This window comes from Streptomyces sp. NPDC026062 (assembly GCF_055568375.1).
Map to the genome: position 1 here is coordinate 1 of NZ_JBVHOQ010000007.1, position 230,686 is coordinate 230,686.

General features: G+C 70.6%; 179 protein-coding genes and 4 pseudogenes (1 of these 183 cut by a window edge). 92 read left to right on the forward strand and 91 right to left on the reverse strand.

Annotated features, from left to right (window positions below; all coding sequences use genetic code 11):
• The first annotated feature begins 194 nt into the window (after window positions 1-194).
• Window positions 195-1,493 (forward strand): DUF6986 family protein, encoded by a 1,299-nt coding sequence (locus tag ACZ4LX_RS08180; RefSeq protein WP_467642225.1) that lies wholly within the window; start codon window positions 195-197, stop codon window positions 1,491-1,493.
• A gap of 28 nt (window positions 1,494-1,521) precedes the next feature.
• Here ACZ4LX_RS08180 and ACZ4LX_RS08185 read toward each other — a convergent pair whose 3' ends face one another.
• Window positions 1,522-2,550 carry a LacI family DNA-binding transcriptional regulator gene (locus ACZ4LX_RS08185; protein ID WP_467642227.1) on the reverse strand — a complete coding sequence of 343 codons (1,029 nt, stop codon included), beginning with the start codon at window positions 2,548-2,550 and terminating at the stop codon, window positions 1,522-1,524.
• Window positions 2,551-2,732: 182 nt separating this feature from the next.
• Between ACZ4LX_RS08185 and ACZ4LX_RS08190 the strand changes: the two genes are divergently transcribed.
• Window positions 2,733-3,689: an ROK family protein gene (locus ACZ4LX_RS08190; protein ID WP_467642229.1), complete on the forward strand. Its 957-nt coding sequence runs from the start codon at window positions 2,733-2,735 to the stop codon at window positions 3,687-3,689.
• 238 nt (window positions 3,690-3,927) lie between these two features.
• Here ACZ4LX_RS08190 and ACZ4LX_RS08195 read toward each other — a convergent pair whose 3' ends face one another.
• A complete protein-coding gene (locus tag ACZ4LX_RS08195; protein ID WP_467642231.1) occupies window positions 3,928-5,973 on the reverse strand; it encodes an NPCBM/NEW2 domain-containing protein in 2,046 nt (681 codons plus the stop codon).
• A 260-nt stretch (window positions 5,974-6,233) separates the two neighbouring features.
• On the opposite strand from ACZ4LX_RS08195, the gene ACZ4LX_RS08200 reads away from it, so the two are divergent.
• The 3 genes from ACZ4LX_RS08200 to ACZ4LX_RS08210 are packed head-to-tail and all read left to right on the forward strand — an operon-like array spanning window position 6,234 to window position 9,365.
• Complete coding sequence (locus tag ACZ4LX_RS08200; RefSeq protein ID WP_467642233.1) at window positions 6,234-7,523, forward strand: ABC transporter substrate-binding protein; 1,290 nt, start codon at window positions 6,234-6,236, stop codon at window positions 7,521-7,523.
• 16 nt (window positions 7,524-7,539) lie between these two features.
• Window positions 7,540-8,454 carry a carbohydrate ABC transporter permease gene (locus ACZ4LX_RS08205; RefSeq protein WP_467642235.1) on the forward strand — a complete coding sequence of 305 codons (915 nt, stop codon included), beginning with the start codon at window positions 7,540-7,542 and terminating at the stop codon, window positions 8,452-8,454.
• The gene (locus ACZ4LX_RS08210; protein ID WP_467642237.1) at window positions 8,451-9,365 is read left to right on the forward strand and encodes a carbohydrate ABC transporter permease; all 915 of its coding nucleotides are present in this window, start codon (window positions 8,451-8,453) and stop codon (window positions 9,363-9,365) included. The genes ACZ4LX_RS08205 and ACZ4LX_RS08210 overlap by 4 nt, the downstream gene beginning before the upstream one ends.
• Window positions 9,366-9,432: 67 nt before the next feature.
• On the opposite strand, the gene ACZ4LX_RS08215 is transcribed toward ACZ4LX_RS08210, so the two are convergent.
• Entirely contained in the window at window positions 9,433-9,975 is a 543-nt protein-coding gene (locus ACZ4LX_RS08215) for an excalibur calcium-binding domain-containing protein (RefSeq protein WP_467642239.1), read from the reverse strand.
• A gap of 245 nt (window positions 9,976-10,220) precedes the next feature.
• Between ACZ4LX_RS08215 and ACZ4LX_RS08220 the strand changes: the two genes are divergently transcribed.
• Together ACZ4LX_RS08220 and ACZ4LX_RS08225 are read left to right on the forward strand one after the other, a co-directional pair.
• A complete protein-coding gene (locus ACZ4LX_RS08220; protein WP_467721126.1) occupies window positions 10,221-10,346 on the forward strand; it encodes a hypothetical protein in 126 nt (41 codons plus the stop codon).
• A 129-nt stretch (window positions 10,347-10,475) separates the two neighbouring features.
• Window positions 10,476-11,132, forward strand: a complete 657-nt coding sequence (locus ACZ4LX_RS08225) for a hypothetical protein (RefSeq protein ID WP_467642243.1) — start codon at window positions 10,476-10,478, stop codon at window positions 11,130-11,132.
• Between the two features lie 117 nt (window positions 11,133-11,249).
• Here ACZ4LX_RS08225 and ACZ4LX_RS08230 read toward each other — a convergent pair whose 3' ends face one another.
• Window positions 11,250-11,966, reverse strand: coding sequence for a VOC family protein (locus tag ACZ4LX_RS08230; protein WP_467642245.1), 717 nt, complete (start codon window positions 11,964-11,966; stop codon window positions 11,250-11,252).
• Window positions 11,967-12,137: 171 nt separating this feature from the next.
• On the opposite strand from ACZ4LX_RS08230, the gene ACZ4LX_RS08235 reads away from it, so the two are divergent.
• Entirely contained in the window at window positions 12,138-12,404 is a 267-nt protein-coding gene (locus tag ACZ4LX_RS08235) for a hypothetical protein (protein ID WP_467642247.1), read from the forward strand.
• A 480-nt stretch (window positions 12,405-12,884) separates the two neighbouring features.
• On the opposite strand, the gene ACZ4LX_RS08240 is transcribed toward ACZ4LX_RS08235, so the two are convergent.
• Window positions 12,885-14,273 carry a CoA transferase gene (locus ACZ4LX_RS08240; RefSeq protein WP_467642249.1) on the reverse strand — a complete coding sequence of 463 codons (1,389 nt, stop codon included), beginning with the start codon at window positions 14,271-14,273 and terminating at the stop codon, window positions 12,885-12,887.
• 190 nt (window positions 14,274-14,463) lie between these two features.
• Window positions 14,464-14,922 (reverse strand): winged helix-turn-helix transcriptional regulator, encoded by a 459-nt coding sequence (locus ACZ4LX_RS08245; protein ID WP_467642251.1) that lies wholly within the window; start codon window positions 14,920-14,922, stop codon window positions 14,464-14,466.
• Between the two features lie 92 nt (window positions 14,923-15,014).
• Between ACZ4LX_RS08245 and ACZ4LX_RS08250 the strand changes: the two genes are divergently transcribed.
• The 3 genes from ACZ4LX_RS08250 to ACZ4LX_RS08260 all read left to right on the forward strand — a co-directional run bounded on the left by ACZ4LX_RS08250 (window position 15,015) and on the right by ACZ4LX_RS08260 (window position 17,592).
• Window positions 15,015-16,196: an MFS transporter gene (locus tag ACZ4LX_RS08250; protein ID WP_467642253.1), complete on the forward strand. Its 1,182-nt coding sequence runs from the start codon at window positions 15,015-15,017 to the stop codon at window positions 16,194-16,196.
• A 261-nt stretch (window positions 16,197-16,457) separates the two neighbouring features.
• Window positions 16,458-17,063, forward strand: a complete 606-nt coding sequence (locus tag ACZ4LX_RS08255) for a hypothetical protein (protein ID WP_467642255.1) — start codon at window positions 16,458-16,460, stop codon at window positions 17,061-17,063.
• Window positions 17,064-17,106: 43 nt separating this feature from the next.
• On the forward strand, window positions 17,107-17,592 hold the full coding sequence (locus ACZ4LX_RS08260; RefSeq protein ID WP_467642257.1) for an FUSC family protein: 486 nt from the start codon (window positions 17,107-17,109) through the stop codon (window positions 17,590-17,592).
• Window positions 17,593-17,788: 196 nt separating this feature from the next.
• Here ACZ4LX_RS08260 and ACZ4LX_RS08265 read toward each other — a convergent pair whose 3' ends face one another.
• Window positions 17,789-19,465, reverse strand: a complete 1,677-nt coding sequence (locus ACZ4LX_RS08265; protein WP_467642259.1) for a type 2 periplasmic-binding domain-containing protein — start codon at window positions 19,463-19,465, stop codon at window positions 17,789-17,791.
• A 644-nt stretch (window positions 19,466-20,109) separates the two neighbouring features.
• On the opposite strand from ACZ4LX_RS08265, the gene ACZ4LX_RS08270 reads away from it, so the two are divergent.
• From ACZ4LX_RS08270 to ACZ4LX_RS08280, 3 genes are all read left to right on the forward strand, one after another.
• A complete protein-coding gene (locus ACZ4LX_RS08270) occupies window positions 20,110-20,313 on the forward strand; it encodes a hypothetical protein (protein ID WP_467642261.1) in 204 nt (67 codons plus the stop codon).
• A gap of 429 nt (window positions 20,314-20,742) precedes the next feature.
• Window positions 20,743-20,970 carry a hypothetical protein gene (locus tag ACZ4LX_RS08275; RefSeq protein WP_467642263.1) on the forward strand — a complete coding sequence of 76 codons (228 nt, stop codon included), beginning with the start codon at window positions 20,743-20,745 and terminating at the stop codon, window positions 20,968-20,970.
• Window positions 20,967-22,004: an NUDIX hydrolase gene (locus tag ACZ4LX_RS08280; protein WP_467642265.1), complete on the forward strand. Its 1,038-nt coding sequence runs from the start codon at window positions 20,967-20,969 to the stop codon at window positions 22,002-22,004. The genes ACZ4LX_RS08275 and ACZ4LX_RS08280 overlap by 4 nt, the downstream gene beginning before the upstream one ends.
• Here ACZ4LX_RS08280 and ACZ4LX_RS08285 read toward each other — a convergent pair.
• Window positions 21,963-22,673, reverse strand: a complete 711-nt coding sequence (locus tag ACZ4LX_RS08285; RefSeq protein ID WP_467642267.1) for an MBL fold metallo-hydrolase — start codon at window positions 22,671-22,673, stop codon at window positions 21,963-21,965. The two genes, ACZ4LX_RS08280 and ACZ4LX_RS08285, sit on opposite strands and share 42 nt — an antisense overlap.
• A 116-nt stretch (window positions 22,674-22,789) precedes the next feature.
• Complete coding sequence (locus tag ACZ4LX_RS08290; protein ID WP_467642269.1) at window positions 22,790-24,154, reverse strand: M20/M25/M40 family metallo-hydrolase; 1,365 nt, start codon at window positions 24,152-24,154, stop codon at window positions 22,790-22,792.
• 184 nt (window positions 24,155-24,338) lie between these two features.
• Between ACZ4LX_RS08290 and ACZ4LX_RS08295 the strand changes: the two genes are divergently transcribed.
• Window positions 24,339-25,553, forward strand: coding sequence for a geranylgeranyl reductase family protein (locus ACZ4LX_RS08295; protein WP_467642271.1), 1,215 nt, complete (start codon window positions 24,339-24,341; stop codon window positions 25,551-25,553).
• A 132-nt stretch (window positions 25,554-25,685) separates the two neighbouring features.
• On the opposite strand, the gene ACZ4LX_RS08300 is transcribed toward ACZ4LX_RS08295, so the two are convergent.
• Window positions 25,686-26,138, reverse strand: coding sequence for a nitroreductase family deazaflavin-dependent oxidoreductase (locus ACZ4LX_RS08300; RefSeq protein ID WP_467642273.1), 453 nt, complete (start codon window positions 26,136-26,138; stop codon window positions 25,686-25,688).
• A 128-nt stretch (window positions 26,139-26,266) separates the two neighbouring features.
• Here ACZ4LX_RS08300 and ACZ4LX_RS08305 point away from each other — a divergent pair, with 128 nt between their 5' ends.
• From ACZ4LX_RS08305 to ACZ4LX_RS08315, 3 genes are all read left to right on the forward strand, one after another.
• Entirely contained in the window at window positions 26,267-27,103 is an 837-nt protein-coding gene (locus tag ACZ4LX_RS08305) for a TetR/AcrR family transcriptional regulator (RefSeq protein ID WP_467642275.1), read from the forward strand.
• Window positions 27,104-27,394: 291 nt separating this feature from the next.
• The gene (locus ACZ4LX_RS08310) at window positions 27,395-28,744 is read left to right on the forward strand and encodes a sensor histidine kinase (RefSeq protein ID WP_467642277.1); all 1,350 of its coding nucleotides are present in this window, start codon (window positions 27,395-27,397) and stop codon (window positions 28,742-28,744) included.
• Entirely contained in the window at window positions 28,741-29,406 is a 666-nt protein-coding gene (locus ACZ4LX_RS08315; protein ID WP_467642279.1) for a response regulator transcription factor, read from the forward strand. The genes ACZ4LX_RS08310 and ACZ4LX_RS08315 overlap by 4 nt, the downstream gene beginning before the upstream one ends.
• A gap of 654 nt (window positions 29,407-30,060) precedes the next feature.
• On the opposite strand, the gene ACZ4LX_RS08320 is transcribed toward ACZ4LX_RS08315, so the two are convergent.
• Window positions 30,061-33,009, reverse strand: coding sequence for an nSTAND1 domain-containing NTPase (locus ACZ4LX_RS08320; protein WP_467642283.1), 2,949 nt, complete (start codon window positions 33,007-33,009; stop codon window positions 30,061-30,063).
• A gap of 147 nt (window positions 33,010-33,156) precedes the next feature.
• Between ACZ4LX_RS08320 and ACZ4LX_RS08325 the strand changes: the two genes are divergently transcribed.
• The 4 genes and pseudogenes from ACZ4LX_RS08325 to ACZ4LX_RS08340 all read left to right on the forward strand — a co-directional run bounded on the left by ACZ4LX_RS08325 (window position 33,157) and on the right by ACZ4LX_RS08340 (window position 35,680).
• Window positions 33,157-33,660 (forward strand): peptidase inhibitor family I36 protein, encoded by a 504-nt coding sequence (locus ACZ4LX_RS08325; RefSeq protein WP_467642285.1) that lies wholly within the window; start codon window positions 33,157-33,159, stop codon window positions 33,658-33,660.
• A 782-nt stretch (window positions 33,661-34,442) separates the two neighbouring features.
• A pseudogene (locus tag ACZ4LX_RS08330) lies at window positions 34,443-34,588 on the forward strand (DUF4185 domain-containing protein); the annotation flags it as partial.
• A 30-nt stretch (window positions 34,589-34,618) separates the two neighbouring features.
• Window positions 34,619-35,164 (forward strand): DUF4185 domain-containing protein, encoded by a 546-nt coding sequence (locus ACZ4LX_RS08335; RefSeq protein ID WP_467642287.1) that lies wholly within the window; start codon window positions 34,619-34,621, stop codon window positions 35,162-35,164.
• A gap of 18 nt (window positions 35,165-35,182) precedes the next feature.
• A complete protein-coding gene (locus tag ACZ4LX_RS08340) occupies window positions 35,183-35,680 on the forward strand; it encodes a Tn3 family transposase (RefSeq protein ID WP_467642591.1) in 498 nt (165 codons plus the stop codon).
• On the opposite strand, the gene ACZ4LX_RS08345 is transcribed toward ACZ4LX_RS08340, so the two are convergent.
• From ACZ4LX_RS08345 to ACZ4LX_RS08355, 3 genes are all read right to left on the reverse strand, one after another.
• Entirely contained in the window at window positions 35,581-36,330 is a 750-nt protein-coding gene (locus ACZ4LX_RS08345) for a maleylpyruvate isomerase family mycothiol-dependent enzyme (RefSeq protein WP_467642289.1), read from the reverse strand. The two genes, ACZ4LX_RS08340 and ACZ4LX_RS08345, sit on opposite strands and share 100 nt — an antisense overlap.
• 20 nt (window positions 36,331-36,350) lie before the next feature.
• Window positions 36,351-36,722, reverse strand: coding sequence for an SCO4225 family membrane protein (locus tag ACZ4LX_RS08350; RefSeq protein ID WP_467642291.1), 372 nt, complete (start codon window positions 36,720-36,722; stop codon window positions 36,351-36,353).
• A 114-nt stretch (window positions 36,723-36,836) separates the two neighbouring features.
• On the reverse strand, window positions 36,837-37,958 hold the full coding sequence (locus tag ACZ4LX_RS08355; protein ID WP_467642293.1) for an MFS transporter: 1,122 nt from the start codon (window positions 37,956-37,958) through the stop codon (window positions 36,837-36,839).
• Window positions 37,959-38,220: 262 nt separating this feature from the next.
• Here ACZ4LX_RS08355 and ACZ4LX_RS08360 point away from each other — a divergent pair, with 262 nt between their 5' ends.
• Entirely contained in the window at window positions 38,221-39,435 is a 1,215-nt protein-coding gene (locus ACZ4LX_RS08360; protein WP_467642295.1) for an ROK family protein, read from the forward strand.
• A 103-nt stretch (window positions 39,436-39,538) separates the two neighbouring features.
• Here ACZ4LX_RS08360 and ACZ4LX_RS08365 read toward each other — a convergent pair whose 3' ends face one another.
• The 4 genes and pseudogenes from ACZ4LX_RS08365 to ACZ4LX_RS08380 all read right to left on the reverse strand — a co-directional run bounded on the left by ACZ4LX_RS08365 (window position 39,539) and on the right by ACZ4LX_RS08380 (window position 42,035).
• Complete coding sequence (locus ACZ4LX_RS08365; protein WP_467642297.1) at window positions 39,539-40,444, reverse strand: phosphotriesterase family protein; 906 nt, start codon at window positions 40,442-40,444, stop codon at window positions 39,539-39,541.
• Complete coding sequence (locus tag ACZ4LX_RS08370; RefSeq protein WP_467642299.1) at window positions 40,438-41,019, reverse strand: DUF4865 family protein; 582 nt, start codon at window positions 41,017-41,019, stop codon at window positions 40,438-40,440. Before ACZ4LX_RS08370 ends, ACZ4LX_RS08365 begins: the two co-directional genes overlap by 7 nt.
• Window positions 41,020-41,029: 10 nt before the next feature.
• Complete coding sequence (locus ACZ4LX_RS08375; protein WP_467642301.1) at window positions 41,030-41,428, reverse strand: (R)-mandelonitrile lyase; 399 nt, start codon at window positions 41,426-41,428, stop codon at window positions 41,030-41,032.
• A 40-nt stretch (window positions 41,429-41,468) separates the two neighbouring features.
• Window positions 41,469-42,035, reverse strand: a pseudogene (locus ACZ4LX_RS08380) (TetR family transcriptional regulator C-terminal domain-containing protein).
• A 201-nt stretch (window positions 42,036-42,236) separates the two neighbouring features.
• Between ACZ4LX_RS08380 and ACZ4LX_RS08385 the strand changes: the two are divergent.
• Window positions 42,237-42,518, forward strand: a complete 282-nt coding sequence (locus ACZ4LX_RS08385) for an SHOCT domain-containing protein (protein WP_467642303.1) — start codon at window positions 42,237-42,239, stop codon at window positions 42,516-42,518.
• A gap of 126 nt (window positions 42,519-42,644) precedes the next feature.
• Here the strand turns inward: ACZ4LX_RS08385 and ACZ4LX_RS08390 are convergent, their stop codons facing one another.
• Together ACZ4LX_RS08390 and ACZ4LX_RS08395 are read right to left on the reverse strand one after the other, a co-directional pair.
• Window positions 42,645-43,166 (reverse strand): ATP-binding protein, encoded by a 522-nt coding sequence (locus tag ACZ4LX_RS08390; RefSeq protein WP_467642305.1) that lies wholly within the window; start codon window positions 43,164-43,166, stop codon window positions 42,645-42,647.
• A gap of 187 nt (window positions 43,167-43,353) precedes the next feature.
• Window positions 43,354-43,728 (reverse strand): hypothetical protein, encoded by a 375-nt coding sequence (locus ACZ4LX_RS08395; RefSeq protein ID WP_467642307.1) that lies wholly within the window; start codon window positions 43,726-43,728, stop codon window positions 43,354-43,356.
• Between the two features lie 169 nt (window positions 43,729-43,897).
• On the opposite strand from ACZ4LX_RS08395, the gene cds1 reads away from it, so the two are divergent.
• Window positions 43,898-45,049, forward strand: coding sequence for an L-cysteine desulfhydrase Cds1 (gene cds1 / locus ACZ4LX_RS08400; RefSeq protein ID WP_467642309.1), 1,152 nt, complete (start codon window positions 43,898-43,900; stop codon window positions 45,047-45,049).
• Window positions 45,050-45,131: 82 nt separating this feature from the next.
• On the opposite strand, the gene ACZ4LX_RS08405 is transcribed toward cds1, so the two are convergent.
• From ACZ4LX_RS08405 to ACZ4LX_RS08420, 4 genes are all read right to left on the reverse strand, one after another.
• Complete coding sequence (locus tag ACZ4LX_RS08405) at window positions 45,132-45,608, reverse strand: SRPBCC family protein (RefSeq protein ID WP_467642311.1); 477 nt, start codon at window positions 45,606-45,608, stop codon at window positions 45,132-45,134.
• A gap of 112 nt (window positions 45,609-45,720) precedes the next feature.
• Window positions 45,721-47,730 carry a hypothetical protein gene (locus tag ACZ4LX_RS08410; RefSeq protein WP_467642313.1) on the reverse strand — a complete coding sequence of 670 codons (2,010 nt, stop codon included), beginning with the start codon at window positions 47,728-47,730 and terminating at the stop codon, window positions 45,721-45,723.
• 120 nt (window positions 47,731-47,850) lie between these two features.
• Window positions 47,851-48,303, reverse strand: coding sequence for an SRPBCC family protein (locus ACZ4LX_RS08415; protein ID WP_467642315.1), 453 nt, complete (start codon window positions 48,301-48,303; stop codon window positions 47,851-47,853).
• Window positions 48,304-48,356: 53 nt separating this feature from the next.
• On the reverse strand, window positions 48,357-49,199 hold the full coding sequence (locus tag ACZ4LX_RS08420; protein WP_467642317.1) for a DeoR/GlpR family DNA-binding transcription regulator: 843 nt from the start codon (window positions 49,197-49,199) through the stop codon (window positions 48,357-48,359).
• Window positions 49,200-49,380: 181 nt separating this feature from the next.
• Between ACZ4LX_RS08420 and ACZ4LX_RS08425 the strand changes: the two are divergent.
• Window positions 49,381-51,752: pseudogene (locus ACZ4LX_RS08425) on the forward strand (hypothetical protein); the annotation flags it as partial.
• On the opposite strand, the gene ACZ4LX_RS08430 reads toward ACZ4LX_RS08425, so the two are convergent.
• The 4 genes from ACZ4LX_RS08430 to ACZ4LX_RS08445 all read right to left on the reverse strand — a co-directional run bounded on the left by ACZ4LX_RS08430 (window position 51,725) and on the right by ACZ4LX_RS08445 (window position 56,431).
• Window positions 51,725-54,157, reverse strand: coding sequence for a right-handed parallel beta-helix repeat-containing protein (locus tag ACZ4LX_RS08430; protein ID WP_467642319.1), 2,433 nt, complete (start codon window positions 54,155-54,157; stop codon window positions 51,725-51,727). The pseudogene ACZ4LX_RS08425 and the gene ACZ4LX_RS08430 sit on opposite strands and share 28 nt — an antisense overlap.
• A gap of 150 nt (window positions 54,158-54,307) precedes the next feature.
• A complete protein-coding gene (locus ACZ4LX_RS08435; protein ID WP_467642321.1) occupies window positions 54,308-54,913 on the reverse strand; it encodes an Rv1733c family protein in 606 nt (201 codons plus the stop codon).
• A gap of 118 nt (window positions 54,914-55,031) precedes the next feature.
• Window positions 55,032-55,868 carry an MOSC domain-containing protein gene (locus ACZ4LX_RS08440; protein ID WP_467642323.1) on the reverse strand — a complete coding sequence of 279 codons (837 nt, stop codon included), beginning with the start codon at window positions 55,866-55,868 and terminating at the stop codon, window positions 55,032-55,034.
• 77 nt (window positions 55,869-55,945) lie between these two features.
• Entirely contained in the window at window positions 55,946-56,431 is a 486-nt protein-coding gene (locus ACZ4LX_RS08445; protein ID WP_467642325.1) for a DUF6643 family protein, read from the reverse strand.
• A gap of 257 nt (window positions 56,432-56,688) precedes the next feature.
• Between ACZ4LX_RS08445 and ACZ4LX_RS08450 the strand changes: the two genes are divergently transcribed.
• A complete protein-coding gene (locus tag ACZ4LX_RS08450) occupies window positions 56,689-58,041 on the forward strand; it encodes a TerD family protein (protein ID WP_467642593.1) in 1,353 nt (450 codons plus the stop codon).
• Between the two features lie 13 nt (window positions 58,042-58,054).
• Here the strand turns inward: ACZ4LX_RS08450 and ACZ4LX_RS08455 are convergent, their stop codons facing one another.
• Window positions 58,055-59,227, reverse strand: a complete 1,173-nt coding sequence (locus tag ACZ4LX_RS08455; protein ID WP_467642327.1) for a glycosyltransferase — start codon at window positions 59,225-59,227, stop codon at window positions 58,055-58,057.
• 58 nt (window positions 59,228-59,285) lie between these two features.
• Between ACZ4LX_RS08455 and ACZ4LX_RS08460 the strand changes: the two genes are divergently transcribed.
• Both ACZ4LX_RS08460 and ACZ4LX_RS08465 read left to right on the forward strand, forming a co-directional pair.
• Window positions 59,286-60,071 (forward strand): glutamate racemase, encoded by a 786-nt coding sequence (locus tag ACZ4LX_RS08460; RefSeq protein ID WP_467642329.1) that lies wholly within the window; start codon window positions 59,286-59,288, stop codon window positions 60,069-60,071.
• Window positions 60,072-60,140: 69 nt separating this feature from the next.
• Window positions 60,141-60,704, forward strand: a complete 564-nt coding sequence (locus ACZ4LX_RS08465) for a hypothetical protein (RefSeq protein ID WP_467642331.1) — start codon at window positions 60,141-60,143, stop codon at window positions 60,702-60,704.
• A 167-nt stretch (window positions 60,705-60,871) separates the two neighbouring features.
• Here the strand turns inward: ACZ4LX_RS08465 and ACZ4LX_RS08470 are convergent, their stop codons facing one another.
• Entirely contained in the window at window positions 60,872-61,951 is a 1,080-nt protein-coding gene (locus ACZ4LX_RS08470) for an O-antigen ligase family protein (protein WP_467642333.1), read from the reverse strand.
• Window positions 61,952-62,146: 195 nt separating this feature from the next.
• Between ACZ4LX_RS08470 and lnt the strand changes: the two genes are divergently transcribed.
• Window positions 62,147-63,742 (forward strand): apolipoprotein N-acyltransferase, encoded by a 1,596-nt coding sequence (lnt, locus tag ACZ4LX_RS08475; protein ID WP_467642335.1) that lies wholly within the window; start codon window positions 62,147-62,149, stop codon window positions 63,740-63,742.
• A gap of 29 nt (window positions 63,743-63,771) precedes the next feature.
• Complete coding sequence (locus tag ACZ4LX_RS08480) at window positions 63,772-64,254, forward strand: NUDIX hydrolase (RefSeq protein ID WP_467642337.1); 483 nt, start codon at window positions 63,772-63,774, stop codon at window positions 64,252-64,254.
• A gap of 56 nt (window positions 64,255-64,310) precedes the next feature.
• On the opposite strand, the gene ACZ4LX_RS08485 is transcribed toward ACZ4LX_RS08480, so the two are convergent.
• The 9 genes and pseudogenes from ACZ4LX_RS08485 to ACZ4LX_RS08525 all read right to left on the reverse strand — a co-directional run bounded on the left by ACZ4LX_RS08485 (window position 64,311) and on the right by ACZ4LX_RS08525 (window position 78,599).
• A complete protein-coding gene (locus ACZ4LX_RS08485) occupies window positions 64,311-65,699 on the reverse strand; it encodes an MFS transporter (protein ID WP_467642339.1) in 1,389 nt (462 codons plus the stop codon).
• Window positions 65,700-66,489: 790 nt separating this feature from the next.
• Complete coding sequence (locus tag ACZ4LX_RS08490) at window positions 66,490-71,061, reverse strand: SDR family NAD(P)-dependent oxidoreductase (protein WP_467721134.1); 4,572 nt, start codon at window positions 71,059-71,061, stop codon at window positions 66,490-66,492.
• A gap of 159 nt (window positions 71,062-71,220) precedes the next feature.
• Window positions 71,221-71,418, reverse strand: a pseudogene (locus tag ACZ4LX_RS08495) (beta-ketoacyl synthase N-terminal-like domain-containing protein); the annotation flags it as partial.
• On the reverse strand, window positions 71,415-72,962 hold the full coding sequence (locus ACZ4LX_RS08500) for an acyltransferase domain-containing protein (RefSeq protein ID WP_467642343.1): 1,548 nt from the start codon (window positions 72,960-72,962) through the stop codon (window positions 71,415-71,417). The pseudogene ACZ4LX_RS08495 and the gene ACZ4LX_RS08500, both read right to left, overlap by 4 nt.
• A 31-nt stretch (window positions 72,963-72,993) precedes the next feature.
• On the reverse strand, window positions 72,994-73,377 hold the full coding sequence (locus ACZ4LX_RS08505) for a carboxymuconolactone decarboxylase family protein (RefSeq protein ID WP_467642345.1): 384 nt from the start codon (window positions 73,375-73,377) through the stop codon (window positions 72,994-72,996).
• Window positions 73,378-74,033: 656 nt separating this feature from the next.
• Window positions 74,034-74,861: an SDR family NAD(P)-dependent oxidoreductase gene (locus ACZ4LX_RS08510; RefSeq protein WP_467642347.1), complete on the reverse strand. Its 828-nt coding sequence runs from the start codon at window positions 74,859-74,861 to the stop codon at window positions 74,034-74,036.
• 23 nt (window positions 74,862-74,884) lie between these two features.
• Window positions 74,885-75,700, reverse strand: a complete 816-nt coding sequence (locus ACZ4LX_RS08515) for an enoyl-CoA hydratase/isomerase family protein (RefSeq protein WP_467642349.1) — start codon at window positions 75,698-75,700, stop codon at window positions 74,885-74,887.
• A complete protein-coding gene (locus ACZ4LX_RS08520) occupies window positions 75,697-77,343 on the reverse strand; it encodes a CoA-transferase (RefSeq protein ID WP_467642351.1) in 1,647 nt (548 codons plus the stop codon). Before ACZ4LX_RS08520 ends, ACZ4LX_RS08515 begins: the two co-directional genes overlap by 4 nt.
• A complete protein-coding gene (locus ACZ4LX_RS08525) occupies window positions 77,340-78,599 on the reverse strand; it encodes a beta-ketoacyl-[acyl-carrier-protein] synthase family protein (RefSeq protein WP_467642353.1) in 1,260 nt (419 codons plus the stop codon). Before ACZ4LX_RS08525 ends, ACZ4LX_RS08520 begins: the two co-directional genes overlap by 4 nt.
• A 684-nt stretch (window positions 78,600-79,283) precedes the next feature.
• Here ACZ4LX_RS08525 and ACZ4LX_RS08530 point away from each other — a divergent pair.
• From ACZ4LX_RS08530 to ACZ4LX_RS08550, 5 genes are all read left to right on the forward strand, one after another.
• Complete coding sequence (locus ACZ4LX_RS08530; protein WP_467642355.1) at window positions 79,284-80,519, forward strand: hypothetical protein; 1,236 nt, start codon at window positions 79,284-79,286, stop codon at window positions 80,517-80,519.
• Window positions 80,520-80,991: 472 nt separating this feature from the next.
• Window positions 80,992-81,861, forward strand: a complete 870-nt coding sequence (locus ACZ4LX_RS08535; protein ID WP_467642357.1) for an SDR family NAD(P)-dependent oxidoreductase — start codon at window positions 80,992-80,994, stop codon at window positions 81,859-81,861.
• 121 nt (window positions 81,862-81,982) lie between these two features.
• A complete protein-coding gene (locus tag ACZ4LX_RS08540; protein WP_467642359.1) occupies window positions 81,983-83,419 on the forward strand; it encodes a hypothetical protein in 1,437 nt (478 codons plus the stop codon).
• A gap of 33 nt (window positions 83,420-83,452) precedes the next feature.
• Window positions 83,453-84,307 (forward strand): enoyl-CoA hydratase-related protein, encoded by an 855-nt coding sequence (locus ACZ4LX_RS08545; RefSeq protein ID WP_467642361.1) that lies wholly within the window; start codon window positions 83,453-83,455, stop codon window positions 84,305-84,307.
• Complete coding sequence (locus ACZ4LX_RS08550; RefSeq protein ID WP_467642363.1) at window positions 84,285-85,271, forward strand: carboxymuconolactone decarboxylase family protein; 987 nt, start codon at window positions 84,285-84,287, stop codon at window positions 85,269-85,271. Before ACZ4LX_RS08545 ends, ACZ4LX_RS08550 begins: the two co-directional genes overlap by 23 nt.
• A gap of 254 nt (window positions 85,272-85,525) precedes the next feature.
• Here ACZ4LX_RS08550 and ACZ4LX_RS08555 read toward each other — a convergent pair whose 3' ends face one another.
• From ACZ4LX_RS08555 to ACZ4LX_RS08575, 5 genes are all read right to left on the reverse strand, one after another.
• Entirely contained in the window at window positions 85,526-86,701 is a 1,176-nt protein-coding gene (locus ACZ4LX_RS08555; protein WP_467642365.1) for a mandelate racemase/muconate lactonizing enzyme family protein, read from the reverse strand.
• Window positions 86,702-86,745: 44 nt separating this feature from the next.
• Window positions 86,746-88,077, reverse strand: a complete 1,332-nt coding sequence (locus ACZ4LX_RS08560; protein ID WP_467642367.1) for an MFS transporter — start codon at window positions 88,075-88,077, stop codon at window positions 86,746-86,748.
• Between the two features lie 114 nt (window positions 88,078-88,191).
• A complete protein-coding gene (locus ACZ4LX_RS08565) occupies window positions 88,192-89,175 on the reverse strand; it encodes an SMP-30/gluconolactonase/LRE family protein (RefSeq protein WP_467642369.1) in 984 nt (327 codons plus the stop codon).
• Between the two features lie 22 nt (window positions 89,176-89,197).
• Window positions 89,198-90,145 (reverse strand): sugar kinase, encoded by a 948-nt coding sequence (locus tag ACZ4LX_RS08570; RefSeq protein ID WP_467642371.1) that lies wholly within the window; start codon window positions 90,143-90,145, stop codon window positions 89,198-89,200.
• Window positions 90,142-90,771, reverse strand: coding sequence for a bifunctional 4-hydroxy-2-oxoglutarate aldolase/2-dehydro-3-deoxy-phosphogluconate aldolase (locus tag ACZ4LX_RS08575; protein ID WP_467642373.1), 630 nt, complete (start codon window positions 90,769-90,771; stop codon window positions 90,142-90,144). The genes ACZ4LX_RS08570 and ACZ4LX_RS08575 overlap by 4 nt, the downstream gene beginning before the upstream one ends.
• A gap of 121 nt (window positions 90,772-90,892) precedes the next feature.
• Here ACZ4LX_RS08575 and ACZ4LX_RS08580 point away from each other — a divergent pair, with 121 nt between their 5' ends.
• Window positions 90,893-91,666, forward strand: a complete 774-nt coding sequence (locus ACZ4LX_RS08580; protein WP_467642375.1) for an SDR family NAD(P)-dependent oxidoreductase — start codon at window positions 90,893-90,895, stop codon at window positions 91,664-91,666.
• Between the two features lie 54 nt (window positions 91,667-91,720).
• Here the strand turns inward: ACZ4LX_RS08580 and ACZ4LX_RS08585 are convergent, their stop codons facing one another.
• The 5 genes from ACZ4LX_RS08585 to ACZ4LX_RS08605 all read right to left on the reverse strand — a co-directional run bounded on the left by ACZ4LX_RS08585 (window position 91,721) and on the right by ACZ4LX_RS08605 (window position 99,961).
• A complete protein-coding gene (locus ACZ4LX_RS08585) occupies window positions 91,721-92,389 on the reverse strand; it encodes a GntR family transcriptional regulator (RefSeq protein ID WP_467642377.1) in 669 nt (222 codons plus the stop codon).
• Between the two features lie 209 nt (window positions 92,390-92,598).
• Window positions 92,599-93,855, reverse strand: a complete 1,257-nt coding sequence (locus ACZ4LX_RS08590) for a GAF domain-containing protein (RefSeq protein ID WP_467642379.1) — start codon at window positions 93,853-93,855, stop codon at window positions 92,599-92,601.
• 211 nt (window positions 93,856-94,066) lie between these two features.
• Window positions 94,067-94,594, reverse strand: a complete 528-nt coding sequence (locus tag ACZ4LX_RS08595) for a hypothetical protein (protein WP_467642381.1) — start codon at window positions 94,592-94,594, stop codon at window positions 94,067-94,069.
• A gap of 140 nt (window positions 94,595-94,734) precedes the next feature.
• Window positions 94,735-98,847, reverse strand: coding sequence for an SGNH/GDSL hydrolase family protein (locus tag ACZ4LX_RS08600; protein WP_467642383.1), 4,113 nt, complete (start codon window positions 98,845-98,847; stop codon window positions 94,735-94,737).
• Between the two features lie 922 nt (window positions 98,848-99,769).
• On the reverse strand, window positions 99,770-99,961 hold the full coding sequence (locus tag ACZ4LX_RS08605) for a hypothetical protein (RefSeq protein WP_467642385.1): 192 nt from the start codon (window positions 99,959-99,961) through the stop codon (window positions 99,770-99,772).
• A 208-nt stretch (window positions 99,962-100,169) separates the two neighbouring features.
• Here ACZ4LX_RS08605 and ACZ4LX_RS08610 point away from each other — a divergent pair, with 208 nt between their 5' ends.
• The gene (locus tag ACZ4LX_RS08610) at window positions 100,170-101,123 is read left to right on the forward strand and encodes a helix-turn-helix transcriptional regulator (protein ID WP_467642387.1); all 954 of its coding nucleotides are present in this window, start codon (window positions 100,170-100,172) and stop codon (window positions 101,121-101,123) included.
• Between the two features lie 215 nt (window positions 101,124-101,338).
• On the opposite strand, the gene ACZ4LX_RS08615 is transcribed toward ACZ4LX_RS08610, so the two are convergent.
• Window positions 101,339-103,225, reverse strand: coding sequence for an AfsR/SARP family transcriptional regulator (locus tag ACZ4LX_RS08615; protein ID WP_467642389.1), 1,887 nt, complete (start codon window positions 103,223-103,225; stop codon window positions 101,339-101,341).
• A gap of 399 nt (window positions 103,226-103,624) precedes the next feature.
• Between ACZ4LX_RS08615 and ACZ4LX_RS08620 the strand changes: the two genes are divergently transcribed.
• From ACZ4LX_RS08620 to ACZ4LX_RS08645, 6 genes are all read left to right on the forward strand, one after another.
• Window positions 103,625-104,710 (forward strand): radical SAM protein, encoded by a 1,086-nt coding sequence (locus tag ACZ4LX_RS08620; RefSeq protein ID WP_467642391.1) that lies wholly within the window; start codon window positions 103,625-103,627, stop codon window positions 104,708-104,710.
• Window positions 104,707-105,399, forward strand: coding sequence for an iron-containing redox enzyme family protein (locus ACZ4LX_RS08625; protein WP_467642393.1), 693 nt, complete (start codon window positions 104,707-104,709; stop codon window positions 105,397-105,399). The genes ACZ4LX_RS08620 and ACZ4LX_RS08625 overlap by 4 nt, the downstream gene beginning before the upstream one ends.
• A complete protein-coding gene (locus ACZ4LX_RS08630; protein ID WP_467642395.1) occupies window positions 105,392-105,601 on the forward strand; it encodes an aroma-sacti cluster domain-containing protein in 210 nt (69 codons plus the stop codon). Before ACZ4LX_RS08625 ends, ACZ4LX_RS08630 begins: the two co-directional genes overlap by 8 nt.
• A gap of 86 nt (window positions 105,602-105,687) precedes the next feature.
• Entirely contained in the window at window positions 105,688-108,924 is a 3,237-nt protein-coding gene (locus tag ACZ4LX_RS08635; protein ID WP_467642397.1) for an AAA family ATPase, read from the forward strand.
• A complete protein-coding gene (locus ACZ4LX_RS08640) occupies window positions 108,921-109,784 on the forward strand; it encodes a S8 family peptidase (protein WP_467642399.1) in 864 nt (287 codons plus the stop codon). The genes ACZ4LX_RS08635 and ACZ4LX_RS08640 overlap by 4 nt, the downstream gene beginning before the upstream one ends.
• Window positions 109,781-110,392, forward strand: coding sequence for a GAF domain-containing protein (locus ACZ4LX_RS08645; protein WP_467642401.1), 612 nt, complete (start codon window positions 109,781-109,783; stop codon window positions 110,390-110,392). The genes ACZ4LX_RS08640 and ACZ4LX_RS08645 overlap by 4 nt, the downstream gene beginning before the upstream one ends.
• 19 nt (window positions 110,393-110,411) lie before the next feature.
• Here ACZ4LX_RS08645 and ACZ4LX_RS08650 read toward each other — a convergent pair whose 3' ends face one another.
• From ACZ4LX_RS08650 to ACZ4LX_RS08670, 5 genes are all read right to left on the reverse strand, one after another.
• A complete protein-coding gene (locus tag ACZ4LX_RS08650; RefSeq protein WP_467642403.1) occupies window positions 110,412-111,524 on the reverse strand; it encodes a glycosyltransferase in 1,113 nt (370 codons plus the stop codon).
• Entirely contained in the window at window positions 111,521-113,632 is a 2,112-nt protein-coding gene (locus tag ACZ4LX_RS08655) for a prolyl oligopeptidase family serine peptidase (RefSeq protein ID WP_467642405.1), read from the reverse strand. Before ACZ4LX_RS08655 ends, ACZ4LX_RS08650 begins: the two co-directional genes overlap by 4 nt.
• A gap of 50 nt (window positions 113,633-113,682) precedes the next feature.
• Entirely contained in the window at window positions 113,683-115,128 is a 1,446-nt protein-coding gene (locus tag ACZ4LX_RS08660; protein WP_467642407.1) for an MFS transporter, read from the reverse strand.
• Entirely contained in the window at window positions 115,125-116,321 is a 1,197-nt protein-coding gene (locus ACZ4LX_RS08665) for a radical SAM protein (protein WP_467642409.1), read from the reverse strand. Before ACZ4LX_RS08665 ends, ACZ4LX_RS08660 begins: the two co-directional genes overlap by 4 nt.
• 111 nt (window positions 116,322-116,432) lie before the next feature.
• On the reverse strand, window positions 116,433-116,690 hold the full coding sequence (locus tag ACZ4LX_RS08670; RefSeq protein WP_467642411.1) for a hypothetical protein: 258 nt from the start codon (window positions 116,688-116,690) through the stop codon (window positions 116,433-116,435).
• 256 nt (window positions 116,691-116,946) lie between these two features.
• On the opposite strand from ACZ4LX_RS08670, the gene ACZ4LX_RS08675 reads away from it, so the two are divergent.
• The 5 genes from ACZ4LX_RS08675 (at window position 116,947) to rhaS (ending at window position 123,551) form a co-directional block, all read left to right on the forward strand.
• Window positions 116,947-118,182 (forward strand): cytochrome P450, encoded by a 1,236-nt coding sequence (locus tag ACZ4LX_RS08675; RefSeq protein WP_467642413.1) that lies wholly within the window; start codon window positions 116,947-116,949, stop codon window positions 118,180-118,182.
• Between the two features lie 524 nt (window positions 118,183-118,706).
• Window positions 118,707-120,236 carry a sugar ABC transporter ATP-binding protein gene (locus ACZ4LX_RS08680; protein ID WP_467642415.1) on the forward strand — a complete coding sequence of 510 codons (1,530 nt, stop codon included), beginning with the start codon at window positions 118,707-118,709 and terminating at the stop codon, window positions 120,234-120,236.
• Window positions 120,233-121,288: an ABC transporter permease gene (locus ACZ4LX_RS08685; RefSeq protein ID WP_467642417.1), complete on the forward strand. Its 1,056-nt coding sequence runs from the start codon at window positions 120,233-120,235 to the stop codon at window positions 121,286-121,288. Before ACZ4LX_RS08680 ends, ACZ4LX_RS08685 begins: the two co-directional genes overlap by 4 nt.
• Entirely contained in the window at window positions 121,281-122,333 is a 1,053-nt protein-coding gene (locus ACZ4LX_RS08690; RefSeq protein ID WP_467642419.1) for an ABC transporter permease, read from the forward strand. Before ACZ4LX_RS08685 ends, ACZ4LX_RS08690 begins: the two co-directional genes overlap by 8 nt.
• Before the next feature lie 129 nt (window positions 122,334-122,462).
• A complete protein-coding gene (rhaS, locus tag ACZ4LX_RS08695; protein WP_467642421.1) occupies window positions 122,463-123,551 on the forward strand; it encodes a rhamnose ABC transporter substrate-binding protein in 1,089 nt (362 codons plus the stop codon).
• A gap of 228 nt (window positions 123,552-123,779) precedes the next feature.
• Here rhaS and ACZ4LX_RS08700 read toward each other — a convergent pair whose 3' ends face one another.
• Window positions 123,780-124,736 (reverse strand): aldo/keto reductase, encoded by a 957-nt coding sequence (locus tag ACZ4LX_RS08700; RefSeq protein ID WP_467642423.1) that lies wholly within the window; start codon window positions 124,734-124,736, stop codon window positions 123,780-123,782.
• Complete coding sequence (locus ACZ4LX_RS08705) at window positions 124,733-126,676, reverse strand: DUF8034 domain-containing protein (protein ID WP_467642425.1); 1,944 nt, start codon at window positions 126,674-126,676, stop codon at window positions 124,733-124,735. The genes ACZ4LX_RS08700 and ACZ4LX_RS08705 overlap by 4 nt, the downstream gene beginning before the upstream one ends.
• Before the next feature lie 110 nt (window positions 126,677-126,786).
• Between ACZ4LX_RS08705 and ACZ4LX_RS08710 the strand changes: the two genes are divergently transcribed.
• The 3 genes from ACZ4LX_RS08710 to ACZ4LX_RS08720 all read left to right on the forward strand — a co-directional run bounded on the left by ACZ4LX_RS08710 (window position 126,787) and on the right by ACZ4LX_RS08720 (window position 129,570).
• Window positions 126,787-127,641 carry an amidohydrolase family protein gene (locus ACZ4LX_RS08710; protein ID WP_467642426.1) on the forward strand — a complete coding sequence of 285 codons (855 nt, stop codon included), beginning with the start codon at window positions 126,787-126,789 and terminating at the stop codon, window positions 127,639-127,641.
• A gap of 106 nt (window positions 127,642-127,747) precedes the next feature.
• Window positions 127,748-128,734 (forward strand): acetylxylan esterase, encoded by a 987-nt coding sequence (locus ACZ4LX_RS08715; protein WP_467642428.1) that lies wholly within the window; start codon window positions 127,748-127,750, stop codon window positions 128,732-128,734.
• Between the two features lie 68 nt (window positions 128,735-128,802).
• Window positions 128,803-129,570, forward strand: coding sequence for a GntR family transcriptional regulator (locus tag ACZ4LX_RS08720; RefSeq protein ID WP_467642430.1), 768 nt, complete (start codon window positions 128,803-128,805; stop codon window positions 129,568-129,570).
• A gap of 70 nt (window positions 129,571-129,640) precedes the next feature.
• Here ACZ4LX_RS08720 and ACZ4LX_RS08725 read toward each other — a convergent pair whose 3' ends face one another.
• The 5 genes from ACZ4LX_RS08725 to ACZ4LX_RS08745 form a co-directional block, all read right to left on the reverse strand.
• Window positions 129,641-131,632, reverse strand: coding sequence for a right-handed parallel beta-helix repeat-containing protein (locus ACZ4LX_RS08725; RefSeq protein ID WP_467642432.1), 1,992 nt, complete (start codon window positions 131,630-131,632; stop codon window positions 129,641-129,643).
• Between the two features lie 62 nt (window positions 131,633-131,694).
• Window positions 131,695-132,606, reverse strand: a complete 912-nt coding sequence (locus tag ACZ4LX_RS08730) for a carbohydrate ABC transporter permease (protein WP_467642434.1) — start codon at window positions 132,604-132,606, stop codon at window positions 131,695-131,697.
• 13 nt (window positions 132,607-132,619) lie between these two features.
• Window positions 132,620-133,546 (reverse strand): carbohydrate ABC transporter permease, encoded by a 927-nt coding sequence (locus ACZ4LX_RS08735; RefSeq protein WP_467642436.1) that lies wholly within the window; start codon window positions 133,544-133,546, stop codon window positions 132,620-132,622.
• Window positions 133,525-134,769 (reverse strand): ABC transporter substrate-binding protein, encoded by a 1,245-nt coding sequence (locus ACZ4LX_RS08740; RefSeq protein ID WP_467642438.1) that lies wholly within the window; start codon window positions 134,767-134,769, stop codon window positions 133,525-133,527. The genes ACZ4LX_RS08735 and ACZ4LX_RS08740 overlap by 22 nt, the downstream gene beginning before the upstream one ends.
• 352 nt (window positions 134,770-135,121) lie before the next feature.
• Window positions 135,122-136,399: an alpha-L-fucosidase gene (locus ACZ4LX_RS08745; RefSeq protein ID WP_467642440.1), complete on the reverse strand. Its 1,278-nt coding sequence runs from the start codon at window positions 136,397-136,399 to the stop codon at window positions 135,122-135,124.
• Window positions 136,400-136,507: 108 nt separating this feature from the next.
• On the opposite strand from ACZ4LX_RS08745, the gene ACZ4LX_RS08750 reads away from it, so the two are divergent.
• Window positions 136,508-137,365 carry an RraA family protein gene (locus ACZ4LX_RS08750; RefSeq protein WP_467642442.1) on the forward strand — a complete coding sequence of 286 codons (858 nt, stop codon included), beginning with the start codon at window positions 136,508-136,510 and terminating at the stop codon, window positions 137,363-137,365.
• 188 nt (window positions 137,366-137,553) lie between these two features.
• Here the strand turns inward: ACZ4LX_RS08750 and ACZ4LX_RS08755 are convergent, their stop codons facing one another.
• Complete coding sequence (locus ACZ4LX_RS08755; protein ID WP_467642444.1) at window positions 137,554-137,976, reverse strand: MerR family transcriptional regulator; 423 nt, start codon at window positions 137,974-137,976, stop codon at window positions 137,554-137,556.
• 408 nt (window positions 137,977-138,384) lie between these two features.
• Here ACZ4LX_RS08755 and ACZ4LX_RS08760 point away from each other — a divergent pair, with 408 nt between their 5' ends.
• On the forward strand, window positions 138,385-139,872 hold the full coding sequence (locus ACZ4LX_RS08760) for a SulP family inorganic anion transporter (RefSeq protein ID WP_467642446.1): 1,488 nt from the start codon (window positions 138,385-138,387) through the stop codon (window positions 139,870-139,872).
• A 30-nt stretch (window positions 139,873-139,902) separates the two neighbouring features.
• On the opposite strand, the gene ACZ4LX_RS08765 is transcribed toward ACZ4LX_RS08760, so the two are convergent.
• A complete protein-coding gene (locus tag ACZ4LX_RS08765) occupies window positions 139,903-140,685 on the reverse strand; it encodes a VOC family protein (RefSeq protein ID WP_467642448.1) in 783 nt (260 codons plus the stop codon).
• Between the two features lie 356 nt (window positions 140,686-141,041).
• Complete coding sequence (locus ACZ4LX_RS08770; protein ID WP_467642450.1) at window positions 141,042-141,422, reverse strand: GNAT family N-acetyltransferase; 381 nt, start codon at window positions 141,420-141,422, stop codon at window positions 141,042-141,044.
• 237 nt (window positions 141,423-141,659) lie between these two features.
• Here ACZ4LX_RS08770 and ACZ4LX_RS08775 point away from each other — a divergent pair, with 237 nt between their 5' ends.
• Complete coding sequence (locus ACZ4LX_RS08775; RefSeq protein ID WP_467642452.1) at window positions 141,660-142,577, forward strand: aminoglycoside phosphotransferase family protein; 918 nt, start codon at window positions 141,660-141,662, stop codon at window positions 142,575-142,577.
• Between the two features lie 99 nt (window positions 142,578-142,676).
• Here the strand turns inward: ACZ4LX_RS08775 and ACZ4LX_RS08780 are convergent, their stop codons facing one another.
• Entirely contained in the window at window positions 142,677-143,624 is a 948-nt protein-coding gene (locus ACZ4LX_RS08780) for a methionyl-tRNA formyltransferase (RefSeq protein WP_467642454.1), read from the reverse strand.
• 247 nt (window positions 143,625-143,871) lie between these two features.
• Here ACZ4LX_RS08780 and ACZ4LX_RS08785 point away from each other — a divergent pair, with 247 nt between their 5' ends.
• From ACZ4LX_RS08785 to ACZ4LX_RS08820, 8 genes are all read left to right on the forward strand, one after another.
• Entirely contained in the window at window positions 143,872-145,218 is a 1,347-nt protein-coding gene (locus ACZ4LX_RS08785) for a lysine N(6)-hydroxylase/L-ornithine N(5)-oxygenase family protein (RefSeq protein ID WP_467642456.1), read from the forward strand.
• Between the two features lie 64 nt (window positions 145,219-145,282).
• On the forward strand, window positions 145,283-146,341 hold the full coding sequence (locus tag ACZ4LX_RS08790; RefSeq protein ID WP_467642458.1) for a FecCD family ABC transporter permease: 1,059 nt from the start codon (window positions 145,283-145,285) through the stop codon (window positions 146,339-146,341).
• The gene (locus ACZ4LX_RS08795) at window positions 146,338-147,399 is read left to right on the forward strand and encodes a FecCD family ABC transporter permease (protein ID WP_467642460.1); all 1,062 of its coding nucleotides are present in this window, start codon (window positions 146,338-146,340) and stop codon (window positions 147,397-147,399) included. Before ACZ4LX_RS08790 ends, ACZ4LX_RS08795 begins: the two co-directional genes overlap by 4 nt.
• 39 nt (window positions 147,400-147,438) lie before the next feature.
• Entirely contained in the window at window positions 147,439-148,281 is an 843-nt protein-coding gene (locus ACZ4LX_RS08800) for an ABC transporter ATP-binding protein (RefSeq protein WP_467642595.1), read from the forward strand.
• A gap of 115 nt (window positions 148,282-148,396) precedes the next feature.
• Entirely contained in the window at window positions 148,397-149,458 is a 1,062-nt protein-coding gene (locus ACZ4LX_RS08805; protein ID WP_467642462.1) for an iron-siderophore ABC transporter substrate-binding protein, read from the forward strand.
• Between the two features lie 40 nt (window positions 149,459-149,498).
• Window positions 149,499-151,286, forward strand: a complete 1,788-nt coding sequence (locus ACZ4LX_RS08810; RefSeq protein ID WP_467642464.1) for an ABC transporter ATP-binding protein — start codon at window positions 149,499-149,501, stop codon at window positions 151,284-151,286.
• Window positions 151,287-151,344: 58 nt separating this feature from the next.
• A complete protein-coding gene (locus ACZ4LX_RS08815) occupies window positions 151,345-162,228 on the forward strand; it encodes an amino acid adenylation domain-containing protein (protein ID WP_467642466.1) in 10,884 nt (3,627 codons plus the stop codon).
• Window positions 162,215-163,915, forward strand: a complete 1,701-nt coding sequence (locus tag ACZ4LX_RS08820; RefSeq protein WP_467642468.1) for an ABC transporter ATP-binding protein — start codon at window positions 162,215-162,217, stop codon at window positions 163,913-163,915. The genes ACZ4LX_RS08815 and ACZ4LX_RS08820 overlap by 14 nt, the downstream gene beginning before the upstream one ends.
• Before the next feature lie 38 nt (window positions 163,916-163,953).
• On the opposite strand, the gene ACZ4LX_RS08825 is transcribed toward ACZ4LX_RS08820, so the two are convergent.
• Window positions 163,954-165,060 carry an alpha/beta hydrolase-fold protein gene (locus tag ACZ4LX_RS08825; RefSeq protein ID WP_467642470.1) on the reverse strand — a complete coding sequence of 369 codons (1,107 nt, stop codon included), beginning with the start codon at window positions 165,058-165,060 and terminating at the stop codon, window positions 163,954-163,956.
• A 209-nt stretch (window positions 165,061-165,269) separates the two neighbouring features.
• On the opposite strand from ACZ4LX_RS08825, the gene ACZ4LX_RS08830 reads away from it, so the two are divergent.
• Both ACZ4LX_RS08830 and ACZ4LX_RS08835 read left to right on the forward strand, forming a co-directional pair.
• Window positions 165,270-165,482 (forward strand): MbtH family protein, encoded by a 213-nt coding sequence (locus ACZ4LX_RS08830; protein ID WP_467642472.1) that lies wholly within the window; start codon window positions 165,270-165,272, stop codon window positions 165,480-165,482.
• Between the two features lie 88 nt (window positions 165,483-165,570).
• Entirely contained in the window at window positions 165,571-166,092 is a 522-nt protein-coding gene (locus tag ACZ4LX_RS08835) for a GNAT family N-acetyltransferase (RefSeq protein WP_467642474.1), read from the forward strand.
• 221 nt (window positions 166,093-166,313) lie between these two features.
• Here ACZ4LX_RS08835 and argB read toward each other — a convergent pair whose 3' ends face one another.
• A complete protein-coding gene (gene argB, locus ACZ4LX_RS08840; RefSeq protein ID WP_467642597.1) occupies window positions 166,314-167,129 on the reverse strand; it encodes an acetylglutamate kinase in 816 nt (271 codons plus the stop codon).
• A 405-nt stretch (window positions 167,130-167,534) separates the two neighbouring features.
• Here argB and ACZ4LX_RS08845 point away from each other — a divergent pair, with 405 nt between their 5' ends.
• From ACZ4LX_RS08845 to ACZ4LX_RS08875, 7 genes are all read left to right on the forward strand, one after another.
• Window positions 167,535-170,069, forward strand: a complete 2,535-nt coding sequence (locus ACZ4LX_RS08845) for an ATP-dependent Clp protease ATP-binding subunit (protein ID WP_467642476.1) — start codon at window positions 167,535-167,537, stop codon at window positions 170,067-170,069.
• Window positions 170,070-170,235: 166 nt separating this feature from the next.
• Window positions 170,236-170,892, forward strand: coding sequence for a TetR/AcrR family transcriptional regulator (locus ACZ4LX_RS08850; RefSeq protein WP_467642478.1), 657 nt, complete (start codon window positions 170,236-170,238; stop codon window positions 170,890-170,892).
• A gap of 510 nt (window positions 170,893-171,402) precedes the next feature.
• Complete coding sequence (locus ACZ4LX_RS08855) at window positions 171,403-172,770, forward strand: GH1 family beta-glucosidase (RefSeq protein WP_467642480.1); 1,368 nt, start codon at window positions 171,403-171,405, stop codon at window positions 172,768-172,770.
• Between the two features lie 14 nt (window positions 172,771-172,784).
• Window positions 172,785-174,041 carry an MFS transporter gene (locus ACZ4LX_RS08860; RefSeq protein ID WP_467642482.1) on the forward strand — a complete coding sequence of 419 codons (1,257 nt, stop codon included), beginning with the start codon at window positions 172,785-172,787 and terminating at the stop codon, window positions 174,039-174,041.
• Window positions 174,042-174,248: 207 nt separating this feature from the next.
• Window positions 174,249-176,321, forward strand: coding sequence for a discoidin domain-containing protein (locus ACZ4LX_RS08865; protein ID WP_467642484.1), 2,073 nt, complete (start codon window positions 174,249-174,251; stop codon window positions 176,319-176,321).
• Window positions 176,322-176,623: 302 nt separating this feature from the next.
• Window positions 176,624-177,382 carry an IclR family transcriptional regulator gene (locus ACZ4LX_RS08870; protein ID WP_467642485.1) on the forward strand — a complete coding sequence of 253 codons (759 nt, stop codon included), beginning with the start codon at window positions 176,624-176,626 and terminating at the stop codon, window positions 177,380-177,382.
• Window positions 177,383-177,566: 184 nt separating this feature from the next.
• The gene (locus tag ACZ4LX_RS08875) at window positions 177,567-179,333 is read left to right on the forward strand and encodes a serine/threonine-protein kinase (RefSeq protein WP_467642486.1); all 1,767 of its coding nucleotides are present in this window, start codon (window positions 177,567-177,569) and stop codon (window positions 179,331-179,333) included.
• 147 nt (window positions 179,334-179,480) lie between these two features.
• Here ACZ4LX_RS08875 and ACZ4LX_RS08880 read toward each other — a convergent pair whose 3' ends face one another.
• On the reverse strand, window positions 179,481-179,894 hold the full coding sequence (locus ACZ4LX_RS08880; RefSeq protein WP_467642488.1) for an organic hydroperoxide resistance protein: 414 nt from the start codon (window positions 179,892-179,894) through the stop codon (window positions 179,481-179,483).
• Window positions 179,895-180,014: 120 nt separating this feature from the next.
• Here ACZ4LX_RS08880 and ACZ4LX_RS08885 point away from each other — a divergent pair, with 120 nt between their 5' ends.
• Entirely contained in the window at window positions 180,015-180,575 is a 561-nt protein-coding gene (locus ACZ4LX_RS08885; RefSeq protein WP_467642490.1) for a MarR family winged helix-turn-helix transcriptional regulator, read from the forward strand.
• Window positions 180,576-180,685: 110 nt separating this feature from the next.
• On the opposite strand, the gene ACZ4LX_RS08890 is transcribed toward ACZ4LX_RS08885, so the two are convergent.
• From ACZ4LX_RS08890 to ACZ4LX_RS08915, 6 genes are all read right to left on the reverse strand, one after another.
• Window positions 180,686-181,282 (reverse strand): hypothetical protein, encoded by a 597-nt coding sequence (locus ACZ4LX_RS08890; RefSeq protein WP_467721130.1) that lies wholly within the window; start codon window positions 181,280-181,282, stop codon window positions 180,686-180,688.
• A gap of 261 nt (window positions 181,283-181,543) precedes the next feature.
• The gene (locus ACZ4LX_RS08895; RefSeq protein WP_467642494.1) at window positions 181,544-181,891 is read right to left on the reverse strand and encodes a DoxX family protein; all 348 of its coding nucleotides are present in this window, start codon (window positions 181,889-181,891) and stop codon (window positions 181,544-181,546) included.
• 139 nt (window positions 181,892-182,030) lie between these two features.
• A complete protein-coding gene (locus ACZ4LX_RS08900) occupies window positions 182,031-182,666 on the reverse strand; it encodes a class I SAM-dependent methyltransferase (protein ID WP_467642496.1) in 636 nt (211 codons plus the stop codon).
• 267 nt (window positions 182,667-182,933) lie between these two features.
• The gene (locus tag ACZ4LX_RS08905; protein WP_467642498.1) at window positions 182,934-183,947 is read right to left on the reverse strand and encodes an NAD(P)/FAD-dependent oxidoreductase; all 1,014 of its coding nucleotides are present in this window, start codon (window positions 183,945-183,947) and stop codon (window positions 182,934-182,936) included.
• On the reverse strand, window positions 183,944-184,474 hold the full coding sequence (locus tag ACZ4LX_RS08910) for an isoprenylcysteine carboxyl methyltransferase family protein (RefSeq protein WP_467642500.1): 531 nt from the start codon (window positions 184,472-184,474) through the stop codon (window positions 183,944-183,946). The genes ACZ4LX_RS08905 and ACZ4LX_RS08910 overlap by 4 nt, the downstream gene beginning before the upstream one ends.
• A gap of 13 nt (window positions 184,475-184,487) precedes the next feature.
• Window positions 184,488-185,543, reverse strand: coding sequence for a type III polyketide synthase (locus tag ACZ4LX_RS08915; RefSeq protein ID WP_467642502.1), 1,056 nt, complete (start codon window positions 185,541-185,543; stop codon window positions 184,488-184,490).
• Window positions 185,544-185,661: 118 nt separating this feature from the next.
• Between ACZ4LX_RS08915 and ACZ4LX_RS08920 the strand changes: the two genes are divergently transcribed.
• Window positions 185,662-186,531 (forward strand): UbiA family prenyltransferase, encoded by an 870-nt coding sequence (locus ACZ4LX_RS08920; RefSeq protein ID WP_467642504.1) that lies wholly within the window; start codon window positions 185,662-185,664, stop codon window positions 186,529-186,531.
• A 58-nt stretch (window positions 186,532-186,589) separates the two neighbouring features.
• Here ACZ4LX_RS08920 and ACZ4LX_RS08925 read toward each other — a convergent pair whose 3' ends face one another.
• Together ACZ4LX_RS08925 and ACZ4LX_RS08930 are read right to left on the reverse strand one after the other, a co-directional pair.
• On the reverse strand, window positions 186,590-187,111 hold the full coding sequence (locus tag ACZ4LX_RS08925; RefSeq protein ID WP_467642506.1) for an HAD domain-containing protein: 522 nt from the start codon (window positions 187,109-187,111) through the stop codon (window positions 186,590-186,592).
• Window positions 187,112-187,133: 22 nt separating this feature from the next.
• Window positions 187,134-187,868: an SDR family NAD(P)-dependent oxidoreductase gene (locus ACZ4LX_RS08930; RefSeq protein ID WP_467642508.1), complete on the reverse strand. Its 735-nt coding sequence runs from the start codon at window positions 187,866-187,868 to the stop codon at window positions 187,134-187,136.
• Between the two features lie 233 nt (window positions 187,869-188,101).
• On the opposite strand from ACZ4LX_RS08930, the gene ACZ4LX_RS08935 reads away from it, so the two are divergent.
• Both ACZ4LX_RS08935 and ACZ4LX_RS08940 read left to right on the forward strand, forming a co-directional pair.
• Window positions 188,102-188,788 (forward strand): ribonuclease H family protein, encoded by a 687-nt coding sequence (locus tag ACZ4LX_RS08935; protein WP_467642510.1) that lies wholly within the window; start codon window positions 188,102-188,104, stop codon window positions 188,786-188,788.
• Window positions 188,789-189,040: 252 nt separating this feature from the next.
• Window positions 189,041-189,763 (forward strand): CDP-alcohol phosphatidyltransferase family protein, encoded by a 723-nt coding sequence (locus ACZ4LX_RS08940; protein WP_467642512.1) that lies wholly within the window; start codon window positions 189,041-189,043, stop codon window positions 189,761-189,763.
• Here ACZ4LX_RS08940 and ACZ4LX_RS08945 read toward each other — a convergent pair.
• Complete coding sequence (locus ACZ4LX_RS08945) at window positions 189,732-190,178, reverse strand: FAD synthase family protein (protein WP_467642514.1); 447 nt, start codon at window positions 190,176-190,178, stop codon at window positions 189,732-189,734. The genes ACZ4LX_RS08940 and ACZ4LX_RS08945 overlap by 32 nt on opposite strands.
• Before the next feature lie 216 nt (window positions 190,179-190,394).
• Here ACZ4LX_RS08945 and ACZ4LX_RS08950 point away from each other — a divergent pair, with 216 nt between their 5' ends.
• From ACZ4LX_RS08950 to ACZ4LX_RS08960, 3 genes are read left to right on the forward strand one after another with little or no spacing between them, the layout of a single operon-like run.
• Window positions 190,395-191,657 (forward strand): glycosyltransferase, encoded by a 1,263-nt coding sequence (locus tag ACZ4LX_RS08950; protein ID WP_467642516.1) that lies wholly within the window; start codon window positions 190,395-190,397, stop codon window positions 191,655-191,657.
• Complete coding sequence (locus ACZ4LX_RS08955; RefSeq protein WP_467642518.1) at window positions 191,654-193,423, forward strand: P-loop NTPase family protein; 1,770 nt, start codon at window positions 191,654-191,656, stop codon at window positions 193,421-193,423. The genes ACZ4LX_RS08950 and ACZ4LX_RS08955 overlap by 4 nt, the downstream gene beginning before the upstream one ends.
• Entirely contained in the window at window positions 193,420-194,664 is a 1,245-nt protein-coding gene (locus ACZ4LX_RS08960; RefSeq protein WP_467642520.1) for an MATE family efflux transporter, read from the forward strand. The genes ACZ4LX_RS08955 and ACZ4LX_RS08960 overlap by 4 nt, the downstream gene beginning before the upstream one ends.
• Here the strand turns inward: ACZ4LX_RS08960 and ACZ4LX_RS08965 are convergent.
• On the reverse strand, window positions 194,633-196,147 hold the full coding sequence (locus ACZ4LX_RS08965) for a hypothetical protein (RefSeq protein WP_467642522.1): 1,515 nt from the start codon (window positions 196,145-196,147) through the stop codon (window positions 194,633-194,635). The genes ACZ4LX_RS08960 and ACZ4LX_RS08965 overlap by 32 nt on opposite strands.
• Before the next feature lie 113 nt (window positions 196,148-196,260).
• Between ACZ4LX_RS08965 and ACZ4LX_RS08970 the strand changes: the two genes are divergently transcribed.
• Window positions 196,261-197,421: a glycosyltransferase gene (locus tag ACZ4LX_RS08970; protein ID WP_467642523.1), complete on the forward strand. Its 1,161-nt coding sequence runs from the start codon at window positions 196,261-196,263 to the stop codon at window positions 197,419-197,421.
• A 1-nt stretch (window position 197,422) separates the two neighbouring features.
• Here ACZ4LX_RS08970 and ACZ4LX_RS08975 read toward each other — a convergent pair whose 3' ends face one another.
• Genes ACZ4LX_RS08975 through gmd form a run of 5 tightly spaced genes read right to left on the reverse strand, consistent with a single transcriptional unit; the run spans window position 197,423 to window position 202,545 of the window.
• Complete coding sequence (locus ACZ4LX_RS08975; RefSeq protein WP_467642525.1) at window positions 197,423-198,250, reverse strand: glycosyltransferase family 2 protein; 828 nt, start codon at window positions 198,248-198,250, stop codon at window positions 197,423-197,425.
• Window positions 198,247-198,957 carry a hypothetical protein gene (locus tag ACZ4LX_RS08980; RefSeq protein WP_467642527.1) on the reverse strand — a complete coding sequence of 237 codons (711 nt, stop codon included), beginning with the start codon at window positions 198,955-198,957 and terminating at the stop codon, window positions 198,247-198,249. The genes ACZ4LX_RS08975 and ACZ4LX_RS08980 overlap by 4 nt, the downstream gene beginning before the upstream one ends.
• On the reverse strand, window positions 198,954-201,212 hold the full coding sequence (locus tag ACZ4LX_RS08985) for a LamG-like jellyroll fold domain-containing protein (RefSeq protein WP_467642529.1): 2,259 nt from the start codon (window positions 201,210-201,212) through the stop codon (window positions 198,954-198,956). Before ACZ4LX_RS08985 ends, ACZ4LX_RS08980 begins: the two co-directional genes overlap by 4 nt.
• Window positions 201,209-201,535 carry a hypothetical protein gene (locus tag ACZ4LX_RS08990; RefSeq protein WP_467642531.1) on the reverse strand — a complete coding sequence of 109 codons (327 nt, stop codon included), beginning with the start codon at window positions 201,533-201,535 and terminating at the stop codon, window positions 201,209-201,211. Before ACZ4LX_RS08990 ends, ACZ4LX_RS08985 begins: the two co-directional genes overlap by 4 nt.
• Window positions 201,532-202,545 (reverse strand): GDP-mannose 4,6-dehydratase, encoded by a 1,014-nt coding sequence (gmd, locus tag ACZ4LX_RS08995; protein ID WP_467642533.1) that lies wholly within the window; start codon window positions 202,543-202,545, stop codon window positions 201,532-201,534. Before gmd ends, ACZ4LX_RS08990 begins: the two co-directional genes overlap by 4 nt.
• A gap of 114 nt (window positions 202,546-202,659) precedes the next feature.
• Here gmd and ACZ4LX_RS09000 point away from each other — a divergent pair, with 114 nt between their 5' ends.
• The gene (locus tag ACZ4LX_RS09000; protein ID WP_467642535.1) at window positions 202,660-203,643 is read left to right on the forward strand and encodes a GDP-L-fucose synthase family protein; all 984 of its coding nucleotides are present in this window, start codon (window positions 202,660-202,662) and stop codon (window positions 203,641-203,643) included.
• Between the two features lie 99 nt (window positions 203,644-203,742).
• Here ACZ4LX_RS09000 and ACZ4LX_RS09005 read toward each other — a convergent pair whose 3' ends face one another.
• Entirely contained in the window at window positions 203,743-205,245 is a 1,503-nt protein-coding gene (locus ACZ4LX_RS09005; RefSeq protein ID WP_467642537.1) for a sugar transferase, read from the reverse strand.
• A 416-nt stretch (window positions 205,246-205,661) separates the two neighbouring features.
• On the opposite strand from ACZ4LX_RS09005, the gene ACZ4LX_RS09010 reads away from it, so the two are divergent.
• The gene (locus ACZ4LX_RS09010; protein ID WP_467642539.1) at window positions 205,662-206,921 is read left to right on the forward strand and encodes an FAD-binding protein; all 1,260 of its coding nucleotides are present in this window, start codon (window positions 205,662-205,664) and stop codon (window positions 206,919-206,921) included.
• 75 nt (window positions 206,922-206,996) lie between these two features.
• On the opposite strand, the gene ACZ4LX_RS09015 is transcribed toward ACZ4LX_RS09010, so the two are convergent.
• Window positions 206,997-207,992 carry an MASE1 domain-containing protein gene (locus ACZ4LX_RS09015; protein WP_467642541.1) on the reverse strand — a complete coding sequence of 332 codons (996 nt, stop codon included), beginning with the start codon at window positions 207,990-207,992 and terminating at the stop codon, window positions 206,997-206,999.
• Between the two features lie 67 nt (window positions 207,993-208,059).
• Window positions 208,060-208,890, reverse strand: coding sequence for a PP2C family protein-serine/threonine phosphatase (locus ACZ4LX_RS09020; protein WP_467642543.1), 831 nt, complete (start codon window positions 208,888-208,890; stop codon window positions 208,060-208,062).
• A 260-nt stretch (window positions 208,891-209,150) separates the two neighbouring features.
• Here ACZ4LX_RS09020 and ACZ4LX_RS09025 point away from each other — a divergent pair, with 260 nt between their 5' ends.
• Complete coding sequence (locus ACZ4LX_RS09025) at window positions 209,151-209,450, forward strand: DUF1876 domain-containing protein (protein ID WP_467642545.1); 300 nt, start codon at window positions 209,151-209,153, stop codon at window positions 209,448-209,450.
• A gap of 97 nt (window positions 209,451-209,547) precedes the next feature.
• Window positions 209,548-210,195 (forward strand): DUF6629 family protein, encoded by a 648-nt coding sequence (locus ACZ4LX_RS09030; protein WP_467642547.1) that lies wholly within the window; start codon window positions 209,548-209,550, stop codon window positions 210,193-210,195.
• A 55-nt stretch (window positions 210,196-210,250) separates the two neighbouring features.
• Here ACZ4LX_RS09030 and ACZ4LX_RS09035 read toward each other — a convergent pair whose 3' ends face one another.
• Window positions 210,251-211,951, reverse strand: coding sequence for an acyl-CoA dehydrogenase family protein (locus ACZ4LX_RS09035; protein ID WP_467642549.1), 1,701 nt, complete (start codon window positions 211,949-211,951; stop codon window positions 210,251-210,253).
• Window positions 211,952-212,009: 58 nt separating this feature from the next.
• Window positions 212,010-212,621 (reverse strand): TetR/AcrR family transcriptional regulator, encoded by a 612-nt coding sequence (locus ACZ4LX_RS09040; protein ID WP_467642551.1) that lies wholly within the window; start codon window positions 212,619-212,621, stop codon window positions 212,010-212,012.
• 459 nt (window positions 212,622-213,080) lie between these two features.
• Between ACZ4LX_RS09040 and ACZ4LX_RS09045 the strand changes: the two genes are divergently transcribed.
• Window positions 213,081-213,638, forward strand: a complete 558-nt coding sequence (locus ACZ4LX_RS09045) for a lamin tail domain-containing protein (protein WP_467642553.1) — start codon at window positions 213,081-213,083, stop codon at window positions 213,636-213,638.
• 137 nt (window positions 213,639-213,775) lie between these two features.
• Here ACZ4LX_RS09045 and ACZ4LX_RS09050 read toward each other — a convergent pair whose 3' ends face one another.
• Entirely contained in the window at window positions 213,776-215,812 is a 2,037-nt protein-coding gene (locus tag ACZ4LX_RS09050; protein WP_467642555.1) for a SpoIIE family protein phosphatase, read from the reverse strand.
• A 273-nt stretch (window positions 215,813-216,085) separates the two neighbouring features.
• Here ACZ4LX_RS09050 and ACZ4LX_RS09055 point away from each other — a divergent pair, with 273 nt between their 5' ends.
• On the forward strand, window positions 216,086-217,975 hold the full coding sequence (locus tag ACZ4LX_RS09055) for a rhamnogalacturonan lyase (protein ID WP_467642557.1): 1,890 nt from the start codon (window positions 216,086-216,088) through the stop codon (window positions 217,973-217,975).
• Between the two features lie 95 nt (window positions 217,976-218,070).
• Here the strand turns inward: ACZ4LX_RS09055 and pgm are convergent, their stop codons facing one another.
• On the reverse strand, window positions 218,071-219,711 hold the full coding sequence (gene pgm / locus ACZ4LX_RS09060; protein ID WP_467642559.1) for a phosphoglucomutase (alpha-D-glucose-1,6-bisphosphate-dependent): 1,641 nt from the start codon (window positions 219,709-219,711) through the stop codon (window positions 218,071-218,073).
• Window positions 219,712-220,005: 294 nt separating this feature from the next.
• On the opposite strand from pgm, the gene ACZ4LX_RS09065 reads away from it, so the two are divergent.
• The 6 genes from ACZ4LX_RS09065 to ACZ4LX_RS09090 all read left to right on the forward strand — a co-directional run.
• Window positions 220,006-220,500, forward strand: coding sequence for a GNAT family N-acetyltransferase (locus tag ACZ4LX_RS09065; protein WP_467642561.1), 495 nt, complete (start codon window positions 220,006-220,008; stop codon window positions 220,498-220,500).
• 516 nt (window positions 220,501-221,016) lie between these two features.
• Entirely contained in the window at window positions 221,017-225,306 is a 4,290-nt protein-coding gene (locus ACZ4LX_RS09070; RefSeq protein ID WP_467642563.1) for a discoidin domain-containing protein, read from the forward strand.
• Between the two features lie 216 nt (window positions 225,307-225,522).
• Window positions 225,523-226,947: an extracellular solute-binding protein gene (locus ACZ4LX_RS09075; protein WP_467642565.1), complete on the forward strand. Its 1,425-nt coding sequence runs from the start codon at window positions 225,523-225,525 to the stop codon at window positions 226,945-226,947.
• A gap of 89 nt (window positions 226,948-227,036) precedes the next feature.
• Complete coding sequence (locus ACZ4LX_RS09080; protein ID WP_467642567.1) at window positions 227,037-227,996, forward strand: carbohydrate ABC transporter permease; 960 nt, start codon at window positions 227,037-227,039, stop codon at window positions 227,994-227,996.
• 15 nt (window positions 227,997-228,011) lie between these two features.
• The gene (locus ACZ4LX_RS09085; protein ID WP_467642569.1) at window positions 228,012-228,971 is read left to right on the forward strand and encodes a carbohydrate ABC transporter permease; all 960 of its coding nucleotides are present in this window, start codon (window positions 228,012-228,014) and stop codon (window positions 228,969-228,971) included.
• Between the two features lie 137 nt (window positions 228,972-229,108).
• A protein-coding gene (locus ACZ4LX_RS09090; protein WP_467642571.1) for a glycoside hydrolase family 13 protein crosses the window boundary here: on the forward strand, window positions 229,109-230,686 show its 5' portion. The gene runs 48 nt beyond the window's last position; 1,578 of the gene's 1,626 nt are visible here — the first part of the coding sequence; it begins with the start codon at window positions 229,109-229,111; its stop codon lies beyond the right edge, outside the window.

The following is a 230,686-nucleotide window of genomic DNA, read 5'->3' on the forward strand; positions in this document are numbered from 1 at the left end:
GATCACCGCCCGCAAGGGCTGACCCGTCCGGGCGGCGCACACGCTCGACGGCCCGGGGCCGCACGGTGAATCCCACCGCGCGGCCCCGGGCCGTTTCCGATCACCATTGACGCGGATACGACAGCCTTATAACTTCACCATGCGGATTGTTGATTCCGGGAAGCGGAAGCGTCGAGAGCGTGGAGGGTGCGGAAATGGGTCAGCAGGAGAAGGTGGCGACGAGCCTCGCAGGCGTGGTCAGCGAGGCGATCAGTGCCTCGCTCACAGCGGTGGACGCCGAACTCGCCCGCCGCTACCCGGGCGACCCCGGAACGCGTCAGCCCGTCCACACGGTCTATGTGCCCGGAGACACCTTCACGGCGGACACCATCCGTTCCTGGGGCGACCAGGCACTGCGGGCACTCGACGAACACGCCCCCGACGCCGCCTCACTCGCAGCCGTGCTCGGAATCCCGGCCGAGCTCGCCGGACCCGTCCACGCGCGCGTACGCGCCAAGCTCAGCCGTGAGCCCGTCGAGGATCTCCGTATCGACTTCGAGGACGGATACGGCCCCCGCTCCGACGCCGAGGAGGACGAGGCCGCGGCCCGTGCGGCCCGCCTGGTCTCGGAGGCGTACGTGAACGGAACGGCGGCGCCGTACATGGGCATCCGCATGAAGTGCATGGAGGCGGCCGTGCGTGACCGGGGCATCCGCACCACGGACGTCTTTCTCACGGGACTGATGGAGGCGGGTGGTCTTCCCGACGGGCTTGTGCTGACTCTGCCGAAGGTGACCTACCCCGAACAGGTCACCGCCTTCGTCCAGCTCCTCGAAGCCTTCGAGGAGACGCACGGGCTTCCCTCCGGGCGGCTCGGCTTCGAGATCCAGATCGAGACCAGCCAGTCGATCCTCGCTGCCGACGGCACTGCCGCCGTGGCCTGTATGATCGACGCCGCGCGGGGCCGGGCCACGGGTCTGCACTACGGCACGTTCGACTACAGCGCCTGCGTCGGGGTCAGCGCCGCATACCAGGCGAGTGACCATCCAGCGGCCGACCACGCGAAGGCCGTGATGCAGGTGGCCGCCGCGGGCACCGGCGTACGTGTCTCCGACGGTTCCACCAACGTCCTGCCGGTGGGGCCCACCTCCCAGGTGCACGAGGCCTGGCGGCTCCACTACGGACTCACCCGGCGCGCCCTGGCCCGCGCCTACTACCAGGGCTGGGACATGCACCCGGGCCACCTCCCGACCCGCTACGCGGCGGTCTACGCCTTCTACCGCGAGGGCCTTGAGCAGGCCGCGGCCCGGCTCGCCGCATACGTGGCGAAGGCGGGCGGCGACGTGATGGACGAACCCGCCACCGCCAAGGCGCTCAGCGGCTACCTGCTGCGCGGCATCGACTGCGGCGCGCTGGACACCGCCGAGGTGGCCCGGCTGACCGGGCTGACCCGCGCGGAGCTGGACGCGTTCGCCTCACCTCGGCGTGGCGGACTGACGGTGACGGCGCCGTAGTCCGCCCGCGCGGCAGGCGAGCTCCGGTTCAGGCCGGGCGCAGCTCGCCCGAGCCGCGCGCGATCAGCCTCGTCGGAAGCTCGACGCGTGCCGGCGCGTGGTCGGCGCCGTCGAGCCGCCGGAAGAGGTGCTCGGCCGCGGTGCGGCCGACGGCCGCCGCGTCCTGGGAGATGACGGTGATGCCCAGCAGATCCGCGAGCTCGATGTCGTCGAAGCCGACCAGGGCGACGGGCCGCTCCCATCCGGCCAGCACACGCACAGCGGTCACGGTCACACGGTTGTTGCCCGCGAAGAGGGCGGTCACGGGTTCGGGGCCGGACAGCATGGTCTCGGCGGCCTGACGGACCCGGTCGGCCTCCGTGGAACCGAGCGAGACCCAGGAGTCCTCGACCGTGATCCCCGCATCGGTCATGGCGGCGTGGTAGCCGCGCAGTCGCTCGGTCGCGGTGTGGATCCGGGACTGGTCACCGATGAACCCGATCCGGCGGTGGCCGTGCGCCAGGAGATGGGCGACGCCCTCGCGAGCGCCGCCGAAGCTGTCCGAGAGCACCATGTCGGCCTCGATCCGGCCCGCCGGGCGGTCCACGAAGACCGTAGCTATGCCAGCCTTGATCTCCGGCTCCAGATAGCGGTGGTCGTCGCCGGCGGGAATCACGATGAGCCCGTCGACGCGTCGTGCGCACAACGCGAGCACGAGTTCCTGCTCGCGCTCCGGGTCCTCGGCGCTGGAGCCGTTGATGAGCAGGGCGCCGTGGGCGCGGGCCACCTCTTCCACGGCGCGGCTCAACGGCCCGTAGAAGGGGTCCGCGAGGTCCTCCAGGACCAGGCCGATCGAGGCGGTGCGGCCCTTGCGCAGCACCCGCGCGCTGTCGTTGCGGCGAAAGCCCAGCGCGTCGATGGCCTCCTGGACCCGGCGCTCGGTGTCAGGTGTGACGCCCGGCTCGCTGTTGACCACGCGCGAGACCGTCTTGAGGCCCACTCCGGCACGGGCGGCCACGTCCTTCATGGTCGGCCGGTTGCCATAGCGGGGCTCGGGGTGACGGGTGGTCTCGGCCACGGTGCGCAGTCCTGTCCTCGGTTACGGGCCGTCCGGACCGGCCGCGCGGAAGGTGCCGCGGGGGTGGCCGGAGGCTGTGGCGTCGAGCATAGGCCCTGGACAACGTTGTCAAGTGAATGGAGACTATGCAGACTATTTACTCAAGCCGCAGGTCCCACCCCTTCACCCACGGAGCCACACCGATGCATACCGACCTCGTTGCCGCGCTGGACATCGGCGGCACCAAGATCGCCGGAGCGTTGGTGGACCGCGAGGGCACGCTCCGCGTGCGGGCGCAACGTCCGACGCCCGCCCGTGAGGACGGCGAAACGGTGATGGCGGCGGTCGGCGAGGTGCTGGCGGAACTGTCCGCGTCACCGCTCTGGGCGCGGGCGGCGGCCGTCGGTATCGGCAGCGCCGGTCCGGTGGACGCCGTCGCCGGGACGGTCAGTCCCGTGAACGTACCCGGCTGGCGGGGCTTCCCCCTGGTGGAACGGGTGAGGGCGGCGACCGGCGGCCTCGCGGTCGAGCTCGTCTGCGACGGTGTCGCGATCGCCGCGGCCGAGCACTGGCTGGGCGCTGCTCGCGGTCACGACAACGCGCTGTGCATGGTCGTGTCGACCGGCGTCGGCGGCGGGCTGGTCCTCGGCGGCGCACTGCACCCCGGCCCGAGCGGCAACGCGGGCCACATCGGACACATCAGCGTGGACCTCGACGGCGACCCGTGCCCGTGCGGGGCGCGCGGCTGTGTCGAGCGCATCGCGAGCGGCCCCAACATCGCACGCCGCGCACGGGAGTCCGGCTGGCGGCCAGGACCGGACGGTGACACGACGGCTGCGGCGGTCGCGGCCGCCGCACGGGCGGGGGACCCGGTCGCGGTCGCGTCGTTCGAGCGCGCCGCACAGGCGCTGGCTGCGGGCATCGCTGCCACGGCCGCCCTGGTCGAGATCGACATCGCGGTGATCGGCGGCGGGGTCGCCGGTGCGGGCGATGTGCTGTTCTCCCCGCTGCGCAGCGCACTGCGGCGGTACGCGACGCTGTCGTTCGTGCGGAATCTGACCGTTGCACCGGCGGTCATGGGCAACGACGCGGGACTGGTCGGCGCGGCGGCAGCGGCTTTCGCCGTGCGTGTGGGCACGGACGGGGCGGTCGCCGTCTAAAAGGACACCGGTTTCAGCCCCGGGCAGCCCCAGGTGTGGTCCCGTCCGGAACTCCTCTGACGTGGCCCGGCCTTCCGCTCAGCGACGGCCCCGCCGTCGCTGACCAGGCAGCCCCCCGTCGGAGGCGGCGCCGGGGGGGTCCCCCCGGCCGGGGTTGGGCCCCCCGGGGGGGGGCGTCGGGGCGGCAGGCGGCCGCCACCCGGCCCCTCCGGGCACCCGGCCCCTCGGACATCCGGCTTCAGCAGGTGATCCGGAGGTCCGCCCAGTCCGCGTGGTCGGAGTCGACTCCGTCGCCCCCGTCGGTGACCACCAGGCGTACGACCTGGGCACCGCTGACGTCCGCCGAGAGCGGCTGCGCGGCCATCGCGTTGGTCAGGACTCCGGTGGACGCCGCCTTCGTGCCGTCCGCCCAGATCTCGAAGGCAACGCTCCCCTTGGCGCCCTTCTCGTCGTCGACCCCGACGTCGGCCGTCACGGTGTCGCACATGCCGCCCGCGTAGTACTCGACGGCACCGGCCGCATGCATGCCCAGCCCCTTCGCGTACACCTCGCCGCCGATGGTCAGAGGATTTCCGTCGCCTGCCGCGCTCTCACCGTTACTGGTGTCCTTCTCGACGGGTCCGTAGCCGTTGGCCGCGGAGAGCTGTGGCAGATCGCTCAGGTAACTCCCGCCGGCCGGCGGAGCGGTCACCACATGGGCCTGGAACGGTACGGAGGACCGCACCCGCTCCCCGGAGGGGGAGCGGTACTGCGCGGTGAGCGTCAGATCGTAGGTACCGGTGGCCGTGCCGGCCGGAGCCGTCACCCGCCAGCGTGTGGTCAGGGACCTGCCCGTCGGCAGGGCGGCCGCGGTGGTCGCGGACTCGGCCGCGACCCGCCAGCCGGCCGGCCCGGTGAGTGCGGCCGACACCTTCACGGCGGGCGTCCGGCCCAGACCGGTGACCGTGGTCACCAGTTGTGCCGTACGGCCCGCCTCCACCAGCGGGCTCCCGTCCAGAGCCAGTTCCACCGCGGGCGGATACAGGGCCCAGCGGCTGTCGGCTGCCACGCGCAGCAGGACCGTCCCATGGGCCGGGACGGTCGCGGAGAGGCCGCCCGCCGTGTTGCGCGTGGTGTGTGCCCACAGGTCGCGCACCGTGTAGGCGTGGGCCGGCGGAAGCCCCGCGGCCTCGGCCGTCGTCGAGATGTGCTGCGCACTCCCGGTCTCGTTGAACAACGCCACGACCCGGCTGCCGTCCCGCATCTCCTTGGCGACGATCCAGCGCCCGCCGTCGGAGGAGAGCACGACACCCTGTTTGCCCAACGGGTCCTGGTCGACGGCGATGACCTCGCGGTTGGAGAGGATCCGATATGTCTCGGGCGTCGCCGTGCGCAGATCGGAGCCGATGAGCAGGGGAGCGGCCATCACCGACCACATGGAGAAGTGGGTGCGGTACTCCGTGTCCGTCATCCCGCCGTTCCCGACCTCCAGCATGTCGGGGTCGTTCCAGTGGCCGGGGCCGGCCGCCGAGGCGAGCGGCAGGTTCTGCTTCATGATCGACAGCATGCTGCCCCAGCTGTCGTTGATGTCTCCCGTGGTGCGCCAGAGGTTGCCCAGTTCGGCGGCCCATTCCCAGGGTTTGTTCTGGCCCCATTCGCAGATGCTGTAGACGATCGGCCGGCCGGTGGCGGCCAGTGCGTCCCGCATGGCTGAATAGCGCTTCTTCGCGTCCACGCCCTGGTTGTTGCAGTTGTCGTACTTGAGGTAGTCGACGCCCCAGTCGGCGAACTGCTGCGCATCGCTGTACTCGTGTCCGAGCGCACCGGGAATCCCGACGCTGTCGCAGGTCTTGGTACCCGCGCTGGTGTATATGCCGAGCTTGAGTCCCTTCGAGTGGACGTAGTCGGCGACGGCCTCGATGCCGTTCGGGAATCGCACCGGGTCGGCTTCCAGCTTGCCGTCCGCATTGCGCTGCGGCTTGGCCCAGCAGTCGTCCAGATTGACGAATTCGTAGCCCGCCTCCCTGAGCCCCTTCTCGACGAAGATGTCGGCGATCCCCTTCACCATCGCCTCGTCGAACTCGGCCCGGCAATGGGTCGAGTTCCAGTTGTTGAAGCCCATGGGAGGGGTGAGCGCGAGACCGCTGCCGACCGGGTCGCCCGCCGTCGGCAGTGGGGCCGGGGCCAGGGGCTGGGCGGTGGCGGGAAGGGTGAATCCCGCCGCACACAGGAGGCCTGCGGTCAGCGCTCCGATGACTCTGTGGCGGCTTGCGCGGGTGGTACGGCCTGGAAGATGACGCACCATTACGTTCCTCCGTACTCGTGCCGAATCGAGTGGCGACATGTGCACGCCAAGACGAGCGATTACGTTAGAGCCTGTTGAACTATGTTGGAAGAGGGGGAGTGTCGGTTGTTCGGTATCTCGTCAAAACCCTTGACTGGGGCCTCTGTTGGGAGTGTGATCCAAGCGCACGTTCGTTTGTGTTGGGTTGCCTTCCGGAGGAGGGGATCGTGGTGCACTCGTACGACAGGTCAGATCTGCCCGGCAGTGTCGCGGGACATCGGATGTCCCGGCGAAGTCTGCTGCGTGGCGCGGCAGTCGGAGCCGGCGCGGTCACGCTTCCCGCGCTGCTCACCGCGTGCGGAGGGGCCCCCGGAGGGGACGGCAGGACCATCACCCTGGGCTCGAATTCGTCCGACCCCGTTCCGAAGAAGGCGTTCGCCGACGCATTCAAGGCCTATGCCGGCCAGTCCGACGGCCGGAAGGTGAAGGTCAACACCGTTGACCACAACACCTTCCAAGAGAACATCAACCGCTATCTCCAGGGCAAGCCCGATGATGTCTTCATGTGGTTCGCCGGAAACCGCATGCAGTTTTTCGCCAAGAAGGGGCTGCTGTACGACATCAGTGACAACTGGGAGGGCTACGAAGGGTTCTCGGATGCCCTGAAGGCCCAGTCCAGCGGCGAGGACGGCAAGCAGTACCTCACTCCGTACTACTACTATCCCTGGGCCGTCTTCCACCGGAAGAGCCTCTTTGCCGAACGCGGCTATGAGGCGCCCAGGACACTGGACGAGTACGTGGCCCTGGCCAAGCAGATGCAGAAGGACAAGCTGGACCCCATCGCCTTCTGCGACAAGGACGGCTGGCCCGCAATGGGCACCTTCGACTACATCAACATGCGGACCAACGGATACGAGTTCCACAAGAGCCTGATGGCAGGCGAGGAAGCGTGGACGGACAAGCGCGTCAGAGAGGTCTTCGACACCTGGCGGCGTCTGCTCCCGTACTGCCAGCAGGGTGCCAACGGCCGCACCTGGCAGGAGGCCGCCACCAGCCTCCAGAAGCGCGACGCCGGGATGGCGGTCTTCGGCCTGCCGCACCCCGGAGCGCAGTTCCCCAAGGCCGAACAGGACGACCTCGACTTCTTCCCCTTCCCCGTCATCAACCCGGAGCACGGCCAGGATGCCGTCGAGGCCCCGATCGACGGGTTCCTGCTGGCGAAGAAGTCGAAGAACCTCAAGAACAAGAAGAGCCTGGAGAGCGCCAAGGACCTGCTGAAGTGGCTCGCCACCGGCAAGGCCGAGGACATCTATCTCAAGAGTGACCCGAACAACATCGCGGTCAGCGACCGGGCGGACACCTCCCAGTACTCGGCCATCCAGAAGAAGGCCGTCGAGCTGGTGTCCGGGGCGAAGCAGATCTCGCAGTTCCTGGACCGGGACACCCGTCCGGACTTCTCGTCCACGGTCATGATCCAGGCGATCCAGAAGTTCATCAGCAGTCCGGACGACGTGGACGGGCTGGTCAACGACATCGAACGGCAGAAGAAGACCATCTTCGCAACGGACTGAACCGGGAGTACCGACCGTGTCGTTCATCTCGGGGCGGCGCACCGGACGGCGGGGCTCGCGGCGGTTCACCCGCCGCGACCTCGTCGTGCTCGGCGCGCTGCTCGGCATACCCGTACTGCTCGACATCGCCATCGTGTGGGGGCCGACCCTCGCCTCCGTCGTCCTCTCGTTCACCAGCTGGGACGGCATCGGCGACATCGAGTGGGTCGGAACACGCAACTACACGAACCTCTTCACGAACTACCCGCAGTTCTGGCCCGCCGCCCGCCACAACCTGCTCTGGCTCGCCTTTCTGGGCCTGGTCGCCACACCGTTCGGCCTGCTCCTCGCCGTACTCATCGACAAGGGCGTGCGATTCAGCCGCTTCTACCAGTCGACCCTGTACATGCCCGTCGTGCTCTCCCTGGCCGTGGTCGGCTTCATCGCGCAACTGGTCTTCTCCCGCGACCAGGGAGCTCTCAACGCGATCGTCGGCGACACCGCGTCACCGACCGACTGGCTGGGCGATCCCGACCTCAATATCTGGATGGTCCTGCTCGCAGCCGCCTGGCGCCACACCGGCTATGTGATGATCCTCTACCTCGCCGGGCTCAAAGCCGTGGACACGTCCCTCAAGGAAGCCGCCGCCATCGACGGGGCGAGCGAGAGCCAGACCTTCTTCCGCGTCGTCCTTCCGACGCTGCGCCCGGTCAACATCATCGTCGGCGTCATCACCGTCATCGAGTCGCTGCGCGCCTTCGACATCGTCTACGCGGTCAACCACGGCCGGAACGGCCTGGAACTGCTCTCGGTGCTCGTCACCGACAACATCATCGGCGAGGCCAGCCGGATCGGGTTCGGCTCCGCCATCGCCGTCGTCCTGCTGGTCGTCTCCCTGGGATTCGTCGTGACGTACCTGGTCCAGGAGATCCGAGGGGAGAAGGACCGATGACCACGCAGACAGCCGCACCCCGTCCGGCCCCGTCCGCCCCCGCCACGGCCCGGCGCCGAATCCGTCCCGGCCGGCTCGGCGTGCACGCCTTTCTGATGACGGTCTCGCTCGCCTTTCTCGCACCCCTGCTGCTCGCCGTGTACGCCTCGCTCAGGCCGTACGGCGAGACATCGGAGCACGGCTACTTCTCGCTGCCCCGACATCTCTCGCTGGACTACTACCGGCAGGCGTTCACCGACTCGGGCATGACGAAGTACTTCGTCAACACCATGATCATCGCCGTGCCCGGGGTTCTCATCACCCTGTTCCTCGCCTCGTTCGTGGCGTTCGCACTCGCCCGGCTGAGGATGCGCGGCGGGCTCGTGCTGCTGATGCTCTTCACCGCGGGGAACCTGCTTCCGCAGCAGGTGATCGTCACGCCCCTGTACGTCGTCTTCAACCGCATCCCGCTGCCCTACTGGACGTCCGACTCGATGACGATGTTCGACTCCTACTGGGCCGTCATCCTGGTGCAGGTCGGATTCCAGCTCGGCTTCTGCGTGTTCGTTCTGGCCAACTTCATGCGGACCCTGCCGAGGGAGATCCTGGAGGCAGCCGTGGTGGACGGGGCGGGCGTCTGGACCCAGTACTGGCGGATCACCCTGCCCCTGTGCCGCCCCGCGCTCGCCGCTCTGGGCACGCTCCAGTTCACCTGGATGTACAACGACTTCCTCTGGGCCCTGGTCTTCATCTCCGACGGGGACAAGCTCCCGGTCACCTCGGCCCTGAACAACCTGCGCGGGCAGTTCTTCACCGACTACAACCTGCTCGCCGCCGGCTCGGTGATCGTCGCGCTCCCGACGCTGGTGGTCTTCCTGCTGCTTCAGCGGCACTTCGTCGCCGGGCTCACGCTGGGGTCCGGCAAAGGATGACCCGCCGCATGCCGGAACGTGCCGTCAGCCGGCCCCGCGGGGGCCGGCTGACGGCTTCGCCGTCCTTCTATTCGCAGCCGACACCGTCACCGTCACGGTCGAGGTGGGACGCGTAGCCGGGGTCCCCCGCGTGAATGGGGGCGGCGCCGGCCGCCCGGACCGCGGAACAGTTGGCGTAGTACGTCGCCCCGCCGCCACCACCGCCGTTGTCGTCGTCCGAACCGGAGCCCCCGGAGGTGCCTGAATCGGGTGCGACCGTGACCTTGACCGTCACTGTCCTGGTGACGGTGGGCACCGGCTTCGGACTGGCGGTGACGGTCTCCGTCACCGCGGGGCCGGGCTTCGCCGATGCGGTGGCGGTCGCTGTGACGGTCACGGTCGGGGCCGCCGAGGCTGTGGCTGCCTTCTCGGTCCTGTCGCCGTCGCCGTTACCGGCTCCGCCCATGCCGACGCCGATGAAGAACAGGACGACCGCCGCCGGAATGACGATCCGCTTCCTGGTCCAGCCCGGCCGCGGCGCGGGCTGCGGCGGGCCCACGTACGGGTCGGGGCCGCCGGGCTGCGGCGGCTGCCCCCATGGCGGCTGAACCGACGGCGGATTGTGCGACATACGTCCCCCTGAATGTGCGTGGAGAGGTGACGTTAGCCGCGCCACTCGCGGCAGGGGAGGGTGATGTTCCGGTGGTGATGAACTTGTGACCAAGTTGTGTGGGGAAAGTGGATCACTGGTGGCCTGTCCCGCCTCTTGGGCTGATGGCCGGTCATGGAAGCGCGCGCGTTCCGGGAGGCTGCGCCGAGCGGTTGGCGGTGATCGAGGAGCCGGCGGTGGACGGCGGGAACGCACAGCGTGCAGCCTTGGCCGCCGCACTCCGGATGTCGGCCCATATCGGGGTGGACGCGCTCCAGGAGATGATCGTCATCGGTGGGCAATGGCTGTCGTCGGCTGCGAACGCGGAGGCGCACCGGCGTCCCGCGGCGTGAGTTTCGGAGCGGTACCGCCCCGGGCCGCAAGAAGCTCGGCTCGTGCGGTGGCCGGCTGCCGAGGCTCGACCGCCGCCAACTCCACACGGCTGGAGGGACTGTCCTGTTCCCTCGCGATACGGTGCTGCCATGTCTCGATCAGTCGAAACGGGATCAGAGCTGTCCCCCGTCACAGCGGACGACGTGGACCTTGCCGTGCGGCTCACCGTGGGCGTCCTTCGGGACGCGCCCCCGCAGGGGTGGGGAGCCAAGGCCGGTTCGCTGGAGTGGGACTGCTGGGAGACCGCCGAGCACCTCGCCAACGACCTGTTCTACTACGCCGCGCAGCTGGGGCCGCAGAGACCACCGCTGGACACCCATGTGCCCTTCGCTTTGCACCGGGCGAGGCCGGACGGACCCGTGACATTCTTCCTCGCGGACCGTGACGCGGGTCCGGCCGGCCTGATGCAGGTACTGGAGGCGTGTGGCGCGCTGTTGGTCGCCATGGTGCGTACGACGCCGCCCCACGTCCGCGCCCACCATGCCGCCGGGGTGTCGGACCCCGAAGGTTTCGCTGCGCTGGCGTTGCAGGAGACGCTGGTGCACACGCACGACCTGGCGGAAGGCTTCGGGCTCGACTGGACCCCGCCCTCAGCCCTCTGCTCGCGGGCGCTCGCCCGCCTGTTCCCGGAGGCTCCGGGCGGCGCGGACCCCTGGCGCACCTTGTTGTGGGCCACCGGCCGCGCCGAACTGCCGGGACACCCTCGCCCCATCACGTGGCGCTCGGACAGCACACCCCGCTCATGACAGCGGATGGGCCTCGGCCAGGCCGATGATCGTGCCCCCACCGCGAGAGCACACCGGGCCCCTGTCCCGTCCGGCAACCCGGCGAACGCACGCGGTCACGGAATTGTGCGACAGCCTTCAGCAAGGCCTTTGTACGGAGAACTCGTTGGCGTCGGGGTCGAGCATCAGAATCCTGCCGTCCTCGCTGACGCCGGTGCGCGTGGCGCCGAGCGAGACCAAGCGGTCGACCTCGGCTTCCTCGTCGGCACCGGCGGGGAGCCTCAGCTCGAAGTGCAGTCTGTTGGTTCCCGTCTTCGGGGCCACCGGCGGTCCGCCCCACGTGATCTTCGTGCCGCCGTGCGGTGACTGGATCGCGGTCTCCTGGTCCTGGTCCCAGACCAGCGGCCACCGCAGGGCCTCGCTCCAGAAGTAGCCGACCTCCTGCGTACCGTCACAGGCCAGCGCTCCGATGAAGCCGGTGTCCGCGAGGAACTTGTTGCCTGCCTCGATGACACAGAACTCGTTGCCGTCCGGATCGGCGAGCACCACATGCCCGTCTTCCGGGAGCTGACCGACATCGATGTGCGCGGCACCGAGCTCCAGCGCCCGGGCCACCGTTTGCCGCTGATCCTCCGGGGAGGCGCTCGTCAGGTCGAAGTGCGCCCGGTTCTGACCGGTCTTCAGCTCCCTGCCCGGCAGGAAGCGGATGCGGAACCCTGCGGGATCGGGGGGCAGGAGCGCGATGTCGTGCTCCGGTCCGTCAGCCAACTCCCAGCCCAGGACCCCGGACCAGAATCGTGCCAGACCGGACGGCCGGGTGGCGTTGAAGCAGATGGCGAACAGCTGACTGGTCATGATCCGAGTATCTCCGCTTCGCTGAGGGGCGCTTCGGTGCCTGGCCCTTCCATCGGGCGCATCCTAGGAGCGACGGTGCACGCCCGCATCCGGGTATCCGGCGTCGCGGGCTCGGCGGTGAGGAGGTTGATGCTCCTCTTGGTTGTCAGTGCTCGATGCGATCCTTCGGGTATGGACGAGATCATGCGGCGACGGGTGTACGGCGCCGATCACGACGACCCGGATCCCGGCCCCCGTCCGGGGCGGGACTACCGGGAGCTGGTGGGCGGACCGCTCGACGGGCTGCTGCTGGATGTGACCGGCTGGACGAAGGTGGCGCTGGCGGACGGCTCCGCGCTGGTCACCGAGATCGGCGCCTACGGTGCGGGAGGCAGGGCCGAGTACGGGCCGCGGGCCGAGGATTCGGACAAGTGGGACTGGCGGGGCGACACGCCTTAGCGCCCCGAGGGGCCCGCAGTACGAAGAGATGCCGTCGCACTGTCGTCGACGACGCCGCCCTCCCTCCGGTGGGCAGGGCGTCGGCACGAGAGGGACAGGGGCCCGCGCGGGGAGGGAACAGCGGACGCCTGTGCGGTACGGGAGCCCAGCCGCGATGCCCTCCTCGCGGCAGGCCGCCGCGAACTCCTCGCGGGCCGGCTGCCCCGCGGGCCCCGGCGGGCCCCCGCGAGCCCCTCGCGGGAACATGATGGCTGCGGCCGGCTCGTCGGGTGCGCGGTTGTTTTCGTGAGCGACCACCCACGGCACGCGCTTGTTGTCTCCGGGGCAGGAGCCAGGCGTGACGCAGGTGCCGCTGACCGACTCCTGCCACCCCTCCGTGCGGTGCCGTAGGAGGGGCGATGCGGTGGCATGGCCGTCCGGCTCCCGGCGGCCGTGACACGACCGCATCGGCCTACGGGGCGTACGCCCCGAAGGTATGCGTCAGGCGCCGCTCCAGACCGGGGCATCCGTTCCCCACAGCCCCGGCGGACGCTCCCAGTTCACCGGGCCCCCGTCGTACGACACCGGCGGCAGCGCGTGCCGCAGCCGGCCCATGGGGCTGTCGGTCTCGGTCAGCCGGCGTTCGGCGTCGAAGCCCTCTTCCGCACCCGGAGCGAGTGCCAGGTCGTGGACGAGCCAGTGCGCGGTCTGCGTCAGCGCCAGGCGGACCAGCCGTGTGCCGCCCGTGCGGTGCTGCTCGGTGAGCGCGCGCAGGATGCCGGCCGCGAGCAGATAGCCGGTGCCGTGGTCGAGTGCCTGAGCGGGCAGGGTACCGGGCGTGTCCGGCGAGCCCTCCAGCTCGGCGATGCCGGTGGCCACCTGGACCAGGCTGTCGAAGCCGCGCCGCTCGCGCCACGGTCCGTAACGGCCCCACGCGGAGAGCTGGGCGATGACGAGACCCGGCCGGCGCTCGGCGAGCGCCTCGGGCGTGAGTCCGAACCGTTCCAGCGAGCCCGGCCGGTAACCGGTGACCACCACGTCCGCTGTTCCGAGCAGTTCCTCGAAGAGCCTATGGTCGGTGGCCTGTGTCAGGTCCAGGGTGGTCGAGCGTTTCCCCATTCCCGTGTCGTTGTGGGCCTCCTGACTTTCCGGCAGCTGTGGGGTGTCGATCCGCAGCACGTCAGCGCCGAGCAACGCCAGCGTCCGGGTGGCGACCGGTCCGGCCAGTACCCGGGTCAGATCCAGGACGCGCAGCCCCGCGCCCGGTAGTGCGGCATCACCGAGCAATCGATCCGGGGCATCGTCGATGCGTGCCGTGTTCAGCAGCGGCTGCCCGGCAACCATGACCCCCTGCTCGCTCTCGGCCCAGTCCTCGGGGCCGCGTGCCGCGACGGCCAAACCGCCCGCCGCGTACACGGTCTCCTCCACTTCCAGCGCGGTAAGCCCCGCGATCGTCCGGGCCACCGCATCCACCGCCTTCTCGTCGGCGTTCCCCGGCACTCCGAGAGCGGCGAGCAACCGGTCCTGGTGGTGCGGGTAGTTGGCGTGCGTACGAACCCATCCGTCGGTCGCCCGCCAGAACCGGGACAGCGGCGCGAAGGTCGACCACGCTCGCCCGTCGGCCCGCACCAACCGGTCGCTGAGGAACGCCGTCGCGACTGCCTCGTCATCGACCCGCACACGGGGCACGGGGCGCCCCGTCCGTACGGAAGCGAGCTCGGCGGCCGCGAGCGAGCACACCGCGACGGTGGCCCGCGCCAGCTCCATGACGGGCAGCCGCGCCGGCAGCCCTCCGGACGGACCGCCGTAGGACACCCGGTCGAGCAGCGAAGAATCGGCACCCAGTGCCGCCCAAGCCTGCGAGGTCCCGGAAATGATGGGGGAATTCATCTCCATACTGTGGCACTGAGTGCCGCAGTATGGGAAGGGCTGCGTGAGGGCCCGAGGGCCTCGCCGGCGTACTGCTGAGATTCGGCCCGGTGGGCTCCCTCGGCCGGTTGAAGTGCCCGGCGCGGACGGGTGAACGTACTGTCGGCCGCCGGGTGGCTCCGCCGGGAGTGTCAGGTGGCTTCCCCTGCGGTCAGCGCTCGTGCAGAACAGACGTCGTATCGACGCCCACCGGCCTGCCGTCTATGCCGGTGGGACGCAGCTCCGGGAGCGGGAGACCGCTCTCGTCAACGAGAACGGAGTGGGTTTCAGTGGGTGCGAAGGCGTGCCGTTCCCCCCACTGGCGCGCAGCCACGATGACAGTGAAGAGGTCTCGTCCCGCCTCCGTGAGGACGTAGTTCTGTCGCCGCCCCGTCGGGGCGGTCTGCCGGTCGAGGATTCCTCGTTCGATCAGGCGTCGCAGGCGGTCGGTGAGGATGTTGCGCGCGATTCCGGTGCGGTGCTGGAAGTCGGTGAACGCTCGCGCGCCGTCCATCGCGTCGCGAACGATCAGCAGGCTCCACCGGTCTCCGACCAGGTCGAGCGTGCGTGCAACGGGGCAGGCCGGGTCGGTCCAGGGCATCCCGTCTGCGCGGGGCGCTGTGTCAGCCATCACTGCTCCTGAAGGGTTGCGGATTGAAACCATTCTGCCGTACCTTCATTTTGGTTGCAATTTGCAACTCATTTGGAGGTGTCGGTGTGTCGATGAGTCCTGGGTCCGGCCGGAGGACGCTGCTCGCCGTGATCTGCGCGGTCGCGGTCGCGACGATCTACGTGGCGCAGCCCGTACTGGCCCGGATCGGCGGCGATCTGAGCCTGCCGGAAGCCGACTTGGGGTGGATCGTCACCACCGGGCAGCTCGGCTACCTGATCGGCCTGGCCCTTCTTGTCCCTCTGGGGGACATGTTCGACCGGCGCAAGCTCATTGCCGGGCACCTTCTCCTCGCCGCGGCCGGCACGGCCCTGGCCGCAGTCGCTGCCCAGCCGTGGCTCCTGCTCACGGGGCTGGCTCTCGCAGGCCTGTTCGCGGTCGTTGTTCAGACCGCGGTCGCCTTCGCCGCCGATCTGTCCACGGCGGCGGAACGCGGCCGCACGCTCGGCGCCGTTACCTCCGGCGTCATCATCGGCATTCTCGGAGCGCGCGTGCTCGCGGGAAGTCTCGCTGCACTCTGGGGATGGCGAAGCGTCTACGTGGTGCTGACCGTGCTTCTCATCGCGCTCACCTGCTTCGCCCTCAAGCTCCTGCCTCCCGATCCACGCGACGGCCGGGCTACGTACGGCGCGGTACTGCTCTCGCTGGGGCGCCTGTTCCGTGAGCGCCTGTTCGTCTCGCGTGGACTGATCGCGTTCTTCTTGTTCGCTTCCTTCGGAGTGCTGTGGAGCGGCCTGGCTCTGCCGCTCGCAGCTGAGCCATGGCATCTGAGTACGGCCCGGATCGGCCTCTTCGGGATCGCCGGGCTCGCCGGGGCGCTGGGTGCCACCCGAGCCGGGCGGAAGGCCGATGCCGGCCGCACCGATATCGTGACGGGCGGTGCACTCGCACTTCTGGCCGCTTCGTGGCTGGCGACCGGACAGGCCTCCTGGTCGCTCTGGCCGGTCATCATCGGCGTGATCGTTCTCGACTTCGCCGTGCAAGCGGTACACGTCAGCAGTCAACACCTGCTCACGACGGCGTACGCGCACCGTACGAGCAGTGTCATCGGCGGCTACATGCTCTTCTACTCCCTCGGCTCCGCCGTCGGAGCGATCGGCACCACCGCGGTGTACTCCGCCGCGGGGTGGGCCGGCTCCAGCCTTCTCGGTGCCGCCTTCGCTCTCTGTGCACTCACTGTCTGGGCTGTCGACCGGCACACGGTTGGTGACACGCGACGAGACGCGCTGGTTTAGCGGGACTTGCCCCGGAAGCGTGCCGGCGCCGGTCCCGCGGACGGATCCGGCGGGACGACGCGATCGGACAGAGCCGTTCTCACGGCGTTCGCGCTGAGCTTGTGTGTTCCTTTGCCGCTCAGGTCGGCCGGCCGTGCGCGGCGGTCTCTCGTCGCCGGTTCACGGCGGGTCGCAGTGCCGCAAATTCTGCCGAATCGCAGAATTCACCTCGGAAGGTGCATTTTCAGCGAATCGTGCGCATGTGTTTGAGAGGGAGCGGTCGTGACCACCGAGAGCGGCTCCGCAGGGCAGGCCGTTGGCCGGGGGAAGACCAGGACCTGGCTGTCGAAGGTGTTCGAGCTCAACCCCGATGGGCTGAACTGGCCGCGAGCGGTGGCATTCCTGGATACCGCGTTGGTGCCGATGTTCATCTTCTGGGCGATCGGGCACGAGGTGTACCTGCTCAGCACGTTGTTCGGCCTGCTGTTTGCCGCGCTGGCCGACCCCGGAGGCAGCTATGGACACCGTGCGTTCTACATCTTTGCCTTCGCGCTGGCCGGTGCGGGGGTGACCGCGCTGGCCTTCGGTATCGGCTCGGACGCCTGGGGCTGGCTGGTGCTCGCGTCCTTCGCGCTCACGCCGGCGGCCGGGCCGGCGGTCACGTTCGGGGTACGCAGATTCGTCAACGCGCTTCTTCTGAATATCTGGTTCGTCATCGCCGTCGGATTCGAGTCCGGCATTCACTCGGACGCCCACGTCACCAGCTACGTCTGGGCTCAGGTCCTCTCCTGGACCGGAGGAGCGGCGCTGTGGATCGTGGTGACCTTTCTCTGGTGGCTGGTCAGGGGGTACGGACGAGGGGCGGCCGTTCTCGGAGCTTCCGGGTGACACGTCGCGAAGGAAGCTGACCCGGCCGCTCATCCTGTTCGCGGTGATCCGTGCCGTGGTCATGGCCGGAACGGTCGCGCTGGCCTTCGGACTGGATCTCTCGTACGGCTCCTGGATCCCGATCGCCGCCATGATCGCGATGAAGCCCAGCCTGGAGCAGGCCGCCCTTGTCAGTGCGCAGCGTCTTTGCGGTGCTTTGATCGGTGCCGTCGTCGCCGCGCTGCTGTTGTGGGTGCCCGCCGGCGAAAGCGGCTTCAGGCTGCTCGTGGTGGAACACGGACTTGAGGTGGTCGCACTCGTTCTGCTGATGCACGGAGCTCTGATCCGCTTCTGGAACTACGCGTTCTACAGTGCGGCCATCGCCGCCGGTGCGCTCATTCTGGTGGATCTGCCGCAGCCCTCCGACGATGCCGCCGAAGGCTATCGGGTGCTGTGGACGTTGTGCGGTGTGGGCATCGGTCTGTCCGTCATGCTGCTGGCTGGGCTGCTCGCCAAGCGCCCCGCCAGCACACCGTCACAACAAACCTGATGTCGGACCGCTGATCGCAGCGGACGGCCCTCAGGGTGTCCCGGCCAGCAGTCCCGCGGGGAGTCCTGGACCGCGCCGGGGCGGATCCCCCGGCGAGCGAGCACCGGGCTGCCGGGACGGAACCGCGGGCCGCCCGGAACGCCGGGGAACACGCCGGAGTCTCTTCCTCCGCCCCGGCTCGGCGGACGCTCCGAGCTCAGGTGCCGGTGCACGCCCACATTTCTGGGGAAACGGTCACACTCTTTCCGAGAGGTGCGTATGCCGTGGAACGGTATTCCTTCACTTCTTCCATGGCCTTGCATACCGTGTCCTTCAGTTTCACGCTGTCGCTTCTCAGGCCGATTCCGTACTCCTCTCTCTTGTCAAAATCATCCGTGCTGATGATGTATTTCCAATCCATATCCACCTGGAATCCTTTCAGGATGGCGGCATCTGTCATTACCGCATCCACGCCTCCCTTGGCCTCGGGGTCTTTTCCTCTGTCGAGATCCATTACGCAAATGTTGTAGTCACTGCGCGGGATGATCTTGTATGGGAGTTCTTCTTTCTGCTTTTGCTTCTGCTTGCGTAGTTCGTTTACGTATATTTCCGCGGTGGACCCGCTCACTACGCATACGCGGGCATCGGCGGGGAGGTCGGTCAGGTTGTTCACGGGCCTGGATTCGCCTGCGAACATTGCCTCGCTGTGCTTTGAACGGTCCCTTCGCATCATTATTTTTTGTCCCGTTTCAAGGTACGGTCCGGCGAAAATTACGGGAGGTTTTTTTGTGCTGCCCTTCTCTCTGGCCGCCGAGATTCCGTAAGTTCCGATGAACATGTCGACGCCCGTTCCGCTCATCTCTTCGCCTCCCCCTCCTCCCTCGGCCAGCGCCTTCTCCCGGTCGTCTGTGGCTACACCTTTGAACTCGTACTGCCAATCTTCGAGGCCCATGGCTTCGAGTACCTTGGCTGCATAGTCAATTTCTGCGCCGGTCCACCTTGAGTCCACCTCTTCACTCAGCTTTTTCTGGTTCCTCTTCACTCCGACTACAAATTTGAAATTTCCCTTTCCTTTTTTGCTGCTCCTCGCTCTTTCGAGAGCGGCGAAGGCGGTGTCATCGAGAGGAAGCGCGGCCGAGGGGCTGGGACTGGTGGGGGCGGCACCGGATGCACCAGCGGATTGCCCTTCTTCATGCAGGTGGTTCCAGGCGATCGCGCCTCCACCGGCGAGGAGGGCGAGGCAAGCGGTACCGATCACCGCAAGGCGCGCGCCCCTTCTGTTCCCGCGGGCCCGACTTGCCTCTGGCCCGGTCGCCGAGGGCGCGGCGCCGTGATCCTGCCGCTCGCTTCCCTCGGAAATGGTGAGGGGCTCCCCAGTGGCCGCACCGGAGCCGCTGTCCGGCCTGTCCGCCGCGTCCGGCCTGTCCGCTCCGTCCTCGGGCAGGGCGCGTACAGAGCCGCTGCTGGTGGGCGCGTTGTCCGCGGTGTCCGTGGGCAACGCGGACACGGTCTTGCCCGGGGCGGTCGATGAGGTGTCGCCGGGAGCGGCGCGTGAGCTGGACCTGGCTGCCTTGCGGGCAGCCTCAGCCTGTTGCGCGGCATTCAGCAGTTGCTCCCCGTCGTGCAGATGCGCACTCCGCAGGATCTGCTCGGGGACCAGATAGTCGACCAAAGCCTTCAGCTGGTTCGGGGAGATCAGCTTGCGTCCGCTGAGGATGTCACTCCACTGGCTTTTCCCGGGGCTGTAGAGGAAAGCGTCCTGCAGCGTGCGCGTGCTCCGGTCGCCCACACGGGTACGTAACCATTGCGCAAGGGCTTTGGCCTCATCGGTCCCCTGCAGGTCGCCGAACCGGTCCGGGCTGAGCCTGCGGGAAGGCCGGTCTTCATCAGGCACTGATGCTGCCTCTCGGGTTGATCCGTCCGCCGCGTCCAGAACTTTCGGCTGCTTTCAGTGCTGTTGACCTGCGCGGACACGCAGTTGCGGACAGCGGGCAGAAAATGTGCCTCAGATTACCAACTATCACTGGTTGTCGACCCGTTCAACGAACTCGGAAGGCGTTCGACATGCAAGAACGTTCGAAGACCCGTGCCGCCCTCGGCTTCCGGACCAGGCCGGTCACAGGCGTCGGCGTGACGGCCGCCGGCGCGGTGCTCCTCGCTCCGGGACTTTCCGAGAGCTGGATCGATCCGACAGGCCTCGCTCTTGCGTGCGGGACAGCCCTTACCGCCCGCGACGTCAGGTAGCGAGCGAGCGCCATGCCGTGCGGACGCACTGCGCCACCCGCGCCGCCCCGCTGGGCGCGCTTACCCGCCGCCAGAGGCTGACCCGCAATGCCTGGCGGCACAGCCCTGAGTTCATGTGCTGCCACCACCGCACCACCGGTAAGTCAAGAACTCGCGAATCCGCTCCACCCTCCGTCAGGTCCCTCCGGAAAGCTCCCGGAACGGATATTCGCGAGAAGTCACCCCCTCGGCCCGGATCACGGAATGTGACCCCGCGCTCAGCCGGAACGCACCCACCGAAACGGAGATTCCGTCGTGTCCACGCTCAACCTCGCTCTCGTCCTGTTCTTCGGTCTGCTCCTGGTCCTCGTGTCCGGGCTTGTCCTGGCCGGTCTGGCTTACCTCACCCACCGTCACCCCCGTCTGGAGAAGCCCCTGGGCGTCGCAGTCGCTTCCGCCGGTGTCCTCGTCGCGATCGTCGCGGTCCTGGTCGCCGTCATCGCCCTCACCACCCAATGACGGAGCACAAGCCGGTGCTGTCGGGCCATGGTCCGACAGCACATTGTCAGGGCCCGCTGGGAGAGCGAGGAGTCCGGCACCACGGCCGGTCGCGGGCGCTGGAGGCGGCCTCCGCCGACTGCGGTGGTCGGCAGAGAGCCACCGGGCACGGTCGGCCCGATGGCCGGCCCCGTACGAGGTTCGTCCGCCGGGCCCGTAGCGCGTGGGACTTCCTGGTGCTGCAGGGCAAGCCGCTGCTCTCCACCGACTTCGACGACGTCTGCTGGTTCCCGATCCGGGACGCTGCCGAGGAGCGGGCACCCCGGCAGCGGTACGAGCGGTGGGCACGACCCGGCGCCCCCGGCGGTCGAGGAGAGGGCCGGAGAGGACACGTACCGGCTGCGGCACTCGCGCAAGGTGAGGCCGGACGAGCCGGGCGACATCCCGCGCATGGCGGTCGAGGAGCGGATGGGCCATGAGCTGCCGGGCGTGGAGGGCACCCACAGCGAGGTGACCCTCGCGATGGAGGAGCGGATCGTTGGGTATCTCCAGAGGGTGTGGGAGGAGGTGCTGGGAGCCGGGCTATGGACGCCGCCCTTTCTCATCTGTCTCCCAGACGGTCCCGACAATTTTGTTACGCCGCAGTTCAGCGGCCTTCCCATCTTGGAGTACGAGTGATCGTTTGGATCAACGGTGCGTCCGGCGCGGGCAAGACCCGCGCTGCGCATGAACTGATCGATCTGATCCCGAACAGCACCTTCTACGATCCGGAACTGACCGGCACGGGACTGGAATCCCTGCTGCCGCAGAAGAAGCTTGCCGAGGTGACCGACTTCCAGGACCTGCCGATCTGGCGGCGTCTTGTGGTGGACACCGCGGCAGCGCTGCTTGCCGAGGTCGGCGGAGTGCTGGTGGTGCCCATGACGCTGCTGCGACAGGAGTATCGCGACGAGATATTCGGAGGACTCGCCTCCAGGCGCATCACGGTACGTCATGTACTGCTCTCACCTGAGGAAACGATCCTGCGTCAACGGATCGCTCACCGGGCCGAGTTCCCCGACGAACCGGAGAAGGCCAACGGCACCGGGCAGTGGGCGTACAACCGCATCGAACCCTACCGTTCGGCGCTCGACTGGATCACCCGGGATGCACACACCATCGACAACAGCGCACTCACCCCCCGCGAGACAGCCCAGCTCATCGCCGAGGCCGTGCGCACCGGGGCGGCCCCGGCCTGCGAGATCGTCCAGACACCCGACCCCACGGCGGAGACCGTCGCGGCCGGCGTGCTGCTCTTCGACGAACACGGCAGGGTGCTGCTCGTCGACCCCACGTACAAGCCCGGCTGGGAGTTCCCCGGGGGTGTCGTGGAGGCGGGTGAGGCGCCGGCGCAGGCCGGGATCCGGGAGGTGGCCGAAGAGATAGGGATCCATCTCGACCGGGTGCCCAGACTCCTCGTCGTCGACTGGGAGGCGCCCCAGCCACCCGCATACGGAGGGCTGCGGCTCCTCTTCGACGGCGGGACGCTGCCGGGCGCGGACGCCGAACGGCTGCTGCTGCCCGGATCCGAGCTGCGTGGCTGGCGGTTCGCCACCGAGGAGGAGGCGGCCACCATGCTGCCGCCCACCCGGTACGAACGGCTGCGCTGGGCACTGCGTGCCCGTGAGCGTTCAGCCGTGCTCAACCTGGAGGCCGGAGTCCCGGTCGGCTGAGGCAGACATGACCGCGACCGCGTCGGTGGTGAGGGGATCGCCGTGGCCGAAGCAGACCGTGGCCGCCTTCAGCGCGGCCAGCCGCCGGAACGACGCCACGGCCTGCTCGCGGTCGATGTTCATCACTCCCAGCATCACGCGCCCCGCCCCGGCGACACAGTCACCCGTGAACAGCACCCCGTGCCGGGGCAGATGGACACCGATGGACCCCGGGGTGTGGCCGGGGGAGTGGACCACCCGTGCCCCGCCGCCGAACGGCAGCACCACACCGTCGGACAACTCGGTGTCGACCCGGGTCGGCGGAGCCACGGGGAGGGTCATCCCGCGCTCGTGCAGCGGGCGCTCCCAGTCGAGCAGCACCGGATCGCCGATCTGCTCCTCGCCTCGGATCACCGGTGCGTCTAGCCGGTGCGCCAGGATCTCGGCGCCATGGCGGTCCGCCAGTTCCTGGGCCGCGCCGTAGTGGTCGCGATGCCCGTGGGTGATCACGATCCGGGCGGTCCGGGCGGGGTCGAGACCGAGGCGGCGCACGGCGTCCTCGATGGCGGGTGCCGCGTTCGCGTCGCCCGCGTCGATCAGGGTCAGCTCGGTGCCGTCGCGCCAGAGGTAGGCCTGGCCGATCGGGAAACGGAACATGTGCAGCTGGGGAAGCACCTCGACGATTTCCATGACGGGAACGTATGCGGGAGCGGGCGTCCCCTGTGCGGAACTACGCTCTGGGCGAGCTTCGCCCAGCGCGTAGCGGCCGGCCCGAACGGGACCTGCCCGTCCGGCCGACGGGTTGCTCAGGCCTTCTTGGAGGCGGCGTAGTTCTGCAGGAACAGCGCCTCGGCCACCGACAGCCGCTCCAGCTCCTGCGGAGAGACGCTCTCGTTCACCGCGTGGATCTGCGCCTCGGGCTCACTCAGTCCGATCAGCAGGATCTCCGCCTCCGGGTACAGGTCGGACAGCGCGTTGCAGAGGGGGATCGAGCCGCCCATCCCCGAGGACTGCATCTCCTGGCCGGGGTACGCGATCCGCATGGCATCCGCCATCGCGGTGTACGCCGGGCTCGTGAGGTCGGCGCGGAACGGCTGCCCCTGGCCGACCTCCTCGACCGAGACCCTCGCCCCCCACGGGGCATGTGCCCGCAGGTGTGCGGTGAGCAGCTTCGCCGCCTCGCGGGCGTCCTGGCCCGGCGGCACACGCAGGCTGATCTGGGCCCGTGCGCTCGCCTGGATCGAGGGCATCGCGCCCACCACCGCGGGGCAGTCGATCCCGACGACCGTGACCGCGGGCCGCGCCCAGATCCGGTCGGCGACCGTACCCGCGCCGATCAGGCCCACTCCGTCGAGAACCTTCGCATCCTTGTGGAACTCCTCCTCCGGGTACTGAACGCCGTCCCACTCCGTGTCCGCCGTGAGACCGTCGATGGTCGTCGTACCGTCCTGGGCCCTGAGCGACGCGAGCAGTTGGATCATCGCGGCCAGGGCATCGGGTGCGGCGCCGCCGAACTGACCGGAGTGCAGGTTCCCTTCGAGGGTGTCGAGCTGCACCCGCAGCATCGTCATCCCGCGCAGCGTCGCGGTGACGGTCGGCAGGCCGGCCCGGAAGTTTCCGGTGTCACCGATCACCACGGTGTCCGCGGCGAGCAGCTCCGGGTGCGCCTGCGCGTACTGCTCCAGCCCTCCGGTGCCCTGTTCCTCCGAGCCTTCCACGATCACCTTGACCGAGACGGGGACCCCGCCGTTCGCCTTGAGTGCGCGCAGCGCGAGGAGGTGCATGATGAAACCGCCCTTGCAGTCGGCCGAACCCCGGCCGAACCAGCGGCCGTCACGCTCGGTCAGCTCGAACGGCGGGGAGAGCCAGGCGGACTCGTCGAGCGGCGGCTGAACGTCGTAGTGCGCGTAGAGCAGCACGGTGGGGGCTCCGGCCGGACCGGGCAGGAGGCCATAGACGGACTGGGTGCCGTCCGGGGTGTCGAGCAGGGCGACATCCTGGAATCCCTCGGCGCGCAGCGCTTCGGCGACCCAGGCGGCGGCCGCCTCGCACTCGCTCTTGGGGAACACCGCGGGATCCGCCACCGACTGGAAAGCCACCAGCTCGGTCAGCTCCGCCTTCGCGCGGGGCATCAGCGAGGCGACGGTCTCGGAAATCGGATGGGCGGTCATGGGCACGCTCCTGGTAGGTGCGACGTTATGTGTACGTATCCGGGTGCCGGAAACGCCAGGAGTGCGGCGTTGCCGGTACGACGGAAGTCCGGCCGATCCTCCCACAGCAGGGTCCGGCCGCAACGCGCCGTAGGATGCCGGGAGCAGCTTGGGCCACTGGTCGGATCGGGAGCAGAAGCACATCGTGAGCAGCGAGAACGCAGACGCCGGACATGAGCACGAAGAGTCGTCCGTGTGGGACGTCGTCGTAGTCGGCGCCGGACCGGCGGGAGCCTCCGCGGCATATGCGGCGGCGGTCGCCGGCCGTAGGGTACTGCTCCTGGAGAAGGCGGAACTGCCCCGCTACAAGACATGCGGCGGCGGCATCATCGGGTATTCGCGGGATTCGCTGCCGCCCGGTTTCGAACTGCCCCTGCGGGACAGGATCCACGCGGTCACGTTCTCGCTGAACGGCAAGCTGACACGCACCCGCCGCTCCAGGCGCATGCTCTTCGGCCTCATCAACCGTCCCGAGTTCGACGCGGGCCTTGTCGAGGAGGCACAGAAGGCCGGCGCCGAACTCCGCACCGGTGCGACGGTTTCCCGTGTCGAGCAGCACGGTGCCGCCGTGCCCGACCGGCGCACGGTCGCGGTCGTGCTGTCCGGCGGCGAGACCGTCCTGGCCCGTGCGGTCGTGGGCGCGGACGGCAGCGCCGGCCGGATAGGAGCCCATGTCGGGGTGAAGCTCGACCAGGTGGACCTCGGCCTGGAGGCCGAGATCCCCGTGCCGGAGACGGTCGCGGAGGACTGGGCCGGCCGGGTGCTGATCGACTGGGGCCCCATGCCGGGGAGTTACGGCTGGGTCTTCCCCAAGGGGGACACCCTCACCGTCGGTGTGATCTCGGCGCGCGGTGACGGCGGCGGCACCAAGCGGTATCTGGAGGACTTCATCGCGAGGCTCGGCCTGGCCGGCTTCGATCCGAAGATCTCCTCCGGCCATCTGACGCGCTGCCGCAGTGATGACTCGCCGCTCTCCCGCGGCCGGGTCCTCGTGTGCGGGGACGCCGCCGGTCTGCTGGAGCCGTGGACCCGGGAGGGCATCTCGTTCGCGTTGCGTTCGGGACGGCTCGCCGGTGAGTGGGCGGTGCGGGTCGCGGAGTCGCACGACGCGGTGGACGCCCGCCGCCAGGCACTCAACTACGCGTTCGCCATCAAGGCCGGGCTCGGCGTCGAAATGAGCGTGGGACGGCGCATGCTGAAGCTCTTCGAGCGGCGTCCGGGCCTGCTGCACGCGGCGCTGACGGGCTTCCGCCCCGCGTGGAACGCGTTCGCGGGCATCACCCGGGGCACGACCTCGCTGGCCGAACTGGTCCGTTCGCACCCCCTGGCGCAGCGGGCGCTGTCGGCGATGGACCGTTAGGCACCGACAGGCGCTGCCAGGACCGGCGGCAACACCGGAGATCCGGCCGGACCGGGGCATCGGGGCGATCCGGCCGCGGGCCGACGGAGGCAACCGGCCCCGCCTTGTGGAGCGGAGCCGTCCGGCCGGGGGTCAGCGCTCGACGCTGATCCTGAAAACGGGGTGGTCGGGGCAGGCCGCCAGCAGCTCGGCGTCCGTGGACCTGGCCGTGATGCCCTTGAAGTACTGGTTGACCTCCCAGCCCCAGCGCTCCAGGTAGGCGCGGACGACGATCACCTTCTGGTCGTCGTCCGCGATCTCCACGGCCGTGAAGCTGCGGGTCCTGCGGCCCACCCGCAACTCACCGCCGCCGGCGGCCCGCATGTTGCGCACCCACTGCGAGTGACCCCGTGCGGATACGAGATAGTCCGCGCCCTCGTAGGTGTGGAGGTTCACGGGGACGCGCTGCATCTGCCCGCTCTTGCGGCCCCGTACCGAGAGCTCCTGTGATCCGAGCAGGCTGACACCATGCCGGGCCAGCCAGCCGATGACGCTGTTCATGCGGATGGTGAACGGGCTGCCCTGAAGGTAGTACGGCTGCGACATGGAATCCCCCACGGTTTGAGAGAGCGGTGCTCTCGCTTGAGATCAGTGTGCACGGGAATTGTGCTCCAAAGCAAGAGCAGCGCTCTCGTCAGTGTTCAGTGATCCCGTTGCGTGGCAGACTGGTGACCATGAGCGCTATCCGGGGAGCCAGGGAACGGGCCCGTATCGAGGTCACCGCCGCCATCAAGGGCGAGGCGAGGAAACAGCTCGCGGCCGAGGGTGCGGCGAAGCTCTCGCTGCGCGCCGTGGCACGCGAACTGGGCATGGCGTCCTCAGCGCTCTACCGCTACTTCCCCAGCCGCGACGAGCTGCTCACCGCCTTGATCGTCGATGCCTACGACTCCGTCGGCGAAGCCGCCGAGCGCGCCCACCGGTCGGCAGTGGAACGGGCGGGGCGGGCGCCACAGGACACCGGGCTGACCACCGCCGCCCGGACCGGCACCGACCGGAACGCCGCCGACCGGACCGGCACCGACCGGAACGCCGCCGGCCGGACCGGCAGTGCCGCCACCCCCGGCCGGACCGGCGCCCATCTGGCCCGCTGGGTCACGGTCGCGTGCGCCGTACGGGACTGGGCTCTGGCACACCCCCATGAGTACGCGCTCATCTACGGATCGCCCGTGCCCGGCTACACCGCGCCGCAGGACACCGTCGGTCCCGCGTCCCGGGTGGGTTTCGTCCTCATCGCCGTTGTCGAGGACGCGCACCGCGAGGAGGGGCTCGCCCTTCTGCCGCTCGCCGAGGAGCTGCGTCCCGAGGCCGAACGACTTGCCGCGGAGATCGCCCCGGGTCTCCCGCCCGCGGCGGCGGTGCCGCTCGTCGCCGCGTGGTCACAGCTCTTCGGGCTGCTGTCGTTCGAGATCTTCGGTCAGTTCAACCGCGTGGTGGAGGCCCGTGAGGTCTTCTTCCGGCAGGCGGTGACGGAACTGGCCCGTACGGTCGGTCTGCTGGGCGGCAGACGGTAGAGCCTGTCCGGCAGGTCCGCCGGACGGACCGAGGCCGCCGCGGAGATCGTGGCCCCGGTCCGCCCGACGGGCCACGTCCCGGCCCTGACGCCGACCGCCCCGCCCCGACCGGCCCGCGCTCTCTCCCGGCCCCGTCCTCGGCCCCCGCTCCGGCCACGCCTTGCCCCGCCCTCTGACCGGCCCCTGGTCCCCGCCCTGTCCCGCCCCGTTCGCGGTACTCCCCGGGGAGTACGGGCGATCACCACGCCCGGCGGACGCTCTGGCGCAGGTGCGCGGTCTAGCGTGGCCGCCATGGAAGAGCAGCGTGCACCGACAGGCGGCGGCAGCCCGGGAGGCCGGGGCGGATCGCCGCGTCGGCCGCCCTGGGCGCGAGGCGGCCCGGGCAGCGGGACGGCCGGTCCGCAGGTTCCGTGGGGTTTCCGGAACAACGACCGGCCGCCGCGCTGGCTGACGGGTGCGCGGGACCGGTCAGCCGGCCGGCTGCCCTGGGCGTCCACGATTCTGCTCGGCGTATTCGTCATGGCCGGATCCGCCTTCGCGGCCGGCGGGCAGCTGGACGAGAAGGCCCCGCTCGACCTTTTCGCCCGGCTGCTCCTGATCGCCGCCGTGGCCGTACTGCTGTTCCGTCACCGGCACCCTGTCGTGGCGGTCTTCGGGGCCTCGGCCGCGGCAACCGTCTATCTCGGCTCCGGATATCCGTACGGACCGGTCTTCCTGGCCGTCGCCGTGGGGTGTTTCAGTGCCGTCGTCGCCGGGCACCGGTGGGCCGCGTGGTCGGCTGTGGTCATGGTGTGGGCGGGGCACCTCGTGGTGGGGCACTGGCTCTACCGGTGGCTGCCCCCCGACGATGACACGGCGGCGCCCTGGGGGCAGGAACTGGGCGTCGCGGCCTGGGTGGTGGCCATCATCGCGGCCGCCGAGTTCGTCCGTGTACGGCGTGAGCAGTGGGCCGAGCGACGGGCCGAGAGGGAACGCGCGGAGAAGCGGCGGGCCGACGAGGAGCGGCTGCGGATGGCCCGTGAACTCCATGACGTCCTCGCCCACAGCATCTCCGTCATCAACGTCCAGGCAGGTGTCGGACTGGCGCTGCTCGACACGGATCCCGAGCAGGCCCGTACGGCGCTCACCACGATCAAGGCCGCCGGCAAGGAAGCACTCGGCGAGGTGCGGCAGGTCCTGGACACGCTCCGTACCCCCGGTGAAGCGCCGAGAGCCCCGGCCCCCGGGCTCGACCGGCTACCCGAACTGGTCGAACAGGCCGCGAGCACCGGTCTGACCGTCACCGTCGCGACCGACGGCGTACGCGGGGCCGTGCCGCCCGGCGCGGACCTGGCCGCGTTCCGGATCGTGCAGGAGGCGCTGACCAACGTGGTGCGGCACTCCGGTTCGCGTACCGCGCAGGTGCGGGTCGGGTACGGACCGGACCGCATCACGCTCCGCATCGACGACGAGGGACCCGCCACCGGCACGGACGCCGGGGGCAGCGGCAACGGACTGGCCGGGATGCGGGAGCGGGCGGCTGCCCTGGGTGGCACGATCGAGGCGGGTACCCGGCCCGACGGCGGCTTCCGGGTGCGGGCCGGACTTCCCCTGCGGGCCGATGGTACGGGCCTGGCGTCGCACCAGAAGGAGACACCGTGATTCGCGTACTGCTCGCCGACGACCAGCTGCTGGTCCGGGCGGGGTTCCGGGCCCTGCTGGATGCCCAGCCGGACATCGAGGTGGCCGGCGAGGCCGCCGACGGCGAGGAGGCCGTTCGCCTCGTGCGTGAACTGCGGCCGGACGCCGTGCTGATGGACATCCGGATGCCTCGGCTCGACGGCCTTGCCGCGACCCGCACCATCACCCGGGACCCCGGCCTCGACGAGGTGAAGGTGGTCATGCTCACCACGTTCGAGCTCGACGAGTACGTCTTCGAGGCGATCCGCTCCGGAGCTTCCGGCTTTCTGGTCAAGGACACCGAGCCGGACGAACTGCTGCGGGCCGTCCGGGCGGTGGTCGGCGGTGACGCACTCCTGTCGCCGGGTGTCACGCGCCGCCTGATCGCCGAGTTCGCCGCCCGGTCCAAGGAGCCGGCCGCGGTGACCGCGCTGAATGAACTGACCGACAGGGAGCGGGAAGTGATGGCGCTGGTCGGCATCGGTCTGTCCAACGAGGAGATCGCCCGCCGTCTCGTGGTCAGCCCGCTCACCGCCAAGACCCACGTCAGCCGGACCATGGTGAAGCTCGGCGCCCGCGACCGGGCCCAACTGGTCGTGCTGGCCTATGAGTCGGGACTGGTGCGGCCGGGCTGGCTGGGCTGATCCCCGTCACCGCGATCGACGACCTGGCACTGCCGGAGATGCTGGCCGAGTCCTCCACCCCGATGCTGCTGGCCCGCTCCCGCCACGCCTCCGTCCGTTCGTGGAGAGGTACGCCCCGCTCCCTGGAGAGGTATGCCCGCCCCGGCGTGGACGCCGTTGCCCAGCATGTCGCCGCGCGCGACCACGCCGCACGTCGCCGGAACCGGTAGCGGACGTATCTCTCACTTGCACCGCGGGTCCGAGACGGAGACCGGGGCCTGTTCCTGTCGGCGTTCACGTACATGCCCCAACGGCTGTTCGTCGTGCCCCAGGGGAGTGCGAGCGAACTCGTTTGTCACACTCCTCGCGGCTGCGGCGAGCACGTGGTTGAAGCGCAGCTGGGGAGAGCTGGGAGGTGCCTCTGCTCGCTCGCCGACTCACGTCGACCGGTGGTGCGAGAGGACCTGCGACCGGATGGGCGACGAGCGCAGGCCGGAGTAATTGCGTGAGCGTCCACAATTCCGGCTGTCCTCCCTGCGGAGGCGCCCCGCTGCGGGTCGGATGTCCCCGACGGCTGTCCCGCTCGCTGGTGAGGATCGGATGACTCGGATGGATCACGCGTCCTCGGCCGGATCGGTGCCTGACTGTCCGGAGGCGGGGTTCGGCCGGTCCGGGTCACGTGCGGCGCGGGCAGGGCGGAGCGTAGTCGAGGCGGGGAAAGTGGCGGGCCCATTGGGCGCGGCTGATGGTGCCGTGGACCCGATCGCAGGCGTGGGTGAGCACCCGGTCGAGGTCGGTGTACCAGACCTGGACGCTGCGGTGAGCGGTCACGGTGAGGAACGTGCCGTCTGTCCTGAGATAGCGCACCTCCATGACCGTCCCGCGGGGGTTGGTGAGGTGGGCCAGGGAGGCAGGGCGCGCGCGGTCGGTGACGTCCCACACGTTCACCACGCCGTCCATGCCGACGGTCACCGCCGTGCGGCCATGGGAGGCGAAGGCTACGCCGGCGACGATGTCGGCGTGGCCCGCCAGCTCGCCCAGCTTGCGGTGCCGGGGAAGATCACTGGTGTCCCACAGCTTCGCCGTATGGTCGTCGCTCCCGCTCAGCAGGGTGCGGCTGTCCGGACTGTAGGCGAGGGCGTCCACGAAGTTTCGGTGCCCCTTGAGAACGGCGACGAGGGCGGCGTGCCGGGGGTTGGTCACGTCCCAGACGCGGACGGTGTGGTCGTCGGAGCCCGAGGCCAGGGTCCTGCCGTCGGGGCTGAAGGCCACAGGTTTGACGTTGCCTCGATGCCCGGTGAGCCTGTCGAGTGTGCCGGGGCGTGCCGGGTCGGTGATGTCCCAGAGGCGGACGGTGTCGTCGTAGCTGCTGGTGGCGGCCGTGTGGCCGTCCCGGCTCACGGCGACGGAGTAGACGGAGTCGGTGTGCTCCGTGGGACGCTTCGACAGCAGCGTGGGATTCCGCGGGTCGGTCACGTCCCACAGCCGGAGCGTGCGGTCGCTGTCCGCACCGACCAGCGTGTTGCCGTCCTGGGTGAACTCGATCGCGTTCAGGCCGACTCCGTCGCCGTGGACGGTGCCGAGCCGGCGGGGCTGTCGTGGATCCTTCATGTCCCACAGGACGAGCTGCGAGCCGTCGGCCACGGCCAGAGTACGGCCGTCGGCGGTCACGGCCGGTGCGTGGCCGACCGGTGTGGACACAACCGATGCAGGCCCGGCTGGTGTGCGTCCGACCGGTTTGGGGCCGGTCGACGCGACGGACAGGGTAGTGAGCAGGGCGTCCCGTGTGCGGTCCTGCGAGGTTTGGCGGTAGGCGGCCAGTGCGATCTGGGTGGCCAGTGACGGATTGTGCAGACTGAGGCGCACGGACTCTTCGGCCGCCCGGAGCGCCACGGCCTCGCTGCGCTGCCGGGTGACGGTGTCCTGTGCCCGTACGGCGAAACCGGCGGCGGCCACGGCGCTCACCAGAAGGACGACCAGGGCGGCGACCAGCCTGTGCAGACGGCGCAGACGGAGGCCCTCGCGCTGTCGTGCCTGCTGTGCCGCCGACTCGCCGGCGTCGAGGAAGGCGCGTTCCCTGGTGGTCAGCGTCCGCGGCGGGAGATCCTTCGCGGTGGCGAGGCGTACCCCGCGGTACAGAGTGTCGGGGTCGTGGTCCAAGGACTCCCAGAGGGTGGTGGCCTCGGTGACCGCGCGGCGCAGACGCTCCTGGCCGCGGTCCTCCTCCAGCCAGTCACCGAGCCGTGGCCAGCAGCGGATCAGCGCCTCGTGGGCGATCTCCACGTGGTCGGCGTCGGCGGTCAGCAGCCTGGCCCGGGTCGCCTGTTCGAGGACGAACTCGGTATCGGGACCGTCGTCGAGTTCGTGCCGTGGCACACGGCGTTTGGTGTCCTCGGTGCCCTCGCCCAGCGCGACGAGTCGCAGGAACAGACGCCGCGCGGCCTCCTGCCGGCTGTCGTCAAGGGCGCGGTGGAACTCCTCTGCGGTCTGGGTGAGTGCGTCCTCGAAGCCGCCTGCCGCGCGGTAGCCGGCCAGCGTGAGGGCGTTGCCCCGCCGTCGCTTCCAGGTCTCGAGCAGGGCGTGCGAGAGCAGGGGCAGCGCGCCCGGTCGGCCGTGAGCGTCGGCGGTGAGGGTCGTCAGCAGGGCGCTCTCGACGGTGAGCCGGGAGCGGGCGGCGGGCTGGACGATCGCCGCCCTCAGTTCCTCGGCAGTCATCGGGCCGACGGGATGATGGGCGTGGGGCAGGGCGTCGACGAGGCCGGGCAGCCGTGTGCAGTGGGCGTAGAAGTCGGACCGCACGGCGATGGCGACCCGCGTGCGGCTGTCGGGGGCCTGCGCCGCGTGCACGAGCGAGTCGATGAACCGCTCCCGCTCCCGCGCGTCGCGGCAGACGGTGAACACCTCCTCGAACTGGTCCACGACGACGAGCAGTTCATCCGCCGCGGAGCCTTCCTCCTGCTGCTTGGCGAGAATCTGCCGCACCATCCGGTGGAAGGTGCGCGGATCGGCCGTGAGTGCGGTGTGCACCGGGTCGCGAGCGACGCCGGCACGGGCCGCCAGCCGGACGGCGCACTCCCCCAGCGGATGTGGGCCGGGTGTGAAGACCAGCGAGGAAATACCGGGAAAAGCGGGAAGGACACCCGCGCGCAGCACCGAAGACTTACCCGATCCCGATGCGCCGAACAACACAAGAAGCCGTTTTCCCTTCAAGTGTTCGACGAGTGCGCCGGTGAGTTTCTCGCGGCCGAAGAAAAACCCGGAATCGGCCTCCTCGAACGCGAGCAGACCGACATAGGGCGGCCTGGCACCGCTCTTTTTCCGGCCCTCCGCTCCGGTCTCGGCCGAGCTGTCCGTACCGGTGCACGCATCAGCCGTTCGTTGCCAGATCAGCTTCCATTCCCGCTCGTCACCGCCGCAGGCGCGGACGTAGGCGAGGGTGACGGCCACGCTGGGAAGTTGACGTCCTGCCGCGGCCGAGGACAGCGTCGCGATCCCGTAGTGCGTTTTCCGTGCGAGGTCCCGGTAGGTAGGCCGGCCGGCCTGTTCCCGCAGTTTCCGTAAACGCGCCGCGAATTCAAACAGAGGGCCGCCGTCCGGGTCCAGAGGACTCTCTCCCCGTGGCATGCGTACACCTTCCCCCGGTCACACCTATTGTTCGGCATCCGTTTGTTCAGCATCGGCCGACCGGCCTTGAACAACAGGTTAGCGGCTACAAACGGTGCATCGGGTCCCGCACCGAGGACCCGAGAGCGAGTGGAAAAGAGGAATCCCATGAAGAAGCGTGTGTCGGGAGATCCCATGGGCAGTGTGGAGAAGCTGCGGGAATCAGCCGTCCGTCCTGCCGGTGCCGCTGCGTGGAAGAAGCTGACCGGGCTCGTGGCTGTCGCTGCGGCTGCCACGACGCTCATCATGCCCGCGACCACCGCCGCGTCCGCGTCGGAGACCCGGGTCACGGGCGCCCAGGGCGTGTACTACTACACCGGGAGCGATGTCCGGGCCAGGGCTTGGGCCGACTGTCGCGACGGCTGGACCTGCTTCTTCACCGAGTACGACGGCGGGGGAGCCATGTGGCGGGTGCCCAGTTGCGGCCGACACGTCGTCCCCGACGCCTTCAACGACCAGCTCACCTCCGGCTGGAACCGCACCCCCACCACCATCGACCTCTACCTGAACGGCAACTTCACCGGCTTCATGGGCGGCGTACCGGGCGACTGGCAGGGCAACCTCGCCCCGTCCGACAACGACCGGACCAGCTCCGTCGACGCCCGCTGCTGAAGCAGGAGCACGGAACATGAGGTGTACGGGTCCGGGATCGAATCTCGGCCCCGTACACCTGCCTCGGGGGCAGCCCGGCGCCCAGGCGCCGCGGCGGGTGGGTGAGCAGTTCCGGCCGGCATGTCGGTGTCACGGACGGCCATGCTCGCCGGCCATGTTTACCGGCGTCCCAAGGTGCTTGCGGCAGAAGCGGTCACGGCGGGTCCACCGCCCTCTGGATCTACGACACCCACCTCGACTGCTGACGGCACTGTTCCGTAGGCACCCCGCACCCCCGAAAGCCGGTACCCGGTGCCATGTGCTGGGATCCGTACGGGCTGACGCGCCCCACAGCCGCACGCTTCGACCTGCGGCATGGTCAGCGGCGGCCGGAAAGGCCGACCACGCCGCAGGCCCAGCTCCCGCATGGCCCGCCACGGCTGCCGGACAGCCCGCTGAGGAGATGGCCGGGGCATGCAAGACACGGATGCGCGGGCATGGCGGGCATCGCCCAGCGCATGTACTCACGGCCACCGTGGTCACACCGCACACTGCTCCTCCCTCTTGATTCCCTCCGCCAAGGAGCGTTCATGCACGACAGCACACCGTGCACCGCCCCACGTCCGCCCCAGGCTCCCATCCGCCCGGTCCATCTCAGCAGGGCCGGTTTCCTCCGGGTGGCCGCTACGGCGGTCCTCGCGGGCGTTCCCCAGCTTCACACCCCGGCCCACGCGGGGGATGGCCCCCTCCGCGTCTCCAAGATCGCCGACCTCACCGGTCCCGGTCTCACCACCCGGTTCCGTATGGAGGCCACTGACCTGGGCGTGCCGGTACGGACACCCGACGGCCGGCTCCTGTTCGTCTTCGGCGACACCTTCGAGGAGGCCAGGGCCGGCGGCGGGTGGTGGCGCTCGCCCGTGGCGCTGTACGGGCGCTTCGACGGTCCCGGCCGCCCGGTCGTCTGGACCGGTGCGGTGCCGTGTTCGCCCCGAACCTGCACGACGGCATGTTCCAGCTGCTCACCTGGGCCCTCGGCGACGACGGTTACGTCTACGTCCTGTCCACCGGGTTCCAGCGGGACAAGCCGGTCATCCTGTACCGGGTCCGCCCCGACAGACTGACGGACCCCGGCGCCTACGAACCGTGGGGACAAGGCCCCGAGAATCCGCCCTGGGCCTGGGGCAATCCGCCCACACCCGTCCTGGACGGCACGTTCGGCGAGCTGTGCCTGCGGCTACTCGACGGCCGGTGGATCCTGACCTGGTTCAATCAGGGCGACTACCGGATCGAGGGCCTGGTCGCGGACCACCCGACGACGGACCTGCGCTCAGCGCACCTCCGCACCCTGCTGCGAAGCACGTCCTGGGGCGACGAGGACGACACCCACGTGGCGCAGTTGTACGGCGGCTACATCATTCCCGGGTCCACGCTCGACGACCTCCACCTGTCAGTGAGCCAATGGAACACCGAGGAGGGATGGCCCTACCGCGTCATGCAATTCCGTGTCCGCGGTCTTGCTCTCTGACCCCGGATCCCAGCAGAGATCCACCCGTCGCGACTCACAGGAGCGCCATGCCCCGCGGACGCCGGACACACCCTGCTCCACCGCGCCGACCCGGCCGCCGACTACGGCCCTCTGGTCTCGCTCACCGGCGTCCGTATCCGGCCGAGCACCATCACCGACCCCTGGGACGGTCTGCTGCGCCTGGCGGGCTCCCTGCGCGAGGGCACCGTCCTCGCCTCCCAGGTCCTGCCCGCTCTCGCCGGCCAGGGCCGCCCCAGCCCGCTGGGCCGCGCAGTCACGCAGATCGGCCGCCTGGACCGCTCCGCCTTCCTGACCGGCGGACCGCCCTCGGCCTGCCGTTCGGCCGGCAGCCGCCGTACCTGCTCGTGCGAGACCCCGTATCACACCCCGATCCGCCGCAGCCCTCAGGCGCAGGATCAGGTGACCGGGGAGCGTTCGCGCCACAGCCGCGCGAGGCCGGGGTCGCCGGTCACGGTGAGAGCCGTGAGAGGCCGCCGGTTCCAGAGCGTGAGGTAGAGCTCCTGGACGGTGGAGCTCAACTCGCAGTCCACGGGCGGCAGTACGGACGGTCCTTCCTCGCGCACGGTCACCGGGAGCTCGGTGGAGAGGGCTACGGTCCATACGGTGTCCGTATCCGTCGCCCTTACGCGCAACGTGCGCGGTACGTCGGTGCGCACCCTGCTCCTCGAACGGGTGTGGAAACCCCGCAGCAGTTCGTCGATGCCGTCCACCGCATGGGCGGGCGCCACGGGGGAGAGGTCTCCGCCGCGCGCGGACTCCGCGTCCACCCGGTGGATCGTCGTCTCGTGAGCCTGCCGCCGCGCCCAGAAGGCCAGGGGCGAAGGCGCCGCGAAGAAGGTCCAGCAGTCCAGGTCCTCCGGCGCGTGCTCCAGCGCCTCCACCAGGAGCCGGTGCCCCGCACGGAACCGGTCGAGCAGCGCGGGTCCGTCCAGGTCCGGCTCTTCGGCGTCAGGAACGTACGAGGTGCGGCCCTCGGCCACGACGGTGGCCGCCCATGTGTGCACCATCGCGGTGTGCCTGAGCAGGTCGCCCACCTGCCAGCCCGGACAGGCCGGAACCGGTGCGGCGGTCCCCGCCTCCTCGGCGGCATCTGCCAGCAACCGGCCCTCGGCGGCCAGGGAACGAATGTGCTCCGCGATCTTCATGGCACGGATTGTGCCAGGGGTCAGGTCCCCTGGGGACGGGCCCGATGGGTCCGGCCGCGGCCGCCCCGCATCAGCCGTGCGAACCAGCCCAGCGCGAGCGACTGCACCAGTACGGACACGGCCAGCGCCGCGTGGACGAACCAGTCCGGCCCGGCCGACTCCGCGCCCGCCATCGCGCTGCCGGCGAAGAAGACGAAGATGGTCGGCGCCGCCAGGAGGAAGAGCCACACCCCGGCGAACGAGGCGTCCTCATGGGTGACGAACAGTGTGTCCACGGTGACGAACACCGCTGTCGCCACCACCGCGCCCAGGTAGATCAGCGATGCCGCATTGCCGAACGTGAGGCGTGTGAGCGTGTGGATGTGCTGCTTGGTCAGGACCGGCTTGTGCATGGATTGCTCCCCCGTCGATGGCTTTCGACCCCATCCGTGACACTTGGCGGGATGGGGCGTTACGTCTCCATCCTGTGCCGGGAGAACCGTTCCTTCCTGAGTACGGCTACTCACTCACGTATGGGCAGCGTCGCGTGCGCCGTAGCTCAGCGCCGCGGCGGCCAGGGCCAGCAGCGCCACCGTGGTCAGGGCGACGGGCAGCGAGAACCAGTCGGTCAGGAAACCGATCGCGGGGGGCCCGAGCAGCATCCCGCCATAGCCGAGCGTCGAGGCCGCGGCCACTCCGCCGGGGCCGGCCAGCTCGCCCGCCCTGCCGACCGCCACCGGGAAGATATTGGCCAGACCGAGCCCGGTGACGGCGAACCCGAGGAGCGCGAGCCAGCTGGTCGGGGCGAGTGAGCCGAGCAGCATCCCGGCCGCCGCGGTGGTGCCGCCCGCGACCAGGGTGCGGGTCTGGCCGAGCCGTTCGAGCAGTGCCGTGCCGGTGAGCCGGCCCGCCGTCATGGCGAGCGCGAACAGCGAGTAGCCCGCTGCCGCCACCCCGGGGTGGGCGTGCAGGTCCTGTTCCAGGTGGAGGGCGCCCCAGTCGGCCAGGGCTCCCTCGCCGTACGCGGTGCAGAGCGCGATCACGCCGAACAGGATCACCACACGGCGCGCCCGCCCGGTCAGGCGCTGGGCGCCCGCCTCGTGGCCGGCCGCCGTCGGGGCGGGTTCCGGCGGCGGGTACCGCAGGAGGACCGGACCCGCGAAGGCGGTGACGAGCAGCCCGATTCCGGTCAGGCAGAGCAGGTGCGCGGAGGGCGAGAGGCCGCCCGCGACCAGACCGCCCAGTCCGGCGCCGATCATGCCGCCGAGGCTGAACGCGGCGTGGAAGCCGGGCATCACCGGGCGCCGCAGGGCGGCGACCAGGTCCACCGCCGCACTGTTCATCGCCACGTTCATGCCGCCGTACGCGGCGCCGAACACCAGCAGCACCAGTCCGAGCGAGAGCGCCGAGTGGGTCTGGGCGGGCAGCGCGATGCTGAGCGGCAGAAGGACTCCGCAGGCCACGGTCACCCGATGGCTGCCGAAACGGCGGCACAGCCGCCCGGTGAGCATCATGGTGATCACAGCGCCGGCGGATACGCCGAGAAGTGCGAGGCCGAGGGTGGAGGCCGAGGCGCCGGTCTGCTGCTTGATGGCCGGGATACGGACCACCCAGCCGGCGAAGAGGAACCCGTCGAGGGCGAAGAACACGGTCAGCGCGGTACGGAGGCGTGTCGACGGAGGTGGGGCGGTGTTTCCGCCCGGTCCCCCCGGGAGTGCCGTCCGCAGTTTGTTTAGTTGCGGCACAAATTCAGCATAGGGGCCCGCGGACAACAGGCGCAAGATGGCTGACCAACCGGTCCGGATGACGCCCCACGGCCTGCTGTCCGGCGCCGTGGAGCCAGGCAGCGCGGGGGAGGGGATGGGTGCCATGGCGTCCGTACCACCTCCGGATCATGGGAGACTCGCCCCCATGAACGGCAAGGGGACCACCACCCGGACGAAGTTGGAGAGGGGCCGCAGCGCCCTCGGACCCGCGCTGGAGCTGGTCCACACCGGACGCGCGCCCACCCGCGCCGTCCTCACCTCCGAGCTGGGCGTCACCCGTGCCACCGCCGGGGCGGTCGCCGCGGAGCTGGAGGCCCTCGGCCTGATCCGGGTCGACTCCAGCCCCGGCTCGGCAGCCGGCTCGCAGGGACGGCCCTCGCACCGGCTGGCCGTGCGCGAGTCCGGGCCGGTGGCCCTCGCCGCCCAGGTCCACGCGGACGGATTCAGGGCCGCGCTGGTCGGGCTCGGCGGACGGCTCGTCGCGACCGCTCCCGGCTGTGTCACCATCACGGCCGATCCCGCCCAGGTCATCGGTGAAGTCGTCGACGACTGCGCACGGTTGCTCCGCGACAGCGGCCTGCGATGCGTCGGGGCGGGCCTCGCGGTGCCGTCGGCCGTCGCCGAGCCGGAGGGTACCGCCCTCAATCCGCTCCACATCGCCTGGCCCGCCGGCGCCCCGGTCCGCGAGATCTTCGCCACATGCGTGCGCGAAGCGGGCATCACCGGACCGGCGTTCACCGGAAACGACGTCAACCTCGCCGCGCTCGCCGAGCACCGTCACGGAGCCGGGCGCGGAGCCCAGCACCTGCTGTGTGTCGCCACCGGCCACCGCGGTGTCGGCGGCGCGCTCGTCCTGGACGGCCGCCTGCACACCGGGAGTTCGGGCCTCGCCCTGGAAGTCGGCCATCTCACGGTCAATCCCGAGGGCCGCCCCTGCCACTGCGGCGGTCGCGGCTGTCTCGACGTCGAGACCGACCCGCTCGCCTTCCTCACCGCGGCCGGACGCGCCCCCGGCCCCGCGGAGTCACTGCTCAAGCAGTCCGGGGACCTGCTGCGCAACGAGTACGGCGACCCGGCGGTGCGCAACGCCGCGGAGGAGCTGATCGACCGGCTGGGCCTCGGGCTCGCCGGACTCGTCAACATCCTCAACCCCGACCGCATCATCCTCGGTGGTCTGCACCGGGCCCTGCTGGACGCCGACCCGGAACGGCTGCGCGCGGTGGTGGCGGACCGCAGCCTGTGGGGACGCAGCGGAAGCGTGCCGATCCTGCCCTGCACCCTCGATCACAACAGCCTGGTCGGGGCGGCGGAGCTGGCCTGGCAGCCGGTACTGGACGACCCGCTGGGCGCGCTCGCCTGAGGCCGGGCGGCAGGCCGCCGATCCGAGCTCGCCCGCCGGACGGTGCGGGCGCCCGTCAGACAGCACATCCGCCAGGCAGTACGGGCGCCGGACGGCCCGCCCGTCAGACGGCCCGCGCCGGTGCCTCGAACGCGAACGCCCGCGCGGGGTTGGCGACCAGCATCCCCTCCACTGTCCGGGCCCCCAGCACCTCCGTCAGCCGGGGCCGCAGCCGGTGCAGCAGGTGCGGCATGCCCGGAGTCTCCGGCACGGTGGTGTCACCGCCCAGCAGCAACTGCCCTCCGAAGCCTGCCCCGGCCAGCGCCGCGAGCTCTTCGGGCAGCCGCCAGTCCGTGGCATGGTGGGCCCGCGACGGACCGTCGAACGCGAGGAACGCCCCGGCCCGCGCCACCTCCAGATGGGCGGCGCTGTCGGGCGAGCGGCCGAGATGGCCGAGGACCACGTGGTGCGGCGGGACGCCCAACGTGCCGCACAGCAGGTCGAGCACGTCCGGCGCGGCCGTGCCCAGCTCCAGATGGACGGCTATCGGCGCGCCCGTACGGTGATGCGCCTCGGCGGCCGCCGTCATGGTGAGCCGGGCGTGGGCGTCGACCGTGTGAAAGGCGCCGGCGACCTTGATCAGCCCTGCCCGCACCGTTGTGGAGCCGATCCCGACGGTCAGCTCGGAGACGAACAGCGAGGCGAGACCGTCCCGGATCCGTCCGAGCAGCGCGGCCGGGTAGTGCACGGCCTGATGCAGACCGGTCGCCGCCACCACCTGCACACCCGTGGAACGGGAGAGATCCGCCAGCAGATCGGCCCGGCGTCCCATGCCGTACGGCGTCCACTGCACCACTGACCGGCCACCGAACCCGCCGAAGGCGCGCAGCCGTCCGGCCGCGGCCGCGGGATCGTCGAGCTCCTGGCCCGGCAGCACGGGGCTGCGCAGGAAGAGATGGTCATGGGCGTCGCACACCCCGAGACCGTCTGCGGGGATGTCTCCGAGGACGGTGCGGACCGCGGCTACCACCGGCGCTCCGTCCCGAGCCGCCCCTGCTCCGGACCGCTGAGACGAAGCACCTCGTAACGGTCGCCGGGCTCGCGCGGCGCCGGGTGGTCCCAGAGCGTGAAGTGCAGCAGTTCCCAGTGGCGGGGGTCGAGGGCCAGGGCCGTGGCCACCGCGCCGGGCGACTTCGCGAGCCGCCGGCTCTCCTCCAGGGCGGCGTCGACCGCGTCCGCCGGAGCGTCCGAGAGCGGAACGGGTGTGCGGAGGCGGGTGGCCGAGCGGGGGAGCGCCTCTGACGAGGTGCCCCGCTCGTACGACAGGCCGCTCCAGTGCTGCACCTCGGGACGCCCGAAGTCCTGGACCAGGCCCTGGAATCCAGGTCCCCGGAGGAAGGAGTTCATGCCCTCGGACGAGGTCCACAGATAGAAGGGCGCGTACTGGCTGACCGGGGAGTTCTCGCCGCGCTCCCGCATCAGATACGCCTTGATGCCGAGCCCCGGGAGGGGGTCCGTGAAGTGGCCCCGAGTCGCTACCCGGTCGCGGATGATGCCCATGTCGTAATCGGCGGGCAGCGTGATCTCGTACTGCATCGCGTGCATCGTGCGCTCCTCAGGCTTCCGGATACTCGGGGACATGGGCCTCGCTGTGCCAGTGGATCGTGCTGCCGTCCTCAGCCGCTTCGACGAGGGCGAGATGGGTCATGAAGGTGCCGGGCGCCGCGCCGTGCCAGTGCCATTCGCCCGGCTCCGTCCACACCGTGTCGCCCGCCCGGATCGCCTCCACCGGCCCGCCCCTGCTCTGAATCAGGCCCTCACCCTCGGTGACGTGGAGGACCTGGCCGTGCGGGTGGGTGTGCCAGCCGGTGTGACCGCCCGGTGCGAAGTGCACACTGAAAAGCCGCAGCCTGGAGGGCGGTTCGGGCGACGCGAGCTCGTCGATCCAGACGAATCCATTGAAGTGCCCGGCCGGTCCGGCCTGCGTGTCGGGCCGGTTCCTGGTGATACGCATGTGCGAGGTGCTCCTTGTGCGGATGATGTGGGGCAGGGGGTCAGGAAGCTTCTGTACGAGGGGCGAGCAGCGTCAGCGGTCCGCGGACGGCCGCGTCGAAGGCGTCCGTCGAGCCCGAGGCGCGGGCCGGCGCATAAGCCGCCCCGTCCGGTCGCGACGATCGTCGCCGCGACGTCGTCGGGCACCATTGAGAGGTCGAACTCGCCTTGTTCCTGGCCCTCCTGGACGATCTCACCGAGCCGTCCGCGACAGCCAGGCGATCGTCCGCTCGACGGGTTCCCGGAGGTCATCGCCGGCGATGACCTCCGGGGCCGTCGTCAGCCGCCCCACCGGACAGCCGCGCAGCACATCGCGCTCGCGCAGGAGATGGCCCGAGATCCGCTCGTACGCCGACCCGGGCGTGTCCGGCGTCCGGCCCGCCGTGGCGCGCAACTCCTCGGCCGTGCGGCGGAAAGCGGTCAGGGCCGGATCCGGCTTGCCGGCGAAGCAGTGGCACATGCTGCCCGCGCCCGCGTGCTGCTGGAGGGCCTTGGGGCTGGGTGAGCACGTAACCGCGCTCCCGCCGGAGCTCCCCCGTGGCTTCGATCGGCCGGTCCGAAGTTCTCATGTGATCACTGCACATACTAATAGGTACAGAGTTTGAGCCCTGTCGTCCGGCGGGCGGGAGCAGGGGCGGCGCCTCCGTCTGCTCCCGGCGGGGTACGCGTACGGCCGCCGGCCGTACGACGACGCGGACCCCCTTGGGGCGCCAGGCTCGGTGGTGTCGCAAAAGCGTGCATCCGCACCGTGAACCGAGGAGCTGACCGAGATGAACACCCTGGCCTTCGACGGTGGCCCCGGACCGTGGGTCCTTCTCTTCCCGCTCGTCTGGGCGGCCGTCGTCTTCGCCGTCGTCGCCGTCCTGCGACGCACTGTCCGGCACGGCCCCTGGCGGACCCGCCCGGAGCGGAGCGGTCCTGCCGAGGCCTCACCGGTCACCCTGCTCGGGCGGCGCTTCGCCACCGGGGAGATCGACGAGGACGAGTACTGGCGCCGCCTGTCCGTCCTCGACGAGCAGTTCGGCACCCTCGGCAGAGGTGGTGCGGGATGACCGCGCGGTGGCGGGCCGCCGTCGCCCCGGACAAGGCCCGTCCGGCGGCAAGCCGCACGGCAGGCCGGCGGCAACCGCACGACAGGAGCGGGGCGCACGGCGTAGCCGTGCCCCGCTCCCGCCGCGTCAGCCGACGACCACCGACCGTGCCGAGGAAGGCGGCACGCCCTCCGTCGCGGTGATGCCGCTCAGCTCGAACGGCCCGTCGGTCGTGGCCCCGTACAGTGCGTGCGGCGGCTGCGTGGCGAACAGGGAGGGCGTGGGAAGGGTGAACCAGACGACCTTCCCGGCGCCGCCCCGGGGGCGTACGCCCCAGCTCTCGCTGACCGCGGCAATCAGTGCGAGCCCGCGCCCCGACGTACTGGAGTCACTGGCCTCGCGCACGGTCGGCATGCGTGGGTCGTGGTCATGGACGGACACCGTCAGCCGTTCGAGCAGCAACTCGACCTCGACGGTGCACGACTTGTCCGGCTGTGCGTGCCGGTGGACATTGGTCAGCAGTTCTGTGACGCCGAGCGCTGCCTGGTCGATCAGAGGATCGAGGTGCCAGTAGCGCAATTGCGCCGAGATGATTCTGCGGACCTGACCGATCCGCGACGGCAGGGCTTGGAGCTCCACCGTGCAGTGCCTGCTTGGCTCGCTGATCACGGCTGCGACTCCCCGAAGTAGGTCCGGAAGAAGACGAAGGAACGGATCCAGCAGATGGCTGGCCGCCGATTCTGGCCCGGCGGCCTGGATCGCAGTGTCACCGCCGGTGAACCATGAGTGACGTGTCTCCAATGTCGCCCAGCTGTCACGGCTCCGCAACTCGCGGTGTCCCCATGGCGCCGTCCCCTCAGTCCCGCCGGCCCCCCGCCCTGCGCACGGCTTCGAGGAAACGGTGCGCGGGGGCGGCGCCATCGGGCTTGCCTCTGCGCCGCTGCATCGTCAGCCGGTACCGCGTGCCGTTGACCCGCGCCACGGTCGCGTCCTCACCCGCGAACCAGGGTCTGCCCGCGCTCACCGTCCCCGCCGGCGCACTGTCGATCTCCACGCCGTAGCTGGTGAGCAGGGCCACCCGGCCGTCCTTGACGGTGACCTGCCCGGCCCTGGTGAGCGAGCGCGCCCACCGGTCGATGCGTACACCCGTCTCGCTGAACTCCGCTTCGTGCACGGTTCCTTCGCCCCCTTCATCGCACCCCTGAGAGGAAGTGTGCACATCCAGGGGCATCTGCACCAGGGCGGAACGGGACGCACATGGCCATTCCCGACGCCCCTGTCCGCCGGTCGCGCTCCGTGGCACCAAGGCAGGGCTATGGGGTATCAAAGGCAATGTTTGCCCAGGTAGGAGGCATATCGTGGGGCTCGCCGAGACGGGTCGTACGAGGAGAGGCGCGCTGATGGGTACGAGTGAGCACAGAAACGACGGCGAAGCCGTGGCAACCGTCGACATCGACCGCACCGATCTGACGTACCGGGCCTGGCTCAAGGAGGCCGTCCGCAAGGTCCAGGCCGACGCCAACCGCTCCGCCGACACCCATCTGCTGCGATTCCCGCTGCCCGAGAGCTGGGGCATCGACCTCTACCTCAAGGACGAGTCGACGCACCCCACCGGCAGCCTCAAGCACCGGCTGGCCCGGTCGCTGTTCCTCTACGGGCTCTGTAATGGCTGGATCCGTCCCGGGAAGCCCGTGATCGAGGCGTCGAGCGGCTCGACCGCCGTGTCGGAGGCGTACTTCGCCAAGCTGATCGGCGTCCCGTTCATCGCGGTGATGCCCCGTACCACCAGCCCCGAGAAGTGCCGGCTCATCGAATTCCACGGTGGCCGCTGCCACTTCGTCGACGACTCGCGCAAGCTCTACGAGGAGTCGGCCGAGCTCGCCGAGGAGACCGGCGGTCACTACATGGACCAGTTCACCTACGCCGAGCGGGCCACCGACTGGCGGGGCAACAACAACATCGCGGAGTCCATCTACCAGCAGCTCAGGCTGGAGCGGTACCCCGAGCCCGCCTGGATCGTCGCCACGGCGGGGACCGGCGGCACCTCGGCGACCATCGCGCGGTACGTGCACTACATGCAGCACGACACCCGCATCTGTGTGCCCGATCCGGAGAACTCCTGCTTCTTCGAGGGCTGGACGAACCACGACCCGCACGCGACCAGCGACTGCGGCTCCCGCATCGAGGGCATCGGCAGGCCGAGGATGGAGCCGAGCTTCGTGCCGGGCGCCATCGACCGGATGATGAAGGTCCCCGACGCGGCCAGCGTCGCGGCCGTGCGAGCCCTGGAGCGGTCCATCGGCCGCAAGGCGGGCGGTTCCACCGGCACCGGGCTGTGGAGCGCCTTCAAGCTGGTCGCGGAGATGGTCGCCGAAGGCCGCACCGGCAGCATCGTCACGCTGATCTGCGACCCGGGCGACCGCTATCTCGACAAGTACTACTCCGACTCCTGGCTGGCCGCCCAGGGCCTGGACATCGACCCTTACACGCGGACCATCGACGGCTTCCTGTCGACCGGTAACTGGCCCGGCCGGGAAGGGGAGACGGCCTGACGCGCCGGACGGGCGGGGCCGGGCGCGCGCCGGCCCCACCCGGGGCAGCCGTCGTGTCGGCCCCGCCGGGGGTCAGCGGTCCTCAGGCGGCCGAGGCGAGCCGGCGGTCGAGATTGCCCACCGCCTCCCGGAACGACCGCCCGACGGCCGACCGGGCCCGCCGCAGGGTGAACCGGAACACGGTGGAGCCGTCGGCGGCGAACGTCCACTGCACCCGCGTGCCGGTCCCCGCCGGAGTCAGCTGCCACTCCTCCAACAGTGCCCGCAGACCGGGGGCGTTGGACCGGTCCACCCGGTAGGCGTACCGCTCGCCCGGATCGGTGGCCACGACGGTCTCCCGGAACGCGATCCCGCCCCGCAGCCGCACCTCGCGCCCTGCCCCGCCGTCGAGCGGGAGCGCCGCCGTCACCTGTGTGAACCAGCCCGGCCAGCCCTCGATGTCCTCGGCCAGGGCGCGGTAGACGACATCGGGCGGGGCGGACACCTCGGCGGCGAAGACCAGCCGCAGCGGAGCGGACTCGACGAAGTCGAGTCCGACGGAACGAAGCCGACGTGCCATGGAACGCACCTCCCGTGCGGTGGCGGCGGACTGGCCGCGCACACCCTAGCGGGCACACGGCCAGAAGTCGCCGCACGCGGCACAACCGGATCGCGGCGGCGACGCACCGAACTCAGCGCACCGGCGTGAGCGAGTCGCCCTCCTTCAGCCTCCCCGTCACCCGCACCGCCGCATCGCGTGGAGCCCGGACCGCGAGCGTCGTACCGTCGCGCCGTTCGCGCACCGCCCCCGCGGTCTCGATCCGCTGTACCGCGCGACTTCCCGCGGCCAGCACGTACCACTGCCCGGAGGGGGCACGCCAGCGTGTCGTCGCCAGCACATGCTGACCGAAGCGGCTGCACCGTGCCGTGTCCCGCTCGTCCGCCACCACCGTCGCCCGAGCGGTGAGCGAGGTCGCGGGCGGCAGGAACTGCACCAGAACACGTCCGGGGCCCTGCCAGGTGTCGGCGCGGGTACAGATCCACTGCGCCGCGGCGCCCGACCCGGGCAGCCGCTGCTCGGCGAAGTCCCAGTTGTTGACCGCGCGGATGCCCGTGCCGCGCAGCGCCTCCAGCGCACAGGCGGTGCGCGCCCACGTCAGCAGAGCGGGGCCGCTCGTCGCCTCTCGCGGCTGGCGCGCGGGCGCGCCACCGGACGGCCTCGGGGTGTACGTGAGATGTACCGGCGCGAGGTCACCCAGATCGGTGAGGAGGAAGGCGTGGTTCTCCACGATGCGCGCCGACGACTGCAACTGGAGCACCGGCCAGGTGTCGCAGCTGCCGCCCGCCGCCGCACGGGGCACCGCGGCGGTGACCCCGTCCGCTGCCACCTTCAGCCCGCGCGCCCGGGTGTCGGGAGCCAGCAGGTCGCGCGTCGTGGTCCGTGCGATCCAGGGAGCCAGCAGGAACCGGGCCCGCTCCCCGCTGCGGCTGACGACCACCGCCGCACCGGTCGTCACATCGGCGTCGTCCGTGCGCGCGAAGTCCAGCGCCGCGCCGCCCGATCCCGACAGCGGCTCGGCATACCGCACCACCCGGACGCCCCGGTCGTGGAACAGCACCACCGCGGCGTCGTCCACCTCGCCCGCGTAGAGGAGTTGAGGCGGCTGGGCCGGGGGCACCTCAAGGGTGCCGGGCGTGGCCGAGACGGTGACACCGGGAGCGCCGCCCCAGGCGCGCAGCGCCCGGCCGAGCAGGGCCCGGTCCTCGGTTCGGTCGCCCCGGGCGGGCCAGGCGGTGAAGTCGATGCGTGAGGTGTCGGCCCACTCCTCGGCCGCGGTCCGCAGGAGCGCTGCCGGATCGAGAGCGGGCGCGAAGCCGCTCGGCGCGCTCGATCCGGCGGACGACGGCTCCGCCATCTGCTCCCGGGCCGTCACCGCGAACCCCCCGGCCACCACGCACAGTGCCGCTGTCACCGCCACCACCCGGATCCGGTGCCTGCGCCGCAGAAGGTCGCTCGGACGCGTCTGCAGTACACACGGGTCGAACTCTCCGGAACGAAGCAGCCCCCCGGCGCCCGCGCCCTCGGCCTCCCCGAGCCGCGCCGCCGCGCGCACCGCACCTGCCGGATCGGATGCCCCCGCCCGAGCCAGCAGCGAGTGCGTCGCGGGCCCGTCCAGCCCCTCCAGCAACCGCAGCCCGAACGCGGCCCTCACGGCAGCAGACACGGCCGACATCGCCTGGTCCAGGGCGAGTTCGGCCGCTCCACCGGCCTGCGGGAAGAGTCGCAGGCCCCAGACGGCCGGGAGCGACGGCCGCAGTGCCGCGGGCGCCGGGAGCCTGCCCGGCCACCAGCGCGGCCGTCGCTCGTGGGCCAGCGCGGTCCGCAGCACCCGCAGCCGCATCCACGCGTATGTGGAGGCGGGGCCGTCCGCGGCCGGGGAGTGCGAGGTGTCACGGGCCTGGGCCGGTACCCGCGCCGGCGCGGGGAACTCGGGCGTGCTGCGCGCCCCGGGCAGCGCGTGCTGCACCGCGGCGTGCGCCGCCAGCACCCGGCGGTGCCGGCCGAGCGAGGGTGGCAGCACCAGATAGGCGAGGCGTACGAGGCGTGGGTAGTGCTCCATGAGAGCGGCCTCGACCTGTTGAACACCCGGTCGTTCGCCGCCGCTGACGGTGGACCGCTGCTGAGGTTGGTGGATCGGCATGAGTTCGGAGCCTTCTGAGCCGTGGGCGAAATCCTTCACACCGACAAACGACTCGATCGTGTGACGGTCACATCACCTGTTCACGGCCCTGCGGCGGGACCTGGAGAGGTACCCGCGCGGTCAGCCGAAGGGCTGCGCCGGCCGGTCGAGCACGGAGTCCAGCACCCGGCCGAAGACCCGCCGTCCCGCACCGGCGATCAGCGGATCGCCCCACCGCGGCAGCAGCCGCACACTCAGCTCCTCCACCCAGACCACATGGGAGCCGGTATGGGTGGGATACACATCGATCGAGGCCCGTCCCCGCACCACCCCGCCGCGCTTCTCCAGCCGGCACAACCCGGCCCGGCTGCCTGCCGGCGGTGACCAGCGCACCACTTCCATCGGATCGTCGAACGACAACGGGCCGATCCCCGTACGGGCCACGAAAACCGTTCCGGTCCGGGTCGGCGGCCCGGTGGGCACCGTGATCGTCGTCAGGGGGACATGTGCGGCGTGCCGCTCCCAGTCCGTCACCCGGCGCCAGGACTCGACTGCGGGCAGAGGGGTGAAGCGCTCGATCCGGAAGACGGCCACAGGCCGATCCTAGGACGTCACGGCCCCGGCGCGAGCTGAGCGGAATCCGCAGCTCAGTTCTGGGCCGGCGCGCCGTCCGCGCTCCGGCCCGCCACCACGAGACCCGGAAGGTGCTCCTCGATCTCCTCGCGGTCACCCCCGGACAGCCCCGCGTCCGTGACGAACGTGTGCACCTGATCCAGGGCGGCGAACGAACTCAGGCCCACCGTCCCCCACTTGGTGTGGTCCGCGACCACCACCACCCGCCGCGCCGACTGGACGAAACGGCGATTGGTCTCGGCCTCCGCCAGATTCGGCGTGGACAGCCCGCCCTCCACCGAGATCCCGTGCACACCGAGGAAGAGCACATCGAAGTGGAGCGAGGCGATCGCCCGGTCGGCGACGGGGCCGACCAGCGAGTCGGACGGGGTCCGCACCCCACCGGTGAGCACCACGGTCGCGGCCCCGGGCCGCGAGCCGGCCGAGCCAGGACGCTGCGCCGCGTGGAACACGTCCGCGACCCGCACCGAGTTGGTCACCACCGTGAGGTCGGGCACGTCCAGCAGATGCTGGGCCAGGGCGTAGGTGGTGGTACCGCCGGAGAGGGCGATGGCGCTGCCGGGCACGGCCATCGCGGCGGCGGCCCGCGCGATGTCCTCCTTCGCGCTCAGTTCGAGCGCCGACTTCGCCTCGAAGCCGGGTTCGTGTGTACTCGCCTCGACCACGGGCACCGCGCCGCCGTGCACCTTCTCGACGACACCCTGGCGGGCCAGCGAGTCCAGGTCCCGGCGGACGGTCATGTCCGAGACGTTGAGTCTCCTGGTCAGTTCGTTGACCCTGACGCCGCCGCGTCTGCGCACCTCGTCGAGGATCAGCGCACGCCGCTGTTCCGCGAGCAGATTCTGATTCTCGCTCAACGCTGTGCCCTGTCCTTCCCTCTGGCCGTGCGGCAGCCCATGCCGACGGCTCATCCTGCCACGCGGTGTCGCAGGCCGCCGCACTGGGGAGATTCCGTAAGAGCGAAGCGTGCACCCGGGTCCCTCCTTCACTCTGGTGACCGGGCATCAGCCGCGTCCCACCTCCGAGAGCGAGTCACCCGTGCCATCTGCCACCCCGGCCCCACAGAGCGAAGGGCCCGCACTGGAGCTGCTGGTCCACGGCGTGGGCGGAGCGACGCCCCAGGAGATGCTCGTCGATCCGCGCACCGTCCGGGTCACCGGTGACGCCACCGCCGCCATCTACCGGCGTCCGGGCGACCTCGACGCGGAAGCCCACCCCGATCGCTACCGGGACCGGCCCATCGCCGAGGCGTACTGCTGGTCCAACCTGACGTCCGGCAACGGCTCCCGTGCGCTGTGGCTCCTGCTGCTCCCGTTCATGGTGATCAACCTCGCCCACTGGATGCGTCCGGCCGCCACGCGCCGCCCCCGCGCGATCCGGCTGTACGGCCTGCTCGTGAGGCTCGTCGCGCTGAGCCTCACGGTCCTGCTGACCGCCGCCGTCTGCGAGGTCGCGCTCGATCTGACCGCCTGGCAGTGCGCGGGCGAGCAGGACTGTTCCGACCAGCGGTCCTGGCTGGGGTTCCTGTCGGCCTCGCAGGGCGGCTGGTGGTCCCAGCCGGGCCGCCGCCTCGCCCTTGCCGCTCTGGTGCCGACCGCGCTGGTGGTACTGCTGTGGTATCTGTCCAACCGGACCTGGAGCGCGTACGAGTCGCAGCGACCGCTCACCGGCACGGATCCGGATGAGGACGTACCGCGGCCGGCCCCCGGCACGGACCCGGCCCCCGTGCTGCGGCCCGCGCTCGGACGGCCCGGATTCTGGTACGGACGCCGGCTCGTCGCACGGCTGCGTGCCGCCCACACCGCGGCCGGATTCCTCACCGTCACCGTCTTCGTCACGGGCGCGGCCGCCCGGCACGACCGTTCCGCCGCCGGACCGGTGCCCGAGGCGGCCGGGACGCTGATCGAGGTGCTGCTCGCGGCGGGGGCGCTCGTCGTGCTCTGGGTGGTCTGCAGGCGCGGACGGAGCGAACGGCGCCTGGACAACCGCCTCGACCGCGCTGTCGTCAGGTACCTGCCGGTGGCCGCCCTCGCCCTGCTCGCCCTCGCCGCGCTGCACGCCGCCTGGTCGCGTCCCGACTGGGTCTCCGCCGGCACGCTTCCCGGTGACGTCATGTTCAGCGTCGTCACTCTCGCCCAGGGCGCCCTTGTCGTCGCACTCGCCGCGGTCTCGCTGAACCTGTACCGGGGCAGTCCCGAGCCGCGCACCGTGCTGCGCGGACTCGGCGGCCCCGCCGTCGCGATGCTCGCCTGCGCGCTCGGCGGTGTGATGACGGGCGGGGTGGCCCAGCGCGTCGCGGACTGGCTCGACGGTCCGGGCAGCCCGGGTATGGGACGCAGCGCCCTCATAGAGGGACCGCCGGTGCTCCTCAGCTGGCAGGCTTCCGTCATCCCCGTGCTGCTGGTGCTGCTCCTGGTGCCGGGCCTCGTGCTCGGCATACGCACCTACCGTGCGGCCCGCCGGCTGGAACCGCTGATCGATACGGAGTACGAGGAGGCACGGCCCGACCCCGCGCGCACGAAGCAGATCGCCAGTACCCGGGCCACCGCCGCGCTCACCGACTCCGCACCCGGCATGCTGGGCCTGGTCTCCGGCGCCACACTGCTGCTCGGCGCGGGGGCGGTGGCCGGGGCGTGGACGAGCGGGCAGGTTCCCGGGCTCGCGATGGAGGGCAGCGGCCCCTTCGTCGAATCGGTGGCCGAGGCGGCGCAGTCCACCGGATCCTGGCTCGTGGGCTTCGGCTTCCTGCTCTTCGTCGCCTGCGGGCGGCGCGCGTACCGGGACGTGTCCGCCCGGCGCACCATCGGCATCCTCTGGGACGTGGGAACGTTCTGGCCGCGTGCCGCACATCCCTTCGCCCCGCCCTGCTACGCGGAACGCGCCGTCCCCGATCTGGCCTCACGCATGTCCGGCTGGACCGCGCGCACCCGGGGCCGGCTCGTCATCTCGGGCCACTCCCAGGGCAGCGTTCTGGCCGCCTCCGCGGTCTGGCAGCTGCCCGCCGGGGTTCGCCGCAGGGTCGGCCTGCTCACCTACGGCTCGCCGATCGAGCGACTCTACGGGCGGTGGTTCCCGGCCTACTTCGGGCCCGTCCAGCTGCACGGGCTGCACCGGTCGGTGCACTGCTGGCGCAACCTGTGGCGGGCCACCGACCCGATCGGCGGGGAGGTGCGGCTCGGCGAGGAGTCCGGGCCCGAGGTGGACCGGGGCCCGCTCAAGGATCCGCTGGTCTACGGCCGCACCCCCGAACACCCGCTTCCCGAGCCGGTGCTGGGGCACTCCGACTACCAGGCGGACCCCGTCTTCGCCCAGGAGCGCGCCGCGCTCCTGGAACGGCTCGTCCCCGTCCTGCCCCGTCAGGCGGACGAGCCGGGGCGAGGTGTCAGGGGAGTTCCGGAAGGTCTTCCGGGAACAGCAGAGTGAGGTCCTCCGTGCTCATCTCGGCAAGCTGCGCGACGCGGCCGGCATGCCGTTCGACCATGGACTCGAAGGTCTGGCGGGCCGTGCGGCCGTTGCCGAAGGCGGGCCCCTTGGGAAGCTCGGTGAAGTACTTCAGCAGCGCTTCACCGGTCCCGGACGCCAGGCTGTACTCCTGCTCCCGCGTCTGCTGTTCGACGATACGCAGGAGCTCACCGGGCTCGTAGTCGCTGAAGGTGATGGTCCGTGAGAAACGGGACGCCACACCGGGGTTGACGGTGAGGAACCGCTCCATCTCATGGGTGTAACCGGCGACGATGACGACCACCGCGTCCCGGTGGTCCTCCATCAGCTTCACCAGTGTGTCGATCGCCTCCCGGCCGAAGTCCCGGCCGGAATCCTCGGGCGAGAGGGCGTATGCCTCGTCGACGAACAGCACCCCGCCGCGCGCCCGGTCGAAGGCCTCCTGGGTGCGGATGGCGGTCGAGCCGATGTGCTCGCCGACCAGGTCGACCCGCGACACCTCGACCAGGTGCCCCCGCTCCAGTACCCCGAGGGAGGCCAGGATCTCCCCGTAGAGCCGGGCCACCGTGGTCTTGCCGGTGCCGGGGGAGCCGGTGAAGACGAGATGGCGGCGGACCGAGGCCGCCTTCAGACCGGCGAGCTGACGCCGGCGGCCCACCTCGATCATGTCGGTGAGGGCGCGCACCTCGCGCTTGACGCTGTCGAGGCCGACCAGCGCGTCCAGTTCGCCGAGCACCGCCTTGGACGTACGCGCGGGCTCGGCCGGCACCTCGACCGCCACGGGCTCCACGGCGCGCGGCGCGGGGACGGCGCCCAGCAGCCCCGGAGCCGACTGGGTGGCCGTCAGGACCGCCGGCGGCGGCGGAGGGGCGGTACGCAGACCGCTCTCGTCGCTGGTGCAGTCCTCCACGACCGGCCCGGTGGCCGAGGCGTCGCCGTGGGCCCCGCCCTCCGCGAACTCGTAACCGCCACGGGCGCACCGCTCGGTGCGGCACCGTGTCAGCGTCGTGCGGCAGCCGTCCATCACATGGAAGCCGTAGCCCTCGCTGCCGGTGACCCGACAGCTGTGGAAGGTGCCGCGGCCCTCGGCCGACACATAGAAACCGGCCTCGGCGGGGGAGGTGACGGTGCAGCGTTCGATCGTCGGATCGGCGCCCTTGGTGACGATCACTCCGGTCTGCACGGCGTCGACGGTGCAGTTGTTCAGGGTCCCGCCGCTGCCGTGGTCGCGGAACCAGGCGCCCGTGGACGCCTCCCGGATCCGGCAGTCGTCGAGCTGTGCGGTCGCCCCGTCGCTGACGGACACCGCCGTGTTGCGGACCTGGCACAGATCGCTGTCCACCACGTCGGCGCGTGAGCCCCGGTCGAGGACGAAGAGGGCATCAGGCACGTCGTGGACGCGGCAGGAATCCAGTATCACGGTGGCCCCGTCGCTCACCCAGACCGCGGGATAGTCGCCGGTGCTGTCGTGGATCTCGCACTGGTTGGCGTCGACCCTGGTGCCCGGGTCCCAGACCGAGAGCCCGTTGCGGCCGAACCGGCGCACCGTCGAGCGGGTCAGTGTGAGAACGGAGCGGGACCGCAGGTCCACCGCGTTCTCGGGGATGTCGTGGATGTCGCAGTCGGCCAGGGTGAGCACGGCGTCGGTGTCCAGAGTGACGCCGTCCGCCGAAGTGCGGTGCACCGTGCAGTCGGTGAGATGGGCCGAGGCGCGGGCGGACACCTGGATCCCGCTGCCCTTGATCTCGTAGATCTCGCAGCCGACCGCTTCGAGCCCGCTGCCCTCACCCGTGACGGACAGACCCGCGCCCGAGGCGTGATGGACACGGCAGCGCTCCAGCCGCGGGTGTGCCCCGTTGCGCACCGAGACCCCCGACTGCCCGGCCGAGACGATCTCGCACTCCTCGAACACGCCGCCCGCACCGTCGAGTACGGCCATGCCGACGCCGGCCGGGTTGTCGACGGTGCAGCGGCGCACGGTGGGCCGGGCCGCACCGCGCACCTCCAGCCCGGCGGCCGAGCGGGTCACGATCCGCAGGTCGGCGATCTCCGGGGCGCCCTCCTCGACCAGCAGGGCCGGGGCGGTGGAGTCCTGGCCCTCCACATGCAGGTCCTGGACGACGGCGGAGGCGCGCAGGGTCAGCGGGACGCCGTCGGCCGGCGCGATCCGCACGGAACCGACGGAACCCTCGGGTCCGCGCAGCGTCACCGCGCGGGCGATGACCAGATTCTCCCGGTAGGTGCCCGGCGCGACGGTGAGCACGTCACCGTCCGCCGCCGCTTCCAGAGCCGCGGTGAGGGAGGCGTACTCGCCTGTGCGGCGCCGCCACCGCGATGTTCCGGTGTGCGTCACCTGGACCGTGCCCTGTGCCATGGCGCTGTTGTGCCCCCACCTCGTGCGTGTGTGATGCCCGTGCCACCGGCCTCGCGGCGGCGGTCACCCCGATTCCCCCGAGGGAGAGACGGGCGGGCCGGTCCACCGTAGCGCGCGCGGAGGGCGGGAGTTGACCCGATCAGCAGGTCTTCAGCTGCCGGTGCCCGTCCTGCCCCAGTCCGGACCGGCCCTGGCCCATGCCCGGTCGAGCCGCTCGTACCGTCCTCGCACCATGCGCCGTACGATCAGGCGCCGCCCGCCCTCGATCAGCAGGACGGCCGCCATTCCCGCACCGAATCCGGCCAGCGCGGCATGGGTGTGCGCGGTCGGCGCGTCCATGGGGCGAAGTGCGGGGTTGCCCGCCCGGTCCGTCCAGATCCGCACCTGCGCGCCCGTCGCGGTGGAGCGGGAGGTGGTCGTCACCGTGGCACTGCGCGCCGTACCGTCCTCGGCGTGCCAGCGGGCCACCACGGTGGTCTGAGCCCTTCGGTCCGTGGAGACCTCGGGGTCCGACACATGGTGCCGGTCGGCCACGCGGCGTACCACGACGGCGGTGGTGAGCCGGCGGTCCGCCTGCTGGGCCCGTACCGACTCCTGCAGTGCCTGGTCGGTCCGCGATCCGCAGTACCAGCCGAGCAGCGGTGCCACCAGCACGAGCAGAAGAAAAGCCACCAGAGCCACCCACGCCTCGCGCCTGTCCGTGGCGCGGCGCAGGGGATTGTGCCGCCAGCGCCAGACTCCCGTGAGCGTTCGCACAGTCCTGCACCCCCTTCCGTATCCGTCATAACCCGATACGGCGCTCCCCGCGCGCCGGAGCGACGAAGAGAGAGCAACCTCACCCGTCAACCCGCCCTGCTTCTCCGGGAGTTCCCGGTCATCTGGAGTTTCGGCCCAGAATCCGCACCGGGTCCCCGACCCGGATGACGCCCGTCGTGTCCGGGATCAGATTCTGGCCGAAGCGCAGCTCCTTGCCGGACAGGCGGTGCCGGGCGAGCGTGCGCAGCGGCTCGGCGCCCCGGCGGGCGGTGAGCTGGTCGATCGTGGTGATGACACAGCGGGCGGAGGGCTTGACCACACGGAACGTCACGTCGCCGATCGAGAGCCGGCTCCAGCCGTCCTCCGCCCACGCGGCCGTACCGGCCACGACGACGTTGGGCCGGAAGCGGTTCATCGGCAGCGGCCCCTCGCCGGGGTGACCGCCGCGCTCGATGAGCGAGTTCAACGCGTCGAGTGAGGCGAGGGCGGTGAGCAGCAGCGGAAAGCCGTCGGCCAGGCTGACGGTCTCACCCGGCCGTGCGTGGTCGGGGTTGATGAGCCTGCGCCGGTCCGGCGCGTCGAGATGCACCAGCCTGACCTCCACGCCGAGGAACTCGCCCAGCCAGGCGTGCGCGCTCCGCGCGGCCTCGACCACTTCGAGCCGGCTGCGGTGCAGCGCCACGCCGATCGTCGCCCGCGGCTCGGGGACCTCCACGGTGAGCGCCGCGCTCCCTGGCGCGGCCAGCGCGATGCCGCCACCTGGCCCGGGCGTGGCGGAGATCAGTGCCATACGGGGCTGCTGACGCTGCGTGACCACCTTGCCCGTGGCGTCGACCAGCATCCAGCGGCGGTCGCCGTCGAGTCCCCATGGCTCGACGACGGCCTCACCGACGGTGCACGCGGCCAGCGATTTGACCGGATGGATGTGCACGGCACTCAGTTCGGGGGTGGGCATGCCCCCATCCTGCCAGCCGCTCCCCGGCGGCCCCTCGCTGCCGGTGGGCGGCGGTTCCCGGAGGGTGCTGGACCCTCCTAGTACCCCCGGCCCTGGTACGGGCGGTTGTACGGATCCTCGTACGGGGACTGTGCGGGCGCGGGGGCGGGACGAGGCGACGCCGGGCGCATCGACTCGTAGCCGGTGCCCGGTGCGGGCCGCTGCGGTTGCTGGTACTGCGGAGGCGACTGGTAACCCCCGCGGCCCGCGGACGGCTGCTGCGGGATGTACGGCGCCGGGGCGTGCTGCAGCTGGGCCGGCTGCATCGGCGTGTACCCCTGCTGCGCCATCGGCTGCTGGTAGCCGTACGACGGATTCGGCTGGGAGGGTGCCGCGGGCAGAGCCGGCAGGGCCGACGGCAGCGCCGGCAGGTAGCTGTTGCCGGTGTCATAGGCGGCGGGCACTCGGATCGGTGCGATCTGAGGCGTGCCCCGCTCCGCGACCAGGGAGTCGTAGATCGGAGTGTCGGGGAACGACGGCGAGGCGTAGTAGCCGCCGCCGTAGGTGGAGCGGGGGGAGGTCATGGCACCTAAGTTAAGCCCACGATGTGCTGATTGGGGAGCCCGATAAGAGGGTCGTTTTACGTGTTGTGAGTGAACAGCTATCCCCAATGCGAGCGAACTTGGGAAAAAGGGGCGCCCAGAGGCGTAGTGATCGTGTAAAAGGCGAGTTCACGGGGGGGGTGTCGGCAGGTCTTCGGGGCCGTGCGGGCACCGATGTGGGTCTCGTGAGGGGGCGGGCATTAGGTTGACCGGGAAAGGTCTTGGCAGCCGGACTCGCGATGGGGGCGAGCATGACCATGCTAAAAGGAACCAATGTTCCAGTGGCGGCTCAGGCCGTGCGCGTCGAATTGGGGTGGCGCGCCGCCCCCGGAACCCCGGACGTGGACGCCTCGGCGCTCCTTCTCCTCGGCTCCGGAAAGGTGCGCGGCGACGCGGACTTCGTCTTTTACAACCAGCCGGCCCACGCGTCCGGAGCGGTGCGTCACGAGGGCAAGCGGACCACTGCCGGAGCGGCCACCGACACGCTCGCCGTCGATCTGGCCAGGGTGGAGCCCTCCGTCGACCGGGTGGTGCTGGCGGCCTCCGCCGACGGCGGTTCGTTCGGCCGGGTGACGGGGCTCTACGTACGGATCACGGACGCGGCCAACGGCTCGGAACTGGCGCGTTTCGACAGCACCGACGCCACGGTGGAGACCGCCTTCATCCTGGGAGAGCTCTACCGGCGCCAGGGCTCCTGGAAGTTCCGGGCTGTCGGCCAGGGTTACGGAACCGGGCTCGAAGGGCTTGCCACGGACTTCGGGATCTCCGTCGACAAACCGCAGCCGCCCCCGCAGGCACCTCAGCCGCATACGCCCCCGCAGGCCCAACCGCCCCACCCCGCAACACGGGTCGCCGCCACACCGCCCCCGCCGCAGTACCCCCGGCCGGCCCATGCCGCCCCGATGGCCCCGCCGGTCCCTCCCGCGCCCCCGGCCCCGCCGGTCACCCAGCCCGTCCGCCTCACCAAGGTGACACTCACGAAGGACGCGCCCTCCGTCTCGCTCGCGAAACAGGGCGGCACCTCGGGAGCCATGCGCGTCAATCTCAACTGGGAAGTGCGCAAGCAGTTCAAGGGGTGGGGCAGCAAACTCGGCAGGGCCGTCGCACAGCACGCCGATCTCGATCTTGATCTCTGCGCCCTCTACGAACTGACCGACGGCCGCAAGGGAGTGGTGCAGGCGCTCGGAAACGCCTTCGGTGCTCTCCAGCAGCCGCCCTATATCCAGCTCGACGGCGACGACCGCACGGGTGCCGTGGCCTCAGGCGAGAACCTGACGGTCAACCTCGACCAGAAGGCCAGGATCCGCCGGGTCCTGATCTTCGTCACCATCTATGAAGGGGCCCGGAGTTTCGCCGATCTGCACGCGACCGTGACCCTCCAGCCACAGCACGGCGCGGCGATCGACTTCTCGCTCGACGAATGCACCGTCCCCTCGACGGTCTGCGCGCTCGCCCTCATCACCAACAACGGGAACGACCTCACCGTGCAGCGCGAAGCCCGCTATCTCGTACCGCAACGCGGAGTGAGCCCGCAGCGCACCATCGACCAGGCGTACGGCTGGGGCATGAACTGGACCCCCGGCCGCAAATGAGACCGCAAGGCGTTCACTGATCCGGAGCGGTCTCGGGACGGGCGTACGTACGCCCCTTCCAGGCCGCACCCCGGCCGCGGTGGTGCTGCACCGCCGAATCGACGGTCATCAGCAGATACAGCAGCGCGGTGAACGGCAGCAGCGGAGCGAGCCACAGCGACTGCCGGTAGTACCCCAGCATCGGCATGTACGTGCCGGCCATCACCGCCCACGCGGACCCCCCGGCCCAGGCGGCCGGGGGATCGCCGCCCAGCAGCCCCGCCACGAGCGTCACAGGCGGCGCCAGGTAGATGAGCGCGAGCCCGAGCACCGTACCGAGCAGCACCAGCGGACGGTGCCGCAGCTGGGCGTACGCGCTCCGCGAGACCATCCGCCACAGGTCGCCCAGGTGCGGATACGGCCGCACGCTGTCCACCCGCTCCGCGAGCCCCAGCCAGATCCGCCCGCCGCTCCGCTGCACGGCCCGCGCCAGCGACACGTCGTCGATCACCGCCTGCCGGATCGACTCCGGCACCCGGGCCCGTACGGCCGCCTCTGTCCGCAGCAGCACACATCCGCCCGCGGCGGCCGCCGTCCGCTTCCCCGCCCGGTTCACCCACCGGAACGGATAGAGCTGCGAGAAGAAGTAGACGAACGCGGGCACGACCAGCCGTTCCCAGACGCTCTTCACCCGCAGCCGCGCCATCTGCGAGACCAGGTCGAAGCCGCCCGACTCGGCGGCCGCCACCAGTTCCCGCAGACTGTCCGGCTCATGCGCGATATCGGCGTCCGTCAGCAGCAGGTACCCGGGATTCCGGGACCGGGCCAGCGCGATCCCGTGCCGGACCGCCCAGAGCTTGCCCGTCCAGCCGGGCTCGGGTTCCCCGGGGGACACCACGGTGACCGGCAGCCCCGCGCACCGCACGGACAGCTCACGGGCGAGATCGCCGGTGCCGTCCTTGCTGCAGTCGTCGACCAGGAAGATCTCGGCGGTGCCCGGATAGTCCTGCGCCAGCAGCGACGGCAGGCTCACCGGGAGCATGTCCGCCTCGTCACGCGCGGGCACGACGACGGCGACCGAGGGCCAGTGCGCCGGGGCGGCGCGGCTCGGCAGCCGCTGGTCGGTCCGCCAGAAGAACCCCTGTCCCAGCAGCAGCCACACCCACACGACCAGCGAACCCACGGCGATCCAGGCAACGGCGCTCATTGGCCGAAGTCTGCCCCACTGAGCCGGGACCGCAAGGGCCGTCGACTATGGTGACTGGGTGAAGATCGCGCTCATGGACTCCGGAATCGGCCTTCTCGCCGCCGCCGCCGCAGTACGCCGGCTGAGGCCGGACGCCGATCTGGTGCTCTCCTCCGACCCCGGCAGCATGCCCTGGGGGCCCCGGACGCCCGAAGACGTCACGGGCCTCGCCCTCGCCGTCGCCCGTGCCGCAGCGGACCACCGGCCCGACGCCCTGATCGTCGCCTGCAACACGGCCTCCGTCCACGCGCTCGCCGCGCTCCGGGCCGAACTGGAGCCCGCGCTGCCGGTGATCGGGACCGTCCCCGCGATCAAGCCGGCCGCCGCTGCGGGCGGTCCGGTCGCGATCTGGGCCACCCCCCTCACGACCGGCAGCCCCTACCAGCGTGGCCTGATCCGTGACTTCGCCGGGTCCGCCGCCGTCACCGAGGTGCCCTGCCCCGGCCTGGCCGATGCCGTGGAGTACGCGGACGAGGCCGGCATCGAGAAGGCCCTGGCCGCCGCCGCCGCGCTCACCCCGCCCGATGTGCAGGCCGTGGTGCTGGGCTGCACCCACTACGAACTGGTCGCCGAACGTATCCGCGCCGCCGTGCAGCAGCCCGGCCGCCCGCCCGTCGTCCTGCACGGCTCCGCCGGCGCCGTCGCCGCTCAGGCCCTGCGCCGGATCGGGGCCGGGACCGCTCCATCGGCCGAGCCCTCCGCCGGACTCGTCGTACTCTCCGGCGGACATCCGTCCACGCTCCCGGCAGCCGCACTGGCCTACCGGGAAGGGCGCGGGCTCGCCGCCGTCAGCACCGCCCGCTGACCGTCCGGCGGCCCGGGAGAGGCCGTGAGACACGTCCCCCCGCGCGCATTCTTCAGTACCCTGCTTGACATGAGCGACCACCCCCGCAAACCGTCGCGTACCGGTGCCGACACCCACACCGCGGTCTGGGTCGGCCGGGCCACCAACCGGACCCAGTGGGTGCTCGCGGCCGCAGGCGCCGCCTGTCTGGCGCTCGGGATCCAGCTTGCCGTCAGCTCCACCTGGACCTCCGGCATCGCTCCGCTGCTCATGTCGGTGATCGGCTGCGTGGCGGCCGGGCTGCTCATGCTGTTCGGGACCCTGGCCTTCGTGAACGTGGCGGTCCGCGTCGACGGCGACGCCCTCGAAGTGCGCTGCGGCCACATGGGGCTGCCGCGCCGCCGAATCCTGCTCACCCATGTGGTGGGCGCGGAATTCGCACCCCAGGTCACCCCGCGCCAGTGGGGCGGCTGGGGCTACCGCTGGCGTCCCGAGCAGGGCACGGCCGTAGTCGTACGCCGAGGCGAGGGCCTGGTGCTCAGACTCGGCGACGGCAGGACCTTCACCGTCACGGTCGACGACGCGGAGGCGGGCGTCCGCTTCATCCGCGAGCGCCTGCACCTGCCGTCCACCGGTGCGGCAGCGGGCGCCTGACCTCGGGCACCGGCCCGCCCCCTGCGCGTTCCGGCACGGACTCCGGACCCACCGCGATATGCGTGGTCACCAGGTTCGCCGGCCCGCCCCACTGCCCCTCGTCCCGTCTGTGGACCGGCTCCGGGCGCGCCGTTCTCCTGCATGTCGCTGTTGCCGGGCGCGTCGTCTCAGGGCACGCCGCCCCGGCTCCGCGGCGGTCGCTCCGCAGCCGCGGTGGCCCCGGACCCGTCCGCCCCGATCGGCAGCCTGGCCGATGCCAGCCCGGCGAGCAGCCCCGCCCCCGCCGTCACCGGCGTGAAACTCAGCGCGTTGCCGACACTCGCCAGCGCCGCCAGTGCCGTGAGCGCGGCGCCGGCGGTCAGGACCACCGCGGTGCTGCGCGGCGACCGCCACAGGACGTACAGCAGCCAGCCGAACGCCGCCGCCAGCAATGCCACACCGACCACCCCCTGCTCGGCCGCCTGCTGCAGCGCGGCCGAGTGCGGCTTCCCGTCCGAACCGAGGGTCTGCCGCGCCGTGGGGCTCAGATCAGCGAAGCGGTCGGGGCCGACACCGAGCCATGGGTGCTGCCCAGCCAGCCGCGCCGCGTCCTGCCACAGCTGGATCCGGTAGCTGGTGAGGCGGCCTTCCAGGGAGAGCATGAGCCCGTCGGGCACCAGGTCCTCGGCCACCGCCCACGAGAGGCCCGCCATCAGCCCCGCGCTCAGCGCCAGACCGGCGAGACCCAGCAGCCGACGGCACGTCCTGACCGCTGCCAGAGAACACAGCAGCACTCCGAGCGCCGCCACGAACCCGACGAAGGAGCCGAGCCCGAGCGCGGCACAGGCCGTGCCGAGAGCCAGCAGCCGCAGGGCCCATCGCAGCGATTCCCGCCGGGACGCGGCCGCCGCGCAGCAGGCCGCGCCGGCCGCCAGGACCAGCAGCGCGACGGCCGCACCGGTGTGGCCCGGAGCGGTTTCCATGGTGGCCGTCGCGCCGGGTACACCACGACGCCACACGATCGCCATGGCGAGGGCGGCCACGGCGGACACGGCCGCGGTGGCCACCGGCAGCAGCGTTCCGCAGATCCGCCCGCAGGTGAATCCCGCCGCGACGGCGAGCAGCGCGAGCAGCACCCCTTCGGGCCGGGTCTCGCGCCCGGCCGCGCTGATCAGCGACCAGATCGCGCAGGCGGCGAGAATCAGTGCGCCGGCGACGTCGGACGCGTTGCCGCCCTCGGATCTCGGTCGGTCTGCTGGTGCAGTCATCACGTCCGTCCCCCGGCCTGTGACCGTCCCGATCGCGAGGGCCGGATCCGGCCCGGTCGGCGGGGGACTGGCGCACAGGTTAACGGCCACAGCGGTCATATGTGAGGGAGATGCGAAGAAACGATCCGGCCGCAGGGATTCCGTCACCAGGACGGGGCTCCCCGGCAGCCTGGCCGTCACCGTAGACTCCGCCGGGTGAGCACCACCATCGCCCAGGTCGGCGACCCGCAGAAGCCCGTCTCCACCCTCCGAGCAGGCCGTCTGCTGCCGCGCCTGGTACGGCCTGCCGCCGCCGTCCTCTCCGGGGTGATGCTCTACGCGAGCTTCCCGCCCAGGCCGCTGTGGTGGCTGGTTCTGCCCGGTTTCGCGCTGCTGGGCTGGGTGCTGTTCGAGCGCAGGTTCCGCGCCGCGTTCGGCCTCGGCCTGCTCGCCGGACTCGGCTTCATGCTGCCGCTGCTGCACTGGACGGGTGAAGAGGTCGGCCCGGTGCCGTGGCTGGCCCTCGCCGCGGCCGAGGCGCTGTTCATCGCCGTGGGCTGCATCGGCATCTCCGCCGTGTCCCGGCTCGCCGGCTGGCCGCTCTGGGCCGCCGCGGTGTGGACGCTCGACGAGGCGCTCCGGGCCAGGGTGCCCTTCGGCGGCTTCCCCTGGGGCAAGATCGCCTTCGGGCAGGCGGACAGCGTGTTCCTGCCGCTAGCCGCGCTGGGCGGTACCCCGCTCCTCTCCTTCGCCGTGGTGCTGTGCGGCTTCGGCCTTTTCGAGGCGGTCCGCCGGTTCCGGATCCACCGTGCCACGGGCGAACTGCCCCGCCTGGCGGCCGCGGCGACCGCAGCCGCCGTCCTGGTGCCGGTCGCCGCCGCCGTCGCGTCGCTGCCGCTGGTCGACGACTCGGCCGAGGACGGCACCGCGACCGTCGCCGCGATCCAGGGCAACGTGCCGAGGCTCGGACTCGACTTCAACTCGCAGCGACGCGCCGTCCTGGACAACCACGCGAACCGCACGGAGCAGCTGGCCCGGGATGTGAAGGCGGGCAAGGTTCCCCAACCCGACTTCGTCCTGTGGCCCGAGAACTCCTCCGACCTCGACCCCTACCGCAACGCCGACGCGAGGATCGTCATCGACGACGCCGTGAAGGCGATCGGTGTGCCGACCGTGATCGGCGCCGTCGTCGAGCCCGACACGGGCAACCTGCGCAACACCCTCATCCAGTGGGATCCGGACAAGGGCCCCGTGGCCACGTACGACAAGCGTCACATCCAGCCGTTCGGCGAGTACATGCCGATGCGCTCCTTCGTACGCGTCTTCAGTTCGGACGTGGACCGTGTGCAGCGCGACTTCGGACCGGGCACGAAGGTCGGCGTCTTCGACCTGGCGGGCACCGATGTCGGCCTGGTCACCTGCTACGAGGCCGCGTTCGACGACGCCGTACGCGACACGGTCGAACACGGAGCCCAGCTGATCGCCGTCCCCAGCAACAACGCCACCTTCGGCCGCAGTGAGATGACCTACCAGCAGCTCGCGATGTCCCGGGTGCGCGCGGTCGAGCACAGCCGTTCCGTGGTCGTCCCGGTCACCAGCGGGGTCAGCGCGGTGATCCGCCCGGACGGCACCGTCGTCCGGAAGACGAAGATGTTCACGCCGGACGCCCTGGTGGACGAGGTGCCTCTGCGTTCCTCGCTGACCCCGGCGACCCAAATGGGCCCGCTCCCCGAGGGCGTGCTCGCCCTGCTCGCCGTGACCGGACTCGGCTGGGTGACGGCGCGGGCGGTGCGCACGCGCCGCTCCCGTTGAGCAGGCCCGCACCACGTAGGGTCGGTGGCATGGCCACTCCTGACTTCATCCGCAAGATCCGTGCCACCGCAGGTCAGCAGTTGCTGCTGCTGCCCGCCGTCAGCGCCGTTGTCTTCGACGACGAAGGCAGAGTGCTTCTGGGACGACGCGCCGACACCGGCACCTGGTCGGTCATCGGAGGCATCTGCGAGCCGGGGGAGCAGCCGGCGACGACGGCGGAGCGCGAGGTGTACGAGGAGACGGCCGTACGCTGCGTGGCGGAGCGGGTGGTGCTCACCCAGGCTCTGCCGCCCGTGCAGTACGAGAACGGTGACCGCTGCCAGTTCATGGACATCACCTTCCGCTGCCGCGCCACCGGCGGTACGGCCCGGGTCAACGACGACGAGTCGCTGGAGGTGGACTGGTTCCACGTCGACGCGCTGCCGTCCCTGGAGGAGTTCGCGCTCCTCCGGATCAAGGAGTCGATGACCGGCGGCCCCACCTGGTTCGAGGCCACCGACCCGCGGATGTGACGGTGGCCGGGCGGCCGCGCACGGCCACCCGGCCCCAGGACCACCGCGGACCGGACCTAGGTACCGCTGCGCACGGTGCCGGCGGATGCCTTCGCGGACATGTCCCGCCCGGCACCCGGCTCGACGTCCGCCAGGTCCCGGTGACGGGTCTCCTTGGCGCAGACGACGGCGAGCACGGTGATGAGCGCGGCGGCGATCACATACAGCGCGATCGGCGTCGAACTGTCGTAGTCGGCGAGCAGCGCGGTGGCGATGAGCGGCGCAGGGGCACCGGCCGCGACGGACGAGAACTGGGCGCCGATCGACGCGCCCGAGTACCGCATCCGGGTCGCGAACAGCTCCGAGAAGAAGGCGGCCTGCGGCGCGTACATCGCCCCGTGGAAGAACAGCCCGACCGTCACGGCGAGCAGCAGGTTCCAGAAGTTCCCGCTGTCGATCAGCGCGAAGAACGGGAACATCCAGAGGCCCACCCCGACCGCGCCGGCCAGGTAGACCGGCCTGCGTCCGACGCGGTCGGACAGCGCACCCCACAGCGGGATGACGGCGAAATGGATCGCCGACGCGATGAGGACCGCGTTGAGCGCCGTCTGCTTGCTCAGATCGGCCGCTGTCGTCGCGTAGACGAGGATGAACGCGGTGATGACGTAGTAGCTGATGTTCTCCGCCATCCTGGCGCCCATGGCGATCAGCACATCACGCCAGTGATGGCGTAGCACGGCGACGACCGGCATCTTCTCCGCCGCCCCGGAGGCGGCCCTGCGCTCCTCGGCCTGCGCCAGCGCGGCCTTGAACAACGGTGATTCATCGACGGACAGACGAATCCACAGGCCGAGGATCACCAGCACTCCGGAGAGCAGGAACGGGATGCGCCAGCCCCAGGCCTCGAACGCCGAGTCCGACATGAGCGCGGTGAGCGCGGAGAGCACCCCGGTCGCGAGCAACTGCCCGGCCGGCGCACCGGTCTGCGGCCACGAGGCCCAGAACCCCCGGCGCCCGGCGTCCCCGTGCTCCGACACCAACAGCACGGCCCCGCCCCACTCGCCGCCGAGGGCGAAGCCCTGCACCAGCCGGAGCACGGTGAGCAGGACCGGAGCGGCGACGCCGACGGTGGCGTGGGTCGGCAGCAGCCCGATGGCGAACGTGGCCCCGCCCATCATCAACAGGCTGAGCACCAGCAGCTTCTTGCGCCCGAGCCGGTCGCCGTAGTGCCCGAAGACCAGCGCGCCGATCGGCCGGGCGGCGAAGCCGACGGCGTACGTGAGGAAGGACAGAAGGGTTCCGACGAGCGGTTCGGAATCGGGGAAGAACAGCTTGTTGAAGACCAGCGCGGCCGCTGATCCGTAGAGGAAGAAGTCGTACCACTCGATGGTGGTGCCGATGAGGCTGGCGGCGACGATGCGGCGGAGGTTGGAGGTGGGTGGGGGAGCGGATGCGGGGGCGGCCATGGGTACCACTTCCGGACGGTTGGCGGGGACGGGGACGTGTCGCCACACCGTAGGAACGGGCAGGTCAGAGGCACATGTGGCGGGGCACCATAGTTCTCGGGCCCATCGTGCGCGGGGCCACTATGACAGGCGCGCCGAGACTGCTTCGAGGACCGGTTCGAAGACCGGCAGGCGTCCTTGAGGATCGCGGTGTCGGGCATGCCCTCTGTCCTGGCGCCGGCTTCCGTGCTGACTCGGTGCTGACCAGGCGGTGTTGGACTTCGGTATGCGGCGCGGAGCCGCGGACCGGCCCTGGCGCCGGCCCGCAGTTCCTGACGGGCGCGCGACGGCGGGGTGCGTGGACGCTACAGGACAGTCAGTACCCCGGTTCCCCGGGTCGCTGTGAGTCCGTCCGGCGTCTGGCAGGCAGTCAGGTCGGCGAGTGCCGCGACGACCTGAGTGGCCGAGTGTCCGGCGAACTTGCGCGAGTGCGGAGAGCGCTGCACTGTTCCGTCGGCGCATGGGGGTGTGGGTCGTTTTCATGTCATTTCCTCCGTTGATTTCCGCCATGCCGGCCAGCGACGATCTCGTTGACGGGGGCATGGAGCGGGTGAGGTGGACTGTGCGCTCGGTTGTTCGGGGCGGAACGTTCTTCATTCCGCCTTCTGTCGGAGAAGCGCGGTCAGGCGCTGCTGCTCGGTCGCGTCACCGGAAGGCGGATACGGATGCCGGAGCGGATGGCGCGGCATTCATGAAGCGTGGGACCGGCGTGTGGTGGGCCGGAGGGAGAGGTGCAGGGGCGTCCTCCGTGTCAGGGCGTTGCGTCATGGCGTCCGGTGGGCCGCGGCGGGGGAAGTGTTTCCATCAGGGAGCCCTCGAACCCGTGGATGCCGACCAGCGGGCGGCCGTCCGCCGAGGCTGTGTACACATCCGTGACCGCGTCGTGAAACGTGGAGACGCCGGCCGGATAAGTGCGGGACAGGACTTGGTCGTTGCCTCGCCCGTACATCTCCGTGCGTGCGATGCGACGAGGGACGACGACGCGGCGGCAACCGTCTCTGCCGGGCGCGAGCGTACGTGTGCGGAGCAACGCGCACAGAAGGAGCGCGGGCAGGGTGAGCCGGCCGAGAGTGGGATGGTCGGTGAACGTTGTGGGTGCGGGTTTCCAGAGCGCTGACGTACCACTCGCCGTGCGGGCCCAGCGCCTCGTGTTCACGAAGGGGCCGCTGAGGCGAACGGGCGAGTCATGACAGTAGTAGGGGTCGGGCGGCAGGTGCCCGGTCCTCTCCGGCTCCGGAACGGGTCCGGAGGCCTTCACCCTCCCGGGACCGGACGCCGAAGCGGGGGCGTCGAGCAGCACATCCACCTGGAAGTGCCGTACCTCCTGCAGGTGCGCATCCCCTGAAAGGAGGGCGGACCTGATCTCCACGTGGACAGCCGGGCGGCCGTCCACCGGTGTCCTTCGGGCGGTGAGGGTGAAGATCCGCCGGGGTGAGGGGCGGACGAAGCGTTCGAAGGACGCGTTGAGGAGCACGGAGGGCGCGCCACTCGGCACCAGGACACCGGCGGCTTCCGCGGCGGCGGCGAGGAGGAACGTACCGGGCACGGCTGCCCGGCCCTTGACGAGGTGCTGCGCCAGATACGAGTGATGCGGGGAGCCGAAGTCCAGTACCCAGCGGGTGGAGCCGTCGGGAGTCAGGGTGCGGGGGCCGCCGGTGAACACGGGGCCGTCGCCGTTCTGTCGGCGTCGGCCTGGGCCTGCTGCATCGCGGGTGTACGGCTCCGCGACGGCCGGTCCCGCCACCGCAGGGGCCGTCGTGGCGGCCGGCCTCGCCACCGCAGGGCCCGTGGCGGCCGATTGCGCGGCAGCCCGGACAGGACGCGGGGCCGTCGCAGGATTCTCCGGGGCCAGCAGGGTGGGGAGCTCCCGCCGCAGCAGGCCACGCTCCCGGTCACCCAGATAGACACTGGCAGCGGAGGAACCTCCGGCTGCGGCGAGTTCTGTCAGGAAGAGACGCGTCCCTTCCGAGTCGTCTATGGCGGTCAGCCGGCCTTGGCCGATGAGCTCGGTCATTCTGGTGGGGCTGGCTGCGAAGTACCCGCTCTCCCGCCACAGCGGGAAGCCGATGCTCAGCTCCCTTTCGGCGCCCTGATGCTGAGCGGCGCTCAGAAGCATCGCGTTGGCAGGGCCGTAGTCGATCTCGCCGGGCAGCGGATGTACGGCGGCAACCGAGGCGACGTTGCACCACAGACCCGGCCGCAGCGGGGCGAAGCTCTCCCGAAGGCTGTGATATCCCAGCACCTTCACCTCGCGCACCGATACGAAGTCCGCAGTCGTCTTGCGTGTCAGGGGTGCGCTGCGGCTGCGGGTGGCGGCGTGCAGGAAGAGATCGACGCGGTCCGCGGCCGCTGACACCGTGCGAGCCGCGGCCTCGGTGTCCTGCCGGCTGGTGATGTCGCAGACGAGGTAGTGCACCTCCGTGATACCCGGTGAGTCCCGAAGCCGTTTCAGGTTGAACGCGGCGCGACGGCCCGCGAGCAGCCGGTCGGCATGCCGAGAGGCTGCGGCGACCGGATGCCCCTCCCTCAGAGCCTGGCGGATGAGGCCGGCTCGCAACGACGGCAGGTCGTGCTCGGTGGCGTCCAGCAGTCCGGCGGGCAACCGGCTGAGGTCACTGCTGCCCAGCACCCAGATGCGCGAGCCGCCCGAGTGAGACGTCGACGCGGTCAGCGACCGCAGCAACTCGCTGGTGACTCCACCGGTGCCGCCGCTTGCGACGATCACCGGAAAGTGTGGTGACGGTTCCGGCTCGGGCAAAGGCGCGGGCACCAGCTTCAGGGTGTGGCGGACTCCTTCGTGGAACCAGGCCGCCGCATGGGAACCGCTGGTGGTCTCACGGGCCAGCAGGCCGAGCGCGGTTGCCGCGTCGTCCGCTTCACTGACGACGACATGGACCGGGAGTCCGGGATGGTCCGCCGTCAGCGTCGGGACCAGCGCGGTGAAGAGCGCGGCGTGCGGATGGTCCGGTGGAGCCAGCACAACGATCCTCAGCGAGCCGGTCAGCCCCGTCCGGCGTGCGTGGCCGAGGGCGTCGAGGAGCCGTACGTGCAGAGCGCTGTGCGCGGCGTCCGGTTCGCACGGCCACGGCCGGGGACGGCTGACCACCATCACATGACCGGCGGCGCGGTCGACGGCCGCGTGGAAAGCGGCCCGCGGAATCGGATCGGATGCCGGAGTGGTGCAGCAGAGCGTCACGCCCGCTGCGGCGGTGGCGTAACGCAGACGGTCCGCCACTTCGGAATCGTCGGTGAGCAGGAGCACTCCGGGCGGGATCGGCGAGGGAGGTGCGCCGGCGAGCGGCGGCAGCGGGTCCGGGAGGTGACGCGGCACATAGCGGCGGGTGAGGGGCGCGGGCGCGGCCTCGTCCCGCCCATCCACCGAGGGGCCTGGCGCTCTGCGCCGCGGGATCGGACGGACGTCGCGGGGGGCGTCGGAGTCGTCGTTTTCGACCGGTTCCAGGTGCGGGGGAAGGGGCACGGCGGGGGCCGGGCCGGCGGCCGAGGCCACTGTGGCAAGCAGGGCAACCACATCCCCTGCCGTGTGGAAGCCCGTCGCCGGATCCCGGTCGCGGCCCGGTACGTCGGGCGAAAGCGAACCGGGAAGCAGCCGGGCGGCCACGGGCCAGAGGTGAGCCCGTGCTGTTTCCTCGCGCGCCACGGCGAGGAGGAAGGCGCCCTGCCGGGGGCGAGGCGTGTCGGCCGCCGTGGAGGGGTGCAGGGATCCGGAGTCGACGGCGAGGACAAGCGCCAGATCCAGGACACCGGACGAGAGATAGAGATCGGCGACCGCGAGGGCGGTGGCGCCCGAACTCCGGCCGGTGTCCACACAGAGACTGGCACCGTGCAGGTCGTAGCGTGCGGCGATCCGGGACGGGATCACATTCGGCAGAACGCCTGGCATGGCGTCGGGGCCTGCCTGGGGAGTACGTGCCCGTACGGCGTCGAGGTGTCCACGCACCAGGTCTGTCGCGGCCATGTCGCTGTGGACCGCCTCCGTGAGCAGCTCGGCATGGCAGCGGGCCGCGTAGTCCACGAGTCTGGCCGGTACCCCGCTGTGGGCGGCGATGACGCCGGTTCGGTCACGTACCGCCTTCCAGAGCTCCCCGTGTTCCACGACGAACCGGTGACCGACGGCCAGGGCCCGGGTCTGCGCGGAGTCGATCGCACGCAAGGTGGGAACGGGAAGCCGGACGGTGTTGTACGCCGGCAGTTCCGGTCCGAACCGGCACTGCGGGGCCTCACCCGTGCCGCGCAGCCATGCGCGCACGGCCGAGGAGTCCGGCTCGCCCGGCAGATGCGCACTCCATGCGACGAGTACGAGGTCGTCGGCGCCGCGGGGCGTCCGTGCCTTCGTGCCGTGGACGGGCTCGCTCGCCGACGGGGGTTCGCCGATGCGGAGGTGGGCGTTCGTCCCGCCGAAGCCGAACGCGGAGACACCGGCCACACGCTTTCGGGAGGTACGGGGCCAGGGCCGGTCCTCGGCCGGAACGGAGAGGGACCCCAGATCCTGTACCGGGGTGGTGAAACCTGGTTGTGCCGGGATGACACCGTGCCGAAGGGCGAGGAGTGCGTGGGCGACGGATGTCGCCCCGGCAGCCCAACCCGTGTGGCCCACAACTGTCTTGTTGGCCGTGCAGGTCCAGCCCCGCTCCGGTACCTGTCCGGTCAGCGCGGTGATTTCCGAACTGTCCCCGGCACGGGTGCCGGTGGCGTGCGCGAGAATCCAGTCCACGGCATCGGCGGGCTCCTGCGCATGTTCGGCCGCCCGTAGCATCGCCCTGCTCTGCCCTGCCGACAGAGGAGCGGCGATCGATCTGCCCCTGCCGTCCGAGGAGGCACCGAAACCTGCCAGCACACCGAGTACCGGATCTCCGTCCGTACGCGCCCGGCTCAGCCTCTTCAGTGCCAGCAGCACGCATGCGTCGCTGAACAGGGTTCCGTCGGCACCGGCGTCGAGCGCACGCAGGTTCCCCGTCGCCGACAACCCTCCGATGGCGGAGAACAGCACCGACATGGTCGGCTCCAGCACCGAGACTCCTCCGCACAACGCGAGGTCGGCGGTTCCTCGAAGGAGCAGCCTGGCGCCGAGGTCGAGAGCGTAGAGGGACGACGAACAGGCCGTGTCGACAGTCCATACCGTTGTTGCGGCGGGCATCAGTCCGCGTATCGCCGTTCGTACGGCGCCCTCGGCCTCCTGGCACCCGGGCCGGGCGTAGGGAAGCGCTGAGGAGAGCAGGCCGCGAACCCGCGCCTGTGCCGTACCTGACTGCTGCGCCGGGGCGGGCGTCCCCCCGGTGAGCGCATCCAGGAGCACGTTCTGCATCAGTGCCTGGCTTCCTCCCGGCCAGGCACCCACCACACATGCGCCGTGTCCGGGGAGAGCGGGCCGAACTCCCTTCAGGGCCTGCTCGGCACAGCAGCGCAGCCAACGCACTTCGTGGGGGTCTCCGTCCTCTTCGGCCACAGGTGATTCGTGGATGTATCCCGACACGCGGGCGTAACCGCGGTCCGCCCGGTGATCGGCGTCCTGGAGGAAGTGGGAGAGGGAAAAGCGGGGGCCGGGTTCCGAGAACGGTTGCCCGGGGCCTCGGAGCAGTCGCCAGAACTCCTCCGGGTTCCCGGCTCCGGGCAGACGCAGGCCGAGACCCACCACCGCGACCGTCTCATCCGCGCCGTTCACGCCGAGGTCCGGGAGGATGCGTCGGTGTGGACGACACCGGTGGAATGCCGCTCCCCGGCCGCGGCGGTCGCCAGAAGGTGATCGGCGATGTCCGACAGAGTCCGAAGCGAGTCGGGGTGGGGCTTGGCCGGGGACGGCAGTCCGTATCGGCGGTGCACGGAGGCGAGCATCTCCACTTGTCGCAGCGAGTCCACACCGAGGTCATTTTCGAGTTCGGCGTCGGGTACCAGCACTTCCTCCGGGTAACCAAGACGCGCGGCATAGTGCTGCTGCAGGGCTGTGAGCAGCAGGGGCCGTTCGGGGAGCGCCTCGGCTGCTCCACCGTCCCCGGCCGCCTGGTCCCGGACAGGTTCGTCGACGGAGACCTCGGGAGGCGTGGTGATCATGATCCCCGAGGACGGCTGCTCCGCCTGCTCCCACCTGTCCTCTGTCCGCTCGCGCGAATCCGTCGGGCCGGCCGTGTGGGACGGGTCGGCCGTGCCGTCCGGGACGACGGCGTCCGCTGTTGCTTCACGTGCGTCCGGGACGACGGCGTCCGCCGTTGCTTCGCGTGCGCCGGGTGCGCGGCCGGCCGGTCGGCCGCCGGTCAGCGTGGCCAGTTCCTGCCTCAGCTCCTTTGCCCCCACGCGCCGTCGCAGCGGCGCGACTGCCTCCACACCGGGCAACACACCGGCCGCCAACCGGGAGAGGATGTCCTTGGCACCGCATTCGACGAACACCTTCACGCCGTCGACGTGCAGTTGGTGCAGCGCCGACATGAAGTCGAAGGGTGTGACCATGTGTTCGGCACCGATACGCCGTACGTCGGCGACATCGTCGACGTAGTCGCTGGCGAGCGGTGAGTAGACACGTCGTTGCGGAGCGAGGGCGGGGGCACATGCCATCACCTCGGCAAAGTCCTTGGAGGCTTCGGCCATCCACGGACTGTGGTACGGGTATGCGGCCTTCACCCGCACCGCTTGCGCGCCGAGCGCCGTCGCCACCTGGAGAGCCTCGTCCAGCGGCCTGTCCGGGCCGGCCAGCACCGTCTGGCCGGGGCCGTTCACCACGGCCACTCCGAGGGACCAGTCGTCGACGAGAGAGGCCAGGTGCGCGGCTCGCGCACCGCCCATTCCGACAGCCAGCAGACCTCCTGGAACGATCTCCTGGCGCCGGCACACCCGGTCACGTTCGCAGATCAGCCGAGCGGCCTGGGACACGGTCCACACCCCAGCGACGGTCAGCGCGGCCCACTCCCCGAAGCTGTGACCCACCAGCACGTCTGCGTGTACACCCTCCTTCTCGTACAGAACCGCGCAGGCCAACGACACGGTGAAGATGCACAGATGGGCCACCGTGGGCCGGTCGGCGAGGAGTCCGTCGAGCCTGGGCGCCTTCGGACGCAGGAGGGGTTCCGACACGGGGGTGTGTCCGTACTCGGCGCACACGGCATCGACCCTGCGCAGCACGTCGGCCACTTCGGGATATGCCTCGGGTATTCCACTGAGCACTCCGGGCAGGTAGGCGCCCTGTCCGGGGAAGAGGAAGGCGGTGTATCGCTGCATGGTGCTGGTTCCTGTCTGTGTGCGGTTGGCGTCAGCCTTCGGTCCCGACCGTGGGCTTCGGGCTTCGGCCACGTTCCGCAGGGCCTGAGCCGGTCGTGCCGTCGGTGAGGGTGATGCCGCGGCTGGTGAGGACTTCATGGGCGGTCGCCACGGCGTTGAGTGCGCGGGGGAAGCCCGCGTACGCGCTCTGCTGGACGAATGTCTCGACTACGACTGTTGGACTGATCCCGATGTCCAGTGCCACTTCGACGTGCAGTGCCAACTGACGCTCGCAGCCGCCCATCGCCGCCAGGGTGGCCAGGACCACGAGCTGGCGTTGGGCGACGTCGAGCGTGTCGCGCTCGGAGAGGTCGGCGTACACGAACTCGGCGACATAGCGGCCGAGGTCAGGGGCAACTCCGGCCAGGGAGGACATGAACTGATCCGTTGCTGAGGATCCGCCCAGTTCGCGCATGCGGACGAGTCCGCGTCGATACCGGTCGTCCTCAACTCGCTTGGCGGAATTCAATGGGCACCTCGAATTCTGCTGAGGGCTTGCGGAAAATGGATAGGGGAACTTTCGCTCCTCAGCCAGTGGTGTGGTGGTACCGGGTGACTCACCGCAGGGTCTGTTTCGTCACCGACGCCGTAGAAACAAAGAAGAAGGGGCGCCGGTGAGGCCTGAGGGGCCCCGGGGCAATGACGATTCACCCCCTCGGCAGGGGGAAAGGGGGGAATGAGAATCTGCGACAGACCTGTGGAGGCAACTTCTTTACTGGAGCAGCTGTGAAGACGTTTCGTCAATAGCTCCGACGAAGAAGGGCTTTCGGGATTTACCGACCTCCCGACCGCACCCTGAAGTGCAAGAGGTCATGCCACAGCCGCTGCTGGGGGGGTCACATGCCCGCAGCAGGCAGGCTCGCAGACCAGGATCGTCCCGTCGCTCAGGCCCTGCGAGCAGACATGGCGACGTGTTCCCCGGGATTCTTCACCGATTATTCGGGAGGACGAATCTCACCGTCGGATCCGTGGGCTGCCGCAGCCCGACGCGGGCGGAATTCCGGGGCTGCCCGGGCTTCCACCCGAAGGTGGTCAGCTCTCACGAGTATGTGGGTGGCGCAGAGCGCTTTTCTGCTGCTTCCCTTCCTGATCATTCTCCCGGCTTGTCCTTGGCACCGGAACCCGGTGGAATGCGTACGGCTCGGGTGGTGTGCCGGGAACGGACGTCCATACGGTGCCGGTGCCGGAGGCCTGGAGGCAGGCGGTCACCGCGGCCGCGACGTCGGCGGTGCTCCGCACAGGAATTCCCTCATGGACGAGGTCGGCAAGGACATCGCCGATGAGCGGGGTGTCGGTGAAGTAGAGGCAGAGAACCCGCACGCGCACACCCTGACGCCGAGCTGTGGGCGCAACAGCTCTGACAAGGCCGACAGTGGCCGCCTTCGCCGCGGTGTAGTAGGGGAATCGGTAGTACCCGGTGAGACCCGCGAGTGAGGAAATCCCCAGGAATGTGCCCCGAGTTGATTGAGCGAGTACAGGCAGCGAGGCGGTCAGAGTGTTGCTCATCGTGATGACGTTGTGGGAAAGAACGTCCTCGAACTCACCCGGCAGCGGAGAGGTGACGTCTGTGGTTCCTCCTCTGTTGCCCGCTGCGGCGACCACCATGTCCAGACCGTGCAGGGCGTGGGCTGCCGCAGCCACCGCCTGTACCGCGGCAGAGGGATCTCGCAGGTCTCCCGTCCAGTACGGGCAGGAGACCGAGTCGGCGACCTCGGCCGTCCGACGGGGATCACGGCCGCAGAGAAAGACGCGAGAACCTTCCACGGCAAGCTTGCGGGCGATGGCGGATCCGATTCCGCCGCTTCCGCCGGTGACCAGAACCGCCGAGTCCCGCAGCGGGTATGAGCTTTCGGATGTCATGAGTTCCTCTTGTCCGCCATACGTCAGTCGCCGCGGAACAGCGGCGTCTCACCACTCACATGGGCTGCCCAGGCTCGCCGTGCGTCGTTGATCTCGTGGTGCGAGCGATGGTGGTACCGGTCCTGCAAGGACAGAGCCGCATCGGTTCCCAGATGCCAGGCACGTTCCCGGAGCTCCTTGAAGAGACCTATGGTCCCTGTCGGAGCTGTGGCGAGCTCCTCGGCGAGGCGTGTCGCTTCCGAGCGAAGTCGCGAAACGGGAACACATCGGTCGACGATTCCCCGGGCTACGGCCTGACGAGGGCCGATCCGCTCACCTGTGAGGAACATCCGGGTGGCCATCGAGGGGCCCACCGCCCTGGAGAGCATGGCCACGTCGCCGAGATGCGCCATGGGCAGACCCGGGGTGGCGAACCACGCGTGGTCGGCCGCTATGCGGTAGTCCCCGGCACAGACGAGGGAGAGGCCCGCGCCCAGGGCGGGCCCATTGACCGCGACGATCACCGGAACGGGCATGCCGACCATCAGGCGGCAGATGGTCAGGTACAGGTGTTCGTGTGTACGGGGATCGTTGGGGGTGCCGTCGTAGGACCCGGTCCGCCACCTTCCGGTGGCCCGGAGATCGTCACCCGCACAGAACGTCGTGCCCGCCCCGGTGATCAGCACCGCGCGGACGTCGCGGTTTCCGTCGCACTCCTCAAGTGCGGCGGCCAGTTGCCCGGCAAGGGCGAGATCAAGTGCGTTGCGCTGCTCGGGGCGGTTGAGGGTGAGCGTCAGCACACCGGATCCGAGGTGACGGGTGAGGACTGTTGTCATGGTGATCTCCGTGCCGGCGTTCATCGGTAGACACCTGCGGGGTCGAGGTCCCTGAGCGCACCGAGTTCCCGTTCCGTGATCCCCGGCTCGGCGACAGGGGCGGGGAACCGAGGGCTCCAACGGGTGGTGGCCGCAACGGTCCTCGCGGGATCTGCCCCCGGCCGGCCGGGCGGGGGGAGCCAGGTCGACAGCGCGAATTCGTTCAGTGGTCCTTTGCGTTCGAATCGGCCGTACTGGCTCACACAGGTGCCCACCCGCTCACCGGGGCTCGTGATGTGATGAACCGATGCCACATATCGGTTCGGACGCGCCGGGGCCACGACGACGCACTGGGCGGCGGCGATGTCACAGGCTCCCCCCGGTCCGGTCATCCAGTCTCCGGAGGGCAGTACCGAGGTGTTGACGTTTCCGGTCGGGCCGATCTGCCCGGCGGACAGCACACCCAGGCAGGAGTCCGCGCCGGCTGTGACGATTCCACCCATGACATCGGCCATGGAGAGGTTCGAGGCGGCGTGGGCGGCGTGCCGCCGGGCGAACAAGTAGACGTCGCCTCCCGTCGGCCGCATGTCGTGGAAGCCGAGTTCGGAGCAGATACTGACCGGAACGCCCTCACGGGCGAGTTGGGAGCCGGCAAGCCATGCGGCCAGGTGGGAATGGCCGATGCCGGCCAGGACCGTACGGAACCCACCGGCCCGCACCTTGTCGGCGACGGCGCGCGCGCCGAGGATGATGAGCTGCTCCCTTTCGGTGGGGCCGCCCCCGGAAGCGGGAACGGCGGCAAGCCGCGGAGCTCTTCTGGCGTCCAGCGCGCGAAGGTAGCCGGCATGACTTCCCGGCGCCTCCACCCACTCCTCGTACCAGTTCCGGGCCTCGCCCGCACCGAAGCGGCCGGTCACGTCCGCGAGGAAGGTGTAGTCGTCGTCGTACCCGCTGACACCCGTCGCCGGTCCGCACGACAGGGATTGCGGGTGTGCGCCCCGCTCGGCCACGCACAGTCCCCGTACGCGATGGCCGGGCACCATGAGGAGTCCGGCACAGGCCCCGGGCAGTTCGTCCACCACGCGCTCCGCGGTCGCGAGGACCCCGTCCTTCGCCGCCGCGGAGCTCCAGGCGCCTTCGCCGCCCGGGCTGCCCAACACCAGATTGCCTGAGCGGTCGGCCAGCACCGCGTGAACAAGTGTCAGATCGGGGCGCAGGGGTGGGATCAGGTCCGCGGTCGTCCCGTCCTTGAGCCGGACCTGCTGGAGCTCCTCCTCCTTGTCCCGCCGGAGATCGCTGTGGAGCAGTGACCTGCTGAGGGCGGCCGGGGCACCGGTGCCACCGGCGATCAGCCGTTGCGTCAGGGTCCACAGGGGCCAGACGCTCGCGGTGAAGGGCCTGCCACGCGTCAGCTCCTTGTACAGGGGGTTGGGGCGGGGGAGAGGGTATGTGTCGCCGAGGAAGCCGGTGATCATATGACGCACCGCACCGGACAATGCCAGGGCATGCGCGCCGGAGTGCACGGCTGCCATGCTCACCGTCACGTCGCGGCGATTCCTTCGGGTGCGCGCGAGGGCGTACACAAGGGCGTTCGGGCGTGACATCGTCGCGGCGAAATGAAGGTGGTGCCCGGGCCGCACGACGGCTTTCAGCATGTCGTCCGGATCGTCGAAGAACTGTGGGGTCACTCCGGCGCCCCCATCAGCAGCGCGGACGACTGGCTGCCCAGGGCGAAGGACAGGGAGAGCGTTGTTCGCACCTCGACGCGGCGTGGCCCTTCGGCGACGTGATCGTGATTGCAGTCCGGATCGACGGGGCCGACTATGCGTGTGGGCGCCAGCTCCTGGTGATAGGTCATCAAGGCGCAGGCGGCGGCATTCACGATTCCGGATGCGCCGAGGGTATGACCGAACACGGGCTTGTTCCCGCCCAACGGCGCCCAATGGGAGCGGGGTTTCCCCTCGAACAGACGGGATAGCATCCGGGATTCGGTGCGATCGTTGAGCCCCGTGGAAGAGGCGTGTCCGCACACATAGGAAAGATCACCGGACGCGACACCGTGCTGAGCCAGCAGTCGGGTGACGAGCCCTGCCATGCTCATACCTGTGGCATCCATACTCGTCGCATGGGCGGCCTCGTTCTCCGACTGTTGTCCCAGAATGGTGGCGTAGATTCTTGCTCCCCTGCGCATGGCATGCTCCGGGCTTTCAAGAAGCAATGCCACAGCACCTTCCCCCAGTGCGAATCCGTCACGGTCCAGTGAATAGGGACGCATCGCTGTTTCGGGTTCGGAGGTCCGTCTGCTCAGGACGCCCAATGCGTTATAGGCGTGCAGCAGGTCGGGCACCAGCGGGAACTCATGGCCGACGACCACCATGGCGTCCGCGCTGCCTGCGGCGATTTGCTCGGCGGCCCAGCCGATGGCCTGGTGTCCGCCCACGCATGCGGAGCTCAGGGTGGCAACCGGCCCCTTGATTCCGGCGTAGACCGCGAACAGGGAGGCCGGTGCTCCGGGCAGGCTCAGCAGAGCGTCAGCCCTTCCCGGGCGAGTGCGTGGACCGTGCGGGTTGCTGCCGTCGGACCACCACTGCAGTGGTCCGCGCGAACTCGAAGCGACAATGCCGATTCGCCCCGGATCCAATGTGCCCGACGCCAGTCCGGCGTTCTGGCGTGACTGCTCCATTGCGGCCATGGTCAGCAGGATCTCGTCGCTGTACGACTTGGCGAAGCGCGGTTCGATTCCGGGTAGCAGGTCCACCGGCCGTCGGCGGCTGACGGCGGCGCCGAGTGGATTCTGCAATTCTTCGAACATGGGGCCCTGCAGGGCTTGTACGCCAGGGCGGGCCGATCGCAGGGCACTCCAGAATTCTGCGGCGCCGGATACGCCGGACAATTCTGCTCCTATTCCGGTTATGGCTGCCAAAGGATGAATATCTTCGGTCATTGCTTTCCGATCGGTTGATCCAAGGCCCGCGCGGTCGGACTGGGAAAGTGGTGAACCTGGCCACCGAAGGCGGGGGGTTCATGAGCTCACGCCGCCTTGTCTATCGGGTGGATCCAGGATGATCGAGAGGGGGGCTTTTCCTGCGGCGCCGGTGGCTGCTCGTGGGTGTTACCGGCCGGCTCGATCCGCTGTCGTCATCCGCGCACAGTTCGATGTTGTGGCACCGGACGAGCGTCCGTGGATCTTTTGTCCAGTGGGAAACGCTCGTCGACCATCCAGCACATTCAAGTGCGATGGCCGCTCGGATGCCATGGGTTGGTCACCCCTGACGTGTTGAAAGTGCGGTGGTGATGAAACCCGCGCGCCCGAGGCCATGTTGGCCGGCCCGCACTCGGTGCGGCGGAGGGCCCGCCGTTCTCGGGGCCTGAGGGGAGGCGGGGCTGGGGCGCCCTCCTGGAGCGTCTTCCTGACTGTCCCAATGTGTGCTGATTGGGCCATTAAAAAGTGATACATGTAGGTATGGCTGGATTTGGATCCATCGAATGGGTGACTCGGATTTCCTCACATGTTGACGGTCTGATATTTCCATCAGGTAGCAGCTGAACGTGAAGTGGCTGCGATCTCCTCGAATCGAGGAGTGGGGATCAAGAGGGAGAGAATTTGAACAGGACCCGTATGCTGAGCATGGTTTTCTCTCCGGATGCCTGCGAGCCGGGTGAAATTGTCATTGCAGCCGGCTGGTTCGCCCATGGTTCGCGCGAGCGAGTCGTCTGCGCACATTCCGATCTGCTGCGAGGGAGCGTCGAGCGGAGCGGTCTGACAGCGGTCGTCCGCGAGGCGCGGGTCTCGTCGGCGGTGATCGAGGAGCCGGGCGAGGCAGGTATGACCGGCTGGGCTCTGTCGTACGAGATCGACCCCGCGGACTGTGTCGGTTTCGCGGCGTTCGCCGCCGCGGGCGACGCGCGAGGGGCCGCAGTCGCGGCGGACGTGATCGCCGCGTGGTCGCGTGCGTTGCGCACGAGGGTGCTGGTGAAGGAGGAAGCCGGGGCGGTGTGCACGGGCACCCGAAGGCTCCTGGAAACGGTGGGGCGGCAGGCCGTTGGGGCCGGCGGGCGCGTTGTGGTGTACGGCGCAAAGGGATGTGGGCGGGCGGCGGTGAACGAGATCCACCGGCTCGGGGGATATCTCGGCGATGAGGTGATCGCACCGAAGCCCGGCGACGTAGCGGTCGTCGGCCCCCTGCCGCTCAGCGAAGAGGAGCGAGCCCGTTCGGAGGAAGGGCTGTTGGCGCCAGTGGTGGATGCCACATGTGAGCGGTACAGGGTGGCCGCGGGCGAGGTCGGACGTCTCTCCGGGCAGGGCGAGCACGTGGTGCTGGCGGCTCCCGAACCCCATGGGGCGGCTGTCGAACTGCTGCGGGAAGCCACGGAGGGCCCGCTGACGGTTGTCAGCGACCTGAACGGAGCGGCGTCCGTACCGGTGCCGGCTCCCGACGCTGTCGGAGTCGTGCTCGTCCCTGGTCAGGCGCTGCGTCCCTCTCTTGCCATCGAGGGCGGTCTGCGGACTCGGTTCCCCCACGTGGTTCCGCAGCGACCCGCCACCTACTGCTGGGAGGCGGACGACCGTCGCGACACCGTGCGGTCCATCGCCGCGGTCGTGGATCTCCTGCTCGTGGCCGTCGACGCCGCCGACCGGGAACTGGACGACATCGTGTCGTGGGTGGCGTCCAGCACTCCGGTCCACGCCGTGGGCGCCTTGAGCGACCTCGAACCGGAGTGGCTGCGCTCCGTCGGGTCCGTCGGAGTCGTGGCGACCCCGGACGCACCTCCGCGGCTGGTCGAGGAGATTCTGGCCGGACTGCGTCTGTTGGGCCCGAGTGACACCGTGCTGCGGTCGGTCTCGACCAGGCGCATCGGATGACGGCCCTACCGTGCGACGGCGTGCGCGCGAGGGGCGGCTTTCCTGGAGCATGCGGACTTCAATAGTCCGTTTTCATCACGCAGTTGGATTCAGCACAGTCCGCCGGGCTTCCTCTTCCCGCCGTTCCCGGTGGCGGCCAATGTGGTGGGCATGAGTTCCAAGGCGTGACATGGGGTGCATCGTTCCTCAAAGGGACACACGTGACCGGATGCTGTGCGCGGATACGTCGGCGAGGCCACGCCGCCGTCGGCTGCCATCGTGTGTCTGCCGTGAAGCATTGCTCAGCCGTCCCGCTTCAGGGGGCTCGCGGAGAGGCGCCCGAGTGGGCCGCTCCAAGCCCCGACCACTCAGTTCAGCGAGGTACGTGTGCCCGGCTTCCACTCACTTGTCCGCGAGCGCTCGGCGGGATCTCTTCGCGCACGGTGAGTGGACTGCCGGCGGAGGTTTCCGCCCCTAGAGATCGGAACGTGTCATGAGTCGAACGCCGCGCGACGCCGTCGTCTCCGGCCTGAGCGGCCCCCTTCGAATCGACGCGGGACGTGCCCTGGTGACAGGCGCCTCCCGGGGCATCGGCCTGGCCTGTGCCGTGGCCCTGGCCGAGGCGGGATGCGACGTGGCCCTGGCTGCCCGTAGCACCGAGGCGCTCGCGCCCGCCATCGCGGCCGTCGAAATGACAGGTCGTCGCGGAGTGCCCCTGGCCGGCGACCTGGCGGTCACCGGCACTGCCCAGAACCTCGTCGAATCCGCCGCGGAGGCGCTGGGCGGTCTGGACGTGGTCATACACAACGCGGGCATCCTGCCCAGTGCCGAGGACGGCGCTCCCCTTCTCGTGCCGTTCGCCGACTCCGATCAGCGGGACTGGAACGAAGTCATCGGTGTCAATCTCAACGCGAGTGCTGAAGTGTGCCGTGCCGCCCATCCTCATCTGCTGAGGTCCGAGCGTGCGTCACTTGTGCTCATGTCCTCGGTGGCTGGTGTCATCGCCATTCCGCAGTTGGAGGCGTACGCGGCGTCCAAGGCCGCGCAGGTTTCTCTGGCGCGCAGCCTCGGGGTCGCCTGGGCGCGGTCGGGCATCCGGGTCAACGCACTCTGCCCAGGCTGGGTTCGTACTGATATGACGGCTTTTGCCCATGCCAACGGCCCCGTCAGCGACTGGCTGCTCGCCCACGTGCCGCTCGGGCGGTGGGCCGAACCGGAGGAGGTGGCCTCCGCCACTCTGTTCCTCGCGTCGCCCGCGTCCTCGTATCTCACGGGTCACGCGCTCCTTCTGGACGGTGGCATGTCGGTCGCGGACGGCGGACTGGCAGGCATCCCGAAGCCACCCTCGCCCTTCGGTGGCTGATCCCGCCACTCCCCTCACCGACCGACGTCCCTTGAACCACACGAGAGTCAGCGGCCTTGGCGGGCAGGGCGAAACGCAGTGTGCGGTCATGGTGCACCTCGTGGGGACACAATGACCGCACATGACCGAAGAGCGGGGAGGCCTCGTGGGCAAGTTGATGCGACCGAACCAGGCTCTGCGTGACCTGCTCGCCGAGGCCGGTCTGACGGCGGGCCAGTTGGCCGCGCGTGTCAACCAGGTGTCGGGCGAGTCGGGAGCGCCGCTCAGTTACGACCGCACCACAGTCGCGCACTGGCTCGCCGGGACGATGCCCCGGCGGTCGTCCCGGCCGCTGATAGCCGAGGCTCTGTCGCGCGCCCTCGGTCGGCACATCACCGTGCCGGACGCAGGGTTTGCCAGGCCGTCGGAGGCGGGGCTCCAGTCGCGGGTGCCCGTCCGGGACCCGGCCGAGATATTGTGGAGTATTTCTGAACAGAGTGCGAAAAAACGTTGCGGCGGCGAGCAGGAGGTGAAACCGGTCTACTCGCCCGACAGCGCCGTCCCCGCATTGGATGACGCCGCGGCCATCGGGCCGGGCCCCGCAGGCTTCCACCTCGACCACAGGCAAGCCGCTATCCGGAAAGCTGATGTACACGCTCTTGAGGCGATGGCGCAGGTGTTCCATCAGTCGGACATCACCTTCGGTGGCGGGCGGGCTCGGCATGCTCTGGCGCTCTACCTGGCGGGAGACGGTACGGAAAAGCTCCGACGACCAGCGTCCTCGACCCTGCATCGTGGCATTGTCCAGGCCATGGCCCAACTGGCCTACCTATGTGGATTCATGCACTTTGATGACGGCCTGCACGGCATGGCGCAGCAGTACTACCAGGCATCGTTACGACTCTCCATCGAGAACAACTCGGCGCTCCACTACGCAGTCACGTTGCGCGCCATGTCGGTGCAGGCGTGTCATCTCCGGCACGTACGGCAGGCCGTCGATCTCGCTGAAGCAGCCACCCGGGCCATGGCCGGCCCGTCGATTCACCGTGCTTTTGTGCAAGGCCAGTTGGCGGTGGCCTACGCACTCGACCATCGTCCGTCACACGCGATGCGCGCGGTTGCCGAGGCCGAACGTCTCCTGCACCAGTCCCGCGGACCCGGCACCTCGGTCACCGGTCGCTACCACGAGGGGTCGCTCCTGCGGCAAGAAGCGGCCGTGCGGGAGTTCCTCGGTGATTACGACGGTGCCGTCCGCGCACTCGGAGCCGCCACTCGCCATCGTCCGGAGGCCGAGCGCCGGTCGCGTGCGATGGTCCACGCGGACCTGGCCGCGCTTCAGCTGAAGGCGGGGCACCTGGGCGAGGCTGTGGACAGCGGGCTCCGCTTTCTTGACGACTATCCCCATCTGACCAGCGGCCGGGCGGATCAGGCGCTCGTGGAACTGCGTGCCGGAATGAGTCCATTTGCCCGTCAGCCCGCCGCGCGCAGATTTCTTCGCCGCGCGATGCGGATCACCTCGGAAGGAGCAGGAGCATACGCCGAGAACACCATCCGAGGTGACGTCGACCGGCCTCGGTGAAGCCTTGCGCACGACAACCGTTCAGGAGTCGTCATGGAAACCCGGATGAGCACTGCGGAACTCGATGTGTGGCGCGATCTTGATGACGTACGAATACTGCGATCCGATCAGGTGGGCGTCATCGAGATCAACCGCCCCGAGCGGCTCAACGCCTTCACCAGCGACACGGTGGATCACCTGTTGGACGCCGTTCGAATGATCCGCTCGGAACGTGCGGTCGGTGCCTTCGTGCTGACGGGCGCCGGCGACAGGGCCTTCGGCGCCGGCGGCGACCAGAAGACGCGATCCGAAGTGGGTGACTACGGCCGTGGGAGCTCCGGCCAGCTGGCGACCGAGGAGCTGTACCGAACGATTCGCGAGTGCCCCAAACCAGCCATTGCCGCAGTGAACGGATACGCCTTCGGAGGCGGTCATGTGATGCATCTGGTGTGTGACATGACGGTCGCGTCGACCTCGGCGGTCTTCGCGCAGCCGGGCCCGTCCGTGGGCTCGTTCGACGCGGGCTACGGATCCGCCTACCTGGCCAGAGTGGTGGGGGAGAAGCGTGCTCGTCAGTTGCTCCTGCTCGGCGAGCGGCTGGACGCCGCCACCGCCTTGTCCTGGGGGCTGATCAATGAGGTGGTCGCCCCCGAGTCGCTTCTCGCCACCGCTGTGGAGTGGGCTCGCCGTTGCAGCGCCTTTTCCCCGACCGCGCTCGCCGTGCTCAAGCACTCCCTCAATGCGGACACGGAGCATATTGCCGGTCTCGGCCGAGTCTGTTTCGACGCTCTGACGTTGTTCGGTCAGACAAGTGAGGCCGTTGAAGGCTACACAGCCTTCAACGAGAAGCGAGAGCCTGATTTCCAGCCGTTCCGATCAGGAGTGGATGGTGACGAGCATGGGCGTTGAGGGGGAAGCCGACTTCGCGCGCGCCTCGATTCAGGGCCATGAGACATTCGCCCGGCTGGTCGAGGGCGGAGGGGAACGCCTCGAAGGGATCTTCGCGCTCTCTGCGGGCCTGGCCGATCTGGCGGTGGGGACGGTGTACGGGCATCTGTACCACCGGCCGGCGCTGGATCCCCGCTGCCGCGAGATTGCCGCACTCGCCACCATCGTCGCCTCCGGGATGCACGGCACCCCACTCGCCGTGCATGTCCGTACGGCGCTCGCGGCCGGGGTGGCGCCGGGAGAGATTGTCGAAGTGCTGCTCGAATGTGCGGCGTTCGCGGGTATCCCACGTGCCGTCAGTGCGCTGTCCACCGTCACCGAAGTGATGGGCGCGGCAGGCGTAGCCATGCCCCCGCCTTTGCCGCCTCGGCAGGTCGTCATGGAATCGATCGAGGAGGCCGGGCGCCATGGCGCGGCCACGTCCGAGGCTCAAGTGGTGTGGCCGCCCTCGGTGCTGCGGCACGGCGCGAAGTTCGACGTCCATCCCACCGGCGGCGGGGGTGTCGTGGTGGTGGTAGACCTTCCTGCGGTGCTTGGCACACCCAGGTGCGTGCTTCATGTTCGAGTGGAAGCCAACCGCGTGGTCGAAGTGACCGAGTTGACCCCGAGTGAGAGTCCGGTGCCGGTGCCCGGTGGTTCAGCGGCCCGGCAGGTCCTGATCGACTTGCTGGAGCATGTGCGCGTGCTGGGAGTCGAATCCGGCGCCGAACTGGAGGGGATCGAGCCCGATCTGCTGGACGCACTCGCCCCCGCGGTCTCGCTGATCGTGTCGGACGGAAACCCACGTGTCGTCGGCATCGACGAACAGATGGCCATCGCGGCCCTCCGGGACGAGGCCGTGCCCGTGGCCGTCGTGGTCGCTGCCGGCATTCAGGCCGGCCAGGTCAAAAGGGTGAGTGTGAGCAAGGTCGTGGACGCCGCCTGAACCAGGAGTGTCGTCGACAGTGCTCTTGCCGGGCGGCGGGGTTCCGGCGAAGTGGCGGAGCCGGTCGCCGCTCCGCCGGGCTCGGGTGAGGACGGCCCGGGTGAAGCCGGCCGCGTCGACCTGGTATCCCCTGCCGTCGAGCACGCCCGCGAGTTCACCGGTTCCGCCCCCGGCGTCCCGCGCCCTCCCCTTCTCGGGCGCGGGAACGTGCTCGGCCGGTGACGTCCGATCCTCGACGGAGCCGGGGACAGCCCTCAGAACCGGGCGATGGTGTATCGGTCGACCACTGACTCGTCGAGCTCGATGCCGAGACCGGGGCCGGTGGGGACGGTCAGGGCGCCGTCGTGGAACTCCGGAGGACTGACCAGGATGTTCTCCCGGATGGGGTTGGGCAGTCGGTTGTATTCGTACGTGCGCAGGTTGGGGGTGGCCGCGCACAGGTGAAGGGCTGCTGCCAGGCTGACGCCGGAGCCGACGCCGTGCGGGGCGATGTCGACGTGGAACGCGGAGGCGAGGGCCGTGATCCGGGTGGCCTCGGTGATGCCGCCGCATCGGGCCACGTTGGGCATGAAGACGTCGATGGCCTGGTGCATCAGTGAGTCGCGCAGGTCGAAACGGGTGAAGTGGGTCTCGCCGTTGACGATCGTCAGACCGGTACGGCGCCGCAGCTCGGCCAGGTTGCGCAGGTCGTCGACCTGGAGGGGTTCCTCGTACCAGTTGATGTCCAGGTCGCGCAGGACCCTGCCGACGCGGGTGGCCTCGTCGAGGTCGTAGGCGCAGTTGACATCGGTGAGGACGCCGATGTCCGGGCCGACGGCCTCACGCACGGTGGTGAGGTGGGCCCGGTCGGTGCGCTCGCCTCGGCCGATCTTCACCTTCAGGGCGCGGAATCCCTCGCTGACGTAGTCGAGTGCCTGGCGGGCCGATTCCTCGGGGTCCGCGTGCAGGGCGACCGGACTGGCGTAGCAGTCGATGCGCTCGCGGACAGGTCCGCCGAGCAGCCGGTGCACAGGCTGCCCGGCGACCTTGCCCCGCAGGTCCCACAGCGCGAGGTCGATGCCGGCCAGCGCCTCCAGGTAGAAGCCGCGGTTGTGGCCGCCGGCCGCCTGTCCCTTGAAGAGCCGGTCCCAGACCGCCGTGGTGGCGAGCGCGTCCTGCCCCACCAGCAGCGGCGCCAGGACTGTGGCGATCACGGTGGCGGTGACCTGGGGGGAAGGCAGGCCGTAGCACTCGCCTATGCCGACGCTGCCGTCCTCGGCATGCACCTTGACCAGCGTCGCGTACTGGCCGTGGCGCGGCAGAACGCGGTGACTGGCGGCGGGGAAGCGCAGCCAGTCGGGGACGTCGTCGGGCGAGTCGTACAGGTCGGCGAAGCCGGCGGACAGGGCCAGCGTCTCGACCCTGGTGATGGGAAGAGGGGTATTGCTCATGTCGTACTCCACTGGGTAGATCAGGGGCGTGGTCCGGTACCGGCTCAGGCGGGGGTCGCGTCGTATCCCTTGGGAGCGCTGTGCGCCGTTTCCTTGCCCGCGAACACGGCGATCGACGTCACGACGCAGCCGGCGATGACATACAGCGCGACGGGGACGATGGAGTGGCTGGACGCCTGCAGCGCTGTGCCGATGAAGGGCGCGGTGCCGCCGAAGAGAGCGCCGCCGATCTCACGTCCGGCGCTGACGCCGCTGAAGCGGACGCGGGCGTCGAACTGCTCGGCGACCAGGGCCGCCTGGGGCCCGAAGACCATGTCCTTGCAGATCGGGATGGCCAGCACCATGGCGAGGTGGATCAGCGGGGTGCGTCCGGTCTCCAGCAGGGCGAAGAAGGGGAAGGCGTAGGCGACTGTGCACGCCAGGCCGATGGTGACCATCATGCGGCGGCCGATCCTGTCGGACAGCCAGCCCCAGAACGGGATGGCGACGATCTCCAGGGCGGAGGCCAGGGCGATGGCCCACAGCATCGTCGACTTCGACAGGTGCAGGGTGTTGGTGGCGTAGGCGAGGGCGAAGGCCTGGATCAGGTAGCCCCAGACGAACCCGGAGACGGTGATGCCCATGGTGCGCAGGAGCGCGCCCGGCTGCTTCCTCAGGGCGACGAGGAGCGGAAAACGTTCCCGCCGGCCGTGGTTCTCCAGCTCGGCGAAGACCGGCGTCTCGTCGATGCCCTTGCGGACCCACAGGCCGAACAGCACCAGCACCGCACTGATCAGGAACGGCACGCGCCAGCCCCAGCTGTTGAACGAGCTGTCCGGCAGCATGGAGACGAGGCCGAAGACGGCGCTGGCGAGGACGAAGCCGGCGCCGGTGCCCATGGCGGGAATGGCGCCGTACAGGCCCCTCTTGCCCGGAGGGGCGTTCTCCACGGTCAGCAGCGTGGCGCCCGCGAACTCGCCACCCACGGCGATGCCCTGGCAGACGCGCAGGACGATCAGCAGGACGGGGGCCCACATGCCGATCGACGCGTGGGTGGGCAGGACGCCGACCAGGGCGGTGGCCAGGCCCATGCCGACCATGGTCATCAGCAGGACGGTCTTGCGTCCTATGCGGTCGCCGAGGTGGCCGAAGAGGATGCCGCCGATCGGGCGGGCGGCGAAACCGACGGCGAACGTGGCGAAGGAGGCCAGCGTGCCGCCGGTTGAGGACGAACCGAAGAACAGCGGGCCGAACACCAGCGCCGAGGCCAGGCCGTAGAGGTTGAAGTCGTACCACTCCATGACCGTGCCGACGGTGCTCGCCACCATCGTGCGGCGGTCGGCCTTGGCGCGCCGCAGGGCCGTCTCGTTGTTTTCGGTAACCACGCCTGTGGTCATGTGGCTCTCCATCTTTGGACGGGGGACGGGCGAGAAGGAAGGTATTCGATATACGAAATGAGCGCCAGCCTCCCCGGGGTGGGAATCCGGCGACTTCCCCCTGTGGTCGCGGCGCTACACGGAGTGCTGAGTGGATTCCGGGCGGAACGCCCGCGCGGCAGGAGCCGACCACCGCGTGCGGCAGGTGAGGACCGCTCCGGCCAGCGGATCCGGACGCTCCAAGCCGTGACGTGCCGTACTCACGTACATGCGGCCGTGCCCGAAGGCCACGCTGCTGGGGTTGGGTGTCGGCAGGCGCAGGCGCGCCGACACGCTGCCGTCCGGAGCGTAGCGGCGTACTTCCGCACCGCCCCAGAGGGCGACCCACAGATGGCCCGAGCTGTCCACGATCATGCCGTCGGGACGCCCCTCCGCGGGCGCGAGCCGCGCGAACGTCTCGTGTGCGCCGAGGGCGCCGGTGTCCGCGTCGACGGTGAACCTCCTGATGATCCGCTCGGCGCTGTCGGCCAGGTACATGTGGCTGCCACAGGCACTGAAGACGGGGCCGTTGGGAACGGTGAGGCCGCGCAGCACCTGGTGGACACGGCGGTCCGGGCCGACCCGGTACAGACTGCCGACCGCGCCGATGCCCGTACGGGCCATGCTCGTTGCCCAGAAGCGCCCGGCCGGGTCGCAGGCGGCGTCGTTCATCCGCATGGCTATCGCCGCGCCCTCCTCCGGCCTGGCCAGCCACTCGGGAAACCGTCCGGACAGGGCGAGGGCGATACCCGTACCCGCGGCCAGGATCCAGTCGCCGGGGGAGCCCGCGAGAGGGGCCGCCGCTCCCAGTGGCACGTCGAGGTGGAGCAGCCGCTCGGCTGTACCGCCCGCCCGGTCGGGACAGCGGTACAGCGCGCCGCGCAGGAGGTCGACGAAGACCACGATGCCGTCGTGCAGACGCAGCCCCTCCGCCGGTTGGAAGCGCTCCGGGGTCCACGCCTGCCATGCGGTGTCCGTGTCGAGGGATGGCCGGCCCCGGTCCGGTGGTGGCTGCGCCTGCGTACCGTGGGCCAGCGCGCTGCGGGCGGCGTGGGGTCCGCCATCGTGTCCGGTGCTCATCCGAGGCCGCCTTCCGTGAAGGTCACCTGATCGTGCTGCCCGGTGCGACGGACAGGAGGTCCAGCTCCTCACGTGTCGGTGCGCCTTCCCAGTCACCGTTGGAGGCGACCGCGAAGGCGCCGGTCGTCACGGCTCGTTCCAGCCTGGCCGGTACCGGATCGCCGTCGAGAAGGCCGGACAGGTAACCGGCGACGAACGCGTCGCCGGCACCGACCGTGTCGCGGACCCGGACCGGCCTGGCCGGAAGGGACGTCGAGCCGCCGGTGTGGAACACCTCGGCCCCGTCGGCTCCGCGCTTGATCACCACTTCGTTCACCCCTTGTTCGAGAAGGGACTCCACGCGGGCGCGTTCCGTCGTCGCCCGCTCGTCGGCCACCAGCGACAGCTCGTCGTCGGAGGCGATGAGGATGTCTGTGTACCGGGCCAGCGGACGCAACACTGATGCGGCCTCGCCGGGCGGCCACAGCCGGCTGCGGTGGTTCACGTCCATGCTGACAAGAGTTTCGCGATCCGCCGCGCCCTGGACGGCTTCTGCGACGGCCCCCCTGGGACCGGGGCCAAGGGCTGCCGTGACGCCGGAGACGTGCACGAGCCGGGTGCCGTCGTCGAGTGCCGCGTGCAGATGGGCGGCGGACAGGGTGCTGCCGGCGGAGTCCTTGCGGTAGTACGTCACCCGGACCACGTCGGCGATGCGGGGCTCGAAGACCACCAGGCCCGTCGGCCCGGCGTCGGTGGTGCCGGCGAAGGTGACATCGACGTTCTCCGCGCGCAGGGTCCGCAGCACCAGACGCCCGAACTCATCGTTGCCGGTCAGCCCGGCCCATCGGGTCGAGTGGCCGAGCCGGGCCAGGCCGATCGCCACGTTCGACTCCGCACCCGCCACGGACAGGTCCAGGCAGCCGCCGAGCCGGAGCGGCCGGCCCGCCCGGAGGGCGGCCATCGTCTCTCCGAAAGTCAGTACGTCGATCATCGGGACGTCACCTCGCGAAAGCGTGCCGCACGCTCGGCGAGCGCGTCGAGCGGCCCGCCGCGCGCCGCGTCGCCGACGAGCGGACCGCCCACCCCGACGGCCAGGGCGCCGGCTGCCAGATAGTCCCGGGCGGCCTCCGCGTCCACGCCGCCCACGGGTATGAACGGGATGTCGGGGAAGGGGTCGCGCAGAGCCTTGAAGTGCGGCAGTCCGCCGCTGGAGGCGGGGAAGAGCTTGACGGCACTCGCGCCCTCGTCCATCGCCGCGGCGACCTCCGTAGGGGTGAAGGCACCGGCGAAGACAGGCAGGCCCAGGGCCCGGCACTCGGCGATGGCGGCGGTGACACCCGGTGTGACGCCGAAGCGGGCGCCGGCCTTCGCGGCCGAACGGGCCTGTCGCGCCGTCAAGAGGGTTCCGGCGCCCAGCAGGGCGTCCGGGCCGAGTGCGGCTCGGGCCCTCTCGATGACGGTGAGCGCGTCGGTGCTGGTCAGGGAGACTTCGACGATGCCGACTCCGGAACGGAACAGGGTGAGCACCGTGTCGAGCGTGGCGTGCGGGTCGGTTCCGCGCACGATGGCCAGCAGTCTTTCCCTGCCGAGTTCACTGAGGAGTTGAGGGGTCGGCATGGGCGCCTCCTGGTGCCGTTGCTGTGATTTCGTAGATCGTATACTTTTCCTTGGATCCTTCAACCCCCGCCCCGGGACCGGCCCGAGGCGTCAGTGCCACAGAACAGGTGGTTGTTTCCGGATGAGCAGAACAGCGTTGATCACTGGTGCCGCAGGCGGCATCGGACGCGCGGTCGCGAGCCGCTTCGTCGCGGACGGCTTCCGTGTGGTGGGTGCCGACCTCCATGACCCGGCACTGGACGGTGTCGTCCCACGCCGCGCCGACGTGACCCGCGCACAGGACGTACGAGAACTTGTCCACGGCGTGATCGCCGACCACGGCGGCATCGACGTCCTGGTCACCTGTGCGGGACTGACCGAGGGGACGGCTCTCCACCGCACCAGCGAGGAGGAGTGGCACAGGGTTCTCACGGCCAACCTCACCTCCGTTTTCCTGTGCGTACGGGAGGTGCTGCCATCAATGATCTCGGCCGGTGGTGGCCGCGTCGTCATGATCGGTTCGGTGCTGCACCGCACGGCGGCTCCCGGGCTTCCGGCCTACGCGGCCGCCAAGGCTGCACTGGCCGGCCTCGGCCGTCAGCTCACCGTCGACTACGGACGCCACGGCATTTCCTTCGTGACCGTCTCGCCGGGCTGGGTGCGCACCCCCGCCACCGAGTCGCGCCTGGGCTCGGGCAACGACGAGGAGAGACTGCGCGAGTCCAACCCCATGGGCATGCTCGGCACCCCGGAACAGGTCGCTGCCGCGGTCGCCTACGCCGCGTCCGAGGAGTCGGCGCTGCTGGCCGGCTCGGAACTGGTGCTCGACGCGGGCGCCTCGGCTGTCAGCGCGGCCAGTCTGCTGCGTGACGAGCACCGGGAGCGCATGGGGCTGCCGCCCCTGTATCAGGACTGAGGCATCCGTCCGGCTTCGAGAGCTGGAAGAAGGCAACTCGTCCCATGCCCGCCATCACCTCTGTTCGGCCACCTCGTGGCCGGCCTGTGAAAGCGTGTGTGCCTGCGCGGCGGCGGCCGCTGCCGCAGGGTCTTCGCGGCGCAGCGCGTCCATGATGGCGTCGTGCTCCTCGATGATGAGGGACCAGTTCTGGGTGTCCTTCGGCGCCGCGATGCGGTAGCGGCGAATGGTCAGCAGCAGTTGTTCGGTCAGCTCCGCCAGGATGCGGTAGCCGCTGGCCGTCGCCAAAAAACCGTGGAACTCGGAGTTGAGCCGCTGTAGTTCGTTGGTGTCCCCGGTGCGCAGGGCGGCCCGCATCTCGTCCTGTACGCCCTGAAGGTCGGACAGGAGCCGATCGTCACTCTTCTCGGCGGCCAGCCTGGCGACCAGCCCGTCGATCGCCTCGCGGGCCAGGAACACCCCGCGCATCTCGGTCCTGTCGACATGGGTCACGACCACACCGGAGTGGACGCGTGAGGTGACCAGCCCCTCGGACTCCAGCCGCTTGATGGCTTCACGGATCGGGATCTTGCTCACTCCCAGATTCCGGGCCACCTCGTCCATGTTGATGCGCTCGCCCGGACGTACATGACCGGCAACGATGGCGTCGTGCATGCTGTCGTACGCCAGCTCGGCCTTGCTCTTCACCTCGGGGAGCCGGGTGGCCCACGTCTTCTCCGCCATTCGTCCATCGTATGCGATATTCGGTCCAGCTCGGAGAGGCTTCGAGCGGCTCTCCGGCCCTCCCGGACCCCGTACGGCCCTGCCACCGGCCGACGGCTTCGTGGCGGGCCATGGCCACGCGCATCCCACCAGTCCCGCTCCGTCAGGTCCTGTGCATGCTCCGGTTGCCAGGTGGAGGGGGCTGCCGGATCGCCCAAGGCGACGAAGCGCTACTGGGCGCGCTGCTCCGCGTCGAGCGCCCGGGCCCTGGCCAGCAGTGCCGCCCGCCGCTCCAGGGGTGCCGCCGCGGCGAGCGCCCGCCAGACGGCGAGGTCCTCCGTGCCCCACGGGCTGTGCGCCCAGTCGGCGAGCAGCTCCGGATCACCGCACGCGATCAGCGCGGCCCGCAGCTGGCCGGCGATCCTGCGGCGCTGCCGGACGACCGCGGGTGCCTGCGAGCGGGGCAGCAGGGGACCCGTGTAGGCGCCGAGCGCCGCTGCCACCGCACCGGACTCCAGCCTGCGCGCGACGGCGTCGAAGTCGGCGTCCACCGGTGCACCCAGCCGGTACGGACGCGAGCGCAGCAGCTCGGGCCCCAGAATCCGCCGGAGCCGGGCGAGTTCGGCCCGCATCGTCACCGGGGACACGGACTCGTCCGCGTACAGCGCGATCAGCAGTTCATCACCGTCGAGGCCTTCCGGATGGAGGGCCAGCGTCACCAGGATCTCGCTGTGGCGTCTGCTGAGCCGGATCCTGCGCCCGTCCCGTACCAGCAGGGCCTCGTCGGCGCCGAGAGCGGAGAGCCGGGCCGGAGCGCCGGCGGGAAGGGGCGCGACGAGTGCGAGCCGGGACTCGGCGGCATGCGCCACTGCCTGCACGAAGGCCAGGCTGTGCGGATGTGCGAGCCCGTGCCCGCCGGTGATGTCGACGGCACCGAGCAACCGGCCCGAATGCGGATCGTGCAGCGGGGCTGCCGCGCACGTCCACTGCTGGACGGGCCGGAGGAAGTGTTCGGCGGCGAACACCTGAACGGGGCGGTCGACCGCGAGTGCTGTGCCGGGGGCGTTCGTCCCGGCCTCCGACTCGGACCAGCGGGCACCCTCCACGAAGTTCATCCGCTCCGCCCGCCGACGGGCACGCGCGTGCCCCTCGACCCACAGCAGCCTGCCGTGCACGTCGCAGACCGCGATCAGATGCTCGCCGTCCATGGCGTAGGCGCCCATGAGTTCGCGGATCACCGGCATGACACGAGCCAGGGGATGCGCGTCCCGGTACGGACCCAGTTCGCTCGGGCGGAGCTCGACCGATGCCGCGCCGTCCGGGCTGACCCGCGCTCGGGCGGAGCGTCGCCAGGACTGTGCCACCACGGAGCGTACGGGTGTCTCCAACGGACCGCCGGAGGTGAACTCCTCATGCGCGCGCCGTAGTTCACCGAGCCGGGCGCGGGGGTCCGCGTCGGCGGGCAGAGCCACCCAGGGGTCAGTCAACTCACTCTCCCGTCCAAGGCGGCATTCCTGCCCATCGTCGGTGCAAGGAGCCCGCGCGACAACCCCTTGAAACCGCCACCACTGGGCGCGGGCCAATCCTGTGGGGAGCCCGGAGCCCGGAGCCCGGAGCCCGGAGCCCGAGGCCGGGAGGCCTGGCGAGGAGGGCAGTCCGGCCGCGTTGCCGACCGGTCGTGCCGACTTCACTCCGGCTTCAGTGCGTGCGGGCCGGCGGCAGGCAGCCCGTCTCCGGGAAGTGGCCGTTGACCTCTGTCCAGACGCGGTCCTGTGTGACGGCGCCCGTGAGGCATGCGGACTCGCCGATCCAGATCCCGTACATGCTGCCTTGTGCGGCAGTCTGTCCGTCCCGGTCGGACCGCTTCTCCACGACCAGGCGGGCGGGCGAGGCCAGCCGCGCGAGCACCGGGCGGACCTGCGCGGGCTGAATCCGATTCTGACGTCTGAGGTCCTCCAGCGCCGACCGGATCTTCTCGGCCTTCTCCCGTGCGCTCCGCTCGTCCGCCGCACTTGGCTGATCCGCCCGCACGGCACGGCTGTTGTCGCCGTAGTTCGGGGGCTCATTCGCCTGGGTGGCGTCGCCCGAAGGAGTCGGGCGGCCTGATTCCTCCGGCGTCGTGTTGCCGTTGAGATTGGAGAAGAGATCGTCCGCGCTCTTCCCGCAGCTCGTCAGGGCGAGGACACAGAGCAGGGTGATCGATGCCGTCCTGGTACGTCGGGTCATGGCTGCCATTCTCCACAGCAGGGGCCGTGGCGCCGTGAGTACGGGTACTCAGCCGTCGATCGCCCGTCGGTACCGTCCCGGCGCGCGAGTGCGGGGCCCCTCGGTGAGGAGCCCCGCACGGGCTGAACGTACTGCTGGTGCTACAGGTTCATCTCGGCGAGGGTGCGCTCAAACGAGTTGGCGTAGAGGCGCGCTCCCGCGATCTTCGGGTGGAACGACTGCGCGGACAGACCGAAGTTCGAAATGATCGGGTAGTCCGTCGCGGGCTTGTCGGAGTCCACGAGTGTCTTGACGACGCCGTGGACCGACTCGGGGTCCCCGCAGATGGCCTTCCCCGCGAAGTCGGACTTCGGGTTGGAGAACCAGGCCTGGATCCCCGCTGCCTCGGCGTCGTCGACCGCTCCCTGCATCTCCGTTCCGAGCGTGTCGGCGACGGCGTTGAGCCAGTCCGAGGAGCCGGCCGACAGACCGATCTGGAAGCCGGGGATCGTGATGCTCAGGCACTCGCCGCGGTTCTCGATCAGCGACGGGTAGCCCATGAGTGCGATCTTCGCCTTCGGAGCCCTGGCGTGGATCTCCTTCAGCGTTTTGACGATGTCCGGCCGGACGATCTCCTTCACGATGCCGGTCATGGCAGTCTCCAGGGGCTGACCGACGAACTTGCGGTCGCGCCCACCGACCGGGCCGTCCACATCGTCCTCCTCGAACACCTTGTCCTTGCAGTTGGTGTTCACCGCGAGGAGGCATTTCTGGATGATCTTGGAGAACCGGGTGTCGTTGCCGCCGACGGAAAGGGTGACCAGGGTGGTATTGCCGTCCAGGTAACCCTGGTCCATCTGAGGCTTCTCACCTCCGTTGCCCTGGATATTGCCGTTGTGCACCACGTTGTAGGTGCGAGCGCCCGAGCAGGCGATCAGGTGGTAGTCCATGCTGGAGCCGTTGCCGTCGGCCAGTGCGCCGATCGACGCGGACCGGCCGGGAATGGTCGCCTGCCGGGACCATGCCTGGGTCGAACGGTGGCAGGCGTTCCGGGTGCTCGAGTTCTGCGTGTCGAGGTAGTTCGTCTCCGGGTAGTAGTCCCGGTTGCCCTCGGACGCCCCTTCACCGGCGGTGAACGAGTCGCCCATGGCGACGACGAAGTCCTTCGGCTTGGCCGACAGAGGCTGGAAGGCGACCGAGTCCCAGGCGATGTCCTCGTCGCCCGTCCCGTCGTCCGTGTCGGTGTCGAGTGTCACCGACGGGGTGCCGGTGAAGTTGAATACACCGAGGTCCACCCACTCGTTCTTTCTGATCCGCTGAGGATGGACGCGGACCGGGGCATTGGTACTTCCGGCCTCGGTGCCGCCGATCTCGTAGGCGGCCTGCCGAGTGTGTGCGCCGTGGTCCGGCATATGGACGAAGACCCGCATCCAGCCCCGGGTGGAGCTGTTGAGCGTCCACTTTCCGCTGACCTCCAGCCGCTTGCCGTCGGCGGTGGCGAGCCAGCGGGTGTGCCCCATCCAGAAGTGGTTCCCGTTGCCCGCGCCTATCTGGTGCAGGTCCACCTTGGACGGGTACTTCCCGCCCTCACTGGCAAAGGTGAAGTCGAATGATCCGTTGGAAGTGACCGCACATGTCCGTCCGGCGGATCCGGCGGGTACGGTGCCGTTGGGCAGGTCGTCGACGATCAACGACCCCGACGGCAGGCCGGTGTTGCAGCGCGGCGGATAGGAATTGGCGTCGGGCTGCTCAGGGTAGGTGTCATCGAATCGGTGGACGGGATTGCCGCACCTGGCTTCCGATGTGCAGTTCTTCCAGCTGACCGGCTCGTTCCACCAGCACTTCAGATAGAGCGGGTCGTCCGTATAGGGGTCTCCGGGCAGGGCGCACGGTCCCTTGCCGTCGTCGTTGGAGGCGCCTTCACCGATCATCGAGGGCACGCAGGTGTTCTGGGGTCCGCAGAAGGTGAAGATCGGCGGCTTCGCGGAGGTGCGGGCGTCGTTGGTGTTCCACCATGCGGCGCGGTAGCCGGCCTGCATGTCGCCGGGTGCGAACATGGCGGCGATCGGACGGGCCGCCCAGCCGATGACCTTCTCCTCGTACGGCCAGTACTGCGGCGTCGAGGCGTGGCTGTAGTCGTCCTTGCCGGCCGCGTCCTCGAGGAACGGCGTGCGGTTCTCCTTCCACAGGGGGTTGGCCGGGTTGTTGGTCCAGCCCACTCCCCACTTGCCGTTCCGCGGAGCCGACTTGGGGTAGTAACCCGAGTTGTACGCCCACAGGGCGTAGAACCAGTTCTCGATGTACTTCGGATGGCCGTCGTTGATCGTCAGGCCGTCCTTGCGGGTTTCGTTCCACTTGCCGATCAGGATGTTGACACCGGCGGCGATGTTGGCGGCGTAGTCGAGAGCCACCGCCTCCTGCTCCTGCGTGGTCTTGGCTTCCTCGTCCTCCTTCTCCTTGCCGTGCATACGCATGCCGTCGGTGACCTGCGTGATGCCGTAGCCGCAGTCCGCCTCCGCGAAGTTGACGGCCCACGGGTCGTTCTGCTGACCGGAGGCGGAGTACTTGATGCCGTAGAAGTTGCCGATCAGCGAATTCGCCGTGACTCCGGGCACCGCAAGCCGGGTGGCCTGCCACATGTTCGACTCCTGCGCGGTGATGCCGAGCATCACCTGCGCGGGCACGTGCCAGTCCTCGCTGTCACCGCCCGACATCGGTTCCAGAGGGAAGAGCGACTGCGGCGCGTACGCCGACATGCCGGTGTTCTTCCAGTTCGCCCCTCTGGTGGCGCCCTTGTTGAGGGTGCCGACGACGGCCTGGTCCACTGCCCATTCGACCTGACGCGGTGTCGGCTGGAAGGCCTGCTTCTTGGGATCGTTGCGTGGCACCGAGCAGTAGCGGTCGTCCTCGACCACGCTGCTCGCCGCGACAGCGGCCGTGCCGCTGGTGCCGCCACTCTGCGCGAGGAGGACCGGGCTGGTCTGCGTTCCTCCGGTCACCTGCTTCTGCGAACCGATATAGGCGCTGGCCGGAGGAGCGTCCAGGACGACCGACTGACGCGTGTCGGCCGTCTGGATCGTGGTCCGGACCGTGCGCGCTTCCAGGGCCTCCTCCGGGCGGATGCGCGAGTCCTTGCCGTCGGCCCAGCGCGAGGACACGAATGCCTGGCCGTTGCTCGACACCCGGGCGTCCTTCTCGATGCGGCCGGGGTTGTGCAGACCGCCTCCTGCCCGCGTGACGCTCTTGGCCTCACCCGTGACGTACACCTCGCCCTCGGGCGTGGCCGTGAGGTCGAAGTCGGTCAGCTCACCCTGCGCGAGGCGAAGGGGCGTGGTGCTCGCGTCGTGCGCGCTGATCTGCTCGGCGCTGACGCGCGAGACGCTCGCGCCGGTCGGGGTCGCGGTCCCGGATGCCGTCGCGGACTTCTGTGCGACGGCCGGTGCGGCTGGATCGATGAAGGTCACGCCACCCGTGGCGTCGGCCTTCAGCTGGAAGGGCCAGGAGGCCGTCTTCGCGACGGTCCTCACCTTGTTGTCCGCGACCGCGACGATGCGGTTGCCGGCGGCCGCGACCAATCCGTTCGGAGTCGGCACGGCGGAGGTGACCTGGCCGACGACGGTCTGCCGGGCGGCGGTCTTGCCCGTCCGGGCGTCGACCGAGACCAAGCGGGTCTGGTTCTTTGCCGTTGCGTCGTCACTCAGTGCGGTGAAGACGGTCTCGTCCTTGTGACCGCACCCGGGGGAGAAGTAGGCAAGTGTCGCCTGGAACGGCAACTTCGTAATGTGTCCATTGCGCAGGTTCACCACAGCGGTGAACGCGCCACGTGTCATCAGATCGGGCTTGTTGGTAAATGTGCGCGGTGCGTAGGCGACTGCGGCGTAGGTACCCGACTCGGTGACGCAGGCGTTGCCGATCCAGGTGTCTGTTTCGAATCCCGGCTCGGAAAGGGAGGCGGCTGTCCGCCACGCGTATCCGTCGCGCTCGTCGGCGATCATTACATGAAAGCCGGTGCCGTCACCCGAGGTCGTGAACGCCCGGTCGGACGAGCTCTTGTAGTCGGAGCCCAGGGTGGCCTGGCGTGCCTTCGTGGGTACTGCCGACGGCTTTGCACCGGTATTCGTCCCCGCGCCGTCGGCTGCGGCTGCCGGAGTGCCGTCCGTGGCGTTGTGGGGAACGGGTGCGGCCAGGGACTGATTGGTCGCAATGCCCGCAGAAAGCGACAGGGCAAGCGCAATCACCGGTATTCGCGCATGTCTGAAAATGCTGCGTTTCAAAGAGTTTTCCTTCCGAAAGTGTGATTCTGGTACGCCGAGAGGATTCCGCCGTCTGTGAACTGCCGGTGCGTGGCGCGCATCGTGAGGTCGAAGAGTGCGCAGCCGTGTTGGCCACGGCGCGCCAAGAACCCGCCGTGAGGGCGGGCTTGTCATCAGCGGAATCAGAGGTCGCACATGAGGGGGGGGCTGGGGCCAAGGGTGTTCCCGGCGGCATGTACGGATTCATGTCACCTGGCGCACCGGGCTCCCGAACCGGAGTCAGCAGTACGTGTGAAGCCGCTTCGGCTTCACAGTCGTTGGTCGCCCGCAGCCACGGCTGAACGAGCGGAAGCTGCCATCCCTGAAACATGGAAAGCGCACAGACCAATGCGCATGATCGTTCTTATGGCCATGTGGAACCGACCCCCCGGTGTGTGCACTCGAGCTGCTGGGCAGTCACATGCCTCGCAGATGAGGGGCACAAGGTATTCACAGGCGGCCCCGGCGGGCTGTGACGAACGACACAGGAGTGGCGTGCTTAAGCCTGATTCTGGCCTGAACTGGTGGGTGGGTGAAGAAGATCTTCGGTGGGGTGCCGGTGATGGCGTGAAGGCATATTGATCCGCAAGTCGGCCGCTTTGCCCGTTTCTATGGCCGGGGTGCGGTTTCGGAAATCCGATTGCTGTCCCAATCGGTCGCGCTGCGGGTCTGACCGGCTTGGCTCGGCCGCCATGTCGCCTTGGAATTGCTGTGGGCATTCGCGTAATCGAGACTTCGGGGGGTGCGGTGTCGGATTGGGCGGGTTAAATTTGCAGGATCTCCGCATGCCGCCTCAAAGCGAACCGGCCAAGCGGGTATCCGAGTTGTCCGGGCGGTGCGTTCGGTGTCGGTGATGTTGACCGAAAACCCCCGGGTCCGGGGTTCCGGTCCGGGTGCGGGCCGGTCACCAGTGGGGCGTGGGCACGGTCGGCGTGTCGTCATCGTCGCTCCGCACCGGTCGTGGGGGCTGGTTGAGGACCTCGCGGGCGGTGCCCCTGTCGCCTCCGGAAGGGGACTGCCGGGCGCGGAACCGGCTGCCGAGGAGGAGCGCGACCAGGCCCAGTAGCAGGGTGATTGCCCCTTTGATTCGTTCCACGGTGATTCCTTCCAGGGGGTCTGGGAATATCTACCGCGCATCTGAACAATAGACATCGGTATGGGCGAGAGCGGAGCCATCTGGCTGACGAGGGGGTTGGATGGGCGGCATAGATGAGAACGGCGCGTTAGCGGGTCTGCGCGGAGCGGCCGGGAAGGCGCCGTCCGGTGCGCGGTTGTCCGAGGATGCCATCAAGGTGTTCCGGTGGGTGAGTGATCACGGATCGTGCGAGTCGAAGACCCTGGGCCCGACACTGGGGCTGCCGGAGAGCCGCGCTGCCTCGGCGGTGGTGACGCTGACCGAACTGCTGCTGCTGCGCTACCTTCCGGAGGACTCCGACCGGCTTGTCGCGGTGGCCCCTGACGCGGCCATTGCCGCGCTGGTCGCGCCGAAGGAGGCCGGACTTCGCAGGCAACTGGCCGAGATCGAACAACTGCGGTGCGAAGTGGCCCTCCTGACACCGTTCTACGCGGAGGGGCGGCGCCGGTGGCAGGGGCGTGCGCCGCTGACCGAGGTCACGGATCTGAAGACCGTCGTGGGCATGATCACCGAAGCGACCATGGGGTGCCGGCAGGAGGTCCGCACCTGCCACCCCGGAGGCGGCCGTTCCCCGACGCTGCTGGAACAGGCGTTCATCCAGGACCGGGACATGCTGCGCCGCGGTGTGCGGATGCGCACCCTGTACCAGCACACGGCGCGCTACCACCTGCCCACGCAGGAGTACGCGCGGCGGATGACCGGCGAGGGGGCGGAGATCCGGACGATGAGTGAACTGTTCGGCCGCATGGTCGCCTTCGACGAGGAGACGGTGTTCATCCCGCATCAGGACGACCTGGACGCGGCCATCGTCATCCATGAACCCTCCACGGTGGCCTACCTCTGCGCGACCTTCGACCACACCTGGTCGCTGGCCGAGCCCTACCACCCTGCCTGGACGGAGAGTTCGGCACGTGACGAGGTGAAGCAGGCCATTGTGCGACTGCTGGCGGAGGGGATGAAGGACGAGATGGTGGCCCGGCGGCTGGGCATGTCGCTGCGTACCTGCCGCAAGCACATCGCCGAGATCATGGAGCAGTTGGGGGCGGCCAGCCGCTTCCAGGCCGGGTATCTGGCCCGTGTGCAGTCCTCCGGTCCCGCGGCGGCGGCCACGGGCGCCGGCTGACCGCCTTGCCGGAGTGAACCGCCCGTGTCGGCCGCACGCTCGCGGCCGCCGCGGCACGGGCCGCTCCGGCCGCTCCCGCCCGGCTCGGCCCGGAGCCGGGAGGAGGGCTGCGGGCGGCACTGCTCCGTGCCGCACTGCTCTGCGCAGGGTGGCTGCGGGCCGGACTGTCACGGGCCGGTCGGGCCCGGCCCGGGCATGTGCGCGCCGGTGCGGCCCTAACACCGCATACCCGGTCCGGCCGCCTGCTCGCGCGCGAACAGCAGCGTGAGCCACGGCAGTGCGTAGTGAACGGCCTCCTCGTCCGCCGCTGTGTGCGCGGCCACGTCGGGGCCCGGCGGCGGGGCCAGGACACCGGCGTCGATCAGGTCCTCCAGAGCACGCTGTGCTCTGCGCCTGTCGATGCCCAGGGCGCCGGCGGCCGTGGACAGGGAGAAGGACGGGTCGGGCAGCGCAGCCAGGGCACGGAGCGTGTCCCGCGCGGGGGCGGCCAGCCGGGCCCAGGCGCCGGTCAGACGGGCGCGGACGCCGAGGCCGCCGGCCGCGAGTTCGTCGAGGGCCTCCAGCGGGTGTTCGAGACGGTCCGCGTACTGCCCGAGAGGCATGTGGCGCAGCACGGACAGCCGGTTCCCGCCCGCGCGCAGGGCGAAGGGGAGGAGCCCGGTGGCGGTGACGATGCGTGCGGCGGCGGTGCGCTCGGCCGCCAGCCGGGTCCGGCCGATGATGGTGCCGAGCAGCTCCAGGGCCTCCTCGGCGGACAGGGGCGGAAGTTCGGTCCGGTGCGCGGATTCCAGACAGGGCAGCCGGCTCCGGGAGGTGATCAGCGCGGCCGTCGGGCCGGAAGGCGGCAGCAGCGGGCCGAGGGCGGCCGCGTCGGGGACGTCGTCCAGCAGCAGCAGGATCCGGCGCCGGGACAGCCAGGAGCGCCAGGCGGTGGCGGCCTCCTCCCGGTCGGCGGGCAGCCGTTCGGTACGGCCCAGGGATCGGGCCAGCTCCGCCAGCACCGACGCCCACGGGCGCGTGGAGCCGTCCTCGGCGCAGAGCCTGGTCGCGACGACGCCGTCGGGATAGCGGGCGGCCAGGCGGTGCGCGATGTGCACGGCAAGCGCCGTCTTGCCGACGCCGGCCGGGCCGGTGAGAACGACCGGAGGGCCGTCCTCACGGCCCAGCTGCGCGCTGACGGCCGCCAGTTCCCGCTCGCGCCCGGTGAAGTCGGCGAGGTCCGGCGGAAGCAGCCGTGACCCGGCCGGGCCGCCCGGTGGCCGGGCCGGGGCCACGTCCTCCAGCAGTGAGCGGTAGGCGCCCTGCAGCGCCGCCCCGGGTTCGAGGCCCAGTTCCCGTGAGAGCTGCTGGCGGCAGTCGTCGTACGCGGCCAGCGCCTCCGTTCTGCGGCCCACCTGGTGCAGCGCGGTGAGCTGCGCGGCGCGCAGCCGCTCCCGCAGCGGATGGCGGACGGCCATCTCGTCCACGGTGTCGGCGACCGGCCCCGGCTCGCCGGTCTCCAACTGGGCTTCCGCCCAAGCCTCGTAGACGGCGAGACGACGGGTGTGCTGCCGCTCGACAGCGGCGAGCAGTACCTCGGCGCGGGCGGCGAGATCGCTGAACGGGTCATGCCGCCACAAGTCGAGTGCCTGGCGGTAGAAGCGCGCGGCCCGGCTCGGTGCGCCCGCCCGTGCCTCGGCATCGCCGCGCCGGGCCAGTTCCTCGAACCGCAGGCTGTCGCACTCGGCCGGGGTGAGATGCAGGACGTAGCCGCCAGGACCGTGGTGCAGCCGGCCGAGGTCGTCGGGGTCGAGTACGCGCCGGAGAGTCGAGACGTATACCTGGAGGTTCTTGCGAGCGGTGCGGGGCGGATCGTCCGGCCAGACGGCGTCGGTCAGCTCCTCCAGCGACACGGGCGTGTTCGGACGGGTGAGCAGGACCGCCAGAACGAGGCGCTGCTTCAGCGGGCCCAGAGGCAGCGGCAGGCCGTCGCGGGAAGCTCGCAGCGGACCGAGAAGGGAGAGGTACAGAGGCGCGGTGGCGCTTGTGCCGCCGTCTGCGCGCTCTCGCGGATTCCCGGGATCCGCCGCCCTGTCGCGGCGTTCCGCAAAGGTGTCGGTCATTTTCTCTCAACCCCTTCCCCAGCCGGTGTCGTCCGAGTTCCGGGAGAAGAGAACAATTCCTTGCACGAAAGCCTCCGGGGAGCGGTCGGGGGGGGGTGAGCGAATCCGCGAGGAACCCTGAATACGGTGGGAATTCGTAGGAATTCCTTCCGTTCTTCACAGCATGGTCACAAGTCGATGGCGGGGCTACGGGCCCGAGGGTGGCTCAAGGTGCATGCAGCAACGCACCCGCCGGGATAAAAGTCGAATACAGGAACATAGCGAGGCGAATCGTCGGGCCCCGTGCGGCGTCGGACCGTGCTGTGCGGTCTACCGGCCCCGAACCGGACACCAACCGCGACCGAACCGGTCCCGACGAAGCTGACGCCGCATGCCCGGGGACCGGACGGAGGTGACGCGATGCGACTGGCGGAGATCATCGAGCTGCGGCCCGTGCCGGCTGCCGGGCTCCTCGCCACGCTCACCAGGCGATGCCCCCTGAGCTGCGCCCACTGCTCGACCTCGTCGGGGCCGCGGGGCGAGGACGTCCCGGCGGAGGCGCTGCGCCGCTTCGTCGGCGGTTTCACCCCCGGCGACCGGCCGGAAGTGCTCATGCTCACGGGCGGTGAGCCGCTGCTGCGCCCCGCGCTCGTGGGCGAGCTGGCGGCGCTCGCCGCCCCGGCCGGAACAAGGACGTCGGTGCTCAGCGGGATGTTCTTCGCGACCGACGGACGGATACCCGCCCGCATCATGCGCGTGCTACGGCACGTGGCCCACTTCTCGGCCAGCATCGACGTATTCCATGAACGTGAGGTCCCGCGAGCGGCGGTTTTCCGTGCGGTCCATCACATCATGGAAAGCGGAATCGAAGTGAGTTTCCATGTGGCGGGTAATGCGGCGGACGATCCCTATCTCGCGGACATCACCGCGTCCATACGGGCCGAGTTCCGCGACCGGGCCGCCGTACTGGTCAATCACGTCCGGCCGGTGGGGAGGGCGGCCGCGTGGGCGGCCGCGCGGCAGGTCACGCCCGACGGCGGCGCGGAGCCCCCGGTGCCGGCCCCCTGCGTGATGGCGGCGTGGCCGGTGGTGGCCTTCGACGGCACGGTCACGGCCTGCTGCAACCAGCGTGTGGTGGACGCCCGCCCCATGCCGGAACACCTGCGCCTGGGACATATCGCCTCGGACGACTGGCAGGGGATCAGGCGCCGCTGCCAGACATCGCCCGTGCTGCGCACCATCCGTACCTCCGGTGTCGGTTCCTGTGCCGACTGCCGGGGCCTTGCCGGACGGCCCTCGGCCCTGAACGCCGCCGAACGGGCCGGGGCCCGCCCGGCGGCCGGCGCGGTGGACGCGCTCGGCGCCCGGCTCCAGCGCGACGCGGGGGCCGAGGCGCTGTTGCGGCGGTACGGAAACGAGCGGTACGCGCCGCTGGTCCTGCTCGGCGGTAGCGGTAGCGGTAGCGGTAGCGGTAGCGGAAACGGGGACGGGGAGACGCCCGTATGAGCCCGTCGGCCGTCGCGGGCCTGCGCCTCGAACTGTCCCTGGTGCAGCCCGTGCTGCGGGCCGCGGCCGCCCGCATGTGGCGCTCCGACGCCGGGCTGCCCGGCAGATACCGGCACTACCTGCGCTCCATGCACCAGGTGATCCGCGCCTCCGTCCCGCTGATGGAGCGCGCAGCCGCACGGTGCGAGGCGCTGCCGCACGACCCGGTGGCGCCGCCCCTCGCCCGGTACCTGCGGGCGCACGCCGAACAGGAACAGGGACACGACGACTGGCTGCTCACCGACGCCAAGGCGTCCGGGACGGCCCCCGACACGCTCACCGGCACCGCCCCGCCGGCCCATGTCGCCGCTCTGGTGGGCGCGCAGTACTACTGGATCGAGCACAGCCATCCCGTAGCCCTGCTCGGTTACATCGCGGTGCTGGAGGGCAACGCACCGGCGCCCGGCCTGGCCGGACGGCTGGCACGGGAGACCGGCCTGCCGCCTGCCGCCTTCGAGACCGTACGCCTCCACGCGGCCCTCGACGACGGGCACAGCGCCGAACTGGACCAGCTCATCGGCCGGCTTCCGCTGGACCGTGCACAGCGCTCGCTGGTCGCGGTCAGCGCCTTGCACACGGTCGCCGCCCTCGCCGAACTGTTCGACCGCATCGCCACGGCCCCCCACGTATCGGAGAGCGCACATGACTGACCACGCGCACGCTGGAGACCGCCTCCGCACGCTGGAGGACGCCGGGTTCCCGCTGCACAGCCTTTCCCCCGAGCAGCGCGAGGTGCTTCAGGAGCTCAGCGACGAGGAACTGACCCTGCTGCTGGGGCTGAAGGAGCGGCTGGACGCGGCCGAGCCGGAGGTGCAGGCGCACAGCGAGATCGCCGGCGGAGCGCTGTTCTGATGACCGGGACAGCGATGACATGCCCCCAGTGCCCCGAACCACCACCGGACGGTGCGGCCTTCTGCCCCAGGTGCGGAACCGCCTGTGTGGCGACGGCCGGTCCCGCCACGGCCGAGGAACGCCGGGTGGTGACCGTCGTCTTCTGCGACCTCGTCGGATCCACCGCGCTGTCCGGGCGGCTCGACCCGGAGACACTGCGCACCGTCACGCTCCGGTACTTCGCCCTGATGCGGGCCCGGATCGAGGAACACGGCGGCACGGTGGAGAAGTTCATCGGTGACGCCGTGATGGCGGTCTTCGGGGTTCCCGCACGCCACGAGGACGACGCCCGCCGGGCCCTGGCCGCAGCCCGCGGGATGGTCACCGCCCTCGACGGACTCAACGCCGAGCTGGAGCGGGAGCACGGGGTCCGGCTCGCCGTCCGCATCGGAGTGAACACCGGCGAGGTCGTGGTGAGCGTCGATCCCGCCGCCCGGCAGGCCATGGTCTCCGGTGAGGTCGTCAACATCGGCGCCCGGCTCGAACAGCATGCCGGCGCCGGCGAGATCCTGATCGGCCCCGCCACGCTGCGCGCAGCCGGGCCGTCGGCGGTCACCGAACCCGCCGGGGCGCTCTCCCTCAAGGGGGTGGCTGCCCCCGTCGCCGCCCGCCGTCTGATCGCCCTGCACGAGGACGACCCCGAGCGGGTCCGCCGCTTCGACACCCCGTTCATCGGCCGCGAGCAGGAACTGGCCGAACTCCGCCTGCTGTCACGCAAACTGGCGGCGGACCCCCGCTCGCATCTGGTGACCGTGTACGGGGAGGCGGGCCTCGGCAAGACGCGCCTGCTGCGCGAGTGGCTGAGGGAGCGCCCTGCGTACGGCGAGGGCCGGTGCCGCCCGTACGGCGGGACCGGCACCCTGTCACCGCTGGCCGAAGCGGTACGCCAGGTGCTGGAAGCCGTCGGCGAGGAAGCCGGGTTCGCGGGGCTGCCCGCACACGAGCGGACGGAGGCGGAACAGGCGCTGCGGCTGCTGCGGACCGGTCTGCTCGCGGACGGCACACCCAGCCCCTCCGCCGACGACACCCTGATGGCGCTGGCATGCCTGCTGGACGGGCTGTCCCGCGAGCGGCCCGTGGTGCTCGTACTGGACGACTGCCACTGGGCGTCCGCGCCGCTGCTCGACATGGCGGACCGGCTGCTGGACGAGCTCGACCGTTCGGCCGTCGCCCTGGTGTGCGCCGCGCGCCCCGAACTGCTGGAGACCCACCCGGGCTGGGGCAGCGGCCGCATGCGTTCCGCGTCACTGATGCTGACACCGCTCACGCGGGAGGAGGCTGCCGTGCTCGCCGGTGAGCTGGTCGAGGTCGCGGCCCACCGGCAGGGCGTGCTGGAGGGAGCCCTCGACCGCGCGGAGGGCAACCCGCTGTACCTGGAACACCTGACGGCGGTGGCGGCCGAATGCGACGACCTGCCGCTCACCGTGCACGCGCTGATCGGCGCCCGCATCGACGCGCTGCCGCCCGAGGAACGGACCCTGCTCCAACTGGCCGCCGTCCTGGGACGCGAGTTCCGCCGCGCCGATCTGACGGAACTCGCCACCGCCGAGCACTCCGGGCCCGCGGAGTCCGCCGCCGGACTGCTGCGCGGACTCGTACGACGCAGGCTCATCGAAGCCGGGGGCCGTACCCCGGCCGCGAGCGCCGTGCTCCGGTTCGGGAGCGCCCTGGTGCAGGAGACCGCCTACCGGGGGATGGCCAAGAAGGTACGCGCCCGGCGTCATGAGCACGCGGCCGGCGTGCTCGTCCGGCACGAGGCGGGTGACGCGGCCGTCGGCACCCACCTGGCCCGTGCCCACCGCCTGCTCACCGAACTGGGGACGCACGACGGCGCCACCGAGGTGCTGCGAACGCGCGCCGCGGGTCTGCTCGTCCGGGCCGGCACCGCCGCGCTGGCACGCTCCGACCTGCCGTGGGCCGACGACCTCCTCACCCAGGGGCTGGACCTGGCAGTGCCCGGAGAGCCGGCCGCCACCGAGGCCGCCCGCCGGCTCGGAGAGACGAAGGTCGCCCGGGGCGAGCCGGTGCGGGGCCGGGAACTGCTGGCAGGCGCTCTCGGCACGGCGGAGCAGACCGGTGACCGGCTGGGTGCCGCCCATGCCCGGCTGGCCCTGACCGCCCTCGACCCCCGGCACGGGTCGGCGGCGGACGTGGCCGAGGCCGCGCTCGCACTGTTCACCGAGGCCGGCGACGACCAGGGCATCGCGCGTGCCTGCGTCCGCATCGCCCAGGACCGCCAGCGGCGCGGCCTGCACGCCGAGGCCGAGGCGCTGCTGAGCCGGGCCCTGGACCACGCGGGCCGCGCCGACGCCGAACCCGAACGGGCCCTGGCGCTGGGCGCGGTCGGCATCTCCCTGTGGCGGGGCCCGACCCCCGTACCGCGTGCGGTAGGCCGCTGCGAGGAGCTGCTGACGGCCCACGGCGCCGGCCGGCCGACCGTGCGGGCCACCCTGGCCTGCCCGCTGGCCGTGCTTCTGGCGCTCCAGGGCCGCCACGACGAGGCACGCGAGCGGCTGGCCGAGGCGGCCCGCCTCGCCGACGGCCTCGGCTACGCCGAAAGCGCGCTGTTCGTCCCGCTGTTCGCCGCCGAGGTCGAGGCCCTGACCGGTACGCCGGAACGCAGACTCGGCCTGCTGGACGAAGCCGCCCGCGCATGCCGTGAACTCGGCGCCACGGGTGCGCTGCCCGGCATCGCCCGCGAACGGGCCCGCATCCTGCTGGACCGGGGCGAGCCGGCGCACGCGCTGGCCCTGCCGGACCCTCAGGAGGCCGGGCTCCCTCCGGCGGAGTCCGCCGACGCGGAAGGGCTGCGGGCACGCGCCCTCGCACTCACCGGAGAGCCGGCCGCCGCACGCGTCTGCGCGGACCGGGCGACCGTGGCGGCCGGTGAAACGGACTCCCCGGTCGTCCGGGGCACCGCGGCCCTCGACCGCGCGTACACGCTGCGCGCACTGGATCTCCCTGCCGACGCGGAGCGGGAGGCGCGTGCGGCGGAGCGGTACTTCGCAGCCAAGGGGTACCGGCTCGGAGCGGAGCGCGCGGCCGCGTTCGCCGACGCCGGTGCGGCCGATGCCCGGCGCACCGGTACCGGCAGCGCCGCCGAGGGCCGGATCACCGGCGTCCACATCGCGGCCGAGGCCCCGAGCGCGGGTGCCGACAGGACCGCCGGTGCCCGGATCACCGGCATCCACACCACGGCCGCAGCCTCGAGCTCCGACACCGACAGCACCGCCGCGGCCCGGAGCTCCGACCGCCCGGCCGGACGGAAAGGCGGGACCACATGACCACCGGAACGGCAGGAGGGCTCACCTGGAGCCTGCGCGACCGTACCCCCGAGGACCTCACGATGCTCGCCGACACGGTCCCGGCCCTGCCGCCCGCCGACCCTTCGGCCTGGTCGGACGGCACAGGGGTACGCGTCTGCGTCGTCGACACCGGGGTGGAGTGCGGCCACCCCTCGGTCGGCGCGGTCCAGGGCTCCTACGAGGTGGCCCCCGCCCCCGACGGGACACTTCAAGTCGTCGACAGCGGCCCGCTGCCCGACGGCGCGGGCGACGGCTGCGGGCACGGGACCGCGTGTGCCGGAATCGTCCGGCGGGTGGCGCCGGGCTGCGACCTGTACAGCGTGCGGGTACTGGGCGAGGGCTTCACCGGCAGCGGCGACGCCCTGCTCACCGGGTTGCGCTGGGCGGTCGACCAGGGCTTCGACGTGGTCAACCTCAGCCTGTCCACCACCCGCCCGAAGTTCCTCGAAACCCTGCGGTCCCTGGCCGACCAGGCGTTCTTCACCGGCACCACGCTGGTGGCATCGGCCCACAACACACCGGTGGAGAGTTTCCCCTGGCGGTTCTCGTCCGTCATTTCCGTCGGCACGCACCGCGAGGACGACTCAGGGCTCTTCCTCTACAACCCGGCGCCCCCCGTGGAGTTCTTCGCCCCCGGCCAGAACGTGCAGGTGGCCTGGACGGGCGGCAGGACCATCCGCACCACGGGGAACAGCTTCGCCACCCCCTTCATCAGCGGGATGTGCGCGCGGCTGCTCGGCAGCCGGCCGAAGCTGACGCCGTTCCAGATCAAGCACGCGCTCTACCTCTCCGCCGCGAACGTACGTATCGGCGCACCAGAATCCCGAGGTGAATCATGAGCCAGTCCCACGGCCTCGTCCCCGCCACCGGCGCGGGTCCCGCGACACAGGCCGGCAGTGCGGAGCGCGATCTGCTCCAGTCCGTCGTCGAGACCGCGCGGGCCATCTTCGGCGCGGCGGCCAGCTCCGTCCTGCTGCACGACCGGGACGCCGACGAACTGGTCTTCCAGGCGGTGGCGGGAGAGGGCGAGGAGGCTCTTGTGGGTTCCCGGTTCCCCGCCGGCCGGGGACTGGCGGGCTGGGTGCTCGTCTCGGGTGAGCCGATGGTCGCGGACGACCTGAGGAAGCAGGGCATGTTCGCCCAGGACGTCGCGAAATCGACCGGATACGTGCCGGACGCGCTGATGGCGGCGCCGCTGGCCCACCGCGACCGGGTGCTGGGAGTGCTCGAAGTGCTCGACCCTGTCGAGCAGTCCCGGTCCAGTCTCTCCGAACTCGATCTGCTCGCCCTCTTCGCCCGTCAGGCCGCTGCGGCCCTCGCGGTGGTCACCGAACGGCGGCGCGACGAGGAGGCATCGGCCGTACGGCTGCGGAGCCTGGAGCTCGTGACCGCGCTGCGGGACGTGCTGCTCGACGGAATGCCTGCCCAGAGCCCGCACGAGAGGTGAGCGCCCCACGGGCCGGAAGTCAGTGCGCCGCCGACTCCACGGCGTCGGCGGCGCGTGTCTCGCTCTTGCCGTCGGCGAGCAGCCCGCCGACCTCCTCCACGCGTGCCCGCAACCCGGCGTCGCGGGCGGCGCCCTCGACCGCCTCGCGCAGCTCCGGCGCGGGGGAGCCGGGCTCCGGGAGGCCGCGGGCCACACCGGCGCGCAGACAGGCTGCCGCGAGGACCCGCTGCTCCGAGCCGTTGGGCGCGACGAGCAGCGGCTTTCCGTGCAGGAGCGCGCCGAGCACGGGCGCCGACGTCGCGTTGGTCAGGACGAGGTCGGCCCGCTTCAGGAGCGGCCCCATCCAGCGGCGGCGCCCCACGATCAGGTCGGCGTCCGGTGCGGCCTCCGGGGCACCGGACCGCCCCAGCTCCACGACACCCCGGTGCGTGCCCGAGGTGAAGGCCGCGTTGAGGCGCGGCCAGAGGCTGGTGCCGCCGAAGGTCCGGCCGAGATGGACGTACGCCAGAGGCTTGGAATCCGGCAGCGGTTCCGCACCCGGGGGCTCCGGCTCCCACCAGCAGGGGCCGACATGCCTTACGGCCCCGGGCAGTTCGGCGTCCGGTACCTCCATGACGGGGTGACCGCGCAGCAGGAAGGCGGTGCCGAGCAGCGGAGTGTCCGGGAACCGGTCGCGCCGAGGGGCGAGACCGGCCTGCGCGCGTACGGCGGCGTAGTGCTTCAGGGTCTCCGCCAGCCGCCACGCACGGCCGTTGCCGTCCGCAGGGCCCGAGCGGTAGGGCCACAGATGTGCCGCCAGCCCGATGACCGCCACCGGTACGTCGGCGGCTTCGGCCGCCACCAGCGCTCCGTGGCAGAGCACGGAGGTGACCAGCACGTCGGGCCGCAGCCGCCGGACCGCCCGCGCCACGGCCGCGTGCTGCTCGGGTCCCCGGACCGTCCAGTGGGTCACCGACAGCGCGGTGCCGTCCGCGACTGCCGACAGTTCCAGGCCCGCCGCGGTGACCGCAGCCGCGGCCGACGGCCCGGCGAGGACGTGGACCGTGTGGCCTCGGCGGCGCAGTTCCCGGCCGGCCGCGAGGGCCGGGTACAGGTAGCCCGGGTCGCTCAACGGGCACAGGAGTACGTTCATTCCAGGGCCTCCCTCGTCAGGTCGAGGCGCAGATGGTGGGCGAGGAAGGCCATCACGTCCGCGTACAGGCGAGCACTGCGCGAGGCTCCGCGTGTGCTGTGCCCTACGCCGCGCTCGGTGCGCAGGACCACCGGACCGTCACCCGAACCGGCCCACTGCAGGGCGGCGCACATCTTCCGGGCGTGGCCGGGGTCGACGCGGGTGTCCCCGTCGAAGACGGCCAGCAGCACGGCCGGGTAGCGCGCGCCCTCACGCACCCGGTGGTACGGGGAGTGGGCGAGCAGCCGTGCGAACTCGGCAGGGTTCTCGGCGCTGCCGTACTCGTCGCGCCAGCTCGCACCCATGCCCGACAGTTCGTAGCGCACCATGTCGAGCAGGGGCGCCGCGCAGACGGCGGCGGCGTAGGTCTCCGGCCGGCGGGTCAGCGCGGCGGCGGTCAGCAGGCCGCCGTTGGAGCTCCCGAGAAGGCCGAGCCGGCCGGGCGCCGCCCATCCGGCACGGAGCAGATGATCGGCGGCCGCGTCGAAGTCGTCGAAGCTGTTGTGCTTGTGCTCGCGTCGGCCGGCCCGGTGCCACTCCTCGCCCTCCTCGCCCCCGCCGCGTACGCAGGCAACCGCGTACACACCCCCCGCGCGCACCCAGGGCACGGCCTGCGGTGTGAAACCGGGAGTCATCGAGGCGCCGAAGCCGCCGTAGCCGGTGAGGACGGCGGGGCGCGGCCGGTCGGGGCGGCCTTCGGGGGACATCACGAACATGCGCACCTCGGTGCCGTCACGGGAGCGCACGACCTCCTGGCTGACCCGCACACCCCGGGCCGCCGCCCCGGCCGGCAGCCTGCCCGGCCAGGGCCGCAGTTGGCCGGTGGTGGCGTCGTAGTGCAGGACGGTGGTGGGCGTGATGTGGTCGGTGTACGCGAACCACACCTCGTGTCCGCGATCCTGACGAACCATCAGGCGTGTCACCGTGCCCCGTCCCGGCAGCGGTACGGTCCCGGCGAGGGCGCCCGTGCGGGCGTCGTGGAGGGTCATCTCGCCGACCGCGTGCCGGGTCCGTACGACCACCAGCAGGGGGCGGTCCAGCTCCGGGCCGTCCAGTACCGCGAAGTCCTGGAGAACGGTGCCGGGTTGCTCGTCGACCACGGTGCGCCACTGGCCCGGGTCCGTGGCGTGGCGAGGGGCCCTGACGATCCGTCCGCGCGGGGCCCCCGCAGTCGTCCTGAGCAGCAGCGGTCCGTCGCCCGGCCGGAGACGGACGACCGAGCGGGCGTCCGTGCCGTGCTGGAAGGGGCGCAGCGCAGGCGAGTTCGGGCCGGTCTCCGTCAGGTCGGCGGTCCACAGGTCGGTGCGGGGCGCGGTGCCCTCGCTGGCGCCGACGACCAGGAGCCGGCCGTCGGGAGAAGTGGCCACGGTGTAGTACTGGGTCTCCGGCCGCCCCGCGCCGAAGATCTCCGCGTCCCGGTCTGCTGAGGTGCCGACCTCGTGCAGATAGACGCGGCGGTGGCGCCCCGCCCCGCCGGGGGCCTGCCCGGGCGGCAGCCGGCGCACGTAGTAGAAGGCCCGGCCGCCCGGCAGCCATGCCACGGGGGAGCGGCGGACCCGGTCCACGGGTCCGTCCACCACTTCGCCGGTCGCCGAATCGAGCACGCGCAGCACCGAGTGCTCCGTACCGCCCGAGGACAGCTGGACCGCGACCAGGCCGCCCTCCCACGACGGTTCCCAGGCGTCGAGCACCGTCGTGCCCGAGGGGTCGGTCTCCAGCGGGTCGAGCAGCACCCGGGTCCGGCCGCCCTCACGGACGGCGAGCACCGCGAGTTCGTGCCCGGGTTCCCTGCGCAGGTGGAACTCGCGCGGGCCACGCGCCACCGGCGGTCCGGCACCACCGCCGGCGAGCAGCGCCGCCATCCGCCCGCGCAGCGCCTCCCGGCCCTGCCAGCGCGCCGCCTCGGCGGTGTAGAGCAGGTCCTGGGCGGCGCTCCACGCGGTCGTGTCGGGGGACCGCGGTTCCTCCAGCCAGCGGTAGGGGTCGGCCACCGGCTGTCCGTGCAGGAGCTCCACCGGTCCGCTCCGGGGGGCGGCCGGGTAGGTGTACCGGGGCGGGGACACGGTCATGGCGGCACTCCAGGCAGGACGGTCACGCCGGACACGGGACGAGGACGGGGTCAGCTGCGGCCGGTGTCCCGGCGCGCTACGGGAGGTGCCGGGACCAGCCCCACGGACGTGGTGCCGTCCGGGGCGGTCCGTGCGGGACCCGGACCGTCCGCGGGCCGTTCGGCATGGCCTGATCCGGCGGGGGAGTCCGGCTGTTCGGACGGCGTATCGGTGCCCGAGTCCTCCCGGTTCTTCGCGCTGTCGCTGTCGCTGTCGCTGTCGCTGTCGCTGTTGTTGCTGCTGTCGCTGTCGCCGGTGGCGTCGAGGCTGGTCTCGCGCAGGAGGGGTACGGACGAGAGCACCGTGACCACCGCCGCGGCGCCGGCCAGTACCAGCCAGGTGCGGCTGCCGCCCAGGGAATCCACGAACGAGCCGGCCAGGACCGGACCTGCGGAGGCGAGACCGGCCATCAGCAGCCCGGTCGCCGTGCTGACCCTGCCCAGGAGATCGCGGGGCGCGAGCACCAGGATCGCGCGGCCGACCACGATGCCCGCGGGCGGGCTGAAGAAGACGACCACGACCAGCACCGGGCCGATCAGCCAGGGGTGCGTGGTCCCGGAGAAGACGGCGAGGCCGAGCGCCCAGACGGTGCCGATGAGCAGGAACAGGCGGCCGGCGGTGATTCTCTTGATCAGCCATGGTGCCGCGGCCGCGCCGAGCAGCCCTCCGATGCCGGCGCAGGCCATCACCGCTCCGATCGCGGTGCCGCCGGCGCCGCTCTGGCGCAGGGAGACGACCATGGTCGTCTGGGCCGCCGCCGAGACGATGTTGATGCCCGCGGCGAAGAGCAGCGCGGCCAGCAGCGCCCGCTGGTGCGTGAGCCAGCGCAGCCCGGCCGTCAGCCGGTTGTCGCGCTCGCTGTCCGCGACCCGCTGCGAGGGCAGGACACCCATCCGCAGCAACAGCACGGCGGACACACCGTAGGAGGCGGCGTCGACCGCGAACGGCAGGATCGGATCCAGGGTGAACAGCCAGCCGCCGAGAAACGGTCCGATCAGCGAACTCGACGCCATGGCGGTCTGACTGCGGCTCAGCGCGTCGGTGAGATCCTTCTCCGGCACCACGTCGCGTACGGCGATCGTGGCGGCGGGCGAGAAGAGCGCGGTGGCCGCGCCCTCCACGATCGCCACACAGAGCAGATGTGCCTGGCCCAGCTCTGCCAGTCCCGACGCCAGCGGAATGCTGGCCAGCGCCACGAGACGTATCAGATCGGTACCGACCATGATCATCCGCCGGTCGAGCCGGTCGGCGAGATGACCGGCAGGCAGGCGCAGCAGTGTCCTGGTCACCATCGAACAGGTCGCCACCGTGCCTGCTTGCGCCGCGCTCCCGCCGATGGACAGCACGAGCAGCGGAAAGGCCAGCAGCGACAGCTGGGATCCGAGGGTGGAGAGCGTCGAACTGATCCAGTAGCGGCGGAAGTCGGGGTTGGTGCGCAGGATGCCGGCGCTTCTCATCCCAGCCGTCCGACAGCCTTGAGGCAGTCCAGCACTCCGGCGTCGACCCGGTCCTGGAAGGTGGCGCGGACGGCCGCCTCCTCGTCGTACTGGTAGTGGTCGTGGCAGCTGACCCAGCGGCCTTCCGTCTGCTCGGCGCTCAGATAGCCGTCGGCGAGGGTGCCGACCTCCATGCCGGGCTTGCCCGCCGTCTCCCAGCAGCTGGCGAGGACACCGTCGGCGTTGATGACCGCGCCGTAGCGTCCGTCGCTGAAGGAGCAGGCCTGGCAAGGGACATGGGCGCGCGGCCGGGCCACCATGAAGCCGAGCTCCAACGCGCGGGAGTGCCAGCGGACGAAGTCCGAGACGAGACCGTCCTCGTGCATCAGGTTGTTCGCGTAACCGACGCCGACATCGCCGACCCGCGCGAAGTGGATGCCGCAGCGAGCCGGATCGAGGTGCGAACCGAGGCGTTCCACCAGATCGTCCACGCCGTTGCGGTTGAGATGCGAGACGTTGACCCGCAGCATCCAGCGCAGAGAGGTCTTCTCGATGGCGCGCGCGATGTTGGAGACGATGACATCGAAGGTGCCGCCCCCGGAGCGCTTGACCCGGATGGAGTCGTGGTCGGCCCGGTCCCCGTCGAAGGTGACCTGGACGGAGCCGAGGCCCGCCGCGTTGAGCTCCTTGGCGATCAGCGGTGTGAGCAGGGTGCCGTTGGACGTCATCGACGCGGTGAGCGGGCCCAGCTCCGCCGCCCGGGTGAGCAGGTCGCGGCAGCCCCGCGGGTTGAGCAGCGGCTCGCCGCCGAACAGCAGGAGCGCAAGCCGGTCAAGACCGGCCGCGTCCATCCGTTCACGGGTGAAGTCCAGTACCTGTCCGACGGCTTCGGGGGTCAGACGGGCGTGCTGGATCCGCGGCGGCCTGCTGCCGCCCTTGGGATCCTGTGCGGTGTTCTGGAAGCAGTAGCCGCAGCCGAGATTGCAGTCCGTGCTGGTCAGGACGGTGAGCGAGTACGAGGTGTAGGGGCGTACGTCGTACAGCCCCGCCTCGCGCAGATAGCGTTCGGCCGATGGCCGCAGGGTGCCGTCCGGTTCCACCTGGCCGGGCCGCATCAGCGCGTATCCGCCGGCGCCCAGGAACCACCACCCCCTGTCGGCGCGGATCAGACGGGCCCCGGCGGTGGGGACGGCGACAGACTGCGTACCGGGCACGGCAACCTCCGGGTCGGGATGGTGGCAGAAGAGGGATGGCCGGCGGCCGACCCCGGCCGCGGCGGCATCGTGCGCCGAGGCGGCCGGGGAGGACCGGTCAGTTGGACCGGATCAGGCGTTCTGCTCCTGGTGGACGCCGCACCACGGGGTGTCCTCGCCCTCCTCGGAGTGCGCGATCACCTCGGGCTCCTCGGCCACTTCCTGGTGCACACCGCACCAGCCGACGGGCGACTCGACGTGCGCGAGCACCTCCGGATCCTCGGCGACCTCCTGGTGCACACCGCACCAGCCGACAGGCGACTCGACGTGCGCGACCACCTCGGGGGTCTCCTCGGCGGGGGTCTCGTTGGGCTCGACGTTCTCGGCCATGATGGTCCTCCATACGACGGGCGATCGGGACGACGGACGGCGGCACTGCGCCGACCGGCAGGAAGCTAGGAGCAGGAGGTTCGGGACCGGTTCGCCTCCGGTTGTCCCACGGTGAACCGGCCTGGTCGGCGCACGGGCGGGCCGGTGCGGCGCGCGCGGAGGCATACCGCAATCGCACCGGGCGCCAACCGGCGCGCAACCCGCCGTCCCTAGCGTGGCCGCAGCACACTCCGCGACCGCGAGAGGACGCCATCGCATGGACACCGAACCCGCCGTCACGGACGGCGCGCCCTCATCGGCAGGGCAGCAGCTGTTCGGGGCCGGCTTCCTGCACCGGCCGGCCGAGGCGCTGGCCGGGATCCGGGAGACCTGTCCCGTCGCACGGGTCAGGACGCCGGCCGGACGGCCGGTGTGGCTGGTGACCCGGGCCGAGGACGTGCGGGCCGGATTCCGGGACCCGCGCCTCTCCCTGAGTGGCGGGCACGTTCCCGATCCCGGTGTGCGCCGCCGCGCGCTCGATCTGACGCTGGTCAACTACGACCCGCCCGACCACACACGGATCCGCCGCCTGGCGACACCGGCTCTGACCCCGGCGCGCATGGCGGTGCACCGCGAGCGGATCGAGCGAGCCGCCGGTGAGCTGCTCGACGCCGCCGACGCCGCGCGCGGTGACGGCCCGGTCGAGCTGATGGACGCCTTCGCGCGCCCTTTCGCCTTCCGGTCGCTGTGCGAGGTCTTCGACGTACCGGAGGAGGAGCGACGCGCGCTGTACGAGCCGGTGGCCTGCCTCGCGGACAAGAAGGGCCGCACCGCCGCCACGATCGAGGAGAGCGTCGACCGTATCGACGCCTTCGTGCGTTCCACGATGGCACTGCGCGCCGGCGCCCCCGGTGACGACGTCGTCTCCCGTGTACTTGCCGCATGGCGTGAGCAGGGCGGTGCGAGCGAGGACGAAGTGGCCTCCCTCCTGGCGATGCTGCTGCTGGCCGGCTTCGACAGCACGGTGCAGGCGATCGGCATGAGCGTGGTGGCGCTGCTGGACCACCCCGCGGTACTGCGATCGCTGCGGGACGAACCCGGGCGGATCCCGCGCGCGGTGGACGAGTTGCTGCGCTGGGACACCCCGGGCCCCTTCAGTACCAAGCGAGTGACGCTGGAGGACGTCCGGTTCGGGTCCACGGTCATTCCGGCGGGCAGCGGCGTCCTGCTCTCCGTGGCGGCGGCCAATCACGACCCGCGCTGCCATGCCGACCCCGGAACGCTGGATCCGGACCGGAACACCGCGGGCCGCCACCTGACCTTTGGTGCGGGCCCGCACTACTGCCCCGGTTCGGCGCTGGCCCGGCTGGAGCTCACGGTGGCCCTGACCGGCCTGCTCGGACGCTGGCACCGGCTGAGCCCGGCGGTGCCACCGCGTGAACTGACCTGGGGCGGCGGCTATCTGCACCGCCGCCTGGCCGCACTCCCGGTACTGCCCGCCGGGCCCGCGTAGGGGGATGGCGGGTCTTCCCGGGACCACTCCGGGACAGTCGGGACTTCTCCCGGGACGCCCGGATCGGGCTCTCCCGGGACATCCGGGATCGGGATTTTTCTTGGGACATCCCGGGCGTCTTCCCCGGGCTCCCCCGGACTCCTCCGGGGGAGACCCCCGGGACGCCGCTTCTGGCCACCCACCCCCGCGACGCTCCAGGGCGCGCGGCACGGATCGAGCCCAGAATGAATCGATTCACGTCGTGGGGCGAAGCTAGTGGTCCACGCGCGAGTAGTCAAGGGATTCCGTCGGACAGCGGGTGTGTTGTCGGATCATGTCGTCAGTGAGGTCCGGGTTGTCCCTGGGGCCTTGCATCTGCGCTCCGTTGCTGCCTGACAACGTTTTCTCCGGCCCTGTCGTGTTTCGCGATGCCGGGCGCGGAGCACCCCTTGACGTGTTCGTCGGGGCAGGGCTAGCTTCCCGGAAACTCTACTGAAACATTTCATGTCGAGTGCTCTGCTCGGCACAAGCACGGGAGAGTACCCATGACGCACCCCGAACCGGAGACGACTCCGGTACTCGCGCTGGAGGGGGTGAGCAAGTCCTTCGGTGCGGTCCGGGCGTTGCGCGGTGTGTCGCTGCGGCTGTACGCCGGAGAGGCCCACGCCCTTGCCGGTGAGAACGGCGCGGGCAAGTCGACCCTGATCAAGGCGCTGGCAGGGGTGCACCGCCCCGACACGGGCACGGTCCTGCTGGACGGCAGACCCGTCGAGTTCCACGGTCCGGCCGACGCCCGGGACGCCGGTGTCGCCGTGATCTACCAGGAACCCACTCTCTTCCCGGACTTGTCCGTCGCGGAGAACATCTTCGTGGGCCGGCAGCCGAGGCGTTCATTCGGGCGGGTGGACCACCGTGCGGTCCGGCAGGCCACTGCCGACCTGTTCGAACGCCTCGGGGTCGATCTCGACCCCGACCAGCCGGCGCGCGGACTGTCGATCGCCGATCAGCAGCTGGTCGAGATCGCCAAGGCTCTCTCCTTCGACGCCCGCGTCCTGATCATGGACGAGCCGACCGCCGCGCTCACCGGCAGCGAGGTCGCGCGTCTGTTCGGCGTCGTCAGGACGCTCCGTGCGCAGGGCGCGGCCGTGTTGTTCATCTCGCACCGTCTCGAAGAGATCTTCGCGCTGTGCCAGCGCGTCACCACCTTGCGCGACGGCTCCTGGATCGCCAGTGAACCGCTCGACGGTCTGAGTGAGGACGGCCTCGTACGCCGCATGGTCGGCCGTGATCTGGACGAGCTGTACCCGAAGGAGTGCACGAAGATCGGTGAAGTGGCCCTCAGCGTACGGCGGCTGACCCGCGAGGGGGTGTTCACGGATGTCTCCTTCGAAGTCCGGCGGGGCGAGATCGTGGGCCTCGCCGGCCTGGTCGGGGCCGGCCGCAGCGAAGTCGCGCGCGCCGTGTTCGGCGTCGACCGGTTCGACGGAGGCGAAGTCGAGGTACTCGGCCGTAAACCGCGAAAGGGGGCCCCGAGCTCCGCGATGGCCGCCGGCCTCGCCCTCGTGCCCGAGGACCGCCGGGCGCAGGGCCTGGTGATGGACATGTCCATCGAGCGGAACGTAGGCCTCACCGGTTTCGCCACGACCACACGCGCCGGTCTGATGAACCGGGCTGCCGAACGCGACCGTGCGGTGGACTGGGCGGTCAAGCTCCAGGTCAAGTACGCCAGGCTCGCCGATGCCGTCGGCATGCTCTCCGGCGGCAACCAGCAGAAGGTCGTCCTCGCCAAGTGGCTGGCCACCTCCCCGCAGGTCCTGATCGTGGACGAGCCGACCCGCGGAATCGACGTCGGCACCAAGGCCGAAGTGCACCGGCTGCTCTCCGCGCTGGCCTCGGAGGGGGTCGCGGTGCTGATGATCTCCTCCGACCTCCCGGAGATTCTCGGTATGGCCGACCGGGTGCTCGTGATGCACGAGGGACGGCTGACCGCCGACATCCCCAGGTCCGAGGCGACCGAGGAGACAGTGATGGCGGCGGCGACCGGCCGCACCGACAGGGGAAGGACCGTGGCATGACCGTGACCGCAGATCCGGTGCGGCACAAGCCCGCGCCCCGGTCCGCCGCCTCGCGACGGCTTGTCGACAAGGTGTTCAGAGCCCGCGAACTGGCCGTGGCCCTCGTCCTCGTCCTGATGCTCGGCGCCACCCAGCTCTCCAACACCGAGTTCCTGTCCGAACAGGGCATCAAGGACCTGATGCTGAACGCGACCATCCTGGTCCTGGTGGCCGTCGGCCAGGCGGTGGTGGTGATCACCCGCAACGTGGACCTCTCGGTCGGCTCCGTCCTCGGCATCTCCGCCTTCGCCGCCGGTCTCTACCTCCAGGACGGCGGAGACCCCCTGATCGCGGTCCTGCTCGCCGTCGGCCTCGGCGCGCTCTTCGGTGTCCTCAACGGAGCCCTGGTGAGCCTGGGCAAGGTACCCGCGCTCGTCGTCACCCTGGGCACGCTCTACATCGTCCGGGGCGTCGACTCCATCTGGGTCGGCTCCCGCCAGATCACCGCCGACGCACTGCCCGCCGGGTTCGTCGACTTCGGCCACGACGGCATCCGGATGCTGCCCCATCTCGCCCTGCTCGCCGCAGCCTTCACGGCCGGGGTCGCGTACTACCTCCGCGCCTACCGCAGCGGTCGCGACCTCTACGCACTCGGTTCGAGCCCCGAGGCCGCCCGGCTCGCGGGCATCCCGGTCCGGGCTCGGATCATGACGGCCTATGTGCTCTGCGGAGCGCTCGCAGGTCTCGCCGGGGCCCTCTACCTGGCCCGCTTCGGCAACGTCGACTCCGCCACCGGCAACGGATACGAACTCACCGTGGTCAGCGCGGTCGTCGTCGGCGGCGTCGCCTTCACCGGCGGCTCCGGAACCGTCTACGGCGCCGCCCTCGGCGCTCTCCTGCTCACCTCCATCAACAGCGTGCTCCCGGCCGTCGGCGTCAGCTCCGTCTGGGTCACCGCGATCAACGGCTTCCTGCTGCTGCTCGCCATCGCCGCCGACCGGATCCTCGCCCTGCGAGTGGCCGCGGCGCTCCGCAAGAGGGCCGCACAGATGAGGAGCGCCCGCCATGCCTGACACCACCACAGCCACGTCCCCGGCCGCTCAGGCACCGGCACTCGCCCGTCTCGGGGGAGCGGTCCGCTGGGACACCGCCGTCGGCGCCCTGCTGCTGACCCTTCTGATCTGCTCCTTCTCCTTCGTCGACAACTTCGGCAACGCGCTGAACCTCTCGTTCCTCATCGGCAACACCCTGCCGATCGCCCTGATCGCCCTGCCCATGACCATGCTGGTGGTCTCCGGTGAGGTCGACCTGTCCGTCGGCTCCACGGCGGGCCTGTCCGGAGCGGTGATGGGCGCGCTGTGGAACGCGGGCATGACCATCGAGACGATCATTCCGCTGTGCCTGCTGCTCGGTGTGGTCTGCGGTCTGGTCAACGGAGTGCTTGTCACCCGGCTCGGGCTGCCCTCGCTCGCCGTGACCATCGGCACCATGGCCGCCTACCGGGGCATCGCGCAGATCGTCCTCGGCTCCGACTCCGTCACCGACTTCCCCGCCCCGTACCTCGACTTCGGGGCCGGCCGTATCGGCGACACCTTCGTCCCGTACGCCGCCGTCCCGTTCACCGTGCTGCTTGCCGCGGCTGTCGTGGTCCTGCACGCCACACCGGCCGGCCGGTCCCTGTTCGCCATCGGAGCCGGCGAGGAGGCGGCGCGGTTCTCGGGCATCCGCGTCAAGCGGCTCAAGCTCTCCATGTTCGTGACCACCGGCGTGATCTCCGCGCTCACCGGCGTCTTCTGGGCGCTCCACTACGCAAGCGCCCGCTACGACAACGCCACCGGCCTCGAACTCTCCGTCATCGCGGCCGTGCTGCTCGGCGGCATCGACTTCGACGGAGGCAAGGGGACCCTGGGCGGAGCCGTCGCCGGCGTGCTGTTGCTCGGCACCCTCCAGAACGTCATGAGCCTGATCAACGTCTCCGCCCAGTCCCAGATCGTCGTCACCGGCGTCCTGCTCGTGTTCTCCGTCCTCGCTCCCCGGGCCGGCCGCCGGGTCTCCCGGGCCCGGGCCCGCAGAAGAACCGCCGCCAGTGCCGTCGCACCCTCGCCCGGCACCCCCTGACCCTCCGGCGAACACACAGGCCGCACCACCGGGTCCCGTCCACCGCGCGCATACCCCTGTACACAGTCCCTCACCGCTCGGGCATCCGCCCGACAACCCCTGCCGCTCGCGGCAGCGAAAGGAACCGTCATGTACGGCCCCACCGCCCGAAGCGCCCGGCTGACCGCCGCCCTCGCCGTCACCGCCGTGCTCGCCCTCGGCGCGACCGCCTGTTCGGGCACCACCAAGGACTCCGCGAACAAGGAGGCCGGCCCGGCCGCGGCCACCGGCAAGGCCGACCCGGACAAGGCGACCAAGAAGGGCCTCACGGTCGCGTTCCTGCCCAAGCAGGTCAACAATCCCTACTTCACCACGTCGGACAACGGCGGCAAGAAGGCTCTCGGGCAGCTCGGCTCCACGTACAAGGAGGTCGGCACCAGCAGCGGAACCGACACCTCGGGACAGGTCTCCTACGTCAACACCCTCACTCAGCAGCAGGTCGACGCCATCGCCGTCTCCGCCCAGGACCCGGGCGCGCTGTGCACCTCGCTGAAGCAGGCCATGAAGAACGGCGTCAGCGTCGTCACGTACGACTCCGACACACGCGCCGACTGCCGTCAGGTCTTCGTCTCCCAGGCCGGTGCCGAGGACCTCGGCCGTACCCAGATCCAGCTGCTGGCGAAGCAGATCGGAGGCAAGGGCGAGATCGCGATCCTCTCGGCGGCCCAGACGGCCACCAATCAGAACACCTGGATCGATTTCATGAAGGACGAGCTGAAGAAGCCCGAGTACAAGGACATCAAGCTCGTCAAGACCGCCTATGGCGACGACGACGCCCAGAAGTCCTTCCAGCAGACCCAGGGCCTGCTTCAGGAACACCCCGGCCTGAAGGGGATCGTCTCCCCGACCACCGTCGGCATCAAGGCGGCCGCCCAGTACCTGTCCGGCTCCAAGTACCGGGGCAAGGTCAAGCTGACCGGCCTGGGCACCCCGAACGACATGCGCGCCTACGTCAAGAACGGCACCGTCGAAGCCTTCGAACTGTGGGACCCGGCCAAGCTCGGCGCACTTGCCGCCCACACGGCCGTGGCCCTGGAGTCCGGCCAGATCACCGGCGCCGAGGGAGAGAGCTACAAGGCGGGCGACCTGGGCTCGTTCACGATCGGGAAGGACGGCGTCGTCCTGCTGGGCAAGCCGACCGTCTTCGACAAGGCCAACATCGACCAGTTCACGTTCTGAGCCGGTGAACGTGGCGGCCCCCGCACACGGATGACGCCGTTCCGCCCACTGCCCGAAGGCGCCCGGCCCCCGCCCCGAGCGGGAGACCGGGGCCGGCAACGGCAGACGGGACACGGCCCGGCGGGCCACCGCCGCTGCCGCCCGCGCCTCCGGTCAGGAGCCGCGACCGGCCGGGGTGCGAGGAGCCACCGCCGGGACCGGCCGGGGGTCAGGAGCCACCGCCTCCTGCTACGCCACGCGCTCCTCCAGCATGTTCCCGGGAACGAACCCGGCCTCCGCGAGCCGCTGCCAGAGCTCGTCCGGGACCGGGAAACGGGCGGCCGCCGCGTTCGTCGTCACCTCGGCCGCCGAACGGCAGCCGAGGACGACCGAGTCGACGCCGGGATGCAGCAGCGGGAACTGGATCGCCGCGGCATGGATCGGCACCTCGTACGCGTCGCACAGCGCACGGCACTGCCGGGCCCGCTCCAGCACCTGAGCGGGAACCGGACGGTAGTTGAACATGGCGTCGGGTGACGGGTCGGCCAGCAGACCCGTGTTGAAGACACCCCCGACGACGACCGAGGTACCCGTCCTGGCGCACACGGGCAGCAGCGTGGTGAGCGCCTCGTGGTCGAGAAGGGTGAGCCGGCCCGCGATCAGTACGACATCGACCTCGTACTCCGTCACGTACGAGGCGAGCGGACCGCTGTGGTTCATGCCGAACCCGATGGCCTTGATCAGACCCTCGTCGCGCAGCCGGCGCACCGCCGGATAGGCCGTGCGGCGGATCTCGTCCGGGTAGTCGTCCGGGTCGTGCAGATACAGGATGTCGACGCTGGAGCGGCCCAGGCGGGTCAGGCTCGACTCCAGGGACTCCCGGATGCCGCGCTCGGTCCAGTCGGTAATCACCTCTCCGGGGGAGCCGTCAGGCCGGGGGCGCAGCAGCCAGCCCGTCTTGGTGGAGATCACCGGGGAGGCGATCCCGGACGGGCCGAGCAGCCGGCCCAGGCGCTGTTCGGCGAGGCCGTGTCCGTAGCGGGGCGCGGTGTCGAAGTACGTGATGCCGGCGTCGGCCGCCGCCTTCAGGGTCGCGGCGGCGTCCTCGTCGCTGACGTCCTCGAAGAGACCGCCGAGGGGAGCGGTGCCCAGGCCGAGGCGGGGCAGGGTGAAGGGCAGCCGCTTCGCTGCCGGTCGGTCGGTCATTCCGTCTCCCACGGTGAGGCACAGGCCGCGCGGCCCGCGCGCAGTGTCATGGTCAGGGTCAGCCGGATCCGCGAGTGGCCCGGGAGGCCGACGCGGCAGTACGGTCCGTCGACCGGCTGTTCGGGGCCGTCGTCCACACGGACGGTGCCGACATGGTGCTCGGCGAACGAACCCGCCTGCACCAGCAGGGACCGTGCGGTGCCGCCCAGGTTGACCAGCTCCACGACCGTGTGGTCCGGGCGGATGTCGGAGACGAGCGCGGCGACCTCCGGCGGAAGGCCGGGGCGGCGGGCGTCGGCATCGTGGTAGCGGACGTGCAGGTGGGCGAGGCCGCCGTTGTAGAGGACCTGCGGTGAGCCGGTCGTCAGCTGCAACAGGGCCTCGGTCACCACGGGGTTGAGGTGCTGCCAGTGATGGATGTCCAGCGCGTCCGGCCCGACCGCCGGGTCGACGGTGTCGTTCTCGATGGCCTCGACCCGCTCCGCGCAGCTCGCCAGGGCGCTGAGCAGCATCCGCTCGGGGTACCGGGGGTTCCGCCCGTGCAGGAACTCGTACCAGGGCTCCTCGTGCCCCGCTTCGTCCTTGATGCGCTGGGTGTGCACGGCGGTCCAGTCCCAGCGGGACCCGGTGCGCAGCCGCTCGATCCGTTCGCGGTCCGCCTCGTCACGGCTGAAGTGCCACAGAGCGAGGGGGAGTTGTCCCGGCATGACGGTGAAGTCGAACCAGCCGGAGTCGTTGTGCCGCTGGGGGACCATGAGCGTGCGGTCGCCCGGCATCGCGCGCAGATGCGGCGCCCAGCGCTCGCCGAGCGTGCCCATCTCGTCCGCGCCGCGCTGCTCGGCGTGGGCGAGCACCGCGTCGAGGGGATTGCGGGCCAGGTCCAGATAGCCCCGGTCCCCGGTGAGGAGCGTCGCGTTGGCCGCGCCGATGACGGCGGCGCTGCCGACGGGCGAGAGCCCGTGCGGCCAGGACCATCCGTAGTGTCCGCCGTACCAGCGGCCGTCCAGGTACTGGCCCACCTCACCGTTCAGGCCCGCGTTGTCGGGTACGACGTCGCGGCCCTCGAGCCGCTCCTGCCACACGCCGACGTACTCGGCCACCCAGTCCGCGTAGCGCTGCTCGCCGCTGAGCAGGAAGGCCTGGGTCGCCAGTCCGGTGGCGGCCAGATTCGCGATCGTGTCACCACGGCCCATCCGGTCCCACATCGCACGGCCGTACGCGCGCGCCCGTTCGGGGGACGCGGCCAGGTCGTCGAAGGACGCGAGCGTGTCGACTCCGTCCAGCGGCATGCCGTACGGGCGCAGGGCCAGGCTCCACGGGAAGTACGGTTCCTCGTCGCTGAAGCCGAAACGAGGACCGCCCGAACCGTTGTGCGGGGCGCGCACGACCCGGTGCTCGGGGTCGTAGTTGGGGCCGCCGGGAAGGTAGAAGTCGGCGAAGCGGAGCGCGAGTCCGCGCAACTCCTCGTCGTCCGGGTCGGCGAGGCACAGTCCGTAGAAGAGGAGCAGCCCCTCTCCCTGGTGGAACCAGTCGTAGCCCCGCTCCAGGCCGCCGGAGAGCATGCCCATCTCGGTGAGCTGCGCGGTGACGCCGCTCCAGTGCCGCCGCGCGGCGGCCAGCAGATCCGTGCTGCCGCCCAGCAGGTACAGCGTCGGCCAGTTGAAGAACGGCTCGTAGAAGTCGTCCACGCCGTCCCGCCCGTCCAGCCCCTCGCCGAGGGCTTCGCGGAAGACGAGACGGCCGTCCCCCTCGGTGTAGCGGTCGGCGAAGAGCCGCCACGCCTTGTTCTGGACGTCGAACAACTGCCTTTCCAGCTCTGCCCATCGGGGGAGCTCGGTGACGCCCCGGGTCGCGGTCAGTAGTGGTCCGTGGGCCGCTGCCCCTGTGTGTGTGCCGGTCCGCTCAGACCTGAGCATCGAGAACACCTGCTCCCTCGTCACGTAAGCATTGAATAATCGCCCATCGATAGCCGATGGTTAGACTCACTGGCGGGGAGCCGACGTGTCAATACTCAGGAGCTTCCCCGCACACCCCGAGGAGGAGGCACTCCGTGATCGACTGCCATGTTCACCTGTGGGATCCGGCTGCGGGATTCCCCTGGATCAAGCCTGGTGGTGAGCACCATCACACCTTCGGTGAGGACGACTTGGCGCAGTCGGGCGCCGGGCTCGGCATAGCCGGCGCGGTGCTGGTCGAGGCGTCGCGCGGAGACGCGGGAGAGACCCACGCGCTGCGCGAACTGCGGCTGCGCCGCCCGGATCTGGTCGCCGGGTACGTGGCCAACCTGCACGTCCACGGCGGCGACGGGCCGGACCCGTTCCGCGCCCTCCTGCACCGGCTCGGCGGCTCGCGCCCCAACGGGATGCGGCTCGGTGGCGCTTCGTGGACGGACACCCCCGAGCCGGCCCGTGCGCTCGTCCCCGTACTGGCCGAAGAAGGCCTGGTGCTCCAGCTCAACCTGCACCGGGGGGCGTTGACGGCGGCTGCCGAGGTGGCCTCCCGGCACCCGGAGCTGACCGTTGTCGTCGACCATCTGGGCAACCCCCCGGACCTGCGCACGTCCGGGGCGGTGGAGTGGTACCGCGACATCGAGCGGGCCGCGGCAAGTGAGAACGTGGTGGTGAAGGTCTCCGGGCTGCTCACCCAGCAGCACGGGAATCCACCGCAGCGCATCGCCCATATGGTGCGGCACGTGGTGGACGCACTCGGCCCCGACCGCTGTCTCATCGGCTCCGACTGGCCGATCTGCCTGCCCCGCGGTTCCCGGGCCGACTCGCTCGCGATGTCCGGGCTCGGGCTGGCGCACCTGACGGCCGATCAGTGCGAGCGCGTACTGCACACGACCGCGGTCCGGGTGTACGGACTCGAATCCGGCCGTCCTGTGGTTGACCGCCCGGGTGGTTGACAGTGCTCGAACGCCCCTGATTCGATTCTCTCGATGATCGATAGGCGATGATCAGTGACCGACTCCGCCTCGCGGTGAGTCGGCCCCGACTTCCGCGGAGATACGCATGGCACATTTCGACTTTCCCCTGGACAAGCTGGAGAGCTATCGTCCGGCTCTCCCCGAGCCGGACGACTTCGACGCCTTCTGGCAGGAGACACTCGCGCAGCAGGAAGGCTTCGGTCTCGCGGCGACGTTCGAGCCCGTCTCCAACGGGCTCGCCACGATCGACACCTTCGACGTGACCTTCGCCGGCTACGGCGGCCACCCGGTGCGCGGCTGGTTCCATCTGCCGGTGACCCGTACCGGCCCGCTGCCGGTCGTCGTGGAGTACCTGGGCTACGGCAGCGGCCGGGGAGCGCCGCACGAGATACGGCTGTGGGCCGACGCGGGCTACGCGCACTTCGTCATGGACACCCGGGGTCAGGGGGCCGAGACCCCCGACCCCGACCCGGCGACCGGTGACATCGCGGCTCCCGGCTTTCTCACGCGGGGGGTGCTGGACCCGTACCGCTACTTCTACCGGCGCCTGTACACCGACGCGGTGCGTGCGGTCGCGGCGGTGCGTACGCATCCGGACGTGGATCCGGCTCGCGTCGTGGTCACCGGAACCAGCCAGGGCGGCGGCATCGCGCTCGCCGCCGCCGGGCTTGTCCCCGACCTCGTGGCCGTCATGCCGGACGTGCCGTTCCTGTGCAACTTCCCGCGCGCGACGACGTTCACCGACATGCCGCCGTACGACGAGGTCACCAGGTTCGTGAAGCGGCACCGCGAGCACGCGGCCACGGTGGCCCGCACCATGTCCTACTTCGACGGCGCCACCCTCGCCCGCAGGGCGAACGCGCCGACGCTGTTCTCGGTCGGTCTGATGGACCGCATCTGTCCGCCCTCCACGGTGTACGCGGCGTTCAATCACTACGGCGCCCAGCGGAATGTCGAACAGTCCGACAAGCAGATCCAGGTGTATCCCTTCAACGACCACGAGGGCGGCGGGCCCACCCATGAGGTAGTCAAATTGGAGTGGCTGGCCGGTCAGCTGGAAACCTCGGTGTGACTCCATCGAGGGAAGACGGGCGCGTATTATGTCGCAACTGACGTGCCCCAGTGCAGGATTGGGAATTCATGGCATCGAATGCTTCCGGTGGATTCGTCTCCACGCTGGCCACCAACAAGGACCGGTTCCGCAAGACCCTGATTTCGGACCAGGTGTACGACCTGCTCCGCCAGGCCGTTGTCGAAGGTGATCTCGCGCCGAACGACCGCGTGGTCGAATCGGAGATCGCGCGGCGGCTCGGCGTGAGCCAGGCCCCGGTGCGCGAGGCAGTCAAGAGGCTCGCCCGTGAGGGCCTGTTGACGCATGTGCCGCGACGGGGGCACTTCGTCGTCGAGGTCTCCTCGCGGGACGCGGAATACGCCCGTCAGGTGCGTGAGCCGCTGGAGAGCCTTGCCGCTCAGCTCGCCGCGGAGCGCATCACGGAGGAGCAGCTCGCCGAACTCGACGCGCAGGTCGAGCGGATGCACGAGGCCGTCGCCACGAATGACGTGAGCAACTTCCGTGACGCCGACATCGAGTTCCACAGCCTGGTGAGCCAGTTCGCGGGAAATCCCTTCCTCACCCGTATGTGGGAGGTCATCGAGCCGAGTCTGCGTACGCTGCGGGCCATCTCCGACCCCCTTTTCGACGGAGACCGGCGGGCCATGGCCGATGAACACGGGCGGCTGGCGCTCCTGCTGAGGTCCAGGGAGCCCGACAAGGCGGCTCGGGCGTTCGCCGACCATGCCGCCGGTCGCGGGCCCGTTCCGGATGCGCGGGAGGCGAAACAGCCGCGCAAGAAGGCCGCTGCGGCGAAGCGGACCACGTCGAGGAAGTCCGCGCCCACGTCGGATTGAACCAACGGACAAGGGGCCCCGATCCGGAGAATCCGGATCGGGGCCCCTTGTCCGTGCCGTGCCGCGCGGGTTACCGCCGGGCGCCCGCGGTCCAGACAGGTGCTCCGTACTGGTACGCACCCAGGCTCGGGGCCGGGTCCGTGGACCCGTCGTTGATCCCGGGAATCGCGATTCCCTGATTACGGGCCGGTGAGCCGTCGGTGAGCCGGAAGTCGTGGTTCGCCGCGTCGGCGAACAACGGATCGGTCTCCGGGGGAAGGTTGTTGGAGAGGACGAGTCCGCCGTCCGTGGCGCCGGCCAGGCCCCGGATGGTGCCGAGGTTGTTGTAGATCTTGGTGCCGGTCGACTGCCCCGGTTCCTTCACGTAGAACAGAGTCATCCCGCCGGTGTTGTTGTACACACCGTTGTTGTGCGAGCCGGTACCCAGACCGTTGAGCATCACCGTGCCCTCGCGGTTGCCCCAGCCCACGTTGTTCGCGATCACGAGGTCGCTCTGGCCGTTGTCGGCGTAGACCCCCGAGATGCCGAACGTGGTGGAGGTGGTGGCCGGTGCCGGGTCGTGCAGCACGTTGTGATCGATGGACGTGCCCATCATCCAGGCGCTGCAGCAGGTGTAGATCGCGGCGACGTCGAGGCTCATCCGGGCGTACCCGGAGATGTCGTTGTAGGCGATCAGGTCCTTGCCCGGGGTGAGGCCCTCCACCTCGTTCCACTGGAGATTGATGCCGCTGCGGCCGACCCGGGAGATCGTGTTGTGAGTGACCGTCTGGCTGTTGCCCTGCACCGCGATGCCGGCGGCGTAGGTGCCCATGTAGTCGACGTCGTGGATCACGTTGTCCGTGGCGGTGTTGTTCTGCCCGCGCAGCGCGACGCCGTTCCCGGCGCTCAGCGAGAGATCGCTGTTCACGATCTTGTTATGGGTGCCGTCGAGGATGATGCCGCTGTCGCCCACGCCCCGCGTCACGGTGCTGCCGCAGTCCGTCGCGCCCCGGGTGATGTCCGTGTAGTGCGAGAGGTACTGGCCGCGGATGCCGTCCAGTGTGACACCCGTGCTGGTGGGGCCCGTGGCGATCGTGGTGGCGAACACACCGATGCCGTCGACCGTCGTGTGAGAGGTCTTCGTCAGGTCGAAGCCGAGGGTGCGCCGCTTGGCCTCGATGGTGTGGGTGTCCGGGTCCTCGGTGCCGTACATGTACAGGCGCTTCGCGGACGCGTCGTAGAACCACTCGCCCGGGTGCGCGAGTTCACCGATCTTTCCGGAGAGCGCGTACCGGGTCTCCTTGGGAACGACCTTGTGGACACATGGCGGCGCCACGTCCAGCGTCACCGAACCGACGGCGGAGCTCTTGACCGTGGTGGTGGCCGAGACGTACCAGTATCCGGTGAGCGCGCGCGCACCGTCCCAGTACCCCGCCGGGCGTGTCAGAGCCGGGTCGGCGACCGTGGCGTCCGCGCTGCCCGCACCGGCGTACTGGAGCGTGGGATCGAGCAGGTCGAGGCCGGGGTAGGGCCACTGGGCCTCGACCCCCATCTTCTTGTCGGTGAACACCTGCACCGTGGTCACGTCCGGGCCGAGGTCGACGGACGTGCTGTATATGTGCCCGTCCGCCACCGCTCCGCTGAACGCCGAGTCCGCGGCGAACGGGTCGGTGGCGGCGATCCGGGTGACATCGGCGGGGGTGACCGGATCGAAGCCGCCGATCCTCGACGCACCGCTCACCGTCACCTTCGCACCCGGTGCGGCCCGGTAGGTGATGGGCAGCTGGGCGGTACCGGAACGGGCCGGCACCACGGTCTCCTCGTATGTGCCGGACAGGACCAGGCAGGTGTCGCCCGGCACCATGACATCCGCGCACTTCTGGATGTGCCGGAACGGCGACGTGGCGGTTTTGCCGCCGGCCACGTCCCGGCCGGTGGGCGACACGTAATAGACCGTGCCCGCCTGGGGTTTGACGGGGTGGGCGGCGGCAGGGTGGCTGACCGCCACCATGGTCAGCGATGCGAGCAGGGCGGCTGCGGACCACGGCCCCTTGCGGGACCGTGTTCTCCGGCTTCTCAGCACTCCGTGGTCCTTTCTCTACTCTCGGCTCTTTGTCGGAATCGGACAGGGAAGGGCGAACCCTGTCACCCCTTCACGGCGCCCACGGTGAGACCGCTGATGATGTGGCGCTGCATGTAGATGAAGAAGATGACGACGGGCGCGATGGCGAGCAGAAGGTTGGGGAACACCTTCGTCAGATCGGTCGAGTACTGGCTGATGCCGGCGTAGACCGCTGTCGTGACCGTGTAATGCCCGGAGGACGGGCTGAGCAGGATCTGCGGGGAGATGAAGTCGTTCCAGATTCCGATCGAGTTGAGGATCAGCACGGTGACCACAGCAGGGCGCATCAGCGGGAAGATGATGGACCAGAACGTCCGGTAGCGGCCCGCACCGTCGATCGTCGCCGCGTGGTCGATGTCCACCGGAATGGTGCGGATGAAGCCGACGAACAGGAAGATGCTCACCGGAAGCGTGGAGGCCACATCGTGCGCGACCAGACCGGTCACGGTGTTGGCCAGGCCGATTTCGCGCAGCACGTAGATCACCGGGATGATCACGGCGGCGCCCGGGATGAACGTGCCGGCCAGGAAGTACAGCAGGACCAGTTGCGTACGACGCTTGAGGCTGCGCGCGATCGCGTACGCGGCGGGCCCGGCGAGCAGGATGCACAGCACGTCCACGAGCACGACGAGCAGCAGCGTGAAGCCGTAGCCGTCGATGACGTTGAACTGCGGGCTGCTGATCGCGGCTGACATGTGCTTGAAGGTCAGCCCGTTCAGCGGGATCGAGAAGGGGTTGTCGAGAATGTCCTGCTGCGACTTGAAGGCGTTCACCACGAGCAGGTAGATCGGCACGATCATGACGACGAAGAGGACACCGAGCATGGCCCACCCCATGGGCGACCGGCGCTCCTTGCGTTCCGTGTCACTCGTGTCCTCGCGCTTGGGCGGCGCGGCCTTCGGCCTCTCGCGGACCTCTGCTTCCAGTACGACCACCAACGGCTCCTGACTAACTTGTCGCTGCTTGGTCCTGGCGGTTGCGCAGCGCCGTCACCGCAAGGGCGAGCACTGCGGAAACCACCATCAGGAACACCGCCTGCGCGGTCGCGTAACCGACCTTGGTGCCCTCGAAGGACCGGGCGAGAATGAGATAGGTGAAGGTCTGCGTCGACCCGGCCGGACCGCCGCCGGTGAGGCTGATCACGATGTCGTAGGCCCGGATGAGCCCCACCAGGTTCAGCACCGTCGCCACGGTCACCACGGGAGCGATCATGGGGATCACGATCCGCAGATTGATCTGCCGCTTGGACGCACCGTCGATCGCCGCCGCTTCGAGCAGCTCGGCCGGTACGGTCTGCAGGGCGGCGACGAACAGGACGACGTTGAAGCCGAATCCCGCCCACACGATCACGCCGATCAGGGTGATCAGCGCGAACTGTTCGTCGAAGAGGAACCCGACCGGCTCGATCCCGAACTTGGCGAGCGTGTTGTTGATGGCGCCGTTGGTGCCCAGGATCGCCGCCCACAGGTACCCGAGGATCAGGGCGCTGATGACGTGCGGGAAATAGGCGACGGCCCGGAAGAAGGAGTTCGTGCGGGAACGGCCCTTGAGCGCGAGCGCGTACACGAGCCCCAGGCCCACCATGAGAACGGTGCCGAACGCCGCGATCAGCGCGGTGACGTACCAGGCGTCCGACGAACTCGGGTCGTCGAAGAGGTGCTTGTAGTTGTCGAGCCCGGTGAAAGTGGCCGTGGAGAAGCCGTCCCAGTCGGTCAGGCTGAGATAGACCGCGACTCCCACGGGCACGACGGTCATCACGGTGTAGAGGAGGACTGCCGGACCCATCATCCCCAGGGATACGGCCGAGTCCCGCAGCCGTGCCCGGCGCCGCGCCCGGTCGTTCAGTCCTGTGTTCAGCTCTGCGAGTTCCACCACTTGTCCAATCCATCGGCCGCGTCCGCGGGGGACGAGCCCGTGTACAGGGACTGGATGTGCTTGTTGAGCTCGCCGCTGAAGCCCGGAATCGGCTTGCTCTCGCCGGCCTGCACGTAGATCGACGGCGCCTTGTCCAGGATCTGCTGTACAGAGGTACCGAGACTGGACATCGGGTACGTGAAGCCCTCACGCAGGTTGCCGTCGGAGGCGAGCTGGCTCTTGATGGCCTCCGGGTCGGTGGTCGCCCACTTCACGAACTCGATCGCCTCGGCCTTGTGATGTGACTTGTCGACCACCACGTACGGGTTCGAGATGTTGCCGAACTGGCCGGACGGGTATGTGCCGTCGGTCGGCATCGTGAACACGCCGAGGTCGTCGCTCTTCTTGGCGGCGTCCGCGGCGGGAACGAAGTACGAGCCCATGATGTACATCGCGGACTTGCCGTTCAGGAACGCCGTCTGGCCGTCCGCGTAGGTGAGTCCGAGCGCGCTCTTCTCCACGAATCCCTTGTCGATCCAGCTCTTGTAGCGCTCCAGGTAGGGCAGGTAGCCGCTCTTCGCGAAGGAGGCGTCCCCCTTGTTGCGCTTCGCCGTCCACTGGGGGTCGGCGGTGAGCACACCCGCGTCGGCCATCATCGAGAACTGGGAGCCCGTGACCCACTGGCCGGACGTCTGGAGCGGCTTGTAGCCCGCCTTCTTCAAGTCACCCATGGCAGAGGTGAACTGATCCATCGTCCGTATCTCGGAGGCGTCGAGCCCCGCCTTCTCGAAGGCGGCCTTGTTGTAGAAGACGAGTGACTGGATCTGCTCACCCACACCGACCACAAGGCGCTTGCCATCGATGGTGTACTGGTCGGCCAGCGGCGTCTTGGCGGCCCAGGGCTGGTCGGACAGGTCGGCGAAGAGCGAAGCGGTGTCGGGGCCCGGGATGATCAGCTGGGCGACATCCGGCGGGTCGCCCGCGGCCATGTCCTGCTTGAGCTTGGCGTCGGCCGAGATCGTTCCGGTCAGTTCGAGCTTGACCGTCACACCGGGGTGAGCCTTCTCGTACTTGGCGAAGAGATTGTTCCAGTACTTCTCCGTCAGGTTCGGCGTGATGTTCACGATGACGCGGAGGGTCGTGCCCTCCGAGGCCTGGTCGGTCCCGCCTCCGCAGGCGACGGCCGACGCCATCACCAGGGGAGCCACGGCGAGTCCGCAGGTGCGGCGCCACATTGCTTTCATCGGACACGCTCCGTTGCGTAGTCGTGAATAATCGATAGATGGTACTCAGCCGCAGAACTCCTGGTGGAGCGGCGGCGCGAGGGGGTGCGGGCGGTCGGGGGTGTGGCTCGCCCGGGGGATGCTGTGATGCGACGGAGGCGGGGCGGGGCCTTCACCTCCATCACGCCTATCGTCTATCGATTGTTGATGCTAAAGCCGGCTCCTTGCTTCTTCAAGAGTGCTGCCGCAACCTCTGGGATCTGTTTTCGCCGAGCGGCCGGCCGGGCCGTCCGATCCCGGTGGACATCGCCGCCGTACCAGGGCGAAGTCCGGCGCGAGCGACCCGATTTCGGACATGACCCGGCCGCCGGTCTCACTGCGGTCCGTCCAGCTCCAGCTCGATCACCGGGAGCAGTACGTCGGGCCGGGCGATCGGCAGGGTCAGCGTCAGCGTCCCTGCCGGCTGGCTGGGCGGTGCGAGGTTGTTGTGCTCGTGCCGCGCGCCGTCCGTCTCGTGGTAACGGATCTCCGAACCGTCGTGCAGGAGCTGGGCATAGCGCACGCGTCCGGCAAGTCCCGGCAGATGAAGGTGTTTGAGCGGCCAGACCGGCAGGTGCAGATAGAGGCGGTTGCCGGACTGTGTGTACAGGGTGTGCGAGGGCGGCTCGAACGCGCTCGGCCCCGCGCCGTGCACGGACCGGGCATGCAGCTCTGTCCACTCGCCGATGGCCCCGAGCGTGGAGCGGGCCTGCGGATCCAGGGCACCCCGGCCGGTCGGGCCGACGTTCAGAATGAGGTTGCCGCCGCAGGCGACCGACTGCACCAGCATGCGGACCAGCAGAGCGGGGTCCTTGTAGTCATGGTTGTCGCGGTCGTACCCCCATGAGCCGTTGAGTGTGTGACAGGCTTCCCAGGTCACCCGCTTGCCGCCGCGTTCCAGCGGCCGGTCGGGCTGATACTGCTCGGGCGTGACGTAGTCGCCGGGGATGCCGAGCCTGTCGTTGACGAGGATGTCCGGCTGGAGCTCCTTCACCGTGGCCAGCAGGTGCTCAGCCCCCCATTCCTCGGGGCCCTTCTCCGGATAGGTGAAGTCGAAGAAGAGGGTGTCGATCGGGCCGTATCCGGTGAGGAGTTCGCGTATCTGCCCCTCCATGTACGCGCGGTAGCGCTCCATGTCACGCGGCTCGCGCTCGGCCGGGGTGCCGCGCAGCGGGTGGTGTTCGTCGACGGTGAAGTCGGGGTGGTGCCAGTCCAGCAGTGAGTAGTACAGGCCGACGCGCAGGCCCTCGGCACGCATCGCGTCCACGAACTCACGGACCAGATCGCGGCCTGTGGTACGTACCGAGTTGTAGTCGGTGAGCGCCGAGTCGAACAGGCAGAACCCGTCATGGTGCTTGGCGGTCAGCACCGCGTACCGCATGCCGGACTCGCGTGCGGTACGTGCGAGTTGACGGGCGTCGAAGAGGTCGGGATCGAAACGGGTCAGGTAACGGTCGTACTCCTCCTGGGACATGGACTCCCGGCTGCGGACCCACTCGTGCCGCGCTGCCAGGCTGTACAGGCCGAAATGGACAAAGAGTCCGAAGCGTGCCGCCTCGAACCAGCCCGTGGTGCCGGTGGAATCGGCGGAATCTGTGGAAGCACCGCTCATGATGGCTCCTGACGCATTGACAGCACTAATCGATTGGCTGTTATCTACCATCGATAGGCGATGATGTCACTGGCGTTGCGTGCGACGAGCGCGCGGAAAGGCACGTGCATGCACTCGATCGGGGACCAGGAAGCTGCGTCGGCGGGGGAGACCCGCGTCAAGCCGGCGGGGGACATCCGCATCAGCGGGACGGAGGGGAGCCAGGTCTACGAATCGATGCGGGCGCCGGTCCACACCTCGTCCTATGTGCGGCCCACCTCGCAGATGGTGGACGCTCTCAAGGACGTGAGCGCGGCGACGGCCTGCGCGAAACTGCATCAGATGGGCATCACCCGGACGTTCATCGACGGGCCGGTGCCGCTGCACCGCGAGCCGGACGTCAAGGTCACCGGCGGCGCCGTCACACTGCAGTTCCTGCCGCAGCGGGAAGACGTCTTCAATGGCGCGGAGCAGGAGGACATCGAGCGCAAGACCCCGCTGTGGGGCGTCCTCGAATCCATCCAGCCCGGGGATGTGCTGGTCGTCTCGGCCTACGGCAGTCACTTCACCGGCTGCCTCGGCGACATGCTCGTGCGCTACTTCAAGCTGCGCGGTGGCGCCGGAATCGTGGTGGACGGACGGGTGCGGGACGCGGCCCGGGTACGTGCGCTCGGCGTGCCCATCTGGTGCACCGGAGTCACCCCGCACTACGCCTCGCAGACCGAACTGTTCCCGTCCGCCTTCAACGTTCCCGTCGGTGTCGGCGGCTCGCTCGTGACGCCGGGAGACCTGATCGTCGCCGACGAGGACGGCGCCGTCGTCGTGCCTCAGCGGAACGCGATCCCGCTGGCCGAGGACTCCCTGCTCCACCAGGACCGTGAGGCGTTCGCCCGCCGCCGTCTCGACGAGGGCGGCCGGCTTTCCGACTACTACCCGCTCACCGGCGAGGGCATGACCGAGTACCTGGCGAGCCGGTCCGCCACCTGATCCGCGGGGCGCCGGGGCGGGAGACCCCCGCGGCTTCCCCGGCAGGTGTCCGGGCACCTCGCGGGGGGTGTACGACCTCCGCGCCCTCCCCGGCGGTGCCGGTGCGCCCCGGGGCCCGCGAGCCGGTGGCGCTGCGGTCTGCCGGGCAGCTGCCGGCGTGCCTGCCTCTCCGCGTCCGGTGCGGTCGATCAGGGCCGTGGGGCAGCGGGGGGCGGGGCCTCCCCGGGCAGGCGGGCGCGGAGGGTGCCGGCGAAGTCCTCGGCCCGGGAGAGCTGGATGCGGAGCCGCGTGACCTGTTCCGCGGCGGCCCGTTCGTACTCGCGTACGCGCTCCAGCAGGCCATCGCGTTCGCCGGAGTCCAGGCCGTCGCCGGCGTCGAGGCGGTCCGTGGCGTCGAGCAGGTCGCGCATCTGGTCGAGAGTGAAACCCAGCGGCTTCATCCGGCGGATGACCATGAGCCGCTGGATGTCGCTCTCGGTGTAGAGCCGGAAGCCGCCCTGCGAACGGGCGGAAGGAACGACGAGCCCCGTCTCCTCGTAATGGCGGATGGTGCGCAGGGACAGCTCGGTCCGCGCCGAGACCTCGCCGATCTGCATGTGCTTGTCGTCCACGCCCGTGCTCCTGGCCCTTCTCCTCGTGGCAGGCCCCGTCCGCGCGGCCGCCACCCGCCTCTACTCTAACGTCAGGGTAGAGTTGTCGACGGGAGAAACGGTTCGTCCGTTTCGTCCTGCCGTTCCGGGGCCGATGGCGGCCCCGACGAGGATCCGATTCCTGCAGGAGTGAGCGTGCGCGAGCCCGGAGTGCCGACTGCCGCCGCCTGCCCGCCCTGAGTCCCGGCTCCCGGATGTGAGCCGCGCGGCCGTGCGCCCGCGCTCCGTCCCTCCCTTCGACTTCCGGCCCGTCGGGGCCGGGTGCGGGGTGCCGGCCCGGCTCCTTCGCTCCTTCTACCGCACGCCCCGGCCTGCCGGGCGGGGGCTGCCCGAGCACGACAGGTACTTACCTCCTTGTCTTCTTCCGTCATGACGCCCGCCGCGGTCCTGCGCGGCCTGAAGCCCGACTGGCTGTCCGACCCGAAGGTCTGGCGTACCGAGGTGCTGGCCGGTCTGGTCGTCGGGCTCGCGCTGATCCCCGAGGCCATCTCGTTCTCGGTCATCGCGGGCGTCGACCCGGCGATCGGCCTGTTCGCCTCGTTCACCATGGCTGTGGTCATCTCGGTCGTCGGTGTCCGCCGGGCCATGATCTCCGCCGCCACCGGGGCCGTCGCACTCGTGATCGCGCCGCTCAACCGGGAACATGGCCTGGGCTACCTGATCGCCGCCGTCATCCTGGCCGGGATCTTCCAGGTCGCGCTCGGCGCGCTGGGGGTCGCGAAGCTCATGCGGTTCGTACCCCGTTCGGTGATGGTCGGTTTCGTCAACGCCCTGGCGATCCTGATCTTCATGGCGCAGGTGCCCGAGATGCACGACGTGCCCTGGGCCGTGTACCCGCTGATCATCGGCGGCCTGGCACTGATGGTGTTCTTCCCGAAGGTCACCCGGGTGATCCCGGCGCCGTTGGTCTCCATCGTCATCCTCACCGTCATCACGATCGCGGCGGGGATCGCCGTGCCGACCGTGGGGGACAAGGGCGCCCTGCCGTCCTCGCTGCCGGTGCCAGGGCTGCCGGACGTCCCGTTCACCATGGACACCCTGACGACGATCGCCCCCTACGCGCTCGCGATGGCGCTGGTCGGGCTGATGGAGTCGCTGATGACCGCGAAACTGGTCGACGAGATCACCGACACCCACTCCTCCAAGACACGCGAGTCCATCGGCCAGGGCATCGCCAACATCGTCACCGGATTCTTCGGCGGCATGGGCGGCTGCGCGATGATCGGCCAGACGATGATCAATGTGAAGGTCTCCGGAGCCCGCACCCGGCTGTCCACCTTTCTCGCCGGCTCCTTCCTGATGGTGCTGTGCATCGTCTTCGGCCCGGTGGTGTCCGACATTCCCATGGCCGCCCTGGTGGCCGTCATGGTCATGGTGTCGTTCGCGACCTTCGACTGGCACTCCATCGCCCCGAAGACCCTCCGGCGGATGCCCCCGGGTGAGATCGCCGTCATGGTCATCACCGTGGCCGTGGTCGTCGCCACCCACAACCTCGCCATCGGTGTCGTCGTCGGCTCGGTCACCGCGATGGTCATCTTCGCCAAGCGCGTCGCCCGCCTCGCGGACGTCACCGCCGTCACGGACCCCGACGGCACCAGCGTGGTGTACTCCGTGAACGGAGAGCTGTTCTTCGCCTCGTCCAACGATCTCGTCGGCCGGTTCGACTACGCCGGCGACCCCCAGAGGATCGTCATCGACCTGTCCGCGGCCCACATCTGGGACGCCTCCTCCGTGGCCGCCCTGGACGCCGTCGAGACCAAGTACGCCCAGCGCGGCAAGACCGTCGAGATCATCGGCTTCAACAGTCCGAGCGCCGATCTGCACGGGAAGCTCAGCGGGGAACTCACCAGCCACTGACTCCCCGCCGCGACCGGACGGACCCCTCCGTCACGCCCCGTCCGGGCCCGAGACGGTGAACAGCGCGCCGGCGGGGTCACGGATGACGAAGGCGTCCTTCGAGCAGCCGAGCGGGGGAGGAGCCGGTGAGGAGTCGCCGCCCGCCGCATCGGCTGCCGCCGCGGCCGCCCGGCTGTCCGCCACATGGAAGTCCACCACCCACCGCGGCCGCATCCTCGGGTCCGGGGTGGATTCGACGCCCCCGCCCCGCACGGTGGCCACGGTGTGCCCGGCCACCTGCACCCTGACGTGGTCCTGTGCGTAGGCCACCGTGCAGCCGCCGTCCGGCCTCGCCCAGTCGAAGATCTCGGCGTAGAAGATGGCCGCCTCGAAGGCATGACGCGTCCTGAGGTCCAGATGCGCGGGCGCGCTGCCCCGGCCCACGGTCCAGGCCAGGGCCGGCCCCTCCCAGAAGCCGAAGACGGCGCCGTCGCGGTCCGCCGCCAGGGCGGCACGCCCGTCACCCAGCCGCGCGGGCCCCACGGCGAGCGTGGCACCCCGCTCCCGGACACGGTCGGCCGTCTCGTCGGCATCGGCCACCGCGAAGTACGGCGTCCAGCGGGCGTCGAGCCCGTGGCCGTGGCAGTACCCCATCCCCGCCACCGGCTCGCCGTGAGCCGTCGCGACCGAGAAGTCGCGTCCGAGGGAGCTGTCGCGGAATCCCCACCCCATCACCCGTGCGTAGAACGACCGGGCCGCACGCGGATCGGGCGTCACCAGGCTCACCCAGCAGGGCGCGCCGGTCACCGGCGTCGTCATTCCGAGGGCCGGCATCGAGAACTCCTTCGGGGCGGTGCTCGGGGGGTGGGGCAAGCCGACATCGGCATAGCGGCCTGGCCGCCTGCTCTCCCTCTCAACTGTGCGCCCGGACGGAACTCCGTCGCACCCCGGCCGCTCCCCGCGCACCGCATATTCCTCATGCCGCGGAGCTTCGCACCGCGGGGACCGGGGCCTTTGCGTCAGAAGGCGCCGGCCTGCGGGGCGGCGTCGGTAGGGAAGCGCAGGTCAAGTACGTACCGGTCGCACCGTGTGCCGTCCCCCGAGCGGGCCCGTCCGACGGGAGCGAATCCCGCCCGCCGCGCGACCGCGGCGGACCGTATGTTGTCCGGTTCCACCTGGATCACCGCCTCCTACCCGCCCTCACGCGCCGCGCACCGGCTCACCAGGAGGACCGCGCGGGTGGCCAGGCCGCGTCCCCTCCAGGACGGGTAGAGGCCGTACGCGACGTTCACCTGACCGGGAGCCGTGTCCTCTCCCGTGAACCTCAGGTCGACCGTCCCCGCGAGTGTTCCGTCCGCGCCCGCCCGGATGCCGAAGGCCCGCAACGGCCCGGCGCTCTCCCACTGCTCCCGGCAGTGCCGGACATACGCTTCGACGCCTTCGCGCGTCCCGGGACCGCCGTTGAGCCGGCGGACGAGCAGCTCGTCCTCGCCCGCGAGGTGCGCCTCCGCGTCGTCCGGGCACAGCGGGGACAGAGTGACGGTTCCGTCGGACAGTTCGACTTCACGCATGCGGCGATTGTCGCCGCGGGCGTCGCGCCGTTCCACCGGATTACGCGGGACACCGCACAGCGCAGACGTGATCCCGGGCAGCCGGGCACCGACAGGAAGTGGCTCCCCGCCTCCGGCGTCGGCCGGAGGCGTCTCCGCCCCTCCGGGATGTCTCCGTACCTCCGGCACCGGCTGCCCCGGCCCGTACGAAACGACCGGCCGCGGTGCCCGCGGAAGATCCGGCTACCGTGGGGCGGCATGACACACACCGACATGGAGATCACCGCGGAGCTGGTACGTGACCTGTTGCGCGACCAGCACCCCGATCTTGCCGACCGCCCCGTGCGGCTCGGTGCGCGGGGGTGGGACAACCAGCTCTGGCGGCTCGGCGACGACCTGGCGGTCCGGCTGCCCTGGGCGACGCGGACGGCGGATGTCATGCTGCGCGACGAGCACACCTGGCTGCCGGTCCTCGCCCCGGTCCTGCCGCTGCGGATTCCCGTCCCGCAGCGCCTCGGTGAGCCATCCGAGCGGTTTCCGAGGCCCTGGATCGTCACCACCTGGGTGCCGGGCGACCCGGCCGACCGGATCCCCGCCACCAGGACGACGGACGCGGCCGATGCCCTGGCCGGCTTTCTGAGCGCCCTTCACCTCCCGGCCCCCGAGGCGGCGCCGGCCGGCCGTTTCGGCCGGGGCGGGCCGCTGTCCGCCCGCTTCGAGGACCTCCTCAGGACGATCGCAACGGCCGCCGAGCAGAAGCTGATCCCCGAACCGGACGCCGTGCGCGCGGTCTTGGAGGATGCCGTCGCCGCACCCGAGTGGACGGGCCCGGCGCTCTGGCTCCACGGCGACCTGCACCCGGCCAACGTCCTCACCGCCGAGGGCACCATCTCGGGCGTGATCGACTTCGGCGATCTCTGTTCGGGGGATCCGGCCTGCGACCTGGCCGCTCCCTGGGTGCTTCTGCCGGACGGCGGAGTCGACAGGTTCCATGACACCTATCAGCCGGCCGTCGACGCGGCGACCCTGCGCCGCGCGCGTGGCTGGGCCGTGGCGCAGGCCCTCGCCGGCATCTTCGTCGGGGACGCCGGCGTCCACGGCCGCCCAGGCGGCAAGGCCACCTGGGGCCCGCCCGCCCGGGCCGCACTGCGACGCCTGGTCGCCACAGCCCGCTGAGGAGCCAAGGGGCCTGCGTGTGCGCCGCGTTGACGGGCACGGTGGACGGGCTCGCCGGAAGCGGGGCCGTCCGCCGTGCCCGCCGGGGTACCCGGTGCGTCAGGGACGGCTGGTCAGGTATCCGCCCATGGAGGTGAAGTACTCCGCCGCGGGCATCTCCTGCCCGTCCTCGGTTCGCACGCGCGTCACGGCCAGGCCGTGGTTGCGCCCCGTGCGGGCGTCCGCACCGGCGACGATCACCACGCCCTCGCCCTCGCGGTAGAAGATACGGCCCGGCGTTCCGCCGTAACGGCCCTGGGACACCACTGCGGTGACGATCTCCAGCCGCTTGCCCTTGTGGAAGGCGAAGGCGCTGGGGTACGGCGCGGACTGGGCGCGCACCAGGCGTTCGAGGTCCTGCGCCGGCCAGGTCCAGTCGATGCGGATGTCCTCGGCGGAGCGCTTGTGGAAGAAGCTTGCCAGGGAGCGGTCCTGCTTGGTGAACTCCGTCTGCCCGGCGGCGATGAGGGCGAGCGCGCCGGTGGTGACCGGGGCGATGAGGTCGACGGTCTTGTGGAAGAGATCGGTCGCGGTGTCCGCCGGACCGACCGGAACCGCTTCCTGGCGGACGATGTCGCCCGCGTCGAGCTCGTCGTTCATCATGTGCGCGGTGACGCCCACTTCGCGCTCGCCGTTGATCAGGGCCCAGATCAGCGGCGAGAAGCCGGCGTACTTCGGCAGCAGTGAGTCGTGGATGTTCAGCGTGCCGTGGCGCGGCAGCGCGAAGATGCGCGGAGGGATCCAGGTCCGCCAGTTGTTGGCCACGATGATGTCCGGGTCGGCCTCCTTGAGGCGGTCGAACAGCTCCTGGTCATCGGGGCGGTTGCGGATCAGTACCGGAACGCCGTGCTTCTCGGCGAGGTCGGCGACGGAGTCGCTCCAGATCTTCTCGTACGCGTGGTCGCTCCGGGGGTGCGTCACGACCAGCGCCACGTCGTGCTCGGAGTCCAGGAGGGCCTGCAAGGTGCGGTGCCCCCAGGTCTGGTAACCGAACATGACGACCCGCATAGGGGTTCCTCCTCAGGCTGGGAATGGAGCGAGAGCCAGTAAAGCAAGGCTTACCTTATCTCGCAATGGGCGCATGACGCCTTCCAGTTGGCGGTCGTCGTGCGCCCCTGTGTGGCGCCGGCCTATCGACAGCATCACAGGATTAGCTTAGGCTCACCTAAGTTCCACCGGGTCGCTCCGTCGGCGTGCCCGTCTCTCGCGCTTTCTCCACACCTGACAGGCGGCTTCCCCGCACGATGGGAGTGACATGTCACAGGTTCGTCCTGGCGACGCACCACCGGTCCACGACCTCATTGGCATCGGCTTCGGGCCGTCCAATGTGGCCATGGCGATCGCAATCAGTGAGCACAACGCACGCAGTGGCGCCCAGGAGGCGGTCAGTGCTCATTTCTTCGAGCAACAGCCGCGCTTCGGCTGGCACCGCGGCATGCTCATCGATGACGCAACGATGCAAGTCTCCTTCCTCAAGGACCTGGTGACGCTCCGGAACCCGTCCAGCGAGTACAGCTTCCTCTGCTATCTGCAGAGCAAGGGGCGGCTGATCGACTTCATCAACCACAAGAACCTCTTCCCGCTGCGCGTGGAGTTCCACGACTACTTCGAATGGGCGGCCGCGCAGGTCGACGGCATGGTCTCCTACGACCACGAGGTCGTCGGTGTCACACCCGTCATTGACGACGGAGCCGTGGAGTTCGTGGACGTGACGGTCCGGTCGGGGGAGGGGCTCACGGTTCACCGCGCCCGCAACCTCGTCATCGGCACCGGCCTGCGGCCCCTCGTGCCGGAGGGTGTGGAGCGCGGCGACCGTGTCTGGCACAACTCCGAACTGCTGGCCAAGGTAGGCACGTTGGAGGGAACTTTGCCCTCGCGGTTCGTGGTCGTGGGCGCCGGGCAGAGCGCCGCGGAGAACGTCGCCTATCTGCACCGCCGCTTCCCCGGGGCCGAGATCTGCGCGGTGTTCTCCCGCTACGGCTACAGCCCCGCCGACGACAGCAGCTTCGCCAACAAGATCTTCGACCCCGGGGCGGTCGACGAGTACTTCGCCGCCCCCGAGGGCGTCAAGCGCAAGCTGATGGACTACCACGGAAACACCAACTACTCCGTGGTGGACATCGATCTCATCGACGACCTGTACCGCCAGATGTACCAGGAGAAGGTCCTCGGCACGGAGCGGCTGCGCTTCCTCAACGTGTCCCGCCTCGAAGAGGTGAAGGAGACACCGGACCACGCCCGCGCCACCGTGCGCTCCCTCGTCACGGGGGAGGAGACCGTCCTGGACGCCGACGTCGTGGTGCTCGCCACCGGCTACAGCCCCGCCGACCCGCTCGGCCTGCTGGGTGACGTCGCGGAGCGGTGTCTGCGGGACGAGGAGGGCCGTGTACGCGTCGAGCGGGACTACCGCATCGCGACGGACCCCGCCCTGCGCTGCGGCATCTACCTCCAGGGGGGGACGGAGCACACGCACGGCATCACATCGGCCCTGCTGTCCAACACCGCGATCAGGGTCGGCGAGATCCTGGACTCGCTGCTCGGCCGGGGTGCCGAACCCGCCGTCGGCGAGGCGCAGCCGGTAGCGGGCGGCTCCCCGCGCTGAAGCGGTCACCACGGCATGGACCACCGTGCCGTCCGAGCGGACCAAAGGGATAACGTACGCCGACATGAGCACGACTGCAGTTGAGCGCTCCGCTCCCCGGGGCACAATGACGGCTCGCCGAAGGCGGGTTGTGGGGCTGGCCGCGCTCCTGGCGATCCTGGTGATCACGGGAGCACTGTCGCTGGCCGTGGGTACGCGGGCGCTGAGTCCGGCAGAGGTGTGGCACGGGCTCTTCGCGGCACCGGAATCCGATCAGCGGCTCACCGGGATCCGGCTCATCGTGCAGACCGTGCGGGTGCCCCGGACGGTGCTGGCCGTCGTGGCCGGCATCGCTCTGGGGGTCGGCGGTTCCCTGATCCAGGGGTACACGCGCAACCCGATCGCGGACACCGGGCTGCTGGGGGTGAACGCGGGAGCCTCGTTCGCCGTGGTGTCGGCCATCGCCGTGTTCGGGTTCACCGATCCCTTCCAGTACGTCTGGTTCGCCTTCCTGGGCGCGGCGGCGGCCGGTGTCGTCGTGTTCGGACTGGCGAGCATCGGCAGGGGCGCCGGCAATCCGCTGACGCTCGCCCTGGCAGGTCAGGGGATCACCGTGTTCCTCGCGGCCATGACGACCGCTGTCGCGCTGTCGGACCAGAAGTCGCTGAACGCGCTGCGGTTCTGGAACGCCGGATCCGTCGCCGGCGTCGGCTTCGAAGTCATCTGGCCGGTGACCGCGTTCGTCGCGGTCGGGCTGGTCCTGGCGCTCATCATGCTGCCCTCGCTCAACCTGCTGAACCTCGGTGACGACGTGGCGCGAGGGCTGGGTGTGAACATCGCGCTGAGCCGGACCGTCGGCATTCTCGCCATCACCCTGCTGGCGGGCGCGGCCACCGCGGCCTGCGGGCCCATCGCGTTTCTCGGGCTCATGGTCGCTCATCTGGCCCGCTACGTGACCGGGCCGGACTACCGATGGCTGGTGCCGTACGCGGGTCTCCTCGGAGCCGTGGTCCTTCTGGTCTGCGACATCGTGGGCCGACTGGTGGTGAGGCCGGGCGAGTTGGACGCGGGTGTCGTCGTCTCCCTCCTCGGCGCCCCGTTCTTCGCGGTTCTGGTGTGGCGTGGAAAGTTCAGGAGCGCGTGAACGTGACAGAGACGAAGCCCTCGCTGGCGCCGGGCGTGCGGTTCGGCCAGGTGTCGTTCGTATGGCGGCCCTGGATCGTGCTGGTGACGCTGGTGCTGGCGGCTGCGGCCTTTCTGGTGTTCTGCCTCTCCGTCGGTGTCGGGGACTTCCCGATCGGTCTGTCCCGGGTGATCGCCACGATCTTCGGCAGGGGCGAGCAGGTCGACGAGTTCGTGATCATGGATCTGCGCATGCCGCGCGCTCTGGCCGGCCTCGTGGTAGGGATCGCGCTCGGGGTGTCCGGGGCGATCACCCAGTCCGTCGCGCGCAACCCCCTTGCCAGTCCGGACATCCTCGGGATCACCGGGGGTGCGAGTGTGGTCGCGGTGCTCCTGGTGACGGTGTCGGGCGGGGCCAGCGCGGCGGTCGTCGGCGCTGTGGGCCTGTCCGGGGCGGCGCTCGCCGGCGGTCTCGGTACGGGACTGCTGGTGTACTTTTTGGCCTGGCGGCGCGGGATCGACGGCTTCCGGCTCATTCTCATCGGTATTTCGGTGAGCGCCATGGCGGAGGCGGTCTCGACCTGGCTGCTGGTCTCGGCCGACATCAGGGATGTGGCGCGGGCCCAGGCCTGGCTGGTCGGCTCACTGGACAACCGCTCGTGGGACGAGGTCCGGGTGGCGTTCTGGTGCTCGCTCGTCCTGCTGGCCGTTGTGGCCTGCGTGGCCTTCCAGTTCAAGCCGATGCACCTCGGTGACGACGTCGCTGCCGGGCTCGGCGTCCGGTACACGAGGGTCCGGGCCGTCCTGCTGCTCTGTGCGGTGCTGCTGGCCGCGGTGGCGGTGAGCGCGGCGGGCCCGGTCCCGTTCGTGGCGCTGGTGGCGCCGCAGGTGGCGATGCGTCTGGCCAGGTGCCCGACGCCGCCGATGGTGGCCTCCGGACTCGTCGGCGCACTGCTGCTGACCGGATCCGATCTGGTGGCGCGCTCGGCGCTGCCGATCGGCCTCCCGGTAGGCGTGGTCACCGCCGCGATCGGCGGTCCGTTCCTGGTGTACCTGCTGGTGCGGGCGAACCTCAGATAGATGACAGACGAGTTGCACTACCCGGACAGAGGGGGGCCCGTGGCCGTTCACCACACCATCACCGAGGCCGAGCCGGCGAGCAGGGACGCCGCACGGCTGGCGGCCAGAGGCGTCACGGTCGGCTACGGGGGCCGGACCGTCATCGACGGTCTGGACGTCGAGATCCCGCCAGGCGTGATCACCACGATCATCGGTCCCAACGGCTGTGGGAAATCGACCCTGTTGCGCACCCTGACCCGTCTGCTCAAGCCGGCCGGCGGGGCGGTCGTGCTGGACGGGGAGGACATTGCCGCGCTCAGGACCAGGGACGTGGCCAAGAAGCTCGGCCTGCTTCCGCAGGCCCCCGTCGCCCCGGAGGGGCTGACCGTGGCCGACCTGGTCGCCAGAGGGCGCCATCCGCACCAGAGCTGGCTGAGGCAGTGGTCGTCGGACGACGCCGGCGTCGTGGCGAAGGCACTGGCCATGACCGGGGTGTCCGAACTGGCCGACCGCCCCGTCGACTCGCTGTCCGGCGGACAGCGCCAGCGCGTCTGGATATCGATGACTCTGGCCCAGGGCACCGACCTGCTGCTGCTGGACGAACCGACCACCTACCTCGACCTGGCGCACGCGGTCGATGTGCTCGACCTGGTGGACGACCTGCACGAGTCGGGATGCACCGTGGTCATGGTGCTGCACGACCTCAATCTGGCCACGCGGTACAGCGACAACCTCGTCGTGATGCGGGACGGAGCGATCCTGGCGCAGGGGCACCCCCGTGACGTCATCACCGCCGAGCTGCTGCACGAGGCTTTCGGGCTGCGCGCCATGGTGATCGACGATCCGGTCGGCGACCGGCCGCTCATCGTTCCGATCGGCCGTACCCACGTTCATCTCAACTAGGTTTCGGACAGGGCGAATAGCGTGGTTAGGCTAGGCTGCCCTCATTCGATCGCGGTAAGGTTTGGCTGCCCTTATGTCGGGGCTCAGTGGACAGTACGAAAGCAAGGGATTCCGGATGCTCACCCATAGAACGATGCTCACGAAGTCCTGGCGGCGGCTTGCGGCGACGGTGTCCGCCGCGACCCTCGGCATCGGTCTCCTGGCGGGATGCGGTTCCGACTCGACGGACGACACGGACAAGGCGAGCGACAAGGCTCCGGCAGCATCCTCCGGCGCGTTCCCGGTCACCGTGGAGCACGCGTTCGGATCCACGAAGATCACCAAGGCGCCCCAGCGGGTCGTCTCGGTCGGCTACACGGACGACCAGACCATCCTGGCGTTCGGGATCAAGCCGGTCGGCATGGTCGACCAGTATCCGAACCCGGCGGGCAAGAGCCCCGACATCAACACCCAGTGGCCCTGGGTGAAGGACAAGTGGGGTGACGCCCGCCCCGAGGTCATCATGAAGAACGGTGACGCGGGCCCCAACTACGAGAAGATCGCCGCCCTTCGGCCCGACCTGATCATCGCGGTCTACTCCGAGGTCGACCAGGCCGCGTACGACAAGCTCTCGAAGATCGCCCCGACGGTGGGCCGTACCAAGGCCGAGAAGGAGCCCTTCAGCGCGCCGTGGCAGGACAACGCGATCCACATCGCGAAGGCGCTCGGCAAGGAGGCCGAAGGCACCAAGATGGTGGAGGGTGTTCAGGCGCAGCTCGACGCGGCCGCTAAGGCCCACCCGGAGTTCGCGAAGCAGACCGGTGTGGCGCTGTCCTGGTACGAGAAGTCCGTGGCGCCGTTCACCACCACCGACGTACGCGGACGGCTGGTGACGGGCATCGGCTTCAAGGGTGCGACGGAGATCGACAAGATCGCGGGCGGCAAGTTCTACACGACGCTCTCCCCGGAGCGCATGGACCTCGTCGACGTCGACCGTGTCTTCGTCATCAACGACAAGGCGGACCAGGAGGCGCTGAAGAAGTCCGAGCTCTTCAGCAACCTGTCCGTGGTCAAGGAGGGCAGGGTGTCGTACCTGCTCGACAGCGAGGGACCGGCAGTCGGCGCGGCCATCTCCCAGGGCACCCTGCTGTCGATGCCGTACGCGATCGACGAGCTCGTCAAGTCGGTCGACCAGTGACGTCGGCCGGAACCCTCGGCCGGCCCGTCCCGGCCCGCGTGTGAACGCCACCGGCACCCGTTCCGCCCCGGCGACCCTGCGCACGGCGACCGGGGGTGAGGCCACCCGGTGGATCACTGCACACTGCCGTGAGGTGCCGTGGCTGGCCACCGCCACCGTGCTCACCACGGTGGCCGGGGCGGCGCTCCAGGTGCTTCCGGTACTCCTGCTCGGTCAGGTGGTCGACGGGGTGGTCGCGGGTGAACCACGTTCGCTCCTCGTCAGGATCGGGGCGCTGATGGTGGCCGCCGCGCTGCTCGGAGCGGCGGCCACCGCCGGATCGACGTATCTGATCGGACGGCTGGGCGCGGACCTGCTCGCCCGGCTGCGGGAAAGCGCCGTCCGCGCGGTGCTGGGGATGCCGAGTGCGCGGATCGAGCAGGTCGGCCGCGGGGACGTGCTGTCCCGGGTGGGCGACGATGTGGCCGTGCTGTCCCGGGGCATCCGGTCGGCCATTCCGACCGTGTTCACGGCCGGCGTGCTGGTCGCCATCGCCACGGCCGGCATGTTCGGTCTCGACTGGCGGCTCGGTCTGGCCGGCGCCGGTGCGCTGCCCGCGTACGCGCTGGCGCTGCGGTGGTATCTTCCCCGGTCCGCGCCGCTGTACCGGAAGCAAAGGGCGGCTCAGGCCGACCGGGCGCAGGCGCTGATCAGTGGCCTGAACGGGATCGAAACGGTCCGGGCGTACCGCCTGGAGGGGGCGTTCCGCGAAAAGGTCACGAACGAGTCCTGGCGGGTGCGTGAGCTCGGCATCGAGGTGTTCCGGTTCTTCGGCCGCTTCGTCGGCCGGGAGAACCGCGCCGAGTTCATCGGGCTGGTCCTGATTCTCCTGGTCGGATACGCCCTGCTGGAAGGGGGCGCGGCCACCCTCGGTGAGGTGGCGGCCGCCCCGCTGATGTTCCACCGGCTCTTCACCCCGCTCGGTGCCATCATGTTCACCTTCGACGAGGCGCAGAAGTCCGGCGCCAGCCTGACCCGGCTGGTCGGGGTGCTCGGGGAGGACGCGGAGGACCGCCTCGTGGGCGATGCCGCCGTGCCGCCCGCGGACTCCGCGCCGTACCAAGTGACGGTGGAGGGGCTGACGTTCAGCTATCCCGACACCGAGGATCCGGTCCTGAGGGATGTCGACCTGACGATTCCGGCCGGCGGTTCGCTCGCGCTGGTGGGGGCGACGGGTGCGGGCAAGTCGACGCTCGCCGCACTGATCGCGGGCATCGGGACACCGCAGGCCGGCTCGGTGCGCATCGGGCCGAACGACCTCGCCGGTCTGGACGAGGCGGGGGCGCGGGCCCTGGTGAGCATTCTGACGCAGGAGACACATGTCTTCTCGGGTCCGCTCGCCGACGACCTGCGGCTGGCCGCACCGGAGGCGACCGACGGCGAACTGATGGACGCGCTGCGGACCGTCGGTGCGGGCGGGTGGGCGGAGGCCCTGCCGGACGGGCTGCGCACGCTGGTCGGCGAGGGCGGTGAGCGCCTGGACGTCACCAAGGTCGCCCAGATCGCCCTGGCCCGGCTGGTGCTGTCCCGGTCTCCGGTGGTGGTCCTGGACGAGTCGACGGCAGAGGCCGGAAGCGAGGGCGCGGCCGAGTTGGAGCGCGGCGTGCTTGCCGCGTGCGCGGGCCGGACCACGCTGTTCGTGGCGCACCGGCTGACCCAGGCGATGGCTGCCGACCGGATCGCCGTGCTGGATGCGGGACGGGTCGTGGAACAGGGCACACACGAGGAGTTGGTGGCTCTGGGGGGCCGGTACGCGCGACTGTGGCTGGCCTGGCGAGAAGGTAGTTAGGTAAGCCTTACTTAGGCTAGGCTAAGTCGCATACCTCGGATGGGAAGCGGAGTCTTCGATGTTGGAACCGGGTGCTCGTCCCGTACTGCTTTCTGACGTGGCCCTCGCGGGCCTGCGCCGGCGAACCGGCGATTACGGCGACCGGACCGTCGCCGCGGCCTGCGCCGTCGCCCTGTCCTACTGGGCGACCGGCAGGAGCCCCGAAGGAATCGGCCTCACCCCCGCCACCCTGTTCGCCGACGTCCTCGGATGGGTCGACAACAGCGGTCCGGCAGAGGGGAGTTGGGGAGTCGAAGCGGACGGCCGCAGTATCGCCGTACCCGAGGGCGTCACGCCCGCCGAAGCGCAGCTCGCCCTGGACGACCTCGCCGACTTCCCCGACCGGCCCCTCGGCACCATCGGCCCCTCCGGTGTCGCCACGAGGATCGAGGCCCTGGCCCGGTGGAACGACACCGAGGCGGACCGGGTCCGCCCGACCATCGTGGAGATGTTCCGCGAACAGGCACGGGCCCGGCCCGACGCCGTCGCGATCGTCGCCGGCAACCGCACGCTGACCTACCGTCAAGCGGACGCGTACGCAAGTCAGCTGGCGCACCATCTGATCGAGCGCGGACTCACCGCCGAACAGGTCGTCGGTATCTCGCTGGCCCGCTCCGCGGACATGGTCATCGCGCTGCTCGGTGTGCTCCGGGCCGGATGCGCGTTCGTGCCGCTCGATCCGGTGTGGCCCGCCGCGCGCCGGGCCGTCGTCGTCGAGGACGCCGGAGTGGTGCTCCAGCTCAACAGCTCGGGCGAACGCGGCCCGGGCGAGCCGGATGCCGTGGCCGTCGACCTCGACGACTGGGGGTTCGCCTCCCACCCCTCCGAGGGCCCCGATGTCGCCGTCCCCGGCCCCGCCCTGGCGTACGTGATCTTCACGTCCGGCTCGACCGGCCGGCCCAAGGGCGCGATGATCCGCCACGAAGCCATCAGTGAGCGGCTGTTGTGGCAGGTCGACGAGATCCTGCACTTCGGTCACGACGACGCGTCCCTGTTCAAGGCACCGCTGTCCTTCGACATCTCCATCAACGAGATCTTTCTGCCGCTGGTCTGCGGTGGGCGGCTGGTGGTCCTGCGGCCCGGCGGCGAACGCGACCCGCAGCACCTGCTGAGCGTGATCGCCGAACAGCGTGTCACCTTCACCTACCTGGTGTCGTCCATGCTGGACGTCCTGCTGGAGATGGCGGGGGACTCCGGACGGCTCGACAGCCTGCGCCATGTGTGGTGCGGAGGCGAGGTACTGACGCCCGAGCTCTACGAACGCTTCCGTACCCGCCTCGACATCCCCATGTACCACGGCTACGGCCCCGCCGAGACGACGATCGGCGTCTCGCACGTCATCTACCGGGGTGCGGCGGAGCGCCTGTCGACATCGATCGGCAAGGCCAACCCCAACACCCAGTTGTACGTACTGGACGACGAACTGCGCCCCGTCCCGGTCGGGGCCGGCGGCGAACTCTACGTGGGCGGATTCCTCCTGGGGCGCGGCTACGTCAACGCGCCGGGCCTGACCGCGTCCCGCTTCGTGGCGAACCCCTTCGCAGCCGACGGCTCCCGGCTCTACCGGACCGGCGACCTCGCCCGGTTCGCCCCGGACGGCTCTCTGGACTTCCTCGGCAGGGCCGACAACCAGATCAAGATCCGAGGCATGCGCCTGGAGATCGAGGACGTCGAGGCGGGCCTCGCGGAGCATCCCGGCGTACGGCACAGTTGCGTCGTCGCCAGGAAGAACACGGCGGGCGGAACCTATCTGGTGGGCTATGTGATCCCTGCCGCCGGAAGCGAGGACCTGCACGCCGACGAGGTCAGGGCGTGGGCCGACGCGCACATGGTGGAGTACATGGTGCCCACCCACACCGTCGTCATGAAGGAGTTCCCGCTCACCGCCAACGGCAAGCTCGACCGTGCCGCGCTGCCCGAACCCGTGACATCGGCCGGACCGGTCCTCGCGCCCGCCACCGAGGACGAGCGCGTCGTCTGCGCAGCCGTCGCCGCGGTGCTGCGGCTGGACGAGGTCGGCGTCGACCAGGACTTCTTCCGCCTCGGCGGGGACAGCATCCTGGCGATCTCCCTGCTGAGCGCCTTGCGCGAGGCCGGCCTCCATGTCACGGCACGGCAGATCTTCACCCACACCGTCGTCGGCGCCCTCGCCGCGGTCGCGAGCCGCGATGACGTGTCCCCGGCCGAGGACGACGACGTGCCGACCGGTCCCGTCGTGGGATCGCCCATCGTCCAGTGGCTCGGCGGGACCACGGACGCGGTCGACGGCTTCGTGCAGTCGGTGGTGCTCAACACCCCGGCGGACCTGACCGCCGCCGCCCTGGACCAGATCCTCACCGCCCTTGTCCGGCGGCACGACATGCTGCGGGCCGGACTGGTGCGCGGGGAGCGCTGGAGCTTCGACATTCCGGCGCCGGACGACGCCGTCGCCGGGTGGCAGGAGAGCGACCGGCCGCTCGACGCGTGCGTGGCACTCGCCACCGACGGGCTCGACCCGGACAACGGCGTCATGCTGCGCGCCGTCTGGCGGCGCGAGGCACGGCAACTGGTCGTGGTCGTCCATCACGTGGTGGTCGACGGCGTCTCCTGGCGGGTCCTGATGGAGGACCTGGCCACGGCATGGCGTCAGATCACCGCGGGTGAAACGGTCGAACTGCCACCTGTCGGCACGTCGTTCCGGCGCTGGACGGAGCTGCTCGGGCGCACCGCGTTCGACACGGACCGTGCCTACTTCGGCCGCCCCCTGCCCGGGCCGGACGAACCGCTGGGCAGGCGCGCGCTGTCGGAGACCGACACCGTCGCCCAGGAGCGGGTGCGGACCGTGCCGGTCGGTCCCGAGATCACGTCCGCGCTGCTCAGCGAGATCCCCGCGAGGTTCCACGCGGGCGTCAACGACGTGCTGCTGACCGCGCTCGCCGTCGCACTCGCCCGGTGGCGCCGCGACCTCGGCCAGGACCAGACGTTCGCGCACATCGAACTGGAGGGCCACGGCCGCGAGGGACGGTTCGTGGCGGACGAGGCCGGCTTCGAGCCGGAACTCTCGCGGACCGTGGGCTGGTTCACCACCCTCTTCCCGGTGACCGTCGACCCCGGTGCCTCGGCCGACCTCACCTCACCCGCGTACCTGGCCGCCGCGTTGAAGGCGGTCAAGGAAGACCTCGCCCGGGTGCCGAGCAACGGTGTCTCCTACGGCGCCCTGCGGTACCTGGCCGGTGAACGGTTCGAGGCGCCCGCGCCCCAGGTGCTGTTCAACTACCTGGGACGTTTCGACTCGGACACCTCGGGGGACTGGCAGCTCACCGGAACCACGGGACAGCTGGGAGAGAGGCGCGACCCGAGGATGCGCCTGCCGCGCGCCCTGGAGTTCAACCTCATCGCGGAACCGGCGGCGGCCGGCGCCTACGAACTTGTCACCACCATCTCCTGGCCCGACGGCATGTTCACCGACGAGGACATCACGGCCGTCGCCGGATACCTGCGAGAGGCCATGGCAGGACTGGCAGCACTCGAAGAAGGCGGCCACTCGCCCAGCGACTTCGCCCGGGTGCGGCTGACGCAGTTGGATGTCGACGCCCTCGACGGCCCCGCGCTGCACGACATCCTGCCGCTCACCCCGTTGCAGGAAGGCCTGTACTTCCACTCCGTCTACGACGACGACTCGGCCGGCAGCTACGTGGAGCAGCAACTGCTGACACTGGACGGCGAGGTGGACGCCGGACGGCTCGCGGCCGCCGCCACCCGGCTGCTCGCGCTGTACCCCAACCTGGCCGCACGGTTCACGGCCCTCGCCGACGGCCGTGTCGTCTCCGTACTGGAGAGCGGTACCGAAGCACCCTTCACCACGCTGGACCGCCCCGGCATCACCGACGCCGGGATCCGCGAGCACGCCGAGCGGGACCGCCGCGCCGGGTTCGACCTGGCCACCGGTCCGCTGATGCGCTACACGCTCATTCGCGGCGGCTCCGGCCGGAACGTACTGGTGCAGACCGTGCACCACATCATCGCCGACGGCTGGTCGGTGGATCCGATGCTCCGCACGCTGCTGGCCGAGTACCACCGGCCGGGAACCGTCTACCGGGCGGGCGGCTTCCCCGACTACGTGCACTGGCTCGCCGGACGCGACGACGACGAGAGCGACCGCGTCTGGCGTGACCAGCTCGCCGGTCTGCCCGGCCCCTCACTGGTCGCCGAGGGCCACACCCCGTCCGACCGGTTCGCCGACAGGGCCGCGGAGCCCGCGGACGACATCGACGCGGCCGCCCGGTCGGCCGGTGTGCCGCTGAGCGTGGCCGTGCACAGCGCCTGGGCCGTGACGCTCGGCGGCCTCCTGCACGGCAGGGACGTGGTGTTCGGCTCCACGGTGTCCGGACGCGACGCGGATGTCCCCGGCATCGCGGACATGGTGGGCCTGTTCATCAACACGATCCCGGTACGAGCCCGTTGGGATGCGACCACGACGGCCTCCGGCCTGCTCGGCTCGGTGCGGGAGCACCAGAGCGCCGTCCTGCCCCACCAGCACGTCTCGCTGGCGAGGATCACCCGGCAGACAGGCGCCGGTGCCCGCTTCGACACCTTGGTGGTGTTCGACGTGGCGGCCGACGTGACCGCCCTGCGCGGGCCCGGTGACGAACTCGTCATCACCGGCATCGTGAACGAGGGGGCCCCGCACTACCCGTTGACACTGGTGGTCGAGCGCGCCCGCGACGGCCGGCCGCGTTTCAACCTGATCTACGACGGTGAGCTGCTCCGGGAACCGGGCGCCGAGGCGATCCTGCGTACGTTCACCCGTGTCCTCACCGCTCTCCTCACCCGGCCGGACGCCCCGGTCGAGGAGCTGACGGCCGCGCACGACCGGCGGCCCGCACCGGCCACCCCGACGACCCTGGGCGCGCTGTTCGACGCCGCCGCCCTCCGCGACCCTGCCGCGGTCGCCGTCACCCGGTGCGCCCTCGGCGGCGGCGCCGAGTCGCTCACCTACGGCGAACTGGCCTCGGCGAAGGAAGAACTGGCCCAGGTCCTGCGGTCGGCCGGCGTCGGACGGGGCGGACGTGTCGCCGTCGCCGTCCCGCGTTCCGCGGAGCAGGTCGTGGCCCTGGTCGCGATCGTCTCCGCGGGCGGTGCGTACGTACCGCTGGACCTGGCCTACCCGGACGAACGGCTGGAGTACATCCTCGCCGACTCCGCGCCCCAGGCCGTTCTCGTCGATCCCGGGCAACGCGACCGCTTCACCCGCCTGCTGGCCCGGACCGGTGTCCAGGCCCGTGTGCTCGTGCTCGGCGACGAACTGCCGCGGACGGCGGAGCCGGTGCCGGACAGCGCGGCGCCCGACCCGCACGACCCCGCGTACGTGATCTACACGTCCGGATCGACCGGCCGCCCCAAGGGTGTCGTCGTCCCGCACACCGCCGTGGTGACACTCCTCGCGAACACCCGGCCCGGCATGGAGTTCGGCCCGCACGACGTGTGGGTCCAGTTCCACTCGTACTCCTTCGACTTCGCCGTCTGGGAGCTGTGGGGCGCACTGGCGCACGGCGGCGAACTGCTGGTACCGGACCATGCGCTGACGCGTTCCCCGGTCGACTTCCACCAGCTGGTACGCGAGCGCGGAGTGACCGTGCTCAACCAGACTCCCTCAGCCTTCTACCGGTTCGTCGAGGCCGACCGGCACGCCCCCGAACCGGTCACCGCGCTGCGCCGTGTCATCTTCGGCGGTGAGGCACTGGATCCCGCGCGACTGCGCGGCTGGGTCGGGAAGTACGGCACGGCCTCGCCCGAGCTGGTCAACATGTACGGCATCACCGAGACGACCGTCCACGTCACCCACCGGGTGCTCACCGATGAGGACTTCGACGCCGACGTCAGCCCGATCGGCGGGCCGATCCCCGGTCTCGACACCTATCTGCTCGACGACCGGCTCCGGCCGGTGCCGCCCGGCCGGGTGGGCGCCATCTATGTCGCGGGGGACCAGGTGTCCCTCGGCTACCTCGGCAGGCCGGGGCTCACCGCGAGCCGGTTCGTGGCGAACCCGTTCGCGGGCGACGGCTCCCGCATGTACCACACGGGCGACCTCGCCCGCCGGACGCTCGAAGGCGAGCTGGAGTTCGCCGGCCGGGCCGACGACCAGGTCCAGCTCAAGGGCTTCCGGATCGAGCTCGGCGAGGTGGAGTCCGCGGTCAGGGAACTGGACGGAGTCGTCGACGTGGCCGTCACCGTGGCGGACAGCGGCGACCACCTGATCGCACACGTGGTGGGCCGGGCGCCGGGCGACCTCACCGGCCTCCTGGCCGCGAAGCTGCCCGCGCACATGGTGCCGGGCCGGGTGGTGACGGTCGACGCGCTGCCCCTGACGGTCAACGGAAAGCTGGACCGCAGGGCCCTGACCGCGCACGCCGCGGCGGACACCGTCCAGGAGGCCCCGGCCGGCTCCGTGCTCGCCGCGCTGACCGGCATCTTCGGCGAGACCCTTCCGGGCTCGGACGCGGACGCCGACACCGACTTCTTCATGGCCGGCGGCGACAGCATTCTCGCCATCACCGTCATCAACCGGGCCAGGGCCCTCGGGCTGTCGATCGCACCCCGGGACGTCTTCCTCTTCAAGACCCCGCGCGCACTCGCCGGGGAGCTGGAGTCGCGTACGCCGCAGACCTCGGCCGTCGCACCCGTCCGTCATGAGGACGGCCCGCTGCTCCCGACGCCGGTCATCCTGCGCAGGCGGGAACTGGGCGGCCCGCTCGCCCGGTTCGCCCAGGCCAGGTCGCTGGTGGTCCCCGAGGGCGCCGGACTCGCCGACGTCGAACGCGCCGCGAACGCCGTCGTGGCCGCGCACCCGGTTCTCCGGCTGACGCTGGAGGTCGAGCACGGTGTGTGGGCCCTGCGCACCGGGCCAGGCCGTGAGGTCTCCGTCGTCACGACGGACACGGACGACGTGACGGCCGCGGCGAACGAGGCCGCGGGGCGCCTGGACCCCGAGACCGGGAACGTCATCGCCTTCTCCTGGCTCGCGGCGAGCCGGACCCTGGTGGTCGCCGTGCACCACCTCGCCGTCGACGCGGTGTCGTGGCTGATTCTGCTGGACGACCTGGCCACCGCACTGAGCGGGGCGCCCCTGGCGCCGCCGACCACGTCCTACGCCGAGTACGCCGAAGCGATGGGCGCCAGGTCCGCCGAGGTGACCGGAGTGGGCGACTGGCTCACGACGCTGGAGGCGCCCGCGCTGCTGCCCTCCGTCGGGGGCCTGCGCGAGACCACCGTCGTGCTCGCGCCCGAGGTGAGCGACCGGGTGACGCGTACCGCGCCCGCCGTGCTCGGTGTCGGTCTCACCGAGCTGCTGTGCGGCGCGCTCCGCACCGCTCTGACCCGGGTCCAGCCGTCCGCCGGCGATCTCGCGGTCGACCTGGAGCGGCACGGACGCATCCCCGTGCGGGAACACCACGACTACACCCGTACGGTCGGCTGGTTCACCGCCATCGCGCCCGTCCGGCTCACACCGCACACCGACCCCGTCGAAGCGGCGCGCGAAGTCGCCGCACGTCAGCCGGACGAGGACGGGCACGTCGCCTACGGCCGGCTCAGGTACCTCAATCCGCAGACCGCCCCGCTGCTGACGGGCCGGCCGCAGGTGCTGTTCAACTACCTCGGCAGGGGCGGCGAGTCCCAGGCCCCGCACATCACCGGCTCGGAAGGGAGCAGTCCGTACGCCGTCGAGGTCAACGCCTGGACCGACGACACCACCGGCAGCCTGCACGCGGCCTTCACCCTCGCCGACGGCATCCCCGACGACATCACCCGGCACTGGCACAGCGCGCTGGAGCACATCGCGGACGCCGCCACGACGGCGGAGCGCACCGCACCGGTCACCCCCCTCCAACGGGGTCTGTACTTCCAGGCCCAGCTGGCGGGCACGGCCGGACACTATGTCGCGCAGAGCTACTTCACCTTCGACCGCCGCCTGGACGCCGAAGCCCTGTCCGATGCCATGGCGTACGTGATCGCCCGGCACCCGGTCGTGGGCGCGGGCTTCACCACCGACGACCGGGGAAACCCGGTCCAGGTCCTCAAGGCGGGCCGGCGCGTCGGGGTCCGCACGGTCACCCTGGCGACGGAAGCCGAGGCCGACGCCCTGCGCGACAGGGACCGCGACACCGGATTCGACCCCGGTGAGCCGCCCCTGGTCCGGCTCACCGTGATGCGTCTGCCCGACGGCCGCGACCGCCTGCTGCTGAGCTACCACCTCCTGCTGTGGGACGGCTGGTCACGCGAGATCCTGCTGCGGGACCTGTTCGACGCCTACCGGGCCGTCCTCGCGGGCGAACCCCTGGACGCGAGCCCGCTCACGCCCGGTTTCGAGGACTACGCCCGTACGCTCGCCGCGAAGGACCAGGCCGCGGCGGAGCGCTTCTGGGCGGACCATCTCGAAGGTCTCAGCGGCCCCACCCTGCTCGCCGGACCGAATCCGGCCGTCACGGACGAACTGCCGCACGCGATCGTGCACACCATGTCCGCCGAGCTGTCGGAACTCCTGCGGGACGCGGCCAGGGCGCACGGCGTCACGTTGAACACGGTGCTGACCGGGGCGTTCGGCCTCCTGCTGGGCGCGCACACCGGCCGCGGCGACGCGGTGTTCGGCGTGACCGTCTCCGGCCGTGAGGGCGAGGGACTGTCCGGGATCGTCGGAGTGCTGCTCAACACCGTGCCCATGTGGACGCGGGCCCGGCCCGACGACACCGTCGGCGCGTACCTGACGGCCGTCCAGGCGGCCAGGGTCGAGGCGATGGAGCATGAGCACCTGGGGCTCGGCGAGATCCAGCGGGCCGCCGGACACGACGCCCTGTTCGACAATCTGTTCGTGCTCCAGAACTTCCTGGACCTGGACGCGTTCGCCGAGATGAACGCCAGGCACGGCATCACCTCGGTGCGGGCCGACGACTCCACCCACTACCCGTTCACCTGGGTCGTCACGCCCGGCGAGCTGCTCACCGTCAAGCTGGAGCACCGCGACGACGACCCCGCGAACGCCCGCCGCCTCCTCGCCGGATACCTGCGCGTGCTGGAGGACCTGGCCGCGGCGACCGGCCCGGTCGGAGCCCTGCCGGGCGTGGCACCGGAGCCCGGCCCCACCACCCGTACGGACATCGGGACGGACACCGTCGTCGACCGGTTCGACCGGGCGGCGGACCGCGATCCGCAGCGGGTCGCCCTGGTCGCCCACGGCTCGGCCATGACGTTCGCCCAGCTCCGGGACCGCAGCCGGGCGGTGGCGGGTGTGCTCGCCCGGCGCGGCATCGGGCCGGAGCGGACCGTGGCCCTCGCGATCCCGCGTTCGCTCGACTCGATCGTGGCGCTGTTCGCGGTGCTGAGGGTCGGAGCCGCCTATGTGCCCCTGGAGCTCGATCACCCGGACGAGCGGATCGCCGCGATCGTCGACGAGGCCCGGCCCGACGTGACCCTCACGGTGAGCGCGGTGTCCTCGCGGCTGACCGGTGACCTGATCGAGCTGGACCGGCCGCTGCCCGATGCCGCACCGTACCGGACGTTCGCGCCGGACGATCCGGACCGTCTGCGCCATCCCGCGTACACGATCTTCACCTCCGGCTCGACCGGCAGGCCCAAGGGTGTGGTGACCGAGTACGCGGGCCTCACCAACATGCTGATCAACCATCAGCGCCGCATCTTCGAACCGGTACTGGCACAGCACGGACACCGGGTCTTCAAGATCGCGCACACCGTGTCGTTCGCCTTCGACATGTCGTGGGAGGAGCTGCTGTGGCTCGCCGACGGCCACGAGGTGCACATCTGCGACGAGGAACTGCGCCGCGACGCGCCCCGGCTGGCCGCGTACTGCCTGGAGCACGGCATCGACGTCATCAACGTGACGCCGACGTACGCGCGACAACTGGTGGACGAGGGACTGCTCGACCACCCCGGACGGCGGCCGGCACTGGTGCTGCTGGGCGGTGAGGCCGTCACCCCGGCCCTGTGGCAGCGGCTGGCGGAGACCGAGGGGACGGCCGGCTACAACCTGTACGGACCCACCGAGTACACCATCAACACCCTCGGCGTCGGCACCTTCGAGTGCGCGGACCCGGTGGTGGGCGTCGCGATCGACAACACCGAGGTGTACGTCCTGGACCCGTGGCTGCGGCCCCTGCCGGACGGGGTCCCCGGCGAACTGTACGTATCGGGCATCGGCATCGCGCGCGGCTACCTCGGGCAGCAGGCGCAGACGGCGCACCGGTTCGTCGCGTGCCCGTTCGGCGCACCCGGAGAGCGCATGTACCGCACCGGGGACCTGGTGACCCGGCGGCCCGACGGGAACTTGATGTACCTGGGCCGCACCGATCAGCAGGTCAAGATCCGCGGCCACCGGGTCGAGCCGGGCGAGGTCGAGGCCGCGTTCGCCGCGCACCCGGCGGTGCGGTTCGCCGCCGCCGTCGCCCAGCCCGACCCGCAGGCCGACGGTGCGTACCGGCTGGCCGCCTATCTGGTGCTCGACGGCTCCGGCCTGGCGTCCGTCGCCGCCGAAGTGTGCGCCGCGCTGCCGGACTTCCTGCGCCCCACGCACTACGCGCAGGTCGACCGCATCCCCCTGACCGTGAACGGGAAGGCCGACACGAAGGCGCTCCCGGAGGCCAGGCCCCTGGGCGTGCTCACCACGGTGGCCGAACGCCCGCCGGAGACCGACACCGAGATCATGGTGTGCGAGGTCTTCGCCGAAGCCCTGGACCTGGACGACGACGAGGTGAGCGCGGTGAGTGACTTCGTGTCCCTCGGCGGGCACTCCATGCTGGCGGTGCGGCTGATCGGGCTGCTCCGCCGGGAGTACGGTCCAGTGATCACCATCCGCGACCTGCTCACCCTGCGAACCCCCGAAGCGATTGCCGGTCACCTCGATGCGAACTCCTGAAACCCGCCACCCCCTCCGGGGATCCGGCATCCTCCGGACCGCGCTGCGCCGCAACATCGGCGCCATGGTCTGGGGCACCCTCCTCATGGGCCTGTACCAGGCGGGCGAGACCGCCTTCCCCATCGCGCTCGGCCTGATCGTCGAGCACACGCTGCAGGACCGGAGCCCCGGTTCGCTCGGGGTGGCGATCGGCGCCCTGGCCGTGATCATCACGACCGTTTCGCTGTCGTGGCGGTTCGGGATGCGCGTCCTCCAGAAGGCCAACACGACCGAGGCGCACCGCTGGCGGGTGCAGGTCGCGGAGTGCGGACTCCAGCCGGTGGACCGGGACATCGATCTGAAGTCCGGTGAGGTGCTGACCATCGCCACCGAGGACGCCGACTCGACCGCCGACATCATCGAGGTGGTGCCGTTGCTGATCAGTTCGCTGGTCGCGGTGGTGGTCGCGGCTGTCGCGCTGGGGCTGGCGGACCTCCGGCTGGGACTGCTGGTCATCATGGGGACGGTGGTGATCCTGACGATCCTGAGTGTGATGTCCAAGCGGATCGGCGCCAGTACCCAGGAACAGCAGGCCCGGGTGGCGCGAGCAGGCGCGAAGGTCGCCGACCTGATCACCGGCCTGCGCCCGCTGCACGGATTCGGCGGCAACCACGCGGCGTTCGCGTCCTACCGCAAGGTCAGCACGGAGGCGAAGCACCAGGCGATCACCGTCGCCAGGGTGAACGGTGCGTACGCCGGCACCGCGCAGGCACTCAACGCGGTCCTCGCCGCAGCCGTGACCCTGACGGCGGGTGCGCTGGCCTTCGACGGGCAGATCACCATCGGGGAACTCGTCATGGCGGTGGGCCTCGCGCAGTTCATCATGGAACCGCTGAAGATGTTCTCGGAGATGCCCAAGTACGTGATGATGGCGCGCGCGTCGGCCGAGCGCATGGCCCTGGTACTGGCGGCACCCGCGGTGACCACGCCGGGGCCCCGGCGCCCGGCCGGGGGTGGGGACCTGGAGATCGACGGCGTCCGGTACGGGACGCTGCGCGCTCTTGAACTGCGCGTGTCGGCAGGTGAGTTCGTCGCCATTGCTGCCTACCAGCCCCGCGCGGCGGCGGACTTCGTGTCGGTCCTGGCCATGAACGTCCCGCCGCACGCCTACGAGGGAGCGGTACGGATCAGCGGGCAGGAGCTCGCGGACCTGTCGGTCGAGGCGGTCCGTGAGCACATGCTGGTGAACCCGTACGACGCGGAGATCTTCGCGGGCACCCTCCGTACGAACATCGATCCGGCGGGTACCAGCCGGATGGTTCCCGAGGCGGTCGAGGCGTCCCTGCTGACCGATGTCGTCGCCCTGCACCGGGCGGGGCTCGATCACGGGGTCCGCGACCGGGGCGCGAACCTGTCCGGCGGGCAGCGTCAACGGCTGTCCCTGGCACGCGCCCTGGCCGCCGACACCGACGTCCTGGTGCTGCACGACCCGACCACGGCCGTCGACGCGGTCACCGAGCAGCTGATCGCGCGCAACCTCGTGAAGCTGCGACGGGGCCGGACCACTGTCGTGATCACCAGCAGCCCGGCCGTGCTGGATGCCGCCGACCGGGTCCTCGTGCTGGACGACGGCGTCATCACCGCCGAGGACACCCACCGCAACCTGCTTGCCACCGACGAGGCCTACTGCCTGGCGGTGGCAAGGTAGACGAGGCCTACTGCCTGGCGGTGGCGGAGCGGAGGCTGTCAGCCGAGCGTCCAGGCGACGTCCCTCAGGAGGGCGTGCCGCCAGCCCGCCCGGTCGTGGCCGGACGCCGACCGTGACACCCGGACGGTCGCGCCCGCCTCTTCGGCCAGGCGCTCGACCGGCTCGCAGTGGGGCAGCATCCCCGTCTCGTGTTCCCCCACGTCGAAGGCGATCCGCAGGCCGGACAGGTCGGGGCGCTCCCCCAGGCGCGCGGCCATGGAGCCGCCGGGCGGGCCGCCGAGGGGATCCGTCAGGTCATGGACTCCGGGCGTCCACCAGAACGACCCCGACTGGCAGGCGACCCGGGAGACGAGTCCCGGGAACTCCAGTGCCGCGTGCAGCGCGCTCAGCCCGCCGAGGCTCTGCCCGGCGACCACCAGCCGGTCCAGGTCCGCGGGCACCCCGGACTCCGCGACCAGGGGCAGCAGTTCGTCCCTGACCGCCTCCCACAGCCCGGATCCGCCGGTGAACTCGGCCGCCCGGTCCTTGGCCGGAAGGAAGACCAGCGTGACGGGCGGCATCTCACCGGCGGCGACGGCCGAGTCGAACGCGGTCATGGCCGGATGAAGGTGCAGCCAGTCGTCCCCGTCGAGGAGCAGGACCAGCGGTCCGCCGCCGCCCGACGGGTGTACGCGCACGGTCCGCCGTCCGCCGAGCCGCTCGCTGGTCCAGCGGAGCCGGGTGCGGGGGAGGGGCAGCACGGCGTCGGCGCCGACGACCGGCCAGTGCGGCTGCGCCGGGGCGTCCGGGGTCGCGGCGAGCGAGCGGTCCGGACCGGCGCCGAGCGGGTTGAACGGGTCGGCGTGCGCCGCGTCGCCCACCAGGAACTGGTAGGTCGCCCACAGCCGTTGAGGCATGGGCACCTGGGCGTACCAGCAGTCGGTGTCGAGCCACCGGAGCAGGGGAACCGGCTCGGGGCGGCTCTCGAAGCCGATGCTCGCGGGGGAGCCGCGCCAGAGGAACAGAGTGGTCCAGCCACCGTCGCCGGCCCGCACCGAAGCGGGCGCCCGCGCGGCTTCCCAGAACGCTTCGGTGCCGGGTGTGCCGGGCAGTCCGTACGCCGCGAAGGCGTCGGCGGTGTGGATCCGTTCGGTCACCGGGGGCATGAACGTCTCCTTGTGAGAGGGAAGGTGAAAAGGCTAAGCTCCATTCAATTAGGGGAGCCTAACCTAAGCTTCTCCTTCCTGGCTCCGGTCTCTCACGTGAACGGGCTCTCCACGCCCGCTCCCGGGGAGACGCCGGCCGGTCCGGCGAACCGACACACATCCTCGACGCGGCTGTCACCGGCCCGTCGGGCCCGAGGAGGTACTGACACATGAGCACCAACCCGTTCGACGACCCCGACGGCCGGTTTCTCGTCCTGGTGAACGACGAGGGCCAGCACTCGCTGTGGCCGTCCTTCGTGGAGGTGCCGGGGGGCTGGACGGTCGCCTTCGACGAGAACACGCGGGAGGCCTGCCTGGACTTCGTCGAGACCCACTGGACCGATCTGCGGCCCCGGTCCCTCGCGGCGTCCTCGGACGTCTGAAACTCCTGCCGGACCGCCACCGCGCCCGCATCCGGGCACGGTGGCGGTCCGCAGTGCTGTCCGTTCGCGGTACCCGGAGAGGAAAGCGTTGACCACGGCCACGCCGAGCCCTGTTTCCGCGGCGCGTGTGAGGCACGCGCCGGTGTTCTCCGTGCGCTTCGGCCGCGCGGAGGATGCTGCCGAACTCGCCGAACTGGCAAGGCCCTTCGTGGGTTCCGGCGCCCTGCGGGAGCGGCCGGTGCCGCTCTACGCCGCCAGTGCGGCCGACTTCCTGGTGGCCGTGGGGCCCGGAGGCCGCCTGGACGGCTGTGTGGCCCTGGGGGTGTACCCGGCCGGTCCGGCCGGGGGCGGCGCACTCGCGGGGGTGCTGTACAACTTCTGTGTGGCCGGGCACCGGCAGGGGCGCGGAGTGGGAGCGGCGCTGCTGCGCACGGCGGTGACGAGGGCGCGTGATCTGTCGCTCGGCGCGCTGTTCACCGCGACGACCGGTGACGGACGGCTTTTCCGGCGCTACGGGTTCACGGAGACGGCCGAGTCCCTGGCGCCCCCGTCCTGGGTGGAGTCACTGGATCCGGGGCGCGGGGCGAGGGTCCTCACGAGGGCTGTGTAGGGCGTCGGCGCCAGGGCGGTATGGCGTGGGGCCCCGGGCGTGGTGGCGCGGTGGCGCCATGGGGTGCCGTGGCTCCCCGTTCCTGGCGCCGCCTGCCGCCTGCCGCCTTCCGCCTGCCGCCTGCCGCCTTCCGCCTTCCGCCTTCCGCTTTGCCGACCTGCCGACCTGCCGCTCTGTCGCCTGGCGCCGGACGCCGGTCCGCGCCCGGCGGTCGCCGACGGTCAGACGTTGCTCAGGCTGCGGTCCGCGCCGGTGCCCCGCGCGGCGACGGTGTCCGGAACGACTGTGGTGCCGGAGCCGTCCTCGCCGAGCACGCCCCGCAGCACCGCGTGCGGCACCCGGCCGTCGAGTACCTGCGCCCGGGGTACGCCACCCCGGACGGCCCGCAGGCAGCCCTCCATCTTCGGCAGCATGCCGCTCGCCAGTCCCGGCATCAGTCCGGCCAGCGCCTCGGCCGTCAGCTGCCCGATCACCTCGGTGCTGCGCGGCCAGTCCGCGTACAGCCCCTCCACGTCGGTGAGCACGACCAGCCGCTCCGCTCCCAGGGCCACGGCCAGCGCCGACGCGGCCAGGTCGGCGTTGATGTTGTAGATCTGTCCGTCGTCGCCCCGGGCCACGGGGGAGACCACAGGGATGTGCCCCTGTTCCAGGAGGGTGCGCATCATGGACGGGTTCACGTCCACGATGTCCCCGACGAGGCCGATGTCCACCGGGCGGCCGTCAACAAGGGCCGGCCGCCGCACCGCCGTCATCGTGTGCGCGTCCTCGCCGGTCATGCCCACGGCGAAGGGCCCATGGGCGTTGATCTGGCCGACCAGTTCCCGCTGGACGCGGCCGGACAGCACCATGCGCACCACTTCCATGGTCTCCGCGGTGGTCACGCGCAGGCCCGACTCGAAGCGGCTCTCCAGCCCGAGGCGGTCGAGCATCGTGCTGATCTGGGGTCCGCCACCATGGACGACGACCGGGCGCAGGCCCGCGTGCCACAGTTCGACGACATCCTGGGCGAAGAGGCGTAGCAGGTCCGCGTCCACCATGGCGTTGCCGCCGAACTTGACGACGACCGTGCGGTGTTGTGGTTCCAGGGTTCCGGTCGGTGACCCTGTGCGCGAAACCCCAACCGCGTCCGCAACCGCAACCGCGTCCGCAACCGCATCAGCGTCCGCGTCCTCATGCGCGTCCTCCCGCGCATGCGGGTCCGAGCGCTCTGTGATGACCGGTCTCATCTCTTCTCCACCCCATTTGAAGTTAGCTAAGCCTAACCTGAGTTACCGGGTCCTTGGCGGGGATCCGGCATCCCGCCCAGCCGTACGACGCGACGCTCGGTCCCGGTCGCCGGCGCAGCTGCGGCACGGGCCCCGGCCGGGGCGGTTCCACTCCGTTTGCGGAGCTTCGGACATCGGGTTTGAGTGGGAGAACCCCCTTGCCCGTCAGGAGCTGACATGTCGATGGCGTTCGGTTCACCCTTCGGTTCGTCCGACCCCTTCAGCGAGATGCTCGACCGCTTCTTCGGTACGTCACCGGCATCGTCGCCACCTGCCGTGCAGCGAGTGCCCATCGGCCGCCTTCTCACGGAGTCGTCGCACGAACTTCTCGGTCTGGCCACGCAGAAGGCGACGGAGAACGGGACATCCGACCTCGACACGGAACACCTCCTGTGGGCGGCCACTCAGGTGGACCCCGCGCGGCGACTCCTCGCCCAGGCCGGTGTCGATGTCGACACGCTGGCTGCCCGGATCGCCGAGGTGCTGCCCCGGGAGGCGGGCGAACCGTCGGCGGAGCCCGGACTGACACCGGCGGCCAAGCGCACCCTCGCCGCCGCCTACGCCGGCTCGCAGGCGGCGGGAGTGTCCTACATCGGCCCCGAGCACATCCTCGGCGCGCTGCTGGAGGACCCCGACTCCGGTGCCACCCGGTTCCTGCGCGCCGAGGACATGGACGCCCAGAAGCTGCGGGGCCGCACCGAGCAGGCGGCCCGGGCGGACGGCGCGCCCGCCGCCGGACGAGAGCCCTCGACGACCCTGGACGAGTTCGGCCGCGATCTGACGGAGGAGGCGAAGGCGGGCCGGCTCGACCCCGTCGTCGGCCGGGCCGAGGAGATCGAGCAGACCATCGAGATCCTCTCGCGGCGCTCCAAGAACAACCCGGTGCTCATCGGGGAACCCGGAGTGGGCAAGACCGCCATCGTGGAAGGGCTGGCCCAGCGCATCGTGGCCGACGAAGTACCCGAATCCCTGAAGGGCAAGAGGGTCGTCTCGCTCGACATGTCCGGCATGGTGGCCGGTGCGCAGTACCGCGGCCAGTTCGAGGAGCGGCTGAAGAAGGTCATCGAGGACGTCCAGGCGTCCGGCGGCGACATCATCCTCTTCATCGACGAGCTGCACACGGTCGTCGGCGCGGGCGCGACCGGCGAGGGTGCGATGGACGCGGGCAACATGCTCAAGCCAGCGCTCGCACGCGGAGAGCTCCATGTGGTGGGTGCGACGACGATCGACGAGTACCGCAGGCACATCGAAAAGGACGCCGCCCTCGAACGCCGCTTCCAGCCCGTTCTCATCCCCGAGCCGAGCGTCGAGGAAGCGGTGCAGATCCTCGAAGGACTGCGTGACGCGTACGAGGCACACCACCAGGTCCGATTCGCCGACGGAGCCCTGACCGCGGCTGCCGAACTCTCCGACCGCTACATCAGCGACCGGTTCCTGCCGGACAAGGCGATCGACCTGATGGACCAGGCGGGCGCCCGGGTACGGCTGCGCAGCGCCGGCCGTTCCACCGAGGTCGTCAGCCGTGAGGACCGCCTCGCGAAGCTGCGCCGCGAGAAGGACCAGGCCGTCGCCGGCGAGGAGTTCGAGAAGGCATCGGAGCTGAAACGGCAGATCGCCGGAGTGGAGGGGGAGCTCGCGGGCATCGAGGAGCGCCGCGAGGGCGTCGTCTCCGTCACCGCCTCCGACATCGCCGACATCGTGTCCCGACGCACGGGGATCCCGGTCTCCCAGCTCACCGCCAGCGAGAAGGAGAAGCTCCTCGGGCTGGAGGAGGAGATGCACGCCAGGATCGTCGGCCAGGACGAGGCGGTCACCGCTGTCTCCGAAGCCGTGCGGCGCAACCGCGCCGGCATGGGGGACCCGAACCGCCCGGTGGGATCGTTCCTCTTCCTGGGACCGACGGGCGTGGGCAAGACCGAACTCGCCAAGACCCTCGCCGAACTGCTCTTCGGCGAGGAGGGCCGCATGATCCGGTTCGACATGAGCGAGTTCCAGGAGAAGCACACGGTCGCCCGGCTCGTCGGCGCGCCTCCCGGATACGTCGGCTACGAAGAGGCCGGCCAGCTCACCGAGAAGGTCCGCCGCATGCCGTACAGCGTGGTGCTGTTCGACGAGGTGGAGAAAGCGCATCCCGATGTCTTCAACACGCTGCTCCAGATTCTCGACGACGGCCGTCTGACGGACGCGCAGGGACGCACCGTCGACTTCCGCCACTGTGTGGTCATCATGACGTCCAACATCGGCGCCCACCGCATCCTCGCCCACCAGGGCGATGCCGCCGAGCTCAAGGACGAGCTGATGGACGATCTCCGGGGACGGTTCCTGCCCGAGTTCCTCAACCGGATCGACGACATCATCATCTTCCACAGCCTCACCGAGGAAGACCTGTCCGAGATCGTCGAACACCTCCTGGACCGGAGCAAGCACCGGGTCCGGGCGCAGGGCCTGACGCTGGAAGTGACCGAAGCCGCGAAGAAGTTGCTGGTCGCCCATGGCTACCAGCCGGAGTTCGGCGCCAGGCCGCTGCGCCGTACGATCCAGACGGAACTCGACAACCGGATCGCCTCGCTGCTCCTGAGCGGTGAGAGCGGTCCCGGGGACACGATCGTCGCCGATGTGCGGGACAACTCGCTCCACTGCACAGTGCGCAAGGACGGGTCCGGGAACGGAGAGGAGCGGCAGGATGCCACCGGGGGCGGTACCGCCGCGTAGCACCACCCGGTGGTCCTCTGCCGTGACGTGTGTCCGCGTGCGGTGCGGAACGGGCGGCGGTTCCGAGGGCGACGTCGGGGTGCCGGAGCCTTCCGGGCCGGTCGTACGGCCGGCCGCCGCTCCGTGGCCGCGTGCTACGTTCGCGTCATCGGACGACCGGGGGCACGTGGTGGCGGAAGCGGGCGGGCGGCAGCCGGGATCGCGGCTGCGGAGGCAGCCTCAGCAGGCCCGCAGCCGGGCCCGGGTCGAGGCCGTCCTCGCGGCGGCCGACCGGATCCTGTCCCAGGAGGGGTACGAGGCGCTGACGATGCGGCGGATCGCCGAGGAGGCAGGCATTCCGGTCGGCAGCATCTACCAGTTCTACGCGGACAAGAGCGCCATCGTGGACGCGCTGGGCCAGCGGTATCTCGATGCCTTCAAGTCCGCCATCGACGACCTTGTCGACCGTGCGGTCGAGGGTGAACTGGCCGACCCGGTCGGCACGATGGTCGGCGTCTACGCCGAGCTCGTCCGGTCCCAGACGGGTGGTATGGCTCTGTGGGCCGGGCGGCACCTCAGTCCCGAGCTCGCACGGGCCGACGAGGCGAGCAACACACACATCGCCGAGGGGCTGCGGCGCATCATGGAGCACCTGACCGGCGGGCCGGGCGGTCACCGGGCGCAACGGGCTGCGCGGATGGTGGTGTGGTCCGCCAACGCGGTGCTGCACGAGGTGTTCAGGAGTGATGGCGAACCGGACCTGGAAACCGTCGACGAGCTCAAGCGGATGCTGAACGCCTACTGGGAGGACCTGCGCGGCCGGCTGATGGCCGGGGAGGAGTGAACCGGGGCGGTCAGCGGCTCGCCGGATCCCGGGCCGTGCGCCCGTAACGCCCGCCGCCACCGCCGACCGGTCCGCGCCCCGGGTGTCCTGACACCGGCAGCCTGTCCCTGCCCGACTCTGCCCGGCCGCCGTGCGGGCCTGCCCGGCCGAGCGGAAGCCCCTCCGTCAGGCGCCGAAACCGGACCCGCCGGGCCGGGCGCACCGTGCTCCGTCGCCGGCCGGGATCCGCAGCGTGTTCCGTGCTCTCTGCCGCGGTGCCCGCCGCGTCCGGGCGGAGCATTTCCTCGCCCGACGCCAGGTCGTGGTCGGGCCGGGCCGGGTCGGACCCATAGAACATGAACGACAGTTCATGTTATCGTGCGGCCCACCTCGGGCGGCGCGTCCCGGTCCGGAACAGCCTTTCCCCAGGCTGCCGTTGGAGGTGAAGAGCGGCCGCCGGAAGCGGCCCGGAACCGCGCGCGGGCGGCCGGACCCGGGTGACTCGCGCATCACCGATGAAGGCAGGCGCCAGTGACGACGAGCTCCACCGATGCCACCCGGATTCCCCGGCTCCCGGACGGGTTCTCATGGGGTGCCTCGACCTCCGCGTACCAGATCGAGGGCGCCGCCGACGAGGACGGCAAGGGGGCCTCCGTCTGGGACACGTTCGTGCGGCGCCCCGGGGCCGTACGCGACGGTCACACCGGTGACATCGCCTGCGACCACCACCACAGGTTCGGCGAGGACGTCGCACTGATGCGCCGGCTCGGGCTCGACGCGTACCGCTTCTCGGTCTCCTGGTCACGCGTCCTGCCCACCGGGGCGGGCAAGGCCGAGCCACGTGGGCTGGACTTCTACGACCGCCTGGTCGACGCATTGCTCGACGCCGGGATCGAGCCCATACCCACCCTGTTCCACTGGGACCTGCCACAGGCCCTGGAGGACGGGGGCGGATGGCTGGACCGAGGGACCGCCTACCGGTTCGCCGAGTACGCGGCGGTGGCCGGGGAACGGCTGGGCGACCGGGTCAAGCGGTGGATCACCCTGAACGAGCCCTTCGTCCACATGGCTTACGGCTATGCCTTCGGCGTCCACGCCCCGGGCCGCGCACTGATGCTGGACGCGCTGCCTGTCGCACACCACCAGCTGCTCGGCCACGGCCTCGCGACCGCGGCGCTGCGAGCAGCCGTTCCGGGCGGGCGGATAATGATCGCCAACAACTGCACACCCGTCCGTCTGCGCCACGACAACCGGCAGGAGAAAGAAGAGGCGGCGGCCTCCGCCTATGACGCTTTGCACAACCGGCTTTTCAACGATCCTCTGCTGCTGGCGAGTTACCCCGACCTGTCGGCCTACGGCATGACGGACCCGACGTGGAGAGGTGTCGTGCACGAGGGCGATCTCGCCACGATCGCCGCCCCGTTGGACGGGCTGGGCGTCAACTACTACAACCCTACCTGGGTCACCGCTCCGGCCGACCCCGCCGCCGTGCTCCCCTTCGACCTGGCCGAACCCGTGGAGCCGTACGAGCGGACCGCGTTCGGCTGGCCCGTGGTCCCCGAGGGGCTCACGGAACTGCTCACCGGCCTCCGGGCCCGCTACGGCGACAGCCTTCCGCCGGTGTGGATCACCGAGAACGGCTGCTCGCAGCCGGCCGGGCTCGATGACCGGGCACGCATCGAGTACCTCGCCGGACATGTCTCCGCGATCGCCCGCGCCGTGTCCCTCGGGGTGGACGTGCGCGGCTACTTCACCTGGTCGCTGCTCGACAACTTCGAGTGGGCCGAGGGCTATCACCAGCGTTTCGGCCTGGTCGAGGTCGACTTCACCACCCGACTCCGCACTCCCCGCGCGAGCTTCGCGTGGTACCGCGACCTGATCGCCTCCCAGCGGTCCTGAGCGACGGAGCCGTCATGTCCCACGCCTCCGCAGCGGACGACGCCGCCGTCTTCGCCGAGCCCGCGGCCCCGGTCGGGACCGGATGGACGGTGAACCTCTCGCTGGCCACACTGGCCGTCTTCATGGCGTTCATGACGCCCATTCAGATTCTGCTGCCCCTTCAGCTGGAGCACATCGACCCGCACGACAAGAACGACGCGCTCTCGCTCGTCACCGGCCTCGGCGCGCTCGTCGCGGTGCTCGCCAACCCGCTCGCCGGCGCGTGGTCGGACCGCACCACGAGCCGGTTCGGCCGCCGCCGGCCCTGGATCCTCGGCGGCGCACTCGCCGGGGCGGCGGGCCTGGCGGTCACCGCCACCCAGCACACCGTGGCCGGGGTCGCCGTCGGCTGGTGCCTGGCGCAGGCGGGCCTGAACGCGATGCTGGCCGGGGTCACCACCCCGATCGCCGACCGTGTGCCTCTCACCCAGCGCGCCCAGGTCTCCGGCTGGACCGGCCTCACACAGTCCTTCGGCCTCGTACTCGGCGCGCTGATCACCACACTGCTGATCACGGGCGTCCGCTCCGGTTACGTCACCCTCGCCGTGCTCACCGTCGCACTCGCCCTCCCCTTCGTGCTCCGCCACTCCGAGCCGCCGCTGCCCCGGGCGCTGCGCCCCGCCTTCGACGCCCGGGTCTTCGCCCGCTCGCTCTGGGTGAGTCCCCGGCGGCACCCCGACTTCGGCTGGGCCTGGCTCACCCGGTTCCTGATCAACCTCGGCAACGCCCTGGGCACCCTCTACCTGTTCTACTTCCTCGCCGACGCCGTCCACTACGGCGACCCCGGCACAGGCGTGCTGGTCCTCACGGTGATCTACACGCTCTGCGCCGCGCTCACCGCCGTCCCCGCCGGGATGCTGTCCGACCGTATGGGCCGCCGCAAGATCTTCGTCTTCCTCTGTTCGCTCGTCATGGCCGCAGCGGCGGTGCTGCTCTCCCTGATCCACACCTGGCCGTCCGCCATCGCGGCCGCGGCCGTCCTCGGGGCGGGATACGGCATCTACCTCTCGGTCGACCAGGCCCTGGTCACCCAGGTCCTGCCCGAGGCCACCGACCGCGCCAAGGACCTCGGTGTCATCAACATCGCCAACTCCGGTCCCCAGGTCCTCGCCCCAGCCGTGGCGTCACCGGTCATCGCCCACCTCGGGGGTTACACGGGCCTCTATCTCGCCGCCGCCGCGGTCATCCTCCTCGGCGGTCTCCTCGTCAACCGCATCCGGGGCGTGGCCTGACGGGCAGCCTGACCCGCAGGCTGTGCGGCGGTCGTGGCCGCTGCGCCGACAGCTGACGTCGCCATCAACTATTCCTGATAGCAAGCGAGTTCATTAAACATGAGAAATTCTCATGTTTCTCTGTCCGGAGCGTTGACTCCTTCGGCGAGGGTCGCGATTCTGAAAACTCGTCAGTAACTTCAGTGGACATGTCAATCGAAGTGAGTGATGGCCATGGTTCAACTTCCGCGCCGCGGACTCAGATCCCTCACGGTGGTGTCACTGCTCCTCGCCGTGATGTCCGTGGTACTCGGCCCGATCCCCAGCTCCGCGACGGAGTCCGACTCCGGCTGGTGGAACCCGACCGCGCGGCCCGCGCCCGACGCGCAGATCGACGTTACGGGTGAGCCCTTCAAGGGCACTGATGCCCAGGGGCGCGTCAGAGGCTTCGTCGACGCCCACGACCACATCATGTCCAATGAGGGCTTCGGGGGCCGGCTGATCTGCGGCAAGCCGTTCTCGGAGCAGGGCGTCGCCGACGCGCTCAGGGACTGCCCCGAGCACTACCCCGACGGTTCGCTCGCCGTCTTCGACTTCATCACCAAGGGCGGCGACGGCAGGCACGACCCCGACGGGTGGCCCACCTTCAAGGACTGGCCCGCACATGACTCGCTGACCCATCAGCAGAACTACTACGCCAATATCGAGCGGGCCTGGCGCGGGGGCCAGCGGGTGCTGGTCAACGACCTGGTCACCAACGGTGTGATCTGCTCGGTCTACTTCTTCAAGGACCGCGGCTGCGACGAGATGACCGCCATCCGTCTCGAGGCGAAGAAGTCGTACGACATGCAGGCCTTCATCGACAAGATGTACGGCGGTCCGGGAAAGGGCTGGTTCCGGATCGTCACCGGCAGTGAGCAGGCCCGCGAGGTCATCGAACAGGGCAAGCTGGCTGTCGTCCTGGGGGTCGAGACGTCCGAACCGTTCGGCTGCAAGCAGATCCTGGACATCGCGCAGTGCAGCAAGGAGGACATCGACCGAGGCCTGGACGAGCTGCGCGAACTGGGCGTGAGCAGCATGTTCCTGTGCCACAAGTTCGACAACGCGCTGTGCGGGGTGCGGTACGACTCCGGTGCCCTCGGCACGGCCATCAACGTGGGCCAGTTCCTGTCGACCGGCACCTTCTGGAAGACGGAGACCTGCCGGGGCCCGCAGCACGACAACCCCATCGGCAACGCGGCGGCGGCGCAGGCGGAGAAGCTGCTGCCCAGCGGTGTCACCGTTCCCGCCTACGCCTCGGACGCACAGTGCAACACCCGCGGGCTGACCAGCCTGGGTGAGTACGCGGTACGCGGGATGATGAAGCGTCACATGATGCTGGAGCTGGACCACATGAGCGTCAAGGCGGCGGACCAGGCCTTCGACGTCCTCGAGTCCGAGTCGTACCCGGGCGCCATCTCCTCGCACAGCTGGATGGACCTGGGCTGGACCGAGCGGCTCTACAAGCTCGGCGGCTTCGCCGCCCAGTACATGAGCGGCTCCGAGGCGTTCGCCGCGGAAGCCGGACGCACGGACGCGCTGCGCGAGAAGTACCAGGTCGGCTACGGCTACGGCACCGACATGAACGGCGTCGGCGGCTGGCCCGCCCCGCGGGGCGGGGACGTACCCAACCCGGTGAAGTACCCCTTCCGCAGCACCGACGGCGGCTCGGTGATCGACAAGCAGACCACCGGCGAGCGCACCTGGGACTTCAACACCGACGGCGCGGCGCACTACGGCATGGTCCCGGACTGGATCGAGGACATCCGCGTCGTCGGCGGCCAAGGAGTCGTGGACGACCTGTTCACGGGCGCCGAGTCCTACCTCCGTACCTGGGGGAACGCCGAGAAGCACCAGTCCGGCGTGAATCTGGCATCGGGAGCGGCCGCCACGGCGTCCACGTCCGAGTGGTGGAACCCGGCCGTCAGTTTCGCTCCCGGCCGGGCCGTGGACGGAGACGAGGGCACCCGCTGGGCCAGTGAGTGGACGAACGACCAGTGGCTGCGGATCGACCTCGGATCCGCCAAGCCGGTCGAGCGCGTGACCCTCGACTGGGAGGAGGCGTACGCGAAGTCGTACCGCGTCGAACTGTCGCAGGACGACAGGACCTGGCAGACGGCATGGTCCACGACCGCCGGTGACGGCGGCCTGGACACAGCGAGGTTCGCCCGGACTCAGGCCCGCTACATAAGGATCCACGGCCTGGAACGCGGTACGAAGTGGGGCTACTCACTCCAGGAGGTCGGCGCCTACAGCGGCTGACGCCCTCGGGCGCGTGTCCCGGGACGCCACGCCGGCCGGCTCGCCCCGATCCGGCCGACGGCCCGACGTCCCGGGCACCCGCCCACCACCGGGAGCGCCGGCCCCCCCGCGTGGGCGGCAGGGCCGGATCCGGTCCGGCCGGAATCCCGGGTGCCCGGGACGCGGGCCGCTTTGCCCTGACGCTCCCGGCGACCGAGGTGAGCGGGGGCGGGCGGTCCGAGTCCGTGCCGGTCCGGACTGTGTCCCGCTGCGTGAGAGGGGACGCCTTGCCGCCCCCGGGCCCCGGGGTGATGCTTGGGGGCATGGCCGAACAAGCCGGACCCGAGCCTGTCACGGCCGTCAGGCGCGCCCTGCGTCTGCTGGAGACCGTCGGGGAGCGCGCGGGCGAGGCCACCGCGCAGCAGCTCGCCCGGGAGGCGGGGCTCCCCCTGGCCATGGTCCGTGAGCTGCTGCCGGGGCTCGCCCGGGACGGGTTCGTGACGGAGGTGGGCGACGGGATGTACGCCCTTGCCGACGGGGGCACCGGGCCGGGCGAGCGGCGCGACGGCCCGGAGGCGCTGGAGCGTGTGCGCCCCGTTCTCACCGCCTTGCGGAACGATCTGTCGGCAGCCGTCTATCTGACCATGTACGTGGACGGCGAGATCCGGGTCATGGAGATCGCCGACAGCGCCAGGACCCCACGTGTCGACCTCTGGGCGGGTTTCGAGGACGCCGGACACGCGACCGCTCTGGGCAAGAGCGTGCTGCGCGAACTGGACGACGAGGCGCGGGCCGAATACCTGTCCCGGCACTCGCTCACCGGACTCACGCCCCGGACCATCACGCGCCCGGAGGAGCTGATCGAGCAGCTCGACGCCTCGCCCCAGGCGCCGTTCATCATGGACCGGGAGGAGTACGCCCGGGGTACCACCTGTGTCGCGGTGCCCGTGTACAGCGGCGACCAGGTGGGGTCCCTCGGGATCTCCTTCCGCTCGGACCGGATGTACCGGACCACCCACGTCCGGGAAGAGCTGCTGTCCTCCGCGATCCGTGTGTCCAGGAGGCTCTCGCTCCCCGGCTGAGCCGTGGGGGCCGACGGTGTCCGCACCGGTGGGGCGGCGGCCGGAGACTGCCCGGCGGGCCGCGGCCGGAGGGACTGCGGCCCGGCGGCCGTCCAGCGTGCGCGGTCAGGCCCACCGTCCTCCGGTGCCGCACGAGTTGCCGTCCGGGGGTCCGCGCCGCGGGCGACTGTGGCACAGTCGGGCCGTGGACGGACTTCGGCCCCAGGACCCCGCGCGCATAGGCGCCTACCAGTTGCTCGCCCGTCTCGGCGCGGGCGGCATGGGGCAGGTGTACCTCGGCCGGTCTCCCGGTGGACGGCTGGTGGCCGTGAAGGTCATCCGTGACGAGATCAGTGAGCACGCCGACGTGCTGGCCCGGTTCAGACGGGAGGCCGCGACCGTCGAGACGGTACGCAGCGCCTACACGGCCCAGTTGATCGAGGCCTCGCTGGACGCGTCGCCCTACTGGCTCGCCACCGAGTACGTCGCCGGTCCCACGCTCCGCGGCGCCGTGGGTGCCAACGGTCCTTTCCCGCCGGAGAGCGCGCTGGGCCTGCTTGCTGCGCTGGCCGAGGGGCTGGCAGCCGTCCATGCCCACGGCGTCACGCACCGTGACCTGAAGCCGCAGAACGTCATCCTCGCGCCGCAGGGACCGCAGCTCATCGACTTCGGTATCGCCCGGGGACTGGAGCAGACGATCCTGACCCGTGAGGGGATGGCTTCGGGAACGCCCGGATACACCGCCCCCGAGGTATTGCTGCGCAACGAGACGGGCCCGGCGGCGGACATCTTCGCGCTGGGTGCGACCCTCGCGTACGCGGTGACGGGCCGGCCCCCGTTCGGGACGGGGGAAGCGGCGGTCATCGGCTACCGGACCGTGTACGAGGACATCGACCTGGAAGGCGTACGGTCCGGGCCGGCCGCGCTGATCCGCGCGTGCGTGGCCAAGGACCCGGCCCGGCGGCCGGACCCGGCCGCCGTGATCGCCGGGTGCGCGGTGGACTCCCCCTTGGCGTCGGATCCGCACTACCGTGCCGTGGCCCGGGCCGTCGATCCCGTCCCCGTGCCGTGGAACCATGACGGGGACACACGGGCCGCACCCCCGGTGTCCGCGCCGACGGGCGGCGGGCCCGACAAGGGACCCGAGGCGTCCGCCCCAGCACCGTCGTCCGGCGCCACCGCGCGGTCCGGCGGCGCCGACCGGCAGCGCCGTCCGGGCCGTGCGCCGCGGAAGACGGTCTGGCTCGCTGTGTGCGCGGTGGCGCTCGCCGCCCCGCTGACGTTCTGGCTGCTCCCCGAACCGGGGGGCGAGAACCGTGCGACGGGTGGTTCCGACGCCAGCCGCTCAGGGCAGCCCGGCGCGTCCCGGCCGGCCGGCCGGAGCCCCAACACCAAGAGTCCCGGGGGCGGGAGCCCGGACGATGGCAGCCCGGCGGCCGGGCCGCCGGACCACCTGGTGAACGACCGTGTCTCGTACGACCGATGGGTCCTGTCCGAGGACGCGGGGCAGGCCGCCCTGGGCAGTGGCTCCTGTGGTGCGGACGGCTATTCCGGGAACACCCCGCCGGACGGCCTGATGTCCTCCGTCTCGCACACCACCGGATCCGACACCGCGACGGTGGTGATGCGGCCCAAGGGCGCCGGGGAAGGCGGGAAACGGCCGAAGCCCTATTACGTCTCCGTCGGCGTCCGGCCTCCGCACGAGACGGACCGTGCAACGGGCCGGCCGCTCACCACCGTCAGCAAGGGCATCGGCTTCACCAGCAAGCCGGTCGACCTCTACTCCCGCTGGTCCTCCGGCGGCACCGTCGAGCTCCGCTACCCGGCCGACTTCCGGGCCCACTTCGAGGACGGAGCCGTCGACGCCATCCCGGTGGGCGACGACCGGGGCGACTGGACCGTGGTGATCTACCACGTCGAGGGCGGTCCGTCGGCCTACACGTCCGTCGTCTGCAACGGATTCCACGCCTGACATGACTGACACGACTGGCACGCTGTTCCGTGCCCCACAGGCGACCGTGGGGCCCTCGCGGACGGCCGCGTTGCGCGCGCCGTGACGCACCCGAAGTGTCGCGAGTGGCGCCGGCCCCGACGCCCCGCGTGACGCCCGGTCCGCCCCTTACTCGATGACGAGCTCGACCGGGATGTTGCCGCGGGTCGCGTTCGAGTACGGGCAGACCTCGTGGGCCTGCTCGACGAGCTTGCGGCCGGTGGCCTCGTCGACGGACCCGGGCAGTTCCACGCGCAGCGTGACCGCGAGACCGAAGCCCTCGCCCTGCTTGCCGATGCCGACTTCGCCCGTGACGGAGGCATCGGTGACATCGACCTCGGCCTGACGCCCCACGAGGCCCAGGGCGCTCGCGAAGCATGCGGCGTATCCCGCGGCGAACAGCTGCTCGGGGTTGGTGCCCCGGCCGTCGCCGCCCATATCCACGGGAACCGCCAGCTGGAGATCCAGCTTGCCGTCGCTGCTGACGGCGCGGCCGTCGCGGCCGTGGGTGGCGGTGGCGACGGCGGTGTAGATCGTGTCCATGGAAACGGATCCTCTCGAAGGTCAATGTTCCGGCGGCGGTGTCCGGCCGCTTCCCTAGAAGTGAAGCACACAATTAAATTGTGCACAATCAAATCGGGTGCCCCGAGTTATGCTGACCCCATGACCGCAACGCCCAGCCCCGCCCGCACGGCCACGGCCCGCGCCTCGTCCGAGGCCGACTACCTCCGCCTGGACCAGCAGATCTGCTTCTCCCTGAACGCGGCCTCGCGTGCTTTCGGCAGTGTCTACCGGGTACTTCTCAAGGACCTGGGCCTCACCTACCCCCAGTACCTGGTGATGCTGGTGCTCTGGGAACACGGCGAGCTGCCGGTGAAGGCCCTGGGGCAGCACCTGCGCCTCGACTCCGGCACGCTGTCGCCGCTGCTGAAGCGGCTGGAGGCGGCCGGTCTGGTGCGGCGGGAGCGGAGCGCCCGTGACGAGCGCTCGGTGCACGCGCATCTCACGGACGAAGGCACGGCCCTGCGGGAGCGGGCGCTGCTCGTACCCCGCCGGATCGCCGCCGCGACAGGCTTCGACCTCGACGAGATCAGTGATCTGCGGCACCGGCTCGACCGGCTCACGGCCGCACTGGACGAGTCTGCGCTGGAGGAGGGGCCGGAGGAGACGCCCAAGGAGGGAAAGGAGGGACCGGACGGTTCCGGCGGGGGCGGCGAGAAGTAGCGCCGCCTTCCCGCACCGGCCCGTTCCTGCGGCGCGGCTGCCGCGCCCCATGACCCGAGCGGGGAACCCTCACCCGAAGCCGGGGTGGGCCGATGTTCCGGCCGGGCGGTTCAGGCGGCGTACGCGGTGACCGCCAGCGTCCCGGACAACACCTTCCACAACGCCCAGGCGCCCGCACGGCTTGCCGCGCCGCACAGCACGCTCTCCGTGCAGCGGGTGGGGCGGTCCTGCCAGGCGCCCACGACCAGGTAGTGGAAGCCGAGGGTGCGGCTGAACGCGAAGCGGATATGCAGGCCGTGGCCCAGATCGTGGCCGGGCAGGGTCGCGATCTGCAGATCCCGGTTGCCGACAGCCTCCACCCGGACCGGGTTTCCGCCCAGCAGATCACACTCGTCCGCAGGCCGGATCCGGGCCGGACATCCACCGCTCACCGGGAACAGCCAGAAGTTGTCGGTGAGCTGCCGTCGCACGGCATGGGCGCTGGTGAAGGGGTGGAACCCCAGCGAGTAGCTGTACCGGTACAGCCACTTCACGCCGCCGTGGCACCACTCGGGGCCGTCCTCGCAGCCCTCGCGGACGGCGTCATCGCTTCGGAGAGGAAGGGAAGTGCCCGCGTGCGAGGGCGGTGGAAGCGTGGTGAGCGCCAGCGAGACGCCGAGCAGGACGGTCGCGCCGCGACGAGCCGCCGTGCGGGTGAACGCCGGCACGGTACCGCGCCCCGGGGCACCTGCTCGACGGGTCGCTTCCGGAGCGGATCCGGGGGAGACGCCGTACCGGCCGCGGTTCGCCTTCCGCATCAGCACCTCCCGAAGCGCGGTACGAGCCACCTGGACGCTACGTCTCCGCACGGAGTCCGGCATCTCAGTGAGCAGTGATACGGGCGGGAGGCGGGAGAAGGGGCGACGTCGCGTCGGCCGGACGGCTGCCGGGGCCGGTCCCGCCGGCCCCGGTCCCGCCCGTCGCGGCGTTCAGGACGCGAGCCCCAGCGCCATGGCCCCGACGACCGGTGCCGCGTACACGAGCGGGAACGGGATGTGCGTGTACCAGCGGGCGCGGATCACCGTGACAACCGCACCGGCGAAGTACAGCACCAGCCCGGCTCCGGCCAGAACGCCGACGGCCGGCACGAACAGCCCGACGACCAGGCCCACGGCCCCGGCGGCCTTCGCCGCACCCAGCCACGTCCACCAGGAGCGGGGGACGCTGTAGTCGGTCAGGGCCTGGACGACCCACTGGGCGCGGAAGAGCAGGGCGCCGGCCGAGTAGCCGGCCATGGCGGCAGCGACGAGAGTGACGACGACGTGGGCGACGGACATGGTGGATGCTCCTCATCGGGCAGGTGCCGGAGTGATCTCGCCGGCCTCGGTGGCCGGTCCGGCACTGCACTGAAACGCCTCGACGGGGAAACGTGACACATCCGCGAGCATTGTTTTCCGGCGGTTTCGCGCGGCCGTGTCAGCTGCCCAGCCGCGCCAGTACGAACAGGTGCGGTTCGGGCACCGCTGCCGCATGTTCCGGGACGAACAGGTCGCTCTCCCGTGCCAGGACCGTGAATCCGGCTTTCTCCACCAGCGCGGTGAACGCGTCCTCGCCCAGGCTGGTCACCTGGACCGGCTGGCCCATGAACGTGCCGCTCACCCCCTCCAGGTCCAACGGGACCGTGGCCACGGCCAGATGGCCGCCGGGCCGCAGCACCCGAGCGGCCATTCGCAGTACGTCCGCCTGCTCGGCACGCGACAGCTGAAGGAGCGAGAAGTACACGCAGACCGCGTCGAAGCTCGCCTCCTCCAGCGGTAGTTCACGGATGTCGGCACAGCGGAACTCGGCCCCGGGCACCTGCCGGGACGCGATGTCCACCATGACCGGGGAGACATCGACGCCGAGAACCTCGTGACCGGCGTCGGTCAGGGTCTGTGCGGTCGGCCGGCCTGTCCCGCTCCCGACGTCCAGCACACGGCTGCCCGGAGCGAGATGCTCCAGCAGGAGCTCCAGCGAGGCGCGGTGCGCGGCCGAGCCGGCGAACGCGCGCTCGTAGTCGGAACCGAGGGCGTCGAACACCGACGCGGCGGTGAGGTGCTTTTCCGAATCCATCGTGGGATCCCTCCTTCTGTGGCGGTTCCGCTACGGAACGCGTGCGACGGCCACGTGCGGTCCGTTGTGTTCGGGCTCCGCCGGGGGTGTTCCGGGGAACCGCTCAAGGGGCGGGGCGTGTCTCCCGGAACGGCGAGCCGTGTCGTGGATGAGGCGCATTGTCCCCTCGGCGAAGTCTGGCACAGCGAATCCTCGCTGATCAGTAGGTGTTGGGGTGTTCCGGACGGGGTGCCGGGCCGGTGGCCGGCGTCCGGCGCGGCGCGGCCCCTACTGGAGGGCGCGGACCGCCGCACGGAACAGGGCCGGAGCCCCGTGCGCCGCGGGCACGATCATCCGTGCCGTGGCCGGACGCGCCGCCAGAGTCAACAGCCCGCCCGTGAGCATGCGGTGACGACGAGTCAGCCGGTCCCATCGGACCGGATAGTCCTGCGGGCGCCCGGATGCCAGCGCGTCCACCGCCGCACCCGCTGTCGCCACGGCCAGGGCCACGCCCTCACCGGTCAGCGCGTCCACGTAACCCGCGGCGTCGCCGATCAGCAGGACGCGTCCGGCCAGCCGCGCCCGCGCCCGCTGGCGCAGGGGACCGGCTCCCCGTACGGGACCGGCGTCCCGGCCGAGGAGCGTGGCGGCCAGGCGGGGGAAGGAGGCCAGGTGGCTCTCGTACGTACGACGCTCCCCGCTGAGCAGGGCGACTCCCACCAGACCGTCCCCGAGCGGAGTCACGTACGCCTCACCGTGCCGGGACCAGTGAACCTCCACGAACTCCGTCCACGGCGCGACGCGGTAGTGCCGGCGCAGCCCGTACCGGCGCACCCCGCTCACGGGTCCCTCAAGGCCGAGACCGCGGCGGACGGGGGAGTGGAGACCGTCGGCGGCGATCAGCCACCGCGCGGTCAGCCCGCAGGCGGTCACCCGGTCCCGGCCGTGCCGCACCTCGGCGACCCTTCCCGGCACGATGCGCACGCCGAGTTCCACCGCCCGCGCGTGCAGCGTGGCGTGCAGCGCGGTCCGCCGCACACCGAGTCCTGGCGGGCCGCGGAACTCCGCCTCCGCCCGCCGCGCCCCCTCCACGTACCGGATTCCGCGCAGGGGGCGGCCGGACACCTCGACGCCCAGTGCGCGCAGGGCCGTCACCCCGCTGGGCATGATGCCCTCACCGCACGCCTTGTCGACGGGAGCGGTACGCGGCTCCACCACGACCGCCTCCATTCCGAGAGCGGCCGCCCGGATGGCCGCCGCGAGGCCGGCCGGGCCGCCGCCCGCGATCAGGAGATCGATCACGCCGTCACGCCCCCGGCCGGCGGCGTGGAGGCGAGCGCGGCCTCCTCGCACCTGACACGCACGGCCATGAGCACCGCGTTGAGCCCGGTGAAGAGCACCGCGGTCACCCACGCTCCGTGAACGAGCGGCAGTGCGATCCCCTCGGCGGCGACGGCGACGTAGTTGGGGTGGCGCAGCAGACGGTACGGTCCGCCCGTCACCAGCGGCAGACCCGGGACCACGACGACGCGGGTGTTCCAGCGATGTCCGAGAGTGCGGATGCACCACCAGCGCAAGGCCTGCGCGGCCAGCACCCCAGCCACCATGGTCCAGCCGAACAGGGGCGCGAACGACCGGTCCGCCGCCGCGGCCTCGATGAGACAGCCCGCGAGCAGCGCCGTGTGCAGGGCGACCATCGCCGGATAGTGACCTCGGCCCGACTCGGTCCCGCCCCTGGCCAGCGCCCAGCGTGTGTTGCGCAGGGCGACGGCGAGTTCGGCGAGGCGTTCGCCCGCCACGGCCAGTACCAGCGCGGTGTACCAGATCAAGGTGTCCTCCGACCTACCAGCGCAGCAGCACCAGTTCGCAGCAGAATCCGGGGCCCATGGCGATCAGCAGACCGGGCGTACCCCGTTCGGGACGCCGCTGCTCCAGCGTGTCCCGCAGGACGTGGAGCACCGAGGACGAGGACAGGTTCCCCACCTCGGCCAGCGAGCCCCAGGTGATGTCGAGCGCGCCGTCGGGGAGGGAGAGGACATCGGTGACGGCCTCCAGTACCTTGGGCCCGCCCGGATGGCACACCCAGTGGGCGATGTCCTTCGGCTTGAGCCCGTGCCCGGCGAGGAAGTCACTCACATCGCCCGCCAGATAGCGGCGCACGACATCGGGCACGCCCGGGTCCAGCACCACCTTGAAGCCGGAATCGCGGATGTCCCAGCCCATCACATGCCCGGTGTCCGGATACATCCGGCTGCGGGTGGCCACCACCTCGGGCCCTGCGGCGGGCGCCCGGCTCTCACCGAGCGCCACCACGGCGGCCGCCCCGTCACCGAACAACGCGGTCGCCACCAGGTTGGCGGGCGACGCGTCGCCGCGCTGGAAGGTGAGGGAGCACAGCTCGACCGAGAGCAGCACGGCCACGTCGTCCGGCCGGCCGAGCAGATAGTCGTGGAGCCGGGCGATTCCCGCGGCCCCGGCGACGCATCCGAGCCCGAAGACCGGCAGCCGCTTCACATCGGGCCGCAGGCCGAGGCGCTGCACGAGCCGGGCGTCGACGGACGGGGCGGCCACCCCGGTGACGGAGGTGAACATCAGCAGATCCACATCGGCGGGCCGCAGTCCCGCACCCCGCAGCGCACCGCGCAACGCCTCGGTGCCCAGGTCCACCGCCGCGCTGATGAACACGTCGTTGGCATCCCCGAAACCGTTCAGCTCCGGATAGCGCTCCAGCGGCAGCACCATGTTCCGGGTGCGTACCCCGGCGTTCTCGTGCAGCCGGTCCAGGACGCGCCGGTCCGCCCCCGGTGGCAGACAGGTGCGCGCCACCATGTCGGTGACCTCGCGCTGGGTGTGGCGGTAAGGGGCCGGGGCGCCGTGCACGGCGGCGATCCGGGTCATCCGGGGTCCTGCTTCGCGGGCTTCATGGCCCATCCCTGCCCCGCACAGTGGGCAGAACACCGCAAACAACCCGTGCGGCTGTCAGGGCCGCCGTGTCCGGAGTACCTACGATCACGGGATGGGCACTCCCGATCCGTCGCGCGCCTCCACCGCGACCGCGTGGCAGCTCCGCCGCACATCGGGGCTGGCCCGCTCCTGCCATCCGGGGCCGGTGGCCGCGGTGACCGTGACCGCGGGCGCCCTGGGCGCCGGAGCCGGCCTCGACGCGGCCCGCTGCGCTCTGCTGGTCGCCGCCGTGCTGAGCGGTCAGCTCTCCGTGGGCTGGTGCAACGACGCCTTCGACGCCCGGCGGGACGCCACCGCCGGACGCCGGGGCAAACCGGTGGCCGGGGGAGAGGTGAGCCGCGCCACCGTCTGGACGGCGGCAGCCGTCGCCGCCGCGCTGTGCGTGCCGCTCTCCCTGGCCTGCGGACCGCCGGCCGGCACGGTGCATCTGGCGGCGGTGGCGGCCGCCTGGGCGTACAACCTGAGACTGAAGGCCACCGTCTTGTCCTGGCTTCCGTACGTCATCGGGTTCGGTGCCCTGCCCGCCGTGGCCGCGCTGACCCTGCCCGGCCGTCCCGGGCCCACGTGGTGGGCGGTGACGGCGGGTGCGCTGCTGGGCCTGGCGGCCCACCTGGGCGATGTGCTGCCCGACATCGAGGAGGACCTGCGCAACGGTGTGGCCGGCCTTCCGCACCGGATGGGTGCCACCGCGACCCGCCTGCTGATCCCGGTGCCCCTCGTCGCGGCCTCGGCGGTCCTGGCGTTCGGCCCCGCGGGACCGCCCGGCCCCTGGGGGGTGGTGACGTTCGCCGTCGCGGCGCCCGCGGCCCTCGCGGGACTCCTGCTCGCACGGACCTGGCGCAAGGCGCCGCTCGCGGCGGCGGCTGTCGTCGCGGCCGCCGACGTGGCGCTCCTGCTGGTGCGGGGCACCGCTCCGGTGTGATCCTGAGGCGCGCCTTCCGTCCCGCGCCGCTCATCCCGTGCTCCTGACTCCGCGGCCGTCACTCCGCCCGCAGCCAGGCCTCGATCCGGCGGAGACCGGTTCCGGTGAGGCCGAGGCCGGGATCGACGCGGTGGAGCAGGGCCCGCCCGGTGTGGTGGGTGCTCACCCAGCGCCGGTCCCTCTCGGTGATCTCGTCGTCCACCCACACGAAGGGGCGCCCCGCCGCCCGGCGGACGAGGGTGCGCGTCTTCCAGTGCAGCCCCGCCCGTGCGTCCCGTGCGTCCTCGTCCGAAGGCGGGGGCCAGACGACCACAGGGAGTTCGGGCAGCCCGAGCCGTGGAGCGACGACCGCGTTCGCCTCGTCCATCCACGTCGTCGCCCAGACCGGCTCGCACGCGAGCGCGGCCAGCCGGGGTCCGAGCGCCGGATCGATCCTTTCGAGCAGCGGATTCGCCCCGGCCCCCGGCGGACGCGGTCCCGCCGGGTACACCGGATGGCCGCCGGGGCGCGGGCCGAACGGGATGAGGGGGCCGTCGACATCGAGGAAGAGCAGCGGAATTCCGCCGCCGGAACCGGTCATCGCCGCACCGTACAGCCGGCGGTCAGCGACCGCCCGCCACCCGCAGGATCGCTCCGGTCGCGTACGAGGCGTCGTCCGAGAGCAGCCAGGCGACGGCTCCCGCGATCTCCTCGGGCTGTCCCGGCCGGCCCAGCGGGATCCCCGCGGCGGCCTTGTCGGGCCGCTCCGGGTCCGCGTGGAAACCGGTCCGGATGATGCCGGGGGCCACCGCGTTGACGCGGATACCGGCCGACGCGACCTCCTTCGACAGCCCGACGGTCATCGTGTCCACAGCCGCCTTGGCCGCGGCGTAGTGGACGTACTCACCCGGACTGCCCAGCGTGGCCGCGGCCGACGACATGTTCACGATGGCCCCGGCGCCCGACCGGCTCATGTCGCGCACGGCGCGCCGCGCACAGAGGAGATAGCCGACGACGTTGACGTCCAGGGCGCGCCGGAGCCCGGCCGCGTCGGCATCGGCGAGCGGACCCGTCGGGCCGCCCACCCCGGCGTTGTTGACCAGGCCGGTGACCGGGCCGAGTTCCGCCGCGGCGGTGTCGAAGAGCAGGTCGACGGCGGCCTCGTCGGTCGTGTCCACCCGCACCGTGACACAGCGCCTGCCCGCTCCCCGTACGGCCGAGGCGACGCTTTCCGCCGCTGTCGCGTCGGAGCGGTAGCCGAGGGCGATGTCATGACCGTCGGCCGCCAGACGGGCGCAGACGGCGGCCCCGATGCCGCGACTGCCGCCGGTGACCACGGTGACGGGTTGACGGCTCATGCAAGATCCCTCGCTCCTGTGGGGCGACCACGTGACGTCCCCGGTGAGGATCCATCGTAAGCAGCGGTGATCAACTTCCCCTGGGCGGGCCTTCGGTGCCGGGCGGGGACGCCCTGCCGCTCGCTCTCCTCGTGCGGCTTCCGGGCCTTCTCCCGGAGCCGGGGGCCGTCGGCCGGGGCCACGCTGAACGACCGGAGTGATCCGGGCATGGGCACGCTGGCATGATCAGGGGTATGAACGAGCGCATGATCGCCGCGTGTGACGGGGCGTCGAAGGGTAATCCGGGTCCGGCCGCCTGGGCCTATGTGGTGGCCGACGAGGAGGGCAGGCCGCTGCGGTGGGAGGCCGGGCCGCTGGGCACCGCCACCAACAACGTCGCCGAGCTCACCGCCCTGCGGGAACTGCTGGAGTCACTCGACCCTGCCGTCGCGCTCGAAGTCCGGATGGACTCGCAGTACGCGATGAACGCTGTCACCAAGTGGCTGCCGGGCTGGAAGCGGAACGGCTGGAAGACATCGGCCGGAAAGCCCGTCGCCAACCGCGATCTGGTGGCGCGCATCGACTCCCTGCTGACCGGCCGGGCCGTGCGGTTCGTCTATGTGCCGGCCCATCAGGTGGACGGTGACCCGCTGAACGCCCTGGCCGACCAGGCCGCGAGCGAGGTGGCCGTCGCACAGCGCGCGGCGGGCACCTCGCAGGGCTCCGCGGACCTGCCGGTTCCCGCACCCTCCCGCGCCACCGAAGGACGGCGTGCCGGGGGTGCGACGAAGAAGACGGGGAGCACGGCCCGGAGCGGGGCGACCATCCGCGCCAAGTTCGCCGGCCGGTGCCACTGCGGAAAGCCGTATGCGGCCAAGGACATGATCGCCAAGAACGATCACGGCTGGGGCCACCCGGAGTGCCGGACCGCCACCGCCTGATGCGGGGCGCCCGGCCGGGCGCTGTCGTCCTGCCGCGCACCGGGGCACCTCTGATGTGAATGTGCCGGACCCGGATGCGTCGCGGAGATCCCGCCCCCGCACCGGCGCGCGCCTGCCATGAACCGGCCCGGTCCCGGCCGGGTCGTGGTGATCCCGCCCCCGCGCCGGGACGCGCGTGCCATGATGCGGCTCCGGCGGCGCGTCCGAGACGACGCCGGAGCTGTGGGAACGGCGACACGCTGGGGGGGGCGGATGGAAAGCACGGGTGCGGTGCTGCGTGAGCTGCGCGGGGCGCAGAAGCCGGCCAAGGGGGTGTCGCTCTACTCGCGGTACGTGAACCGGCCGGCCGGGCGGATCCTCGCGGCCGTCGCGTTCCGTCTGCATATGACACCCAATCAAGTCACACTGACGAGCGCGGCGTTCACCTTGGCCGCCCTCGCTTCGGTGGCTCTGGTCCGCCCCGGCTGGGGGCCGGCCGTCCTTGTCTACCTGGGCCTGGCCGTGGGCTTCGCCCTTGACTCGGCCGACGGGCAGCTCGCCCGGCTCACCGGCCGGGGCGGGCCGGACGGCGAATGGCTGGACCACGTCGTCGACTGCGCCAAGATGATCCTGGTCCACACCGTCGTACTGATCGCCTTCCACCGCTACTTCGGTCTGCCGTCGGACGGCTGGCTGCTCCTGCCGCTCGGCTTCCTGTTCGTCGCGGTACTCACCTTCTGCGCGGGGCTGTTGCGCGAACAGCTGGGCAGGGCGGCCGCCCGCCCGGCAGGGGGTACGGCCCCGCCCGTCTCCCGGCTGCGGGCCGTCGCGCTGCTGCCGGCCGACTACGGGGTGTTCTGCCTGGTGTTCCTGCTGCTCGGCGACGAGACGGCGTTCCGGACCGGATACGCCGTACTCGCCGTCGTGCACGCGCTGTTCCTGGTGGCGTTCCTGGGCAAGTGGTTCAGGGAGCTGAGAGCGCTCCGGGCGGGCTGACGAGCGTGTCCAGCGCCCGGCGCAGCTGGGTGCTGGACGTGTGCACGGTGTACGGGAAGTACACGACCTCCACGCCGACTTCGGCGAAATCGCGTTCGAGGCGCTTGCCCTTCTCCGTGTCGCGCCAGTCGTCTCCCTTGAAGATGACGTCGAACCTGACCTGCTGCCACGTCTCGACCTTGTCGGGAACGGTCTCGACGAAGGCGGCGTCCACGTACCGCACACTCCGGACGATCTCCAGCCGCTCCGGCAGCGGAATGACCGGCCTGTGGCCCTTGGCGAGTGCGGCCATCTCGTCCGAGACGACCCCCGCGACCAGGTAGTCGCACTGACTGCGGGCATGCCGCAGGATGTTGAGGTGGCCTATGTGGAACAGGTCGTAGACCCCCGGCGCGTAGCCGACCCTGTGCACCATCCGTTCTCTCCCCCCACGGTGTGAACGTGATGTCCGTTTCCCCTCGGACGGTGTCCGGACATGGCGTCCGGTCCGGTGGGATTTCGGTATCGGTGTAGATGGTGCAACGACCTTACTGTGGAGACCACTTGCTCATCTCGTGAACGGATAAGCTCACTTTTGGGGCTGTTCCTTGGGGGGAACGCCGGTGGCTCCGGGGGGGAAGGCGATCGTCCGATGCCAGAGACAGAGCACCAGAGACCGCTCGACGGCCGCCGCCTGCTGGTGGTCTCGACGAACTACGCGCCGGAGCTGACCGGCATAGGCCCGTACGCCGCCCAGCTCGCCGAGCACTGGGCTGCCCGCGGGGCCGACACCCATGTGCTGGCCGGTATGCCGCACTACCCGTCCTGGCGGACCGAGGCCGCCTACCGAGGAGTCTGGCGGGCGAAGGAGCAGCGCTCGGGCGTCACGGTCCACCGGCGAAGACACTATGTGCCGCCCCGGCAGAGTGCCCTGCGCAGAGCCGCCTTCGAGGCGAGCGTGCTCGCGCACGGCCTCGCGGCCCCGCCCGCGGTGCGGCCCGACGCGGTGTTCTCCCAGCTGCCGAGCCTGGCCGGCGGTGTCATCGGCGCCCGGCTCGCCCGCCGCCACGGCATCCCCTATGTGCCCGTCGTACAGGACCTGATGGGCGCCGCCGCCGCGCAGAGCGGTATCCGGGGCGGCGGCCGGGCTGCGGCCCTCGCGTCACGGGCCGAACGGTACGCGCTCGGAGCCGCGACACTGGTCGGCGTCATACACGAGAGCTTCGTCCCCCGGATCACCGCCTACGGGGTCGACCCGGACCGCATCCGGCTGGTCCCCAACTGGAGCCATGTCCAGGCCCCTTCGGCGGACCGCTGCGCGACCAGGGCTCGGCTCGGCTGGCCGGAGGGCACGCCCGTGGTCCTGCACTCCGGCAACATGGGACTCAAACAGGGGCTGGAGGTCCTTGTCGACGCGGCGCGTCTCGCCCCCGGCATACGCGTCGTACTGATGGGGGACGGCAATCAGCGCGATGCCCTGCTGGCCCGCGCGTCGGGCCTGCCCAATCTCGACTTCCTGCCGGCCGCCGCCCCGGAGGAGTTCACCGATGTGCTGGCCGCCGCCGATGTCCTCGCCGTGACCCAGCGCGCGTCCGTGCTCGACATGAGCGTTCCGTCCAAGCTCACCTCGTACTTCGTCTCGGGCCGCCCCGTCATCGCCTCCGTCACCGAGGGGGGCGGCACCGCCGAGGAGGTGCAACGCTCGGGCGCCGGACTCCTCGTGGCGCCCGAGGACCCGGCCGCGGTACTCGCGGCGGTCCGCAAGCTCATCGAGGAACCAGCCGCAGCCGACGAGCTCGGCTCGCGCGGACCTCGGTACGTGGCTCGCCACCTCGGCCGGGAAGCCGGTCTCGCCCGCTTCGACGCACTGCTCACCGAGATCCTTCAGGACGCCGAAGGGAGAGACCGCCGATGACCCACCCGATCCGCGTCCTGGAGGACCAGGACGAACCCGCCCTGCTGCGGGACCAGTTCCGCCAGCTCCTGCGCTACCGCACCCTGCTGGCCTGCGGCATCGCCGCCGGACTGCTCGGCGCCGGCTGGCTGGCCCTGAGCGGCGAGGAGACCTATACCTCCACCGGCGAGGTGTCCGTACGCTCCGCCACCTCGGACCCCTTCGCCGCGGGCGCCTCGGCCGACAAGGGCATCAACATCGGATCCGAGCGCCAGACCGCGGTCAGCGACGTCGTGGGCACCGTGGCCGTCGGCTCGCTGGCCAAGTCCGGCGACACGGTGGAGGTCGGGACGCTGCTCTCCGGACTCCAGGTCACCAATCCGCCCAACACCCTGGTGCTCAGGTTCTCCTACACCGGCCGCAGCCCCGAACAGGCCAGGTCCCGAGCCCAGGCACTCGCCGAGGCCTATCTGGAGATACGGCGGGAACGTACCGAGAACAGCATCGACAACATGGTCGACGGCTACCGCGCCCAGCTGAAGCCGCTCACCGAACAACGCGACCGGCTGGCCGAGCAGGAGACCGGAACCGTGGGCAGCGACGTCACCAGCGCACGGGCCAACATCATCGTCTCGATCTCCGAACTCAGCCAGAAGATATCGGAGTTGCGCGCGCTCGACACGACGCCCGGTTATCTGAACAAGAATCCCGTCGTGCCCGTGGAACCCAGCGGCGCCGGGCTGCCGCTGCTCCTCGGACTCGGCGGCGTCGTCGGTCTGGCCCTCGGCCTGCTGCTGTCCTGGGTCCGGCTCGTCTTCGATCCCGCCGTCCGCTCCACCAGGGAACTCGTACGCTCGCTCGGTGCCCCGCTGCTCGGCACCCTGCCCAGGGAACGGGCCACGGCCGGCGCACTGCTCGCCATCGGGCGCGGCGGCAGCAGACTGGCCGAGGAGTACCGTGCGGTGGCCTTCCGGCTCGCCTACGATCCTTCGTTCGCCGAGCGCCGCCGGCTCCTGGTCACGGCGCCCCGGGGGGACAACGGCATGGCGACCGCCGCGGCGGCCAACCTCGCGGCAGCGTTCGCCGAGATGGGGCGCGACGTCCTGCTGGTCGAGGCCGACCTGCGGGCCCCGACCCTGGCCAGGGAACTCGGCACGGCGGGCCGGGGCAGCCGCCCCAGCTGGGCGGCCGCCGCCGGCGGTCTCCGGCCGGGGCCCGAACGCGCCGAGCGCTCCTGGCCGTCGGACAGCCGCACCAACGTCGATGTGCCCGGATCGGGCGCCTTCACCCTCGTGGCCGGACGCCGTGCGGACAACGTGCCGCGCGCCCTGACCTCCGCACCGGTCGGCCGCCTCCTCGCCGAGGGCGGCCGGCCCGGCGCCGTCGTCATCGTGCTCGCCCCGCCCGTGCTCTCGTACGCCGACGCCGTCGCGCTCGTCGACCGGGTCGAGGGCGTCGTGGTGGTCTGCGACCCGCGCGAGGTGCACCGCAGCGACCTGGAACGGATCCGCGAGATCATCGGCGCCGCGGGCGGCTCCGTGCTCGGCACGCTGCTCCACCCCGGCTACGGACGGCTGGAGCGCCGGGCCCGCCGGAAGGCGGCCGCACGCCGGGGCAGGCAGGCAACCTCGCGCGAGGGGAACCGGGGAGGGGAGGCGCCCGGCCCCCGCCGGGCGGAGGGCGCCGGGCACACCGGTGACCCCACCGAGACACTGGGCCTGCGCACCCTGGACAGCGGCAACGGACTCGGTGGCGGTGGCCACAGCAGCAGCGCGGGACACAGATGAGGGCACGCGCCGCGGTCGTCTGCGCGGTCGCGGACCAGGGGGTGGCGGCGCTCACCAACATCCTTGTCCTGGTGGTGGCCGCCCGGCTCTCCACCGTCGACGGCTTCGCCCGCTTCTCCGCCGTCTACCTCGTCTTCACCGTGCTCCTCGGGGTGTCCGGCGCCTACACCGGGCAGCCACTCGTGCTGCGCCGGGGGACGAACGAGGAGACACACGGCGCCTGCCGGTCCGCGTTCGGGTTCACACTGCTCGTCGCGGTCCTCGGAGGCGGCCTGCTCGCTGCCGTCTGCGCGATGCTGCCGGGGGAGACCGCGCAGGCCCTGACCATGCTCGGGGTCGTACTGCCGGCCGTCCTCGCGCAGGACACGGCCCGCTACGCCTTCGCCACGCTGCACGCGCAGCACCTGGCGCTGGCCGCGGACACGCTCCGGCTGGTCTGCGTGCTCGGTGCCCTCGCCATGCAGCCGCCCGGCACCCCGGCGGCCCGGCTGGTCGTCGTCTGGGGCCTCAGCGCCCTGCCCGCTCTCCTGCTGTCGGCGGCCCTGCTGCACCGGGCGACGGCCGGATCCCCGGTGCTGCTGAAACCCCTGTTCAGGAAGGGGCATCTCGGCCGGCGGTTCGTCGTCGAGTTCGGTGTGGGCAATGCGACCAGTCAGCTCTCCGTGCTCGGGCTCGGCACGGTCGGCAACCCCCTGGTCGTCGGCGCCCTGCGCGGCGCCACCACCCTCTTCGGTCCATTGAACGTGCTGTTCACCTCGGCCACCGGCTTCGGCCCCCCGATCCTGGGACGGCTCGCCACCGAACGGCTCAGGGTGCGGGCCGCCGCCGCGCTGGCCGCCGCCCTCGCGCTGACCTCGGCCGGCTGGGCCACCGCCCTCGCACTGCTCCCCGGTTCGATGGGCCGCCGGCTGCTCGGCGACACCTGGCCGACCGCGGCGGCTCTGCTCCCGGCCACCGGCAGCCAGTACGCCGCGATGGCCGTCGGTACCTGTGGACTACTGGCGCTCAGACTCCTCGATCCGCGCGCCACACTCTCCATCCAGGTGGTCTTCTCCCTTGCCTCGGTGGCCTTCCTCACCGGCGGTTACCTCCTCGGCGGAGTGCCCGGCGCCGCCTGGGGTCTGTGCCTGGGATCCGCCTGCAAGGCGGCCGCCACCTGGACCCGGGTGGCCCGGCTGACCCGCCGGGGCGAGACCGGCCCCGCCCCGGTCAGCGCGACCGCCGCCGGCTCCGGTCCGTGAAACTCGTGACCAGCACCAGGCACAGCGCGGCGATGGCCGGCTTTCCGGCGGCCTGGAGCAGCGGGCCGCGCAGCAGGATGAAGGTGTATCCGGCGATCAGCGGCACCGTGACCGCCAGGACACTGCCGGGCCCCGGCCCGTCGCGCGACACCGCCAGCGCGTACCGGCGGTCGGTGCGCGCGGCGGCGTAACCGATCAGGGCGAGACCGCCGGCCATGCCCGGCGCCCCGAAGTCCACCCAGAGCTCGGTCCACAACGGCGCGGAGAGGTTGGTCATCTTCATCCCCATCCACTGCCCGACGCGCACCCCGGTGTCCTCCGGCTTGCCGCTCCACGCCGCCCGGGGCACGAAGAAGAAGACGGAGCCCGCCAGTTGACGACCGTAGGTGTGGCCTCGGGTGTCGACCCAGGAGAGGGTGTTGGCGAACATCACCGTCTGGTCGTAGTCCTTGGTTGCCAGCGGCTCGAACACCGACGAGGACCGCACCGCCCGGTAGCCGGAGTCGTCGTAGCGGAACCGGTCGGCGTACGGGAACAGCACCAGGGCGCCGATCACCCCCGTGGCCAGCACCGAGCGGTACATCGCCGCACTGCTGGGAAACGCTGTGAACAGCAGCGAGACCAGCACCGTCAGGAACCAGTAACGGGCGTTGGACATCGGGTTGTTCACGACCAGGTTGACGGCTGCCAGAGCGATCCACACCAGGACGGTGGACGGCGAGCGCCGCGCCCGGCGCGAGGTCACCAGACGCCGGGTGAAGAAGAGCAGCGCCAGCAGGGCGGGCACCGTGCCGAAGCCCTTCAGGAACGCCGAGCCCACGTTGGACTCCCCGGAAGCCACCCCGCTCTCCGCTACCGAGGCACTGATCTCCTGCCGGCTGGAGAAGAACACGGCGGGCCCGCCGAGCTTCAGTACGTAGTAGCCGCTCGCCACGAACGCGAGCAGCACCAGCAGCCGCAGCCTGACCGGATGTGCCGTGGCGGGTCCGCCGCCTCCCCGGGCCGGGGCGCGCCGCCGCAGCGGACGACGGGACGCCAGCAGCGCCCCCAGATCGAAGGCCGCGCACCCCACCAGGATCAGGGCGATCGCCATGACCAGATCGGAGCGCGGCCCGACGAGCGGCGTCGGCGTCTGACCGATGACCACCTGGGCGAACGGCGCCACCCCCATCGCGATGTACACGAACATCCAGAAGACGCCCTGCAGCAGCCGCCGTCGCGTGGACAGCACCATGGTGGCCAGCCGGGCCCCCGCGTAGCACGTCAGCACGAGCTGCAGCCAGTACGCCGTGTCCCGGGACCCGGTCCCGGGCTGGGCGGCGATCAGCGCGGGCAGGAAGCAGACCAGCCCCAGGATGAGCGGCACGGCCATCGCCCGCGACAGCATCGCCCAGGACATCGGCTTGGCGAGGGGATGGACGGGCGTGCGGGGGCCGCCCCCCCGTACGGGCGCGGACGGCGTCCCCCCGTGCACGGACGTCATGTTCTCCCCGTTCCGTGAGCCTGTGAGCCGGTGAACACCTTAACGAATCAACCCACTTGAGATGATGCGATGGCTACGCTGTGAACAGCCGGCCGAGGGTGAGGGGAACCCTGGTGAAGATCCTGCACATCGTCACACTGCACACCCCGGACCATGCCTTCGGCGGTCCGACCCGAGTGGCCCTGAACCTCTCGAAGGCGCAGCGCGCAGGAGGCGACGACGCCAGGATCATGGCCCTGGGCGACGGCTTCGCGGGCCGGCTGCCCGGCGAGGTGGAGGGGGTGCCCGTCCGCCTCTTCCGGGCCCGCCACCTGCTGCCGGTGTTCGAGGTCAGCGGAATCACGTCCGGAGCGCTCCTGCTCGCGGCGCGCCGCATGATGCGCGGCGCCGACCTCGTCCATGTGCACCTGATGCGCGACCTCGTGACGCTGCCCGCCGCGCTGATCGCGCTGGCCACCCGCACCCCGCTCGTCGTCCAGACCCATGGCATGGTGGACCCCACCGAGAAGCGCGTGGCGCAGCTGACCGACCTGCTGGGGGTACGGAAGGTCCTGCGCGGCGCCGACGCGGTGCTCCACCTGACCGAGGCCGAACGGACCGATGTGAACGCCGTCGCGGCCCCCGCCGAGCTCACCCGGACGGTGCGCCTGGTCAACGGCGTGCGCCCGCAGCAGCTCAAGCCCGCCCGCGACCCGGCCCGCCCCCCGACCGTGCTCTTCCTCGCCCGGATCCAGGAGCGCAAGCGGCCCGAGGACTTCGTGGCCGCGATGCCCTCGGTCCTGGCGAAGCATCCGGACGCCCGGTTCGTGCTGGCCGGACCGGATACCGGAGCGCTGCCCGGCACGCTCGAACTGGCCCGCCGACTGGGCGTGCTGGACTCCCTCGACCATGTCGGACCGCTCGGTCACGAAGAGGTGCTGGAGGCCGGACGGCGGGCCGACGTCTATGTGCTGCCGTCGATCGAGGAGCCCCTGGGCGTCTCGGTCCTCGAAGCGATGTCCGTCGGTACCCCCGTCGTCGTCACCCGCACCTGCGGCCTCGGCCCCGATGTCGCGCGGGCCGGGGCCGGCCGGGTGATCGACAGCCTGGTGGGTGAGGACGAGGGCAACGCGCAGAAGGTCGCCCAGGCGGTCCTGGAACTGCTGGAGCCCGAGGCCAGCGCGGCGGCGGGGCGGGCCGCCTGGGAGCTGGTCAACTCCGACTTCACCCTCGACGTCGTGACCGGGGCCCTCCGGCGGACCTACGAGGACGTGGTCCGCCGGAGGCGCCGATGACTCAGACGGGCTTCCTCTCACGGGACTTGAGAGCGATCTGCCACCGGTAGAAACTCATCGCCAGTGCGAAGTCGAGCCCTGCCCGCCCGTCCAGGAAGCCCCGCCGGTACACGTACATGTACGCGAAGGACACCAGCGGCTTGAACGGCGCCTTGTGGAACAGCTGCCCCTGGCGGGACTTGACCCGGCGCACCTGTTCCTTGACCTCGGGATGGTGCTCCAGCCACGCCTCCCAGTCCGAGTACCGGTTGTGCCGCTCGAACCACGCGGTCACCGGGTCCAGGTCCTGGTGCTCGATCGGATGGCGGAGCGCACCCACGCTCTCGGCGACGGGCTGGTAATGGCCCTCGACCTCGCCGATGCCGGGCGCGGCGAGATCACCCACTTCCGGATAGCGGCTGCGGGTACGGTCGGTCAGCGAGCGCTTGCGGATGGTGTATCCGTGCCGCAGCCGCTTTCCCGAGAACCAGTACCCCAGCGGGATGTCGTACGCCGCCGGTCTGGGTGCGGCCGGATCGGCGAAGACCTGACGCAGCTCCGCCAGGAGCCCCGGGCTCAGCCGCTCGTCCCCGTCGAGCAGCAGGATCCAGTCCAGGTCCGTGCGGACGTGTTCCAGGCACCACTGCTTCTTCCTGGGGTGCCCGCCGTCCCAGGTGTACATGACGACCTCGGCCCCGCACTCGGCGGCGATCTTCGCCGTGTCGTCGGTGCTGTGCGAGTCGACGACGACGACCGCCTCGAAGTGGCCGAGGACCGACTTCACCGCCTCGGCGATGTTGAGCCCCTCGTTCTTCGTGGGGATCGCCACGGCTATCGGCAGCTTGCTCATCCGTTGTCTCCCTCGGGCAGCCAGGCGTAGCAGCCTGTGGAGGTGAAGGAGCGGGCCGCCGCCGGGATCGTGATCGCGGACCGTTTCCCGTCGCCGGAGGAACCCGACACGAGGACCTTGCCGTTCGCGCCGGCCACCTCCCAGCCGCAGTTCTTGGTGGGGCTGACATCGCGATAGCGGCCCGGACGCAGGGCCTTGCCCTCGTGCGTACCGTCGGCGTAGCCCCCGGACGCCCGTTCCACCAGATCCCGGTGCTGGACACACAGGTGGGCGACAGCGGGCTCGGCGTCGGCGATCTCGCCCGTGACGATCGCGCCGACGGCCGTGTCCCGGTCCACCTTGACGAGATAGGTCAGCCGGTCACAGGTCTCCTGGCCGGTCTGGAGGACGGCCGCCGGGTCCATGCCCCGGGGTACCCGGTCGACCAGGTATTCCTTCTGCTTCTTCGTGAACGAGCCGGTGGCCGGAGTCAGTTCGTCGCTCGGGACCTTGGGCGGGACGCTGGAGGCGGAGGCGGAGGCGGAGGCGCGAGGCCCCGTGGACGCCGGGCTCTCCCCGCCGGCCGCCGGGCCCGCCACCGGACCCGACGACGCCGCAGGGCCGGCTCCGGCCGCCCCGTTCTCGTCCCCGCCCGATGACGAGCCGCAGGCGGCCAGCGCCGCCGCCATGAGGAGGACGGCGGCGCCGGCCAGGGACGGATACCTCATCCACCCGTCCTCAGCGCGTAGTGGGCGGCGATCTTCGTGCCGCTCAGCGCGGTCGGGTAGACCGCCGTCTCGTCGATCTGCCCGGCGAAGAAGTTGCTCGTCGGACGGTTCGGCCAGCCGGACAGGTTGTCCCCGCCCACCCGCCAGTAACCCGAGTAGCTGTCGCTGCCGGTGTACAGAGCGCTGGAGGCCCGCAGTTGCCCGTCGACGTACAGCGCCATGCCGCCGGAGCCCTGGGTGGCGACCATATGGTGCCAGGCCCCGTCGTTGTACGCGGCGGTTGTGGCCACCGTCCGGATGCCACCGCTGCGGACCCCGAACGTCAGCCGCCCGTCGTTGCGCATGTACACGTGCTTGTCGAACTGCCCGCTGTTCTCCATGGTCACATTGCCGAAGCCGATGATCCTCCCTCCCTTCGTGGTCGTCGTCCTGAACCACGTCTCCGCCGAGAACGTGGCCGGATGGGCGTGCCGCCTGTTGCTGTAGGCGTACTCGTCCGTGCCGTTGAAACCGATGGCGGTCGACGGCCCGGCGATCGCGGCCGGGGTCTGACGGTAGGAGGGCGCGTTGCGCAGGAAGCCGTTGTCCAGACTGCCGGAGGCGTCTGCGGCGAACGTCGACGTGGACTCGTCGTAGCGCCAGTACAGCGTGGCGCCGTCGGCGATCACCCTGGCGGGGTACGCCTCTGCCGCCGACGCCACGACAGCGGTCACCGCCGGTGACTTCGCACTGGTGTTGATGCCGTCGCTCGCACTGATCCGGTACGTGTGCGTCTCGCCGGGTGCCACGTCCGGGTCCGTCCACCTCAGCTGCGGACGGTCCCAGAACAGCGAGGAGGCGGTGACCGTGTGTACGGGAGTGCTCCCGCCGTCCTTGTAGATCCGGTAGGTCAGCTCCCCGTCGTCGGTGTCGAAGCTGGTCTGCCAGTTCACGTCCACCTGGCCCGGCCTGCCGGTGTAGGTGGAGACGTTGGGTACCCAGGGCGCCCCCGTGTCCGGGCCGTCGGCGAACCGCGTCAGCCCCTGCTGCGCGGCGCCGTTGACCATGGTGAACTCGCCTCCCACCCACAGGTAGTGGTGCCCGCCCTTGTCCGTCTGAGCCATGACTCTCGGGCCGACCGGCTCGCCGATGCCGTCATTGGTGTCAGGGAACCACGGCAGCAGTTTCGGGTTGTCGACGGCCTGTGCCAGCAGGTGCTTGCGCGGCTGTTCGGGGAACCCGCCCATGGAGGCGCAGTCATGGGCGTGACTGCCGCTGTACAGCACGCCGTTGTGTACCAGCAGCGCCTGTGTGGCGCCGAGGCAGGTGTCGCGCCAGACCTGGTTGAAGGTCCCGAGATCGAGTGCGATCCGGCCGTCGAAGACACCGCCGCCGGTGCCCTCGTTGGCGGTGTAGAACTGGGTGGCGTCGGAGGTGAGGTCCTGCACCGTCGAGGCGTTCGGGATGAACCCCGGATAGCTCTTGGCCAGGGCTCCGGTGGTGGCGTCCACCACGGCCAGCGCGTGCGAGTTCGTCCCGTTGACGGTGAAGAAGTCACCGCCGATCACCACGTGCGAGCCGTCGGGCGTGACCTCCAGGGCCCGGCCGACCTCGTCCGTGTTCGCGGTGAACGGCTTGAGCTTGGCCGCGGTCGTCACCGCGGCGAACTTGTTACGGGTCTGTCCGGCGACGCTGTTGAAGTCACCGCCGAGATACACCGTGTCGTCGGTGACGGCGAGTGCCCGGACGGTCGCCGAGACGGCGACCTTGAAGTTCTCCCGCGGGGTGCAGGTGGCCGTGTCGATGGCCGCGATGTTGCTGACCCCGACCCCGTTCACCGCCCCGAACTGGCCGCCCGCGTACAGCGTGCCCCCGTCCGGGGACAGCGCGAGGGACCGCACGGTCGCCGTTCCGGAGGAGAGCGTGAACGACAGGGAGCAGCCGGTCGGCGCCCCGCTCGCGGCGTCGAACGCGGCGAAGTTCACCGCCGGCTGCTCGGAGGTCCCGGCAGCCGCGTCGGGTGGCCGTACGGTGGAGAAGGTGCCGCCCGCGTAGACCACTCCGTCGGACGACGCGGCCATCGACCAGACGATGCCGTTGGTCTGCCAGGTGGACAGGTCGTCCGCGGTGAGTGATACCGGCGGGGTGAGGGCGGCTGCCGGGGAGCCCCCGGCAGCGGCCGTGCTCAGGGCCCCGGCGAGCAGGCAGAGCGCGGCGGCCGAGGCACGTGTCCGGCCGCGTGCGCGGGGCCTGCGTCCCGTACTTTCGTTCATCATTCAGCTCCGAAGGTGAGAACGAGCTGCGGCCGGTGGGCCGCGGTTGCGACCTCGCTCGACCAGTTGCGGAGACTGTCGCTCCCGCCGCCGGTCAGGGCGAGTGAGTAGGCGGAGCCCGGGGCCCCGCCCAGCGCCGGCGCGTTCGGCTCCACCGAGTGGTCGGTGGAGCCGAACGCGCCGGAAATGGTCCCCGGCGGCGTCGCGCCGAGCGGCGGCCGGGTGTTGCAGGTGACCGCCGAGGCGGTGAGGACCCCGGCCGCGAGGGCGGGTGCGGCGGCGAATACACCGCGGCGTCCGCGCAGGAGACGTCCCGCGGCGCTCATCGGTCCACCCGGACCGCGGCGCCGGTGAGCTGGTCGGTCAGCTGCCGGACATCGGCGTCGACCATGATCCGGGCCAGCTCCCGCGACCGTACGGCGGGCTTCCAGCCCAGCAGTTCCGCGGCCTTGGACGCGTCCCCGATCAGCGCGTCGACCTCACTGGGGCGCTCGTACTTCGCGTCGTGGCGGACGTGCTCGCGCCAGTCGAGGCCCGCGTGCTCGAAGGCGTACTCCAGGAACTGCCGGACGCTGACCCCCTCGCCGGTCGCCACCACGTAGTCGTCCGGGGTGTCGCACTGGAGCATCCGCCACATCGCGTCGACGTACTCGGGGGCGTACCCCCAGTCCCGTACCGCGTCCAGGTTCCCCAGATGCAGATGCGTCTGCAGCCCCGCCTTGATCCGGGCCACTCCACGGGTGATCTTCCGGGTCACGAAGGTTTCCCCTCGACGCGGCGACTCATGGTTGAACAGGATCCCGTTGACTGCGAACATCCCGTACGCCTCACGGTAGTTGACCGTGGCCCAGTACGAGTAGACCTTGGCGACGCTGTACGGGCTGCGCGGGTGGAAGGGGGTCCGCTCGTTCTGCGGCGGCGGGCTGGCGCCGAACATCTCCGACGAGGACGCCTGGTACACACGGGTGTCGATCCCGCTGGCGCGCACGGCTTCGAGGAGCCTGATCGTGCCGAGCCCGGTGATGTCACCCGTGTACAGCGGGGCGTCGAAGGAGACCCGGACGTGCGACTGGGCGCCGAGGTTGTAGACCTCGTCGGGCCGGATGTCACGCAGCAGGTTCACCAGCGCGACCCCGTCGGCGAGATCGGCGTGGTGCAGCACGAACGACCGGTTCTCCTCCTCCGGGCCCTGGTAGATGTGGTCGATCCGCTCGGTGTTGAAACTCGACGAGCGGCGTATGAGGCCGTGGACCGTGTATCCCTTCTGGAGCAGCAGCTCGGACAGGTAGGAACCGTCCTGGCCGGTCACGCCGGTGATGAGCGCGGTCTTCGCCACGTCTACCCCTTCTGTGGTCGCCTGAGAGGCGGTCGGGAAAACCGAAATTTCAGAGTTTGAGCGATCTGCGGCAAAACGTCACCGCGCCATAAACCTGCTGGCACAATCCGAGCCATGACGACTGATCTCCCCGGCCCTCCCCAGGAATCCGTCCCGTCCCTGCTACGCCCCGGCGCCCGGGTGTTCGTCGCCGGCCACCGCGGTCTGGTGGGCTCGGCGCTGGTGCGCCGCCTCGCCGCGGACGGCCATGAAGCGATCACCCGAGGACGCGACCGCCTCGATCTGCGCGACGCCGGGCGCACCGGCGCCTTCCTGCGCGAGACGCGTCCCGACGCCGTGGTGCTGGCCGCCGCCAAGGTCGGCGGCATCATGGCGAACAGCACGTATCCCGTGCAGTTCATCGAGGACAACCTGCGCATTCAGCTGAGCGTGATCGCCGGTGCGCACGCCGCCGGGGTCGAGCGGCTGCTCTTCCTCGGCTCGTCCTGCATCTACCCCGCACTGGCCCCGCAGCCCATCCCCGAAACCGCGCTGCTCACCGGCCCGCTGGAGCCGACCAACGAGGCCTACGCCCTCGCGAAGATCGCCGGAATCGTGCAGACGCAGTCCTACCGCCGCCAGTACGGCGCCTCGTACATCAGCGCCATGCCCACCAATCTCTACGGACCGGGCGACAACTTCGACCTGGAGACCTCGCATGTGCTTCCCGCGCTGATCCGCCGCTTCCACGAGGCGCGGCAGAGCGGCGCCCCGGCTGTCACCCTCTGGGGCTCCGGAAGCCCTCGCCGCGAGTTCCTGCACGTCGACGACGCGGCCGCCGCCTGCGTCGTGCTGCTGGAGCGGTACGACGGCGACGCACCCGTCAACGTCGGTTTCGGCCAGGACCTCGCGATCAGTGAACTCGCTTCTGTCATCGCCGATGTGACGTCCTATCAGGGAAGAATCGACTGGGACACGGGCAAGCCGGACGGCACCCCGCGCAAGCTCCTGGACGTGTCCCGGCTGTCCTCCCTCGGTTTCGAGCCACAGATCTCCCTGCGCGACGGAATAGCGCGGACCTACGCGTGGTGGCTGGAACGGCAGGGCGCCCAGGTCTGAGCCGCGCCCGGCGCCGGATCCCCGGGCCGGGTGGACGGACACGGTTTCGCACCCCGCCACCCGGCCCGCTCTCGTTCCCCTCATCCGCCCCGCCCGCCCTCAGTACGCCCCGCGGCCGTCGGTGACGGCGCGCAGCGTTCGGGCCATGAGCCCCATGTCCGTGGCCACCGACCAGTTGTCGACGTACCACAGATCCAGTGAGACGGTCTCCTCCCAGGAGAGGTCTGACCGGCCGCTGACCTGCCAGAGGCCGGTCAGACCCGGCCTGACCGCGAGCCGCCTCAGCTCGTGCTCGTCGTAACGGGACACCTCCTCCGGCAACGGCGGGCGTGGACCGACCAGGGACATGTCACCCCGCAGTACGTTGAAGAGCTGGGGCAGCTCGTCGAGGGACGAGCGGCGCAGCAGCCGGCCGATGCGGGTCACCCGGGGATCCCGGCGCATCTTGAACATCGGGCCGTCGTTCTCGTTCGACGTCACCAGCTGTGCCTTGTGCCTCTCGGCGTCCACCACCATCGAGCGGAACTTCCACATGGTGAACGGCCGGTTGTGCCGCCCCTGACGGGTCTGCCGGTGGAAGACCGGACCGGCCGAGGTGAGCCGGACGGCTGCCGCGACCATCAGCAGCAGGGGCGCCAGCGCGATCAGCCCGAGTGCCGCGCCGGTGCGGTCGACCGCGGCCTTGAGCGCCTGCTGCGGGCCGCGCCGCAGCGGCGGCACTATGTGGAGCAGAGTGAGCCCGGCCGCCGACGAGAGGCGCACCCTGCTCTCGGCGATCTCCGAGAGATGTGAGAGCACGGAAAGGTCGAGCCCGCCGTCGTGCAGCCCCCAGGACAGCAGCCGTAACCGCTCCTCGGCCAGCCGCTGGCCCGGCACGACCAGCGCCAGGTCCGCCTCATGGGCGAAGGCCGCACCCAGTACCGTCGAGGCGTCGTCGTCGGCGGGCTCCGGCGCGAGCCGCCCCGGCACCGGGGCCTCGCAGCTCAGAGCGGTCGTCCCGACCGGCACGACGGCCACCACGAGGTAGCTGTGATCCGCCCGGGAGGCGAGCAGCCGTACCGCCCGGTCCACCCCCGCGGCCTCGCCGACCACCAGCACGCGGCGGACGGTCCGGCGCCTCCCGGGCCAGGGCAGCCGCCTCGCCCCCGAGGCCACCGCCGTCGCCGGCAGGCCCGGGACCAGGGCCACGACGGCCGTCGCCGGGTCGATGGTGCTGTCGGCCGCGGTCCAGAGCACCGCCATCAGCCCGATGAGCAGCAGCCAGTCACCGGCGGTGGTCAGCACACCCGGCGGCCGGCCCGTACCCGGTGCCGTGTACCGGCCGCGCGCGGCCCGTACGCCGGCCCACACCGTCGCGGCCGCCGCCGCGCCGGCCAGGGCCATGGGCTCTCCGTCGGTGCGCAGGACGAGCCAGGCGGGAATCCCCAGGCCGAAGAGGTCGATGCCGAGGGCGAGCGGCAGATACCGGCCAGGTCCGCCTTTCGGCCCCGGCCGGGCGGAACGGTCGCGCTGTACGGTCGGGCCCTGCCGCAGCCGGTCGAACTCCTGGCGGCGGGGCCGGTGCGAAGCAGTCCGTGGACGAGGCGCCCCCGCCAGTCCCACGGGTCCTGATATTTCGGATTCGGGTAGCTCGACATGCCCCATGAACCCCCCAGTCACAGTCGCATCTCCATAAACGGGACGCATCCGCCGATCCTGTGGACTGACGGATGCGTTCTCGCCCGGTGCACGATATCCACACACGTGTCATTTCGCTGGAGTTCCAGTGAAGTTCAGACATACGGCATGACCCGGGACTCATCCCGTTCCGTACGGGATCTCAGGTTCTGTGGTCGGCTGTTCGTATTTGGGTCCTTCCGGAATCGGATGGAGTGCGGATATGTACCTCACCAGTGAACTACGTTTCCTGGCAACAGGGTTGGTCGTTTCGGCCTGCTCGCCTCCGTCGGTCCTGCCGCTGTCTGGGAGAATGAGGTGCCGGGGACAGCGCCTGGCCATGAGCGAAAGAGGAACGCACGGTGACTCCCGCGGAGACGAACTGGGCCGGCAACATCACCTTCGGCGCGAGGCGGCTGTGCATGCCCCGCACCGAGGCCGAACTGCGGGATACGGTCGCCGCGGCCACCACGGTGCGTGCCCTGGGCACCCGGCACTCGTTCAACACGGTCGCCGACACCGCGGGGGATCTCGTCTCGGTGGCCGGACTTCCCCGGCTCGTCGAGATCGACCGGGCGGCGCGGACCGTCACGGTCAGTGCCGGGCTGCGCTTCGGCGAGTTCGCCGGTGAGCTGCACGAGAGCGGCTTCGCGCTGCACAACCTGGGCTCGCTGCCGCATATCTCGGTGGCCGGTGCCTGTGCGACCGGAACGCATGGATCCGGCGTCGGGAACCGTTCCCTCGCGGGGGCCGTCCGGTCCCTGGACATGGTGACGGCGGACGGCGGGACGGTCACCCTGCGGCGCGGTGACGCGGACTTCCCCGGCGCGGTGGTTTCCATGGGCGCCCTCGGTGTGGTGACCCGGCTGACGCTCGACCTGGTGCCCGCCTTCGATGTGCGGCAGTGGGTCTACGAGGAGCTGCCCGAGGCGACGCTGACCGGCGGATTCGACGAGGTGATGTCGGCCGCGTACAGCGTCAGCGTCTTCACCGACTGGCGGCCGGGACCGGTCGGCCAGGTGTGGCTCAAGCAGCGGGTGGCGGAAGGGGACCCTCGGCAGGCGCCTGCCGAATGGCTCGGTGCCCGGCTCGCCGACGGGCCGCGCCATCCCATCCCCGGGGTGCCGGCCGGGAACTGCACCCGTCAGGAGGGCGTCCCCGGGGCCTGGCACCGGAGGCTGCCGCACTTCCGGCTGGAGTTCACTCCCAGCAACGGCGACGAGCTGCAGTCCGAGTACTTCGTGGCACGGGAGGACGCCGCTGCCGCGTACGAGGCCGTGGGCCGGCTCCGGGACCGGATCACCCCGCTGCTCCAGATCTCGGAGATCCGTTCCGTGGCGGGCGACGACCTGTGGCTGAGTCCCGCGTCCGGCCGGGACTCGGTGGCCTTCCACTTCACCTGGGTCCCCGACGGCGCGGCCGTCGCGCCGGTGCTCGCGGAGATCGAGGAGGCGCTGGCGCCGTTCGGCGCCCGCCCGCACTGGGGCAAGGTCTTCGGCACCGACCCCGGCGTCCTGCGCACGCTGTACGCGCGGTACCAGGACTTCGAGAAGCTGATGGAGCGCTACGACCCGGCGGGCACCTTCCGCAACGACTTCCTGGACCGGCACTTCCCCCGGTGACCCAGGGACCCCGGGCAGGGGACGGGCCACGGGTACGTGTGCGGGCAGGGGCTCCGGCTGCGCGCCCCGGCCCGGTCAGCGGATCTCGCGCTCGTCAGTCGGCCGGGACGGCCAGGCTGCCGCCGACCGGCCCGGGGCGAGCTGGTCGACCAGGTCGGCCAGTTCCTCGCAGGCACGCTCGATCCGGTGCCGGACGTTCTGCTGCTCGGCGACGAGGGCGGCCAGCAGGAGCGCGGTCAGCGCGACGGCCCCGTTCAGGACCGTGAGGCTGACCATCACTTCGAGCATGGTGAGGTCCGCGAAGGGACCCACCTGGTCCGTCCCGGCGACGATCGCCAGGACGGACATCAGCAGGGCGCAGGGCGCGCTGCCCGCGAGCTGGAAGCGCAGCGCCGCCCAGATCAGGATCGGGAACACCAGGTAGAGCATGGACAGCGAGCTGCGGGTGGCCAGCAGCGATCCCGCCACCGCGACGACCAGCAGGGCCCCCGCCTCCGCCCACCGGTCGGTGAGCCGGGGCATCCGCAGCCTGCGCAGGACGAGCAGCAGCGGGGTGACCACGAGGACGCCCATGACATCGCCGGACCACCACGCTGCCCAGACCGGCCAGAACGCGCTCGCGGGCAGTTTTCCGTTGAGCAGCATGACACCGGCTCCCGTGGTCGCGCTGAGCACCATGCCGGCCATCGCGCCCAGGAAGACCAGGACGACTCCGTCGCGCAGCCGGTCCAGTTCGGTCCGGAAGCCGGCCGCGCGCAGCAGCAGGCAGGCGCAGACGGGTGCGAGCGTGTTGCCCGCCACGACGAGGGCGGTGGACGCCGACACCGATCCGCTGAGAGCGACGATGACGAGCAGGGAGCCGAGCGCGATCCCCGGCCAGACGCGCAGCCCCAGGTAGAGCAGGGCGCCCACCGCGATTCCGGTCGGTGGCCACAGCGGAGTGATCACCGCCCCGTGGACGGTCACCTTCCGGAGCAGTCCCAGGTCGGCGGCGGCGCAGTAGGCGCCGGCCACAGCCAGGACGCGCAGTGCGGCCATGGCCCTGCGCCGGTTCTTCTCGCTGCGGATCACGGTTCTCATCAGACACCGGCCGTGAGCGGAGGCGCCTGTGTGACACGCGCCGGTCTCCCCGGCCGCGTCAGGGGGCGGCGGGAAACGCCTCGTAGCGCAGGACCAGCACGGCGGCATCGTCCTCGTGCCCGGTACGCTCCGCCGCCCCCAGGATCGCGTCGGCCAGCTCGTCGGCGCTGTCGCCCGCGTGCGAGCGCATCAGCCGCACCACGGCGTCCAGCCCCTCGTCGATGGGGTACGACGGCCCTTCGATCACACCGTCGGTGAGCAGGACGAGGGCCCCGTCGGTCGTGAGGCGCCGGGTGGTGACCGGGTACACCTCGCCGCTCTGGATCCCCAGTGGCAGACCGCCCTCGTCCTCGGTGACGCCCGCCCTGCCGTCGACGGTGGCCCAGACCGCACCCACATGCCCGGCGCGAGCACTCTGGAGCTCACGGGTCCGCGGATCGATCCGGACGAAGGTGCAGGTGGCCAGCAGCCCGGAGTCCACGGACAGCAGCAGGTCATTGGTCCGGCCCACCACCTCTCCCGGATCGGCTGCCGTGACGGCCAGCGCACGCATCGCGATCCGGATCTGGCCCATGAAGGCCGCCGCCTCGACGTCGTGTCCCTGCACGTCCCCGATGGCGAACGCCAGCGATCCGTCCGGCAGCGTAAACCCGTCGTACCAGTCGCCGCCGATGTCCAGGCCGTTTCGCGCGGGGGTGTACCGTGCGGCGGTCTGCAGACCGGGCAGGCGGGGCAGGGCGGCGGGGAGCATCTCGCTCTGCAGTGCCTCGGCCAGTTCCACCCGCGCCTGATGCAGCTCCACCTCCCGGCGTGCCCGCGAAGTGAGCCGCTGGAGGGTGGTGAGCAGTTCCTCGGCGCTGGCCGGGCGGGGAGGACGACGCCGGTTCATGGGCCGCTCCGCAGGGCAGTTGGTGGCCATCCGCGCCACGGGTTCCGTCGTGGCGCGTCGGTCCGGGAGGCCGACGCCGGCGACCCGGAGGGCATGGGCCCGGCCCGGCTGCTGCGGGCATGTTCCCTGCATCCTATTTCGGTCCGGGGATCCGCGCAGGCCGAGCCCGGACGGGCGTGCGGGGCCGCTTGGGTGGATGCTGGGAACGGACCTGTGGGGCGGCGGGCGCTTGCCTGCCGGCGCGGGCAGGGAGGTATGCGATGAACCGCACGATGGAGTGGACGGTCCATGTCGATCTGTCGGAGGACGGCGGGACGACGAAGGCGGAGGCGGTGCTGGACACCGGTACGGCGAAACTCACCGGGCACGGCGTCGCCCGGTGCAGCCCGCAGGACCCGGACGTGCCCACCATCGGTGACGAACTGGCGGCGAGCCGCGCGATGCGCGATGTCGCGGGTCAGCTGATGAGTGTGGCCGACCGCGAGCTCGGCCAGGCCGGCGCGGGGCCCGGGGACGGGCCCGTACCGCCGCCGTACGCCTGGTCGGACGGGACGGCCTGAGCCGGTCCGGCTTCCGCCGGAGCGGCTTTGCCGCTCCTTGGTCCTGCCCGCGGCGGAGACCGGCCGCCGCTCAGCGAGAAACCCCTGGGCTGGCGTGATGTGCTGGAGCGCGACCGCCGATCTCGTCGCGGGTACGGCGATCGCGGCCGTCGGCGCCGCCTGTGTGGTGCGCGCCCGCCGGGCCCGGGACCTTCCGCTCGCCGCGCTGCCGCTGCTCCTGGGGGCGCATCAGATCATCGAGTCCGTGGTCTGGCGGGCGGAGGGCGGAAGCGGACCGGCGACCGTGGCGTGGGCGGTCATCGCACTGCCGCTCCTCGCGTTGTGGGTGCCGGTGGGCGTGCTGTGCGCCGCCCCGCCGAAGGCCCGGCCCCGGCTCGTGGTGCCCCTGGCGGCGGGTGCGTCGGTCTCTGCCGTTCTCGCGTACAGCCTGGCGACCCGGCCCGTGACGGCACAGATCCGCGGCCACACCCTCGGGTACGTCGTCGATCTGCCGCAGACGGAACTGCTCGTGGCGGGCTACCTCCTCGCCACCGTCGGCTCGCTGCTGCTGTCCGGCGACCGGACGCTGGTCCGGCTCGGCGTGCTTGTCGCCGGCGGAGCGGCCGTCTGCGCCGCCCTGTGGCGCCTGGAGTTCATCTCCACCTGGTGTGCGTTCGCCGCCGTCTGCTCGGTGGTCCTGCTCGGCTGGTCCGGGAGGCGCCCGGCCGGGGCCCCGGACCCGCCCGCCCGCGCGGCCGGGCCGTGACGGACGAGCCGGCCCCAGAGGTGGCGGTCGCCCGTTCCGGCGCCCCGGCCCGGTCTCAGGCCTCGCCGAAGTGCCGGGCGACGACCGCCGCCGCGTCCGTGCCCCTCGGCAGGATCCCGTACTGGTGGCCCCGGCCCTCACCGAGCCGGGCCCCGATGAACGCCTCGGCCATCGGTGCCGGGGCGTGGCGCAGCATCAGCGAGGCCTGCAGCGCCAGTGCCATCCCCTCGACCGAGGCCCGCGCCCGGGTCTGCGCGGCGACCGGGTCGCGCAGGTCCTCGGCGAGCTCCCGCCGCACCCGGCCGATATGCGTGTCGAGTACGGCGCTGACCCCGGACGTACCGTCCAGTTCGGCCCAGAAGGCCTCCAGGGACCGCGGGGTCCGGGCGATCCCGCGCAGTACGTCGAGGGCGATGACATTGCCCGAGCCCTCCCACACGGCCATCACCGGCTGCTCGCGGTAGCGGCGTGCCAGCGGCCAGTCCTCCGTGTAGCCGTTCCCTCCCAGGCACTCCAGCGCCTCGTAGGCGTGGTGCGGGCCCCGCTTGCAGATCCAGTACTTCGACACCGCGGTGGCAAGCCGCCGGAACATCACCTCCTGCTCGCCGCTGTCCGCCTCGTACGCGTGGGCCAGCCGCATCGACGTCCAGGTCGCGGCCTCCGTCTCCAGCGCGAGGTCCGCGAGGACCGAGGTCATCGCCGGCTGGTCGGCCAGCCGCGCGCCGAAGGCGCTGCGGTGGTGTGCGTGCCAGATCGCCTCGGACACCGACTGGCGCATGCCCGCCGTGGTGCCCAGCACACAGTCCAGACGGGTGTGGTTGACCATCTCGATGATGGTGGGAACGCCCCGGCCGGGCTCGCCGACCCGCACGGCCCAGGTGCTGTCGAACTCGACCTCGCCGGACGCGTTCGACTTGTTGCCGAGCTTGTTCTTCAGCCGCTGGATCCGGACGGTGTTGCGGGTCCCGTCGGGCAGCATCCGGGGCACCAGGAAACAGGTGAGGCCCGCCTCCGCCTGGGCCAGGACGAGGAAGGCGTCCGACTGCGGGGCGGAGAAGAACCACTTGTGGCCGGTCAGCAGATGGGCCCGGCCGTCCGTGCCGGAGGCCACCGGGACGGCCCGGGTGGTGTTGGCGCGGACGTCGGACCCGCCCTGCTTCTCCGTCATCCCCATACCGAAGGTGAGGCCGGACTTGCCGGCCGGGGCGATCGGCCGTGCGTCGTAGGAACGGCTCAGCAGACCGGGCAGCCACTCCCGGCCCACCTCGGGATCGCGCTGCAGGACCGGGACCACGGCATGGGACATCGACATCGGACAGGCGTGGCCCGGCTCGATCTGGGCGAACAGCATGAACGTCGCCGCCCGTGCGACGGCGGCTCCGGGCTTGGGGTCGGCCCAGCCCGCCGTGTGCGCGCCGTGCCGCACAGCCGCACCGATGATCTCGTGGTAGGCGGGATGGAAGTCGATCTCGTCGACCCGGTTGCCGTACCGGTCGTGGGTGCGCAGGACGGGCGGGGAGGTGTGTGCGAGCTCCGTGTCGCGCTGGAACGGCTCCGAGCCGACCAGCCGGCCGATTCCGTGCAGCTCCTGCCGGTGCCACCCCGCCCCGAACGCGTCGACGGCCTCGGTCAGGGGTGGGTTGGTGCCGTACTCGTCGAGGCCGGAGCGGGGCGGCGCCTGATTGGTGACCTCGTGCGTGCGGTGTGGGGCGATGGACCCGGATCGCGGGCCTGCCGGTGGCGCGGAGGCGGTCATGGTGGGACTCCTGTCTGGGGTTCGGGACGTGGAGCGGACGGGACGAGGGACGGCCGGGTCAGCCGGCGGGGGCCCCGACCGCTCGGAGGCACAGCGCCGTGATCGCGTCCACGACCGGGCCGGGGTCGGTGCGTTCACCGACGGGGGAGAGCGGGCCGAGCAGCGCCTCGCCGACCGCCCCGATCACGGCCGCGGCCGACAGCCGGGGGTTCTGGGCAGGCAGTTCGCCCGATGCCACGCCCGCCGCGACGGCCGACTCGGCAAGCGCGTGGTAGCCCTGCCGATAGGTCAGCCGCTCCTGCTCGACGAGCGGATCGACCGGCTCGGCCAGCAGCGCCCACGCCGTACGCGGACTGCGCAGCGCACGGTGGGAGAAGACCTCGACCAGCACCCGCACCTGCCGCGCCGCACCGCTTTCCGCCTGCACCGCCTCTCGTACCGCATGGAGTTCATGGCCGGCGACATGGCGGAAAACCGCGGCCAGGAGCTCCTGCTTGGAGGCGAAGTGGTTGTAGACGCTGCCGGTGGCGACCCCGGCGCGGTCGGCGAGCGCGGCGATGCTCGCCGAGGCGTAGCCGCCTTCGGCGAGCAGTTCCCGCGCGGCGGCCAGCAGCCGCTCCCGGTGGGCGAGCCGCGTGGCCTCGGTGCGTGCGGTGGATCGGTAGGCCATGATGTTCTGAACCTCGATTCATACCTTTGAGTTCCACTCAACCACTCCGGGCCGCGCGGCGCAATCACTGCATTCGGCCGGAGTTCGAGGGAACTTCCGTGCCGCTTTCCGGGGGTAACGGAACGGACGTTCAGATCCGTGGGGGCTGCCGTTGTTACGGATTCAGGAGCGGGCGGGCCGGGTCCGGAAAGACGTGTGGTAGGCGCGGCGCGGTGCGCCGGTATCCGTCTGCCCGCTGCCGTGCGGGTGGGTGCAAGCGCCAGTGATTGACAGGTACCCGGAGGTTTCACTGGATGTCGCGTACAACCGCGTGTGACGGAAATGTCTGCATTCTGTAACACGCATCGGGGGCGGTATCCGGACACCGGGCAACCGGGTCAAAGTATGCCTTCCCGGCACTACCCCGGGTCCGAACAACGCCCGAACCACACGGTCCGGGCCCGCACTTGAGGGGTCTTCATGCCCCGTTCCGCACGACGGATCACCGCCGCCGTACTCGCTTCCGGCGCGCTGGTCGCCGCCGCCGCCCTCCCGGCGGCCGCGGACGGCCGCGGCCACGACCACGGTTACGGCCGGGGTCACGCTCCTCGCTCCGCCGTCGTCCTGGGCAAGATCCAGTACAACAGCCCCGGCCGTGACAACGGTTCGAACCGGAGCCTGAACGGCGAGTGGGTCACCGTCACCAACAAGAGCCGCCACTCGGTCAACCTGCGTGGCTGGACCCTGCGTGACGAGAGCCGCCGCACGTACCGGTTCGACCTGCGCCTGCCCGGCCGCGCCTCGGTGCGTGTGCACACCGGCTTCGGCCGCGACACCCGCACCGACGTCTACCAGGACCTCCGCCACTACGTCTGGGACAGCAGCGACACGGCGACCCTGCGGGACGCGCAGGGCCACAAGGCCGACTCCAAGTCCTGGGGGCACCACCGTGACGGCGGTCAGTACCGCGAGAGCGGGCAGCACCGTGACGGCGGCCAGTACCGCGACGGCCGTAAGCACCGCGACAGCCGCCACTGACGCGCCGGCGGCCACCCACTGAACCCGGGGCAGCCGCCGGCGTCCTGACCGCGGCGCACCACGGCCCGACCGCCGTGGTGCGCCGCACCCATGTCCGCGTGGTTCCGGGGGAACGGCCGCCTGCCGGTGCCGGCCCGTCAGGAGCCGTCGCCGGACGGGATCTCCTGCTCGGTCCACAGGGCCTTCCCGCCGTCGCTGTAGCGGGTGCCCCAGTGCGCGGCGAGCTGCGAGACGATGAACAGGCCGCGGCCGCCCTCGTCCGCGGTGCGGGCGTGACGCAGATGCGGGGACACCGGGCTGGTGTCGTGGACCTCGCAGGTGAGAGTGCGGTCCAGCAGGAGCCGCAGATGCAGCGGCGGGGTGCCGTAGCGGACCGCGTTGGTGATCAGCTCGCTCACGATCAGTTCGGTCGCCTCGATCGTCTCCTCGTCGAGGTTCCAGCCTTCGAGCCGGTCGCGGACCAGGGTGCGGGCGATGGCCGGTGTGGTCCGGTCGTGGGCCAGCTCCCATGTCGCGACCCGATCGGGCGGGACGACGCCCGTTCTGGCGAGCAGGAGTGCGGCACCGTCCGGCGGCGTCTCGGGACGGAGGCTGTAGACGACGTCGTCGCACAGCTCCCGCAACGGCCGGTCCGGGAATTCGAGGGCGTCCTGCACTCTGGCCACCGCCTGGTCGCCGGACAGCAGCGAACCGGTGAAGAAGGCCAGCACACTGCCCTCGGCCAGTTCGACCTTTCCGGTGGCGAACGGGGCGCTGTCGTCCGAGAACAGAGGCGGCCCCTCCGGAACGCCGAGGGCGACCGGACAGCCGTCCGGACCGACGGCGACCGGCGCCGGGTGCCCCGCCCGCGCCACGGTGCAGGTCCGGGTGAAGGGGTCGTAGACCGCGTACAGGCAGGTCGCCGTCAGCGGCTGGTGGTGCAGCGAGTCGCCCGGCGGAAGGGACCGGCGTTCCCGGGCGAGGCGGTCGGCGGTGTCGTTGAGGCGGGCCAGCACCTCGTCGGCGTCCAGATCGAGACCGGCCAGGGCGTGCAGAGCCGTGCGCAACTGCCCCATGGTGATGGCGGTCTGGAGTCCGTGCCCGGCGACGTCTCCGATGATCAGCGCGGTCCGGGCGCCGGACAGGCCGATGGTGTCGAACCAGCAGCCGCTGTTGTGCCCCGGAAGCAGTGCGTGCGCGGTCTCGACGGCGATCCGGACGCCGTTGTACTGGGGCAGGAGCCTGCGCTGCACGGTCGAGGCGATCACATGGTCATGGGCGTAGCGCCGCGACATCTCCATGGTCAGTGCCGTATGGGCGGCAGCGGTCAGCGCGAGGGTGAGGTCCCTCTCGTCGAACGGCTCGGAGCCGGAGCAGCGGTACAGGCTCACGAGTCCCAGGAAGGCCCCGTGGAGTTTCAGCGGCGCCACGATCAGGGAGTGGGCGCCGAGCGCCGAGACCATCCGCCCGGTGAACGGATCCGATTCCAGCCAGGGGGTGTCCGGGCCGAGCTGGACGAGCCGGGGCCGCAGGTCACCGGAGGCGAGCGCGTACGGCGTGCCCCGGGGGAGCCGGCGGGTCACGCCCACCGGTGTGTCCCCGTCGGTACCCAGCTGGGCCGCGCGCCGCAGAGGGACATCGGATCCCACCGGGCTGAGCGGTGCGGTCGAGCCGCGCAGCACGTCCTCCACGACCTCGACCATGGCGAAGTCCGCGAACCGGGGCACCAGCGCTCCCACGAACCCCTGGCAGATCGCTTCCATGTCGAGGGAGTGGCCCACGCTCCTGCGGACCGCGACCAGCGTGTCCACCCGGGCGCGTGACTTCTCCTGCTCGTTGACGTCGACGACGGCCGCCAGCAGTCCGAGCGGCCGGCCCGAGGGGTCGTCGAGGCGGTGGACCGTGACCATCAGCACGTGGTCGGGTCCGGGGGCCCCCATCAGCTGCCCGCGGATCACATGGTTCCGGACGGGCAGACCGTTCTTCAGCACCCCGCGCAGCAACTCGTACGACTTCTCGGGGTCCTGGAGCCGGTACGCGTCCGTGAAGTACAGCCCCACGATCCGCTCGGGCGCGACCGCGTCGGACAGCGCGTTGACCCGCACCACCCGCAGTTCCGTGTCCAGGACGTGCAGTCCCACCGCGGACTGGCTGAACAGCGTGTCCAGAAGTGCGCCCGCCATCTCGTCGTCCATAGGCGTCCCTGGTACCGGTGCACCGGCTTCCGGCACGTCATACCCCCATCCGGCTCCGCCACCCCTGGCATATCGGCAGCTCTGCGGACAGCCTGCTCATCACCCACCCGGGCCGCCACCCGCGCTGCGGCGAACGGGTGACGCCGCCCCCGGGCGACCGGGCGCGGATCCGCCACGTCCCGCCGCGGATCCGGTGCCTCCGGCCGGCAACCTTTCCGGTCCTGGCGGGCACTGGGGGGTACCCCACCCGCCCCCACTCCGGAAGGCACGCACGTGGCTCCTGAGCATCCCCGTTCCCCCCGCGGACGCCGCACGACCCGCACCCGCACCCTGATCGGCGCCGTCACAGCGGGTCTGCTGGCCGCCGCCGGACTGGTCGCGACCGGCCAGACGTCGCAGGCCGCGACCGTGCGCCAGGCGGAGGCGCTGGACCGAGGCGTCGTCAGCGTCCACACCGACGCGGGCAACCTGATCAGCTGGCGCTGGCTCGCCACCGACGCGGACGACGTGTCCTTCAACGTCTACCGGGCCGGTACGAAGGTCAACGCCTCGCCGGTGACCGGCTCGACGAACTACTTCCACGCCGGGGCCCCGGACTCGGCTGACTACACGGTGCGCGCGATCGTCGGCGGCGTCGAACAGAGCGACTCCGTCCACGCCATACAGTTCCGGGGCGGCTACAAGGACGTGCCCATCAGCCCGCCCGCCGGCGGCACGACTCCGGACGGCGTCGCCTACACCTACGAGGCCAACGACGCCTCCGTCGGAGACCTCGACGGTGACGGCGCGCTCGACTTCGTACTGAAGTGGCAGCCCACCAACGCCAAGGACAATTCCCAGTCCGGCTACACCGGCAACACGATCGTCGACGGGATCAAGCTCGACGGCACCCGGCTGTGGCGCGTCGACCTGGGCCGCAACATCCGCTCGGGCGCGCACTACACCCAGTTCCAGGTGTACGACTACGACGGCGACGGCAAGGCCGAGGTCGCGATGAAGACCGCCGACGGCAGTACCGACGGCAGGGGCACGGTGATCGGCAGCGCGTCGGCCGACTACCGCAACTCCTCCGGCTACGTCCTCTCCGGTCCCGAGTACCTGACCATGTTCAACGGGCAGACGGGCGCCGCCATGGGCACCGTCGACTACGTCCCCGCACGGGGCACCGTCTCCTCGTGGGGCGACAGCTACGGCAACCGTGTCGACCGCTTCCTCGCGGGTACCGCCTATCTCGACGGCTCCCGGCCCTCACTGATCATGGCCCGTGGCTACTACACGCGCACGGTGATCGCGGCCTGGGACTGGCGGAACGGGGCGTTCACCAGGCGCTGGACCTTCGACACCAACAGCTCGACCAACTCCGGCAAGGGGTACGACGGCCAGGGCAACCATCAGCTCTCGGTCGCCGACGTCGACGGGGACGGCAAGGACGAGATCGTCTACGGCGCCATGGCCGTCGACGACAACGGCAGCGCCCTGTGGACCACGAAGAACGGCCACGGCGACGCCCAGCACGTCGGCGACCTGGATCCGTCCCGTGCGGGCCTGGAGGAGTTCAAGGTCGACGAGGACAGTTCCAAGCCCTCGTCCTGGATGGCGGATGCGAGGACCGGCCAGATCATCTGGTCGACGCCCGCCTCCGGCGACAACGGACGCGGGGTCAGCGGCGACATCTGGGCCGGCAGCCCCGGCGCCGAGTCCTGGTCGTCGTCGGCCGACGGGGTGCGCGACCCCAAGGGCACCGTCGTGGCGAGCCGCAAGCCCTCCAGCGCCAACTTCCTGGCCTGGTGGGACGGCGACACCACCCGCGAACTCCTCGACGGCACCCACATCGACAAGTACGGCACCTCCGCCGACACCCTGCTGCTGACCGGGGCATCGGTCCACTCGAACAACGGGACCAAGGCCACCCCCGCGATCTCCGGCGACCTCTTCGGCGACTGGCGCGAGGAAGTCGTCTGGGCGACCACGAACAACACCGCGCTGCGGATCTACTCCACGCCGTACGAGACCGGCACGAAGATCACCACCCTGCTCCACGACACCACCTACCGCACGGCCCTGGCCTGGCAGAACACCGCCTACAACCAGCCGCCGCACCCGAGCTTCTTCATCGGCGGCGGGATGGCGACGGCGCCCCGGCCCGTCGTGTCGACGCCCTGACCGGCAGTCACCGCCCACCGGGGAACCGGTGGGCGGTGACTGTCCGCCCACGCCGTGCCGTCAGGGCCGCCGCTCTGCTTCGGCGTCCCCTTCCGTCAGGCGTCCAGGGCGGCGGAGACGACTGCCTTGGCCTCCTCCTGGACGAGGGCGAGGTGTTCGGCACCCCGGAAGGACTCCGCGTAGATCTTGTAGACGTCCTCGGTGCCCGAGGGCCGTGCCGCGAACCAGGCGTTCTCCGTCGTCACCTTGATTCCGCCGATGGCGGCCCCGTTGCCCGGTGCCGAGGTGAGGACGGCGGTGACCGGTTCGCCCGCCAGGGTGTCGGCGCTGACCCGCTCGGGGGAGAGGCGTGCCAGTACGGCCTTCTGCTCGCGGTCCGCGGGGGCGTCGATCCGGGCGTACGCCGGCTCACCGAACCGGGCTGTCAGCGCGGCGTAGTGCTGGGACGGCGAATCGCCCGTCACCGCGAGGATCTCGGAGGCCAGCAGGGCCAGCAGGATGCCGTCCTTGTCCGTCGTCCAGACCGATCCGTCGCGGCGCAGGAACGAGGCCCCCGCCGATTCCTCGCCGCCGAAGCCGAGCGACCCGTCGGCCAGGCCGTCCACGAACCACTTGAAGCCGACCGGCACCTCCACCAGCCGCCGGCCGAGATCGGCCGCGACCCGGTCGATCATGCCGGACGACACCAGGGTCTTGCCGATGCCCGCCCCCGCCGCCCAACGGTCCCGGTGCGTGTACAGATAGTTGATGGCCACGGCGAGATAGTGGTTCGGGTTCATCAGCCCCGCGTCCGGGGTGACGATGCCGTGCCGGTCGGCGTCGGCGTCGTTGCCGGTGGCGATCTGGTAGCGGTCACGCTGCCCGATCAGCGAGGCCATGGCATACGGCGAGGAACAGTCCATCCGGATCCTGCCGTCCCAGTCCAGCGTCATGAACCGCCAGGTGGGATCCGTGAGCGGATTGACCACGGTCAGATCGATCCGGTGCTCCTCGGCGATGCGGCCCCAGTACGCGACCGACGCACCGCCCAGCGGGTCGGCGCCGATCCGTACCCCGGCCGCGCGCACCGCGTCCAGATCCAGCACCGACGGCAGGTCCGCCACGTAGCTGCCCAGGAAGTCGTACGTACCGGTCGACGGCGCTGCCAGTGCCCGGACGTAGGGCACGCGGCGCACGTCCTTGAGGCCGCCGGCGATGATCTCGTTCGCCCGATCCTGGATCCAGCCGGTCGCCTCCGACCCTGCCGGGCCACCGTTCGGAGGGTTGTACTTGAATCCGCCGTCGCCCGGCGGATTGTGCGACGGCGTGACCACCACGCCGTCGGCGAGCTGCGACGTGCGGCCGCGGTTGTACGTGAGGATGGCGTGCGAAACAGCGGGGGTCGGCGTGTAGCCGTCGGCGGAGTCGATCAGCACCGTCACGTCGTTGGCGGCGAACACCTCGATGGCGGTGACCCGTGCGGGCTCCGACAGTGCGTGGGTGTCGGCGCCGAGGAAGAGCGGCCCGTCCGTCCCCTGCCGTGCCCGGTACTCGCTGATCGCCTGGCTCGTCGCCGCGATGTGGTCCTCGTTGAACGCGGTGGCCGTCGACGACCCGCGATGCCCCGAGGTGCCGAAGGCGACCCGCTGCCCCGGTTCGGCCGGGTCGGGGTGCAGCGTGTAGTACGCCGTCACCAGCCGCGCCACATCGGTCAGGTCCTCCGGGCGTGCCTGCTGCCCGGCTCGTGTCTGCGGCATCTGCCACTCCTCCGTATCGGTCGGTCGGTACGATCTGCCCGTCCCGTCATTTTCGCCGGTCGCTGTCACGGGCGGGCGTCTGCCCCGCCGCACGGACGGCCGCGGCCGCCTGATCCACCGTTACGTCGGGTCCTTCGCCGAGGAGGGCGCCGTGAGGGAGCGTCACGGCGTCACCGATATCCTATGGAGATCCGGACAGAGGCCGACGTACGTTCGATCACAGGGTGGCCAGTTCACCGTGCTCACGCTGCGCGGCGGGCTTTCCGGCCACCTTGCCCTCGGACAGGAGACCGCATGTCGTCGGACAGCCCCCCGCACTCAGGCGCGGTACTGCTGCGTGAGGCCCGTGCCGAGGACGCCGGCCGTCTCACCCGGCTCTTTCTCGCTTCCCGCGCCGCCGCCATGCCGTACCTGCCTAGGGTGCACAGCGACGAGGCGACACTTGGCTGGATGACACACGTCCTGCTGCCGGGCACGGAGGTCTGGGTGGCCGAGTTCCAGGAGGACGGGGGAGCCGCGGAGCCGGTCGGCTTCGTCTCCCTCGACGGCGACGAGCTCGAACAGCTCTATATGCGCCCCGACATGCGGCGGCGGGGCATCGGAACACGGCTGCTGGCGAAGGCCAGGGAACGCCGCCCGCAGGGGCTCGCTCTGTACACCTTCCAGCGCAACGCCGACGCCCGGGCCTTCTACGAGCGGCATGGATTCACCGCCGTCGGATTCGACGACGGCGGCCGCAACGAGGAGAACGAGCCGGACGTCAGATACCGCTGGAGCCCGGCGGGGTGAACCGGTGGCTCGGCCGTCGGGCCGAGCCGGTGGCGCAGAAGACCTGAAGAGACGAGCGGGGGCCGTGGCCACGGCCCCCGCTCGTCTCTCTCTGTGTCCGCGGCACACCCGGCCGCCGACGCGGTCCGTGGAGCCGGTGCGGTTCGGCGCCACGTGGAGCGGCGCGGAGGCGACCGCCGACGGGCTGTCGGTCACCGTCTCACACCCCTTCCGAGCTGGACTCTTTCAGCGGCTTTCATCATGGCGCAAATTCCTTGCGTTGACTCGGGCTGTCATCCTCCTGCCCGTTCATTGCTCAAATGCCTTGATTGTCATGCCAATTATCGCACGCCTGCCGCATCGGCCAAGGATTCCACTTCTGTCGCAACGGTGGACTCGTTCTCAAGTCTCTGCAACTCTCTGACCGCAAAGCGCAAAAGTCCATCCTGTTGGTGCAGGAATCCAATGCCGCAACAGGGAAGCAGACAGAGCCGCGCCTTGGCCGAGCCCTGCGCCGAGGCCGAAGATCGGGGACGTATGAGAACCCAACGCTGGAGATGGCGTGTCCTTTCCGCCGCCGTCACCACCAGCCTGCTGGCGGTCGGCTGGCCTGCGCTCAACGCGTCGGCGGCCGGCGGTCCGGACATCGCCGCCGGGCACAGGACGGCGGCGAGCAGCGCCGGCAGCGGAAGAGCCGCCGGAAACATCGCGGACGGAGACCGGTCGACGTACTGGGAAGGAGCGGGCGGTGCCCTGCCCCAATGGGTGCAGAGCGATCTGGGCAAGGTGACCCGCATCGACCGGGTCACGCTGAAACTTCCCGGAGACTGGAAGAGCCGGCGCCAGACGCTCTCGCTCCAGGGCAGCGCCGACGGCACCAGCTTCACCACGCTGAAGACCTCGGCCGCCTACACCTTCGCGCCGGGCAGCTCCAACCAGGTGACCATCGACGTCCCGGCCTCCCTGGTCCGGTTCGTGCGGGCGGACATCACCGCGAACACCGCGTCGGAGAACGGCCAGCTCGCCGAACTGGAGGTCCGGGCGGCCGCCGAGTCGTCGGTGAACCTGGCGGCCGGCCGCACGCTCACGGCCAGCAGCTACACACAGACGTACATCGCCGCCCACGCCAACGACGGCAACGCGGCCAGCTACTGGGAGAGCCGCAACGGCGAACTGCCGCAGTGGATCCAGGCCGACCTGGGTTCCTCGGTGCGGGTCGACCGTGTGGTGCTCCGGCTGCCGGACGGGTGGGAGGCCCGCAGCCAGACGCTGAAGATCCAGGGTTCCGCGAACGGCACGGACTTCAGTGACCTGACGCAGTCCCGGGCGTACACCTTCAGCCCGACGGCCGGCGAGTCGGCGACGATCGCCTTCGACGCCACCACCACCCGCTATGTGCGCGTGCTCGTCAGCGCCAACTCCGTACAGCCGGGTGCCCAGGTGTCCGAGCTGGAGATCTACGGCCCCGAGTCAGGTGACACCCAGGCGCCGACCGCGCCCTCGCAACTGGCCTACACCGAACCGGCCACCGGCCGGATCAAGCTGACCTGGAAGGCGTCGACGGACGACACGGCCGTCACGGGCTACGACATCTACGCCGACAACGCGCTGCTCACCAGCGTGGCGGGCGACGTCACCACGTTCACCGACACCCGTCCGGGCGGCGTCACCGTGTCGTACTACGTCCGTGCCAAGGACGCGGCGGGCAACGTCTCGGCGAACAGCAACACGGTGACCCGGACGGGAGACACCGGCGACACCCAGGCGCCGACCGCACCGGCGAACCTGAGCTTCACCGAGGCGACCGCCGGTCAGATCAAGCTGGTCTGGCAGGCGTCCACCGACAACAAGGGCGTCACCGGCTACGACATCTACGCCAACAACGTGCTGCGCAAGAGCGTGGCCGGGGATGTCACCACCTACACCGACGCCCAGTCGACCGGCACCACCGTCTCCTACACCGTCCGGGCCAAGGACGCGGCGGGCAACGTGTCGGGCGACAGCAATACCGTCACCCGCAACGGCAGCACCGGTACCGCCTCCAACCTCGCGGTCGGCAAGCCCATCACGGCCTCGTCCGTGGTCCACACCTTCGTCGCGGAGAACGCCAACGACAACAGCGTGACCACCTACTGGGAGGGTGCCGGGGGCAGTTACCCCAACACGCTGACCGTGAAGCTGGGTGCGAACGCCGACACCGAGAACGTCGTCGTCAAGCTCAACCCGGACAGCAGCTGGGGGGCCAGGACCCAGAACATCCAGGTGCTCGGCCGTGAGCAGAGCGCATCCGCGTTCACCAGTCTGGCCGCAGCCAAGGACTACGCGTTCAGCCCGGCCGGCGGCAACGCGGTGACCATCCCGGTCAGCGGCAGGGTCGCCGACATCCAGCTGAAGTTCACCTCCAACACCGGCTCCGGCGCCGGTCAGGTGGCGGAGTTCCAGGTGCTGGGCGCTCCGGCACCCAACCCGAACCTCCAGGTCGCCTCGGTGACGGCGGCTCCTGCCGCACCCGTCGAGTCGGACCCGGTCACGCTCACCGCGACGGTGCGCAACAGCGGTTCGGTCGCGGCCCCGGCGAGCAAGCTCGAATTCCGGCTCGGCGGCTCCAAGGTCGCCACCGCGTCCGTGGGCGCCCTGGCGGGCGGGGCCTCGGCCCAGGTCAGCGCCGACATCGGCCCGCGCGGCGCGGGGACGTACGAACTCGCTGCGGTCGCCGACCCGGCGAACGAGGTCATCGAGCAGAACGAGACCGACAACACCTACACCAGCGCGACGGGGCTGGTCGTGAAGCCGGTCGCCAGCTCGGACCTCGTCTCCACCGGCGTCAGCACCTCTCCGTCGGCCCCGTCCGCCGGGCAGAGCGTCGCCTTCTCGGTCGCCCTCAAGAACCAGGGCTCGGTGGCGTCCGCCTCGGGCGGCCACGCCATCACGCTGACCCTGCTCGACTCCAAGGGCGCCACGGTGAAGACCCTCACGGGCACCTACACCGGGGCGCTGGCCGCCGGAGCGACCGGCGCCCCGGTGAACCTGGGCAGCTGGACGGCGGTCGACGGCTCGTACACCGTGAGGACGGTGATCGCCGACGACGCCAACGAACTCCCGGTGAAGCGCGAGAACAACACCGCCACCAGCCCGCTCTTCGTCGGACGCGGCGCCGACATGCCGTACGACACGTACGAGGCGGAGGACGGTGTCACCGGCGGCGGCGCACAGGTCGTCGGCCCGAACAGGACCGTCGGCGACATCGCGGGCGAGGCCTCGGGCCGCAAGGCCGTCACCCTCGACAGCACCGGCAACTACGTCGAGTTCACCACCAGGGCGAGCACCAACTCCCTGGTGACCCGGTTCTCCATCCCGGACTCCGCGGGCGGCGGGGGCATCGACTCCAAGCTGAACGTGTATGTGGACGGCACCTTCCTCAAGGCGATCGACCTCACCTCGAAGTACGCGTGGCTGTACGGTGCCGAGACCGGTCCGGGCAACTCCCCGGGTTCGGGCTCGCCGCGGCACATCTACGACGAGGCGAACATGCTGCTGGGCAGGACCGTCCCGGCCGGAAGCAGGATCCGGCTCCAGAAGGACGCCGCGAACACCAGCACGTACGCGATCGACTTCATCGGTCTGGAGCAGGCGACCCAGATCCCGAACCCGGACGCGGCCGCCTACGCCGTTCCCGCCGGGTTCACCCACCAGGACGTCCAGAACGCTCTGGACAAGGTCCGGATGGACACGACGGGCAAGCTGGTGGGTGTCTACCTGCCGGCCGGCGACTACCAGACCGCGAGCAAGTTCCAGGTCTACGGAAAGGCCGTCAAGGTCGTCGGCGCCGGCCCCTGGTACACCAGGTTCTTCGCGCCCTCCGGCCAGGAGAACACCGACAACGGCTTCCGGGCCGAGGCGAGCGCCAAGGGCTCGTCGTTCGCGAACTTCGCGTATTTCGGGAACTACACCTCGCGCATCGACGGCCCCGGCAAGGTGTTCGACTTCTCCAACGTCTCGGACATCGTGATCGACAATGTCTGGAACGAGCACCAGGTGTGCCTCTACTGGGGAGCCAACACCGACAGCATCACCATCAGGAACTCCCGCATCCGGAACACGTTCGCCGACGGCATCAACATGACCAACGGCTCGACGGACAACCATGTCGTCAACAACGAGTCCCGGGCCACCGGCGACGACAGCTTCGCGCTGTTCTCGGCGATCGACTCCGGCGGCGCGGACATGAAGAACAACGTCTACGAGAACCTCACGTCCCTGCTGACCTGGCGTGCGGCGGGTGTCGCCGTCTACGGCGGCTACGACAACACCTTCCGCAACATCCTCATCGCGGACACCCTGGTCTACTCGGGCATCACGGTCAGCTCGCTGGACTTCGGATACCCGATGAACGGGTTCGGGACCGGTCCGACAACGGTCGAGAACGTCTCGGTGGTCCGCTCCGGCGGCCATTTCTGGGGCACGCAGACATTCCCCGGCATCTGGCTGTTCTCCGCCTCCAAGGTCTTCCAGGGGATCCGGATCAACCATGTGGACATCGTGGACCCGACGTACAGCGGAATCATGTTCCAGACCAACTACGTAGGAGGACAGCCCCAGTTCCCCATCAAGGACACGATCCTGACCGACATCTCGATCTCCGGAGCCCGCAGGAGCGGGGACGCCTTCGACGCCAAGTCCGGATTCGGGCTGTGGGCCAACGAGATGCCGGAGGCAGGCCAGGGGCCCGCCGTCGGTGAGGTCACCTTCAACGGCCTGAAGCTCAGTGGCAACGCCCAGGACGTCAAGAACACGACATCCACCATGAAGATCAACATCAACCCGTAGTCCGTCACCGCACCCAGGGGCGCCGTCCGGTCTGCCGGACGGCGCCCCGTGCTGTGCGCAAGCCAGTAGCCGCACGCCGCGTGCGCGACGCTGTCAAACTTTTACGAAAACTGCGCGAGATATTGCGTTCACATGTTGCCGCTGGTTGAGTGTGCCTCGCCCCGGCAGAGAGTCGGCCGAGGGCCATCCACGCTCATGCCCAAAAGGGGATCATCGATGAGAAGTGCTGGGTTGCGCCGCACACGCCGTATCAGCCGTGCCTCCGCGGCTGCCCTTGTCACCGCACTTGCCCTGACCTCGCTCGCCTCCTGCGGCACGAGCAGCAGCAAGGACGGGGACTCGAACAGCGCGTCCAAGGGTTCGTCCGATCCTTCCGCTCCGCTCGATCCGAAGGCGAAGGTGACGATCTCGATCGACTGCATGCCGCCGGCGGCCAAGGCCGCGGAGCTGCGTGAGTGGAACGAGGACATCAAGACGTTCAACGAGAAGTACCCGAACGTCACGATCAACGGGAAGTCCACCCCCGGCCAGTGCAACGAGCCGCCCCGCTTCACGGCGATGCTGAAGGGGAAGTCGCAGCCCGACGTCTTCTACGCCTACTTCAGTGACCTTCAGCAGGTCCTGGACAACAACGGGGCCGAGGACATCTCCGCCTACGTCAACGACAAGTCCGTGCCCGCGCTGGGGGACATCCAGACGCAGGTCGTCGACGTGGCCCGCAAGGACGGCAAGCTCTACGCCCTGCCGACCAGCAACTACACCATGGGCCTGATGATCAACCGGAAGCTGTTCACACAGGCCGGCCTGGACCCGAACACCCCGCCCGCCACCTGGGACGAGGTGCGCGCGGCCGCCAAGAAGATCGCGGCCCTCGGCAAGGGGATCTCCGGCTACGGCGAGTACAGCGCCGGCAACAACGGCGGCTGGCACTTCGCCGCCACCCAGTTCGGACTCGGCGGAGACGTGGTCGACGCCTCGGGCAAGAAGGCCGCCTTCAACAACGCCACCGGCAAGCAGGTCCTCCGGCAGCTGCACGACATGCGCTGGGAGGACGACAGCATGGGCAAGACCCAGCTGCTGAAGTGGGGCGACCTCCAGAAGCAGATAGCCAGCGACAAGCTGGGCATGTTCCTCGCCGCCCCCGACGACATCGCGTACATGGTGCAGCAGCTCGGCGCCACGTACGAGACCTTCGGCCTGGGCCCGATCCCCGGCGCCAAGGGCACCCTGTTCGGCGGCAACAACTACATGATCAAGAAGGGCAGTTCGCCCGACCAGATCAAGGCGGGCATCGCCTGGCTGAACTTCAAGAACCTCACCCCCGGCAAGGGACAGTTCGACTGGGCCCGCACCAAGGCCGACAAGCTGCCCGTGGGGCTGCCGCAGCCGAACTTCTTCCTCGGCGGGAGCAAGACCACGGACGACGCCGCGCGCGCCGCGAACGCGACGATGCCCGTCGAGAACTTCAAGGCCTTCATGGACAACCCCGTCCCGGGCAAGGCCGAGCCGCCGAAGGCGCAGGAGATCTACAAGATCCTCGACAACGCCATGTCCGCTGTGCTGACCAATGAGGACGCGAACATCGACAAGCTGCTCTCCACCGCCGAGCAGCAGGTCAACCAGGTTCTGGCGAACCAGTAACGGACGCGTGGGACCGGGTCACGCGGACCCGGTCCCGCATCCGGACCCGTCCTACTGCGCTCGACGTTCACCGGCACCGAGGAGACACCATGTCGGCCCCTACCCTGTCCCCCCGCAAGGCGACCAGGCCTCGCAACGGACACCCCGGCCCCGCTCGCGGGGACTCCGCCCGCGAGGAGTTCCTGCGTGCCGTGCGCCGCAACATCTCAGCACACGGCTTCCTGATCGGAGCCGTGCTCTGCTTCTCGCTCTTCTCCTGGTATCCGATGGTCCGGGAGTTCGTCCTGGCCTTCCAGAAGACCGAGGACGGCAGAACCACCTGGGCCGGCTGGTCCAACCTGGCGTATGTCTTCAACGACCCGGCGTTCTGGCAGGCCTGGCGCAATACCCTGCTCTTCACCGTCCTCGCCCTGCTGCTCGGCTTCGTCGTCCCGTTCGTCGTCGCGGTCGTACTCAACGAGTTCCGGCACGGACAGGGCTATCTCCGGCTGCTCGTCTACCTCCCCGTGATGCTGCCGCCGGTCGCCTCCGTGCTGCTCTTCAAGTACTTCTACGACCCCGGCTACGGACTGTTCAACCGCGTCCTGGAGATCTTCCACCTGCCCGCACAGCAGTGGCTCCAGGACACCGACACCGCCATGCTCTCGGTCGTCATCGCGGCGACCTGGATGAACATGGGCGGCGCCACCCTGATCTACCTCGCCGCCCTCCAGGGCATCCCGGGGGAGCTGTACGAGGCGGCGGAACTCGACGGCGCGGGGCTGCTGCGCAAGGTCTGGCACGTCACCATCCCGCAGACCCGGCTCATCCTCTCGCTCCTCCTGCTCATGCAGGTCATCGCGACGATGCAGGTCTTCACCGAACCGTTCCTGCTCACCAACGGCGCCGGCCCCGAGGGCTCCACCACCACCGTCGTCTACCTCATCTACCAGTACGCCTTCAACTTCAACAACTACGGCAGCGCGGCGGCACTCGGCCTCGTCCTGCTCGTCGTCCTCGCGGGGTTCTCCGCGGTGTACGTACGACTGAGCCGCAGCAGCGAAGACTAGGACGGGAGCACGACCATGGCATCGAACACACTGGTCTCCCGGCGCGGGAGCGCAGCGGGCAAGTCCGCACGGCGCAGGGCGGAGGGCGCCGCCGAGCGCGGCCGCCAGCGCACCCTGATCTCACCGGCGCAGCTCGGCAGGCCCCGCGGCAGAGCCGTCTACTGGATCGTCTTCGCCCTGGTGATGATCCTGTTCACGGTGGTCTTCCTCGGCCCTCTCTACTGGATGGTCACCGGCGGCCTGAAAACCACCCAGGAAGTGGTGCAGAGCCCGCCCACGGCCTTCCCCAGCTCCCTCCACACCGAGAACTACAGCCAGGCCTGGACGGTGATGGACCTGTCCAAGCTGCTGTTCAACACCCTGTACTACGCCTTCGGCGCGCTCGCCTTCCAGCTGATCTTCGACGTCGCCGCCGCCTACTCGCTGTCCAAGCTGCGGCCGGTGTTCGGCAAGGTCATCCTCGGCATGATGCTGGCCACCCTGATGATCCCCGCCACCGTGCTCGTCGTCCCGCAGTACCTCACGGTGCTGGACGTGCCCGTCTTCCAGCGCAACCTCGTCAACTCGCCCTGGGCGATCTGGCTGCCGTCGGTCACCAACGCCTTCAACATCTTCCTGCTGAAGCGGTTCTTCGACTCCATCCCGGGCGAACTGCTCGACGCCGCCGCCATGGACGGTGCCTCACCCCTGCGCACCCTGCGCTCGATCATCCTGCCCATCTCCCGCCCGATCCTCGGAGTCGTCTCCATCTTCGCCGTCGTCGGCGTGTGGAAGGACTTCCTCTGGCCGATGCTCACCCTGCCCGACCCGAGCAAGCAGACCCTGAACGTGGGGATCTACTCGCTGGCCAGCGGCGTGCCGGAGAACGTGCTCATCGCCGCGCTCACCATCGCGTCGGTCCCCACGCTGCTCATCTTCCTGCTCTTCCAGCGCAACATCATGAGCGGTCTCACCGCGGGCGGCCTCAAGGGCTGACGCCCTTTCGCGGACCGCGCCCCGCCACCGGGGCCCGTCCGGCCGCCCTCCCCTCAGCACTCCGCCGCCGGCCTTGTTCATCCTGCCCCGCTCCCCGGGCCGGCGGCGGAGTCCCACCTGCCCGAAAGGAACGTCACGTGGCAGCCAACCGTCCGTCCGAGGCCACCGCGAACTGGTGGCGCGACGCCGCCATCTACCAGATCTATGTACGCAGTTTCGCCGATGGCGACGGCGACGGCACCGGCGACCTCGCGGGGGTCCGGGCCAAGCTGCCCCACCTCGTCGAGCTGGGTGTGGACGCGCTCTGGTTCACCCCCTGGTACCTCTCGCCGCTCGCCGACGGCGGCTACGACGTGGCCGACTACCGCACCATCGACCCCGCGTTCGGCACCCTCGCCGAGGCCGAGAAACTGATCGCCGAAGCCCGTGAACTCGGCATCCGCACCATCATCGACATCGTTCCCAACCACGTCTCCGACCAGCACGCCTGGTTCAGGGCCGCCCTCGAAGCCGGCTCCGGAAGCCCCGAACGCGACCTCTTCCACTTCCGTAAGGGACGGGGCGCCGACGGCGAGATCCCGCCCAACGACTGGGTCTCCGAATTCGGCGGCACACCGTGGACCCGGCTCGACGACGGCGAGTGGTACCTCCATCTCTTCGCCACCCAGCAGCCCGACCTCAACTGGGCCCACCCGGCGGTCCGCCAGGAACACGAGGAGGTGCTGCGCTTCTGGTTCGAGCGCGGTGTCTCCGGTGTGCGGATCGACTCGGCGGCCCTGCTCGCCAAGGACCCCGCCCTGCCCGACTTCGTCCTCGGTACCGACCCGCACCCGTTCGTCGACCGCGACGAACTGCACGACATCTACCGGTCCTGGCGGGCCATCGCCGACGAGTACGACGGCGTCTTCGTCGGCGAGGTCTGGCTTCCTGACACCGAACGGTTCGCCCGCTACCTGCGCCCCGACGAACTGCACACCGCGTTCAACTTCAACTTCCTGGCCTGCCCCTGGGACGCCGCACTGCTGCGGACCGCGATCGACGACACCCTCGCCGAACACGCCTCCGTCGGCGCGCCGGCCACCTGGGTCCTGTGCAATCACGACGTGACCCGCACCGTCACCCGGTACGGCCGGGCCGAGACCGGGTTCGACTTCGCCGCGAAGGCTTTCGGCACCCCCACGGACCTCGCCCTCGGCACCCGGCGGGCCCGCGCGGCCGCCCTCCTCTCGCTGGCCCTGCCCGGCGCGGCCTACCTCTACCAGGGCGAGGAACTCGGACTGCCCGAGGCCGACATCCCGCTGGACCGCATCCAGGACCCGATGCACTTCCGCAAGGGCGGCACCGACCCGGGACGCGACGGCTGCCGGGTACCGCTGCCCTGGTCGGCGCACGACCCGCACGCCGGATTCGGCGCCGGCGCCGCCCCCTGGCTCCCGCAGCCGGCCGACTGGTCCGCGTACGCGGCCGACCTCCAGGCCGACGACCCCGGGTCGATGCTCAGCCTGTACCGCGAGGCGCTGCGGCTGCGCCGGACCGAACCGGGGTTCGAGACGGCGGGCGAGCCCGGGATACGCCGGCTGACCTGGCTGGACGCGGCGCCCGGAGTGCTCGCCTTCGCCCGGACCGACGGACTCGTCTGCGTCGTCAACCTGGCCGCCGAGGCCGCCGCACTGCCCGCCCACACCCGGGTTCTCCTGGCCAGCGGCCCTCTCGAC

Coding starts and splice junctions, on each gene's coding strand:
- ACZ4LX_RS08180 (WP_467642225.1), top strand. CDS start 195: ATGGGTCAGCAGGAGAAGGTGGCGACGAGCCTCGCAGGCGTGGTCAGC.
- ACZ4LX_RS08190 (WP_467642229.1), top strand. CDS start 2,733: ATGCATACCGACCTCGTTGCCGCGCTGGACATCGGCGGCACCAAGATC.
- ACZ4LX_RS08195 (WP_467642231.1), bottom strand. CDS start 5,973: ATGGTGCGTCATCTTCCAGGCCGTACCACCCGCGCAAGCCGCCACAGA.
- ACZ4LX_RS08200 (WP_467642233.1), top strand. CDS start 6,234: ATGTCCCGGCGAAGTCTGCTGCGTGGCGCGGCAGTCGGAGCCGGCGCG.
- ACZ4LX_RS08210 (WP_467642237.1), top strand. CDS start 8,451: ATGACCACGCAGACAGCCGCACCCCGTCCGGCCCCGTCCGCCCCCGCC.
- ACZ4LX_RS08215 (WP_467642239.1), bottom strand. CDS start 9,975: ATGTCGCACAATCCGCCGTCGGTTCAGCCGCCATGGGGGCAGCCGCCG.
- ACZ4LX_RS08225 (WP_467642243.1), top strand. CDS start 10,476: ATGTCTCGATCAGTCGAAACGGGATCAGAGCTGTCCCCCGTCACAGCG.
- ACZ4LX_RS08230 (WP_467642245.1), bottom strand. CDS start 11,966: ATGACCAGTCAGCTGTTCGCCATCTGCTTCAACGCCACCCGGCCGTCC.
- ACZ4LX_RS08235 (WP_467642247.1), top strand. CDS start 12,138: ATGGACGAGATCATGCGGCGACGGGTGTACGGCGCCGATCACGACGAC.
- ACZ4LX_RS08240 (WP_467642249.1), bottom strand. CDS start 14,273: ATGAATTCCCCCATCATTTCCGGGACCTCGCAGGCTTGGGCGGCACTG.
- ACZ4LX_RS08245 (WP_467642251.1), bottom strand. CDS start 14,922: ATGGCTGACACAGCGCCCCGCGCAGACGGGATGCCCTGGACCGACCCG.
- ACZ4LX_RS08250 (WP_467642253.1), top strand. CDS start 15,015: ATGAGTCCTGGGTCCGGCCGGAGGACGCTGCTCGCCGTGATCTGCGCG.
- ACZ4LX_RS08275 (WP_467642263.1), top strand. CDS start 20,743: ATGGCGGTCGAGGAGCGGATGGGCCATGAGCTGCCGGGCGTGGAGGGC.
- ACZ4LX_RS08285 (WP_467642267.1), bottom strand. CDS start 22,673: ATGGAAATCGTCGAGGTGCTTCCCCAGCTGCACATGTTCCGTTTCCCG.
- ACZ4LX_RS08290 (WP_467642269.1), bottom strand. CDS start 24,154: ATGACCGCCCATCCGATTTCCGAGACCGTCGCCTCGCTGATGCCCCGC.
- ACZ4LX_RS08300 (WP_467642273.1), bottom strand. CDS start 26,138: ATGTCGCAGCCGTACTACCTTCAGGGCAGCCCGTTCACCATCCGCATG.
- ACZ4LX_RS08305 (WP_467642275.1), top strand. CDS start 26,267: ATGAGCGCTATCCGGGGAGCCAGGGAACGGGCCCGTATCGAGGTCACC.
- ACZ4LX_RS08310 (WP_467642277.1), top strand. CDS start 27,395: ATGGAAGAGCAGCGTGCACCGACAGGCGGCGGCAGCCCGGGAGGCCGG.
- ACZ4LX_RS08320 (WP_467642283.1), bottom strand. CDS start 33,009: ATGCCACGGGGAGAGAGTCCTCTGGACCCGGACGGCGGCCCTCTGTTT.
- ACZ4LX_RS08325 (WP_467642285.1), top strand. CDS start 33,157: ATGAAGAAGCGTGTGTCGGGAGATCCCATGGGCAGTGTGGAGAAGCTG.
- ACZ4LX_RS08345 (WP_467642289.1), bottom strand. CDS start 36,330: ATGAAGATCGCGGAGCACATTCGTTCCCTGGCCGCCGAGGGCCGGTTG.
- ACZ4LX_RS08350 (WP_467642291.1), bottom strand. CDS start 36,722: ATGCACAAGCCGGTCCTGACCAAGCAGCACATCCACACGCTCACACGC.
- ACZ4LX_RS08360 (WP_467642295.1), top strand. CDS start 38,221: ATGAACGGCAAGGGGACCACCACCCGGACGAAGTTGGAGAGGGGCCGC.
- ACZ4LX_RS08370 (WP_467642299.1), bottom strand. CDS start 41,019: ATGCACGCGATGCAGTACGAGATCACGCTGCCCGCCGATTACGACATG.
- ACZ4LX_RS08375 (WP_467642301.1), bottom strand. CDS start 41,428: ATGCGTATCACCAGGAACCGGCCCGACACGCAGGCCGGACCGGCCGGG.
- ACZ4LX_RS08385 (WP_467642303.1), top strand. CDS start 42,237: ATGAACACCCTGGCCTTCGACGGTGGCCCCGGACCGTGGGTCCTTCTC.
- ACZ4LX_RS08395 (WP_467642307.1), bottom strand. CDS start 43,728: ATGCCCCTGGATGTGCACACTTCCTCTCAGGGGTGCGATGAAGGGGGC.
- cds1 (WP_467642309.1), top strand. CDS start 43,898: ATGGGTACGAGTGAGCACAGAAACGACGGCGAAGCCGTGGCAACCGTC.
- ACZ4LX_RS08405 (WP_467642311.1), bottom strand. CDS start 45,608: ATGGCACGTCGGCTTCGTTCCGTCGGACTCGACTTCGTCGAGTCCGCT.
- ACZ4LX_RS08410 (WP_467642313.1), bottom strand. CDS start 47,730: ATGCCGATCCACCAACCTCAGCAGCGGTCCACCGTCAGCGGCGGCGAA.
- ACZ4LX_RS08430 (WP_467642319.1), bottom strand. CDS start 54,157: ATGGCACAGGGCACGGTCCAGGTGACGCACACCGGAACATCGCGGTGG.
- ACZ4LX_RS08440 (WP_467642323.1), bottom strand. CDS start 55,868: ATGCCCACCCCCGAACTGAGTGCCGTGCACATCCATCCGGTCAAATCG.
- ACZ4LX_RS08445 (WP_467642325.1), bottom strand. CDS start 56,431: ATGACCTCCCCCCGCTCCACCTACGGCGGCGGCTACTACGCCTCGCCG.
- ACZ4LX_RS08450 (WP_467642593.1), top strand. CDS start 56,689: ATGGGGGCGAGCATGACCATGCTAAAAGGAACCAATGTTCCAGTGGCG.
- ACZ4LX_RS08455 (WP_467642327.1), bottom strand. CDS start 59,227: ATGAGCGCCGTTGCCTGGATCGCCGTGGGTTCGCTGGTCGTGTGGGTG.
- ACZ4LX_RS08465 (WP_467642331.1), top strand. CDS start 60,141: ATGAGCGACCACCCCCGCAAACCGTCGCGTACCGGTGCCGACACCCAC.
- ACZ4LX_RS08470 (WP_467642333.1), bottom strand. CDS start 61,951: ATGACTGCACCAGCAGACCGACCGAGATCCGAGGGCGGCAACGCGTCC.
- ACZ4LX_RS08480 (WP_467642337.1), top strand. CDS start 63,772: ATGGCCACTCCTGACTTCATCCGCAAGATCCGTGCCACCGCAGGTCAG.
- ACZ4LX_RS08485 (WP_467642339.1), bottom strand. CDS start 65,699: ATGGCCGCCCCCGCATCCGCTCCCCCACCCACCTCCAACCTCCGCCGC.
- ACZ4LX_RS08490 (WP_467721134.1), bottom strand. CDS start 71,061: ATGCAGAACGTGCTCCTGGATGCGCTCACCGGGGGGACGCCCGCCCCG.
- ACZ4LX_RS08500 (WP_467642343.1), bottom strand. CDS start 72,962: ATGCAGCGATACACCGCCTTCCTCTTCCCCGGACAGGGCGCCTACCTG.
- ACZ4LX_RS08505 (WP_467642345.1), bottom strand. CDS start 73,377: ATGTCCTCCCTGGCCGGAGTTGCCCCTGACCTCGGCCGCTATGTCGCC.
- ACZ4LX_RS08510 (WP_467642347.1), bottom strand. CDS start 74,861: ATGACATCCGAAAGCTCATACCCGCTGCGGGACTCGGCGGTTCTGGTC.
- ACZ4LX_RS08515 (WP_467642349.1), bottom strand. CDS start 75,700: ATGAACGCCGGCACGGAGATCACCATGACAACAGTCCTCACCCGTCAC.
- ACZ4LX_RS08525 (WP_467642353.1), bottom strand. CDS start 78,599: ATGACCGAAGATATTCATCCTTTGGCAGCCATAACCGGAATAGGAGCA.
- ACZ4LX_RS08530 (WP_467642355.1), top strand. CDS start 79,284: ATGGTTTTCTCTCCGGATGCCTGCGAGCCGGGTGAAATTGTCATTGCA.
- ACZ4LX_RS08535 (WP_467642357.1), top strand. CDS start 80,992: ATGAGTCGAACGCCGCGCGACGCCGTCGTCTCCGGCCTGAGCGGCCCC.
- ACZ4LX_RS08540 (WP_467642359.1), top strand. CDS start 81,983: ATGACCGAAGAGCGGGGAGGCCTCGTGGGCAAGTTGATGCGACCGAAC.
- ACZ4LX_RS08545 (WP_467642361.1), top strand. CDS start 83,453: ATGGAAACCCGGATGAGCACTGCGGAACTCGATGTGTGGCGCGATCTT.
- ACZ4LX_RS08550 (WP_467642363.1), top strand. CDS start 84,285: ATGGTGACGAGCATGGGCGTTGAGGGGGAAGCCGACTTCGCGCGCGCC.
- ACZ4LX_RS08555 (WP_467642365.1), bottom strand. CDS start 86,701: ATGAGCAATACCCCTCTTCCCATCACCAGGGTCGAGACGCTGGCCCTG.
- ACZ4LX_RS08560 (WP_467642367.1), bottom strand. CDS start 88,077: ATGACCACAGGCGTGGTTACCGAAAACAACGAGACGGCCCTGCGGCGC.
- ACZ4LX_RS08565 (WP_467642369.1), bottom strand. CDS start 89,175: ATGAGCACCGGACACGATGGCGGACCCCACGCCGCCCGCAGCGCGCTG.
- ACZ4LX_RS08570 (WP_467642371.1), bottom strand. CDS start 90,145: ATGATCGACGTACTGACTTTCGGAGAGACGATGGCCGCCCTCCGGGCG.
- ACZ4LX_RS08575 (WP_467642373.1), bottom strand. CDS start 90,771: ATGCCGACCCCTCAACTCCTCAGTGAACTCGGCAGGGAAAGACTGCTG.
- ACZ4LX_RS08580 (WP_467642375.1), top strand. CDS start 90,893: ATGAGCAGAACAGCGTTGATCACTGGTGCCGCAGGCGGCATCGGACGC.
- ACZ4LX_RS08585 (WP_467642377.1), bottom strand. CDS start 92,389: ATGGCGGAGAAGACGTGGGCCACCCGGCTCCCCGAGGTGAAGAGCAAG.
- ACZ4LX_RS08595 (WP_467642381.1), bottom strand. CDS start 94,594: ATGACCCGACGTACCAGGACGGCATCGATCACCCTGCTCTGTGTCCTC.
- ACZ4LX_RS08615 (WP_467642389.1), bottom strand. CDS start 103,225: ATGACCGACACCTTTGCGGAACGCCGCGACAGGGCGGCGGATCCCGGG.
- ACZ4LX_RS08620 (WP_467642391.1), top strand. CDS start 103,625: ATGCGACTGGCGGAGATCATCGAGCTGCGGCCCGTGCCGGCTGCCGGG.
- ACZ4LX_RS08625 (WP_467642393.1), top strand. CDS start 104,707: ATGAGCCCGTCGGCCGTCGCGGGCCTGCGCCTCGAACTGTCCCTGGTG.
- ACZ4LX_RS08630 (WP_467642395.1), top strand. CDS start 105,392: ATGACTGACCACGCGCACGCTGGAGACCGCCTCCGCACGCTGGAGGAC.
- ACZ4LX_RS08640 (WP_467642399.1), top strand. CDS start 108,921: ATGACCACCGGAACGGCAGGAGGGCTCACCTGGAGCCTGCGCGACCGT.
- ACZ4LX_RS08645 (WP_467642401.1), top strand. CDS start 109,781: ATGAGCCAGTCCCACGGCCTCGTCCCCGCCACCGGCGCGGGTCCCGCG.
- ACZ4LX_RS08650 (WP_467642403.1), bottom strand. CDS start 111,524: ATGAACGTACTCCTGTGCCCGTTGAGCGACCCGGGCTACCTGTACCCG.
- ACZ4LX_RS08655 (WP_467642405.1), bottom strand. CDS start 113,632: ATGACCGTGTCCCCGCCCCGGTACACCTACCCGGCCGCCCCCCGGAGC.
- ACZ4LX_RS08660 (WP_467642407.1), bottom strand. CDS start 115,128: ATGAGAAGCGCCGGCATCCTGCGCACCAACCCCGACTTCCGCCGCTAC.
- ACZ4LX_RS08670 (WP_467642411.1), bottom strand. CDS start 116,690: ATGGCCGAGAACGTCGAGCCCAACGAGACCCCCGCCGAGGAGACCCCC.
- ACZ4LX_RS08675 (WP_467642413.1), top strand. CDS start 116,947: ATGGACACCGAACCCGCCGTCACGGACGGCGCGCCCTCATCGGCAGGG.
- ACZ4LX_RS08680 (WP_467642415.1), top strand. CDS start 118,707: ATGACGCACCCCGAACCGGAGACGACTCCGGTACTCGCGCTGGAGGGG.
- ACZ4LX_RS08685 (WP_467642417.1), top strand. CDS start 120,233: ATGACCGTGACCGCAGATCCGGTGCGGCACAAGCCCGCGCCCCGGTCC.
- ACZ4LX_RS08690 (WP_467642419.1), top strand. CDS start 121,281: ATGCCTGACACCACCACAGCCACGTCCCCGGCCGCTCAGGCACCGGCA.
- rhaS (WP_467642421.1), top strand. CDS start 122,463: ATGTACGGCCCCACCGCCCGAAGCGCCCGGCTGACCGCCGCCCTCGCC.
- ACZ4LX_RS08700 (WP_467642423.1), bottom strand. CDS start 124,736: ATGACCGACCGACCGGCAGCGAAGCGGCTGCCCTTCACCCTGCCCCGC.
- ACZ4LX_RS08715 (WP_467642428.1), top strand. CDS start 127,748: ATGGCACATTTCGACTTTCCCCTGGACAAGCTGGAGAGCTATCGTCCG.
- ACZ4LX_RS08720 (WP_467642430.1), top strand. CDS start 128,803: ATGGCATCGAATGCTTCCGGTGGATTCGTCTCCACGCTGGCCACCAAC.
- ACZ4LX_RS08740 (WP_467642438.1), bottom strand. CDS start 134,769: ATGAAAGCAATGTGGCGCCGCACCTGCGGACTCGCCGTGGCTCCCCTG.
- ACZ4LX_RS08745 (WP_467642440.1), bottom strand. CDS start 136,399: ATGAGCGGTGCTTCCACAGATTCCGCCGATTCCACCGGCACCACGGGC.
- ACZ4LX_RS08750 (WP_467642442.1), top strand. CDS start 136,508: ATGCACTCGATCGGGGACCAGGAAGCTGCGTCGGCGGGGGAGACCCGC.
- ACZ4LX_RS08760 (WP_467642446.1), top strand. CDS start 138,385: ATGACGCCCGCCGCGGTCCTGCGCGGCCTGAAGCCCGACTGGCTGTCC.
- ACZ4LX_RS08765 (WP_467642448.1), bottom strand. CDS start 140,685: ATGCCGGCCCTCGGAATGACGACGCCGGTGACCGGCGCGCCCTGCTGG.
- ACZ4LX_RS08770 (WP_467642450.1), bottom strand. CDS start 141,422: ATGCGTGAAGTCGAACTGTCCGACGGAACCGTCACTCTGTCCCCGCTG.
- ACZ4LX_RS08775 (WP_467642452.1), top strand. CDS start 141,660: ATGACACACACCGACATGGAGATCACCGCGGAGCTGGTACGTGACCTG.
- ACZ4LX_RS08780 (WP_467642454.1), bottom strand. CDS start 143,624: ATGCGGGTCGTCATGTTCGGTTACCAGACCTGGGGGCACCGCACCTTG.
- ACZ4LX_RS08785 (WP_467642456.1), top strand. CDS start 143,872: ATGTCACAGGTTCGTCCTGGCGACGCACCACCGGTCCACGACCTCATT.
- ACZ4LX_RS08790 (WP_467642458.1), top strand. CDS start 145,283: ATGAGCACGACTGCAGTTGAGCGCTCCGCTCCCCGGGGCACAATGACG.
- ACZ4LX_RS08805 (WP_467642462.1), top strand. CDS start 148,397: ATGCTCACCCATAGAACGATGCTCACGAAGTCCTGGCGGCGGCTTGCG.
- ACZ4LX_RS08815 (WP_467642466.1), top strand. CDS start 151,345: ATGTTGGAACCGGGTGCTCGTCCCGTACTGCTTTCTGACGTGGCCCTC.
- ACZ4LX_RS08820 (WP_467642468.1), top strand. CDS start 162,215: ATGCGAACTCCTGAAACCCGCCACCCCCTCCGGGGATCCGGCATCCTC.
- ACZ4LX_RS08825 (WP_467642470.1), bottom strand. CDS start 165,060: ATGCCCCCGGTGACCGAACGGATCCACACCGCCGACGCCTTCGCGGCG.
- ACZ4LX_RS08830 (WP_467642472.1), top strand. CDS start 165,270: ATGAGCACCAACCCGTTCGACGACCCCGACGGCCGGTTTCTCGTCCTG.
- argB (WP_467642597.1), bottom strand. CDS start 167,129: ATGGTGGACGCGGACCTGCTACGCCTCTTCGCCCAGGATGTCGTCGAA.
- ACZ4LX_RS08845 (WP_467642476.1), top strand. CDS start 167,535: ATGTCGATGGCGTTCGGTTCACCCTTCGGTTCGTCCGACCCCTTCAGC.
- ACZ4LX_RS08860 (WP_467642482.1), top strand. CDS start 172,785: ATGTCCCACGCCTCCGCAGCGGACGACGCCGCCGTCTTCGCCGAGCCC.
- ACZ4LX_RS08865 (WP_467642484.1), top strand. CDS start 174,249: ATGGCCATGGTTCAACTTCCGCGCCGCGGACTCAGATCCCTCACGGTG.
- ACZ4LX_RS08870 (WP_467642485.1), top strand. CDS start 176,624: ATGGCCGAACAAGCCGGACCCGAGCCTGTCACGGCCGTCAGGCGCGCC.
- ACZ4LX_RS08880 (WP_467642488.1), bottom strand. CDS start 179,894: ATGGACACGATCTACACCGCCGTCGCCACCGCCACCCACGGCCGCGAC.
- ACZ4LX_RS08885 (WP_467642490.1), top strand. CDS start 180,015: ATGACCGCAACGCCCAGCCCCGCCCGCACGGCCACGGCCCGCGCCTCG.
- ACZ4LX_RS08895 (WP_467642494.1), bottom strand. CDS start 181,891: ATGTCCGTCGCCCACGTCGTCGTCACTCTCGTCGCTGCCGCCATGGCC.
- ACZ4LX_RS08900 (WP_467642496.1), bottom strand. CDS start 182,666: ATGGATTCGGAAAAGCACCTCACCGCCGCGTCGGTGTTCGACGCCCTC.
- ACZ4LX_RS08915 (WP_467642502.1), bottom strand. CDS start 185,543: ATGACCCGGATCGCCGCCGTGCACGGCGCCCCGGCCCCTTACCGCCAC.
- ACZ4LX_RS08920 (WP_467642504.1), top strand. CDS start 185,662: ATGGGCACTCCCGATCCGTCGCGCGCCTCCACCGCGACCGCGTGGCAG.
- ACZ4LX_RS08925 (WP_467642506.1), bottom strand. CDS start 187,111: ATGACCGGTTCCGGCGGCGGAATTCCGCTGCTCTTCCTCGATGTCGAC.
- ACZ4LX_RS08930 (WP_467642508.1), bottom strand. CDS start 187,868: ATGAGCCGTCAACCCGTCACCGTGGTCACCGGCGGCAGTCGCGGCATC.
- ACZ4LX_RS08935 (WP_467642510.1), top strand. CDS start 188,102: ATGAACGAGCGCATGATCGCCGCGTGTGACGGGGCGTCGAAGGGTAAT.
- ACZ4LX_RS08940 (WP_467642512.1), top strand. CDS start 189,041: ATGGAAAGCACGGGTGCGGTGCTGCGTGAGCTGCGCGGGGCGCAGAAG.
- ACZ4LX_RS08945 (WP_467642514.1), bottom strand. CDS start 190,178: ATGGTGCACAGGGTCGGCTACGCGCCGGGGGTCTACGACCTGTTCCAC.
- ACZ4LX_RS08950 (WP_467642516.1), top strand. CDS start 190,395: ATGCCAGAGACAGAGCACCAGAGACCGCTCGACGGCCGCCGCCTGCTG.
- ACZ4LX_RS08955 (WP_467642518.1), top strand. CDS start 191,654: ATGACCCACCCGATCCGCGTCCTGGAGGACCAGGACGAACCCGCCCTG.
- ACZ4LX_RS08960 (WP_467642520.1), top strand. CDS start 193,420: ATGAGGGCACGCGCCGCGGTCGTCTGCGCGGTCGCGGACCAGGGGGTG.
- ACZ4LX_RS08965 (WP_467642522.1), bottom strand. CDS start 196,147: ATGACGTCCGTGCACGGGGGGACGCCGTCCGCGCCCGTACGGGGGGGC.
- ACZ4LX_RS08975 (WP_467642525.1), bottom strand. CDS start 198,250: ATGAGCAAGCTGCCGATAGCCGTGGCGATCCCCACGAAGAACGAGGGG.
- ACZ4LX_RS08980 (WP_467642527.1), bottom strand. CDS start 198,957: ATGAGGTATCCGTCCCTGGCCGGCGCCGCCGTCCTCCTCATGGCGGCG.
- ACZ4LX_RS08985 (WP_467642529.1), bottom strand. CDS start 201,212: ATGATGAACGAAAGTACGGGACGCAGGCCCCGCGCACGCGGCCGGACA.
- ACZ4LX_RS08990 (WP_467642531.1), bottom strand. CDS start 201,535: ATGAGCGCCGCGGGACGTCTCCTGCGCGGACGCCGCGGTGTATTCGCC.
- ACZ4LX_RS09000 (WP_467642535.1), top strand. CDS start 202,660: ATGACGACTGATCTCCCCGGCCCTCCCCAGGAATCCGTCCCGTCCCTG.
- ACZ4LX_RS09020 (WP_467642543.1), bottom strand. CDS start 208,890: ATGAACCGGCGTCGTCCTCCCCGCCCGGCCAGCGCCGAGGAACTGCTC.
- ACZ4LX_RS09025 (WP_467642545.1), top strand. CDS start 209,151: ATGAACCGCACGATGGAGTGGACGGTCCATGTCGATCTGTCGGAGGAC.
- ACZ4LX_RS09030 (WP_467642547.1), top strand. CDS start 209,548: ATGTGCTGGAGCGCGACCGCCGATCTCGTCGCGGGTACGGCGATCGCG.
- ACZ4LX_RS09035 (WP_467642549.1), bottom strand. CDS start 211,951: ATGACCGCCTCCGCGCCACCGGCAGGCCCGCGATCCGGGTCCATCGCC.
- ACZ4LX_RS09040 (WP_467642551.1), bottom strand. CDS start 212,621: ATGGCCTACCGATCCACCGCACGCACCGAGGCCACGCGGCTCGCCCAC.
- ACZ4LX_RS09045 (WP_467642553.1), top strand. CDS start 213,081: ATGCCCCGTTCCGCACGACGGATCACCGCCGCCGTACTCGCTTCCGGC.
- ACZ4LX_RS09050 (WP_467642555.1), bottom strand. CDS start 215,812: ATGGACGACGAGATGGCGGGCGCACTTCTGGACACGCTGTTCAGCCAG.
- pgm (WP_467642559.1), bottom strand. CDS start 219,711: ATGCCGCAGACACGAGCCGGGCAGCAGGCACGCCCGGAGGACCTGACC.
- ACZ4LX_RS09065 (WP_467642561.1), top strand. CDS start 220,006: ATGTCGTCGGACAGCCCCCCGCACTCAGGCGCGGTACTGCTGCGTGAG.
- ACZ4LX_RS09070 (WP_467642563.1), top strand. CDS start 221,017: ATGAGAACCCAACGCTGGAGATGGCGTGTCCTTTCCGCCGCCGTCACC.
- ACZ4LX_RS09075 (WP_467642565.1), top strand. CDS start 225,523: ATGAGAAGTGCTGGGTTGCGCCGCACACGCCGTATCAGCCGTGCCTCC.
- ACZ4LX_RS09080 (WP_467642567.1), top strand. CDS start 227,037: ATGTCGGCCCCTACCCTGTCCCCCCGCAAGGCGACCAGGCCTCGCAAC.
- ACZ4LX_RS09085 (WP_467642569.1), top strand. CDS start 228,012: ATGGCATCGAACACACTGGTCTCCCGGCGCGGGAGCGCAGCGGGCAAG.